The organism is Pseudomonas sp. Xaverov 83 (assembly GCF_019352905.1).
Taxonomy (GTDB): Bacteria; Pseudomonadota; Gammaproteobacteria; order Pseudomonadales; family Pseudomonadaceae; genus Aquipseudomonas; species Aquipseudomonas yamanorum.
In genome coordinates this window covers 1-229,344 of the sequence record NZ_JAAAFU010000011.1, presented here as the reverse complement: position 1 = coordinate 229,344, position 229,344 = coordinate 1, and the positions used below count along the sequence as shown (strand labels likewise).

Here is a 229,344-nt window from a genome sequence, read left to right as displayed (position 1 = left end):
TTTGCCGAGCTGTTCGGCGGGCACAAGCTGTGGGCCGAGGCCGAGCCGCGAGCGATGATCTATTCCGGGCATCAGTTTGGCTCGTACAACCCGCAGTTGGGTGACGGGCGCGGACTGCTGCTGGGCGAGGTTTACAACGAAGCGGGCGAGCATTGGGACCTGCACCTCAAGGGCGCCGGGCAAACCCCGTACTCGCGCATGGGCGATGGTCGTGCGGTGTTGCGCTCGTCGATCCGGGAGTTTCTGGCGTCGGAAGCACTGCATGCGCTGGGCATTCCAAGCAGTCGTGCACTGTGTGTGATCGGTTCCACCACACCAGTGTGGCGCGAGAAACAGGAGCGCGCCGCCATGGTGCTGCGCCTGGCCCACAGCCACGTGCGCTTTGGGCATTTCGAATATTTCTACTACACCAAGAAGCCTGAATTGCAGAAGCAATTGGCGGAGCACGTGTTGTCCCTGCACTTCCCGGAATGCATGGAACAGCCGGAGCCGTATTTGGCGATGTTCCGTGAAATCGTCGAACGTAATGCGGAGCTGATCGCCAAGTGGCAGGCCTATGGGTTCTGCCACGGAGTGATGAACACCGACAACATGTCGATCCTCGGCATCACCTTCGACTTCGGGCCGTTTGCGTTCCTGGATGATTTTGACGCGCAGTTCATCTGCAACCACTCGGATCATGAAGGGCGCTATTCCTTCAGCAACCAGGTGCCGATCGGGCAGTGGAACCTGAGCGCACTGGCCCAGGCGTTGACGCCGTTTATCAGCGTCGAGGCGCTGCGGGAAACGCTGGGGCTGTATCTGCCGTTGTTCCAGGCCCACTACCTGGACCTGATGCGCCGCCGGTTGGGCCTCACCACCGCCGAAGATGACGATCAAAAACTGGTGGAGCGCCTGCTGCAACTGATGCAGAACAGCGGCGTCGACTACACCCTGTTCTTCCGCCGGCTGGGGGATGAATCAGCCGCGTTGGCCGTGGCGCGGTTGCGCGACGACTTTCTCGACCTCAAGGGGTTTGATGAATGGGCGGACCTGTACAAAGCCCGTGTGGAGCGTGACGCCAGCGGCACAGAAGAACAGCGACGTGAGCGGATGCATGGGGTGAATCCGCTTTATATCCTGCGCAATTACCTGGCGCAGAACGCCATCCAGGCGGCAGAGCTGGGGGATTACAGCGAAGTGCGCCGGCTGCATGAAGTGCTGACCAAACCGTTTGAAGAGCAGCCGGGGATGGAGCAATACGCCCAGCGGCCGCCGGATTGGGGGAAGCATTTGGAGATTAGTTGTTCGTCGTAAGCGAGCTAAATGAAGGTTTCCACTGAAACGCCAAAACGCTCCGCCAGCCAACGAATCTGACGCAAGTTGAGCTGGCGCTTACCGCTCAGCACTTCCGAAACGACTGATTGCGTACCAACGCCTGGCAGATCACTTTGGTTCAAGCCGTGCTCCCGCATCATTGACCGCAATACATCAACCCCACTGGCGACGGGCATCGGGCGGTGTTCAAGGTCGTAGGCCTCGATCCAGTCACTGAGGATGTCCACCAGGCTCATGAGCGGGCTGGATTCATCTTCGCCTATCAGGTCGAGCAATTCGTCGAGGGCGCTGACCAAGGTATCGTAGTCCGCCTCGTTTCTTGGCTTGCGCAGCAATGGCGAAACAAATTGCCAGTGTTCGGCAGCCTGCCTGATGAGTGCGCTCATCTGATTTTCTCCTTCCATTTACCTTGCTCATATTCACGGTGATCGAACAGGTACTTGATATAAATTCGTTGTACTTGGTAATGCACGAAGGCAATCAACCTCAGCTTATTGCCCCCGATGTCAAACACATGGAACTGCCCGACTTTGTCTGTTGCAGGGAACATTCCTTTCATCGACGCAAAGTCGGCGGGACTGTTGCGTTTCATTCTGCGATACCACTCATCCAGTGCTGTGGCTGAATGCGGCCATCTTTCTTTCGCTTCCCATATCCTTTTTTCGCTGATCACTCGCATGCAACATCCTTATCGCATCTTGCTATGAAGGTTAGTCTTGCCGAAAAAATATCGCAATATGCGATATTCTTTGGCGGACCAGTGGCGCAATTCCAAGCGCTCTTCAACAGCCTAGATACGCCGCGATAGAAGACACCATCAAAAATGTGAACGCGTACGTCACTAGCGTCGAACCTTGATAAACACCCTTCCCGGCTCCAAATAGAACCCATTGGCCACTTTCACGGAGCCCAGCATGCCCGACTCTCTAGTAATTCCCTGCCCCCACTGCAACGGTCTTAACCGCATCCCCAACGAACGCCTGGGCGATGCACCAAAGTGCGGGCGCTGTAAGCAGCCGGTGCTGCTGAGCAAATCCTTTGAGTTGAAGCAAGGCGACTACACCAGCCAGATCAAGGGCGACCTGCCGTTGCTGGTGGATGTGTGGGCCGAATGGTGCGGGCCGTGCAAGTCGTTTGCGCCGGTGTTTGAGCAGGCCGCCGGGCAGTTGGCCGGGAAGTGCCGATTGGCCAAGCTCGATAGCGAGGCCAATCAGCAGTTATCCGCTCAGTTGGGGATTCGCTCGATTCCCAGCCTGATCCTGTTCAAGAATGGCCGGGAAGTGGCGCGTCAGAGCGGAGCTTTTCCGTTGCCGCAGTTGATGAGCTGGCTGCGCAGTCAGGGCGTTTGAGGTAACGGGACACCCCGGTCCATCACTTGCCCCATCAGCAATACGCCCAATTCGCTCAATTGATGAATGGCCAACGCGACATCGCGCTGCTTGCCGGTGAGGTCGTCGGAAAGATCGAGCAAGAGGGTGGTGACTGAGGAGAAGGTTTCGTAGGAGTTGAGGATCAGGGTTTCGGTGGCTTGGCCGGGGCTGACTGTAAAAAGGTACGACGGGGGATTTGGAGTAGTTTTAAACATGGTCGACATTCCTGATTGGAGCCGCCATCTGATCGCTACTAAACGAATTAGGGTGGCAGCTGTACGCAGGTTAGTAGACCGGGAAATGTCGAAGCCGGCGCGCCCGAAGACGCCCTACGCACAGCTACCATCAAGCACAGACTCAGCGCCTGAAAGATGAAGCTTATGCACTTAACGACAAACACTCGGGCTACTAAACCCGATCACTGAGAAATCAGCGACCGAGCAACCTTAGAGACGCCCATCCAGACGCACAAGCCGGCGGATTCTGGCGTAACTGTAGGCAACGGCGCAAGACGACGATTTCCCTGTAGGAACAGAGACCAATGTGGGAGCTGGCTTGCCTGCGATAGCATCACCTCGGTGTAACTGACAAACCGAGTTGACTGCATCGCGGGCAAGCCCGGCTCCCACACAAGCAGGCTCCCACATGGGTGATGTGTTGCCTGCTAAATCACGCGTTTTCCAGCAGGTTATGCAACTCCACAAACTGCTGTGTCAGCTTGTGCCGTGGGTCCAGGTGGATCAGCGGCATGTTCGCCTGGTGCGATTCACGCATGCGCACCGAGCTGGTCAGGTACACCGGCAGTACCGGCAACCCTTCGGCAATCAATTCATCCAGCATCTGCTGCGGCAGGCTCGCCCGGGCCTGGAACTGGTTGACCACGATCCCTTCCACTTCCAGCCCTTCGTTGTGGTCTTCCTTCAATTCTTCAATCTCTGCCAACAGGCCATACAGCGCCTGGCGGGAGAAACTGTCGCAATCGAAGGGGATCAACACACGATCAGCGGCAATCAGCGCTGAAACAGCATAGAAGTTCAGCGCCGGCGGCGTATCCAGGTAGATCCGGTCGTAGTCCTCGCTCAATTCATCCAGCAGCTTTCGCAGCTTGTTGATCTTGTGCTTGGCTTCGAGCTTGGGCTGCAAGTCCGCCAGTTCCGCGGTAGCGGTGATGACGTGCAGGTTGTCGAACGGGGTTTCGTAGATATCCACCTGGTTCTTCTTCGAAAACGGCCCGGAAGACAGGGTTTGCTTGAAGAAGTCGGCGATTCCCATGGGGATATCGTCGCCGGTCAGCCCGGTGAGGTACTGGGTTGAATTGGCCTGGGCATCGAGGTCCACCAACAGGGTTCGATAGCCTTCGCTGGCGCTGACCGCCGCCAGGTTGCAGGCAATGCTGGACTTGCCAACACCGCCTTTTTGGTTGAACACCACGCGCCGCATGGAAAAACCTCCGTGTATCAATGAATGACCGAGTGTAGAGGGCAAAAGCGCCGGTTTGCTACCTCGTTCGCTTCTGTACTACAGCATCAGAGGCTCTATCTCGCACAACAATTTCCCACCAACCTGACAAAGTAGGAAATACCTGACACCCGGTGCCCCACTCCCACGACGGACAATCAGTAATTCATTTCAACGATTTTGTAATCAGTCGTGAACAATTCTTTACCAAAGTTTGCTAGAACCCCGCAGCACCGGGATAATGCGCGCCATTCGGCGATTGCACCCTGTCCCCGTATTCGGGGCCAATGGCCGCACAAGGAAGCCCGCAGGGGCGGGATAACTTCTCAGTGATCAATTTCAACATCGCCCAATGGCGTGCCTGGGCTCCCGGGCTCGAAAGCGCGGACGACTGGCGTGCATGGTGCCAGCAGCCAACAGTGCCCGCCCGCAGCGACGTGGCTCCCGACGTATCGTTCCTGCCGGCCATGCAGCGCCGACGCCTGAGCCGCCTGGCGCGCATGGCCTTCAGCGTGGGCTGGCCACTGGCCGAAGGCCTGCAACAACTTCCGCTGGTATTTGTCTCCCGTCACGGCGAAACCCCGCGCACCCTCGATATTCTCAGCGACCTGGCCAACGACGAGCCGCTGTCGCCGACCCAGTTCAGCCTGTCGGTGCATAACGCGGTGATTGGCCTGTGGTCGATCCTGCGCAATGAAACCAGTGAAATGACTGCCCTCGCCGCCGCCGGCGACGGCCTGGAACACGGCATGCTCGAAGCCGCCGCCCTTTTGAATGAAGGCGCACCGGCTGTATTGCTGATCATTACCGAGGAACAACCGCCCGAAGCCTATGCTCGCTGGATCGACGACGTGCCCTTCCCCTACGCCCTCGGCCTGCTGCTGACACCGGGCGACGAGTGGCAACTGGAACTGAATACGGCCGCTGTCCAACCCACCACCAAAGCCCAGTGGCCCCATGCCCTGAACCTGCTGCGCACCCTGCTGAACGAAGAGGGCGCCTGCCAACATGCCTGGAAGAACCGAGTATGGAACTGGCAACGCAAGTCCTGACCGAAAAGCCTCGGAAGGCCTACTACTGGCGCCTGTTCGCCACTGCCGCTGCCTTCGCCCTGTTTGGCCTCGGCGGCCTGTGCCTGCGCGTGCTGGTATTTCCGCTGCTCAGTTGCCTGCCGGGTAACGCTAAACAGCATCAACGACGTGCGCGCCACACCATCAGCTGCCTGTTCTGGCTGTTTATTCGCATGATGTATCGCCTGGGCATCCTGACCTACAGCGTCGAAGGCGCAGAAAAGCTCGGCCGCCCGGGCCAGATGATCATCGCTAACCACCCATCTCTGGTGGACGTGGTGTTCCTGATCGCCCAGATGCGCCAGACCAACTGCGTGGTCAAGCAGAGCCTGTGGCAGAACCCGTTTACTCGCGGGCCGGTGCGCGACGCAGGCTACATCAGCAACGATGGCAGCGCCGACATGCTCGATGCCGCTGCCGATGCCCTGCGAGACGGCCAGACCCTGATCATTTTCCCGGAAGGCACCCGCTCCTCACCGGGCCAGGCACCGACCTTTCATCGCGGCGCCGCCGCCATTGCCCTGCGCGGTGCGAGCATCATTACGCCGGTGGTGATCAAGGTCAGCCCCACCACCCTGACCAAGGCCGAACCCTGGTATCGCATCCCGAATCGTCGCTTTCACTTCAGTTTGCGCGTGGGTGCCGATATAGAACCACAGGCGTTTGCCGCACAAGGGCCCGCGCCCCAGGCTTCACGCAAGCTCAACGATTACCTGCACCAGTATTTTATTAAGGAGCTCGCCGAAGATGAGCAACCCACACAGCCTTGAGCACGACATAAAAACGCTGATCATCGAGGCCCTGGGCCTGGAAGACATCAGCGAGAGCGACATCGGCAACGAGCAAACCCTGTTCGGCGAAGGCCTTGGCCTGGATTCAGTCGACGCCCTGGAATTGGGCCTGGCGATCCAGAAAAAGTACGGCATCAAGATCGATGCCGACGCCAAGGACACCCGTAATCACTTCACCAACGTGGCCAGCCTCGCGGCGTTCGTCACGGCCCGACAGGCAGTTTGAGACCGTACCATGCAAACTCGTGACGATATTTTCAACACCTTGCGCGACGCCTTGGTGGAACTGTTTGAACTGGAACCTGAACGCGTCACGCTCGACGCCAACCTGTACCAGGACTTGGAAATCGACAGCATTGATGCGGTGGACTTGATCGACCACATCAAGCGCCAGACCGGCAAGAAAATCGCTGCCGAAGAGTTCAAGGCCGTGCGCACCGTGAACGACGTGGTCGAGGCGGTCTACCGTCTGGTTCAACCGGCCGCATGAGCCGGCTGATCGGCCTTGGCCTGTTGCTGGCGGGGCTGCTGTACCCTTTTGCGGTGTATTACGGCACGGAACATTTTGCTCCGTGGCAATTTGGCCTGCTGCTGGGCAGCCTGTGGCTGTTGCGCGCCCTGACCGGCGCCAGGCGCCCGGGCAGCCGCTGGATGGCGGCGGCGATCATCGTCTTTTGCCTGTTGCTCGCCTGGTTCGACAACCCGCAGATGCTGCGCTGGTACCCGAGCCTGGTCAGCGCGTTCATGCTGGCGCTGTTCGGCCTGAGCCTGAAATACGGGCCGCCGATGGTCGAGCGCCTGGCACGCATGACCGAGCCGCAACTGCCCGAAAAAGCGATTGTGTACACGCGCCAGGTCACCGTGGTGTGGAGTGTGTTTTTTCTGTGTAACGGCCTGCTCGCCGCCGCCCTCACCCTGTGGGCGCCGTTGAGCTGGTGGACGTTGTACAACGGCATGATCGCCTACGGGCTGATGGGGCTGTTGTTTGCCGTGGAATGGCTGGTACGACAAAGGGTTCGAGGCCGCGTATGAATTGGTTGAATCTTGAGCACTTGCTGCTTGAGCCTGTAGAGCAGCGTTGGGTGACCACCGAACCTGCCCTGGATCACCAACAGTTGTGGGAGAAGTCCCTGAGCCTGGCCACCGGGTTGCAAGCCCGGGGCATCCAGCGCCTGGCGGTGCACCTTGAGGATGCCGGCGTGCTGGCGATCGCCCTGTTGGGCGCGTGGCGTGCTGGCGTCAGCGTGTTGTTGCCCGCTGACCTGCAACCACAAACGCGCCAACGCTGGGACGATGCCGTCGACGCCTGGCTGACCGAAGCCGGCGACCTGGATGCGCTGTATCAAGCGCCATTAAGCGCCGCGGCCCTGGACTTGGACACCAGCTGCCTGAGCCTGTGCACCTCCGGCTCCAGCGGCGAGCCCAAGCGCATCGACAAAACCCTGCGGCAGATGGCCAACGAGGTCCAGGCGCTGGAAACCCTGTGGGGCGCCGACCTGGGCGAGGCGTGCATCATCGGCAGCGTCGCCACCCAGCATATCTATGGCTTGTTGTTCCGGGTGCTGTGGCCGTTGTGTGCCGGGCGCACCTTTGTGCGCCAGCAGTTGGCATTCCCCGAAGACTTGCAGCGCGCCAGCCGTGAGCATTCGCAGTTCGCCTGGGTCGCCAGCCCGGCGTTGCTCAAGCGCATGGGCGACAACCTCGACTGGCCAGCGCTCACGCCGGTCAAACGGGTGTTCTCCTCCGGCGGCGCCCTGCCCCTTGAAGCCGCCAGCAGCCTGCATCAGCGCCTGCAACAGTGGCCGACGGAAATCCTTGGCAGCTCGGAAACCGGTGGCATCGCCTGGCGCCAGGGCGAACAACCGTGGCAGCCGTTTGCCGACGTGCACCTGAGCCAGGACGCCGACGGAGCGCTGCGCATCGCCTCGCCGTACTTGCCCGCCGGCCATGTCGAACAGACCGCAGACGCCGCCAACATCCACGCTGACGGCCGCTTCGAATTGCTGGGCCGGCTGGACCGCATCGTCAAACTGGAAGAAAAACGCATCTCCCTGCCGATGCTCGAACAAGCGCTGATGAACCATGCCTGGGTCGCCGAAACCCGCCTCGGCGTGGTGCAGGAAAACCGCGCTTCCCTCGGCGCCCTCGTGGTGCTCAGTGCTGAAGGTATGCACGCCCTGCGCAACCAGGGCCGGCGCACCGTCACCCAAACCCTGCGCCAGCACTTGAGCCAACACTGCGAAGCCCTGGCCCTGCCCCGCCGCTGGCGCCTGCTGCGCCAATTGCCGCTGAACACCCAAGGCAAGCTACCCCAGGCTGACGTCGAAACCCTGCTGCTGGCGCCCCGGCCGAAAGCGCCGGAAGTGTTGGGACAAGTCGAAACCAACGGAGAATGGACCCTGCAACTGGCGATCCCGCCGGACCTCGCCTACTTCAGCGGCCACTTCCCGCAAACCCCGGTGCTGCCGGGCGTGGTGCAAGTGGATTGGGCGCTGAACCTGGGCCAGCAACTGCTCAACCTGCCGGGGCAGTTTGCCGGGATGGAGGTGCTCAAGTTCCAGCAACTGGTGCGCCCGGATGACCGGATCGAACTGCACCTGCGGTTCGACCAGGAGCGCGGCAAGCTGTACTTCGCCTACCGCAATGAGGCGGCGGCCTGCTCCAGTGGGCGCATTCTTTTGGAGCTGGCGAGTGAATAAGCTTCTGTTGTGGCGAGGGGGTGCCTGTTATGCATAACCCTTGCGCCCTGATCCCGGTCTACAACCACGAAGCCGCTGTGCCCGCCGTGGTCCGTACCGTGCTGGACAGCGGCCTGCCGTGCCTGCTGGTGGACGACGGCAGCAGCGCCGCCTGCGCCGCCGTGCTGACGCAACTGGCAACCCTCGACAACGTGTCCCTGCTGACCCTGCCCACCAACCAGGGCAAAGGCGCGGCCGTCATGGCCGGCTTTCGCGAAGCCGCGCGCCTGGGCTTCACCCATGCCCTGCAAGTGGACGCCGACGGCCAGCACGACCTGCGGGAAGTCAGCACCTTCCTCGATGCCTCCCGCGCCCACCCGAATGCAGTGATCTGTGGCTATCCGGAATACGACGACAGCGTGCCCAAGGGTCGCCTTTACGCGCGCTACCTGACCCACGTGTGGGTGTGGATCAATACCTTGTCGCTGCAAATTCGCGACTCCATGTGCGGCTTTCGCGTGTACCCGCTGCCACCGACCCTGGCCTTGATGGACTCGGCCAACATCGGCAAACGCATGGATTTCGACTCCGACATTCTGGTGCGCCTGGCCTGGCGCAACCAGCCGATGCGCTGGCTGCCGACCAAGGTGCACTACCCCGCCGACGGCCTGTCGCACTTTCGCCTGTTCCACGACAACGCGCTGATTTCCTCGATGCACACCCGGCTGTTCTTCGGCATGTTGGTGCGCGCGCCGATGATCCTCTGGCGCCGGTGGCAGGCATGACCCAGGACACCAAGCACTGGGCCGACCGCGAAGAACGCGGCAGCTTCTGGCTGATGAAATTCACCGCCTTCGCCGCCAAGGTCCTCGGGCGCCGGCTGCTGAGCCCACTGCTCTACGGCATCGTTTTCTACTTCTTTCTGTTCGGCCGCACGGCCCGCCAAAGCGCCTGGCAGTACCAGCAGCGCCTGGCCGACTGGAGCCAGCGCGACGACCTGCGCCCGACCCACCGAAGGGTCTTCGGCCAGTTCATGGCGTTCGCCGACGCCCTACTGGACAAGCTCGACGTATGGAACGGCAAGTTGCGCCTGGAGCAGATCGAAATCATCGACCCAGCTCAACTGCGTGGCCAGTTGCGCAGCGAGCGCGGGCAGATGCTGGTGGGCGCGCACCTGGGCAACCTTGAAGTGTGCCGCGCCCTCGCCGAGCTCGGCGAAAAGGTCACCATGAACGTGCTGGTGCACACCAAGCACGCCGAACGCTTCAACCGCATATTGGGCGAAGCCGGGGCGACCAATTTGCGCCTGATTCAAGTGAGCGAACTCGACCCGGCGGTAATGATGATGCTCAGCCAGCGCCTGGACGACGGCGAGTGGCTGGCAATTGCCGGCGACCGCGTACCGCTGCATGGCGGGCGTACGGTGCGCGTGGATTTTCTCGGCCATGACGCCGCCTTCCCCCAAGGCCCATGGCTGCTGGCCGGCCTGCTGAAATGCCCGGTCAACCTGCTGATGTGCTTGAAGCATCAAGGCCGTTATCGCCTGATCATCGAGCCGTTCGCCCGGTTGATCGAATGGAAACGCAGCGATCGCCAGCAGGTGATCGCGCAATGGACCGCCCGCTACGCCGAGCGCCTGGGCCAGTTCTGCCTGGAAGCGCCCCAACAATGGTTCAACTTTTACCCTTTCTGGAAGACCGATGACGACGCATCTTGAGCCGGTAACCTTCGGCGAACTCCCCCTGCGCATCGAAGACGTGCTGGCCCTGGCCAACCGTCAGGCGCCGACTCAATTGCAAGACGATGCCAAGTACCGCCAGCGTATCGCCAAGGGCGCGCAGTTCCTCGATTCGTTGCTGGACAAGGAAGGCGTGATCTACGGCGTCACCACCGGCTATGGCGACTCGTGCGTGGTGGCGGTGCCGCTGGAGCACGTCGAAGCGCTGCCCCGCCACCTCTACACGTTCCACGGCTGCGGACTGGGCAAGTTGCTGGACGCGCAAGCCACCCGCGCGGTGCTGGCGGCGCGGTTGCAGTCGCTGTGCCACGGCGTTTCTGGCGTGCGCGTGGAGTTGCTGGAACGTCTGCATGCGTTCCTGGAATTCGACGTACTGCCGCTGATTCCGGAAGAAGGCTCGGTGGGCGCCAGCGGTGATTTGACGCCGCTGTCCTACGTGGCCGCGACCTTGTCCGGCGAGCGCGAAGTGCTGTTCCGTGGCGAACGTCGCCAGGCCGCCGACGTACACCGCGAGCTGGGTTGGGACCCGCTGGTATTGCGCCCGAAAGAAGCCCTCGCATTGATGAACGGCACCGCCGTGATGACTGGCCTCGCCTGCCTGGCCTTCGCCCGTGCCGACTACCTGCTGCAACTGGCCACGCGCATCACCGCGCTGAACGTGGTGGCGCTGCAAGGCAACCCGGAGCATTTCGACGAGCGCCTGTTTGCCGCCAAGCCGCACCCGGGGCAGATGCAAGTTGCCGCCTGGCTGCGCAAGGACCTGGCCATCGACGCCCCCACCGCACCGCTGCATCGCCTGCAAGACCGTTACTCGCTGCGCTGCGCGCCCCACGTCTTGGGCGTGTTGGCCGACAGCCTGAACTGGCTGCGTTCGTTCATCGAGATCGAACTCAACAGCGCCAACGACAACCCGATCATCGACGCTGAAGAAGAGCGCGTGCTGCACGGCGGCCACTTCTACGGCGGCCACATCGCCTTCGCCATGGACAGCCTCAAGACCTTGGTGGCCAACGTCGCCGATCTGCTGGACCGCCAGCTCGCCCTGCTGGTGGACGTGCGCTACAACCACGGCCTGCCGAGCAATTTGTCCGGTGCGCCAGCCGAGCGGGCGATGATCAACCACGGCTTCAAGGCCGTGCAGATCGGCACCAGCGCCTGGACCGCCGAAGCGCTGAAAAACACCATGCCGGCCAGCGTGTTCTCGCGCTCCACCGAGTGCCACAACCAGGACAAGGTGAGCATGGGCACCATCGCCGCCCGCGATGCGATTCGTGTGCTGGAACTGACCGAACAAGTCGCCGCCGCCACCTTGCTCGCCGCCAACCAGGGCGTATGGCTGCGGGCCCAGGTTGAAGACGCGCGCCCGCTGCCCCCAGCGCTGGCCGCCATGCACATCGAGCTGGCCAAAGACTTCCCGCCGGTCATCGAAGACCGCGCCCTGGAAGGCGAACTGCGCCTGTGCCTCAAGCGTATTGCCGAGCAACACTGGAGGCTGCATGCGTAGCCCCGGCGTGTTGCACTGCGACACTGAAATCCTCGTGCCGTTTTTCGACATCGACACCATGAACGTGGTGTGGCACGGGCACTACGTGAAGTACCTGGAAGTCGCCCGCTGCGCCCTGCTGGACAAGCTCGGCCACAACTACACGGCGATGCTGGAAGCGGGTTATGCCTGGCCGGTGATCGACATGCAGCTGCGCTATGTGCGCGGCGCAACCTTCGGCCAGACCATCAACGTACGCGCCAGCCTGGTGGAGTGGGAGAACCGCTTGAAGGTCAATTACCTGATCAGCGACAAGGCCACCGGTGAGCGTCTGACTCGCGCCAGCACCGTGCAGGTGGCGGTGGAAATTGCCAGTCGCGAAATGCAGTTGGCATCGCCGAAAGTATTTGTCGACGCAGTCGAGAGGGCGCTGTCATGACACACAACCCTGTGGGAGCGGGCTTGCCCGCGATGGTCGTCAACGATAACGCGAGACGCCTGACACTTCTCGGCGCCCTCAGGTTCTTCGCGAGCAAGCTCGCTCCCACAAGGACCGCGCTAATCCTGTTGTTGGGCATTCCAGGCCTGGCCCACGCCTTCGACCTGCAACAACTCAGCGATCAGCTTGCAAAGCCAACGGTGATCCACGGCAACTTCATCCAGGAAAAACACTTGCGCGCCCTGCCGCAGCCGCTGACCAGCAAGGGCACCTTCGTCCTGGCCAAGGACCACGGCTTGCTCTGGCTGCTGAAAACCCCGCTGCAACAGGACTACCGCATCAGCGCCACCGGCATCGCCCGGCGTGACGCCAACGGCTGGCAATTGCTGCCGAACAAGAGCGCCGGTGCCGAGCAGAACCGTTTGTTCCTCGCCGTGTTGCAGGGCGACAGCAGCGGCTTGCAGCGTGACTTCGAACTGCAGCTGCAAGGCGAAGCCACGCAGTGGAAACTCACGTTGATCCCGCGCTCGCTGCTGCTCAAGCAGGTGTTCACCCAGATCAATATCGACGGCGGCGAGCTGGTGCAAAAAATCGAGCTGCTGGAAACCCAGGGCGACAGCACCGTACTGCGCATGCAGGACAGCACCAGCAGCCAACCCTTGAGCGACGCGGAGCAACACGACTTTGCCGAGTGAACGCTGGTTGCCGCGACTGTTCCTGATCCTGCTGGTGGCCGTGTTGGCCCTGGCGGGTTGGCAATGGCGCCATGGCGCACCGCTGTCGGCGAACCTGATGGAACTGGTGCCCGGCACCGCACCGGATGCGCTGGAACTGCGCGCCGAACAGCGCATGCAGGAACCACTGAACCGCGAAATGCTGGTGCTGGTGGGGCATGCCGATCGGCAACAAGCCGTGGCCATGGCGACGCAATTGGGCGAAGCCTGGCAAGCCAGCGGCCTGTTTGAAAAGGTTCAGTGGAACCTGCAAGCCGACCTGCCGGCCCTGCGTCAGCAACTGCTGCAAGGCCGGCTGGCGATGCTCTCGGCCAAGGACCGCGAGCAACTGATCGACGAGCCCCAGGCGTTTATCCAGCAACGGGTGCAGGCGCTGTTCGACCCGTTCACCGGCTTCAGCCTGGTGCCGAGCCAGGACGATTGGTTGGGTCTCACCGGGCGTATCCAGAACAGCCAGCCGCAGCACGGTTCGGTGCAGCTGGATATCGGCAGCGGCGCGTTGATCGCCGATGCCGACGGCAAAAGCTGGGTGCTGCTGCGGGCCCGCACCACGGGTAATGCCTTCGACATGAAACTGCCGCTGCAAGTGGCTGATCTACTCAAGGCCAGCCGCGAGCAGGCCGACCAGCAAGGTGCGCAATTGCTCGCGGCCAGCGGCCTGCTGTACGCGGCTAATGGTCAGCAGCAGGCGACGCGGGAAATCACCTGGGTCGGCGGCGGCGCGACTGCCGGGATCCTGTTATTGCTGCTGTTGGCATTCCGCCGCTGGCGTGTGCTGTTGGCGTTTGTGCCGGTGCTGGTGGGCATGTTGTTTGGTGCGGTGGCCTGTGTGGCGCTGTTCGGGCATATGCATGTGATCACGCTGGTATTGGGTTCGAGCCTGATCGGCGTGGCGGTGGATTACCCGCTGCATTACCTGTCCAAGAGCTGGAGCATGAGCCCTTGGCGCAGCTGGCCGGCCTTGCGCCTGACCTTGCCGGGCTTGAGCCTGAGCCTGGCCACCAGTTGCATCGGTTACTTGGCGCTGGCGTGGACGCCGTTCCCGGCGCTGACGCAAATCGCGGTGTTCTCGGCGGCGGGCCTCGTGGGCGCCTATCTGTCCGCCGTATGCCTGCTGCCGGCCTTGCTCAAGGGCGTAGAACTGCGTCCGGCCCAATGGCCGCTGCGCATTGCCGAGTTTCTGCTGAGCGTGCGCGAGTCGCTGCTCAAGCGCCTGCCCAGTCCGGTGTTATTGGTACTGGTGTTGGTGTTTTGCGCAGGCGGCCTATGGCACCTGAACAGCAAAAACGATATCCGCCAGTGGATCGGTGCGCCGCCGCAGTTGCTGCAGGAAGCCCAGGCCGTTGCGCGGATTACCGGGTTCCAGCCCACCAGCCAGTTCTTTCTGGTACGGGCGGACAATCAACCGCAATTGCTGGAGCGCCAGGCCGCGCTGAGTCAGCGTCTGGATCAGCTGGTGAACATGGACAAGCTCCAGGGTTACCTCGCGCTCAACCAGTTGGTCAGCCCGCCGGCTGAGCAACAACAGCTGCGTGAAGCCTTGAACCAACTGCCGCAGTACTGGCAGCCATTGCTGGACCTCGGCGTACCGGCCGCCGCGCTGCAAGCCGAGTTGGCCCAGTTGCAGTCACTGCCCACCGAAGACATCGACGCAGCGCTGGTCGGCCCGCTGGCTGAGCCGTGGCGCACGCTGTGGCTGGGGAATGTCGACGGTGGTGTGGCAGCGATGGTGAGCCTGCAAGGGTTGAACAATCCGGCCTTGCTGCGGGTACAGGCCCTGGATCTGCCCGGCGTGCAGTTGGTGGACCGCCTGGGCGACTTGAACCAGGTGTTTGCCGCGACGCAAATCAGCGCCGCCGAATTGAAGTTGATGTCGTGCGTGTTGATCGTACTGTTGCTGATCCTGCCGTTTGGCTTCGGCGGCGCCTTGCGCATTGTTGCCCTGCCGTTGCTGGCCGCGTTGTGCAGCCTGGCCAGCCTGGGCTGGCTGGGGCAGCCGCTGACGTTGTTCAGCCTGTTCGGCCTGCTGTTGGTAACCGCCATCAGCGTCGACTACGCGATCCTGATGCGTGAACAAATTGGCGGCACCGCCGTGAGCCTGTTGGGCACACTGTTGGCGGCCGTGACTACTTGGCTATCGTTCGGCCTGCTGGCCATTTCCAGCACGCCGGCGGTGAGTAATTTTGGGCTATCGGTGAGCTTGGGGCTGGCATTCAGCTTCATGCTGGCACCGTGGGCCGCCCCGTCCGGGACAAGGAAGAAACGATGAGCAGCCAATACCTCAGCAAGAACTACGTCGAAGAAACCAAATTCGGCTTCTGGTTCCTGCGTAGCCATACCTGGCAGCACCATGTGCTACGCGTGGCAATCAACGACCTGCGTAGCCTGTTCAGCGACCCGCTGCCGGTTGCCCCGGTGCTGCTGGACGCTGGCTGCGGCCAGGGCAAGTCGTTCCAGTACTTGCAGCAGGTGTTCGCCCCCGAGCGCCTGATCGGCCTCGACGCCGACCCACACAGCCTGGACCTGAGCCGCGCCGAAGCCGCGCGCCAGGGCATCGCCATCGAGTTGATCGGCAGCGACTGCGCGACCCTCGACGTGGCCGACGCCAGCGTCGACGTGCTGTTCTGTCACCAGACTTTCCACCACCTGGTAGAACAACATCGCGCCCTGAAAGAGTTCTATCGGGTGCTCAAGCCGGGCGGCTACCTGCTGTTTGCCGAGTCCACCGAGGCCTATATCGACACCTGGGTCATTCGCTGGCTGTTTCGTCACCCGATGCATGTGCAGAAAAGCGCCGAGGAGTACCTTGAGATGATTCGCGAGCAGGGCTTTGAGTTCGGCCCGCAGAACGTCTCGTACCCGTACCTGTGGTGGAGCCGCGCCACCGACTTCGGCCTGCTTGAGCGCTGGGGCCTGCGCCAGCCAAAACCGGCCGGCCAGCGCGAAGAAACCTTGGTCAACGTGGTTGCCCGTAAACCTCTGGCGAGCACTGAAACATGATCCGAATGCTGTTGATCGGCTGCTTGTTGCTGCTGAGCGCCTGCGCCAGCCAGCCGCCGTTGCCGTCGAAAACCCCGGTGCTGAGCCTGCCGTTGCAACTGCATGTGCAGCGCGAACAGGATGGCCAACGCCAGGACTGGCTGCTGGTGATGCAACGCGAAGCCGGCGGGATTCGCTGGTCGATGATGGACCCGCTGGGCATTCCCCAGGCTCGGCAGAAGTTGATCAACGGCGCCTGGCAGGCCGACGGTCTGCTGCCGCCCAATCCCCAGGCACGAGAGTTGTTTGCCGCGCTGTTGTTCGCCCTCACCTCGGCGGATGAGGTCTCCAAGCTGTACCCCGGCACCCAGGAAATGGACTTGATCCGCACCCTGCCGTCCCGCTGGAAGATCACCTATCACTCCTCCCTGGTGTTTCGCGTGGACGTGATTGGGCAGCCGTTGACCTACCGCATCTCGCCGCTTGAGGCCACACGATGACCGCCTACCTCAATGCCCTCGGCGTGATCTGTGCCCTGGGCCGTGGCAAGCGCGAAGTCAGCCGCAACCTGTTCGCCGGCGACTGCTCCGGCATGCGCGCCGAAAGCGGCTGGGTGCCGGAGCGTGTGTTGCCGGTGGCGGGCGTACACGGTGAACTCGCGGCGATCCCGCCCGGGCTGGAATCGCACCACAGCCGTAATAATCAGTTGCTGCTGGAAGCGGCATTGCAGATTGACGACGAGATCCGACAAGCGATTCAGACGTTCGGTGCGTCGCGCATTGGCATCGTGCTCGGCACCAGCACCTCGGGCATCGATGAAGCCAGTCGTGGCATCGCCCACTACCTGCGGGAAAAAAACTTCCCCGGCGACTACGATTACCTGCAACAGGAACTCGGCGCCCCGGCCAATTTCCTCGCCGACTGGCTGCAACTGAGCGGCCCGGCCTACGTGATTTCCACCGCCTGCACCTCCAGTGCGCGGGCGCTGATGAGTGCCCAACGCCTGTTGGACCTGGGTGTGTGCGATGCGGTGATCTGCGGTGGCGTCGACACGCTGTGCAAGCTGACCCTCAATGGTTTTTCGTCGCTGGAGGCGGTTTCGGCACAGCGCTGCAATCCGTTTTCGGTGAACCGCAACGGCATCAATATCGGCGAAGCCGCCGTGCTGTTCCTGATGAGCAAAACCCCCGCACCGGTTGCACTGCTGGGCAGCGGCGCCAGTTGCGACGCTCACCATATTTCCGCGCCCGAGCCCACCGGCAAGGGTGCGTTGCAGGCGATGCGCAAGGCCCTGACCAGCGCAAAACTGACACCCGGGCAGATCGGTTACCTGAACCTGCATGGCACCGCCACGCAGCACAATGACGCCATGGAAAGCCTGGCGGTCGCGGCCCTGTTCCCGGACGGCGTAACCTGCTCGTCGACCAAACCCATGACCGGCCACACCCTGGGCGCTGCCGGCGCGCTGGAAGCGGCGTTCTGCTGGCTGAGCCTGGCGGAAGGCGTAGTGCCGCCCCATGTCTGGGATGGCCAGGCCGACCCCGACCTGCCCGTACTGAAGTGGGCGTCGCCCGGCGACGCCCTGGAAAAACGCTGCCTGATGAGCAACTCGTTTGCCTTCGGCGGCAACAACGTCAGCCTGATTATCGGAGACGCCCCATGACTGATTGGCCGCTCGCCGAACTGCTGCCCCACGCCAGCGACATGATCCTGATCGATCAGGTCCTGAGCTTTGATGAAGAACAGATCCAGACCCGCCTGACGGTCAAGCCCGGCGGTCTTTTCAACCGCGCCGACGGCAGCCTGCCCGCGTGGGTCGGCATTGAGTTGATGGCCCAAAGTGTCGCCGCCTATGCCGGTTGCCGTGCGCGCCAGAAAGGTGAGGCCGTGGAGTTGGGCTTCCTGCTGGGCACGCGCAAATTCGAGTGCAACGTCGAGCACTTTCCCGCAGGCACCGAGCTGACCATCCACGGCCTGCGCTCCCTGGAAGACGACAACGGCATGGGTGTGTTCGAATGCCACCTCACCGGCGACGGTATCCAGGCGAGTGCACGCTTGAACGTATTTCGACCGCCCCAGGCGGCCAACTATTTAGATGAATCGAAGGACACCACGCCATGACTGAATCCGTATTGGTGACCGGCTCCAGCCGTGGCATCGGCCGCGCTATCGCATTGCGCCTGGCCCAGGCCGGGCACGACATCGTGCTGCATTGCCGCAGCGGGCGCGCCGAGGCGGATGCGGTGCAGGTCGAAATCGAAGCCCTGGGGCGCAAGGCTCGGGTGTTGCAATTCGATGTGGCGGATCGCGCCAGCTGCAAGGAGATCCTTGAAGCCGACGTGGAAGCAAATGGCGCGTATTACGGCGTGGTGCTCAATGCAGGCCTGACGCGCGATGGCGCGTTTCCAGCGCTGTCGGAAGACGATTGGGACGTGGTGATGCGTACCAACCTGGACGGGTTCTACAACGTATTGCACCCGGTGATGATGCCGATGATTCGTCGTCGCGCCGCCGGGCGAATCGTGTGCATCACGTCAGTGTCCGGGCTGATCGGCAACCGTGGCCAGGTCAACTACAGCGCGTCCAAAGCTGGTTTGATCGGCGCCGCCAAGGCCCTGGCCATCGAGCTCGGCAAGCGCAAGATCACCGTCAACTGCGTGGCTCCCGGGCTGATCGACACTGCGATGCTCGATGAAAACGTACCGGTGGAAGAATTGATGAAAATGATCCCGGCCCAACGCATGGGCACTCCGGAGGAGGTCGCCGGGGCCGTGAATTTCCTGATGTCGGCGGAAGCCGGCTACATCACCCGCCAAGTGCTGGCCGTGAATGGAGGCCTGTGCTGATGAAACGCGTGGTGGTCACCGGCATGGCCGGCGTTACGTCCCTGGGCAGCGATTGGGCAACCATCGCCGCCAACTTCCGCGCCAACCGCAGCGGCATCCGGCGCATGGACGAGTGGGAGCGCTTCACCGAACTGAACACACGGCTGGCCGGGCCGATTGATGATTTCGTGGTGCCCGCCCACTGGACCCGCAAGCAACTGCGCAGCATGGGCCGGGTGTCCCGGCTGGCGGTATGGGCGGCGGAACAGGCTCTGAAAGACGCCGGTTTGCTGGGCGACGAGTCGATCAAGGACGGGCGCATGGGCGTGGCCTGTGGCTCGTCCACCGGCAGCACCGACGAGATCAAGGCCTTCGGCAATATGCTGCTGAACTCGGTGGCCGAGGGGCTGAACGCCAACTCCTACGTGCGCATGATGCCCCACACCACGGCAGCGAACATCAGCATCTTCTTTGGCCTCACCGGCCGGCTGATCCCCACATCCAGCGCCTGCACCAGCGGCAGCCAGGGCATCGGCTACGCCTATGAGGCCATCAAGTTCGGCCGCCTGCCGCTGATGTTGGCGGGTGGCGCGGAAGAGCTGTGCCCTACCGAAGCCATGGTGTTCGATGCGCTGTACGCCACCAGCCTGAAAAACGATGCACCGCAAACCAGCCCGCGCCCCTACGACAGTGGCCGCGACGGCCTGGTGATCGGCGAAGGCGGCGGCATCCTGGTGCTCGAAGAGCTGGAACATGCACTGGCCCGCGGCGCGCACATCCACGCGGAGATCGTCGGTTTCGGCAGCAACGCCGACGGCCAGCACACCACTCGCCCGGAGCAGGCCACCATGCGCCGCGCCATGGAGTTGGCCCTGGAAGATGCCGGGCTTTCGCCCGACGCCATCGGCTATGTGAACGGCCATGGCACCGCCACCGACCAGGGCGACATCGCCGAAACCCTGGCCACCAACAGCCTGTTCGGTAGCCGCATGCCCATCAGTTCGCAGAAGAGTTTCCTTGGGCATACCCTGGGCGCATGCGGCGCGTTGGAGTCGTGGTTCAGCATCGAAATGATGAACAGCGACCGATACGTGCACACCTTCAACCTCGACGAGGTCGACCCGCGCTGCGGTGAGCTGGATTACCTGCAAGGTGAGTTCCGCGAACTGCACAACGACTACGTGATGAACAACAATTTTGCCTTTGGCGGCGTCAACACTTCGCTGATTTTCCGCCGCTGGGTGTAAGTTTTTTTACTGACTGGAGAAATGGAATGTCTTCCCTGCTACGCGCAACACTGGTCGCTTTGGCCCTGCTCACCACCGCTGGCTGCACCAATAAACCGGTGCTCAACACCCAGCACGACTTGCCGGCAAACCCGCAGGTCAACGAAGAAAAAATGAAGCAGACCATTATCGCGGCCTTGAACAAACGCGAATGGGTCGTACAGCGCCTGAGCCCGCAGCTGGTACAGGCCGAGATCAACGTGCGCAACAAATTCCACGCTGAAATCGACATCCGCTACACCGCCACCCGCTACGCCATCACCTACCGCGACAGCCGCGACCTGGGCTACAAGGACGGCAAGATCCACCGCAACTACAACCGCTGGGTGAGCATGCTGGACCGGGACATCCTGGCGGCGTTGCGCACCAATGGTGTGAGTGACAACGGGTCGGCCGCGCAGTTGTTCCAGCAGACCGGGACTTCGAAGCAGAACTGACAGGCCAGAAACGACAAAGTGTGGGAGCTGTCGAGCTTTAGCGAGGCTGCGATAGCGGCAGGTCAGGCAACACATTGCTGACAGTGCCGACGCCATCGCAGCCTCGCTAAAGCTCGACAGCTCCGACACTTCGCTCGGCTTGGCCTACTGCCCCCTCGCCACAAGCAACTCGACAAACGCCTTGGCCATCGGCGTTTGCTGGCCCTTACGCTGCACCAGCCACACCGCCGTCACCGCTTCCTGATCCAACAGCGTGCGATACACCACGCCATCAATGCGTATCCGCTGATACGACGCCGGCAACACCGAGACACCCAACCCCGCCGCCACCAGGCCGATGATGGTCATTGCCTCCCCGGCCTCCTGGGCGAAGTGCGGGCTGAAGCCGGCATCGCGCGCCAGGTTCAGCAACTGGGCATACAAGCCACTGCCATAAGTCCGCGGGAAAAATACAAACGGCTCTTCAGCCAATTGCACCAGGTGTAAACCACGCTCACTGCCCTCCACCAACGGATGCCCGGCGTTCAGCACGGCCACCAAGGGCTCGCGCATCAGTTCCACGACGCTCAGCGAATCAGCCAACGGTAGTGGCCGCATCAACCCCACCTGTATCGACTCATCCACCAGCGACTCGGCAACTTCCGTGCTGCTCATCTCCTGCAAATTCAGATGCACCGCCGGGAACGCCTGGCGAAACGCGAAGATCGCCTGTGGGATGCTGGAGTTGAACGGCGCGGAAGAAGTGAAGCCAATCTTCAACTCCCCCAGCTCCCCCAACTGCGCCCGACGCGCCACATCCGCCGCTTTATCCACCTGCGCCAGCACCAACCGCGCCTCTTGCAGGAACAACCGGCCCGCCTCGCTCAGCTCGACCCGACGATTGGTACGCTCGAACAACCGCGCCCCAATCTCCTGCTCCAGCGCCTGGATCTGCTGGCTCAGCGGCGGCTGGGAGATGCCCAGCACTTGCGCGGCGCGGCCAAAGTGCAGCTCTTCAGCCACGGCGATGAAGTAACGCAGGTGGCGCAATTCCATGAAAACCTCATTAGGTCGTAAAAGCTCTTAAACAGGTCGAACAATATATTGGAAAGAATCATTAGCGAGCTATATTCTTTTTTGCATTGCCAGCCCTGGCAGTCTTTCCTCCCCGAGGTCCCGCGTGAAATCTGCTGTCGCTCCGCTTGCTCAAGAAGTACCGCCTACCGCCCTCGATGAAGTGGTGGCACAGCTCAACGAGCAGTACATCGAAAAAGGCACCCCGATGTTCATGCGCACGGTGCTGGCGCTGTTTTCCGGCGGTTTCGCCACCTTTGCCTTGCTCTACTGCGTACAGCCGATGATGCCGGCGCTGTCCCACGAATTTTCCATCAATGCCGCACAAAGCAGCCTGATCCTCTCGGTGGCCACCGGCATGCTCGCCATTGGCCTGCTGATCACCGGGCCGATTTCCGACACCTTTGGGCGCAAGCCGGTCATGGTTGCCGCGCTGTTCTGCGCCGCACTGTGCACCATCGCCAGCGGCCTGATGCCGACCTGGGAAGGCATCCTGCTGATGCGCGCACTGGTGGGCCTGTCCCTCAGCGGCCTGGCGGCGGTGGCCATGACCTACCTGAGCGAAGAGATCCACCCGCAACACATCGGCCTCGCCATGGGCCTGTATATCGGCGGTAACGCCATCGGTGGCATGAGCGGGCGCTTGATCATCGGCGTGCTGATCGACTTCGTCAGCTGGCACACGGCGATGCTGATCATCGGCGCCCTGGCACTGATCGCGGCCACGGTGTTCTGGAAGATCCTCCCCGAATCGCGCAACTTCCGCGCCAGCACCCTGCACCCGCGCAGCCTGGTGGACGGCTTCACCATGCACTTCAAGGACGCCGGCCTGCCGTGGCTGTTCCTCGAAGCCTTCGTGCTGATGGGCGCCTTTGTGACGATGTTCAACTACATCGGCTACCGCTTGCTGGCTGACCCGTACGATTTGAGCCAGGCTGTGGTAGGCCTGCTGTCGCTGGTCTACCTCTCGGGTATCTACAGCTCGGCGAAAATCGGCTCCCTGGCCGACCGCCTGGGCCGTCGCCGCGTGCTCTGGGGCACCATCGTGCTGATGCTCGGCGGCATCGCCCTGACGCTGTTTACCCCGCTGTGGCTGGTAGTGCCAGGCATGCTGATCTTCACCTTCGGCTTCTTTGGCGCCCACTCGGTGGCCAGCAGCTGGATCGGCCGCCGCGCACTGAAAGCCAAGGGCCAGGCGTCGTCGCTGTACCTGTTCAGTTATTACGTCGGGTCGAGTATTGCGGGGACGGCGGGTGGTTTCTTCTGGCACTACGCCGGGTGGAACGGAATTGGCGGGTTTATCGTTGCACTGTTGATCGTCGCGTTGCTGGTGGCGTTGAAGCTGGCGAAGTTGCCACCGTTGCAGGAAGCTAAGGCTTAACCACCGCTCACAAAAAAGCCCGGCATCTGCCGGGCTTTTTCATTGCCGCGCGATCACTCGTGATACTGCGCCGACAACTCGTGAACCGCCCGCAGGAACGCGCCTGCGTGCTCTGGATCAACTTCCGGGGTGATGCCATGGCCGAGGTTGAATACGTGACCGCTGCCTTTGCCGTAGCTGGCGAGGATGCGGCCCACTTCAGTACGGATGGCTTCCGGCTTGGCGTACAGCACGGTGGGGTCCATGTTGCCTTGCAGCGCGACCTTGCTGCCCACGCGGCGACGGGCTTCGCCGATGTCGCAGGTCCAGTCCAGGCCGAGCGCGTCGGCGCCGGCGTCGGCGATGCTTTCCAGCCACAGGCCGCCGCCCTTGGTGAACAGGATGACCGGCACTTTGCGGCCTTCGTGTTCGCGGATCAGGCCGCTGACGATTTTGCGCATGTAGGCCAGGGAGAATTCCTGATACGCCGCCGCCGACAGGTTGCCGCCCCAGGTGTCGAAAATCTGCACCGCTTGGGCGCCGGCCATGATCTGGCCGTTGAGGTAGGAGGTAACCGACTGCGCCAGCTTGTCCAGCAGCAGGTGCATGGCTTGCGGGTTGTCGTAGAGCATGGCCTTGGTCTTGCGGAAGTCTTTCGACGAGCCGCCTTCGACCATGTAGGTGGCCAGGGTCCACGGGCTGCCGGAGAAGCCGATCAGCGGCACGCGGCCGTTCAGCTCGCGGCGGATAGTGCTGACCGCGTCCATGACGTAGCCCAGGTCCTTGTGGGGATCGGGGATCGGCAGGGCTTCGATATCGGCCAGGGTGCTGACGACTTTCTTGAAACGCGGGCCTTCGCCGGTTTCGAAGTACAGGCCTTGGCCCATGGCGTCAGGGATGGTCAGGATATCGGAGAACAGGATGGCCGCATCCAGCTGTGGATAGCGGTCCAGCGGTTGCATCGTGACTTCGCAGGCGAACTCCGGGTTCATGCACAGGCTCATGAAGTCGCCGGCGTGGGCGCGACTGGCGCGGTATTCCGGCAGGTAGCGACCGGCCTGGCGCATCATCCACACAGGGGTGACGTCCACGGGTTGCTTGAGCAGGGCACGAAGGAAACGGTCGTTCTTGAGGGCAGTCATGTCGGCATCCGCAAAAAAAGTGCGGGCATTTTCTCAGAGCGCGACGCAAAAGGCACGGCAAGAGCCCTGCCTTTTGTCTATCGGGTCAATTTGTCGCAATGAGTGGCGACACAAACCTCAATGTGAAATGAGGTTTGTGTGGGAGCTGGCTTGCCTGCGATAGCATCAACCGGGTCTGGTTGACAGACCGAGTTGCCTGCATCGCAGGCAAACCAACTCCCACATTTGATCGCATTTCAAACTGAAATTTGATCAGACCTGCAGGTAATCCAGGATCCCTTCGGCGGCGTTGCGCCCTTCGAAGATGGCCGTCACTACCAGGTCAGAACCGCGCACCATGTCGCCACCGGCGAAGATTTTCGGGTTGCTGGTCTGGTGTTTGTACTGGCCTTGTTCCGGGGCTACAACGCGGCCCTGGCTGTCGGTCTGGATCTCGAACTGCTCGAACCACGGCGCCGGGCTTGGGCGGAAACCGAAGGCGATGACCACGGCGTCTGCCGGGATGATCTCTTCGGAACCCGGGATCGGCTCAGGGCTGCGACGGCCACGGGCGTCCGGTTCGCCGAGACGGGTCTCGACCACTTTCACGCCTTCTACACGGTCCTCGCCAACGATAGCGATCGGCTGGCGGTTGTAGAGGAATTTCACGCCTTCTTCCTTGGCGTTCTTCACCTCTTTGCGCGAGCCCGGCATGTTGGCTTCGTCACGACGGTAGGCACAGGTTACCGACTTGGCACCCTGGCGAATCGAAGTACGGTTGCAGTCCATCGCGGTGTCACCACCGCCCAGCACCACGACCTTCTTGCCTTTCATGTCGACGAAATCTTCCGGCGACTTTTCAAAGCCCAGGTTGCGGTTGACGTTGGCGATCAGGAAGTCCAAAGCGTCGTACACGCCCGGCAGGTCCTCACCGGCAAAGCCGCCCTTCATGTAGGTGTAGGTGCCCATGCCCATGAACACGGCATCGTATTCTTCAAGCAGTTGCTCCATGGTCACGTCCTTGCCGATTTCGGTATTGAGGCGGAACTCGATACCCATGCCGGTGAAGACTTCGCGACGATGGCTCAGTACGGTTTTTTCCAGCTTGAACTCGGGGATGCCGAAGGTCAGCAGACCGCCGATTTCCGGGTTCTTGTCGAACACCACCGGGGTTACGCCGCCACGTACCAGCACGTCGGCACAGCCCAGGCCCGCAGGGCCCGCGCCGATGATCGCGACGCGCTTGCCGGTCGGCTTGACCTTGGACATGTCCGGGCGCCAGCCCATGGCGAACGCGGTGTCGGTGATGTACTTCTCCACCGAACCGATGGTCACCGCGCCGAAGCCGTCGTTGAGGGTGCACGCACCCTCGCACAGACGATCCTGCGGGCACACCCGGCCGCACACTTCCGGCAAGGTGTTGGTCTGGTGCGACAGCTCGGCGGCGGCGAGGATGTTGCCCTCGGCCACCAGCTTCAGCCAGTTCGGAATGAAGTTGTGCACCGGGCACTTCCATTCGCAATACGGGTTACCGCAACCCAGGCAGCGGTGGGCCTGGTCGGCCGAGTGCTGGGGTTTGAAGGGTTCGTAGATTTCCACGAACTCTTTCTTGCGTTGACGCAACAGTTTCTTCTTCGGATCTTTGCGCCCGACATCGATGAACTGGAAGTCGTTATTCAGACGTTCAGCCATGTTAAAACCTCATCAAACTCTTCAGGCGCATATCACTGCGGGTTGGCACGGATGCTGGAAAGCAACGATTTCAGGTTGGCAGCCTTGGGCTTGACCAGCCAGAAACGACGCAGGTAGTCATCAAGGTTTTCAGCGAGGTTACGACCCCATTCGCTGTTGGTTTCCTCGACGTATTCGTCCAGCACATGCTGCAAGTGGTTGCGATAGGATTCCATCGCTTCGCCGCTGATCCGCTGGATCTCCACCAACTCGTGGTTCACCTTGTCGACGAAGGTGTTGTCCTGGTCCAGCACGTAGGCGAAACCGCCGGTCATGCCCGAACCGAAGTTGTAGCCAGTCTTGCCCAGCACCGCGACAAAACCACCGGTCATGTACTCGCAGCAGTGATCGCCCGTGCCTTCAACCACGGTGTGGGCACCGGAGTTACGCACTGCGAACCGCTCACCGGCCGTACCGGCTGCAAACAGCTTGCCGCCGGTTGCGCCGTACAGGCAGGTGTTGCCGATGATGGCACTGTCTTGAGTCTTGTAGACGCTGCCGACCGGCGGAACGATCACCAGCTTGCCGCCGGTCATGCCCTTGCCCACGTAGTCGTTGGCGTCGCCTTCGAGGTACATGTTCAGGCCACCGGCGTTCCACACGCCGAAGCTCTGGCCAGCGGTGCCCTTGAAGCGGAAGGTGATCGGCGCCTTGGCCATGCCCTGGTTGCCGTGCTTGCGCGCGATTTCGCCGGAGATGCGTGCGCCGATGGAACGGTCGCAGTTGCAGATATCCAGGGCGAATTCGCCGCCGCTTGCGTCGTTGATCGAGGAGCTGGCCATCTCGACCATCTTCTCGGCCAGCAGGCCCTTGTCGAACGGCGGGTTGCGGTCAACCTGGCAGAACTGTGGCTTGTCGGCCGGGATGTGATCGCTGCCCAACAGCGGCGTCAGGTCCAGATGCTGTTGCTTGGCAGTCTGGCCTTCAAGGATGTCCAGCAGGTCGGTACGGCCGATCAGCTCTTCCAGGGAACGCACGCCCAGCTTGGCCAGCCACTCACGGGTTTCTTCGGCAACGTAGGTGAAGAAATTCACCACCATGTCGACGGTACCGATGTAGTGGTCCTTGCGCAGCTTCTCGTTCTGGGTCGCCACGCCGGTGGCGCAGTTGTTCAGGTGGCAGATGCGCAGGTATTTGCAGCCCAGGGCGATCATGGGCGCGGTGCCGAAGCCGAAGCTTTCGGCGCCGAGGATCGCGGCCTTGATCACGTCGAGGCCGGTTTTCAGGCCACCGTCGGTCTGCACCCGGACTTTGCCGCGCAGGTCGTTGCCGCGCAGGGTCTGGTGCGTTTCAGCCAGGCCCAGTTCCCACGGCGCACCGGCGTACTTGATGGAGGTCAGCGGCGAAGCGCCGGTGCCGCCGTCGTAGCCGGAGATGGTGATCAGGTCGGCATAGGCCTTGGCCACACCGGCGGCGATGGTGCCCACGCCGGCTTCTGCGACCAGCTTCACCGAGACCAGGGCCTGCGGGTTGACTTGTTTCAAGTCGAAAATCAGCTGCGACAAATCCTCAATGGAGTAGATGTCGTGGTGCGGCGGTGGCGAAATCAGGGTCACGCCCGGCACTGCATAACGCAGCTTGGCGATCAGGCCGTTGACCTTGCCGCCTGGCAGTTGCCCGCCTTCACCCGGCTTGGCGCCTTGGGCGACCTTGATCTGCAGCACTTCGGCGTTGACCAGGTATTCCGGGGTTACACCAAAACGGCCAGTAGCGACCTGCTTGATTTTCGAGCTCTTGATGGTGCCGTAGCGCGCCGGGTCTTCACCGCCTTCGCCGGAGTTGGAACGCGCACCCAGGCGGTTCATGGCTTCGGCCAGGGCTTCGTGAGCCTCAGGCGACAAGGCGCCCAGGGAAATACCGGCGGAGTCGAAACGCTTGAGGATCGATTCCAGCGGTTCGATCTCGCTGATGGCCAGCGGCGTGTCCAGGGTTTTCACCTTGAACAGGTCACGGATCATCGACACCGGACGGTTATCCACCAGCGCGGTGTATTCCTTGAACTTGGCGTAGTCGCCCTGCTGCACGGCAGCTTGCAGGGTGCTGACCACGTCCGGATTGTAGGCGTGGTATTCGCCACCGTGGACGAACTTCAGCAGGCCGCCTTGCTGGATCGGCTTGCGCGCGCTCCAGGCTTCGGCTGCCAGGGCTTTCTGCTCGGCTTCGATGTCGACGAAACGTGCGCCCTTGATGCGGCTTGGCACGCCACGGAAGCTCATGTCGCAGACTTCTTCCGACAGGCCGATGGCTTCGAACAGCTGTGCGCCACGGTACGAGGTGACGGTGGAAATGCCCATCTTCGACAGGATCTTCAACAGGCCCTTGGTGATGCCTTTCCGGTAGTTCTTGAACACCTCGTAGAGGTCGCCCAGGACTTCACCGGTACGGATCAGGTCGCCGAGTACTTCGTACGCAAGGAACGGGTACACCGCCGAAGCGCCGAAGCCGATCAACACCGCAAAGTGATGCGGGTCGCGGGCTGTGGCGGTTTCAACCAGGATGTTGGAGTCGCAACGCAGGCCTTTTTCGGTCAGGCGATGGTGCACTGCGCCGGTGGCCAGGGAGGCGTGGATCGGCAGCTTGCCAGGGGCGATATGACGGTCGGTCAGCACGATCTGGGTACGGCCGGCGCGCACGGCTTCTTCAGCCTGATCGGCGACGTTGCGCACCGCGGCTTCAAGGCCGAGGCTCTCGTCGTAGTTCAGGTCGATGATCTGCCGGTCGAAGCCCGGGCGGTCCAGGGTCATCAACGAACGCCATTTGGCCGGGGAAATCACCGGCGAGCTGAGGATCACGCGGGAAGCGTGCTCAGGCGATTCCTGGAAAATGTTGCGCTCGGCACCGAGGCACACTTCCAGGGACATCACGATGGCTTCGCGCAGCGGGTCGATCGGCGGGTTGGTCACCTGAGCGAACTGCTGGCGGAAATAGTCGTACGGCGTGCGCACGCGCTGGGACAGCACGGCCATTGGCGTGTCATCGCCCATGGAGCCGACGGCCTCATAGCCTTGCTCGCCCAACGGGCGCAGCACCTGGTCACGTTCTTCGAAGGTGACCTGGTACATCTTCATGTACTGCTTGAGCTGGTCGACGTCGTAGAAAGCCGAGCCGTGGTCGTTGTCTTCCATGGTCGCCTGGATGCGCAGGGCATTCTTGCGCAGCCATTGCTTGTACGGATGACGGGACTTCAAGCGATTGTCGATAGCATCGGTGTCGAGGATCTGACCGGTTTCGGTGTCCACAGCCAGGATCTGGCCCGGGCCGACGCGGCCCTTGGCGATCACGTCTTCCGGCTTGTAGTTCCACACGCCGATTTCCGACGCCAGGGTGATAAAGCCGTTGGTGGTGGTCACCCAACGCGCCGGGCGCAGGCCGTTACGGTCGAGCAGGCACACGGCGTAGCGACCGTCGGTCATTACCACGCCGGCCGGGCCGTCCCACGGCTCCATGTGCATCGAGTTGTACTCATAGAACGCCCGCAGGTCGGGGTCCATGGTCTCAACGTTCTGCCACGCTGGCGGAATGATCATGCGCACGCCACGGAACAGGTCGATGCCGCCGGTGACCATCAGTTCGAGCATGTTGTCCATGCTGGAGGAGTCGGAACCCACGCGATTGACCAGCGGGCCGAGCTCTTCCAGGTCCATCAGGTCGTTGGCGAACTTGGTGCGACGGGCCACGGCCCAGTTGCGGTTGCCGGTGATGGTGTTGATCTCGCCGTTGTGGGCGAGGAAGCGGAATGGCTGGGCCAGCGGCCATTTCGGCAGGGTGTTGGTGGAGAAGCGCTGGTGGAACACGCAGATTGCGGTTTGCAGGCGCTCATCGCTCAGGTCTGGATAGAAGGCGGTCAAGTCCGCCGGCATCATCAGGCCTTTATAAATGATGGTCTTGTGAGAAAAGCTGCAGATGTAGTGGTCGGTGTCGGCGGCGTTGGCCACCGACGAGCGACGACGGGAGGTGAACAGCTTGATCGCCATGTCCTGGTCGCTCAAGCCATCGCCGGCGATGAACACTTGTTCGATCTGCGGCAGGCGCTCCAGGGCCAGGCGGCCGAGTACGCTGGTGTCGATGGGCACTTTGCGCCAGCCGACAAGTTGCAGGCCAGCGGCCAGAATCTCGCGGTTCATGTTCTCGCGAGCAGCTTCGGCTTTGACCGGGTCCTGGTTGAAGAACACCATGCCCACGGCGTACTGCTTGGGCAAATTGGCGCCGAAATGCTCCTTGGCGACTGCGCGCAGGAACTGGTCGGGCTTTTGAATCAGCAAGCCGCAACCGTCACCGGTCTTGCCGTCGGCGTTGATCCCACCGCGGTGGGTCATGCAGGTCAGGGCCTCGATGGCCGTTTGCAAAAGGGTATGACTGGGCTCGCCCTGCATATGGGCTATCAGGCCGAAACCGCAGTTATCCTTGAATTCATCGGGTTGGTACAGACCTGCTTTCATAGACACTTTCTCACCAGGCTGCCTCTTATTTCGAGGCAAATTTCTTTTCAATTCAACCGGTTACCTTCCACGCCGAACGTACGCCGGCTTAGCGGGGGCAAAAGGGAGGTCATTGTACACACCGACACAGACGCTCACAAATTTAGCGACGAAATGTCGCAAATCTATGTCGCATTTATGAAAGGTTTAAAGCGATATGCTGTGCTAGTCAAAACTTTTTTAATTCTGACCGCTACGACTCAAAAGCTACTGTGACGCAGACACCACAAAGCGCGCGGCCTTCAGGGCTGCACGCTTTGTTGTTTTTTTTGAGGTGCCGAGAGGGCGGCCTGGGTAAGGCCGCCGGATCTTCAGCGAGTTGTTGCCAGTTCTTGTTGAACGCTGGCGACAGTGCGAGGCCAAGGTTTACCAGCCTGAACCTTCGCTGGCAAGGCCTTGATAGCGGATTCCGCTGCTGTACGGCTGGAGAAGTTGCCGTAAGTGATCACGTAGAGCGGCTTGCCGTTGAGGACTTTCTTGAAATAACGGTACTCGCCGCCCTGCTCTTTCACGAACGCCTGGGCGTTGGCTTCGGAGCTGGTGCCCAGGATCTGCACCACGAAGTTACCGGTAGGCTGGCTGGTGTACCAGCTGCTGCCGGTAGCGCCGGCCTTGGCCACGGTCACCGGTTTTTCAGCAGGCTTGGCGGCAGGCGCTGGCTTGGCCACAGGCGCAGGGACTACTGGCTTCGCAACAGGCGCTGGCTTGGCGGTAGCGACTTGGGCCGGCGCTGGCGCTGGCGTCGGCGCAGGCTTGGCCGCTGGCTGACCCGCAGGCACGCCCGCAGGGGGCGCAGTGGTGGTCACGGTCGGCGGCGTGGCGCTGGAGCCTTCCACCGGCACGCCATCGTCGCCTTCGCTGATACCGCCAGCGGCTTCAGCCAATGGACCACGCATCACAGGCTGGCCGACCATCGGCAGATTGGTGGGCTGGCCGGAGTTGGCAAATTCAACATTCGGTGTTGGCTTGCCCAGTGGCAACTGCGCCTGTTCGGTTGGCGCGCCAGCGGTGGTCGGGGCCTTGTTGCGACCTGGAATCAACCAGGCGGCGGCGACAGCGACCACGACAACGGCAGAAATTGCCAATACGTGCTTCTTAGGCATAGTGAACCCCATCTTTGGACGCTTGACCGCAGAGCGGCTGGCAATCATGGCTTCGATCATGGCATCGCGGGCAACCTGGTTGATGGTGCCAGGCCAGCCGTCGGAGCTTTCGTGAATATCAGAGATCTGCGAAGCGGAGAAAAGTTCGATGCCCTGCCCTGCGCCTTCCAGCCGTTGGGAGAGGTATTCGCGGGTTTCTTCTTCTTCGTAAGGCTGCAGTTCGATGACGTGGAACAGTTCCTGTTCGCCGCTGATCTGCTCAAGTTCGGCAATCAGCGAAGACTCGCCAAACAGGAACACATGCGGACGACCTTCAGGCGTACCGGCCGCCAGGGCCAGCAACGCTTCCAGGGCAGATTCGTCGAGCTGCTCGGCGTCATCCACCAGCAGGTAGACTTCCTGGCCGGTCAGGCCCAGTTGCACCACTTGCTTGAGGATCGCATTCGGCTCGGCAGTGGACACGTCCAGGGCCTGGGCCACTTGGCGCAACACGCCCGCCGCATCACCGGCACCACGGGCGGAAACCACCACGCTCTGCACCGATTGCTTGTTGGTGCTGGCCACCAGCGCCTGGCGCAGCAAGGTCTTGCCGCTGCCCAACGGGCCGGTGACCACCAGCAACAGCTGGCTGTAGCGCGCGAGGTGGTGCAACTGCCCGAGCACCGGCTTGCGTTGTGCAGGGAAAAATTTGAAACCAGGCACCCGTGGAGCAAAAGGGTCGTGGCTTAACTGGTAATGGCCGAGGAACGCCTCGTCGGCATGCAAACTAGTCATCGGGATCTTATTAACCTTTAAGCTGGGCCAGGGCGCGGTAATCCGCTCCCAGCGTGGCCTGTAAAATCTCTTTCGGATAATCGTCGGTCACTACCGCTTCGCCCATTCGGCGCAACAGCACCAGTCGCAGTCGACCGTCGATCACTTTCTTGTCTATTGCCATATGTTCGAGAAAATCTGCCTCAGTCATCTCTTCAGGAGGAATGACCGGCAACCCGGCGCGCTGGAACAGGCGGATCCCGCGATCACGCTCCTGGGCACTGATCCAGCCCAGGCGTTGCGACATCTCCAATGCCATCACCGTGCCAGCCGCTACGGCCTCTCCATGCAACCACACACCATAGCCCATGTGAGTCTCGATCGCATGGCCGAAGGTGTGGCCGAGGTTCAACGTGGCGCGCACACCGGACTCACGCTCGTCGGCATTTACCACCAATGCCTTGGCAGCGCAGGAGCGGGAAATTGCTTCGGTCAGCGCCACCTGGTCGAGGGCGCGCAGGGCGTCGACATGCTCTTCAAGCCAGGTCAGGAACGGCTCGTCGCAGATGAGGCCGTACTTGATGACTTCCGCCAGGCCCGCCGACAGCTCTCGGGGCGGCAGGGTATTGAGGGTGGCGGTGTCGATCAGCACCACATTCGGCTGATAGAACGCACCGACCATGTTCTTGCCCAGCGGATGGTTGATGCCGGTCTTGCCGCCCACCGACGAATCGACCTGGGACAGCAACGTGGTCGGTACCTGGATAAAGTCCACGCCGCGCTGGTAGCAGGCGGCCGCGAAGCCGGCCATGTCGCCGATCACCCCGCCACCCAGCGCTACTACGGTGGTGCGACGGTCATGACGGGCAGTCAGCAGGCCATCAAAGATCAGTTGCAGGGTTTCCCAAGTCTTGAAGGCCTCACCGTCGGGCAATACCACCGAGATCACCGAATACGCCGCAAGGCTGCGGCTCAGACGCTCAAGATACAGCGGCGCGACCGTTTCATTGGAGATGATCGCCACTTGCCGCCCGGCAATATGCGGTGCGAGCAGCTCGGGCTGGTCCAACAAACCTTCGCCAATATGGATCGGGTAGCTGCGCTCGCCAAGATCGACCTTAAGTGTCTGCATGTGTCCCCGCGTTGAAGATGAAAGCAGGCGTCCTGCCCTACATTAACGTTGTCGGCATCGTCTTGATCTGACGTCGCCTGATGGCTCTACGCCACAACTCGGACGGTCATGACGCGCCGCCGAGGATAGCGCATTTCGGCTCTGGCTTTAACGGGGCGGCAACTGTGCCAGGCGCTCAAGAATGTCGAGAACGACCATTCGCGGCGGCCGCTCATCGGTTTCCACCACCAGATCGGCGATTTCCCGATACAGCGGGTCGCGTAGCGTGAGTAAGTCCCGCAGGGTTTTTGCCGGGTCGGCGGTACGCAACAACGGGCGGTTGCGATCGCGAGCGGTGCGGCCCACCTGCTGCTCCACAGACGCATGCAGATAAACCACGCGACCGCCGGCGTGCAGCGCCCGGCGATTCTCGTCACGCATCACCGCGCCGCCGCCGGTGGCCAATACCACGCCGTCACAGCCGCACAGCTCAGCAATCATCGCCTGCTCGCGATCGCGAAAGCCCAGTTCGCCTTCCTTATCGAAGATCCACGGGATATTGGCACCCGTGCGCAATTCAATTTCCTTATCGGAGTCTTTGAATGGCAGGCGCAGCTCTTTGGCCAGCAAACGGCCGATGGTGCTTTTTCCAGCCCCCATCGGTCCTACAAGAATCAAATTTCGCACAGAATCAACGACTCACAGCAATCGCCTGGTTATTCATAATACGCGGAGTCAGGAATACCAGCAGCTCGGATTTTTTCTCCGAAACCACATCCCGCCGGAAAAGGCGGCCAAGATACGGCACATCGCCCAAAAATGGCACTTTATCTACCACTTTGCTTTGAGTATTGGAGAAAACTCCGCCAATCACGATGGTCTCCCCGTCCTGGACCAGCACCTTGGCATTGACCTCGTTTTTCTTGATCGGCGGCACATCGTTGAGCTTGTTCAGGTAGTCGGGTTCGTCCTTGGTCACCTTGACCTCCATGTTCACCCAGCCGTCCGGTGTGATTTGCGGCGTCACTTCCAGTGACAGCGAGGCTTCCTTGAACGACACCGAGGTAGCACCGGTGGAGCTGGATTCCTGATAGGGAATCTCGGTGCCCTTGAGGATACGTGCGGTTTCCTTATCGGAGGTGACGACCTTGGGCTGCGAGACGATTTCACCGTTGCCGGTTTTTTCCATGGCGGTCAGCTCCAGGTCCAGCAGCAGGTTGTCGGTGATAAAGGCGATCCCCAGGCCGGCGCTGCCGTTGACCGTGCCCATATCTACAAACGGCGAGCTGGGCGGGTTTTCGGGAGGCTCGGCACCCTCGGCCAGCGGTTTCCTGATACCGCCAGCGCCCCAGTTGCCCCGACTCATCTGCCCACCCCAGCGTACCCCCAGGCTTTTGTCGTAATCCACATTGGCCTCGACAATCCGCGCCTCGATCATCACCTGCCTTACCGGAATATCCAGTTGCGCCACGATCCGACGCAGCTCCTCCAGCCGCTCCTGGGTCTGGTAGACGATGATGTTGTTGGTGCGATCATCCACCGCCACCGAGCCGCGCTCATCGGTTGCACCTTCCAGGCCCACGGCCGACTGGAACAGCTTGGCCAGGTCCGACGCCTTGGCATAATTCACTTGCAGCAGTTCACGGCGCAACGGGGCCAGCTCCGTCATTTGCTTGCGCGACTCCAGCACCAGCAGCTCGCGGGCCGCTAACTCCTCGGCAGGCGCCACCAGCAGTACGTTGGCCGTCACACGTTTGTCCAGCCCCTTGGTTTGCAGCACAAGATCCAGGGCCTGGTCCCAGGGCACGTCCTTGAGGCGCAGGGTGATCGCCCCCTGCACGTCGTCGCTGGCCACCAGATTGAGGCCGGCGACGTCGGCAATCTGCTGCAGCACCGCGCGTAACTCGATGTTCTGGAAGTTGAGGGACAGCTTGTCGCCGGTAAATGCCAAGCGCTCTGTACTCAGGGGCGCATTGCCAGGTGGCGGCAGGTGAATCAGGTCGATTCGATTGGGCACAGCCATGACCATCGGTGCCGTGAACGCTATCCATAGCGCCACACCGAAGGACGAAAAAGTCCTTTTCATTGTTTGTTTCCGTTATGAATTCACGTTCAGGGAAAGAGTTTGCGAGCGTTCCAGCCAAGCGCCCTGGCCGTCCGGGAAAAGCTCGGCCAGTTCGACATGGGAGTCATGAATCGCCGTGATGCGCCCGTGGTCCGGGCCCAGGTAATCGCCGATTGCCAACCGATGGACAGACGACGCGCCGCGCAGCAGTGCGAAGGTTTGTGTACCCAGGGACAAGGTTCCAACCATTTCAAACTGATCCAGCGCAACGCTTTCAAGTACTCCACGCGGCCTGGTGAAGTCAGGTCCCGCGGCCGGTCGCCCGACGGGCCGCACCCGTTGACGAGAGGGCGACTGAAAAGGATCGCGCAAGGATGAAAAATCGTAGGCAACCGGCTCGGCGAGCGCCGGCGACGGTTGGTGCAAATCAGCCTCCAGATCATCACCCGCTTGACGGTTGTAGCGATAAGTCTTCGCCACCAGACTGAGGCGCAACCCTGAGGGATCAACATGGCTGAACGCCAAGTCATGCACCGTGACGATCCTTGGCATGCCAGCCATGCCACTGATGAACGCCGCCAGATCGTGAAAAGTCCCGGTCACGTCAATCCGCATGGGCGACTCGATGTACAGGGTGCGAGGCTGGTCATCCAGCAGGTCGATGGCTTCCAGCGCCAGGCCATTGGCGGCACTCAGGCGGCCAATGTCTTCAAGCAGGCCGGGCACTTCGGTATCGGCAGGCAACTGCCGCAACAGATTGGTGAAACGGCCTTGCATCGTTTTGAAGTCGCGGGCCTGAGACTCCAGTCCGGCCACCTGAACGGTCTTCAGCGCAACCTGCTGCTCAAGCGCCACTTCCTGCGCCTCCAGCTGGCGCAATTGCTCTCGCGCCCCGCTCAAGTAGAAGCTGTTGCCCGCTATCCACAGCAGGCAAACCACCGCACCACCCAGCAAAGCCTTGCCCGGCAGCGGCCAGTCGGCGGCGTTTCGGTAGAGCTGGGCGATGTCGAGTTCCGTCAGCCTTCGCAGGCCTGACGCCCCTCTCATGGGCGCACCTCATCGGAATGACCATGGCGAACCGTCAGCTGAAAGCTATTGTCGTCACCGCCCTGCGCACCGCTAACCCGTTGAAGCCGGGGCGCCTGCAAGTCACCGGTTGCCTCAAGGCCACGCATCAACTGAGCAATATCACGGTTCGATTCGGCAGTACCGCTGATCGAAACAGATCCACCGTCAACACTCACCTCACGCAACTGCACCCCATCCGGCATGGCACGAGCCAATTGGTCCAGCAACTGAACGCCCGCCGAACGATCGTCCTGCAAACCCTGCACAACTTTCATCCGTTCCATCAACTGCTGGCGTTGCTCATGCAGCTCGTCGATGGCCTTGATCCGCGAGTCGAGCCCGGTAACGCCCACCTTCAGTTGGCTGTTACGGGCCAATTGCCGATCAATCGCGCGGTCGATCACCTGGTCTGCCAGCCATACCGCAGCCAGCGCCACAGTTGCAGCCCCCGCCAGGAACACCAGAAAATATTTGCGCCGCCGCTGGTTCCGTTCTGCGCGCCACGGCAGCAGGTTGATTCGTGTCATCAGTCGAAACTCCTCAGGGCCAACCCGCAGGCCACTCCCATTCCCTGGGCATCCACGGCCCATTGCGCGCCATCGACACGACGGCCCGGCGTGATGCTGTCCGAAGCCTGCCTGCCCACGCGAGCCAATGCAAATGCTTCGACATCCACTATCCGTGTCGCCAGCCCCGCCAAGGCCAAAACCGCCTCACGGGCCTCTACCTGTTCCTTGAGGCAGGCAACCAGCAGCACATCGACGCTTTGCGAGTCATGGGCCGACGGGCCCTGCACCTGAAAGTCGATGGCCACATCCTCCAGCGGATAAGGAATGTACTGGTCGGCTTCCCCGTGGATTCGTTGCACCATTTCTGCATCAGTGAGCCCGGCGTCCATCTCGAGCACACGAGTGATCACCGAAGGCCCGGCGACGGCGACGGCGGCTTGTCGGAGCGAGGTATGCACCTGTGCCAGCGCCCTGGAAAGGGCCTGTGCGACGGCATCAAAATCCACCACGCTACTGTCGACCACCGCATGGGCCGGCAACGGCTGCATGGCGTAGCCGCGGACGCTGTAGCCGTTGCCTGAAACCTCGAGTTCCACCAGCTTGACGCCGGCGTCATTGATGTCGATACCCAGGACGGCATCGGCTTTTCGCCTGAAAAATCCCTTTATCATAAAACTCCCCAAAACTTTCCCTGTCTTACGGACTGATTGCTGCCAGGCTTCATGCATTCGGTCGGCTTGTATGAGCGGTGCGAATGACGCCCGAAGCCGAAAAATGCTTTAATGCCCAGCGTTTTTTCCCGCGTTTATCTGCTGGCCGGGTCGATCCACCGCTTGCCGTGCATGCCCCGACGCCTAACCCATTCTTTTCCTTGGAAATCCAAAAGCCTTGATTCGTCTGCTGAAGTTTTTCGGGTACTCCATTGTCGCGATCGTCTGCGGGCTGATGCTCGTGCTCAGCGGGGCCTATCTCTACCTTAGTCCGGGTTTGCCCTCCGTAGAGGCCCTGAGAAGTATCCAGTTGCAGATTCCTTTGCGGGTCTACAGCAGCGATGAAAAACTGATCGCGGAGTTCGGCGAAATGCGCCGTACACCGATCCGTTTCGCCGACATTCCACCCAATTTCATCAACGCCCTGCTGTCGGCTGAAGACGATAACTTCGCCAATCACTATGGCGTCGACCCAAGCAGCCTGGTGCGGGCGGCCACGCAGTTGGTAAAAAGCGGACACATTCAGTCCGGCGGCAGCACCATCACCATGCAGGTAGCGAAGAACTTCTTCCTCACCAGCGAACGCAGCTTTTCCCGCAAGGCCACGGAAATCCTCCTGGCGTTGCAGATCGAACGTCAGCTGACCAAGGACGAGATCCTTGAGCTGTACGTCAACAAGATCTACCTCGGCAACCGCGCCTACGGCATCGAGGCAGCTTCCCAGGTCTACTACGGCAAGTCGATTCGTGATGCCAGCCTGGCGCAGATGGCGATGATTGCCGGCCTGCCCAAGGCGCCTTCGCGCTTCAACCCGCTGGCCAACCCGGCGCGCAGCAAAGAGCGCCGCGACTGGATCCTGGGCCGCATGTACAAGCTGGGCAAGATCGACCAGGCCGCGTACGAAAGTGCGGTGGCCGAGCCGTTGAACGCCAGCTATCACGTGCCGACCCCGGAAGTGAATGCCCCGTATATCGCCGAAATGGCCCGCGCCGAGATGGTCGGCCGCTATGGCAGCGAGGCGTACACCGAAGGTTTCCGCGTGACCACGACGATTCCGAGCAACCTGCAGGAAATCGCCAATAAATCGGTACACGAAGGCCTGATCGCCTATGACCAGCGCCACGGTTACCGCGGCCCTGAATCGCGCCTGCCGGGCAAGACCCTGAGCGCCTGGACCGTCGAGCTGGGCAAACAACGCCCGATCAGCGGCCTTGAGCCAGCCATCGTCACCCAGGTGAAGAAAGATGGCGTGCAGGTACTGACCCGCACCGGTGAAGAACATGTGTCGTGGGACAGCATGAAATGGGCCCGCCCGTTCCTGAACACCAACAGCATGGGGGCGATGCCCAAGCAGCCGTCGGACGTGGCCCAGGTCGGCGACCTGATTCGTGTGCAGCGCCAGAAGGACGACAGCCTGAAATTCAGCCAGGTGCCCGTGGCACAGGGCGCCCTGGTGTCGCTTGACCCGCAGAACGGTGCAATCCGCGCCCTGGTCGGCGGGTTTGCCTTCGAGCAGAGCAACTATAACCGCGCCACCCAGGCCAAGCGCCAACCGGGCTCGAGCTTCAAGCCATTCATCTACAGCGCCGCACTGGATAACGGCTACACCGCCGCCAGCCTGGTCAACGATGCGCCGATCGTGTTTGTCGACGAGTACCTGGACAAGGTCTGGCGCCCGAAGAACGACACCAACACCTTCCTCGGCCCGATCCGCGTCCGCGAGGCGCTGTACAAGTCGCGTAACCTGGTGTCGATCCGCCTGCTGCAGGCGATGGGCGTAGGCAAGACCATCGACTACATCACCCGCTTCGGCTTCAACAAGTCGGACCTGCCGCCCAACCTGTCCCTGGCACTGGGTACCGCCACGCTGACGCCGATGGAAATCGCCACCGGCTGGAGCACCTTTGCCAACGGCGGCTACAAGATCACCCCGTACCTGATCGACAAGATCGAAAGCCGTAGCGGCGAAACCCTGTTTACCGCCAACCCGCCGCGGGTACCGGGCGACGTGGTCAATGGCGTCGCCGCCACTGACGGCCAGGCAGCACCGACCAACGGCGGCATCACCATCGAGCCGACGCCAGGCGAAGCACCGGCCGCCGGCGCCCCTGCCGCACCACAAGCGCCGGCGGTAGCCGAACGCGTTGTGGATGGCCGCACCACCTACATCCTCAACAGCATCCTGGAAGACGTGATCAAGAAAGGTACGGGGCGTCGCGCCCTGGCCCTGGGCCGCGCCGACATCGCCGGCAAGACCGGTACCACCAACGAATCCAAGGATGCGTGGTTCTCGGGCTACAACGGCGACTACGTGACCACCGTATGGACCGGTTACGACCAGCCGGAAAGCCTCGGTCGCCGGGAGTTCGGTGGCACCGTCGCGCTGCCGATCTGGATGAGCTACATGGGTGCTGCATTGAAGGACAAGCCGCTGCACACCCAGCCGGAGCCGGAAGGCATACTCAGCCTGCGGATCGACCCGGTCAGCGGCCGAGCAGCAGCGCCGAGCACGCCGAATGCGTACTTCGAGCTGTTCAAGAGCGAGGACACGCCGCCATCGGTCAACGAACTGGGCAACGGCGTTGCACCGGGCAGCCCGCTGCCGGCGGATGAGGCGGCACCGATCGACTTGTTCTAACACGCAGATCCAATGTGGGAGCGGGCTTGCCCGCGATAGCGGAGGCTCAGTCACAGCTGTGTTAACTGTCCTGCCCTCATCGCGGGCAAGCCCGGCTCCCACATTTGGATCGTCGCAAGCCTTGAACTGATCAACAGGCAATAAAAAAGCCCCGACTCGCAAGAGCCGGGGCTTTTTGTTGGTGCGCTACAACGGCTTAGCCGTTGAACACATCGTCCACGCTTTTCAGCGGGTAGTTCTTCGGATACGGCAGGGTGGCCACACCGGTCTCGATCGCAGCTTTAGCCACAGCATCGGAGATCAGGGTGATCAGGCGCTTGTCCATTGGTTTCGGAATGATGTACTCACGACCGAATTCCAGCTTGATGCCGCCGTAGGCGTCGCACACTTCCTGAGGAACCGGCAGCTTGGCCAGTTCGCGCAGGGCGTTGGCGGCAGCCACTTTCATCTCTTCGTTGATGCGCTTGGCGCGAACGTCCAGGGCACCACGGAAGATGAACGGGAAGCCCAGTACGTTGTTGACCTGGTTCGGGTAGTCCGAACGGCCGGTGGCCATGATCACGTCGTTACGGGTGGCGTGGGCCAGTTCCGGGGAAATTTCCGGGTCCGGGTTGGAGCACGCGAACACGATCGGGTTGGCCGCCATGGACTTGAGGCCTTCGGCGCTCAGCAGGTTCGGGCCGGACAGGCCAACGAACACGTCTGCACCGTCAAGGGCGTCAGCCAGGGTACGCTTGGAGGACGGATGCGCGAACATCGCCTTGTACTGGTTCAGGTCGGTACGCTCGGACTGTACAACGCCCTTGCTGTCGACCATGTAGATGTTTTCCAGCTTGGCGCCCATGCTCACCAGCAACTTCATGCAGGAGATGGCCGCAGCGCCGGCGCCCAGGCAAACGATCTTGGCTTCGCCGAGGGTTTTGCCAGCGATTTCCAGGGCGTTGATCATGCCGGCCGCGGTAACGATCGCGGTGCCGTGCTGGTCATCGTGGAATACCGGGATGTCGCACTGTTCGATCAGGGCCTTTTCGATCTCGAAGCACTCAGGTGCCTTGATGTCTTCCAGGTTGATGCCACCGAATGTGATGGAGATGCGCTTTACGGTGTCGATGAAAGCCTGCGGGCTTTCGGAATCGACTTCGATGTCGAATACGTCAATGCCGGCGAAGCGCTTGAACAGCACGCCTTTACCTTCCATGACTGGCTTGGAAGCCAATGGGCCGAGGTTACCCAGGCCGAGGATCGCGGTGCCATCAGAGATCACTGCAACCAGGTTGCCTTTGCCGGTGTACTTGTAGGCCAGTTCAGGATCGCGGGCGATTTCACGTACGGGCTCGGCAACGCCAGGGCTGTAGGCCAGCGACAGGTCGCGGGCGGTGGCAGTGGCTTTGGTGAGCTCTACACTCAGCTTTCCTGGACGAGGATGGGCATGATATTCGAGAGCGGCAGTTTTCAAATCAGACATATCGGCATTCCGCTTTTACTGTTGGTCGACGGACCGCCGAGGATACGCGTGTCGCAAAGTCCCCACAAGACTGGGCAGTCACAGGTGTCAAGGGCCCTGCCCTACGACTTTTGGCCAAGAGCCACGGGATACAAGGGCTCAACTGTTCACAATCCCACTAAAAAATGTCTACAATTTTTTTCTTACGGCACCCGCTGAAGCATGCCGGGATCGGTCACTGGCAGCAGCCAGCGTGCCTGGCCATTTTCCAGGCCACCGCGTCGGGAACGGTCCAGCACCCAGCCGCGCGCCTCGATGGATTGCCCCTGTAAACCCTTCAACAGTGCACTGTCGAACGCGGCCACCCGATTGGGCGCAATGCGTAATACCAGTGAGCCCTGCAACTCAATCCAGACTCCGCCGCGATTGCGTTCGATTTTGCTCACCTGGCCACTGACCACCGCAAAGCCCGAACGCCGGATCTTCGCCGCATCTACCACCGGTGACTGGCGCCACAGCCCCAAACGGGCCTGCCGGGCACTGCGTTCAGCGGCTTGCTGGCAGGCCACCAGCCCCACATTCGGCGCGACGGCCACCTGGAAGCCGAGGCCTTCGGCGAGCAACTGCGCCTCCAGATTTCCGCCATTGGCGCCGTAAAGATGGGCCAAAGTGCGACCGTAACGGTCCTTGCTTTCCCGTCCGGGCACCACGCCAACGCGCCCACCGCTCGCATCCACCAGGCTTTGCAGGCGCTCGCGAGCGGCCACGGCGAAGGGCTCGTCAGTGCGGCCCTTCTTGCCGGTTTCCGGGGCATTGACGCCGATCATGCGCACGTTGCGGCCGTCCTTGAGGCGCACCGTGTCGCCATCCACCACCCGCTGCACGTCAAAAATAGCGACATTGCCGGGCGCCGGGCAGAAGACCTCGGCCTGGGCGGGCGCCAGCCAAATCGCAGACACAAAAAAGGCGCCCACAAGGGACGCCTTTTTCATCAGCGAGGACAAGCCATACAGGCCATCCAAGCGGACCAGCCTTACTCGGCTTTAGGAGCAGCTTTAGCGCCGAAAGCACCGAAGCGGGTCTTGAAGCGGTCAACACGGCCGCCAACATCCAGAGTCTTCTGCTTACCGGTGTAGAACGGGTGGCACTCGTTGCACACGTCGATTGGCAGAGCTTTGCCGAAAGTCGAACGGGTTTCGAACTTGTTACCGCAGCTGCAGGTAACGTCGATGGCAACATAGTTTGGATGGATATCGGCTTTCATGGTGTGTTCCTCAGGCTAGCGTGCCGCCAATCAACACTATTGTTGAATACCGCACGTAATTAGGCCGCGGATTCTACCAGACCTTTTTAAACGCGCAAGAAGCACTGCGGCCCCTTTCATCAGAAAAGCGCGGCATACACAAGGCCCTGTGGGAGCCGGGCTTGCCCGCGATGCAGACGCTACGGTGTCTCAGGTGCACCGTGTCGTTACTATCGCGGGCAAGCCCGGCTCCCACATCCACCGCTGGTCTGCTAGGCTCCCGCCCTTCTTCGCCGCCCGTCATATGAGAACCCCCGCGTGCCCGACGCCATTTTGCGCCTCGCCCTGCCCTCGCCCCTGCGCCGCCTGTTCGATTATCGGGCACCCGCCGGCGTATTGCGGTCGCAGTTGCAGCCGGGCATGCGCGTGCGCGTGCCGTTTGGCCGGAGGGAAATGATCGGCATCCTGGTAGAAGTCGCCGATCACAGCGAAGTGCCCGCCGAGAAGCTCAAGCCTGCCGTGGCCATCCTCGACGCCACCCCGCCGCTTCCACCTGCGCTGTTCAAGTTGTGCCTGTGGACCTCGCAGTATTACCAGCACAGCCTCGGCGATACCTTGAGCTGGGCGCTGCCGGTGCTGTTGCGCCAGGGCGAATTGGCCGAGGCGCGCCAAGAGCGTTTCTGGTCGATGGTACCGGGGGCGCGCATGGACGACCCGCGCATCGCCCGCGCCCCGCGCCAGCGTGAAGCCCTGGCGACCCTGGCCCAGCATCCCCACGGCGTCGCCCATCAGCTGTTAAGCAAGTTGATGCTGAGCAAGGACAGCCTGGACTTGCTGCTCGCCAAGGGTTTGGTGCAGGTGGAGATCCGCAAGCACGCCCCCGGCGAACGCCACGAACACTGGCTGGCCCAGCCGGAGCTGCCGCTCAATCCGGAACAACGCGCCGCCTATGAAGCGATTCGCGCCGGCTTCGACAGCTTCCACGCGTTCCTGCTGGCGGGCGTCACCGGCAGCGGCAAGACCGAAGTCTATTTACAGCTGATCCGCGAAACCCTCGAGGCCGGCAAACAGGCGTTGGTGTTGATCCCCGAGATCAACCTCGGCCCGCAAACCCTGGCGCGTTTCGAGCAGCGCTTCAACGCGCGCATCGCCCTGGTGCACTCGGCGGTCAACGACCGCGAGCGCCTGGAATCCTGGCTCGCCGCCCGGGACGGCGAGGCCGACATTATTATTGGTACCCGCTCGGCGCTGTTCACCCCGATGAAAAATCCCGGGCTGATCATCATCGACGAAGAACACGACGGCTCTTATAAACAGCAGGAAGGCCTGCGCTACCACGCCCGCGACCTGGCGCTGGTGCGCGCCCGCCAGGAAAACATCCCGATCGTGCTGGGTTCGGCCACGCCCTCCCTGGAAAGCCTGCACAACGCCTACACCGGTCGCTACGGCCTGCTGCGTCTCAACGAGCGGGCCGGCGGCGCCAAGCAGCCACGCTTCCTGCGCCTGGACGTGAAAAGTCGCCCGCTGGACAGCGGCATTTCCGGGCCAATGCAACAAGCCATCGGCCAAACCCTCGCGGCGGGCCAGCAAGTGCTGGTGTTCCTCAACCGCCGGGGTTTTGCGCCGACGCTGCTGTGCCATGACTGCGGCTGGATGTCCGAGTGCAAGCGCTGCGACGCGCGAATGACCGTCCACCAGCGTTCCGGCGAGTTGCGCTGCCATCACTGCGGCCATGTGGAACGGGTGCCACGTCACTGCCCGCAGTGCGGCAAGGTCGACTTGCGCCCGGTGGGCGCAGGCACCGAGCGCGCCGAGGAGCGGCTGGGCATTCTGTTCCCGGATTACCCGGTGCTGCGGGTCGACCGTGACAGTACGTCGCGCAAGGACGCGATGAATCAGCTGTTCGCCACGATCCAGAAGGGCCAGCCGTGCATTTTGGTGGGCACACAGATGCTTGCCAAAGGGCATCACTTCCCACGGGTGACCCTGGTGTCGATCCTGGATGCCGACGGCGGGTTGTTCTCCGGGGATTTCCGCGCCAGCGAACGGATGGCACAGCTGATCGTGCAGGTCGCAGGCCGCGCCGGGCGGGCTGAAGAGCCAGGCAAGGTGATCATCCAGACGCATCTGGCCGACCACCCATTGCTGATTCAACTGACAGAGCAAGGTTACTTTGCCTTCGCCGAGCAGGCCTTGAGCGAACGCCGCTCGGCCGGCTTGCCGCCGTTTGCGCATCTGGCGCTGCTGCGGGCCGAGGCGCACAAGCCGGGGCAGGCCGAAGGCTTCCTGGATGAAGCCTGCAGCGAGGCTGAACGTTTGCTGGGGGAGCTGGGTCTGAGCGGCATCGAATTGCTCGGCCCGGTGCCCGCGCCCATGGAACGCCGCGCCGGTCGTTACCGCGCCCAGCTACTCTTGCAAGCCAGTGCCCGCGCCCCGCTGCATCGTTTATTAAGCAGTTGGTTACTTGCCCTGGAGCAAATGCCCAGCGGGCGACAAGTGAGATGGTCGTTGGACGTAGACCCGGTAGATTTGTATTAAGCCTGGCCATAGGTCCAGCGAAGGTTGGCAAGCCCGCCCTCGCCACGGATAATGCCCAGTTTTTCCACCTGCGCATCGCGCGCCACCGCTTGCGGTCGAAAGAGAACACCATGAAAGACACCATTCGCCAGCTGATCCAACAAGCCCTCACCCAACTCGTCAACGAAGGTGTGTTGCCTGAAGGCCTGACGCCGGCGATCCAAGTGGAAAATACCCGAGACAAGACCCACGGTGATTTCGCCAGCAACATCGCGATGATGCTGGCCAAGCCGGCCGGCCTGAAGCCACGCGATCTGGCGGAAAAAATCATCGCCGCGCTGCCGGCCGACCCGCAGGTGACCAAGGCTGAAATCGCCGGCCCTGGCTTTATCAACTTCTTCCAGAACACCCAGGCCCTGGCTTCGCGCCTGGACGCGGCCCTGGCGGATGCCAAAATCGGCGTACGCAAGGCCGGCCCGACACAACGCGTGGCCATCGACCTGTCGGCACCGAACCTGGCCAAGGAAATGCACGTAGGTCACTTGCGCTCCACCATCATTGGTGACGGCGTGGCGCGGGTCCTGGAATTCCTCGGCGACGACGTAATCCGCCAGAACCACGTGGGCGACTGGGGCACCCAGTTCGGCATGTTGATGGCGTACCTGCAGGAAAACCCGATCACCAGCAACGAGCTGTCGGACCTGGAGAACTTCTACCGCGCCGCCAAGAAGCGTTTCGACGAATCCGAAGAATTCGCCGACCGCGCCCGTGGCCTGGTGGTCAAGCTGCAAGCCGGCGATGCCGAATGCCTGGAGCTGTGGGGCCGCTTCCGCGAGATCTCCCTGTCCCACTGCCAGGAAATCTACGAGCTGCTTAACGTCAAATTGACCATGGCCGATGTGATGGGCGAAAGCGCCTACAACGACGACCTGATCAACGTGGTCAACGACCTCAAGGCCAAGGGCCTGCTGGTTGAGAGCAACGGTGCCCAGTGCGTGTTCCTCGAAGAATTCAAGACGGCCGACGGCGACCCGCTGCCGGTGATCATCGTCAAGGCCGATGGCGGCTACCTCTACGCCACCACCGACCTGGCCGCCGTGCGCTACCGCAGCGGCGTGCTGAAAGCCGACCGCGCCCTGTATTTCGTTGACCAGCGCCAGGCCCTGCACTTCCAGCAAGTGTTCGAAGTGGCGCGCCGCGCCGGTTTCGTCACCCACCCGATGCAGATGGAACACATGGGCTTCGGCACCATGAACGGCGCCGATGGCCGCCCGTTCAAGACCCGTGACGGCGGCACCGTGAAGCTGATCGACCTGCTGAACGAAGCCCAGGACCGCGCCTACAACCTGGTGAAGGAAAAGAACCCGGAGCTGGCCGAAGCCGACCTGCGCAATATCGCCCGCGTGGTGGGGATTGGCGCGGTGAAATACGCCGACCTGTCCAAGCACCGTACCAGCGACTACAGCTTCAACTTCGAGCTGATGCTCAACTTCGAAGGCAACACCGCGCCGTACCTGCTGTATGCCTACACCCGGGTGGCCGGTGTGTTCCGCAAGCTGGGCAAGGACTTCAGTGAAGTCGAAGGCCAGATCAACCTTGAAGCGCCGCACGAGCAGGAACTGGCGGCCAAGCTGGCGCAATTCGGCGAAGTGCTGAACAGCGTTGGTGAAAAAGGCACGCCGCACATCCTCTGCACCTATTTGTACGAAGTCGCCGGTTTGTTCTCCAGCTTCTACGAGAACTGCCCGATCCTGACCGCAGACGACGAAGCCCAAAAGCAGAGCCGCCTGCGCCTCGCCGCACTGGCAGGACGGACCCTCAAGCAAGGCCTGGAATTGTTGGGCCTGGAAACTCTGGAGCGTATGTAAGTTGGCTGCCAAGAAAAAACCTGCACCCAAGCGCGGCGCCAGCCGCTACCAGGCACCTGCGAAGAAACCTATTCCGGGCTGGTTGTGGATGGCGATCGGCCTGACGGTCGGCGCGTTTGTCGTGTTCCTGATGAAGCTGGACCCGGGCAAGGGCGATGACGTCAAACGGGTCAAGCAAGAGCAGCAGAGGGCCACGAAAATGGCCGAAGCGAACAAGACCGTCCCGAGCCCGACTGCGCCGGTGAAGCCGAAGTACGACTTCTACACATTGCTGCCGGAATCGGAAGTGATCGTGCCGCCGGATGCCGTACCGGAAAAAACCCTGCCGACACCACAGCCGGTGCCGACCACACCTGTGACTCCGGCGGAAGCGGCGAAAATCGACACTGCACGGGCCCAGGCGGCATTGGCCGGGATTACCCCGCCGCCGCCGCCGCCAGTCGCTACGACTAAAGCAGCGCCGGTGACCAAGTTCTTCCTGCAGGCGGGCTCGTTCCCGAAACAGGCGGATGCGGACCGTGTGCGCGCGCAGATTATTCTGTTGGGGCAGGCGGTGACGGTGGAGTCCGGGACGGTTAAGGATGCGACCTGGTATCGCGTGCTGGTAGGGCCGTTCAGCAACCGTGAACAGCTGACCGTGGCCCAGAAACAACTGGCGGGTGCAGGGTTTAGCAACCTGTTGTTACAACAACGCCAAAGCCGCTGATCGGCCCCGACTCCGAGGTCACAGCAGATCAAATGTGGGAGCCGGGCTTGCCCGCGATGGCGGTGGAACAGTCAATATTTTCGGTGACTGACCCACCACCATCGCGGGCAAGCCCGGCTCCCACATTGGTTTTCATTGTATTTAAAACCTCGGTTCACACAGATTCACCACTCGTCCGCCCTCCCGTCCTACAGTTGAAATCCCCCCCGCCACCCCCATATGAGTTCCATCAGGGCATTTTCGCCCCGCAGCGTGGAGACTCTCCCCTTGACCACCATCGTTTCAGTTCGCCGCCACGGCAAAGTCGTCATGGGCGGCGACGGCCAGGTTTCACTTGGCAATACCGTGATGAAAGGCAACGCGAAAAAAGTCCGTCGCCTGTACCACGGCCAGGTCCTCGCCGGTTTCGCCGGCGCCACCGCTGACGCCTTTACCCTGTTCGAGCGCTTTGAAGGCCAACTTGAGAAGCACCAGGGCCACTTGGTCCGTGCCGCCGTCGAACTCGCCAAAGAATGGCGCACCGACCGCTCCCTCAGCCGCCTCGAAGCCATGCTGGCCGTCGCCAACAAAGACGCCTCCCTGATCATCACCGGCAACGGCGACGTGGTTGAACCCGAAGAAGGCCTGATCGCCATGGGTTCCGGCGGCGGTTACGCCCAGGCCGCTGCCAGCGCCCTGCTGAAGAAAACCGACCTGTCGGCCCGGGAAATCGTCGAGACTGCCCTCGGTATCGCTGGCGACATCTGTGTCTTCACCAACCACAACCTGACCATTGAGGAGCAGGACCTCGCCGAGTAAGCCGCAGGCTTATTCCCGCTTGAGGACCGCCAATTACTATGTCCATGACTCCCCGCGAAATCGTCCATGAACTCAATCGCCATATCATCGGCCAGGACGATGCCAAGCGCGCCGTTGCCATCGCCCTGCGTAACCGCTGGCGCCGGATGCAACTGCCCGAAGAATTGCGCGTTGAAGTAACCCCCAAGAACATCCTGATGATCGGCCCGACCGGTGTCGGTAAAACCGAAATCGCCCGGCGCCTGGCCAAACTGGCCAATGCTCCGTTCATCAAGGTCGAAGCCACCAAATTCACCGAAGTGGGCTACGTGGGCCGTGACGTCGAATCGATCATTCGTGACCTGGCCGACGCTGCCCTGAAGCTGCTGCGCGAACAGGAAATGACCAAGGTCAGCCATCGCGCCGAAGACGCCGCTGAAGAACGCATCCTCGACGCCCTGCTGCCACCAGCACGCATGGGCTTCAACGAAGACGCCGCACCGAGCTCGGATTCCAACACCCGCCAGCTGTTCCGCAAGCGCCTGCGTGAAGGCCAGCTGGACGACAAGGAAATCGAGATCGAAGTCGCCGAAGTGTCCGGCGTCGACATCTCCGCACCGCCTGGCATGGAAGAAATGACCAGCCAGTTGCAGAACCTGTTCGCCAACATGGGGAAGGGCAAGAAGAAAAGCCGCAAGCTCAAGGTGAAGGAAGCGCTGAAACTGGTGCGCGACGAAGAAGCCGGGCGCCTGGTGAATGAGGAAGAACTCAAGGCCAAGGCCCTGGAAGCGGTCGAGCAGCACGGCATCGTGTTCATCGACGAGATCGACAAGGTGGCCAAGCGCGGTAATTCCGGCGGTGTCGATGTCTCCCGCGAAGGCGTGCAGCGCGACCTGCTGCCGCTGATCGAAGGCTGCACCGTCAACACCAAGCTGGGCATGGTCAAGACCGACCACATCCTGTTTATCGCTTCCGGTGCGTTCCACCTGAGCAAGCCAAGCGACCTGGTGCCGGAGCTGCAAGGCCGCCTGCCAATTCGCGTTGAGCTGAAAGCACTGACGCCAGGCGACTTCGAACGCATCCTCAGTGAGCCCCATGCGTCGCTGACCGAGCAATACCGCGAACTGCTGAAAACCGAAGGCCTGGGAATTGAGTTCCTGCCGGACGGTATCAAGCGTTTGGCCGAGATCGCCTGGCAGGTCAACGAGAAGACCGAGAACATCGGTGCCCGTCGTTTGCACACCTTGCTTGAACGCCTGCTGGAGGAAGTGTCCTTCAGTGCTGGCGACATGGCGGGCGCGCAGAATGGCGAAGCAATCAAGATCGACGCCGACTACGTCAACAGCCACTTGGGCGAATTGGCGCAGAACGAAGATCTGTCTCGTTATATCCTGTAAGGCTTACGCAGGAACCGCTCTGCCTTAATGTGGGAGCGGGCTTGCTCGCGAATGCGGTGGGTCAGTTTATGCAACGGTGACTGACCCACCGCATTCGCGAGCAAGCCCGCTCCCACATTTTAAAGCCGGTTCCTTCAGGATCATCTCTGAGCGGTTCCCCAAATGACCAAACTGCCTACCGCCATCAACCTGCACAAAGCCTCCAAGACCCTGGGCCTTACCTACGGTCCTGACGAGGTGTATCAGCTGCCCGCCGAATTCCTTCGCGTGCACTCCCCCTCCGCCGAGGTCCAGGGCCACGGCAAACCGATCCTGCAATTCGGCAAGCTCAATGTCGGTTTGACCAAGATCGAACCCGCCGGCCAATACGCACTGAAATTGACCTTCGACGACGGTCATGACAGCGGATTGTTCACTTGGGACTACCTCTATCAACTTGCCGTGCGTCAGGACGCGCTGTGGGCTGACTATCTTGCCGAGCTGAAAGCCGCCGGAAAAACCCGCGACCCGAGCCAGTCGGTCGTACGGCTGATGCTCTAGCTCAGGCCTCTTGCTCATTAGTGGGCATTTTCTAATTCCATCTGCTTGAATGCCCCTCTGTCGTGGCCAACGATTGGCCCGCTTGCGAAAAAAATTAAACTCGGGTAACCAATGGAACTGGCAAGTTCCCTGCATTTGACGATGCGGTATTAACGGTCACCCGAGCAGTAGTACCAGGCTGTGCTGTGTGGCAAGTAGTGGTACACAGCGGTACCCGGTACTCGTCTGTCGGACAATGGAGCGTCGTAGATGAGTAACAAGAACAACGATGACTTGAAACGCCAAGCCTCGGAAAACACCCTGGGGCTGAACCCGATCATCGCGTTACGGAAAAAGGATTTACTGGCATCCGCTCGGATGGTGCTGACCCAGACCATCAAACAACCGTTGCACAGCGTCAAGCACGTCGCCCATTTTGGCGTCGAATTGAAGAACGTGGTGTTCGGCAAATCACAGCTGACACCCGAGGCTGACGACCGCCGCTTCAACGACCCGGCGTGGACCCAGAACCCGCTCTACAAACGTTACCTGCAAACCTACCTGGCGTGGCGCAAGGAGCTGCACGACTGGATCGGTGACAGCAACCTGTCGGAGCACGACATCAGCCGCGGCCACTTCGTCATCAACCTGATGACCGAAGCCATGGCGCCCACCAACAGCGCGGCCAACCCGGCGGCAGTCAAACGCTTCTTCGAAACCGGCGGCAAGAGCCTGCTGGACGGCCTGTCCCACTTGGCCAAAGACATGGTGCACAACGGCGGCATGCCAAGCCAGGTCAACATGGGCGCCTTTGAAGTGGGCAAGAGCCTGGGCACCACCGAAGGCGCCGTGGTGTTTCGCAACGATGTGCTGGAGCTGATCCAGTACCGGCCGATCACCGAGCAGGTGCACGAACGCCCGCTGCTGGTAGTGCCGCCGCAGATCAACAAGTTCTATGTATTCGACCTGAGCCCGGACAAGAGCCTGGCGCGCTTCTGCCTGCGCAATAACCAGCAGACGTTTATCGTCAGCTGGCGCAACCCGACCAAGGCCCAGCGCGAGTGGGGCCTGTCGACCTATATCGAGGCGCTGAAAGAAGCGGTCGATGTGGTGAGTGCGATCACTGGCAGCAAAGACATCAACATGCTTGGCGCCTGCTCCGGCGGCATCACCTGCACCGCCCTGCTGGGCCACTACGCGGCGCTGGGCGAGAAGAAGGTCAACGCCCTGACCCTGCTGGTGAGCGTGCTGGACACCACCCTGGACACCCAGGTGGCGCTGTTCGTGGACGAGCAGACCCTGGAAGCAGCCAAGCGCCACTCCTACCAGGCCGGTGTGCTCGAAGGCCGCGACATGGCCAAGGTATTTGCCTGGATGCGCCCCAATGACCTGATCTGGAATTACTGGGTCAACAACTACCTGCTGGGCAACGAGCCGCCGGTATTCGACATCCTGTTCTGGAACAACGACACCACCCGCTTGCCGGCCGCGTTCCACGGCGACCTGATCGAGCTGTTCAAGAACAACCCATTGGTGCGCGCCAATGCCCTCGAAGTGTGCGGCACGCCGATCGACCTGAAGCAGGTCACCGCCGATATCTATTCGTTGGCCGGCACCAACGACCACATCACACCGTGGCAGTCCTGCTACAAGTCGGCACAGCTGTTTGGCGGCAAGGTCGAGTTTGTGCTGTCCAGCAGCGGGCATATCCAGAGCATCCTGAACCCGCCGGGCAACCCCAAGTCGCGCTACCAGACCAGCGACACGATGCCGGGCAAGGCACTCGACTGGCAGGAGAACGCTACCAAGCACACCGATTCGTGGTGGCTGCATTGGCAGGCGTGGCAGGCGGAGCGGTCGGGCAAGTTGAAGAAGGCGCCGACGGCGCTGGGTAATAAAGCGTACGCAGCGGCTGAAGCGGCGCCGGGCACATACGTTCACGAAAGGTAGGCTGGAATGGGATCAAATGTGGGAGCTGGCTTGCCTGCGATGGCATCAACTCGGTATGCCTGATACACCGCAGCGTCTGCATCGCAGGCAAGCCAGCTCCCACATTAACCGTGTTCCCGCAGGGAAATAGCGCCATTTTGCAGGGTAAGCCCATGCCGCAACCGTTCATCTTCCGTACCATCGACCTGGATGGCCAAGCCATCCGCACGGCGGTACGCCCGGGCAAGCCTCACTTGACGCCGCTGCTGATTTTCAACGGCATCGGCGCCAACCTTGAGCTGGTGTTTCCGTTCGTCCAGGCACTGGACCCGGACCTGGAAGTGATTGCCTTTGATGTGCCAGGCGTCGGCGGCTCGTCGACTCCCAGCCGGCCTTATCGCTTTCCCGGCCTGGCCAAACTCACCGCGCGCATGCTCGATTACCTGGACTATGGCCAGGTCAACGCGGTAGGCGTTTCCTGGGGCGGCGCGCTGGCGCAGCAGTTCGCCTATGACTATCCGGAGCGCTGCAAAAAACTGATCCTCGCCGCCACCGCCGCCGGCGCCTTTATGGTGCCGGGCAAACCGAAAGTCTTGTGGTTGATGGCCAGTCCGCGGCGTTATATCCAACCGTCCCATGTGGTGCGCATTGCCCCGATGATCTACGGCGGCTCCTTCCGTCGGGACTCCAAGCTGGCCGCCGAACACGCCAGCAAAGTGCGTTCGGCGGGCAAGTTGGGCTACTACTGGCAACTGTTCGCCGGGCTTGGCTGGACCAGCATCCACTGGCTGCACAAGATCAAGCAACCAACCCTGGTGCTGGCCGGCGACGACGACCCGCTGATCCCGCTGATCAACATGCGCATGCTGGCCTGGCGCATACCCAACGCCCAACTGCACATCATCGACGACGGTCATCTGTTTCTGATTACCCGGGCCGAGGCCGTGGCGCCGATCATCATGAAATTTCTCCAGGAGGAACGCCTGAGGGCGGTGATTCACCCGCAACCTGCGCTTTAGACGGCGGCGGTCAGGACGACCGCGCCGCGCAACTTGGCCAGAACCAACTATGGTTCTGAATTGGCGTGCTTGTTGATGGCTTGACGAAGGAGTGTTGGCGCATGCGAGAAAGACCCGTATCGAACCCGGTGCCCACACCCGCCGCGTTCATCAATGCACAAAGCGCGATCACCGGCCTGCGCGGCCGGGATTTGCTCTCGACCCTGCGCAGCGTCGCCGCACACGGCCTGCGCAACCCGGTGCATACCGCCCGCCACGCCCTGAAGTTGGGCGGGCAATTGGGCCGTGTGCTGCTCGGGGAAACGGTGCACGAGCCGAACCCGGCCGACAGCCGTTTCGCCGACCCGACCTGGCAGCTCAACCCGTTTTATCGGCGCAGCCTGCAAGCCTATTTGAGCTGGCAGAAGCAGACCCGTCACTGGATCGACGACAGTAACCTGAGCGCCGACGACCGGGCACGGGCGCACTTTGCCTTTTCCCTGCTCAACGATGCGGTGTCGCCTTCAAACAGCCTGCTCAACCCACTGGCCATCAAGGAACTGCTCAATTCCGGCGGCAACAGCGTGGTGCGTGGCGTCAGCAACCTGTTCGACGACCTGCTGCACAACAATGGCTTGCCGAGGCAGGTCACCAAGCAGGCCTTTGAAGTCGGCAAGACGGTGGCTACCACGCCGGGCTCGGTGGTGTTTCGCAACGAACTGCTGGAGCTGATCCAGTACAAGCCCATGAGTGAAAAACAGTACGCCAAGCCGCTGCTGATCGTGCCGCCGCAAATCAACAAGTACTACATTTTCGACTTGAGCCCGAACAACAGCTTCGTCCAGTTCGCCCTGAAAAATGGCCTGCAGGTGTTTATGGTCAGCTGGCGCAACCCGGATGTACGCCACCGCGAATGGGGCTTGTCCACCTACGTCGCCGCTCTGGAAGAAGCAGTGAACGTGACCCGCGCAATCACTGGAGCCCGCGAAGTCAACCTGATGGGCGCCTGCGCCGGGGGCCTGACCATCGCCGCACTGCAAGGCCATCTACAGGCCAAGCGCCAGCTGCGCCGCATCTCCAGCGCCAGCTACCTGGTGAGCCTGCTGGACAGCCAGATCGACAGCCCCGCCACCCTGTTCGCCGACGAACAAACCCTGGAAGCCGCCAAGCGCCGCTCCTATCAACAAGGCGTGCTCGACGGCCGCGACATGGCCAAGGTGTTCGCCTGGATGCGTCCCAACGATCTGATCTGGAATTACTGGATCAACAACTACCTGCTGGGCAAGGAGCCACCGGCGTTCGACATCCTGTACTGGAACAACGACAACACCCGCCTGCCCGCCGCGCTGCATGGCGACTTGCTGGACTTCTTCAAGCACAACCCGCTGAGCCATCCCGGTGGCCTGGAGGTCTGCGGCACACCCATCGACTTGCAGAAGGTCACGGTGGACAGCTTCAGCGTGGGCGGGATCAACGACCACATCACGCCGTGGGACGCGGTGTACCGCTCCACCCAACTGCTGGGCGGCGACAAGCGCTTCATTCTGTCCAATAGCGGGCATATCCAGAGCATCCTCAACCCGCCAGGCAATCCCAAGGCCAACTACGTCGAGAACCTCAAGCTGAGCAGCGACCCGCGTGCCTGGTACTACGACGCCGATCATGTCGAGGGCAGTTGGTGGCCCAATTGGCTGGCGTGGATCCAGCAGCGCTCCGGTGTGCAGCGCGAAACCCTGACCGCCCTGGGCAACCAGAATTACCCACCGATGGAAGCGGCGCCGGGCACTTATGTGCGGGTCCGCTGAGCCCAACGAAGACCTTAAGAAGACTGGATGAAGACCCGCGACCGTATCCTTGAATGTGCCTTGCAGTTGTTCAACCACAAGGGCGAGCCGAACGTGTCGACCATGGAGGTGGCGAATGAAATGGGGATCAGTCCCGGCAATCTCTATTACCACTTCCATGGCAAGGAGCCACTGGTGCTCGGGCTGTTCGAGCGCTTCCAGGCCGAATTGGCGCCGTTGCTCGACCCGCCTGACGACGCCCAACTGGCGGCCGAGGATTACTGGCTATTCCTGCACCTGATCGTGGAGCGTATGGCCCACTACCGGTTCCTGTTCCAGGACTTGTCGAACCTGGCGGGGCGTTTGCCGAAACTGGCCAAGGGCATTCGCAACCTGCTGACGGCGCTCAAGCGTACGCTGGCCTCATTGCTGGCCCGACTCAAGACGGATGGGCAATTGGTCAGTGACACCCAGGCGCTGGGGCAGTTGGTGGAACAGATCACCATGACCCTGCTGTTTTCCCTGGACTACCAACGGATTCTCGACCGTGAGGGTGAGGTGCGGGTGGTGGTGTACCAGATCATGATGCTGGTGGCGCCGCATCTTTTGATGCCGGCGAGGCTGGCGACAGAGAGGTTGGCGCTCAGGTACCTGGACGACGCGGACTAAAAATATGGGAGCGGACTTGCTCGCGAAAGCGGTGGTTCAGTCACACATGTGTTGACTGACACTTCGCTTTCGCGAGCAAGCCCGCTCCCACATTGGATTTTTGTCGTTCTGTAGATTCCATAAAAAACGCCCGACCTTTGCAGGCCGGGCGTTTTTAGGCGTCCCGTAAAAATCAGGACTGACTGGTAGGCGTCGGGGTTGCCGGCGTTGCAGTCGGGGTAGCAGCAGCGTGGGTCGGTGGGGTCACCGAGTTGGTCGCTGGCGCAGGGGTTGCAGGCTTGGCCGCTACCGCTGGCTTTGGCGCTGCTGGCTTTTTGGCTACGGCCGGCTTCTTCGCCGCGGCCGGTTTGGCAGCCGGCTTGGCCGCTACAGGTTTTGCAGCCGCAGGTTTGGCGGCGGGTTTGGCTGCAACCGGCTTGGCTGCTGGTTTCGCAGCGGCTGGTTTGGCAGCAGACTTCGCTGCAGCAGGTTTAGCGGCAGCGGTTTTAGCCGCTGGCTTGGCTGCTGCTTTGGCTGCCGGCTTGGCTGCAGGTTTTGCAGCTGCTTTAGCGGCCACTGGTTTAGCGGCAGGCTTGGCGGCCGGTTTAGCCGCTGCGGTTTTAGCCGCAGGCTTGGCAGCCGGTTTTGCAGCCGCTTTGGCCGACGCCTTGGCGGCTGGCTTGGCTGCTGGTTTGGCGGCGGCCTTGACCAGCGGTTTAGCGGCGGACTTTGCAGCAGGCTTGGCCGCTGCAGTTTTCGCAGCCGGCTTGGCAGCCGGTTTAGCCGCAGCGGTTTTAGCCGCAACTGGCGCAGCTTTAAGGCCGGTGAGTTTTTCGATTTGCTTGGTCAAGGTATCGACCTTGCTGTGCAGCGCTTTCACTTCAGTACGGCTAGGTACGCCGAGTCGCGAAATGGCACTGTTCAGGCGCTTGTCAAAAGCCCCTTCCAGTTCGCCCCACTTATCGCTGATACGTGATTTGGCAGAACCGGCGGAAGCCTTTGCCGCATCGACTTGTTTACCCACTGTGCTCTTGGTCAACTTCTCGGCCTTCTCGCCGTCTTTAACCAAAGTCTCGAAGTATTTACCGCCGTCACTGCTCACCTTCGAGTACACGCCTAAACCGGCCAGCCAGATCTTGCGGGAGTATTTTTCAACTTCCCCGATCCACGAGCTGCCTTCTTTATCAGTAGTCTTTTTACCAGCCATCCCGTTGTCTCCTTAGTGTTTACGCGCGACACGTTCGAGCAATGCCGTCAGCTCATCGAGCTTAGCAGAGAGTGTCTCCACGTCATGTTTAGACGGAATGCCGATCCGATTCAAGGCACTTCCAACACGACTATCAAAAGCACGTTCAACTTTATCCAGTTGCACTTCGACTCGACCTTTGACGCCGAAGACTTCGCTCTTGACTTGATCAATCTGACTGTTGGCAGCATCAAGTTGTTCAATCACAACTTTTTTGCCTTTACTTTCAACATGTTGACCAGTCTTAACGAGCTCTTTGAAGTACTCGGCGCCCTCGCTTCCAACCTTGGCATAAGCCCCCAAACCGGCCAACCAGATCTTGCGGGCATAGGATTTAACGTCAGTCAGGGCGTTAGTTCCGGTAGCAATTTTTTTCTTCAAAATAACTTTGGCCATGGTGCACCTCACGCATAAAGGGGGGAGGAACTGCCCACAGAAGTTGAGGGCTTGGGCACAAAGTAGGCAGAAAAATTAGAATCGGCACCCTAAGAAGGACAAAAATCAGGCCAGGGCTTTATCCAGCGCCTTCTCGATTTCGGACTTGATGGTGCCACTCATGGCGGACATCAACAGGCCCAGTTCGACTTCGATCCGCAGGGAATCTTCAGCCACTTTCACGGTGCCTTTAACGCCCGAACGTTTGAGATTCAGTGTGTCGCCGGCCCACGAAGACTCCAGGCCATATTGATCCTTGAGTTTGCTCGCCAACTTGTCGGCTTTTTCTCGGGCAGCGTCTTTGCCCAGTGTGTGAGCACGTTCAACCTGTATACGGGCCATTTGAATGACTCCTCGTTATAGAGACTTGTCGACCCGCCATGCGGCAAAAGGTCTCGGTGACCACCTATCTTACCTTCAGCCTTGCCAAGACAAAGCATGCCTTGGGGATTAGAATGCCCCCATTCTCTTTTGGTGACAGCGATATGACTGATCAGCGCAAAGGCAGCGATGCCGAACCCACCACTCACTTCGGCTTCAAGAACGTCCCGGAAAGCCAGAAAGCGGAAAAAGTCGCCGAGGTGTTCCACTCGGTAGCCGCCAAGTACGACTTGATGAACGACGTACTGTCCGGCGGCATGCACCGCCTGTGGAAGCGCTTCACCATCGAGTTGTCGGGCGTACGCACCGGCAACCGCGTGCTGGATATCGCCGGTGGCACAGGCGACCTGGCGGCCAAGTTCTCCAAGCTGGTGGGCCCAACCGGCCAAGTGGTACTGGCCGACATCAACGGCTCGATGCTCAAGGTCGGCCGCGACCGCCTGTTGGATAAAGGCGTGGCGGGCAATATCGAATTCGTCCAGGCCGACGCTGAAAAGCTGCCGTTCCCGGACAACCATTTCGACTGCGTCACCATCGCCTTCGGCCTGCGTAACGTAACCCACAAGGAAGACGCGCTGCGCTCCATGCTGCGGGTGCTCAAGCCAGGCGGTCGCCTGCTGGTGCTGGAGTTCTCCAAGCCGACCAACGCATTGATGTCCAAGGTCTACGACACCTACTCGTTCGCCTTCATGCCGTTGATGGGCAAGCTGATCACCAATGACGCCGAAAGCTACCGCTACCTGGCCGAATCGATCCGCATGCACCCGAACCAGGAAACCCTGAAGTCGATGATGGTAGAAGCCGGTTTCGACCGCGTGACCTACCACAACATGACCTCGGGCATCGTCGCCCTGCACCGCGGCATCAAGCCCTGATGTTGTTCGCAGGCCTTCTCGCCAGCGTCGAACACGGCCTCAACCGTGTACTGCGCCTGGACAGCACCGCCCTGGCACGGCTGGCGCACCTGAACGGCAGGATCATCGCCGTCGACTGCACCCGCCCCGCCTTGCAGCTGTTTATCCTGCCCAGCGATGAAGGCCTGTTGCTGGCGTCCCACTGGGCCGCCGATGCCGACTGCACCCTGCGTGCTTCCGGCTCAAGCCTGCTGCGCCTGGCCCTGAGCCGGGACAAGACGGCGATCCTCCACGGCCCGGACGTGGAACTTGAAGGCGACAGCGCGGTGCTGATGGACCTGGCCGCCGTGCTGCAAGACCTGGAACTGGACTGGGAGTACGAGCTGTCACGCTGGCTCGGCCCGGTGGCCACCCAATTGATCAGCGGTCACCTGCGCAGCCGCACGCGCTGGTACCAGCAGGGTTTCGCCAGCCTGAACCAGAACCTCGCCGAATACCTGAGCGAAGAATCGCGCACCCTGGTCGGACAACGGGAAGCGGAAGCGCGCTTTCGTGAACTCGACCAGGCCAAACTCGACCTGGAACGACTTGAGGCGCGCTTCGAGCGCCTGAGCCGCTCCCTTGATTCAAGCGATAACGCATGAAGCTGCTCGCCGTCCGCCGTTTGTTTCGTATCCAGCGCGTCGTAATCCGCTACCGCCTCGATGACCTGCTGTTCGCCCTGCCGCTGCCGTGGTTCCTGCTGGCAGTGCGCTATGTCCTGCCGTGGCGCTGGTTCCCGCGCAAAACCCTCGAGCTGAGCCGTGGCGCGCGCCTGCGCCTGGCGTTGCAGGACCTGGGGCCGATCTTCATCAAATTCGGACAGATCCTCTCCACCCGCCGCGACCTGTTGCCCGAAGATATCGCCGACGAGCTGATGCTGTTGCAGGACCGCGTGCCGCCGTTCGACTCGCAACTGGCAGTCACGCTGATTGAAGAGCAACTGGGCAAGAAGATCAGCGAAGTCTTCAGCCGCTTCGATATCGCGCCATTGGCTTCAGCCTCGGTGGCCCAGGTGCATGCCGCGCAACTGAAAAGCGGCGAAGAAGTGGTGGTGAAGGTGATCCGCCCGGGCCTTAAGCCGATCATCGGCCAGGACCTGGCGTGGCTGTTCATCCTCGCCCGCGCCGCCGAGCGCTTCTCTGCCGATGCGCGCCTGCTGCACCCGGTGGACGTGGTGCTGGATTACGAGAAAACCATCTACGACGAACTCGACCTGCTGCGCGAAGCCGCCAACGCCAGCCAGCTCAAGCGCAACTTCGAAGGCTCGCAGCTGCTGTACGTGCCGCAAGTCTATTGGGACTGGTGCCGCCCGAAAGTGCTGGTGATGGAGCGCATCTACGGCGTGCAGGTCACCGACCTCGCGACCCTGGCCGACCAGCGCACCGACATGAAAATGCTTGCCGAGCGCGGCGTGGAGATTTTCTTCACCCAGGTGTTCCGCGACAGCTTCTTCCACGCCGACATGCACCCCGGCAATATCTTCGTCAGCACCGTGAACCCGTGGAGCCCGCAGTACATTGCGATCGACTGCGGCATCGTCGGCAGCCTGACCCCGGAAGACCAGGACTACCTGGCCCGCAACCTGTTTGCCTTCTTCAAGCGTGACTACCGTCGCGTGGCGCAGTTGCACATCGATTCGGGCTGGGTACCGGCTGAAACCAAACTCAACGAATTCGAAGCGGCGATCCGCACCGTGTGCGAGCCGATCTTCGAAAAACCGTTAAAAGATATTTCCTTCGGCCAGGTGCTGATGCGCCTGTTCCAGACCGCGCGGCGCTTCAATATGGAAGTGCAGCCGCAGCTGGTACTGCTGCAAAAGACCCTGCTGAACATCGAAGGCCTGGGCCGCCAGCTGTACCCGGACCTGGACCTGTGGAACACCGCACAGCCGTTCCTCGAGCGCTGGATGCGTGACCGCGTCAGCCCGAAAACCCTGCTGGGCAACCTGCAAAGCCAGGTCGAGCAACTGCCGCACCTGGCCAACATGACCCGCGACCTGCTGGAGCGCATGTCCCAGCCCCACGCCCAGGACCCGGCACCGCCGTGGCACAAGCGTAAAGACGACTGGTTCCTGCGCCTGTTGGGCGCCGCGCACCTGGTGGGCGGTACGATACTGGCCGCCGGCGGGCCGATGAACGAACTGGGCCACTGGCCGGCTGGCATCATGGTCGCCGTGGGCGTGTATCTGATCGTGCGTCGATAGCCAATCCGGTTATACACTGTCGCAAATTGCCGGAGCCGAAAATGAAAGACTGGCTGGACGAGATCAAGTGGGACAGTGACGGCCTGGTGCCGGCCATTGCCCAGGACTACAAGACCGGGCGCGTGCTGATGATGGCCTGGATGAACCGCGAGGCCCTGAGCCTGACCGCCGCCGAGAACCGCGCCATCTACTGGTCACGTTCCCGTGGCAAACTGTGGCGCAAGGGCGAAGAGTCCGGGCACGTGCAAACCCTGCATGAGATGCGCATCGACTGCGATGCCGATGTGTTGATCCTCAAGGTCGAGCAGATCGGCGATATCGCCTGTCACACCGGCCGTCACAGCTGCTTCTACCGCGTGTTCGAGAACGGCGAGTGGAAGACCGTCGAGCCCGTGCTCAAAGACCCGCACGCTATTTACTCGGCAGGACACTGAACATGACTGACACCCTGAACCGCCTGGCCCAGGTGCTGGAAGACCGCAAGGGCGCGGCCGCCGACAGCTCTTATGTCGCCAGCCTGTACCACAAGGGTCTGAACAAGATTCTGGAAAAACTCGGCGAAGAGTCCGTCGAGACGATTATTGCGGCCAAGGACGCGCAAATCAGCGGCGACTGCAGCGACGTGATCTACGAAACTGCCGACTTGTGGTTCCACAGTCTGGTCATGCTCGCCCAACTGGGGCAGCATCCACAGGCAGTGCTTGATGAACTGGACCGTCGCTTCGGCTTGTCCGGGCATGCCGAGAAGGCCTCGCGCCCGTCCGCCTGACCAACTTTTACAGAGGAATTGCAGCATGGGCATTTTTGACTGGAAACACTGGATCGTCATTCTGGTAGTGGTTGTTCTGGTATTCGGCACCAAGAAGCTGAAAAACCTCGGCACTGACGTCGGTGAATCGATCAAGGGCTTTCGCAAGGCCATGAACGACGACGAGAAACCTGCCGACCCGGTCGTCAACCCGGTGCCACCGGCGCAGCCTGTGCACCCGCAGGCCACTCAGCCGATCACTGAACGTCGTACCTTCGACGTGCAGGCCGAGCACGTCAAAGAGCAGAACCAAAAAGACTCGTGAGTACTGAATAATGTTTGGTATCAGCTTCTCTGAACTGCTGCTCGTCGGCCTCGTGGCCCTGCTGGTATTGGGGCCGGAACGCCTGCCCGGTGCCGCGCGCACGGCCGGCCTGTGGATCGGGCGCCTGAAACGCAGTTTCAACGCCATCAAACAGGAAGTTGAACGGGAAATAGGCGCCGACGAGATTCGCCGGCAACTGCACAACGAGCACATTCTGTCGTTGGAGCAGGAGGCACGGAAGATTCTCTCGCCTGTGCAGGAAACCCCTAAGCCGGTTGAGCCTGTGGCCGAGCAATCGATTGCACCGCCCGCTGCACCTGCACCTGCACCGGTCGCTGAACCCGTGCATGCCGCCGCGCCAGCAACCCCGACCGAACCCGCGCCGACGCCTGCCGTGTCGCCCGCGCCCCACGACCCTACATTGCCGCCGCGAGCCCCATGAGCGCTGATAAACCGGAAACCGACCAGCACATGCCACTGGTCTCGCACCTCACCGAGTTGCGTACCCGCCTGCTGCGCTGTGTCGCGGCGATCTTCATCATCTTTGCCGGGTTGTTTGCCTTCACCCAGCAGATCTACACCTTCGTCTCCACGCCGCTGCGCAATTACTTGCCGGCCGGCGCGACGATGATCGCCACCGATGTGTCGTCGCCGTTCCTCACGCCGTTGAAGCTGACGATGATGGTCTCGCTGTTCCTGGCGATCCCGGTGATCCTGCATCAGATCTGGGGCTTTATCGCGCCGGGCCTGTACAAGCATGAAAAACGCATCGCCGTGCCGCTGCTGGTGTCGAGTATCCTGCTGTTCTACACCGGGATGGCCTTCGCCTACTTCCTGGTGTTCCCGCTGATCTTCAAGTTCTTCGCCGCCGCTACACCGGCCGGGGTGGAGATGATGACCGACATCACCAGTTACCTCGACTTCGTGATGACGCTGTTCTTCGCCTTTGGCGTGGCCTTCGAAATCCCGGTGGCCGTGGTGCTGCTGGTGTGGATCGGCGTAGTCGACGTCAAATACCTGAAGAAGATCCGCCCGTACGTGATCATCGGCTGCTTCGTGGTCGGCATGATCCTGACCCCGCCGGACATCTTCTCCCAGACCTTGCTGGCCGTACCGATGTGGATGTTGTTCGAGATCGGCATCCTGTTTGGCAGCCTGGTGAGCAAGCGTGGTGATCACCCGGATGACCAACCCGCCGACGACGACCAGCCGCCAGCGACCCAGCCGTGAACCTGCTGCTGCTTGAGGAGGCCGACTTTATCGCGGCCGACCGGGTGGTGCTGCGTGATCGGCGCCTGGTGCATATGCAGGAAGTCCACCGTGCCGCCGTAGGCGACAGCCTGCGGGTCGGGCGCATTGGCGGGTTGATGGGCAATGCGCAGTTGCTGCGCCTGGAAGCCCGGGAAGCCGAACTGGAAGTCACCTTCGACCAGCCGCCCCCGGCCAAACTGCCCCTGACCCTGCTGCTGGCCCTGCCCCGTCCGAAAATGCTCCGCCGGGTGCTGCAAACCGTCGCGTCCATGGGCGTGCCGCGGGTGATACTGGTCAACAGCTACCGGGTGGAAAAGAGCTTCTGGCAAACGCCGTTCCTGGAGCCGGAGGCGATTCGCGAGCAACTGATCCTCGGCCTGGAACAGTCCCGGGACACGGTGCTGCCCGAGATCGTGATCGAAAAACGCTTCAAGCCATTCGTCGAAGACCGCCTGCCCGCCATGGCGCAAGGCACCCTTGGCCTGATTGGTCACCCTGGCGACTATCCGCCCTGCCCTCGCGGGCTGGATGAGCCGGTCACCCTGGCCATCGGTCCGGAAGGCGGCTGGATTCCCTACGAGGTGGATCTGCTAGCCAAGGCCGGATTGCAGCCGGTGCAGCTGGGGGCTCGGATCCTGAGGGTCGAAACCGCCGTCACCGCATTGCTCGCCCGCCTTTTCTAACACCGCCCTCTCCTGTAGGAGCGAGCTTGCTCGCGAAAAACTCAAGGACACCGCGCTCACTCAGAATGCCCGCGTTATCGTTGACGACCTTCGCGAGCAAGCTCGCTCCTACAGAAACATCCGAATCTGCCGATACGCTCTGAATAAGTCCAAGCCTTGTTCCAGGGGAGTTCGCAGCATGTATCGTTGGTTAGCCGAGAAACTGGGGAATGTCAGCGTCAACCGCAAGCTGAGCATAGGCTTCGGCTTGGTATTGGTCCTGACCCTATTGATCACCTTCACCGGCTGGACCGGCCTCAGCGGCGTGATCAGCCGTGGCGACAAGCTGGGCTATATTTCCAGCCTCAACGGGCTGACCAAGGACCTGCGCCTGGCGCGCCTGGACTTCGAAATGCGCCGTGGCGAACAAGGCACGGGGGCGGTCAACGACCTCATCACGCAACTGGACAATGGCCTGAAAACCGCCGCAGAGCTGATCGAACAACCCGCCGACAAGCTCGTCGTGGAACAACAACAGGACGCCTTGGGCCAATACAAAAAAGCCTTCGGCGCCATGGTGCAGGCCGGCCTCAAGCGTGAAGGCGCCCGCAGCAAACTCGGCGATACCGCCGACAACGCCGTGGCAAAAATCAACGAAGTGGAAAAATCCCTGCTGCAAGGCGACAGCGTCACCCTGTTCAACAGCGTGGTCGACCTGAGCAAACTGATCCAGCAAGCGCGCTTCCAGGTGCGCGGCTACACCTACAGCGGCAAGGTCGAAGCCGAACAGCCGGCCCTGGATGCCATCGACAATGCCCTGAAAAAAATCACCGACCTCAACGACCAATTGCCTGAGCAATATCGGGCCAACCTGCAAGAGGCCAGTGTCTCGCTGCAGGCCTACCGCGCCGCCGTCAGCCAGTACCGCGACTCCCAGGTAGCCACGGCCGCCGCGATGAAAATCATGGCCGAGCAAGGCGACATCCTGCTCGACCACAGCGACAAGCTCACCACCTCGCAAACCGTGGTGCGCGATACCGACACCGCCCACGCCAAGAACCTGCTGCTGTTGGCCACCGCCCTCGCGCTGGCCTTCGGCATCCTCGCCGCCTGGGCCATCACCCGCCAGATCGTCATTCCCCTAAGTCAGACCCTCAAAGTGGCCGAACGCGTAGCGGCGGGCGACCTCAGCCACAACTTGATCTCCGAACGCCGCGATGAGCTGGGCCAACTGCAACGCTCCATGCAGAGCATGACCGTAGGCCTGCGGGAGCTGATCGGCGGTATCAGCGACGGCGTCACCCAGATTGCCAGCGCCGCCGAGCAACTGTCGGCCGTCACCGAGCAGACCAGTGCCGGGGTCAACAGCCAGAAGGTCGAGACCGACCAGGTCGCCACCGCCATGAACGAAATGGCCGCTACCGTACAAGAAGTCGCACGTAACGCCGAGGAAGCTTCCGAGGCCGCCGTAGCCGCCGACCAGCAGGCCCGTGAGGGTGACAAAGTGGTCGGTGAGGCCATCGCCCAGATCGAGCGCCTGGCCAGCGAGGTGGGCAACTCCACCGAAGCCATGGGCCATCTCAAGCGCGAAAGCGACAAGATTGGCAGTGTGCTGGACGTCATTAAGTCGGTAGCCCAGCAAACCAACCTGCTGGCCCTCAACGCTGCGATTGAAGCGGCGCGCGCCGGTGAAGCCGGGCGCGGTTTTGCGGTGGTTGCCGATGAAGTGCGCAGCCTGGCCCAACGGACGCAGAAGTCCACCGAGGAGATCGAAGAGTTGATCGTCGGCCTGCAAAGCGGCACCCAGCAGGTGGCAACCATCATGGACAACAGTCGCGGCCTGACTGACAGCAGCGTCGAGCTGACCCGCCGGGCCGGTAACGCCTTGGAGAACATCACCCGTACCGTCTCGGCGATCCAGGCGATGAACCAGCAGATCGCCACCGCCGCCGAGCAGCAAAGCGCCGTGGCCGAAGAGATCAACCGCAGCGTGCTCAACGTGCGGGACGTTTCCGAACAAACCTCGGCGGCCAGCGAAGAAACCGCGGCTTCCAGTGCCGAACTGGCGCGCCTGGGGGTTTACCTGCAAAGCCTGGTAGGTCGCTTCAAGGTCTGACCCGCTTGCGGCGGCCATCAGGGCCGCCGCTCCGACCATATGTGAAATTTCCTACGCGTTTTTCAGGTCGTGGATCACACACCTGGCGCCGAATAAAAGTTGCGTTTCAACTCCCCTGACCGTTGTCGGCCGGACGCTTGAGACGCTCCTTTTGATTCGTTGGAGGTTCACCATGTTTCGTCCACTGACCCGCCTGCTTGGAAACATCAGCATCAGCCTCAAACTTGCCCTGGGCTTTGGCCTGGTGCTCAGCCTCAGCTTGATCATTGCGTCTACCGGCTGGCAAGCCTTGAGCGCATCCCTCGAGCGCTCACAAAAACTCACCACCCTCTCGCAATTGGCCATCGTCGGCGAAGAGTTGCGCGCTGATCGCATCGTCTATCGCACCCTTAACGATCCCGCGAGCCTGTCCAAAATAGAGCTGCACATGGACAAGATCGACCAGTTCCTGGTGGATCTTTCCCCACGATTTAACGACCCGGTCAACCAACAACAACTGCAGGAGAGCCGTCGCTTTGTCACCAGCTTCAAGACCGCATTAGGCGGCCTGGAGGGGCTGATCAAGCAACGTGAAAACGCCCGTGAACAGCTCAAGCGCAGTTCAATCCAGAGCAGCGACAGCCTCTCAGAACTGTCCAGCAACCTGCCCAATCAAGACGATGAAAAGGCCCTCGACGCCGTTGAACAATTGCGCCAAGCCATGGAACAAGCCGAAGATCGCGCCCAAAGCCCCGCGTGGGCCGCTGCGTCATTGGACGCCTATACCAACGGCGTGAGTGAAGCGCTACTGGCCCTGGATGGCGCCCAGGCGGCGGTAGGCGCGCTACCGGTTGATGCCAGCGCCCTGAAAAACGCCCTGCTCGACTTTCGGACTCATCTGACACGCCTCAAGGATGCCCAACTCAGCACCGAAACCACCCAGAACCAGCTTGAGCAGTGGCTGGATCAGTTGCTCACGGAAAGCGACCTGCTGAGCCAGGACCAGACCGCCAAGCGTGACAAGGAAGCCAGCCTCGCCCGCACCCTGCTGCTCAACGTCACCGCGGCGGCGTTGTTGCTCGGCGTCGTGGCCGCCTGGTTGATCGCCGTCCAGATCGTCGCGCCGCTGCGCCAGGCCCTGCATGTGGCCAACCGGATTGCCGAAGGTGACCTGAGCCACGACATCCAGACCTCGCGCCAGGACGAACTGGGGCAGTTGCAGCGCAGCATCGGGCTAATGACCCTCAACCTGCGGGGCTTGATCAGCGGCATCGGCCACAGCGCCCAACAGATCGCGAGTGCCGCCGAACAACTGTCTGCCGTCACCGAACAGACCCGCGCCGGGGTCGACGGCCAGAAACAGGAAACCGAACAGGTGGCCACCGCCATGAATGAGATGCTCGCCACCTCCCAGGAAGTTGCGCGCCATGCCGAGCAAGCTTCGCTTGCCGCTACCGAGGCCGATCAGCAGGCGGGCCAGGGCGATCAGGTGGTGGCTGAGGCGATCACCCACATTGAGCACCTGGCTCAGGAGATGGCGCGTTCAAGCCAGGCCATGCAAGGCTTGCAACAGGAAAGCCGGAAGATCGGCAGCGTGCTGGAGGTGATCAAGTCGGTGTCGGAGCAGACCAATTTGCTGGCCCTCAACGCCGCGATCGAAGCGGCCCGCGCCGGCGAGGCTGGCAGAGGCTTTGCCGTGGTCGCCGATGAAGTGCGCAGCCTGGCGCAACGCACCCAACAGTCGGCCGAGGAAATCGAGGAGCTGATCAGCGGCCTGCACCGGGGTACGCAGCAGGTCGCGGACATCATGGACAACAGTCGCAGCCTCACCGACAACAGCGTGCAACTGACCCGGCGCGCAGGAGAAGCCCTGGCGGGTATCACCCGTACCGTGTCAGTGATTCAGGAGATGAACCCGCAAATTGCCGCTGCCGCCGAGGAGCAAACGGCGGTCGCCGAGGAGATCAACCGCAGCGTGTTGAAGGTCAAGGATGTATCGGAACAGACCTGGGCCGCGAGCCAGGAGACTGCGGCGGCCAGTGTCGAACTGGCGCGCCTGGGGGCGGATTTGCAGGTGTGGGTGGGCAAGTTCAAGGTCTAGCGTTCAGAGAACCTGACGCAGAAAGGCTTGAGCCCGGGGGTCCTTCGGCGCATCGAAGAATTGCGCCGGGGCGGCGTCCTCCAGCAATTTGCCGTGATCGAAGAACAGCACTCGATCGGCCACTTCCCGGGCGAAGCCCATTTCATGGGTGACGCAAACCATGGTCATGCCTTCCAGAGCCAGAGTCTTCATCACGTCCAGCACCTCGCCAACCATTTCCGGGTCCAGGGCCGAGGTGGGCTCGTCAAACAGCATCACCTTGGGCTCCATCGCCAGCGCGCGGGCAATCGCCACGCGTTGCTGCTGGCCGCCAGAAAGTCGCGACGGGAACTCGTGGGCTTTCTGAGCAATGCCGACTTTTTCCAGGAGGGCCAGGGCCTTGGCCTCGCGCTCCTTTTTGCCGCGCTTGCGCACGACTTTTTGCGCCAGGCAGAGGTTTTCCAGCACGGTCATGTGAGGGAACAGGTTGAAGTGCTGGAACACCATGCCGACTTCGCGGCGGTAGGCGTTCACGTCGGTCTTCGGGTCTGCCAGTTGCAGGCCGTCGATGCTTACCGAACCGGAATCGAATTCCTCCAGGCCGTTAAGGCAACGCAGGAACGTCGACTTGCCCGAACCGGACGGGCCGATCACCACCAGTACTTCACCCTTGGCCACATGGGTGGTCACGTTGTCCACCGCGCGCACGACGTGGCCACGGGTGTCGAAGACTTTTACCAGATCGCGGACTTCAATCACTTTGCGCGAGCCTCCGCTCAAGCCGGCTGGCGATTTTCGACAGCGGCAGGTTGATCAGCAGGTACAGGCCTGCGACGCAGAACAGGATTTCAAACGGCGAGAACGAGGTGGTGATGACCTCGCGGCCGCTTTTGAGCAGTTCGGTAATCGCAATCACCGACACCAGGGACGTGTCCTTCACCAGGCTGATAAATTGCCCGGCCAGGGGTGGCAGCACGCGCTTGAAGGCTTGCGGCAACACTACATGGCGCATCGATTGGCCAGCACTGAGCCCCAGGGAACGTGCCGCTTCATTCTGGCCACGGGCAATCGACTGCACGCCGGCGCGGATGATTTCCGCCACATAGGCGCCGGTAAACAGCGACAGCGCGGCGATCCCTGCGAACTCCCGGGACAGGTTGAGTACCGTGCCGATAAAGAAATAGAAAATGAAGATCTGCACCAATAGCGGCGTGCCGCGCACCAGTTCGACGTAGATCGTCGACAGATCGCGCAAAGTCGGGTTGTTCGACAGGCGACACAATCCGGTCGCCAGGCCAATCAACAGCCCCAGCACCCCAGACACCACCGACAACCACAGCGTGGTCCACAAGCCCCACAGCAGAGGGCCTGCAGCCCAATGCCGGGTGACACCGATCACATCGCCCTCGGCCACGTCATCGTCCTTGGCCACTTGCAGGCTGTTCTCCGCCACGGTCAGGTGCTGTTCGTTGCCCTCGCCATTACGCAGGGTGACTTCAGCCACATCGCCCTTGCGCACCAGCTCGCTGACGGTGGAAATGTCCGACGCCCGCTGGGACTCTTCGGCCTGGTACACGAAGTACTGCGGCACGCGGTTCCAGCGCCATTCGTAGGACATCAGCGAGGTGGCGTAATACAGCGCGCCGGCCAGGCCGACCAGCACCAGCACCGTCAGCAGGTGCCAGGGCCATTGGGCTTTTTTCTGTTTCATTTCAGGTTCCGGGATGTGTATCGCCTGGCAGGCCCTCATCGCGGGCAAGCCCGGCTCCCACATTTGAACGCATTGTCAGGACTGACATTGATCAATGTGGGAGCTGGCTTGCCTGCGATGAAGTCGACGCGGTATCGCGTTATTCCATGTCCTTGAGCCACTCGGAGCTCTTGAACCACTTGTCATGGATGCGATCGTAGGTGCCGTCGTTGCGGATCTGGTGCAGGAAGTTGTTGATGAAGTTGATGCTGTCGTAGTCGCCCTTCTTCAGGCCAAACGCCAGGGGTTCAAAGGTGAACGGCTGGTCGAGGAACACCAGCTTGCCGGCGCCGACCTTGTTCACGGCCACTACGTTGTAAGGGGCGTCATAGACGAAGGCGTCAGCCTTGCCATTGACCACGTCGAGCACAGCTTCCTGCTCGTTGTCATAGCCGTGGTACTTGGCTTTGGAGATCAGCTTCTTGGCGACCATCTCGCCGGTGGTGCCAAGCTTGGAGGTCAGGCGGTATTTCTCGTCGTTCAGGTCTTTGTAGGACTTGATGGTGCCTTCCAGCTCCTTGCGGATCAGCAGGGTCTGGCCGACCACGATGAACGGTTCGCTGAAGTTCAGGCGCAGATTGCGTTCCTGGGTCAGGGTCATGCCGCTGCCGATCATGTCGAACTTGTCGGTCAGCAGGGCCGGGATGATGCCGTCGTAGCCAGTGGAAATCGGCTCGAACTTCACGCCCATGGACTTGGCCATGGCCTTGAGGATGTCGACTTCAAAGCCGATGATTTCACCGCGCTTGTTGGTCATCTGGAACGGCATGTAGGTCGGGTCCATGCCGACTTTCAGCGTGCCGCGCTTGACCGCATCATCGATGGCGCCGGCGTGGGCCGCGTTGACCGCCACCAGTGCGGTGACGCCTAGCAGCAGCATCGAAAGATACTTTTTCATCATCAAGTCCCCTGAACTCATTTTATTGTGAGATCGGCGCGCAAAAGGGCTGCACCATTTCGGGGTGCGATCCTAACTCACTCACCGCCCGGTACAAAGGTTTCGCCGGGATTTGTTGCCAAGGGATGACAGAAAAACCCCACAACCGTGCAGAGAACGGTACGACTAGACACTTCAGCCCACAGATCGGCCAATGGCTTGATGTGTAACCAGTTATGCCTACCAGTCCACCTCTGCCATCCAGTCCGAGTCCTTGAACCACTTGTCATGCAGCCGATCGTAGGTGCCGTCCTGGGCCACCTGATTGAGGAAGTGATTGATCCAGTTGAGGCTGTCGTAATCGCCTTTTTTCACGCCGAACGCCAAAGGCTCGTAGGTGAAAGGTTGCTCCAATACCAGCAACGCACTGTTCTGGGGTTTGGCGATGGCGATCAGGTTATAGGGCGCATCGTGGACGAAGGCGTCGGCCTTGCCCTCCACCAACTGGCGCACGCCTTCTTCAGGGGTTGGAAAACTGCGCAGCCGCGCGGTGCCGAGAAACCTTTTCGCCGCCGCCTCGCCCGTGGTGCCGTCAGCGGCCACGATCCGGTAACCGGCTTCGTTCAGGTCTTCGATGCTCTGGACCCTGTCGGCCAACCGTGGGTTCAGCAACACAGTCTGGCCGACGATGATGAACGAGTCGCTGAAGTTGAGGGTCAGGTTGCGCTCCTGCGTTACGGTCATGCCGCTGCCGATCAGGTCGAAGCGGCTGGCCAGCAGGCCGGGAATCAGCTCGGTATACGGCACCGAAACCAGCTCCAGCTTGACCCCAAGCGCCTTGCTCATCTCCCGCAACAGATCAATTTCAAACCCGACGATACGGCCTTTCTTGTCGATCATCTCAAAGGGCACGTAGGCCGGATTGGTGCCGACTTTCAGCACACCCCGCCGAACGGCCTCGTCTATGGCGCCGGCGTGCGCCAGGTAACCGTGGGAAAGCGTGACGATGCCGAGCAGCAGCATCGACAAATACCTTTTGATCATGAAAAGCCCCTGCTTCGTTAAACACACCCACGCCCAGCCACGCGTAAGTTCGCGTAGGCCAAGGGCTTCGAGTCAGATTTTGGGGGCGATGCTAACCCACTCGCAGGCACGGCAATACGCCTCGGCGAAGGGTCTTTTGTTTCGAAATAACAAGGAGTTAGCAGAATGAAGCAGAAGGGAAAAACAGCGTAGGACGGTGACAACAAACGCCCCCGAGGCGTTACCTCGGGGGCGTCGGAATCAGGCCGGTTGAGCCTGGGACGACAGCGGTTTCAGTGGCAGCAACGGCGCATGGGGATCGGCCTTGACCGATTCGCGCCACGCGTTGAGCCATTCAGCGTGGCCTTCGTTCCAGACCTGCTCGTGCAAGCGTGCCAGGGCGACCGGGTCGCTGAGCAGAGCCAGGCGCTCGCCGTTATTGAGGCCGGCCGGGCCGACTTTCAACGCGTGGCGAACACGGTCAACGCGCAGCCATTCGATCGGCTCCGCCTGCCCGTGACGGGAAGTCGCCAAGGCGCACGCCAGGGCGTTCTGCTGTGGATCGACCACCGCCCGTACAAAACCGTCATTCAGCGCGTGCCAACGGTTTTCGTGGGTGTACTTGTCGGTCGACAACAGCGCCTGGGGCGGGTTGTATTCCTCAGGGATCAAAAACAGGCTCTCGTCGCGAGACTTGAGGCCCAGCTTGACCCGGCTGGAAATCACCGACACCGGAATCGACAGCATCAGCGAACCGACGATTGGCACCAGCCACCACAGGAAGCTTGGGTTCAACCACACCACCAGCAATGCCCAGAAGAAACCGAGCAGAGTCTGTGGACCGTGGCGCTTGACCGCCTCGCTCCATGGCGTGGAATCATCGTCACGCTGCGGCGAGTTCCAGGTCGCAGCCCAGCCGAGGAACGCGGCCAGTACGAAACGGGTGTGGAAGATCATCCGCACCGGCGCCAGCAACATGGAGAACAGCATCTCCAGCAGCATCGACAAGGTTACCTTGAACTTGCCGCCGAACTCTTTCGCGCCCTTGGCCCAGATCAGGATGATGCTCAGCAACTTAGGCAGGAACAGCAGCACGATGGTGGTGGAGAACAACGCCACCGCCTTGTCCGGATGCCATTGAGGCCACAGCGGGTACAACTGGCGTGGCGCCATGAAGTACTGCGGCTCCATCAGCGTGTTGACCGCCAGCAAGGCCGTCGACAGCACCAGGAAGAAGAACCACAACGGCGCCGAGAGGTACGACATCACGCCGGTCAGGAACACCGCACGGTGCACCGGGTGCATGCCTTTTACCAGGAACAGGCGGAAGTTCATCAAGTTACCGTGGCACCAGCGACGGTCGCGCTTGAGTTCGTCCAGCAGGTTCGGCGGCAGTTCTTCGTAGCTGCCCGGCAAGTCGTAGGCAATCCACACGCCCCAGCCGGCACGGCGCATCAGCGCCGCTTCAACGAAGTCGTGGGAGAGGATCGCACCGGCAAACGCGCCTTTACCTGGCAACGGCGCGAGGGCGCAGTGCTCGATAAACGGCTTCATGCGGATGATCGCGTTGTGGCCCCAGTAGTGGGATTCACCCAACTGCCAGAAGTGCAGGCCAGCGGTAAACAGCGGGCCGTAGACACGGGTGGCGAACTGCTGCATGCGCGCATACAGGGTGTCCATGCCCGACGCACGTGGCGCGGTCTGGATAATCCCGGCATCCGGCGTGGCTTCCATCAAGCGCACAAGGCTGGTCAGGCAGTCGCCGCTCATCACGCTGTCGGCGTCGAGCACCACCATGTACTTGTAGTCACCGCCCCAGCGACGGCAGAAGTCGTCGAGGTTGCCGCTCTTGCGTTTGACGCGACGGCGACGGCGGCGATAGAAGATCTTGCCGAAGCCACCGGCTTCGCGGCACACGTCGAGCCAGGCTTGCTGCTCGGCGATGCAGATGTCGGCCTCGTTACTGTCGCTGAGGACGAAGAAGTCGAAACGGTCCAGGTCACCGGTGGCGGCTACCGACTCGAACGTCGCGCGCAGGCCGGCAAATACCCGGGGCACGTCTTCGTTGCAGATCGGCATTACCAGGGCGGTGCGGGCGTCTTTCGGAATCGGCTCGTCACCAGCACTTTTACCGGAGATACGGTATTTATCGTGACCGGTCAGCAGTTCCAGGAAGCCCATCAGCGCGGTCCAGAAACCCGCCGAGACCCAGCAGAACAGAATCCCGAACAGCACCAGGATGCTGGTTTGCAGGGCGTAAGGCAGTACCTGGGTGGCAGTTTGCAGCAGGGTCTGGTTGCGGATCTCGTCGAAGTCGACGAAGGACCAGCCCTGGTACGGCATGATGCCTTTCATGTACCAGCCGGCGACGATCGTCTGGCCGAGCATCAGCACCAGCAGGATGTAACGACGGATCGAACCGACGGTGCGCCAGCGGGCAGCCGGCAACACGCGCTCATCCTTCGGCGGTGCCGGTGGATTGGTGCGGCCGGTCAGGCGGCGCCAGCCACGCACCAGGATATTGGTACGCCACGGTTCGGGCACGACCTTGGTCCGACGGATCGGCGGCGTGGCCTTGAGGCAGACCCGGCCGCTGGCGTCGAGCGCCAGCATTTCGGCGTCTTGCAGCTCTTCGGCGGTATTGAGGGTCAGCCGCGCGCCGACCGACGCTTGGGCAGCGTCGGCAGGTGCGTCGAACGTGGACGATGACAGGCGCTTGTGCAATTCACTGAAGGACTCGCAGCCCGCCAGTTCGGCGCGCTGCTCATCGGTCATCGGTAGATGCGCCAGGTACTCGGCAAGAGTCTCTGGCTGGACTTGAGAATTACTCATCGGCAGGCAACTGATAGCTCCAGGTTTCGGTCAGGACTTGCTCTGTCTTGGCCGGCTCCGGTGTGGCTGGGGCAGCCGCTTCCGGCTGCTTGGCGTCCTTGTCCTTGGCGTCTTTCTTGGCTGCTTTTTCGTGCTGCTTGGCCAGGACCTTGTCGGCTTTCAACACTTGGGTCGAAACCTTCTCCGGCTCAGGCGCAACGATGTCCTGGACCAGGGCGGCACGCATTTCAGTCGGCTTGCCTGCGTCCTTGATCTTCATGCGCAGGGTCAGGCGCCAGCCTTGGGTGTGCGGATTGTAGCGCACGCTGTTTTCAACAATTTCGGCGTTGTCGCCCACGCTGACCTGGCTGCGAACCGGTGCGTCAGCTGGCAGTTTCTTCAGGGACGGGCCCTCGAAGTCCACCAGGTAAGCCACGCTGCCGTCTGGCTGACGGATCAGGTTGGATTGCTTGACGTCGCCGGTGGAACGCAGGGTCTGCTTGACCCAGGCGCTTTCTGGCGAATGGAACTCGGCGTCTTTCAATGTCCAGTGCAGGCGGTAGGCAACGTCCAGCGGCTTGCCTGGCTCCGGCAGTGTTTCCGGGCTCCAGAACGCAACGATGTTGTCGTTGGTTTCATCGGCGGTCGGAATCTCTACCAGGTCGACGGAGCCCTTGCCCCAATCGCCTTCAGGCTCGATCCAGGCGCTTGGGCGCTTGTCGTAGTTGTCGTCGAGGTCTTCGTAGTGGCTGAAGTTGCGACCGCGTTGCAGCAAGCCGAAACCCCGTGGGTTTTCCACGGTGAAGTTGCTGACCGACAGGTGTTTAGGGTTGTTCAGTGGGCGCCAGATCCACTCGCCGTTGCCGGCATGGATCGACAGGCCGCTGGAGTCGTGCAGCTCTCGACGGTAGTTGAGGACCTTGGACGGCTGGTTCGCGCCGAACAGGAACATGCTGGTCAGCGGGGCGATGCCCAGCTTGGTGACCTTGTCACGCAGGTACATCTGGGATTTGACGTCGACGATGGTGTCGGTGCCAGGACGCAGGGTCAGGCGATAAGCGCCGGTGGCCCGCGGCGAATCCAGCAGGGCGAAGATCACCAGCTGCTTCTCACCCGGTTTTGGACGCTCGATCCAGAATTCGGTGAAACGCGGGAATTCTTCGCCGGAAGGCAAGGCAGTGTCGATCGCCATGCCACGGGCAGACAGGCCGTAGACCTGGTCTTTACCCACAACGCGGAAATAGCTCGCGCCGAGCATGGTCATGATTTCGTCTTGCTTGTCGCCCTTGTTGATCGGGTACAGCACACGGAAACCGGCATAACCCAGTTGCTCGGTGGATTTGGGATCAAACTTGACGTCGCCGAAATCGAAACGAGACGGGTCGTACTTGATTTCCTGGACGCTGTCGGCGGTGACTTCGTTGATTTTCACCGGGGTGTCGAAGTGCATGCCCTGGTGATAGAAGGACAGCTTGAACGGGGTGTTCTGATCGGCCCACTCGGCTTTTTCATTGCGGAAACGAATTTTCTGGTAATCAGCGAATTTCATTTCGCGGAATTCGTTCGGCAAATTGCTGCGCGGAGCTTCGTATTTCTGCCCGGCCAGCTCTTTTGCCTTGGCCGACACATCATCCAGACTGAATGCCCACAGTTGACCCGCGCCGAACAGGCAAAACAGGGCAGAGCCCGTTACCAGTGCGTTTCGTAACCGTTTGGCAGACAATTTTGGTGCATTACAGGGACTAACAATCACGAGCAACCCTCGCCGAAAACAGATCAAAAAACCAACGGCCAGCTATCTATATGCCAGGTTGGCGAGCATTGTTCCGACTCCCATGGGGCTAAATGATTCCCCACTAGCGATCGGACAAGTCTCTACCTAAGTCAAAAATGGACCAATTAACGCTGATCCCCGTAGCGCGCGATTATCTAGTAGCCCGCGTGACAACGCATCAGGGTCAGCGAAGTATTTGTAGCGAAAACCCGGTTTTTTGGGCATTACAAGTCGTTTTCAGTACATTCACGTCTGTAACAGGAAGGTGACCGGCCCGTCATTGACCAAATGCACCTGCATATCCGCACCAAAACGCCCTGCCGCTACCGTGCCATGCAATTGTTGCGCTTGTAACAACAAGTAGTCGAAAAGGGCCTCGCCCAACGCCGGCGGTGCCGCCGTGGAGAAGCTGGGACGCAAGCCGCTCTTGGTGTCTGCCGCCAGGGTGAACTGCGACACCAGCAGCAAACCGCCGCCAATGTCTTTCAAGGACAAGTTCATCTTGCCCTCGTCGTCGCTGAACACCCGATAGTTAAGCAGCTTATGCAGCAGCTTGTCGGCGCTGGCCTGGGTATCTGAAGGCTCGACAGCCACCAGCACCAGCAAACCCTGGTCTATCGCACCCACCACCTGCCCTTCTACCTCGACCCGGGCGCCGCGCACCCGCTGTAAAAGCCCCTTCATGCTTCTTCAGGCGGCAGATCAAGCAGGCGCCGTGCCATTTCACTCGCCGCACGCACCAGCGCATCGGTGATTCCGGGTTCGGACGCCGCATGGCCGGCTTCGCGGATGATCTGCAGCTCGCTGTTGGGCCACGCTTGATGCAGCTCCCAGGCGTTATCCAGCGGGCAGATCATATCGTAGCGGCCATGCACGATTACGCCAGGCAGATGGGCGATCTTGTGCATGTCGCGGATCAGCTGGTCGGGCTCAAGAAACGAGTTGTTGGTGAAGTAATGGCATTCGATACGCGCAATCGACAGGGCGCGCTGGGGTTCGGAGAAACGCTCGATCAATTGCGGGTTCGGGCACAGGCCCAACATGCGGCCTTCCCACGTGGACCAGGCCTTGGCAGCGTGCATCTGGGCAATCTGGTCGTTGCCGGTCAGGCGCTTGTGGTAGGCGCTGAGCAGGTCGTGACGCTCCTCCGCCGGGATAGGCGCCAAGTAGTCCTGCCAGTAATCCGGGAACAGGCGGCTGGCGCCAGCCTGGTAGAACCATTGGATGTCCTGGGGGCGGGCCAGGAAAATGCCCCGGACGATCAAGCCATGCACGCGCTCCGGGTGGGTTTGCGCGTAGGCCAGGGCCAGGGTCGAACCCCAGGAACCGCCGAACAACACCCATTTCTCGATGCCCAGGTGCTCGCGGATCCGCTCAAGGTCGGCCACCAGGTCCCAGGTGGTGTTGTTTTCCAGGCTGGCCCGTGGGGTGGAGCGCCCGCAGCCACGCTGATCAAAAGTAACAATTCGGTACAGATTGGGATCGAAATAGCAGCGGCTGTTGGCGTCACACCCGGCGCCGGGCCCGCCATGGATGAACACAACGGGCAAGCCTTCCGGGGAACCGCTTTCGTCGACGTACAGGACGTGGGTTTCATCGACGGCCAGATCGTGCCGGGCGTAGGGTTTGATCTGCGGGTACAAAGTCTGCATTGCGCGCTCCGTAAGGGGTCGAGTTCATCCCTGGGGGGACGTCTATTATTTTGCCGTCTGGCATCATAAACCCGAATTGTGCAATGAGCATGCCCTTGCGGATTTAGAGCTGTGTCAGCAAAACACCACGCAGATAATCCAGCAGATAAACGTAGAGCCTATCGACCTCCGCCACCTGGCCCCGGGCCCGTAGACAGCCGTGGATCAGCCCTTTGCCGGGATACAGCGTGGCAGCCAACCCGGCGGCCTGAAGGCGTTCGGCGTAGAGCATGCCGTCGTCCCGCAACGGGTCGAACTGGGCGACAGCGATCAGCGCCGGTGGCAACCCGCTGAAATCCATTGCCAGCAATGGCATGGCGTAGGGCGACGGCTTGCCCGGCCCACGCAGGTAAAGGGCGAGATAGCACTCGGTGTCGGCGGTACTGAGCAACGGCGCGTCGACGCAGTCGCGGCGAGACGGCAGGTCAGCAGGGCCGCCCAAGCCCGGATAGATCAGGATTTGCGCCAAGGGCTGCGGCTGATGGTCATCCCGCAGACCCAGGCATAACGCGGCCGCCAGGTTGCCGCCGGCGCTGTCACCAGCCACCACCACGCGTTGCAGGTTGACGGGGCAAGGCGCTTGACCCGCCAGAATCGCCTGCCAGACCGCACGGCAATCGTCGTAGGCCGCCGGAAACGGGTGTTCGGGTGCCAGGCGGTAATCGATGGCGATGACGAGCACCTGCAGCGCGTCGGCCAGCTCACCGCAGATAAAGTCGTGGGAATCCAGCCCGCCCACCACCCAGCCGCCACCGTGCATATAAAGGATGCATGGCCAGCCGCCATCAGGGGTTGGCGTCGCCGGTTGATAAATGCGTACGCCCACGCCGCTCAGGGAAACGTCTGACACCTGTAACCCTTCGGGCCGCGCCGGGGTGAACGCCTGGCACATGCGGTCATAGCTCCGGCGCAATCCGGCCAGCGATGTGTCGTCGCTGGTGAAGGATTCGGTTTTTTCGACGAAGGCGCACATCTGCGGGGAAATCGGGTAATGGGACATCAGAAATTGCCCTGCTGCTGAAAACTTGAAGCACACCACAAGACAAATGTGGGAGCTGGCTTGCCTGCGATAGCGGTGTATCAACCAACGCCATCGTCGACTGATACACCGCTATCGCGGGCAAGCCCGGCTCCCACAGTGGTGCTCTGTTGTTTGATCTATCGTGTTCGCATCAGGGTTTCAGACTGGCCTGCACCGCCGCCACGCCGTCTTTGCCATCCAGCGTCGTCACACCCGCCAGCCAGCGCTGCAAATCCTCGGGGTTGTCGCGCAACCATTGTTTGGCCACCTCCTGCGGCGTCTTGCGGTCCATGATCGGTACCATCAACTGGCTTTCCTGGGCCGCGGTGTAGGTCAGGTTTTCCAGCAGGCGGGTCACGTTGGGGCAACGCTCGGCGTAATCCGGCGCCGTCACCGTGGAGACCGTGGCCATGCCTTCGTTGGCGCCGAACACATCCTCACTGCCGGTCAGGTATGCCATTTTCATGTTGATGTTCATCGGGTGCGGGGTCCAACCGACAAACACCACGAACTCCTTGCGATTCACCGCCCGCTGCACGGCTGCCAGCATGCCCGCCTCGCCGGAGGCCACCAGCTTGAAGCCGCCGAGGCCGAAGCGGTTGCTGTCGATCATTTTCTGGATATCGGTATTGGCGCCGCTGCCCGGCTCGATGCCATAGATCTTGCCGCCCAGTTTGTCCTTGAAGCGGGCAATGTCGGCAAAGGTCTTCAGGCCCGCGTCGGCAACGTACTGCGGCACCGCAAGCGTCGCTTGAGCGTCGGACAGGCTCGGCTTGTCGAACACCTTGACCTGCTTGGCCGCGAGGAATGGTGCGATGTTGTTGTCCATCGCCGGTTTCCAGTAGCCCAGGAAGATATCCAGGCGCTTGTCGCGGATGCCGGCAAAGATGATTTGCTGCACGGCACTGGTTTGCTTGCTGTCATAGCCCAGGCCATTGAGCAGCACATCGGCCATGCCGCTGGTGGCGATCACGTCAGTCCAGCTGACCACGCCCATGCGCACGACCTTGCACGAGGCCGGGTCGGCGGCCATCGCATTGGCGCTCAGAAGTGCGGTGCCGGTGAGAATCAACAGACAACGGTTGAACAGTCTTTTCATCGATGCGGTCTCACTCGGCAGTTTTTATTGTGGGAGTGGCGTCTGACGCGCCGTGCTCAACACCTTACCCAGCGAGACCTCGATCAAAGCGACCTGTGGCGACAGGGATTTGCACACAGACGACTTGGGAGGTGTGTTGCTGTTGAGGGCCTCTTCGCGAGCAAGCCCGCTCCCACATTCGACCGTGTTTCTTCAGGAGGAACACGGTCGAATGTGTGCGGGCTTGCTCGCGAAGCTATCTCAGCAGCGACGCCAATCAGGAGTAATGCCGCTTGCCCCACGCCAGGAACCCTTCGAGCAGTTCCTTCAACACTACCCGCGTCGGCTCGGCCAGGTCGGCGCGATAACGGAAGGGCTCAAACTCTTCCATGTAGGTGCACTGCCCCAACTCCAGCTGCACCGCGTGGATGTTCTCGGCCGGGTTGCCGTAGTGACGGGTGATGTGCCCGCCCTTGAAGCGCCCGTTGAGCACATGGCTGTACTGTGGGTGACCGGCGCAGATGGCTTCCAATTGGCTGGCCAGTTGCGGATCGCAGGCCGCACCGTTGAAGGTGCCAAGGTTGAAGTCCGGCAGCTTGCCTTCGAACAGGTGCGGGATCACCGAGCGAATCGAGTGCGCATCAAACAATAGTGCATAGCCGAACTCAGCCTTGAGCCGGGCCAGCTCGTTCTGCAGGGTGCTGTGATACGGCGTCCACACCTGCTCCAGGTACGTGACGCGCTCGGCCTTGGAAGGCTCCAGGCCTTCTCGGAACAATGGCACACCGTCGAACAGCGTCGCCGGGTACAGGCCGGTGGTGGCGCCGACGTACAGCGGTTTGTCGTCGGAGGGCCGATTCAGGTCGATGACAAAGCGCGAATACTCCGCCGCCAGGGTGCTGGCGCCCAGTTCTTCGGCGAAGTCATACAGCGTGGGTATGTGCCAGTCGGTGTCCGGCAGGCTTTGCGCCTCGGGGATCAGCCCGGCTTGCACCGCCGGCGTCAGGCGCAGGCCCGCGTGGGGCATGCTGATCAGCAGCGGTACACGGCCTTGTTTGAAGTTCAGAACCTTATCCACAGCAGTACTCCTTAAACGGTGACATCGACGCCGTGGCGCACGACGCGTTTATCCAGCTCGCCACCCAGCCAGTAGGCCAGGTCAGCGGGACGATCAATCTGCCAGGCGACAAAATCCGCGACCTTACCCACCTCCAGCGAACCGCGGCTGTCCCCCAGACCCAAGGCGGTAGCCGCATGTTGCGTTGCGCCAGCCAGGGCTTCTTCCGGGGTCATACGAAACAGCGTGCAGGCCATGTTCAGCATCAAGCGCACCGACAACGCCGGCGAGGTGCCCGGGTTGAGATCGCTGGCGATGGCGATCTTTACACCGTGCTTGCGCAGGGCGTCCATCGGCGGCAACTGGGTTTCCCGCAGGAAATAGAACGCCCCCGGCAGCAACACCGCGACGGTGCCGGAAGCGGCCATGGCGATGGCGTCTTCGTCGGTCATGAATTCCAGGTGGTCCGCCGACAGCGCCTGATAACGCGCCGCCAGGCTGGAGCCGTGCAGGGACGACAACTGCTCGGCGTGCAGCTTCACCGGCAAGCCAAGCTTGTGTGCAGCGATAAAGACCCGCTCCACCTGCTCCGGCGAGAACGCCAGGTATTCACAGAAGGCGTCGACTGCATCCACCAGGCCTTCCGCTGCCAGCGCCGGCAGCATCTCGGCGCAGATGTGCTCGATGTAAGCATCGGCACGGTCCACGTACTCCGGCGGCAACGCGTGAGCTGCCAGGCAGGTGCTGCGTACGCTCACCGGCAGCTCGGTGCCGAGGCGGCGGATCACCCGCAGAATCTTGCGCTCGCTGGCCAGGTCCAGGCCGTAGCCGGACTTGATCTCCACAGTGGTCACGCCATCCCGCAGCAAACTGCGCAGGCGATTTCGGCTACTTTCAAACAGTTCATCTTCGGTCGCCGCACGCGTGGCGCGCACGGTGCTGGCAATACCGCCACCGGCCGCTGCGATTTCGGCGTAGCTCACGCCTTGCAGGCGCTGCTCGAACTCGCCGCTGCGATTGCCGCCGAACACCGTGTGGGTGTGGCAGTCGATCAGCCCGGGCGTGACCCACGCCCCTTGCAGGTCATGGGTGGTCGCGTAGTCCGCCTTCGGCAGTTCGGCACGCGGGCCGATCCACTCGATGAGCGTGCCCGAGGTCACGATGGCGGCATCCTCGATGATCGAGTATTTGCCCTGGGCCATGGTTGCGACGTGGCAGTGTTGCCAAAGCGTTTTCATCAACGCCTCCGTTGGGTTATCGATGAGACAAAGCCGGGTCGTAATGAACCTTGGCTGCTTGCCCGGCGGAGGGTTTGACCCACAGCAGATAGGCAACGATCAGCAAGACGATCCACACGGCACCGACCATAAGGGCGGCCTGGGTGTCAGGGAAGTAACCCAGCACGCCGAAGATAAACAGCATGAACACGATGGCCGCCGCTGGCGCGTAGGGCCAGAACGGCACCGGGAATTTCAGCTCGGCAATCTGTTCCTTGGTCATCGAGCGACGCATGGCGACCTGAGTGACCAGGATCATCAGCCACACCCATACCGTGGCGAAAGTCGCAATCGAGGCGATCACCAGGAACACGTTTTCCGGGATCAGGTAGTTGAGCACCACACCGCCGAGCAACGCGGCGCCCATCACCACCACGGTCATCCATGGCACGCCCTGGCTCGACAGTTGGGCAAAGCCTTTGGGCGCCTGCCCTTGCTGGGCCAGGCCGTACATCATGCGACCGGCGCCGAAGATGTCGCTGTTGATGGCCGAGACGGCGGCGGAGATCACCACGATGTTGAGGATGGTCGCCGCCGAGCCTATCCCCAGGTTGCTGAAGATCTGCACGAACGGGCTGCCCTGGCTGCCGATCTGCGGCCACGGGTAGATCGCCATCAACACAAACAACGTCAGCACGTAGAACAGCAGGATGCGCAGTGGCACGGCGTTGATCGCCTTGGGGATCACCCGTTGCGGGTCCTTGGCTTCGCCGGCGGTGATGCCGATGATTTCGATGCCGCCAAAGGCAAACATCACCACCGCGAAGGACGCAATCAAGCCACCCACGCCGTTAGGCATGAAGCCGCCGTGGGCCCACAGGTTGCTGAGGCCGGTGGCCGGTGCTTCGCCGGCCGAGTGAATGCCGAACAGCATGATGCCGAAGCCGCCGAGGATCATCGCGACGATGGCGCCGACCTTGAGCAGTGACAGCCAGAACTCCATTTCGCCAAAGACTTTGACGTTGCACAGGTTCAGGCCGCCGATCAGCAACACGATGCCGAGCACCCAGACCCAACGCGCGACTTCGGGAAACCAGAAGCCCATGTAGATGCCGAAGGCGGTGACGTCGGCGAGGCAGACGATGATCATTTCAAAGGCGTAGGTCCAGCCGAGGATAAAGCCGGCCATCGGGCCCAGGTAAGTGCTGGCGTACTGGCCGAAGGAGCCGGACACCGGGTTGTGCACGGCCATTTCACCGAGGGCGCGCATGACCATGAAGACGGCGGCGCCACCGATCAGGTAGGCCAGCAGTACGGCCGGGCCGGCCATCTGGATGGCGGAGGCAGAGCCGTAGAACAGCCCGGTGCCGATGGCGGAACCGAGCGCCATGAAGCGAATATGTCGGGCGGAGAGCCCGCGTTTTAACGTCTTTTCTTGCTGGTGCATTTCTCGTCCTTAATTATTTTTATCCTGAGAAAATTCGAATCTGTAGAAGATCAAATGTGGGAGCTGTCGAGCCTCAGCGAGGCTCGACAGCTCCCACACTGGATCGGTGTCGCTCTTACAAGCTCGGCAGCAATTTCGCCGGCACCAGCTCATTCAGGCAACGTGTTGCCAACAACTCACTGGCGGCGTTGATGTCCGGCGCAAAGAACCGATCCTTCTCATAAAACGCCACTTTGCTGCGCAGGATCCCGCGAGCTTTTTCCAGTGCCGGCGAGGTTTTCAAGCCATTGCGCAGGTCCAGGCCCTGGCACGCCGCCAACCATTCCACCGCCAATACACCGCGGGTGTTTTCGGCCATTTCCCACAGGCGTTTGCCCGCAGCCGGCGCCATGGATACGTGGTCTTCCTGGTTGGCCGACGTCGGCAGGCTGTCGACGCTATGGGGATGGGCCAGCGCCTTGTTCTCGCTGGCCAATGCCGCCGCGGTCACCTGGGCGATCATGAAGCCGGAGTTCACACCGCCGTTGCCCACCAGGAATGGCGGCAGTTGCGACATGTGCTTGTCCATCATCAACGAGATACGACGCTCGCTCAGGGAGCCGATTTCCGCGATGGCCAACGCCATGTTGTCGGCGGCCATGGCCACCGGTTCAGCGTGGAAGTTGCCGCCGGAAATCACGTCACCTTCAGCCGCAAACACCAACGGGTTATCCGATACGGCGTTGGCTTCCACCACCAGCACTTCGGCCGCCTGGCGGAACTGGGTCAGGCAGGCGCCCATGACTTGCGGCTGGCAACGCAGAGAGTACGGGTCTTGGACCTTGTCGCAGTTCTCGTGGGATTGGGACACTTCGCTGCTTTCACCCAGCAGGGCGCGATACGCGGCGGCAGAGTCGATCTGGCCACGCTGACCACGGGCAGCGTGAATGCGTGCGTCGAACGGCGAGCGCGAACCCAGTACGGCTTCCACCGTCAGGGCGCCACAGGCCAATGCACCGGCGAACAGGTCTTCGCCTTCGAACAGGCCGCGCAGGGCATAAGCGGTGGACACCTGAGTGCCGTTGAGCAGGGCCAAGCCTTCTTTGGCGGCCAGGGTCAGCGGCGTCAGGCCGGCAACTTTCAGCGCCTCGGTGGCTTCCAGCCATTCGCCTTTGTAACGGGCCTTGCCTTCGCCCAGCAGCACCAGCGACATGTGGGCCAATGGCGCGAGGTCACCGGAGGCACCCACCGAACCTTTCAACGGAATGTGCGGGTACACCTCGGCGTTGATCAGGGCGATCAACGCGTCGATGACCTGCCGGCGAATCCCGGAGAAACCACGGCTCAGGCTGTTGACCTTGAGCACCATGACCAGCCGCACCAGCGCATCGCTGATGGGCTCACCCACGCCAGCGGCGTGGGACAGCACCAGGGAACGCTGGAGGTTTTCCAGGTCTTCGCTGGCGATGCGAGTCGAGGCCAACAGGCCGAAACCGGTGTTGATGCCGTAGGCGGTGCGGTTCTCGGCGAGAATCTGCTCCACACAGGCAACACTGGCTTCGATCTGGGCCGAGGCGCTGTCATCCAGGCTGAGGGTTACCGGCTGCTGGTAGATGGCCCGCAGTTGGGCAAGGCTCAGTTGGCCTGGAATCAGATTTAGCGCAGTCACATTCATACTCCTTTTGAATTAGGTTTCAGTGCAAATTCGGTAAAACACGGTTCAACAAATCGGAAGCCTTGAGCAACGCGGCGGTGGCTGCGATGTCCGGCGCCAGCCAGCGGTCCTGGTCGTAGGCCGGGACGTGTTCACGCAGCAAACGCCAGGCGGCGTCGGTGCCGGCGCCGAAGCGTTGCTCCTGGAGAAATTCGAACGCCTGGGCCGCCAGCAGGTACTCGATGGCGAGGATCTGGGTGACGTTTTCCAGCACCGAATACAGCTTCAGCGCGGCGTTGGTGCCCATGCTCAGGTGGTCTTCCTGCAAGCCTGAGGTGACGAAGTTGTCGAGCACCGCCGGTTGCGCCAATTGGCGGTTTTGCCCGCACAGCGAGGCCGCGACGTACTGCACGATCATCATCCCGGAGTTGACCCCGGGGTTGCTCACCAGGAACGCCGGCAAGCCACTCACGTGCGGGTTGATCAGGCGGTCCAGGCGGCGCTCGGCGATGGAGCCGATTTCCGCCATGGCGATGGCCAACATGTCTGCCGCCAGGGCCACAGACTGCCCATGAGGGTTGGCCTGGGACACCACGCGGTAGTTGTCCGGGGTACCGAGCACCAGCGGGTTATCAGTGGCGCCGTTGAGTTCGGTTTCGATCTGGCGGGTGGCGTGCTCCAGTTGGTCGCGGGCGGCGCCGTGCACCTGGGGAATCGAACGGATGCTCAGGGCGTCCTGGGTACGAATGCCTTTGCTGCTGGCGATCACTTCACTGCCGTCCAGCAACGCCCGCAGGTTGATGCCCACTTGCTGCATGCCCGGGTGCGGTTTGAGGGCAATGATTTCTTCGTCGAAGGCGTCGATCTGGCCACGCTGGGCTTCGAAACTCATGGCACCGATTACGTCGGCCCATTGCAGCAGGCGGTGCGCATCGGCCAGGGCCAGGCAACTGAGGCCGGTCATGCACGGCGTTCCATTGACCAGGCACAGCCCGTCCTTGGCACCGAGCACCACCGGCTGCAAACCTTCTTCGGTCAGCGCCTGGTGCGCCGGAACGATACGGCCCCGGTAGCTGACGTCGCCGACGCCGAGCAAGGCGATGCCAATGTGCGCCATGTGAGTCAGGTAACCCACCGAGCCCTGGGACGGCACTTGCGGTGTGATGCCATGGTTGAGCAGTCCCAGCAGCGAATGCACCACCTGCGGATGCAGGCCGGATTTGCCGTGGCTGTAGTTGATGATCGCCGCGCAAATGATCGCGCGGGTTTGCTCCACACTCAGTGGCGCGCCGACGCCGCAGGCATGACTGAGCAAGGTGTTGCGCGACAGCCGGCTCAGTTGTTCGTCCTTGAGCGACACATTGCACAAGGCGCCCAGGCCGGTGTTGATACCGTAGGCGCGCTCGCCGCTGCTGACGATGCGCTGGACGATGGCCTGGGCATTGTCGATGCGAGCCCAGGCGTGGCCCGAGAGTTCGAGGATCGCACCGTGGCGGGCCACGGCGACCACGTCCTGCCAACGCATCGGGGCGTCGGCGATGATGATTTTTTCAGCCTGGGACATCTTTGTACCTTCTTCAATTCTTGTGCAGCCTTACCGGCCTCTTCGCGGGCAAGCCCGCTCCCACAGGGGAATGCATTTCAAATGTGGGAGCTGGCTTGCCTGCGATAGCGCCACTCAACTCACCACACATCGCGGGTCAAACCACCGCAGCCCGCCGCTGAACAAACCGGTCCACATATTCATCCGCCGGCGAATGCAGGATTTCCCGGGGCGTGCCGACCTGGATCAGCTTGCCGTCCTTGAGGATCGCAATGCGGTTGCCGATGCGCACGGCCTCGTCGAGGTCGTGGGTGATAAAGACGATGGTCTTGTGCAGGGTTTTTTGCAGCTCCAGCAACTGGTCCTGCATCTCGGCACGGATCAGCGGGTCGAGGGCACTGAACGCTTCGTCCATCAGGATGATGTCGGTGTCGGCCGCCAGGGCGCGAGCCAGGCCCACCCGTTGGCGCATGCCGCCGGAGAGCTGGTGCGGGTATTTGTTTTCGTAGCCTTTGAGGCCCACGGTTTCGATCCAGTGCAGCGCACGCTCGGTGCACACTTGCTTGGTTTCGCCGCGCACTTTCAGGCCGTAGGCGACGTTGTCCACCACGCTCTTGTGGGGCAGCAGGCCGAAGCTCTGGAACACCATGCTGATCTTGTGCCGGCGGAATTGGCGCAGGGCTTCCATGTCCAGTTGCAGGATGTCTTCGCCGTCCACCAGGATCGCGCCGCTGGTGGGGTCGATCAGGCGGTTGAAGTGGCGCACCAGGGTCGACTTGCCGGAACCCGACAGGCCCATGATCACGAAGATCTCGCCGGTGCCGATGCTCAGGGACAGGTCGTTCACACCCACCACGCAACCGGTCTCGGCCAGCACCTGGTCCTTGGTCTTGCCCTGGCCAATCAGCGCCAGCGCTTCCTTGGAACGATTGCCGAAGATCTTGAATACGTTTTTGACTTCAATCTTGCTGACGGTAGTCATTTGCTCGCCTCATGCCGTGGACGACCATAGGCCTGGGTAATGCGGTCGATGACCACTGCGAGAATCACGATCGCCAGACCGGCTTCAAGGCCACGTCCAACGTTAAGCGTCTGGATACCGACCAATACATCTTCACCCAGTCCACGAGCACCGATCATCGAGGCGATGACCACCATCGACAGGGCCATCATGGTGGTCTGGTTGATCCCGGCCATGATGCTCGGCAGGGCCAGCGGCAGTTGCACGCCGAACAGTTGCTGCCAGCGGTTGGCACCGAAGGCGTTGATCGCTTCCATGACTTCGCCGTCTACCTGGCGAATGCCCAGGTCGGTCAGGCGAATCAGTGGAGGAGCGGCGTAGATCACGGTGGCGAAAATCGCCGGGACCTTGCCCAGGCCGAACAGCATCAGCACCGGGATCAGGTACACGAAGCTGGGCATGGTTTGCATGATGTCCAGCAGCGGCATCAGCACCGAACGCAGGCGATTGCTACGGGCCGACAATATTCCCAGGGGAATGCCGATCAGCACCGAGATCACCGTGGCCACCATCATCAGCGCCAGGGTTTGCATCAGCTTGTCCCACAGGCCAACAGCGCCCACCAGGAACAGCAAACCGACGATTACCGCTGTAGTGACGACCTTGCGCGTGGCGTGCCAGGCGATACCGCCGACAATTGCCAGCATCAGCCACCAGGGTGCTGCGCGCAGCACACCTTCAAGATTGACGATGGCCCACAACAGGGTGTCGGAGATGTGCCGGAACACATCGCCGTAGTTGGTCACCAGCGAATCAACCCAACTGTTGACCCAATCGGCGATGGAAAACGTAAAACTCTCAGGAAACATAGTGTGCTCTCGATCCAGTGGGTTGTGGCCGGGCGTCCGGTTGCCTGCGAGGGCAACCGGAAACGCTCAACCTACAAGGCCGCGTCGATTTTCTTGGCTGCGTCGTCGCTCACCCATGCGTGCCAGACTTCAGGATGTTCCTTGAGGAAAATTTTCGCCAGTTTTGGTGATTCAATTCGTTCTTTGGCCATGCGGCCCAGGTTCTGGTTCAGCAGGTCGATGGGCAGGTTGACCTTCTCCAGCACAGCCACCAATTCCGGGGCTTGCTCGTGGAAGGTCTTGGACAGACCGACCTTGATGCTCACGCTTTTATCCACACCGGGCTTTTCTTCCAGCTTCACCAAGTCGACCTGGCCCATCAACGGGGTTGGCGACCAGTAGTAGAACAGGATCGGCTCGCCACGCTTGTAGCTCGACAACACCGCCGCATCCAGCGCCGGGCCGGTGCCTGGGCGGAAGTTGGTGTAGGTGCTTTCCAGGCCATAGCTTTTCAGCATCTCGCTGTTGTCCAGCTCACAGGTCCAGCCGGCCGGGCAGTTATAGAAACGGCCCTTGGACGGCTCTTCCTGGTCCTTGAACACCGAGGCGTATTTGGCCAGGTCGGCGATGCTTTTCAGGTCCGGTGCCTTGGGTTCCAGCTTGCGCTTGGCGTCGCCTTCGATCACATAGCGCGGCACGTACCAACCTTCGACAGCACCCACGACCGGAGCACCGACACCGACGACCTTGCCGGCCTTCTCAGCCTTGTTCCAGACTTCGCTGCGGCCTACCCACTCCTCGGCGAATACCTGGATGTCATTGCTGCTCAGGGCGTTTTCCATGGTGATGGAGTTACCCGGCAGGCTGTCGGTTTTGCAGTCATAGCCTTTTTCCAGCACGGTTTGCAGGATGTCGGTCAGCAACATGCCGCTTTCCCAGTTCAAACCGGCAAATTTCACCGGTTTGCCGGACTCGCACCAACCGGCCGCCTGGGCGCCAGCAGAAGCCAGCAAGCCTGCCGAAAGCAAAGTGGCCAACAGGGTCTTATTCATTTTCATTGTTGTGACGCTCCCAATCTTGAAATGGATTACGGCAGTCAGTAGGCATCCTGCCCTGTCCACGTCCCATCAGGCCTGTGCAGCCAGCCCGTTTGTCGTTGGTGCAGCGCCCTGCTCTACCGGCAGGATCAAGTGTTCAGGTATTGCGCTGTGCCACTTCTTGGCAGCCCAGTAGTACAGCGCAGCCGGTACCACCAGGCCGATGATCCAGGAGATATCGGTGTCGCCGAGGCTGGCGACCAGTGGCCCGGTGTAGAAATGCGTGGAGATGAACGGCATCTGAATCAGCACGCCAAACACGTAGATGCTGATGCCCATCAGGTTCCAGCGACCGTAGCGGCCGTCGGGATTGGACAGCGCCGGGATGTCGTAGCGTTCTTTGGTGATGCAGTAGAAATCCACCAGGTTGATCGCGCTCCAGGGCGTGAAAAACGCCAGCAGGAACAGGATGAACGCGGAGAAATCCTTGAGGAACGAGTCCTTGCCCAACAACGCCAGCGCGGCGGCAAGCGACACCATGACGAAGATGTACAACAGGCGCGTGCCACTGCCGATATGTCGGCTGCCACGGAAGCCGCTGATTATCGTCGCGATGGACATGAAGCTGCCGTAGGCATTCAGGGTGGTCACGGTGACCTTGCCGAAGGCGATGCTGAAATACAGCAGCGCGGCGACGATCCCGGTACCGCCCAGGCCGACGATAAACGACACTTCGTGGTGAGCGAATTGCGAACCGGCCAGGGCCGCTGCAAATACACCAAACACCATCGAAGCCTGCGCGCCGATCACTGAACCCAGGCCCACGGCCCAGAAGGTTTTCGACGCTTGCGTGCTGCGTGGCAAATAGCGCGAGTAGTCCGCCACGTAAGGGCCGAACGCAATCTGCCAGGACGCCGACAGGGAAATCGCCAGCAGGAAACTGCTCAGGGAGAAATGCTTGTTGCCCAGCAACGCACCGATGTCGTTACCGGCCAGCAGCTTGTAGAACAGGTACACGAAGGCAACCACCCCCAGCACGCTGGCGATGCGACCGATACCGTGGATCACCCGGTAGCCGAAGATCGTGAACACCATAATCAGCCCCGCGAACAACACGATGCCGACCCAGTCTTCGACGTGGAGCAACTGCGCCACCGCCTGCCCCGCCAGCAACGAGCCGCTGGCGGAAAACCCGATGTACATGAGGCACACCAGCACCAGCGGGATCACCGCGCCATACACGCCAAACTGCACGCGGCTGGAGATCATTTGCGGCAAGCCCAATTGCGGGCCCTGAGCTGCGTGCAGCGCCATGACGCCGCCACCCAACAGTTGACCGATCAACAGACCGATCAACGACCAGAACACATCACCGCCCAACACCACGGCCAAGGCCCCGGTGACAATCGCGGTGATTTGCAGGTTGGCACCCAACCACAGGGTGAACTGACTCAATAGACGGCCGTGTCTTTCCGCTTCCGGGATGTAGTCGATCGAACGCCTTTCGATCAACGGGGTGGTGCTTGCACGAGCGTCTGTTACAGCCATTTATGTTCAACCTCTGATGGATTGTTCTGGATGCGGATTGCTCTTCTGTGGGAGCTGGCTTGCCTGCGATGGCATCACCTCGGTCTTACTGAAAAACCGAGTCGTCTGCATCGCGGGCAAGCCCGGCTCCCACAGGACCGAGCCTGTCTTTACTTGATCATCGGGAGATTGAGGCCCTGCTCTTTGGCGCAGTCGATGGCGATCTGGTAACCCGCATCGGCATGACGCATCACGCCGGTGGCCGGGTCGTTGTGCAGTACGCGGGCGATGCGCTCGGCCGCTTCGTCGGTACCGTCGCAGACGATCACCATGCCGGAGTGCTGGGAGAAGCCCATGCCGACGCCGCCGCCGTGGTGCAGCGAAACCCAGGTCGCGCCGCTGGCGGTGTTGAGCAAGGCGTTGAGCAGTGGCCAGTCGGACACGGCGTCGGAACCGTCCTGCATCGATTCGGTTTCACGGTTAGGGCTGGCCACCGAGCCGGAGTCCAGGTGGTCGCGGCCAATCACGATCGGCGCCGACAGCTCGCCGCTGCGCACCATTTCGTTGAATGCCAGGCCGAGCTTGGCGCGCTGGCCCAGGCCAACCCAGCAGATACGTGCCGGCAAGCCCTGGAAGCTGATGCGCTCGCGGGCCATGTCCAGCCAGTTGTGCAGGTGGGCGTCGTCCGGGATCAGCTCTTTGACTTTGGCGTCGGTCTTGTAGATGTCTTGCGGGTCGCCCGACAGCGCAGCCCAGCGGAACGGGCCGATGCCACGGCAGAACAGCGGGCGGATGTAGGCCGGTACGAAACCCGGGAAGTCAAAGGCGTTTTTCACGCCCTCTTCCTGGGCCATCTGGCGGATGTTGTTGCCGTAGTCGAAGGTCGGCACGCCCATTTTCTGGAAGTCCAGCATCGCCTGAACGTGCACCGCCATGGATTGCTTGGCGGCCTTGATCACCTCGGCCGGTTCGGTCTTGGCGCGGGCGCGGTATTCGTCCCAGGTCCAGCCGGCGGGCAGGTAACCGTTGAGCGGGTCGTGGGCGCTGGTCTGGTCAGTGACCATGTCAGGGCGCACACCGCGCTTGACCAGTTCCGGCAGGATTTCCGCCGCGTTGCCCAGCAGGGCGATGGAGATCGCGCGGCCTTCCTTGGTGTATTTCTCGATGCGCGCCAGGGCGTCGTCGAGGTCGGTGGCTTGCTCGTCAACGTAGCGGCTGCTCAGGCGGAAATCGATGCTGACCTGCTGGCATTCGATGTTCAGCGAGCACGCGCCGGCCAGGGTGGCGGCCAGCGGTTGGGCACCGCCCATGCCGCCGAGGCCGGCGGTCAGGACCCAACGGCCCTTGAGGTCATCGTTGTAATGTTGGCGGCCAGCTTCGACGAAGGTTTCGTAGGTGCCCTGCACGATGCCCTGGCTGCCGATGTAGATCCAGCTGCCAGCGGTCATCTGGCCGTACATGGCCAGGCCCTTGGCGTCGAGTTCGTTGAAGTGTTCCCAGCTGGCCCAGTGCGGCACCAGGTTGGAGTTGGCGATCAGTACGCGCGGGGCATTGCTGTGGGTCTTGAATACGCCGACGGGTTTGCCGGATTGCACCAGCAGGGTTTCGTCGTCGTTGAGGTTGGTCAGGCTTTCGACGATCTGGTCATAGCATTCCCAGTTGCGCGCGGCACGGCCGATGCCGCCGTACACCACCAGTTCTTTCGGGTTCTCGGCCACCTGTGGGTCGAGGTTGTTCATCAGCATGCGCAGCGGCGCTTCAGTCAGCCAGCTTTTGGCGGTGAGCTTGTTGCCACGGGCAGCGCGGATTTCAACGTCACGGTACTTGGTAGGCTTGGTCACAAAAAATTCCTCAACGATCAATGCGCGAACATGATTGGTGCGAAGAGGATGTTCATGGACTCTTACGCACACATCTTTACTTGTACATACAAGCATATGCAATCAGACGGCCAACTTGGCTGAGGGTCGCTGCAGATTTTTTGCGAACGGGAGCGCAAGCCTTTAAGAACAAGGCTTAGCAGCTTGATGAATTTTCTTGCAGGAGGTTTTTACAGCGAGGGAGGCTTGTTACTCAGGCAGGCTTTTGCGCCATGCTGGGGCATTCGGTAACAAGTTGGTGCGGGGTCTTGGAAACACGATGTGGGGGGGAAGCCCCCACTTGTTCAAGCCCGTGCAGTCAGTTCGATGACGCAGCAACGGCCGGTGACGCTGACGTCCAGCAGGCCGGTGTTACCGTCCAGTTGCAGGCAATCGTGACGGTTCAGCCGCTCACCGAGCACCTTCACTTCATCGGCCACGCTGAACACCAGCACGGTGTGGGCGGCGCTGAAGAAGCGCTGCGTACCGTCCATCCATTGCAACCGCGCTTGATAGCGTTGCGGCGAATAGATGAGGTTGAAATCGCGGATCGGCCCACCGATCAATCGGCAGGACACCTGGCTGTCACCCTTGAACGGGAACGGCTGCAGCGGTAACAACCCGAGTTGATCCTCGCCGTCCACCGTCAGCACCATGCCCGAACCTTGCAGCACGGTGATGATCCGCTGATACCCGGCAAAGGTGGAGAACCCGCCCGACTCGGCGATATCGGCAATCGACAGGCGCCAGCCGAAACCGTCCAGGCCCTCGCCCGCGTCACGGGTGATTTCTTCAGTGCTGCCGCCACCGTTTTTCCACGGCATGCGGATGTAATCGGCGGCGCGCCAGACTTTCATCGAACTCATTTACTGAAACGTCCTTCCAGGCTATGACGGGAACCGGGGTGGATCAAACGCGCAGCCGTGACCGGCTGGCGGCCAGACCAGGTGCGACGGCGAATCAACAGGCATGGCTCGCTGGTTTCGATTTGCAGCAACTTGCATTCATCGGCGTCGGCCAGGATCGCCTCCACCACGTGCTCGCCTTCGGTCAGCGGCGCCACCTGGTTGAGGTAGGCATAAGGCGTTTGCTGGGTGAAATCCTGCTGCAGGTATTCCGGCGCGACCAGGGCGTTGACGAAGCGGTCTTCGATTTGCACCGGGATGTCGTTTTCGTAGTGCACGATCAACGAGTGGAACACCCGACCGCCTTCGCGCATTTCCAGGGCGACAGCGCGCTCGGAACCGGCGGCTTCTTCACCGAGGGTGATGACTTTGCACGTATGACGATGACCGCGAGAGGCGATCTCATCGGCAATGTTGTGCACTTCAAACAGCGCCGATTGACTCTTGGGCTCGGCGACAAAGGTGCCCACACCTTGCATGCGCACCAGCAGGCCTTCAGCGGTCAATTCGCGCAGCGCGCGGTTGATGGTCATGCGGCTGAAGCCCAGCTGGTTGACCAACTCGCTTTCCGACGGCACGCGATAATGCGGCGGCCAATTGCCGTTGAGAATCTGCTGGCTGATCATCTGTTTGACGCGGGCGTACAAGGGCGCCGGACTTTCGTCCATGTGGGCAGCCAGTGGAGACTTGGCAGGCGGAGTCGGCACGGGAAATCCTTGTAGGTGAAAAAGAAGCATAGCTTGCCGGAGTTTACCGAGCAGGCAAACGTCTGTATATGTATATACAAATAAACACGACCGGGGTGCCTGAATCATGTCCGCTTTCTTTGCCGAACGCGCGCTGCTGCCTAATGGATGGGCCAACGATGTACGTCTTGAAGTCAGCGCCGATGGCCTGCTGATCAAGGTTGAGCCCAACGCCAGTGCAGACGGTGCCGAACGGCTCAGGGGCCCGGTGCTGGCGGGCATGCCGAACCTGCATTCCCACGCGTTCCAGCGGGCGATGGCCGGGCTGGCGGAAGTGGCCGGCAACCCGAATGACAGCTTCTGGACCTGGCGTGACCTGATGTACCGGATGGTTGGCAAGATCAGCCCCGACCAACTGCAGATCATCGCGCGCCAGCTGTATATCGAAATGCTCAAGGCCGGCTACACCTCGGTGGCCGAATTTCACTACGTGCACCACGACGTCAGCGGCCAGCCTTATGCAGACCCCTCCGAGCTGTCGCAACAAATCAGCCAGGCCGCCGCCAGCAGCGGTATCGGCCTGACCTTGCTGCCGGTGCTCTACAGCCACTCCGGTTTCGGCGGCCAGGCGCCCAATGAAGGCCAGCGGCGCTTTATCAACAGCACCGAGCATTACCTGAACCTGCAATCACGCCTGCAACCGATTCTGGCAGCGCAACCGGCGCAACAACTGGGCCTGTGCTTCCACTCGCTGCGCGCGGTAACACCACAACAGATCAGCGACGTGCTGGCCGCCGGCGACAAGACGTGCCCGGTGCATATCCATATCGCCGAGCAGCAAAAGGAAGTCGACGACTGCCTGGCCTGGAGCGGCCAGCGTCCGCTGCAATGGCTGTATGACCATGTTGAAGTGGATCAGCGCTGGTGCCTGGTGCACGCCACCCACGCCAACCCGGAAGAAGTGACGTTGATGGCCAAGAGCCGGGCGATTGCCGGGCTGTGCCTGACCACTGAAGCCAACCTGGGGGACGGAATTTTCCCGGCGGTGGACTTCCTGGCCCAAGGCGGGCGCATGGGGATTGGTTCCGACAGCCATGTATCGCTGAGCGTGGTGGAAGAATTGCGCTGGCTGGAATATGGGCAGCGGCTGCGGGACCAGCGGCGCAACCGGCTGTATCGCAGCGATCAACCGATGGTCGGCCGTACGCTGTTCGATGCCGCGCTGGACGGCGGTGCCGAAGCGCTGGGGCAGCCGATTGGACGCCTGGAAGTCGGCAAGCGTGCGGACTGGCTGGTGCTGGATGGCAACGATCCGTACCTGGCGACGGCAAACGAAGACGGGATTCTCAATCGCTGGCTGTTTGCCGGTGGTGATCGCCAGGTGCGCGATGTGCTGGTGAACGGCCAGTGGGTGATTCGCGACGGGCATCACGCCGCCGAAGAAGACAGCAGCCGGGCGTTTACCCAGGTTCTGAGGGATTTGCTGGGCTAACAGACGACACATAACAAAATGTGGGAGCTGGCTTGCCTGCGATAGCGATGGTGAATCCAACACCGCTATCGCAGGCAAGCCAGCTCCCACATTGGAACGATGGCGTTCTTCCGTTACTGCGAAGTCTTCGCCATCTGCTTGTCCGACGTACGCCAGATCAAGCGCGTGGTGTCATACCCCTGTTGTCGCGCCCTGCTCAGCAGGTCTTCGCGTGTGTCGGCGCTGACCGTCGGCGTGCGCGACAATAACCACATGTAGCGCCGGCTAGGGCTGCCGACAATGGCGGTCTTGTAGTCATCGCTGACGTACAGCACCCAGTAATCGCCCTTGGCCACGCCCGGCAACAGCGAGGTGAACCAGTTATTGAATTCCACCCACAGTTTGTCGGTCCTGCCGGCGACCTGCGGCGTGGCCGTGCCCTTGGCTTCTTGCCATTTCCACTCAGGCGTCAGGCAGCGGTTGAATACCGACATATTGCCGTCGGGCAACAGCGTGTAGCGGGCTTCGGACTGTGCGCAATTGCGCTGGAAGTACATCGGCAAACGGGCCAACTCATACCAGGTGCCCTGGTAACGCTTGAGGTTGACGCTGCCGACAGTCTTGGGTTGCAGATCATCGCCAGAATGGCTGGCGCAGCCCGCCAAAAACAGGCTGGCGCAGAGGTATAGAACGAAACGCATCATGTTGTTTTTCTCCCGCAGGCTTTCGCCCCGGTTTACTTCAGGCCTTGCCCGGAAAAAATCAGTACTTTGTCACCGGCGTATTGCACGCTGATAAAGCTGTTTTTATCGCCCCAGGTGCAACTGGACATACCCAGCGCGCCAGAGCAATCAGTCGGCTTACCCAGCAACGACTCCACTTCGGCCTTGGGCATGCCGGCCGACAGTTTTGCGTAATTTTCTTGGGTGACCTTGCTGCAAGCGGCCAGAAGCACGCAAAACGACAACAGGGCGAGACGGCGTAACGACATGGAATAACTCCTGGAGAGACGAAGCAGCTTGGGGGTCTGCCAGAAGCTTAGAAGGGAAAAGGGGTGTCTGGTTCCCGACGAGCGAAAACAAAAAAGCCCCGAAAACGCTGAAACGTTTCGGGGCTTTTGCTTACCGCAAAGACTTACGCCTTGTGGTAGCCGGTCACACGCTCAACTTCTTCCTTCGACCCCAGGAACACCGCCACACGCTGGTGCAGGCCTTCAGGCTGGATGTCGAGGATGCGCTGGTGGCCGTCGGTGGACGCACCGCCCGCCTGTTCAACCAGGAACGACATCGGGTTGGCTTCGTACATCAGGCGCAGCTTGCCCGGTTTGGAGGGCTCACGGCTGTCACGTGGGTACATGAACAAGCCACCACGGGTCAGGATACGGTGCACGTCGGCAACCATCGCAGCCACCCAGCGCATGTTGAAGTTCTTCTTCAACGGACCTTCTTCGCCGGCCATCAGCTCGCTTACATAGCGAGTGACCGGCTCTTCCCAGTGGCGCTGGTTGGACATGTTGATCGCAAATTCCTGGGTGGACACAGGAATGGTGATGTCTTCGTGGGTGAGCACGAAGCTGCCCATTTCACGGTCCAGGGTGAAGCCTTTGACGCCGTCGCCCAGGGTCAGCACCAGCATGGTCTGCGGGCCGTAGATCGCGTAACCGGCAGCGACCTGCTCGGTGCCTGGCTGCAGGAAGGCCTTTTCGTTCAGGGCTTCGTTCTGGCTCAGGTATTCGTTCGGGCAACGCAGTACCGAGAAGATGGTGCCAACCGGCGCGTTGATGTCGATGTTCGACGAACCGTCCAATGGGTCGAATACCAGCAGGTAGGCGCCTTTCGGGTACTTGCCCGGGATCTGGTAGGCATTGTCCATTTCCTCGGACGCCATGCCGGCCAGGTGACCACCCCATTCGTTGGCTTCCAGCAGGATTTCGTTGGAAATCACGTCGAGTTTCTTCTGCACTTCGCCTTGTACGTTTTCAGTGCCCATGCTGCCCAGGACACCACCCAACGCGCCTTTGGAGACGGCGTGGCTGATTTCCTTGCAAGCACGCGCCACCACTTCGATAAGGAAGCGCAGATCGGCAGGCGTGTTGTTGCTGCGGGTCTGCTCGATCAAATAGCGACTCAGGGTAACGCGGGACATGGAAGGCTCCGGAAAGTGGGGGCTAAAAACCCGCGCAGTTTAACGCGAGTCGGGGCGTATTTCCTCCTATCAGAGGATTTAAACCCAATAGAGTTCATGGACTTTATTTAACGTGCCACCGGCGGCTTGCGCAGCAAACTGTAGGCCATGGCGCCCAGCGCCGCCACACCGAGCAGCAGCACGGCCCAAAGACCGAGCTTTTTCCAGTTCGGCCCGGCATCAACAGGGGTCGCAACCGCAGGCGAAGTCACCACCGCTTCGCCCGCCACGTTGGCCTGCCCAAGCGTGGCGAAGCGTTCAGCACTGTAATCCGGGATCAACGTCGACAGCGGCAAATTCGCGCCTTTCACCGACGGATTGCCCAACGCCAACGTGAACGGTGGCTCGCCCCGTGCCAGAAAAACCAACTGCGTGGCCCGCACCGCAAAGCTCAGCGTCGGCGCCTCCACACCCAAGCCACCGCCGCGTTCGTCCACGTTGAGCTTGAGCTGCGCAACGGCCTGCCCGGGCAACTGCAATTCGTTCTGTAAAACGTCCTGGCCATTTTGCGTCAGTCGATAGAGCAAGCCACTGCTCAAAGGCTGCCAGGCCTGATTGTTCTCACGACGGCCCGACAAAGTAACGGGTGCAAGGCTGTTGGGTTGGCTCAAGTCGATTCGCAAGCGTTCGACGTTCAGTGCGCTGGGCAACTGCCAGCTGTATTCCCCGGCCTTGAGACGACTGCCCGACAACGGCTGCGACCACACCAGCGGCAACGGCAAGCTATGGGCGCTGACACTCTCCAACTGCGCCGACGTCAGTGCCGGTGCGGCCTGGCCTTTCCAGAGCAGACGCAGGTAACGCGCCGACTGCCCCGGCAAACTCACTTCGTGCTGCTCGACCCGCTCATCGGCAAACGACAGTCGCGCCACCTGCCCTTCGCCCCAGGCACGCCAGTGCTGCAAGTCGTCGCTGGCTTCGATGCTGAAACGCTGGAAGCCGTCGCGCTCACTGGTCCAGTCGAGAACCAGTTGCTGCAACGGCGCATTGATCCCACTGGCATCGAGCAACCAGCCGCGCAGGACCTCTTCGCCTGCCTCCAATTGGCTAGGCGGCTGCACTTGCACCAACGTGCCGGTGGAAGTGGATTGCACACGCACGCTGGGCACGGCTTCAGCGGAGTCGGCCGCGGCGTACAACGGGAACCACTTCACGTTGGACAGGCTGCGGCTTTCGGTGCTTTGCACCGACTGCCGCGCCAGCGCGTAGGCCTGAGGTTCGCCGGCTGCGTTGAACACCCGCACATCACTCAGGTCGGCCTGACGGGCGCTCAATTGCACCGCCAGCGGCAGTTCCAGACGGTACCACGGGCCTTCGCCACTGACCGTCAGCGGCACCCGCGTGGTGAAATCGGCGGGCGTTTCCTGGGCCCAGGCCGATAACGTCGTGCACAACCCCAACAGCGCCACACTCAGCTTGCCCATCAAGAGGCCACTCCTTCAGTTTCAATCACCGGTTCGGGGCGCTTGGGCGGCAGCGGCGCGAAATAGCCCACCACCAGCAACAGCCCGCCCACACCGATAAACGATACGATCCGCGCCAGCCCGCCGCGGTTGCTCAATTCGACGAAGAACAATTTGGCGACCACCACGGCAATCAACGCCGCACCGATCAACCACACCTCACGCCGGTGACGCAGATGGCCACCGATCATCAGGCTCAGGGCAATCAAGGTCCAGACGATCGACAACCCGGCCTGCACCAGCATCGACTCCAGCAACGCATCCAGATGGAACGGCACACCGCCCCAATGGTGAGCCGTGCGCATCACCAGCGCGGTGAAGAAGGCGAACAACGACGCACCGGCGACCGCCTGGGCGACCAGCTCGGCGCGCGGCCCGCGTTCTGGTGCGGCACTGCGAGACCATAGGTACACACCCAGCAGTGCGAACAACAATCCCAGATCCAACGGGTTAAGCAGCGGTACATACGGCAACGGCTCGGCGGTGCCGTCGCTGAAGATATTCGCCAGCCAGAACCAGCCGAGCATCAGCACCGCCAACGGCAGCGCGGCATACAACCGGTACTCGCGTGGGTACGCCGACACCGGCCACGGCCAACTGCGCGGCGCAGCGGCCAGCACCAGATACAGGCTCGGCAGAATCGCCCAGCCCAGCCAGCGCCAGGCGTTGTATTCCTCGGACAGCAGCAACAGGCCGTAGCGCAACTCCAGCGCCAGCACGCCGATCAGCAGCCAGCAACCGAGCACGTGCGCGGCGCCCAGGGCTTTTTCCGGGATGACCAACGCCAGGCGCCGCAGCGACATGAAGTGCACCGCAAATACCGCTGCCCACGCCAGCCAGGCGAAATTCGCCGCCGGGTGATAACGCGAGCCCCACGCGCCCAGCAACACCACGCCCGCCGCCGGCATCAACAGCGTGCAAAGCAAGCCCAGCGACGCCCATTGCAGCCGCAAGGCCAATACGGCCCAGATCGCCACACTCACCGCCGCCACCGCCAATAGCCAGGTACCTTGCAGCATCGACGGCGCAAAACGCAGCACTTCACTGACCAACGCCAGCGTCCACCAGCCCGCGCCCCACACCAGCAGCACGTCGGACAGCCGCTGCAAACTCAGCGTTTCGAACACCGGTGCATGTGGCCGGCTCTGCAAGCGCCAGGCACCGACCAGTGCTGCCAGCCCGAGCACCATTGGCGTCCAGAAGCCGCTATGGCCCAAAGGACGCAAACCCTCGCTGGCCAGCGGCCCGAGCAGGTCCGGCACCGCGATCAGGAACGAAGCGCCACCGATCACTTGCAGCAACAACCCGAAGACAAAACTGACGCGCTGTTGCAGATACAGGCTCAGCCAGATGATCAACAAACCACTGGCCGCCCACACGCCGCTGGCGGTTTCCCACGGCAGCACGAACAGCACCGCCAGGTTGATCAGCACCAGCCCGGCCAGCAACACCACCGACAGGCCACGCAACAACCGCGCATCGCTGCGCACCATGGTGTCCCGCGCGGCTAGCAGCACGCCGCCAATCAACGCCAGGCCAATCAGCGAAGCCGTGAGCAGCCCGCTCCAACCCGCACTGAACACCGCGCCGGAATCGGCGCCCGTCCGCAACCGCAGCAGGAACAGCGCCCCACCCAGCAGTTGCACGGCAAACGCGGTAAAGAGGAACGTGCGCGAGCCGATGCGCAGCCCGACCAGCAGGGTCGCAAGACCCGCTATCGCCCAACTGATGGCGGTGCCTTGGGTCGACAGCAGCAGCGGCGCAAGCAGGTACAAGAAACCCAGGCCGACGCTGGCCAACACCGGCAAGCCACGACGCTCCCACTGCGCCGCTTGCTCCACCGGCGCCTTGCGCAACTGGAAGAAACTGAACAGCAATGCCGCACCCAGCAACAACGCACCCAACGGTGCGCCATCCAACAGACTGGTCTCGCCCACCCGCAATTCGCTGAGGAACGCCAGCGCGGAGCCGACTTGCAACAGCAAGCCAAACGCCCGCGCCAACGGCCGTTGCTGGCGTAGGCCGAGCCAGAAGATCCCGGCGCCTTCCACGGCCCAGGCCGCCGCGGTCCAGCGTGCGTCGAGGCCCAGGGGAATCGCCAGGCTGGCAAAGATCACGCCCAGCGCCAGGCAGGTTTCCGCCAGCAGCAAGGCGCGCCCGCCGCTCAACAAACGGGCCAGGCCCATGTAGGTAATGCCCAGGGCCAGCGCGCTGAACGCGGCGGCAAACTCCAGGTGCTGCACCAGCGCAAACTGCAAACCGAAGCCCACCAGCGGCGGACCGAACAGCATGCTGCCGTCAACGTAATCACCTTTGGCCGCTGACCAACGCAGCAGCGCGCCACGGCTGTCATCGTCCGGCGCGTCGCGCATCTCCAGCAACTTGCGCCGGGCGAACAACAGGCCGATGCCCAGGTACATCAGGAAAAATAGAATCAGGAACGGCTCGGTGCTCCACAGCAACTCCGGCGTATAAGAGCGCATGCCCCAAGCGAAGCCGATACCGAAGGTGCCGACAAAGCCGATCAGGTTGAGCAGGCGCCAGGCCTTGAACCAGGCGATGGCGAGAATGCCCGCGTTAAGCAGGGCAAAGTAACTGAACAGCGCCACATGATTACCGGCGCCGGTAGACGTAAGGATAGGCGCGGCAAAACCGCCGAGGGCGGCGGCGCAGGCCAGGCCGAGGGCGTCCTGGGTAATCGCCAGGATCGCCGAGAACACCGTGACAGCCACCAGCAAGCCGAGGGCTGCACCGGGATCAAGCAACGGATGCAGGCGCATCGCGGCGAATACCGTCAGGTACAACACGGCAATACCGGTGCCTTGCAGCATCAACCCGTAGTTGCTATTGCGCAGCCGCAGCCACCAACCCAGGCCCAGCAAGGCCAACGCACAGCCGGCAACACCGGCATAACGCAGCTCGATCGGCACCACCATGCCTTCAGTGGCATAACGCAGCAGGAACGCCAGGCCGAGGAACAACAGCACCACGCCGACCCGCAGCACGGTGTTGCCACCGAACAGCCAGTTGCGGGCACCGCTGATGGCGCGTTCGATGAAGTTGGGGCCGCGAGGTAACGTAGGCGCGGCGGGTTGTTCAGGAATGCTGGCGCTCGGCTCAGCCCTCCACACGTCAGCCGGCAATGGCTGGCTGGGCTCGGCCACCACGGTTGCGTAGGCAGGTTCCAGTTCGGCGGGTAATTCCCAGACGAGTTCGGGCGGCGCCGCTACCGGCAGCGGCTCTTCGACAAAGACAGGTTCAGGGGCTTCAACGGCGGCAGGCCTTTCCAGCAGAGCCAGGCGTTGCTCGACCACCTTCAGGGCGTTCCGGGCCGACTCCAGCTGACGGCCTTGCTCCTCCGTACGCGAGGCAAGCATCGACAGGCGAATCGCCTGGCCAATGCCCAAACCGAGCAACGCACCAATGCCCGCATCACTGAACGACTCATCGAGCGTCCAGCCGAGCACCAGGCCAATCAGCATGAAAATCCATTGCATGGTGGATATCCCTAAGCAGCCCGAAGCGGGCGGAACCGGCGCTTAGTATATCGACAAGGCCCAACACAGGTTGGGCCTTGGGGCACAGATTAAGAAAAACTCAGTCCAGAGCTTTCCAGATCTCCGTCGCATACTCCCGGATGGTCCGGTCCGACGAGAACCACCCCATGCGCGCGGTATTGAGCACCGCCGAGCGCCACCATTCCTTGGAATCGTGCCAATGAGCCTCGACCCGCGCCTGGGCATCCCAGTAGGAATCAAAGTCGGCACAGACCAGGAAGCGGTCGTAGTCGATCAGCGAATCCACCAACCCGGCATAACGGCCCGGATCATCCGGCGAGAACACCCCGCCGCGAATCGCTTGCAGTACGTCATTCAAGCGATGAGACGCGGCAACGTCTGGCCCGGCATTGAACTCTCCGGCATGCTTGCGCGCTTCAACCTGCTCGGCACTGAGGCCGAAGATAAACATGTGATCCGCGCCGACACGCTCGTGCATCTCGACGTTGGCGCCGTCCATGGTGCCGATGGTCAGTGCACCGTTGAGGCCGAACTTCATGTTGCTGGTGCCCGACGCCTCAAAGCCGGCAGTGGAAATCTGCTCCGACAGGTCAGCCGCCGGAATGATGCTTTCCGCCAGGCTGACGTTGTAGTTGGGCAGGAACACCACCTTGAGCAACCCACGCACGGTGGGGTCGTTGTTGACGGTGCGGGCGATGTCGTTGGTCAGCTTGATGATCAGCTTGGCCTGGTGATAGCTGGCCGCTGCCTTGCCGGCGAATATCTTCACCCGCGGCACCCAATCGGTGCCCGGCTCGGCACGGATCGCCTGGTACAGCGCGACGGTGTGCAGCAGGTTCAACAGCTGGCGCTTGTACTCGTGGATCCGTTTGACCTGCACATCGAACATCGCCGCCGGGTTGACCGAAACCCCCAGGCGCTCGTGAATGATGTCGGCCAGCGCCCTTTTGCTATGCAGACGCTGCTCGGCGAAGGCTTTGCGGAACGCTTGCTTCTCGGCGAAGGTTTCCAGCTCAACCAGACGGGTTTCGGTGTTGTCGAGAATGTCCGGACCCAGCGCTTCCACCAGCATCGCGGTGAGTTTTGGATTCGCCTGGAACAACCAGCGGCGAAACGTAATGCCGTTGGTTTTGTTATTGATGCGGTCCGGGTAGAGCTTGTGCAGTTCAGAGAACACCGTGCTGCGCATCAGTTGGGTGTGCAGGCCCGACACGCCGTTCACGCTGTGGGAGCCGAGGAACGCCAGGTTGCCCATGCGTACGCGGCGGCCGTTGTCTTCCTCGATCAACGAGACGGCGCGCAGTACGTCGAAGTCGTGGATGCCTTTGGCCCGGAGCGAGTCGATGTGCTGGGCATTGATCAGGTAGATGATCTGCATGTGCCGCGGCAGCATGCGTTCCATCAGGCCGACCGGCCAGGTTTCCAAAGCCTCGGGGAGCAAGGTGTGGTTGGTGTACGACAGGGTTTCGACGGTCACGTCCCAGGCGGCATCCCACGGGATGTCGTGCAGGTCCACCAACTGGCGCATCAACTCGGCCACCGCAATCGACGGGTGCGTGTCGTTGAGCTGGATGGCCGCGTGTTCGCCCAGGCTCAGCACCGAGCCGTGCATGTTTTTGTGGCGACGCAGCAAGTCCTGCAACGAGGCGGAAACGAAGAAGTATTCCTGGCGCAGGCGCAGTTCCTGCCCCGCTTCGGTGCTGTCGGCCGGGTAGAGCACTCGGGAGATGCTTTCGGCGCGGGCCACTTCGGCGACAGCGCCCAGGTGGTCACCGGCGTTGAAGCGTTCCAGGTGCAGGTCTTCCACCGCACGGGCACGCCACAGGCGCAAGGTGTTGACACTTGCGCCGCGCCAGCCGACCACCGGGGTGTCATACGCTACCGCGCGTACAGTTTCATTCGGTGACCACACCTGAATCGACTTGCCGGACGCGTCCAGCACGGTTTCCACACCACCGCCAAAGCCGATCGGGTAGATCACTTCGGCGCGCTCGAACTCCCAAGGGTTGCCGAAATCCAGCCAGCGTTCGGTTTGTTCCTGCTGCCAGCCGTCGACAATTGCCTGGCGGAACAGCCCATGCTCATAACGAATGCCATAGCCGTGGCCGGCAATGCCCAGTGTCGACATGCTTTCCATGAAGCACGCCGCCAGGCGGCCAAGACCACCGTTGCCCAGGGCCGCGTCGGGCTCCAGCAGGCGAATGCGCTCCATGTCCACACCGAGCTCACTCATGGCCTCACGGGCCACGTCCAGCAAGCCGAGGTTGCTCAGACTGTCGTAGAGCAGACGGCCGATCAGGAATTCCAGCGAGAGGTAATAGACCCGCTTCTGTCCCTTGCGGTAGATGTGTCGCGTGTGGTCCATCCAGTGGTCGACCATGTGGTCGCGGGCGGCCAGTGCGATAGCTTCGAACCAGTCGTGGTCGAAGGCATGATCGGGGTCCTTGCCCACCGCATAGGTCAGTTTGGTCAAGACGGCATCGCGAAATGCGGCTACCTCTGCTTCTCGTACAAGCGGTTCCTGAGACATCGATGCGACCTCGGGCGAGATAGAAGGAGTTGCTAGAGCCTAGACGGTCTGACAGACGGTAGACGCTCTGGTTCGGCAGTTTTTTAACTCATTCACCTTTGCGGGAAATTGATGCAGGGGCCGTGCCCGTTTGTAGCCCGTCACAGCCTTCGAGCTGAAACCTGGAAGATATTGTTCAAAAAACCACCAATTCCGGTATGATCCCGCGCCGGATAACACCCCTCTTGGAAACCTGATGAAGCCTCAACTGATCGCCGCCGCGGAACTCGACCGTCTCGAGACCTGGCAGAAATACTCAAGCCATATGTGTGGCGGCTGTGTGTCGAGCTGCTGCACCCTACCGGTTGAGGTGAAGATCAAGGACCTGATCCGCATCGGCATCGTCGATGAATTCGAGCGTGGCGACCCGCCGAAGAACATCGCCAAGCGCTTGCAGAAGGAAGGTATCGTCGAGCGCTTCAATGCCAAATCCGAGATCTTCACCCTGCAGCGCATGAGCAACAACGATTGCCTGTACCTGGATCGTAAGAGCCGCTTCTGCACTATTTATGACAAGCGCCCGGATACTTGCCGCAATCACCCGAAAATCGGGCCGCGTCCGGGGTATTGCGCGTACAAGCCGAAGGAAGTGGTGCGCGAGACCAATCATCGGACACTCGATAAGTTCTGATCCAAATTTTTGTGGGGGCCTTGAGGGCCCTATCGCAGGCAAGCCAGCTCCCACAGTTGAATGTGTGCACATATCAAAATGTGGGAGCCGGGCTTGCCCGCGATGAGGCCGTCGCAGTCACTACAGATATTGCAGGCATAAAAAAACGCCCCCGACCTTGCGGTCGGGGGCGTTTTTTTGCAGCTAACTAAAAGACTTAGTTACCAGCTTTTTTCGCAGCGCGGGTACGCTCGCTTTCGCCCAGGATCTTCTTACGAAGACGGATGGACTTAGGAGTGACTTCGCACAATTCGTCTTCTTGAACGAATTCCAGAGCCTGCTCCAGGGTGAAGCGGATAGGCGGAACCAGAGCGATGGTTTCGTCTTTACCCGAAGCACGCATGTTGTCGAGCTTCTTGCCCTTGGTTGGGTTAACGCCCAGGTCGTTGTCGCGGCTGTTGATGCCGACGATTTGACCTTCGTACACGTCTTCACCGTGACCCAGGAACAGTTTGCCGCGAGCTTGCAGGGTTTCCAGCGAGTAAGTCAGCGCCTTACCGGTAGCTACCGAAACCAGCACGCCGTTCTGACGGCCGGACATGTCGCCGGACTTCATCACGTCGTAACGGTCGAAGATCGACGTCAGGATGCCTGCACCGGAGGTCAGGGTCAGGAACTCGTTACGGAAACCGATCAAGCCACGAGCCGGGATGTTGTACTCAAGGCGCACACGGCCCTTGCCATCCGGAACCATGTTGGTCAGGTCGCCTTTACGGATACCGATCTGTTCCATGATCGAACCTTGGGATTCTTCCGGCAGGTCGATGGTCACGTTTTCGTACGGTTCGTGCTTCACGCCGTCAACCATACGGATGATCACTTCCGGACGACCAACACCCATTTCGAAGCCTTCGCGACGCATGGTTTCGATCAGTACCGAGAGGTGCAACTCACCACGGCCGGAGACTTTGAACTTGTCAGCCGAGTCGCCTTCTTCAACGCGCAGAGCAACGTTGTACAGCAATTCTTTGTCCAGACGCTCCTTGATGTTCCGGGAGGTCACGAACTTGCCTTCTTTACCGCAGAAAGGCGAGTCGTTTACCTGGAAGGTCATGGAAACGGTTGGTTCGTCAACGGTCAGCGGCTTCATCGCTTCGACGTTCAGTGGGTCGCACAGCGTGTCGGAGATGAACAGCTGGTCGAAGCCGCTGATGCAGACGATGTCGCCGGCAGCTGCTTCTTCAACGTCGATGCGGTGCAGGCCGTGGTGACCCATCAGCTTCAGGATACGACCGTTGCGCTTCTTGCCGTCGGCGTCGATAGCGACAACCGGAGTGTTCGGCTTGATGCGGCCACGAGCGATACGGCCAACGCCGATAACACCCAGGAAGCTGTTGTAGTCCAGTGCGGAGATTTGCATCTGGAACGGACCATCGCGGTCGACTTTCGGCGCAGGTACGTTGTCGACGATCGACTGGTACAGCGGGGTCATGTCTTCAGCCATGTCGGTGTGTTCCAGACCGGCAATGCCGTTCAGGGCCGAGGCGTAGACGACTTTGAAGTCCAGCTGTTCTTCGGTAGCACCCAGGTTGTCGAACAGGTCGAAGATCTGGTCCAGAACCCAGTCCGGACGTGCGCCTGGACGGTCAACCTTGTTGATGACCACGATTGGACGCAGGCCGGCTTCGAAAGCCTTCTTGGTCACGAAACGGGTTTGCGGCATAGGGCCGTCTTGAGCGTCAACCAGCAGCAGAACGGAGTCAACCATCGACATTACGCGTTCAACTTCGCCGCCGAAGTCGGCGTGGCCCGGGGTGTCCACGATGTTGATGTGGTAGCCGTTCCAGTTGATGGCGGTGTTTTTCGCCAGAATGGTAATACCGCGCTCTTTCTCCTGGTCGTTGGAGTCCATCACGCGCTCGTCGTTGAGCTCGTTGCGCTCCAGGGTGCCGGATTGACGCAAGAGTTTGTCTACCAGGGTGGTCTTACCATGGTCAACGTGAGCAATGATGGCGATGTTGCGTAGATTTTCGATCACTTGTGTATCTCGATCAGAGGATTCGGTGTGCTGACAGGTCGTGGCAGCGATTAACAGTAGAGTCAGGCCTTGCCGTTACAGCTTGACGGCAGAGTCGGGGGGCCGGTGACGCAGGCCACAGGCAAACAGCCCCGGGCTCTTAGCTCGGTCGATAAACGCGCACATTGGCATGCCCCTCACTGAGCAAATGGTGGGCATGCAGGCGACTCATCACGCCTTTGTCGCAATACAACAGGTACTGACGGCTGTCATCCAGTTCCTTGAAACGCGCATTCAATGCATAGAACGGCAGCGTTTGTACGTCGATGCCAGCAATTTCCAGCGGCTCGTCTTCAGCGGCATCCGGGTGACGGATGTCGATGATGATCTGACCGGCCAGAGCCTCGCTGACTTCTTCGATCTGCAAATCCTGGCCCAATTCGTCGATAACCCGATCGATCGGCACCAGTTTGGCGTTCTCAAGCGCTCGCTCGAGAACTGCCATGTCGAACTGTTGTTCTTCGTACTCCACGCGGTTGCGTTTGGCGTGGGTCTTGGGGTTCACCGAGATGACCCCGCAATATTCCGGCATGTGCTTGGCGAAATCCGCCGTGCCGATCTGGGTCGCCAGGTCGATGATGTCTTGCTTGTGACTGGCGATCAGCGGGCGCAATACCAGCTTCTCGGTCACAGAGTCGATCAACGACAGGTTCGGCAGGGTCTGGCTGGACACCTGGGAAATCGCTTCACCGGTGACCAGTGCGTCGATTTCCAGCCGATCCGCGATTCGGGACGCAGCGCGCAACATCATACGCTTCAATACTACGCCCATATGACTGTTATCGACTTTCCCGAGAATTTCTCCCAGGACTTCCTCGAACGGTACGCTGACAAACAGCACCCGTTGCGAGCTGCCGTACTTCTTCCAGATGTAATGCGCGACTTCCATCACGCCCAATTCGTGTGCACGCCCGCCCAGGTTAAAGAAGCAGAAGTGGCTCATCAGCCCGCGGCGCATGATCTGGTAGGCCGCAACGGTGGAATCGAAACCGCCGGACATCAAGACCAGGGTCTGTTCCAGGGCACCCAGCGGGTAGCCGCCGATGCTGTCGTGCTGGCTGTGGATCACAAACAACCGTTGGTCGCGAATTTCCATCCGCACTTCAATTTGTGGCGCTTTCAGGGAAATTCCGGCGGCGCCGCACTCGCGACGCAGCTTGCTGCCCACGTATTTCTCGACATCCATGGAGCTGAACGGGTGCTTGCCGGCGCGTTTGCAACGCACCGAAAAAACCTTGCCCGCCAGCACATCGCCGTAGTGCTGTTTGCACTTTTCGGTGATGTCGTCGAAGTCACCCAACGGGTACTCGTCGACCTGCAGGAAATGCGCGATGCCCGGCACGCAGCTCAGGCGCTCGGTCATGTCCTTCAAGGCCTTGGGGTCTGTGAGGCGGGTTTCCAGTTCGAGATTGTCCCACACACCGTTCACCACCACAGCCGGGTCCAGATCGCGGAGCACGGCACGGATGTTCTTGGCCAATTGACGGATGAAACGCATCCGTACCGGTCGGCTCTTGATGGTGATCTCGGGGAAGACTTTAACGATTAATTTCATGAAAACAGCGCGCGCAGGCCCAGCCGAAAAAGGGGGGCGCGGATTATAGCGGAAATCGCTCAAGGTTTAACCAGTTAATATGCATCGAACCTTTCGCGCACCAAAACAGGTCATAAATGAAAATTCGCGCTACATTGCGGTGCGCATTTTCTTCCGCTTCAGCGGATTGCACCTTTATAGGGGCGTTTTTGTGGCAAAAAACCCATGTCGGGGCACTGGCATGCAATTTGCTCTCTTGTGAGGCAGGTTGCCTTGGTCGAGTATTCGCGCCGGCATCACCCACATTCTAAGGGCTACTCCACTACCCCAGCCCGAAGCCACCCGGAGGACACTATGTCGAAGTCGGTTCAACTCATCAAAGATCATGACGTCAAATGGATTGATCTGCGCTTCACGGACACAAAAGGCACTCAGCACCACGTGACCATGCCGGCTCGCGACGCGCTGGATGACGCCTTCTTCGAAGAAGGCAAAATGTTCGACGGTTCCTCCATTGCCGGCTGGAAAGGCATCGAAGCTTCCGACATGATTCTGATGCCGGACGACAGCACCGCCGTACTCGACCCGTTCACCGAAGACCCAACGCTGATCATCGTCTGCGACGTGATCGAGCCTTCGACCATGCAAGGCTACGACCGTGACCCACGTGCGATCGCCAAGCGTGCCGAGGAATACCTGAAGTCGACCGGTATCGGCGACACCGTATTCGTAGGTCCGGAACCAGAATTCTTCATCTTTGATTCGGTCAAGTTCAAGTCCGACATCTCTGGCTCCATGTTCAAGATCTTCTCCGAACAAGGTTCGTGGATGTCCGACCAGGACGTGGAAGGCGGCAACAAAGGCCACCGTCCAGGTATCAAAGGCGGCTACTTCCCGGTTCCTCCGTTCGACCACGACCACGAAATCCGTACCTCCATGTGCAACGCCATGGAAGAGATGGGCCTGGTCATCGAAGTTCACCACCACGAAGTGGCGACTGCCGGCCAGAACGAAATCGGTGTGAAGTTCAACACCCTGGTTGCCAAGGCTGACGAAGTACAGACCCTGAAGTACTGCGTTCACAACGTGGCTGATGCCTACGGCCGTACCGCTACCTTCATGCCTAAGCCTCTGTACGGCGATAACGGTTCGGGTATGCACGTTCACCTGTCCATCGCCAAAGAAGGCAAGAACACCTTCGCTGGCGAAGGTTATGCCGGCCTGTCCGACACCGCCCTGTACTTCATCGGCGGCATCATCAAGCACGGTAAGGCCCTGAACGGCTTCACCAACCCGTCGACCAACTCCTACAAGCGTCTGGTCCCAGGTTTCGAAGCGCCAGTGATGCTGGCCTACTCGGCTCGCAACCGTTCCGCTTCGATCCGTATTCCTTACGTGTCCAGCCCTCGCGCTCGCCGTATCGAAGCCCGTTTCCCGGATCCAGCAGCCAACCCGTACCTGGCCTTCGCTGCCCTGGTCATGGCCGGCCTGGACGGTATCCAGAACAAGATCCACCCAGGCGACGCCGCCGACAAAAACTTGTACGACCTGCCGCCTGAAGAGGCCAAAGAGATCCCACAAGTGTGTGGCAGCCTGAAAGAAGCCCTGGAAGAGCTGGACAAGGGCCGTGCGTTCCTGACCAAAGGCGGCGTGTTCAGCGACGACTTTATCGATGCCTACATCGCCCTGAAAAGCGAAGAAGAAATCAAGGTCCGCACCTTCGTACACCCACTGGAATACGAGCTGTACTACAGCTGCTGATCCGGTAGCGCTGCTTAACGTGGCGTGATGAAAAAGGGCCTCCTTCGGGAGGTCTTTTTTTTGCCTCGGGATAGCGCAGAGTCAGCCATCTGTTGTATTGACTGACACACCGTCATCGCGGGCACGCCCGCTCCCACAAGGAGATCACCGTTGAAACGTCGACTTGCGTTCGCCCTGCTGTGCTTCAGCGCCAATGTATTCGCCGCACCACCCACCCTCGCCCCACTGCTCGACAGCATCGCCGAACGCCTGGCGATTGCCGACCAGGTGGCCCTGAGCAAATGGGACAGCCACAAGCCCGTCGAGGACCGTGCGCGGGAGCAGGACGTAATCGCCAGCGTCGTCGCCCAGGCGCCGAGCTACAAACTGGCACCGGCCCAGGCCGAGCAGTTTTTCTCGGCCCAGATCGAGGCGAACAAATTGGTGCAGTACGCCCACTTGTCCGACTGGCAACTGCAAGGCAAAGCCCCTAACGATCCACGCCCTGATTTGGTCGGGCAAATCCGCCCTAAACTGGACCTGCTGCAAAAACGCCTGCTGCAACAGCTGGCAGACTTCACCCCGGAGCGCAGCGACCCGCAATGTCCACAATGGCTGGCCCAGGCCAATCACGCACCCGCCAAGGACCCGCTGCACCAACTGGCAATGATCCGCGCCACTGCCGAGCTGTGTGTCTACAAGAACTAAAACTGCGACCCCAATCAAAAATGTGGGAGCTGGCTTGCCTGCGATAGCGGTGTGTCAGCACCCAAAATACCAGCTGATAGTCAGCTATCGCAGGCAAGCCAGCTCCCACAGGTTTCAGTGACACGAGTTCCTGAACAGACTTCTCAAAACCGCACTATATTGGTGCGATACGCTGCACCCTTCCCACTTACGCAACCCATTTTGGTTCGAAACTTCCCGCGCAAGCTGGCAGAACGCCACAGTTTCGCGCCTTAACCTCCCATTTCAGGGCTTTAACGCTTCTTTTCGGAGCTTTGGTTTGGTTTTTGCATTTTCCTTGTATCAGCGCACGCCTCAAGGCCGCGCCTTGCTCCAAAAGAGGTCCTAATGACCATCAGCGACGCACTGCACCGCCTGCTACTCGACAACCTGACCACCGCGACCATTCTGCTCAATGACGAACTGCGCCTTGAGTACATGAACCCGGCGGCGGAAATGCTGCTGGCCATCAGCGGACAGCGCAGCCATGGGCAATTCATCAGTGAACTGTTCACTGAGTCGGCCGAGGCCTTGAGCTCATTGCGCCAGGCCGTGGAGCAGGCGCACCCGTTCACCAAGCGCGAAGCGATGCTCACCGCCCTCACCGGCCAGACCCTGACGGTCGACTACGCGGTTACACCGATCCTGAGCCACGGTGCCACTTTGCTCCTGCTGGAGGTGCACCCCCGGGATCGCCTGCTGCGCATCACCAAGGAAGAGGCGCAACTGTCCAAGCAGGAAACCAGCAAGATGCTGGTGCGCGGCCTGGCCCACGAGATCAAGAACCCCCTGGGCGGGATTCGCGGCGCCGCACAGTTGCTGGCCCGCGAGCTGCCGGACGAGAACCTCAAGGACTACACCAACGTCATCATCGAGGAAGCCGACCGCCTGCGTAACCTGGTGGACCGCATGCTCGGCTCCAACAAACTGCCGTCGCTGGCGATGACTAACGTCCACGAAGTATTGGAGCGGGTTTGCCAACTGGTAGAGGCCGAAAGCCAGGGCTGCATCACCTTGGTGCGCGACTACGACCCGAGCATTCCCGACGTATTGATCGACCGCGAGCAGATGATCCAGGCGGTGCTCAATATAGTGCGCAACGCCATGCAGGCCATCAGCAGCCAGAACGAACTGCGCCTGGGCCGCATCAGCCTGCGCACCCGCGCGCTGCGCCAGTTCACCATCGGCCACGTGCGCCATCGCCTGGTGACCAAGGTCGAGATCATCGACAACGGCCCGGGCATCCCTGCAGAACTGCAGGAAACCATCTTTTTCCCAATGGTCAGCGGCCGCCCGGACGGTACCGGGCTCGGCTTGGCCATTACCCAGAACATCATCAGCCAGCACCAGGGTTTGATCGAATGTGAGAGCCATCCCGGTCACACCACCTTCTCGATCTTTCTGCCACTGGAACAAGGAGCCCCATCGACATGAGCCGTAGTGAAACTGTCTGGATCGTCGATGACGACCGTTCTATCCGCTGGGTCCTGGAGAAAGCCTTGCAACAGGAAGGCATGACCACCCAGAGCTTCGACAGCGCCGACGGGGTGATGAGTCGCCTGGCTCGCCAGCAGCCCGACGTGATCATCTCCGACATCCGCATGCCCGGCGCCAGTGGCCTGGACTTGCTGGCGCGGATTCGCGAGCAGCACCCGCGCTTGCCGGTGATCATCATGACCGCGCACTCGGACCTGGACAGCGCTGTCGCGTCCTATCAGGGCGGTGCCTTTGAATACCTGCCAAAACCGTTCGATGTGGACGAAGCGGTGGCGCTGGTAAAACGCGCCAACCAGCACGCCCAGGAACAGCAGAACCAGGAAGCTCCGCCGGCCCTGACCCGTACCCCGGAAATCATCGGCGAAGCGCCGGCGATGCAGGAAGTGTTTCGCGCCATCGGGCGTTTGAGCCACTCCAACATCACCGTGCTGATCAACGGCGAGTCGGGTACCGGTAAAGAACTGGTGGCTCACGCCCTGCACCGTCACAGTCCACGGGCCGCGTCGCCGTTCATCGCATTGAACATGGCGGCGATTCCGAAGGACCTGATGGAGTCGGAACTGTTCGGCCATGAAAAAGGCGCGTTCACCGGCGCGGCCAACCTGCGCCGCGGCCGTTTTGAGCAGGCCGATGGCGGCACGCTGTTCCTCGATGAAATCGGCGACATGCCGGCCGACACCCAGACGCGCTTGCTGCGGGTCCTGGCCGACGGCGAGTTTTACCGCGTAGGCGGGCACACGCCGGTCAAGGTCGATGTACGCATTATCGCAGCGACCCACCAGAACCTGGAAACCCTGGTGCATGCCGGGAAATTCCGGGAAGACTTGTTCCACCGCCTGAACGTGATCCGTATCCACATCCCACGGATGTCGGACCGCCGCGAAGACATCCCGACCCTGGCCCGCCACTTCCTCAGCCGCGCCGCCCAGGAGTTGGCTGTCGAGCCGAAGCTGCTGAAAAGCGAGACCGAGGAATACCTGAAGAACCTGCCATGGCCGGGCAACGTGCGTCAGTTGGAGAACACCTGCCGCTGGATCACGGTGATGGCTTCGGGTCGCGAAGTGCATATCAGCGACCTGCCGCCTGAGCTGCTGAGCCTGCCGCAGGATTCGGCACCGGTGACCAACTGGGAGCAGGCACTGCGCCAGTGGGCCGATCAGGCCCTGGCACGTGGCCAGTCGAACCTGCTGGACAGCGCTGTGCCGGCTTTCGAGCGGATCATGATCGAAACCGCCCTCAAGCATACCGCCGGTCGTCGTCGCGACGCCGCCGTGCTGCTGGGCTGGGGCCGCAATACCCTGACTCGCAAGATCAAGGAGCTGGGGATGAAGGTCGACGGCGGTGACGATGATGAGGGTGATGAAGCCTGATCACTAATCCCTGATCCACTGAAGATCTAATGTGGGAGCCGGGCTTGCCCGCGATGGCGCTGTGTCAGTCACCGGATGTATCGACTGACACAGCGCCATCGCAGGCAAGCCAGCTCCCACATTTGTTTTGTACCAGACTAACGACCGTGCACCGCTTCAATGCACCACGAACCGGCATCGCGCACAGATCCAACGCTTGAAACGCCAACCTTGTTAAGAAAATATTAAAATCCAAAAAAGCCAAAGCCCCGTATTCCGGGGCTTTGCGCTTTCTGAAGAGATTTTTTGGCGCCACTTCGCAATTCTGGCACGCGCCCTGCAATAACCCTGTCACTACCCAGTTTCGGGGACCTTGGTACAGGCAGGCCGAGAATCCCCTCTTTACACCCGGGGTGCTTGATGCGAATCGCGTCGCGCCCCACACCCGTTTCGGGAACCTCGGTACAGGCAGGCCGGGGATTCCCTCTTTAACACCGAAGCCTTTGGCTTCACCCCGTTTTGGGAGCCCTGGTACAGGCAGGCCGGGAACTCCCTTCTTTACACCCGGGGCTTATGAGGCAACGCGCCCATAGCCCCAGCCCGTTTTGGGAACCTTGGTACAGGCAGGCCGGGGATTCCCTCTTTTATTGCTCCTGGAGATGGATCTCCACCCGCCAGCGTCCCTCAACCTTCGCCCCCGACCACTCCCCGCGCAACGGCCGAGCCGCCACCAGGTTCAGCAGCAAGCCGCCATCGGTCTTGCGTAAGCGCCAGTTCACGTCCTTGTCATTGACCTTCAGTTGCCCGCCCTGAGCCTTGCCGAGCGCATCGAACAGCAGCGCCACCGTGCCGTCGATATGCTCTCCGTGCAGCTTGGGCTCGCTGTTGAACCACACCACCAGGCCATCGGCCGCAGGCTCCACCCGCTGCAGCTCAACCGGGTCTGGCGTGGTCAGCCGGCCGATCATCAGGCCCACCATCAAGCCGACAATGGCCAACGAGCCTAAAACCCGTGGCAATAGCTTCGGCCTGGGGTCTTCTTCAGGGGTAGAATGCAGCGCATCTTTGCCTTCGGAGCCGTGCATGTTTCACGTCATCCTTTTTCAACCAGAAATTCCGCCGAATACCGGCAACGTTATCAGGCTGTGCGCCAACAGTGGCTGCCACCTGCATTTGATCGAGCCCTTGGGTTTCGACATGGACGACAAACGCCTGCGCCGCGCCGGGCTGGACTACCACGAGTACGCCACCCTGCAACGCCACGCGGACCTCGCCAGCTGCCTGGAAAGCCTGAACCACCCACGGTTGTTCGCGTTTACCACCAAGGGCTCGCGGCCATTCCATGATGCCAGCTTTGCCGAAGGCGACGCCTTCCTGTTCGGCCCGGAAAGCCGGGGCCTGCCAGCGGACGCCCTCGACGCCCTGCCCGACGGCCACCGCCTGCGCCTGCCGATGCGCGAAGGCTGCCGCAGCCTGAACCTGTCCAACACCGTGGCCGTCGCCGTCTATGAGGGTTGGCGCCAACTCGGTTTCAAATAGCGCACATAACAAATGTGGGAGCGGGCTTGTGTGGGAGCCGGGCTTGCCCGCGATGCAAACACCTCGGTGTGTCAGTCACACCGCGGTGATGCTATCGCAGGCAAGCCAGCTCCCACACAAGCCCGCTCCCACATTTAGTCCTGCGTCAGGTTCGAAATTACTGAACCGTTGGCGAACCTTCCTGTTGCATGCGCTGCAGCTCTTGCGCATACAGGGCATCGAAGTTCACCGGGGCCAGCATCAGCGCCGGGAACGAACCACGGGTGACCAGGCTGTCCAGGGTCTCACGGGCATACGGGAACAGGATGTTCGGGCAGAACGCGCCCAGGGTGTGGCTCATGGACGCTTCGTCCAGGCCCTGGATCAGGAAGATACCAGCCTGTTGCACTTCAGCAATGAAGGCCACTTCTTCGCCGTTCTTGACGGTGACCGACAGGGTCAGCACGACTTCGTGGAAGTCACCTTCCAGCGCCTTTTGACGGGTGTTCAGGTCCAGCGCAACACTCGGGGTCCATTCCTGACGGAAGATGGCCGGGCTTTTTGGCGCTTCGAACGACAAGTCACGTACGTAAATACGCTGCAGGGAAAATTGTGGGCCTTGAGCCTCTTCTGCTGCCGCTTCGGTGTTCTGTTGGTCAGTCATCGCAGATCCTTCGTGATCTTGGGGTCTTTTAGGGGTTAGGAGTCAGACGTGAAGCAGCGCATCCAGTTTACCGGCGCGCTCAAGTGCGAACAGGTCATCGCATCCACCGACATGCTTGTCACCGATCCAGATCTGCGGCACGGACGTGCGTCCCGCTTTCTTGGTCATCTCGGCGCGCACCTGGGGCTTGCCATCAACCTTGATCTCTTCGAAGGCAATGCCCTTTTTCTCAAGCAAGGCCTTGGCCCGCATGCAATAAGGGCAATAATCGCTGGAATAAACGACAACCTGGCTCATATCACTTCACCAGCGGCAGGTTATCGCCACGCCAGCTGGAAATACCACCCGACAGTTTGGCGGCGTTGAAGCCGGTCTTCAGCATCTCGCGGGCGTGAGTGCCGGAGTGCTGGCCCTGGGCGTCGACCAGGATGATGGTCTTGGCCTTGTGCTTTTCCAACTCGGCCAGGCGCGAAATCAGCTTGTCCTGGGGAATGTTCAGCGCGCCGACAATGTGACCGGCGGCGAAATCCTTGGCGGGACGAATGTCCACCACTACGGCCTCATCCTTGTTGACCAGGGCGGTCAGCTCGGACGTGCTGAGGCTGCGGCCACCGCGGCTCATTTCGTGAGCGATCAGCAGCGCCAGCAGTACGACGAACGCACCAGCGAGCAAATAGTGGGTAGTGGCAAATGCAATCAGGTGATCAACCATCAAGGAGGTTCCAGGGCGTTAAAATGGCGGTAAGTATACACAGCCGTCATGGTCGGCCAACCCCCGTAAAGCGGTGACGTGGTCGGAACTTCGCTTTAAACTGCCACTCCCTTTTCAATTGCCTTCATTCATTACCGCCGCGAGAGGATCTATGACTACTACGCCTAAACCTTTGGTCCTGATAATTCTCGATGGCTTCGGACACAGTGAAAGCCACCACGACAACGCTGTGTACTCGGCCAAGAAGCCAGTACTGGACCGTCTGAGCGCTACCGTACCGAACGGCCTTATTTCCGGGTCGGGCATGGATGTTGGCCTGCCGGACGGCCAAATGGGCAACTCGGAAGTCGGCCACATGAATCTCGGTGCCGGACGAGTGGTATACCAAGACTTCACCCGCGTGACCAAATCGATCCGCGACGGCGAGTTTTTCGAGAACCCGACTCTTTGCGCGGCAGTGGATAAGGCAGTCAAGGCTGGCAAGGCCGTGCACTTCATGGGCCTGCTGTCGGACGGCGGCGTCCACAGCCACCAGGACCACCTGATCGCCATGGCCGAACTGGCCTTCAAGCGCGGCGCCGAGAAGATCTATCTGCATGCGTTCCTCGACGGCCGCGACACCCCGCCGAAAAGCGCCCAGTCCTCCATCGAACTGCTGGACGAAACCTTCAAGACCCTCGGCAAGGGCCGCATCGCCAGCCTGGTCGGCCGTTACTTCGCGATGGACCGTGACAACCGTTGGGATCGCGTGGCCCAGGCCTACAACCTGATCGTCGACGGCCAGGCCGAATTCAACGCCGCCACTGCCCAGGAAGGCCTGGAGGCCGCTTACGCCCGTGGCGAGAGTGACGAATTCGTCAAGGCCACCACCATCGGTGAACCGGTAAAAGTCGAAGATGGCGACGCCGTGGTGTTCATGAACTTCCGCGCCGACCGTGCCCGCGAGCTGAGCCATGTGTTTGTCGATGCCGGTTTCAAGGACTTCGAGCGCGCCCGCCAGCCGAAAGTCGAATTCGTGATGCTGACCCAATACGCCGCCAACATCCCGGCCCCCTCGGCATTCGCCCCGGGCAGCCTGGAAAACGTGCTGGGGGATTACCTGGCGAAAAACGGCAAGACCCAACTGCGCATTGCCGAAACCGAGAAATACGCCCACGTGACCTTCTTCTTCTCCGGCGGTCGTGAAGAACCGTTCCCGGGTGAAGAGCGCATCCTGATCCCGTCGCCGAAAGTCGCCACCTACGACCTGCAGCCGGAAATGAGTGCCCCGGAAGTCACGGACAAGATCGTCGACGCCATCGAGCACCAGCGTTACGACGTGATCGTGGTCAACTACGCCAACGGCGACATGGTGGGCCACAGCGGAAACCTGGAAGCGGCGGTAAAAGCCGTGGAATGCCTGGACCTGTGCGTCGGCCGCATCGTCGACGCCCTGGACAAGGTAGGCGGCGAAGCACTGATCACCGCCGACCACGGCAACTGCGAACAAATGTCCGACGAATCCACCGGCCAGGCCCACACCGCCCACACCACCGAGCCGGTGCCGTTCATCTACGTCGGCAAACGCGACCTGAAAGTGCGTGACGGCGGCGTACTGGCCGACGTGGCACCGACCATGTTGATGCTGATGGGGCTGGAGAAGCCGAAAGAGATGACTGGCACTTCGATATTGGTTTAATAGCAAAACCGCCCGATTAAATCGCCCGAAACGGCTTTTTATGACGAACGCCTCAAAGCAGTTGGCTTTGAGGCGTTTTTTTTGCAGCGCTTGGCGGGCATACTAGGCCGTCCCTTTCCCTGGTGTCGCCCGCCTCTATGCTTCGCGCCTTGATTACCCTTGCTCTTGTCTGCCTGCTCCAACCGGCATTTGCCGATGAGCGCGCACAAACCCAACAACAGTTGGACGCTACGCGTCAGGACATTACCGAGCTCAAGAAGCTGCTCGGCAAGCTCCAGGAAGAGAAGTCCGGCGTGCAGAAAGACCTGCGCGGCACGGAAACCGAGATGGGCAAGCTGGAGAAGCAAGTCCAGGAGCTGCAAAAAGAACTAAAGAAGAGCGAGTCGGAACTGGAGCGACTCGACGGTGAGAAAAAAAAACTCCAGAGCGCCCGCGTTGAACAGCAACGCCTGATCGCGATCCAGGCCCGCGCCGCCTACCAGAATGGCCGCCAGGAATACCTCAAGCTGCTGCTCAACCAGCAGAACCCGGAAAAATTCGCCCGCACCCTCACCTATTACGACTACCTGAGCAAGGCCCGCCTGGAGCAACTGAAAAGCTTCAACGAGACCCTGCGCCAGTTGGCCAATGTCGAAACCGAGATCGCCAACCAGCAGTCGCAGTTGCTCGACCAGAAAACCGCACTCGACAGCCAGCGCGACGAGCTGGACAAGGTTCGCAAGGAGCGCCAGCAGGCGCTGGCCAAGCTGAATGACGACGTAAAGGCCCGCGATGCCAAGCTCAAGAATCGCGAGCAAGACCAGGCCGACCTGGCCAAAGTCCTGAAAACCATCGAGGAAACCCTGGCTCGCCAGGCCCGCGAGGCCGAAGAAGCGCGGCAAAAAGCGCTTATCGCCCAGCAGGAAGCCGAAAAAAAGCGCGAGCGTGAGGCGGCCGAGGCCGTTGCCAGCGCCACCGATGCCCCGGCCCCGCGTAAACCGGTGCGTGCAGCGCCTGGCCCGCTGGTTTCCAGCGCCGGCGAATCGTTTGGCGGACCTTTTGCTTCAGCCCGGGGAAAACTTCCATGGCCAGTTGATGGTCGATTACTGGCACGCTTTGGTGAAACCCGTGGCGATGACACCCGCGCCAAGTGGGACGGTGTGATGATCAGTGCCGGTGCCGGCACCCAGGTCCACGCCATTCACGGCGGCCGTGTGGTGTTCGCCGATTGGCTGCGCGGCGCAGGTTTGTTGGTGATTCTTGACCACGGTAATGGCTATTTGAGCCTTTACGGCCACAATCAAACTTTGCTTAAAGCGGCAGGTGATGTTGTAAAAGCCGGTGAATCCATCTCCACTGTCGGTAACAGTGGTGGCCAGGACACTCCGGCGCTGTACTTCGCTATTCGTCAGCAGGGCCGCCCGAGCGACCCGGCACAATGGTGCCGCACCCAAGGATAAGGGTCGCATCTACATTAGGAGTTCGTTCGACATGCTGCATTTGTCCCGCCTCACATCGCTGGCCCTGACGATCGCCCTGGTGATCGGCGCGCCTTTGGCATTCGCCGACCAGACCGCCCAGTCAGCCACGGCCGCGACCACCAAGGCCCCGCTGCCGCTGGACGAGTTGCGCACCTTCGCCGAGGTCATGGACCGGATCAAGGCCGCTTATGTCGAACCTGTGGACGACAAGACCCTGCTGGAAAATGCCATCAAGGGCATGCTCAGCAACCTTGACCCGCACTCCGCCTACCTGGGCCCGGAAGATTTTGCCGAGCTGCAGGAGAGTACCAGTGGTGAGTTCGGTGGCCTGGGCATCGAAGTCGGCGCCGACGACGGCAACATCAAGGTGGTCTCGCCGATCGATGATACCCCGGCGTCCAAGGCCGGCATCCAGGCCGGCGACTTTATCGTCAAGATCAACGGCCAGCCGACCCGCGGCCAGACCATGACCGAAGCCGTCGACAAGATGCGCGGCAAGATCGGTCAGAAAATCACCCTGACCCTGGTGCGCGACGGCGGCACGCCGTTCGACGTGACCCTGACCCGCGCCACCATCACGGTCAAGAGCGTGAAGAGCCAGCTGCTGGAGTCGGGCTACGGCTACATCCGTATCACCCAGTTCCAGGTCAAGACCGGCGACGAAGTGGCCAAGGCCCTGGCCAAGCTGCGCAAAGACAACGGCAAGAAACTCAGCGGCATCGTGCTCGACCTGCGTAACAACCCGGGCGGCGTGTTGCAGGCGGCGGTGGAAGTGGTCGACCACTTCATCACCAAGGGCCTGATCGTCTACACCAAGGGCCGTATCGCCAACTCCGAACTGCGCTTCTCGGCCACCGGCAACGACCTCAGCGAAGGCGTGCCGATGGTTGTGCTGATCAACGGCGGCAGCGCCTCGGCCTCGGAAATCGTCGCCGGCGCCCTGCAAGACCAGAAGCGCGGCGTGCTGATGGGCACCACCAGCTTCGGCAAAGGCTCGGTGCAAACCGTGCTGCCGCTGAACAACGACCGCGCATTGAAGATCACCACGGCGCTGTACTACACGCCGAACGGTCGCTCGATCCAGGCCCAGGGCATCGTGCCGGACATCGAAGTGCGCAAGGCCAAGATCACCAACGAAGCGGACAGCGAGTTCTACAAGGAAGCTGACCTGCAGGGCCACCTGGGCAATGGCAACGGCGGCGCCGACCAGCCAACCGGCAGCGGCTCGAAAGCCAAGCCGATGCCGCAGGACGACGATTATCAGTTGGCCCAGGCGCTGAGCCTGCTCAAGGGCCTGAGCATTACGCGCAGCCGTTGATATGCGCCGTGGCCTGATCATCGCTTTGCTGTGCTGTCTGGCGGGAGCTGCCCAAGGCAACCCCGCCAGTGCAGCCCCCGCTGAACACAAAGCCTACCTGACCCTGATCATCGACGACCTCGGGCAAAACCTGCCCCGGGATCGTCGTGTGCTCGCCCTGCCCGGCCCGGTGACCACGGCGATCATGCCCGACACACCCCACGCCGCCGAATTCGCCCGCGAAGCCCACAAGGCGGGCAAGATCGTCATCCTGCACATGCCCATGGACCCGGCCACCGGCCCGTTCGCCTGGCACCCCGACCTGCCCATCGAAGAACTCGGCAAACGCCTGGACGCGGCCTTCAAGGCCGTGCCTTATACCGCCGGCATCAACAACCACATGGGCAGCCGCATGACGGCGCAGCCAGAGGCCATGGCCTGGTTGATGGGTGAGCTGCAACGGCGCCACAAGTTCTTCGTCGATAGCCGCACCAGCGCTAAAACCGTCGCCGCCGCCGAGGCACAAAAGATTGGTCTGGCGAGCGTCTCGCGGGATGTGTTCCTCGATGACGAACGCACCGAAGTAGCCATCACCACTCAATTGCAGACCGCGATCAAGCTGGCCCACAAACAGGGGTCTGCGGTGATGATCGGCCACCCTTATCCACAGACGCTGGCGGTACTGGAACGAGAGCTGCCCAAGCTCAAGGCCCAGGGCGTCGAGTGGATCGACATCAAGTTGATGATCAGCCTGCGCAGCAACCAGGCCATGGCCGGGCACGGAAAAAACGGCACTTACCGCTAGTGCTATATAGCTACCGCGCCTGACCGAGCGGACTCTCCGATAGTCGATCTTCTTATCAACTGGAGAGTCTGTACATGAACTCACTGCAATACAAAGACCTGCTGATCAACTTCACCACCGAGTTCGTTCCTGTATGGAACGACAAAGGCACCCGCGCCGAAAAGCCCGTGACCTTCTGGCGCCCGAGCACATCCTCCAACGTGCTGGGCAACTTCGTCTCGCTGGGTGATGTGGCGGTAGCGGGTTACCACAACATCAATCAACTGAAAATCGTGGCCGTTGTCAGCGAAGTTGACCGGGAGAATGGCACCGCGTTGCGGCCCCCCGTCGATTTCGAGAGGGTCTGGGAACATTCAGGACCAAGGGCACGCGCCAATTTCTCAATCTGGCAGCCCACCGCTCCAGAAGGTTATGTGGCGATGGGGCTGGTCTGTGGCCTCGGTAATGACAAACCACCACGCAATACCATCCGCTGTGTCAGAGAAGACCTGGTGACTCAGGCCTATGTCGACCAGTTGATCTGGAGCGACCAAGGCAGCGGCGCCCACCAGGACTTCAGCGCCTGGGGCGTTTCCCCGTCGCAGGCAGCTCCTGGACAAACCTACCTGGCACCGGGCACCTTTACCGGCGCCGAGGGCTATGCCAAGCCAACCAGGCAAAGCCCGGTGCACGCCCTGCGGCTGGACCTTGCGCTCCATTCCGAGGATCTGCCGCCACTTCCACGCGAAATGGCACCAGGACGCACGATGCCGGAGCAGGTAACAGAAGGCACTCATGTCTGCGAACTGCCCTGGTTTACCGTGAACGACCCGACCTTGACGCCCTTGGAAAAACTGCAAACGTGCCCGGTTTATCGGCTCAAAAGAATCGACCAATACAGCTTGGTGGCCAGCGGTCAAAACACCACGCCAGCAAGCCAAACCTTCAGTTGGGTCTTCGCAAAAGGGGAAATCAGTGACTTCTCCATGGGTCTGCGCTACGTGACCGATATCGATATAAAGGCTGCATGGACACCCCGTCATTCGTTGAGTGTCAGTGCCAGCCTCAATCGCGACTTCACGCATACGGGCTTGACCGCACAAGGTTGGGAACGGGAGAGCGTGGCGGATGTGATGGCTTACATCCCGGCGAATAAATCCATCGCTGCCTACCTGGTCAAAAGCCGATACGAGCTATTGCGGGTTGACGGCAGCCAGCTCGGGCCAACCCTTACCTATGCCAGCGGAGATAACGTCTACTTCAGCGAGCTGCTGCAACCTGAAGCGGCGGTTACTGCTGTTGAGGAACCACAGGAAGTACCAGAAGAGGTGCCCGAGCCCACAGAAAACAACCTAGAGATAACGCCCCATGATGGCATCGACGACACCCTCTTGCCGTAACTGATCGAGGGCCGCCTGGAGTTTCGCCACCACCTCATCCGGCACGTTCTTGTTCAGTGCCAGGTACAACTGCGCGCTGTTGAAGCGCAGAACGGTCTTGAGCCCGGTCACCCCGACCTGGCGTGCCAGATAACGGCCCGCCGGGTCCCCGGTGGCCCACAGGTCGATCTGGCCATCCACCAGTTTTTGCGCATTGTCCTGATCCCGCAGCACGATCACCGGCTTGAGCCCCTGTTTCTCCAGGCTTTCCGCGATGGCATCGCCCTTGTAGGCGCCGATCTTGTAGCGCCGCGCCTGCTCAAGGTCGCTCAGTTGGATCTTGCTGTCAGCCTTGGCCAGCAACACCCAATCGTCCGGGCCGATGGGGCCGACCCATTTGAACAGCGCCTCACGGTCCGGCAGGCGCGCCATCACGAACACGCCGTAGCCGGGTTTTTCCAGGGCGAGTTTGTAGATTCGTTCCCAAGGGAAACGCAGAGTGAGGTTGTAGGAAATGCCGGCACGCTTGAAGGTCTCGCGGACGATGTCCACGGCGATGCCTTCGATGTTCTCTTCCTTGGCGAAGTTCTTGCCGTTTTTCGCCATGTTGTACGGCGGGAAGTTTTCCGTCAGCAGCACCAGGGAAGCGCCGTCGGACGGTTCATCGGCATGGGCCGAACCCGTCAATAGAACGGTGGTACTGGCGAGGGCGAGCAGCAGGTCTCTGAACATGAAAGTTACCGGAATCCATGGCAAGCCCAGAGAGTGCCGCGAGCCTGCCATGGTGTCCAGTGACGTTTAGCGTACGACGATACCGCGCGCCGCCATGTAGGCCTTGGCCTCAGGAACGGTGTATTCGCCAAAGTGGAAAATACTCGCTGCCAGTACCGCGCTGGCGTGGCCTTCGATCACACCGTCGGCCAGGTGCTGCAAGTTGCCTACGCCGCCAGAAGCAATCACCGGGATACCCAGCGCATCGCTGATGGCACGGGTCACGCCCAGGTCGAAGCCGTTTTTCATGCCGTCCTGGTCCATGCTGGTCAGCAGGATTTCACCGGCGCCCAGGGCTTCCATCTTCATCGCCCACTGCACGGCATCCAACCCGGTCGGCTTGCGGCCGCCGTGGGTGAAGATCTCCCAGCGTGGGGTTTCGCCCGGACCGGAGACTTTCTTGGCGTCGATGGCGACGACGATGCATTGCGAACCAAAGTGCTGCGCGGCTTCGCCGACAAATTCCGGGTTGAACACGGCGGCGGTGTTGATCGAAACCTTGTCCGCGCCGGCATTCAGCAGGTTGCGAATGTCCTGCACGGTGCGCACGCCACCGCCCACGGTCAGCGGGATAAACACCTGGCTGGCCATGCGCTCGACGGTATGCAGCGTGGTGTCGCGACCATCGACACTGGCGGTGATGTCGAGAAAGGTAATCTCGTCAGCGCCCTGTTCGTCGTAGCGACGGGCGATTTCCACCGGGTCGCCCGCGTCACGGATGTTCTCGAACTTGACGCCCTTGACCACGCGACCGTTGTCGACGTCCAGGCAAGGGATGATGCGTTTGGCCAGCGCCATGGTCAGTCCTCAGCCGTTGTAGGCGTCGCAGTAAGCCTGGGCTTCAGCGACGTCCAGAGTGCCTTCATAGATCGCCCGGCCCGTGATGGCGCCGATGATCCCTGGCGCCTTCGCGTCCAGCAGCGACTTGATGTCACCCAGGTTGTGGATACCGCCGGAAGCGATCACCGGGATTTTGGTAGCAGCGGCCAGCGCAGCGGTGAACGGTACGTTGCAGCCTTGCATCATGCCGTCTTTGGCGATGTCGGTATAAACGATGGCGGAGACGCCGTCGGCTTCAAACTGCTTGGCGAGGTCGATCACCTGGACGGTGCTGATTTCAGCCCAGCCGTCGGTGGCGACAAAACCGTCTTTGGCGTCCAGGCCCACGATCACTTTGCCGGGGAACGCACGGCAGGCTTCTGCGACGAAGGCCGGGTCTTTCACGGCCTTGGTGCCGATGATCACGTAGCTCACGCCCGCTTTCACGTAGTGCTCGATGGTTTCCAGGGAGCGGATGCCGCCACCAATCTGGATCGGCAGGTTCGGGTAGCGCTTGGCGATCGCCGTCACCACCTCGCCGTTGACCGGCTGGCCCTCGAACGCACCGTTCAAGTCCACCAGATGCAGACGACGGCAACCGCCTTCCACCCACTTGGCAGCCATGCTCACCGGGTCATCGGAGAACACCGTGGAATCTTCCATGCGGCCCTGGCGCAGACGTACGCAGGCGCCGTCCTTGAGATCGATAGCGGGAATAATCAGCATCTGGCAAACCTTATTCGATATTCAGCGTTGCTCGGAAAATCAGGGTTTCTCGAGCGCCCACAAGTCGCTTTCGATGCTTTCGAACCTTTCTTTAAGGTGCGTCTGCACGTCGAAAATCGCCCTGTTGTAATAGTGCGGAGCAATTTCAGTGGTGAACAGTTCGAGGATTTCTGCGACCTCGAACGAGCCGAGCTTGAGCTCGAAGCGGTCTTCCATGAAACGCTTGATCTTGTCGGTGGCCTCACTCTCCTGCTGGGGAGTGAGGTTCAAGATCGGCGGCTTGACCTTCTTGGCCATTACCAGCGCCCGTCCCACGCGGCGAAGTTCTGCAGCAATTGCAGGCCATGGGTATGGCTCTTCTCCGGGTGGAACTGCACGGCAAAGCGCGAACCGTCGGCCAGGGCAGCGGCGAAGTCGACGCCATAGTGCCCGCCACCCACCACCTGGCGCGGGTTACCGGCGGCGATGTAGTAGCTGTGTACGAAGTAGAAACGCGCCAGGTCCGGCACGTTGTGCCACAGCGGGTGGTCCACGGTCTGGCGTACTTCGTTCCAGCCCATGTGCGGGACCTTCAGGTGTTCGCCGTCTTCGTGTAGGTCCTTGCCGAAAAACTTCACCTGGCCCGGGAACAGGCCGATGCAATCGACGCCGGCGTTCTCTTCACTGCTGTCGAGCAAGGCTTGCATGCCTACGCAGATGCCGAGGAACGGCCGGTCCTGGCTGACTTCACGCACCAGGCTGTCGAAGCCCAGGCGGCGAATCTCGGCCATGCAGTCGCGAATCGCGCCAACACCCGGGAACACCACCCGGTCGGCTTCGCGAATCACCTCGGCATCGCTGGTGATCAGTACCTTGCCGGCACCTACGTGCTCGAGGGCCTTGGCCACCGAGTGCAGGTTACCCATGCCGTAATCGATAACCGCGACCGTCTGCATTACAGAACGCCCTTGGTCGACGGCATTTGCCCGGCCATGCGGTCATCCAGCTCTACGGCCATGCGCAGGGCACGACCGAAAGCCTTGAACACGGTCTCGATCTGGTGGTGGGTGTTGGTGCCACGCAGGTTGTCGATGTGCAGGCTGACCAGTGCGTGGTTGACGAAACCCTGGAAGAATTCCTGGAACAGGTCGACGTCGAAGCCGCCCACGGTGGCGCGGGTGTAGGGCACGTGCATCTGCAGGCCTGGGCGGCCGGAGAAGTCGATGACCACACGCGACAGCGCTTCATCCAGCGGGACATAGGCGTGGCCATAGCGACGGATGCCTTTCTTGTCGCCGATGGCTTTGGCAAATGCCTGGCCCAACGTGATACCGACGTCTTCCACGGTGTGGTGGTCGTCGATATGCAGGTCGCCCTTGCTGACGATATCCAGGTCGATCAGCCCGTGACGGGCGATCTGGTCCAGCATGTGCTCAAGAAAAGGTACACCGATATCAAATCGGGCCTTTCCGGTGCCATCCAGGTTAATCGAGGCTTTGATCTGGGTTTCCAGAGTGTCGCGCTCGACGGACGCCTTACGTTCGGCCATCACCAGCTCCGCAAAATCATTGGGCGAAAAAGGCAGCCATTATAGGGGCGCGGGCGCTAAACAGAAACATCGGAGGGGATAAGACTGATGGAGTGTCGAGGATAGACATGTCAGTACAAGCGTGGGAGCAGCTTTGTGTGGGAGCGGGCTTGCTCGCGAAAGCGGTGTGTCAGCCAATACATGTGCTGACTGATCCATCGCATTCGCGAGCAAGCCCGCTCCCACACAAGCCCGCTCCCACAAGGTTTACGCGGTGTTAGTGGAACAGTACTGCGGTTTTCTGCAGGGTGACCCACACGCCCCACGCCAACGGAATACCCACCACCAGCCAGGCGGCAACCGCCAATGGCACGCTACCGGATGAGGCTTTCCATTCCAGCACGGTGCTGGAATCGGAGCCCTTGTCGTGGCCAAGCGCCTGTTCGGCAGCCAATTCCGCGTCGGTCATGAAGTACTTGTCTGCCACCGGCCGTACCAGCAGGTTGCAGATAAAGCCCAGCACCAGCAGGCCGGCGAGGATGTACAAGGTGATGTCGTAGGCCGCAGCGCGTTCAACGCCGATGCTCAACTGGTACTCACGCAGGTAGTTCACCAGTACCGGACCCAACACACCCGCCGCTGCCCACGCCGTCAGCAGACGACCATGGATCGCGCCCACCATTTGCGTACCGAACAGGTCCGCCAGGTAAGCCGGGACGGTCGCAAAACCACCGCCGTACATCGACAGGATGATGCAGAACGCAGCCACGAACAGCGCGACGTTGCCCAGGTGGCCCAGGTTCGGGATCAACGCGTACAGGGCAAATCCCAATGCGAAGAACACGAAGTAGGTGTTTTTACGGCCCAGGTAGTCGGAGAACGATGCCCAGAAGAACCGGCCACCGATGTTGAACAGGCTCAACAGACCGGTAAAGCCGGCGGCAATGGCTGCGATGGACGCCAGTTGACCGGCATCCAGCTGGCCAAACGTCAGGCCGTTACCCAGCAATTTGCCGCCGAACACTTCCTGCAGCAGCGGCGAAGCCATGCCGAGGATGCCGATACCGGCAGACACGTTCAGGCACAGCACCAGCCACACCAGGCGGAATTGCGGGGTTTTCCAGGCCACGTTCACGTGCACGTGACGGTGGGTGATCATCGCGTTGCTGGCTTTTTTCGCCGGGGCAGTCCAGCCCTCAGGCTTCCAGCCGGTAGGCGGAACGCGGTAGGACAAGGCACCGCCGATCATGAACACGAAGTAGATCGCGGCCATGACCACGAAGCTCTGCCACACGCCAACGCTGGTCGGCGAAGCAAAGTGGCCCATCAGGGCGGCTGCCAACGGGGCACCCACCATCGCGCCGCCGCCGAAGCCCATGATCGCCATGCCGGTGGCCATGCCGCGCTTGTCCGGGAACCACTTGATCAGGGTCGACACCGGAGAGATATAACCCAGGCCCAGGCCGATACCACCAATGACCCCGGAGCCGATCCACATCAGCCAGATCTGGTGGGTATAGATCCCCAATGCGGAGATCAGCAGGCCGCCGCACCAGCACAAGGCCGACACGACGCCGGCTTTACGTGGCCCGGCATGTTCCAGCCAGCCGCCCCAAATGGCTGCCGAGCAACCCAGGAAGATGAAGAACAGGGTGTAGATCCAGCCCAGCATGGAGATGGGCCAATCGCATTGCGACGAGAAGACCTGGCTGATAAAGCTCATGTCCGGCGCACAGGCGACCGGTGCGGTGATACCCAGCGCCTTGGACAACGGCAACCAGAACACCGAGAAGCCGTAGGCCATGCCGATACACAGGTGGATGGCCAGGGCGGCCGGTGGTACCAGCCAACGGTTGAACCCGGGCTTGGCGATAATGCGCTCCTTGGACAGGAACGCAGGCTGTGCAGCAGTATGACCCGCCGCAGTGCTAGTGCTCATTGGTGTTTCCCCCAGTTATTAGTATGTGTCCGTCGGGCGCTCTCTCCTTCAGCCTTGCACGCAAAGCGTGGCCGTTTTTTTGAGTAAAGCTCCATTTTGGCGCGACGTTTAGCCGCAGAAGGCGGACGAACACGCAGAGATTAGCATCTGTGGATGACAGAAAAACCAAACTGCCATCACCTTTTCCAGGTTATCTGACTTATTTGACGCCAAAATCCCGTTTTTTCGACCGTGGATACAATGTAACTATCCGCGAACTGACGTAAGCCTTCGGGCGTTATACTCTTCGGCTAAATTTTAAATCGACATACAAGGACTCGCCCATGAAAGCGTTCGGCAAAATCCTGGGTCTGGTACTTCTCGGGCTGTTGCTGATCATTGTGGCTCTAGGCTTTGCCCTGACCCATCTCTTCGATCCCAACGACTACAAAGACGAGATTCGCCAGATTGCCCGCGACAAGGCCCACATCGAGCTGACGCTCAATGGCGACATCGGGTGGAGCCTGTTCCCCTGGCTCGGTCTTGAATTGCACGAGGCCAGCGTTGCGACCCTGACCAACCCGACCCAACCGTTTGCCGATTTGCAGATGCTCGGCCTGTCGGTTCGCGTGCTGCCGCTGCTGCGCCGCGAAGTGCAGATGAGCGACGTGCGTGTCGAAGGCCTGAACCTGCGCCTGAACAAAGACGTGCATGGCCACGGCAACTGGGAAGACATCGGCAAGAATGTGCCGGACCCGGCCACCGCCGCCAGTGCGCCCACCGTCACTGAAGCGGCCACGGCGCCCAAGCCTGAAAAGCCGCCGCAGCCGATCCGCCTGGACATCGACAGCCTGACCATCAACAACGCCCGCGTCGAATACAACGATGAGCAGACCGGCAAGCAGTTCAGCGCCGAAAGCATCCAGTTGAGCGCCGGCGCGGTGCACGAAGGTGCAAGCATCCCACTGAAACTCACCGCATTCCTCGGCACCAACCAGCCGCTGATGCGCGTCAAGACCGAGTTGAACGGCAACCTGCGCATTCAACGCGCCCTCCAGCGTTACCAGTTCGAAGACATGAAACTCAGTGGCGAAGCCACGGGCGAGCCGCTGCAAGGCAAGACCGTGACCTTTTCGACCCAGGGCCAATTGCTGGTGGACCTTGCCGCCAACATCGCCGAATGGACCAATATGAAGCTGTCGCTGAACCAACTGCGCGCCCTGGGCGAGCTGAAGGTCAATGACCTGGACAAGACTCCGCAGCTTAATGGTGCCCTGTCGATTGCCCAGTTTGACCTGGCCAAGTTCCTCGACAGCGTCGGCAACCCGCTGCCACCGATGGCCGCAGGCAGCCTGAGCAAGGTCGAACTGGTCAGCCGCCTCAAGGGCACGCCGACCAGCCTGGCGCTTGAAGACCTCAACCTGAAACTCGACGACAGCACCTTTACCGGGCGCGTGGCCGTGGATGATTTCGCCAAGCAATCCCTGCGAGTGCAGCTCAAGGCGGATACGTTCAACGCCGACAACTACCTGCCGGCCAAGTCCGAAGCCGCCAAAGGCGCTGCGGCCGCACGCCAGGCTGAAGTACAGAACAGCGAAGCCGGCGCCATGGCGGCCGGTGGCACCACACCACTGCCGGATGCGCCGACCAAGGCCGCCTGGAGCACCGACAAACTGCTGCCACTGACCCGCCTGCGTACCCTGGACGTGAACGCCGACCTGTCCTTCGGCCAACTGACCCTGAGCAAGCTGCCGATCCAGAACGCCGCCCTGAAAGCTTCCGGCCTCGATGGTCAGCTCAAGCTCGACACGTTGAGCGGCGGCCTCTACAACGGCACCTTCCAGGCCAACGGCAACCTTGACGTGCGCCAGGACGTCCCGCTGCTGGCGCTGCAAACCCGCATCAAGCAAGTACCCGTCGAACGCATCCTGCAAGCCCAGGGGCAAAACCCGCCGGTGAAGGGCCAGCTCACCCTCGACAGCAACCTCAACGGTCGCGGCAATAGCCAGAAAGCCCTGATCGACAGCCTCAACGGTACCGCCAGCTTCGCGATCAACAATGGCGTGCTGCTCAACGCCAACATCGAGCAACAGCTGTGCACCGGCATCGCCCTGCTCAACCGCAAGACCCTCAGCGGCGACCAGCGCGGCAAGGACACCCCGTTCCAGGAGCTCAAGGGCAACCTGACCTTCCGTAACGGCGTGGCCAGTAACCCTGACCTGAAAGTGCGCATCCCGGGCCTGGCCGTCAACGGCAACGGCGACATCGACCTGCGCGTGCTGGGTATGGACTACCGGGTCGGCATCATCGTCGAAGGCGACCAGCGCGACGTGCCGGACCCGGCTTGCCAGGTGGGCTCCAATTTCCAGAACATCGAAGTCCCGTTGCGCTGTCGTGGCCCGCTGGAACTGGGCGCCAAGGCTTGCCGCCTGGACAAGGACGGCTTGAGCCAGGTCGCGATCAAGGCGGCGGGCAACAAGCTCAGCGAGAAGCTTGAGCAGAAGCTCGACAAGGTCAATCCACAGTTGAAAGACGCTTTGAAAGGCCTGTTCAATCGATGAGAAACGAGGAATTTTCAACGGCGGTGCTGGACTGGTACGACCGCCACGGTCGCCACGACCTGCCCTGGCAACAGGGCATCACGCCTTACCGGGTGTGGGTCTCGGAGATCATGTTGCAGCAGACTCAGGTCAACACCGTGCTGAACTACTTCGACCGGTTCATGGCGTCATTGCCAACGGTCGAAGCCCTGGCCGCCGCACCGGAAGACGAGGTGCTGCACCTGTGGACGGGGCTGGGTTACTACACCCGGGCGCGCAACCTGCAAAAGACCGCAAAGATTGTCGTGGCCGAATATGGCGGCGAGTTTCCCCGTGACGTCGAAAAGCTCACCGAGTTGCCGGGCATCGGCCTGTCCACCGCTGGCGCAATTGCCAGCCTGAGCATGGGCCTGCGGGCGCCGATCCTCGATGGCAACGTCAAACGCGTGCTGGCGCGCTTTACCGCGCAAGAGGGATACCCGGGCGAGCCGAAGGTCGCCAAGCAGCTGTGGGCCACCGCAGAGCGCTTTACGCCCCACGACCGCGTCAACGCCTACACCCAGGCGATGATGGACATGGGCGCCACCCTTTGCACCCGCAGTAAACCCAGTTGCCTGCTGTGCCCGCTGGAAAAGGGCTGCGAAGCCCACATGCTCGGGCTGGAAACCCGCTATCCAATCCCCAAGCCACGCAAGACCGTGCCCCAAAAGCGCACGCTGATGCCGTTGCTGGCCAATGGCGAGGGCGCGATCCTGCTTTACCGTCGCCCTTCCACGGGCTTGTGGGGCGGTTTGTGGAGCTTGCCGGAGCTGGATGACCTGGCAGACCTGGAACACCTGGCCAACCAGCACTCGCTGGCGCTGGGCGAGCAACAGGAACTGCCGAGCCTGATCCACACCTTCAGCCACTTCCAACTGGCTATCGAACCCTGGCTGGTCCAGGTCCAGGAGTCTGCCCATCACGTGGCCGAGGCTGACTGGCTCTGGTATAACCTCGCCACCCCGCCGCGCCTGGGCCTTGCCGCCCCGGTCAAGAAACTGCTGAAGCGCGCGGCTGAAGCATTGAACGCAGGAGTTCCGTCATGACCCGCACCATCATCTGCCGCAAGTACCACGAAGAATTGCCCGCCCTGGAACGCGCCCCGTTCCCCGGCGCAAAAGGCCAGGACATCTTTGACAACGTCTCTGCCAAAGCCTGGGCCGACTGGCAAAAGCACCAGACCCTGTTGATCAACGAAAAACGCCTGAACATGATGAACGCCGAAGACCGCAAATACCTGCAGGGCGAGATGGACAAGTTCTTTTCCGGCGAAGATTACGCCAAGGCCGACGGCTACGTGCCACCTGCTGAATAATTGATCAAATGTGGGGGTTGGTCCGTAAGCGACGGTAATAATTAAATATTTTTTGAAAACTTGCTTGACGACCCCCTGAAAAACCCGTTTAATGCGCCCCGTTGCCCAGATAGCTCAGTCGGTAGAGCAGGGGATTGAAAATCCCCGTGTCGGCGGTTCGATTCCGTCTCTGGGCACCACTAATTAGTTTCAGGTGGTGCAAACGTCATCTGAAACACACAAGAAACCCGCCTAGTGCGGGTTTTTTGTTGCCTGGGATTTGTGGCCGTTCACTTTCATCCAATTGCGAAGGGCCAAGAGCATCTCCAGCCCCAAGCCATAGACAGGCCTGAGGCTGATCGCCAGCCCCACCCCGCACTCACCTCACCAAAAACACCAGCAGCGGATTGTCATTCAACCGCCCATTGAACACAGGCGCCATATGCTCCAGCGGCGTGCCGCTCAGCAATGCGGTTTGCTTGCGCTCCACAATCACCCAGGCGGGGCGCGGCAGCGTGTCCACTAGCAACGGTTCGTTGCGCCCAATGAACAAAGGCTTCTCGTCGTGATCCAGGTTCATGATGTAGCGAATCGCCCAGGTGTCTTTGGCGAGATCCACAAACACCAGGGTTCCAGGCGTATCGGCACGCAGCTTCTCCACCGCGCCAACGAAGTTCTTGGTGTCGTATTGCAGGTCCTTGGCCGGCTCCACCACCACGACGAGCACCAGCCATTGGGTGACCAACGCAACAAGGCTGAGCACCACCAAACGCTGGCCGAGACGGCCCTGCAAACGGCGCCAGGCAATCACCGCTGCCAGTTGCAACACAATCAGCACACCCACCAACGCAGGCACTGAAACGTCCGGCCAGTAACCGTGCTTGTGCCACAGGTGCCGACAGACAAACACCACCACAATGCCCAGCACCGGCAACACAGCCACCAGCCACTCATAGCCACGACGCACCCCAAGCAGCCAGCCTTGGGCCTGGAGCAGGCCATAGGCGGCTACCGCAGCAAACATCGGGACCATCGGCACGATGTAATAGGCGCGCTTGAAGTGCGGGATGGACAAGCCCACCAAAATCATCAGGCCGCAGGCGGCCAGGCGCACCATCAGTTGCACGTCGGCATCTTCGTTACGCATCGACCATCTGTGGCGCAGGGCAATCATCGTTGCCAGTGCCAGCGGTACCACCGGGAAGTAACGGTACAGACTCAGCTTGAAGTAGAAGTAGAACGCCTCACCGGATTCGTCGAGGCGCCCGGCGAACTGCATCCGCAGCACATCATCGACGAAGGCTTCGCCACCGCTGATCCGCGCCAGCTTCAATAGCAACCACCAACAGCCGGCCAGCAGGATCAGGCCGATCACGCCATGGGCAATGACCTTTTTCAGCACGCCAATTCGCTCTTGCCGCGTACGAGCGGGGCCCAGTGCCCAGTAGACACACACCACCCCGCACACCTCGATCAGCCCCAGCGGCCCGCGAATGGCAAACGCCACCACGAACAACGGAAAGACCGCATATTGGCGCACCCTCGAACCCATGTGCTCGCCGGTATGCAACAGGTAAAAAGCACCGAGGCACAGCAACGAGACCATCTGGTCCAGGCATGCCGAGCGCGACTTCTCCAGCAATTGCGCGGTCAATGCGGTGAGCAGCACCGTCAGCAGCGCCCACGCCCGGCCCGACGGCACCAGCAAGCGGTAGATCAGCGCCATGACCCCGGCAGACGCCAAGGCGGTGGGCATCACGTTAGCCAGGTCGTTGGGCGCGCCGAACAAGCGGGCAAAGAGGTAACTGAGGTAGGTCGCGGTGCCCGGGTAGTCCGGGTAAGGCTCACCGTAGGTGGTAGGAAACAGGCTCGCGCCGTGGCGAAACATCTCTTGCATGAACACGGCCCAGCGGCCGTCGAAGCCTTGTGGCTGCTGGTCCCAGATGCCCAGGGTAAACAGCAGCAAGGCGATAACGAAAATGCCCAGCGATTCCATTCGAAAGCGATTGTGTTGATCCATTATTCAGCCTGTCAGGTGGGGTAAACCGGTCCATGTTGCCGAACCCCACCCTGAATGCCCCCTGAACGGAATCAAACATTCATCCGCCTAACGACGAGCGGGCCAGATCAGCAGCGGAATCAGCCGGATATAGAGTAGCTCTCCCACCAGCTCCACCAGGGTTTGCATGATCACTGCGGCGGCGGCAAGCCCGCGGATGTCTTCAGGCAATGCCAGCGCCAGCGGCAATACCACCAGGGAGTTGCGTGTGGAAGCGCTGAAGGTAACCGCCCGCGCAGTAATCGACGGTAGCTTGAACAGGCGCGCAGCCAGCGCGCCCATTACCGGGGCCAGTAACAGGAAGCCGATATACACCGGGATCACCGGCGCCAGCAGGCCGATATCGCGGACCACTGCGGTAATCTGCGAACCGATCACCACCATCAGCACCAGCGCCATGGCGGGTACGGGTAACCAGGCCCAGGCATCGTTCCACGCACTGATGACTGTGGATCGCCGGGACAGGGAAGTCGTCAGCACCGCCAGAATCATGGGTACAACGATCAGCAGCAGGAAGGCCTCGACAAAGGGCCCCACCGCCACCACCACCTGCGACTGCGCGCCCAGGATCAACCCAAGGTACACCGGCAACAGCAGCAGCTGGAGCAGCAACAGGACCGGGGTCGCGGCCAGCATCAACCGCGAGTCACCCTTGCCGATGTGGGTGAACACCACGACGTAGTCGATGCATGGCGTCAGCAGCACCAGCAACGCGCCGATCAGAATCGCCGGGTGTTCCACCAGGCCACGGGTCAACGTCCACACCAGCAGCGGGATCAGGATGAAGTTGGCCAACAGCAACGCGACCATGAAGCGTTTGTTGCCCAGACCCTGGCGCAGGTGCAGAAACGGGATTTGCAGGAACATCGCATACATCAACACGGCGATGGCAGGTGTCACCAGGGTGCCCAGGCCTTGGGCCATGGATGGCGCCAACAGGCCGACAACGGCAGCCAGCAGCACGGTGGCGAAGTAGATCGGGATCTGGTTTTGTTCGAGGGTGTCGCGGTTCATGGGCCGGCTCTGGTGGGCGAAAGGGTCTAAGCCTAGGCATCTGTGCCGCTCAGGTCGAGCCTCAGAAAAATCCCCGGGGTGTTCGTAGCGGAAATTTGTTAGTTTCGACTTCTTATAAAACTGCGCACGGGCCGTTGACACCCCATCGAAAGCGCAATGATCGAGCCTGCTCATGAACCTGCCAATCCGACCTCAAGCCGAAGCATTCCGCGAGCCCACAGCCGATGGGCATTCCATCGGAGGCTTCACGTGGCGCCATCCGCGCACAGACTTTGAACGCCCGGTCGTCGTCATCAACGCCGCCACCTCTGTACGCTGCCGTCACTACTCACGGTTTGCCGATTACCTGTTTGCCAATGGCTTCGACGTCATCACCTACGACTACCGCGGCATCGGCGAATCCCGCAGCGGCTCGCTGAAGGGGTTCAAGGCCTCATGGTCGGATTGGGGCGTGCTGGACTTCGAAGCGATCCTGCAGCGAGCACAGCGGGAGTTCGCTGGCCAGCCGATTGATGTGGTCGGGCACAGTTTTGGCGGATGTGCGGCGGGACTCGGGGCTTCCGGCGCGGTAATTCGGCGCCTGGTGACGGTAGGCGCGCAGTTTGCCTACTGGCGCGACTACGAGGCGAGCGGGCGCTGGCGGATGTTTGCCAAATGGCATGTGGTGATGCCATTGATAACTGCGTTTTTTGGCTACTTCCCGGGCAAGCGCATGGGCTGGCTCGAGGATACGCCGGCGGGTGTGGTACGCGATTGGAGCACGCCGACGCCGGGTTATGAACAGCGCCCCAGCGGGCGAGCCTTGGGTGAGTTGCCGTTTTCCCGGGTGAAGGCCCAGGTATTGGCCATCAGCATTACCGATGATCCGTTCGGCACGGTGGCGGCAATCGAGCGCCTGCTGGGTTATTTCAAAGGCAGCGAGCGCACGCATCTGCGGATCGCACCTGAAGATATCGGCGAAAAAGACGTCGGACATTTCGCGTTCTTTCGCAGCCAGTATCAGGATCGGTTGTGGCCGATTGCGCTGGCATGGCTACAGCTGGGAGAGCTGGCCCAAGGCACTCCGGGGCGCCAAGTGACGGATCGCACTTAGAAAGCCTTGGGATTTCCCCAGACCTGCGCTTCAATACCCCACCCCCAGATCCTGACACCAAGGACGTGAGCCCATGGCTTCGCCGAACAAGCAGCAAAAACGCGCCCACCGGGCAAAAGCCAAGGCCAAGCAGAACCGTACCCAACGCGCCGTCGCGACCAAGCCGGACGCCTTTGCCGGCGATGACAGCCGCATCGATCTTGAGTCGGTGGATTTGACCGAGCTGTTCCTGGAAATGCGCACCGCTGGCGAAACCAGCCAACAAGCGCTGTGTGCGGTGTTCCTGGCGCACCCGCTGTTGGCGGTGGTGCTGGAGCAGGAAGGTGAAGAGGAAGCGACCGACTTTATCCTCGCGGCACTGATCGAGTATCGCCAGTGGGCCACGGATACCGAGGATGAAGCGGCAGCGCTGGCGTGGATTGAATCGCCGGAGTTCCAGGCCGATTACGTCGCGGCGTCACAGGCGCTGGTTAGCTCCGAAGACTGATACAAAACGAAATGTGGGAGCCGGGCTTGCCCGCGATGGCGGTGTGTCAGTCGATACATGTGTTGACTGACACACCGCCATCGCGGGCAAGCCCGGCTCCCACAGTTTTTTGCAGTGTTTGATGAATCGTATTTCAATCCATCAATTCAGCACCGCAGCCCCAACCTTCCGGCCCTTGCGCCGACGCGACACCATCAGCCCCGCCGCAACCACCAGCAAGCTCAGAATCCCGGTGGCCATGATCTCCACCTGGTGCGCTTCCTGGAACAGCATGATCGTCAGCACGCCCACGATGAACACGATCACCGCATACGTCAGGCCCGGGAACAGCCACATCTTGAACGCAATCTTCTCGCCCGCTTCCGTGCGCTTCTGGCGCATGCGCAGTTGCGACACCGCGATCACCAGGTACACCAGCAGCGCGATGGCGCCGGAACTGGCCAGCAGGAATTCAAACACCGCCGCCGGTGCCACGTAGTTGGCGAATACCGCCAGGAACGCCGCGCCGGTAGACAGCAACACCGCCCAGTAAGGCGTGCCGCTCTTGTTGGTGATCTTGGACACCGCCGGCGCATCACCGCGACGGCCCAGGGAGAACATCATGCGTGAAGCGGTGTACAGCGCCGAGTTCAGGCAACTGGTCACGGCCACCAACACCACCAGGTCGACGATCAGCTTGGCATTCGGGATACCCATGCGTTCCAGCACCGTCTGGTAGGAACCGACCGCTGCCAGCGCAGGATCATTCCATGGCACCAGGGCCACGACGATGAAGATCGACACCAGGTAGAACAAGCCGATCCGCCAGATCACCGAGTTGGTGGCCTTGGAGATCTGCTGGCCAGGGTTCTTCGATTCAGCGGCCGCGATGGTCACGATCTCGGTGCCCATGAACGAGAACATCGTGGTCAGGATCGCCGCCAACACCGCGCCCATGCCGTTTGGCAGGAAGCCCTGGGTGTCGAACAGGTGCGAAACGCCGCTGACCTGGCTGCCCGGCAAGAAGCCGAAAATCGCCAGGATGCCGAGGATCACAAAGCCAATGATCGCCACCACTTTGATCAGCGCAAACCAGAACTCGAACTCGCCGTAGTTCTTCACGCTGAACAGGTTGGTCGCGGTCAGCAGCAAGGTGATGATCAGGGTGAATGCCCAGATCGCCACGCTGGGAAACCAGGCGTGGAGGATGGTCGCGGCGGCGTTGGCTTCCAGCGGAATCACCAGCACCCAGAACCACCAGTAAAGCCAGCCGATGGTGAAACCGGCCCAGTGACCAATCGCACGGTCGGCATAAGTAGAGAACGAACCCGTGTCCGGGGATGCTACGGCCATCTCGGCCAGCATGCGCATGACCAACACCACCAGCGTACCGGCGGCCGCATACGCCAGCAGCACGGCCGGGCCTGCGGCAGCAATCGCGTGGCCGGAGCCGACAAACAAACCGGCACCGATAACGCCGGCAATCGACAGCATGGTGACGTGACGCGGTTTGAGCCCCTGTTCGAGGTCATTGGAGCTTTGCGTACTACTCATTGACACACCTTTGCGAGGAATTGCGAATACGGTCCACCCGGCCTGACGTCTTTCTCGTGAAAAGAAACCAACGGGGCGTTCTTTATTTTTTACGCAAGATTTGCGCCAAAATGTTACAGGGCCGCGATTGACGCGGCCTGTAGGGAAACTCAACAGCTCTCGTAAGTCACTGACACTAATGGCATTCCGCTATAGCGTTACTGTGCGACCCACATGAAGTGCGAACAAGCGCACCAAAAACACACACAAATTGTGCGTGACGCTCCATTAGAGGGCTTATAAGAACCGTTCGCCGGTTTAACCCTTCCAACACCCGGCCAAAGCTGGCACCATCGCGCCCTTTTTTACGCGAAGCCTGTAGGCATCCGGGTTCAAACGGCTGTTCGGTTGTTGATGGCGCGACACACTGCTGTGCCGATGCGACACCCTGCCGCACACCGTCTGTTTACCGCCTGCAGGGCTGTTGGCTGTCATCCAAACGCTATGCTAGCTTGGCGCCTCGCCAGGAAGGCGGGCCAATAGCAGGAGCGCAATGAACACAATGAGGACCGCACATGGCTGAGGCCACGCCCGCGCTTGAAATCCGCAACTTGCATAAACGCTATGGTGAGCTGGAGGTGCTTAAAGGTATCTCGCTGACCGCCCGCGACGGCGATGTGATCTCGATCCTGGGTTCCTCCGGTTCCGGCAAGTCCACGTTCCTGCGCTGCATCAACCTCCTGGAAAACCCGCACCAGGGGCAAATCCTGGTGGCTGGCGAAGAGCTCAAGCTCAAGGCCGCGAAAAACGGTGAGCTGGTAGCCGCCGACGGCAAACAGATCAACCGCCTGCGCAGCGAAATCGGTTTTGTGTTTCAAAACTTTAACCTGTGGCCGCACATGAGCGTCCTCGACAACATCATCGAGGCGCCGCGCCGGGTGCTCGGCCAGAGCAAGGCCGAAGCCATCGAAATCGCCGAAGCCTTGCTGGCCAAGGTCGGCATCAGCGACAAGCGCCACGCCTACCCGGCGCAACTGTCCGGCGGCCAGCAGCAACGCGCCGCGATCGCCCGCACTCTGGCCATGCAGCCCAAAGTCATCCTGTTCGACGAGCCGACATCGGCCCTTGACCCGGAAATGGTTCAGGAAGTACTTAATGTGATCCGCGCACTGGCCGAAGAAGGCCGCACCATGCTGCTGGTCACCCATGAAATGGGCTTCGCCCGCCAGGTGTCCAGTGAAGTGGTGTTCCTGCACCAGGGCCTGGTCGAAGAGCAAGGATCGCCACAGCAGGTGTTTGAAAACCCGCTTTCGGCGCGCTGCAAACAATTCATGTCCAGCAACCGCTAACGGAGCAACATGCATGCAGAACTATAAAAAATTCCTCCTGGCTGCCGCCGTTTCGATGGCGTTCAGCGCCACGGCGATGGCCGAGACCTTGAAAATGGGGATCGAAGCGGCCTACCCGCCGTTCAACAATAAAGATGCCAGCGGCAACGTTGTCGGCTTCGACAAGGACATCGGCGACGCCCTGTGCGCCAAGATGAAAGTCGAGAAGTGCGAAGTGTATGTCTCGGACTGGGACGGCATCATCCCGGCCCTGAACGCCAAGAAGTTCGACTTCCTGGTCTCCTCGCTGTCCATCACCGATGAACGCAAGCAGGCCGTCGACTTCACCGACCCGTACTACTCCAACAAGCTGCAGTTCATCGCGCCTAAAGCCACCAAGGACTTCAAGACCGACGCGGACTACCTGAAGGGCAAGATCATCGGTGCACAGCGCGCGACGCTGGCCGGTACCTACCTGGAAGACAAGCTGCCGGACACCACCGCCAAGCTCTACGACACCCAGGAAAACGCCTACCTCGACCTGACTTCCGGCCGCCTCGACGGGATGCTCGCCGACAAGTACGTGCAGTACGAGTGGCTGAAAAGCAAAGACGGCTCCGCCTACGAATTCAAGGGCGACCCGGTGGTTGAGAGCGACAAGATCGGTATCGCCGTACGTAAAGGCGACCCACTGCGTGAGCGCTTGAACAAAGCCCTGGCTGAAATCAAAGCCGACGGCACCTACAAAAAGATCAACGACAAGTACTTCCCTTTCAGTATCGAGTGATCCTGAATGGCCTGCCCGGCGCGCTCGCTTGAGTGCGCCGGTCCTGAGCTTTGCCTTGCGAAACGACTAAACCATGAATTTCGACCTCTACGGATTCGGCCCGGCGCTTGCCGCTGGTGCGCTGATGACCGTCAAGCTGGCGCTCACCGCCCTGTGCCTCGGGCTGGTGCTCGGCCTGGCCGGCGCCCTGGCCAAGACATCCCCGTACAAGCCGCTGCAATGGCTTGGCGGCGCCTACTCCACCCTGGTTCGCGGCATTCCGGAACTGCTGTGGGTACTGCTGATTTACTTCGGTACGGTCAACCTGATGCGCTCCCTCGGGGAGTTTTTCGGCAACCCCGACCTGTCCCTCAGTGCCTTTGCCGCCGGTGTTATCGCCCTGGGCCTGTGCTTTGGCGCCTACGCCACGGAAGTCTTCCGCGGCGCGATCCTCGCCATTCCCAAGGGTCACCGTGAAGCCGGTGTCGCGCTGGGCCTGTCGAAGTTTCGGATCTTCACCCGGTTGATCATGCCGCAGATGTGGCGCATCGCCCTGCCCGGACTGGGCAACCTGTTCATGATTTTGATGAAGGACACCGCGCTGGTCTCGGTGATCGGCCTGGAAGAAATCATGCGCCACGCGCAGATCGGCGTGACCGTCACCAAGCAGCCCTTCACCTTCTTTATGGTTGCGGCCTTCATGTACCTGGGCCTCACCGTCCTGGCGATGACCGGCATGCACTTCCTGGAAAAACGTGCCGCGCGCGGCTTTGCGAGGAGCACGCAATGAGTGGCGACTACAGCTGGCTGTCGCATTTCGACCTGGGCCTGAACTGGGCCGTCATCATCAAGTGGCTGCCCCGGTTGGCCCAGGGCGCGACCCTGACCCTGGAACTGGTGGCCATCGCCGTGATCGCCGGTCTGCTGCTGGCAATCCCGTTGGGCATCGCGCGTTCTTCGCGCCTGTGGTACGTGCGCACCCTGCCCTACTGCTACATCTTTTTCTTCCGGGGCACGCCGCTGCTGGTGCAATTGTTCCTGGTGTATTACGGCCTGGCGCAGTTCGACGCCGTGCGTGAAAGCTTCATGTGGCCGTACCTGCGGGACCCGTTCTGGTGCGCCACCGCCACCATGACCCTGCACACCGCCGCCTATATCGCCGAGATCCTGCGCGGCGCGATCCAGGCCATCCCGCCGGGTGAAATCGAAGCGGCGCGGGCGCTGGGCATGTCCAAGCCCAAGGCGCTGTTCTATATCATCCTGCCACGTGCGGCGCGCATCGGCCTGCCGGCCTACAGCAACGAAGTGATCCTGATGCTCAAGGCCAGCGCCCTGGCCAGTACCGTGACCTTGCTGGAACTGACCGGCATGGCCCGCACGATCATTGCCCGCACCTACTTGCCGGTGGAAATCTTCTTCGCTGCCGGGTTGTTCTACCTGCTGATGTCCTACGCCCTGGTGCGCTTCTTCAAGCTGCTGGAGCGTTGGTTGCGGGTTGATGCCTGCCAAGGGCGCTGATGCCGTGTTGACGGGTGAGCCGTTGCTCGCCCGCTTCCAGGCATTGGACGCGTTCCTCACCGAGCATCAAGGGCTGTGGCGACCACGGCCCTTTACCCACCTGCAATTGCCCTGGGAAGCGCAGCATCCCGAGCTGGCCAACTGGCTGCGCCAACGCTCGCTGGCTGAGGCGGAAAGCAGCCATAACCAACCTCATAACCTGCCGGCGCCCGCGCCGTTTCCCGAGCTGGCGGCCCAGTCGCTGAGTCTCGGTGCTGTGGATAACTTACCGTCCACTGCGCTACCGGCCGCCCACCACCGCTTAAACGTCGATGTTCCCGGCCGCAAATGGCAGCAGATAGAAGCCTTCGGCGCCGCCCTACAATTTTCTAAAACACCCCAGCACTGGCTCGACTGGTGCGCCGGCAAGGGCCACCTCGGCCGTCGCCTGCTGCAACCCGGACAGCAACTGACGTGCCTGGAATACGACCCGGCCCTGATTGCTTCAGGGCAAGTCCTCAGCGAACGCCATCAATTGCCCGTCAGCCATCACCTGCAAGACGTGATGGCCGACGTGCAGATCAACCGTGATCAAACCCCAGTGGCCCTGCACGCGTGCGGCGACCTGCATGTGCGCCTGCTCCAGTTGGCTAGCGCCGCCGGTTGCCAGCAACTGGCTGTGGCGCCCTGCTGCTACAACCGCATTCGCGCTGAGGAATATCAGCCGCTGTCGATCGCAGCCCAGGCTTCATCGCTCCGTTTATCAGTGGAGGACCTCGGCCTGCCGCTGAGCGAAACCGTCACCGCAGGCGCGCGCGTACGCCAGCAGCGAGATACGTCGATGGCCAGGCGTTTGGGTTTTGATGTGCTGCAACGGCACCTGCGCAGTAGTGACGAATACCTGCCCACTCCGTCCCTGCCCGCGAGCTGGCTGGCCAAGTCGTTCGCCGACTACTGCCGCGAACTGGCTGCACTCAAGGGATTATCCACAGGTGAACAGGATTGGTCGGCACTGGAAGCCCAAGGCTGGCGGCGCCTGGCCCTGGTGCGAAACCTGGAATTAGTGCGTGGTCTGTTTCGGCGCCCGCTGGAAATGTGGCTGGTACTGGACCGGGCATTGTTTCTCGAAGAAAACGGTTACAGGGTTCAAGTCGGCAGCTTCTGCGAAACACCGCTCACCCCACGCAACCTGATGCTGCTCGCCGAGCGCAATTAAAGGGCATTTTGTCGCAGCATGCCCTGTGGATAAGTCTGTTGATGGAATTCTGACAGAGGCCCTGCCTGCAAGCTTTACAGGGCAAAATGCTGACTGGTCATTTTTTGTTCACAAAATAAAACGCACGCAAAACAGGCAGTTGCGGCGTGTTGAGAACCGCTCCGCAAAATTGCGGTTTCATGACATGTCAAACCAATCGATTGTGCATAAGCATCTGGCGTTAGCGGCATAACCCGGTCTTTTCAGCGGGTAATCAACAGGCGGCAAAGCTCGTTGATATCGTCACAGGCCATGCTTGCGGCGTCGCCATCCAGCGGGTCGCTGCCAAAGGCCAGAGCCTCGCTGATCGCCGAATCCCGGTGCACCACTTCCAGCAGGTTTTCACCCAGGCGCTTCTTGAACACCTCGACCATGTCGAGGCTGAAGCCGGAAGTCTCGTCGAGTTGGTTGATCACAAAGTGGCACCGCAGCGCCGGCTGACGATCAACGTGTGGCGCCAGCAACTGCTCCATCTGCTCCAGAGTGCCGAGGGAGGCCGCATCCGCCTGGGCGATGACCAGCACCACATCGGCCACGTTCAGTGCCTGATGCAGGTAGACGTTGTTGCCCGCCGGGGTGTCGATGATGACTGTATCCTGCTCGCTCAGACCGAGGGCCGAGAGGTGCTGCGCCAACCACTGCGGTTCCTGCTTGAGCCACCGCTGCAGGTCTTCCTGTTGGCGAATATCGGTTTCGCCAAAAGTGATCACCTGGCAACCGGCGAAGCCCGAATGAAGGATCTGGCTCCAGCGCTCGTTCTGCAGGCTGGTGCGCCCGATGCCGGGCAAGCTGTGGCTCAGACCAAAGTGGTGATAGAGGGCATTTTGCGGGTCCAGGTCCAGCGCCACCACCGGCCGCCCGAGGCGCTGCAAACCGCTGCTCAGCGCCGTGGCCAGGGTGCTACGGCCCACGCCGCCATTGACCGACACCAGCGCCACCACATTCGCACGAATGGTCGCGGCTTCGCCGGACTGCTCGTTGGCACAGGGGGAATGTCGGAGGAACGACGCGCCGCTGCCCATGTTGAGACTGGCGCTGTCGTCGATGGGCATGTCTTCGAAGAATTGCAGCATCGAATCCATTCCCTGGACATCATTGGCAGTTGTCTTATTAAACAACTCAAAAAGTTCATCAGTACGGCTCATCGCCAACACTCCATCACGACGCATCTTAAAGACGTGAAAGGTCAGCTGTACTGATGCTTACCGCAGGTCTTTTTGTGGGCGCCTTTGTGTACGCATTCTGTGACAAAGGAATGAAGGTGTCATTATTTTGGTGTTTCTGAAGAAATCTTTACGACGAACGGTAAAAAGTCAATTAAATGACTAGTCGTCGCCGGATCGCGAAACGTCTGAAATGCCTCTAATGGCTGCGCTCGTGTAACAAGCTGTATGAAATCTACCTCCTATACATACCGAGGCAAAACCCAGAGGTGCGTGACACAGGCCGGATACCTCCCAGGCGCTCAATAGACTCCAACGCAACACACCCTATTGAACCCCAGAGGACACCACCATGAACCGGAACACCTTCATTGCCAGCTGCCTGTTTGCCTTGCTCAACATCGCCGCCCTTTCGGCCCAGGCCGAAGCCAGCCCCAAGGTGGATATTCAACAAGTGCTGTCGACCGTGGACGATGGCGGCGCGGCATGCGGCGTTGTGAATGCGCGGATGACCTACCTGGATTCCCATGGGCAGAAGCAGGTGTTTGAGTACATGAAGTTTGCGGATTCGTGTAACGAAGGCAACTGATCGGAACACATTCTTTTACGGGCTGACCCTGGATGGCCTTCGGGCTGAGGAAGCCATCCCCAGTGGTCAAAATGAGCTGGATGCTAGAAAACCTCTGTGTCTGCAAAAATAGTCAGAATTCAGGGGTTTACAGAAGCTTGCCAATCGCTATAATCGTCGCCCTAACACGCCGGTATAGCTCAGTTGGTAGAGCAACTGACTTGTAATCAGTAGGTCCCGGGTTCGACTCCTGGTGCCGGCACCATACAAAACGAAGCCCTCGCAGAAATGTGAGGGCTTTGTTGTTTCTGGGAGTGTTCTTACCGCAGATCCTGATCTGGCAGCCTCACTACTTTCCTGCTGATCACCTACCTGCTCCCACGCCCCTCTGCAAACCTTTCGAAAGCCCCGACTCCTGTAACCACGCTCGCATCGATCTTTGTATGCGAGATTTTGGGTTTAGGCGGAACCGTGCAGAGCGATAAATAAATCCGGCCCCTTCACGCTTAAAAAAGCATACCGCACGAGCAGCATGATTTTGCGTCCGGAACGGGCGGTAGAAATGGCGCACCAGCCCTTCAAGCTCCGCTTCCTGAGAAAACGCGACAGACTCATCTTCCCATCCCCAAAACCGAACATTGCGGCAGCAAAACCAAACAACTATTTCCCCTGTTGCGCCCACCCCACCACCACGCTACCCTCCTCCGGTCGCTGCAAATTCAGCGACCGGGCCTGAGAACCCGACATGATGCAGGCGCAACAGCGCCACCAATCACGATTTGCAGGCGTTTTTTTATGCCCGCAGTTTCGTGCAATGGCGGCTGTGCGTGGGAGACCTTCGGGTCTGCCGGGTTCCTGTATCTCCGGTTCTCAGCCTGCGCACAGCTGCCACCCATTCGCCTGAGAACGAACGTGGTAGCTCTCACTTGATATGGGAGTTTTACCGATGAACGCTCCAAATCCGTCTGGCTTCACTACCCTCGGCGTTACCCCTTTTTCGTTTCACTCTGATCAGCCTTTGTTCCGCGTTAACAGCGGGGTTTCCCTGAGCGAAGCGCTGTCTCACGTTTCCGATTTGCTGCATGTGGCCAAGCTGTTGGCAGAGGATGCGGCGATGATTCGGGATACGGACCGATACGCCTGGGCTTCGCACTATCTGCAGCAGATGAGCAAGGCGGTGATTGATGATGTGGTGAAGGTGTTGGAGTCGCCGGGCAATAATCTGTAGGTGTGTCAGGTTGTGAGTGTGTTGGCTGGGCCATCGCCATCGCGGGCAAGCCCGGCTCCCACATTTGATCGTTGTTGTTTGTTCTAGAGTGCCTGGCTTGAAGCCGTCACCCACAAAAACGCCCCGAACCATCACGGTTCGGGGCGTTTTTTATTCAGCCGTATCGCTTAGTGCCCAGCACTCTGCCCACCGTCCACATGCAGAATTTCCCCGGTCACAAACCCTGCCGATTCCAGGTACACAATCGCCTGCGCAATATCCCGCGCCTCCCCCATATGCCCAACCGGATGCAGGCTACCCAACGCCGCATGGGTCTCTTCCCCATGCATCGGCGTCTTGATAATCCCTGGGCTCACCGCGTTCACGCGAATCCCGCGCTTGGCGTATTCAATCGCCAGCGATTTGGTCGCCGAGTTCAGCCCGCCTTTGGTCAGCGAAGCCAGCACCGAGGGCACGCCATCAATCGCGTGGTCCACCAGGCTGGTGGTGATGTTGACGATGTGCCCGGCGCCCTGTTTCAGCATCTCGGTAATCGCCAGTTGGGTGATGTAGAAGAACCCGTTGAGGTTCACGGCCAGGACGTTCACGTAGTCTTCGTGGGTGTAGCTGGTGAAGGGCTTGGCGACGAAGATGCCGGCGTTGTTGATCAGGCTGTCGATGCGGCCAAAACGCGCCACGCCTTCGCGGATGACGCGCTCGGCGGTGGTCGGGTCAGCAATGTCGCCGGCCACGGTGAGGATGTCCGGATCCGTCGACGGTTTGATCGACCGGGAGGTGGCAACCACGCGGTAATCCAGCTCGCGGTAAGCCTTGACCGCAGCCGCGCCGAGGCCTTGGGATGCGCCGGTGATCACAACGACTTTTTTCGAATTGCTCATGATGAAACCTCTATATAGAAAAGGGGACGGTTCAAGCAGCCACGGCGGACATTTCCCGCAGCATCTGTTCGTAGTAACTGACGGATTGCGACCCGGAGACCAACTGGCGGCCGTTGAGGACCATGGCCGGTACGGAGTTGATGCCGTGCTCGCGGTAGAACGCTTCAAGCTCGCGCACTTCATTGCCGTAGGCGGCAGAGCCCAGCACCCGTCGTGCGCCTTCGATTTCCAGCCCGGCTTCGGCGGCTAAACGGGCCAGGGTTTCGTGGTCGCTGACGTTTTGGCCATCGGTGAAATACCCATGCAGCAGCGCCTTTTTCAGCTCGATCTGCCGCCCTTGCTGCAACGCCCAAAACAGCAACCGATGAGCGTCGAAGGTGTTGTAGAAGTGGCTGCGTTTTTCCAGGTCGAAGGTGAAGCCGATGGCATCGCCGCGCTCCATCAGCATTCTTTTCCCGCTGGCGACTTCTTCAGCGCTGCGCCCGTATTTGCGCATCATGTGGGCGACGGCGTTTTCACCTTCGGCCGGCATGTCGGGGTTGAGTTCGAAGGGTTTGAAGGTCAGTTCAACCTTCACTTCGCCCGCCAGGTTGTCGATGGCTTGTTCCAGGGCAGTGGCGCCCAGGGCGCACCATGGGCAGACCACGTCGGAGATGAAGTCGATGGTGACGGGCGTGCTCATGACGGATTTTCCGCGAGCTGCTTGCGGTACTGGGTAGTGGTGATACCGGCGTAGCCCCAGTTATCGGTGTCGACTTCCTCGATGACGATGTGGGTCAGGTCGGGGCGTTTGTTAAGGACGCGCTCGAGGGTTTCGGTGATTTCGGCAATGACCTGGGCTTTCTGCTCCGAGGTGACGCCGTCGCGGGTGATACGTACGCTGACAAATGGCATGACAAGGCTCCAGTGACTTGCCCATCGGTGTGGTGGGCAGGCAGTGAGGCCAATTTATGAGGTTGCTTGAAGTGGATAAAGGTGGGGCTGAGTACTTCATTAGTGATGTGATGTAATCAATAGCCCGGATCGCAGGCGTAAAAAAACCCCGAACCAGTCGGGGTTTTTTATTGCCTTGAATCAGGCACGACACCGAATCAATTAGAAAACGTTGATTGGGTAGTCGGCGAACAGGCGGATCTCGTTACCACCCACGTTGTAGTTGCTGGCGTTGTTGGAAACGCGCAACCACGACGCACGGGCACGCAGGCTCAGGTCTTTAGCCGGGCCGCTCTGTACCACGTATTTGAACTGGTTGAAGATCTCACGCTCGGTGCCATTGCCACGGTTGGAACCGTCGTCAATGTTGGTGCCGCGCACGTAGGCGATGTTGTAGGTCAGGCCAGGCACGCCGAAGGCGCTGAAGTCCAGGCCATAGCCTGCTTGCCAGGAGCGCTCGTCCTTGCCGTTGAAGTCAGACCAGTAGGAGTTGGCCAACAGGATGGTGTTGCCACCGTCGCCGATGCCGCTGTCCTTGGTGTTGTTGCGATAGCCGCCGTACAGGTAACCGGTGTCACCGGTGCTGCGCTGGTGGGCCAGGGTGAAGCTGTGCGGGCCAACGGCCCAGGTGGCGCCGAGGCTCCAGATGTTGTTGTCACGGGCGTCAGCATCGCCTTGGGTCAGCTGGGCGAAGCTCTTGTCCAGCTTGGTTTTGTAGCCGTTGAAGTCGAAGGTCAACGATTGTTTTTCTGGCAGGGCCAGCACGTAGTTGACGTTGACGTATTGTTTCTTCAGCACGTCTTCCATGTCGGAGGCGTACAGTGCAGCCGACAGGCTTTCGGTGAATTTGTAGCTGCCACCGATGTAGTTGATGCTTTTCAGATGGCCGCTGTCGCTGCCTTCAGCACCCTTCTGGGCTTGCTTGGTGAAGTGACCAGCGTCCAGTTGCAGGCCAGCGATCTCTTTGGAAACGATCGAAGTACCTTCGTAGGTTTCCGACAACAGACGGGAGTTGTCGTATTCCAGGACCGGCACGGCTGGCATCTGCTGACCGTATTTGATCACGGTGTTGGAGATGCGCGCCTTGACGGCTGCGCCGCCCTTGGCCAGGTCGCTTGCCGCTTCGCCGCTGTCGCCTTGCTTGAAGAAGTTGATGCCACCCGCGCCGCTGCGACCTTTACCACCATCCAGGCGAATGGCGTATTGACCGATCACGTCCACACCCACACCGACGGTGCCTTGGGTGAAGCCGGACTCGAACTTGCCGATGAAGCCCTGGCCCCATTCGGCTTTGTCTTGCTTGCCGTTTTTGTAGTCGCGGCTGATGTACGCGTTGCGTGCCGCGATGTTCAGGTGGCTGTCTTCAACAAAACCCTTCGATTGGGATTGGTCGTCAGCCATTGCTTGCGTAGCGCTCAAAATCCCCAGAGCGATCAGCCCCATCCGTTGCTTCAACATTTTCTTATATTCCTTATTACTGGTTGAGTACGCGCTGTGACACCAGGCTCCGTGTTGCTTTTCTGGTGTCGACTCTCCCAGATAAAAAAAGGCCCGCGGACGACTGAATATGCCGCGGGCCTTTTTTTATTGGAGAAGTCATGGCGGTTAGCCACAGGCGTTGGGGCGAATCCTATCCGCGCCCTTTACTGTGTGTCAATTTCGTGAATCTTCTGTATTTAGGCTAAAAAAGTCTAAGAAACATTAAATAGCCATCATCGCGCAAGGCTCTATCAAGCGCTTCTTGGATCTTCACACCCCTGCAGGCCACACATTGGTGCACTCGATTGAGTGGGTTGAATCGAAATTGCGACTCTTTGTCTCAGCCATTCAGAAAAGGCTTCGGGCTTACCCAGCCAAGGGCTGATGTCAAGCAATTGCAGCTGCCCATTCTGCTCCAAGGCCAACGTGGGAAAGCCCTGGCCACCGATTTTTGCCAGCCATTGGCGGCTGTCGTTGATGTGCGAGCGAGTCTCAGCACCCAGGATTTCATTGAAGGCGGCGTTGAAGGCCCGGGGATCCAAACCGATGGATTCGGCCAGGGTCAGCAGCACGTCGTGATCGGCGATTCGGCGACCTTCGACGTAGTGGGCCGTTTGCAAACGTGCCAGCAGTTCAAGGCCTCGACCTGTGATTTTTTCTGCGGTCAGCACGGCGCTGATCGGCGGGGCGGAGTCGAACACCGCGTCGTGGTCCCGCAGCAGGCCTTCGAAATACGCCTCGCCAAACGGTTGCCCGGTGTACTCGGCGATGCGTCGGTCATGAGGCATGACGTAGTCACGCAACTGTGGCGATACGGATTGGCGATTGGCGCCGGTCATCATCCCGCCGCCGTGCAACTGGATCGGTAACACGCTACGGGCGGCGTTCAGCAGCGGCTCGGCGCCGTAACACCAACCGCACAGCGGGTCGTAAATGTAGTGAAGCGTGGCTGCCGACATGACGGGCTCCGATGGACGTTGATGCCCGCCAGATTAGTCTCACGCACAGTTAGGAAAAACCCTGGATTGGCTTTCAGACTGTTTCGAGAATCGGTCGAATATCCCTCTCCTCTTCAGTCTTGCATCAACTCACACAACGCCTGCACTTCATCCTCGCTGAACAACCCCACCGGGTACCGTTCGCTCATCACCCGGCGCGGGTCGGGCGTCCTGATCTGCCTCGAACCGTTTTCCTTCAACCAGAGCGCCAGCGCATGAATCGCGTCACCGTTCACCCGCAAAGGGTGGAACGTGCGCGTGTACATCAGGTTGATATCGGCATTCATTTCAGCGCTCTCTCCGACTGCTTGAGCGGCTAACTTACTCAAGGTTTATGACAGAACCGCTTAGTCATACACCGTGCTCTATGTCCCAACAGCGATACAAGAGCTATGCCAATGTGCCCGGTTTGTGGGGACCTGGACACAAAAAAGCCCACGAACCTGACGGGCCGTGGGCTTGGTGTGAGCGCGCATACCGTAGCGCGCTCGATTGCCGTTCAACCCGGCATCAGGCTGTTACAAGTGCACTCAGTTTTTGTGCGGGGCCGGCTGTTGCTGGGTCAGGCAGTGGATATTGCCGCCCCCCAGTAACAGTTCGCGGCCCGGCACCATCACCACTTCGTGCTGCGGGAACAGGCTCTGCAGGATCTCCCTGGCGCGGCTGTCCAGCGGGTCATCGAAGCTCGGCGCGATGATGCCGCCGTTGACGATCAGGAAGTTGACGTAGGAACCCGCCAACCGCACCGTGGGATTGCGTTCTTGGGTGCCGTCTACCGGGTCGACACCGGCGCATTCTTCCTCGGTGGCGTACAGCGGCCCCGGGATCGGCATTTTATGCACTGTGAACGAGCGGCCCTGGGCGTCGGTGCTGCTTTGCAGCACGTCCATGGCGGCATGGCAGCGTGCGTAGTTCGGGTCTTGCGGGTCGTCGGTCCAGGCGAGCAACACTTCGCCCGGGCGCACGTAGCAGCAGAAGTTATCCACATGCCCGTCGGTTTCGTCGTTGAACAGGCCATCCGGCAGCCAGATGATCTTATCCACCGCCAGATTGGCGCTGAGTACCGCTTCGATTTCCTCACGCTGAAGGTGCGGGTTGCGATTGCGGTTGAGCAGGCATTCTTCGGTGGTGATCAGGGTGCCTTCGCCGTCGACGTGGATCGAACCGCCTTCCAGCACAAAACCCTCGGTGCGGTAACGCGGGCTGCGTTCGATCTCGAGGATCTTGCCGCCCACCTGGGAGTCGCGGTTCCACGGCGAATACAGGCCGCCGTCGAAGCCGCCCCAGGCGTTGAAATCCCAGTTCACGCCACGCACTTCGCCGGTGTTGTTGATCACAAAGGTCGGCCCGGTATCACGTACCCAGGCGTCGTCGCTGGACATTTCCACTAGGCGGATATTCGGCACGTCCAGGCGCGCCCGGGCATTTTCGTACTGGCCGGCCGAGACCGCTACGGTCACCGGCTCAAAGCGTGCAATGGCCTTGGCCACCGCCACGTGGGCGGCTTGCGCTGGCTTGCCGCCCAGGCGCCAGTTGTCCGGACGCTCGGGCCAGATCATCCAGGTTTGGGTCTGTGGCGCCCATTCGGCAGGCATGTAGAAGCCGTCGGCGCGGGGGGTGCTGTGCAAAGTGGTCATGGCGATTCAGGACTCCAGGGAACCGTCGAGGGTTTTAAGCGCACCATACAGGTTCGGACGGCGGTCGCGGAACGAACCCCAGGCGCTGCGGATGTGTTCAAGCTCATCGAGGTCGAAGTGGTGCACCAGGATGCCCTCTTCGGTTTCGTTGAGTTCTGCAACTTTTTCGCCGAACTGGTTGGCGATAAATGACGAGCCATAGAAGGTGATGTCGTAGCCGTCCTGCTCTTCATTGCCGATGCGGTTGCTGGCGACCAGCGGCATCAGGTTGGCACCGGCATGGCCTTGCTGTACCCGCTGCCAGTGGGCGCGGGACGAAATTGTCTTGTCGTGGGGCTCGCTGCCGATGGCGGTCGGGTAGAACAGGATTTCCGCGCCTTGCAGCGCCATGCTGCGGGCGGCTTCCGGGAACCACTGGTCCCAGCAGATGCCCACGCCGATCTTCGCGTAGCGGGTATTCCACACCTTGAAGCCGGTGTCACCTGGGTTGAAGTAATACTTTTCATGGTAGCCCGGGCCGTCCGGGATGTGGCTTTTCCGATAAATCCCGAGGTTGGAGCCGTCGGCATCGATGATCGCGATGCTGTTGAAACGCGCGCGGCCGGCCAGTTCATAGAAACTGATGGGCAGCACCACCTGCAGTTCCCGGGCGACTTTCCGGAAGTGCTTGATCGCGATGTTATCTTCAACCGTGGTCGCCAGTTGCAGGTAGTCCGGGTTCGGCTTCTGGCAGAAGTACGGCGCCTCGAACAGCTCCTGGATCAGGATGATCTGCGCGCCCTTGGCGGCGGCCTCACGCACCAGCCTTTCAGCGGTCTCGAGATTGGCTTCAAGGTCCCAGGAGCAGGCCATCTGGGTCGCGGCAACGGTAACGATACGGCTCATGAATCATCTCCTCGACGGCGGGCAAGTGGACGCCTTTATAGCGGATAAAAATCGGCTTTTGAAGCTAATAAATATCCGCTTATCGAAAAATGTTCAAAGTTTACCGATAACAATCGAGTTTATTGTTACAGCCGCTCCTCCAGAACCTTTGCCAACATATGAGATCACCTTGAGCCCCCGTACATCCGACTGTTCCCTCAGATGCTTGAGGGCCGCGTGCTGGGCCTGCAACTCGACGGCCGCGTAATTGCTCCGACAGATTTTCAGCACAAAGCGGCCCCGGTCGCTGTCAATTCGGTAGTTGAGGTCTTGCCGGCAGCCGAGGGACTGCAACGCCCCACCGAGGCCGTAATGCTGCTCAAGTAACCGTGCTGCAGACCCCGGCCCGACGTGCGGGCATGGCTGACCGGCACGATGAATCAACGTGGCGAGCAACATGTGACGACCCCTGGTGTCTTTATCAGGCGCTTATATCGCCATTGTTAACGGGGGGTTATGCAACCCCTGCAAATGCGGTGTTTCGGCACGCAAATTGCCATCACCCCTTGCGCCGTCTCGCGCCACAACTCAAGCTATGCTCCATTCGCTTAATGTCCGTCTAAGGAAAAGGGCTTCCGACATGCGCATTCTTATCACCGGCGGCGCCGGATTCATCGGTTCCGCTCTGATCCGGCACCTGATTCAACACACCGAGCACGAAGTGCTCAACCTGGACAAACTCACCTATGCAGGCAACCTCGAGTCGCTGACCAGCGTCGCGAACAACAGCCGCTATGAGTTCGTCCAGGCCGACATCATCGACCAGGCCACCGTCAGCGCCGTGCTGGCGCGCTTTGAGCCCGACGCGATCATGCACCTGGCGGCCGAGTCCCATGTGGACCGTTCCATCGACGGCCCATCGGATTTTATCCAGACCAACATCGTTGGCACCTACAGCTTGCTGGAGGCTGCGCGCGGCTATTGGCAGAAGCTGGAAGAGCCGGCCAAAAGCGCCTTCCGCTTCCACCACATTTCCACCGATGAAGTGTATGGCGACCTGCATGGCGTCGATGACCTGTTCACCGAAACCACGCCTTACGCGCCCAGCTCGCCGTACTCCGCGAGCAAGGCCGCGTCCGATCACCTGGTACGCGCCTGGCAGCGCACTTATGGCCTGCCGGTATTGCTGACCAACTGCTCGAACAACTACGGGCCGTTCCACTTCCCCGAGAAGCTGATCCCGCTGGTGATCCTCAATGCCCTGGCCGGTAAACCGTTGCCGGTATATGGCGATGGCCTGCAAGTGCGCGACTGGTTGTTCGTCGAAGACCACGCCCGCGCGCTGTTCAAAGTGGTGACTGAAGGTGTGGTAGGCGAGACCTACAACATCGGCGGCCATAACGAGCAGAAGAATATCGACGTGGTGCGCAGCATCTGCGGCCTGTTGGAAGAGCTGGCCCCTCAGCGTCCGGCCGGCGTTGAAAAATTTACCGACCTGATCACCTTCGTCAAGGATCGTCCGGGCCACGACCAGCGCTACGCGATCGATGCCAGCAAGATCGAACGCGAACTGGGCTGGGTGCCTGAAGAAACCTTTGAAACCGGCCTGCGCAAAACCGTGCAGTGGTACCTCGATAATCTGGAATGGTGCCGCAGGGTCCAGGACGGCAGTTATCAGGGCGAACGATTGGGCAACACTGACGTTAAGGATTTGATCGCATGATGAAGGGAATCGTATTGGCCGGTGGCTCCGGCACTCGTTTGCACCCTATTACCTTGGGCGTATCCAAGCAGCTGTTGCCGGTGTATGACAAGCCGATGATCTACTATCCGATCTCGGTGCTGATGCTGGCCGGGATCAAGGACATTCTGCTGATTTCCACCCCGGTGGACTTGCCGCAATACCGCAATCTGTTGGGCGACGGCAGCCAGTTTGGTGTGCGCTTCACCTATGCAGAGCAGCCGTCCCCGGACGGCCTGGCCCAGGCGTTTTTGATTGGCGAAGAGTTTATCGGTGATGATCCGGTGTGCTTGATCCTGGGCGACAACATCTTCCACGGCCAACACTTCGGCGACCAACTGCGCACGGCTGCTGAGCGCCCGTCCGGTGCCACGGTGTTCGGTTACTGGGTCAAGGATCCAGAGCGTTTCGGCGTGATTGATTTCGACAGCGAGGGCCGCGCGCTTTCCATCGAGGAAAAACCCGCCAAGCCGAAGTCGAGCTACGCGGTGACCGGCCTGTATTTCTACGACAACGACGTGATCAAGATCGCCAAGGCGGTCAAGCCATCGCCACGTGGCGAATTGGAGATCACCGACGTCAACAACGCTTACCTCCAGCGCGGTGACCTGCATGTGGAACGCTTCGGCCGTGGCTTTGCCTGGCTCGACACCGGCACCCACGACAGCCTGCTGGAAGCCTCGACGTACGTGCAGACCATCGAGCACCGCCAAGGTCTGAAAGTGGCGTGCCTGGAAGAAATCGCTTACGAGAACGGCTGGATCGACCGTGATCACCTGCTGGAACGGGCCAAATATTTTGGCAAAACCGGCTATGGTCAATACTTGTTCACTCTCGCTGGAGAAACTAAATGAATGTAACCGCCACTGAACTGCCCGGTGTCTTGATCATCGAGCCGAAGGTTTTTGGCGATGAGCGCGGCTTTTTCTATGAAAGTTTCAACGCTCGGGCTTTCGCCCAGGCGACTGGTTTGCAACAAGAGTTCGTGCAGGACAACCACTCGCGCTCGCAAAAAGGTGTGCTGCGTGGCCTGCACTATCAGGTTGAGCACGCCCAGGGCAAACTGGTGCGTGTAACCGCTGGTGAAGTGCTGGACGTGGCGGTGGATATCCGCCGCAGCTCACCGAACTTCGGTAAATGGGCGAGCGCACGCTTGTCCGCCGAGAATAATCGCCAGCTGTGGATTCCACCGGGATTTGCCCATGGTTTTGTGGTGCTCAGCGACTACGCCGAGTTCCTTTATAAAACTACGGATTACTACACGCCCTCGGCAGAACGGTGCATTCGCTGGGACGATCAGGACCTCAACATCGACTGGCAACTGATCGGCACGCCGACCTTGTCCGCCAAGGACCAGAACGGTAAAAGCCTGAAAGAAGCCGACCTGTTCCCATGACCGCGCCCCTGAAAATCCTCATCAGCGGCCAACACGGCCAGGTCTCCCGGGAGCTGCAACAGCGCCTCCAGGGCCTGGGCGAGTTGATCGTGCTGGGCCGAGACCAGCTGGACCTGACCCATCCCGAGCAGATCCGCCAGCAAGTGCAGGCCCATCGCCCCGGCCTGATCATCAATGCCGCCGCCCACACGGCGGTGGATCAAGCCGAGAGCGAACCGGACGTGGCCTTCGCCATCAACGCCACCGCGCCCGGCGTTTTCGCCGAGGAAGCCAAGGCACTGGGCATCCCGCTGATCCACTACTCCACCGACTATGTATTCGACGGCAGCAAGGCTGTGCCCTACAACGAGGGCGACGCCACCCACCCGCTGGGCGTCTACGGCGCAAGCAAGCTGGCCGGTGAACAGGCGATCGCCGCAGTCGGCGGTGAACACCTGATTCTGCGCACCAGTTGGGTCTACTCGACCCACGGCAAGAACTTCCTGCTGACCATGCAGCGCTTGCTGCAGGAAAAGCCGCAGATGCGCATCGTCGCCGACCAGATCGGCGCGCCAACCTGGGCCGGGACCATCGCCAACAGCACCCGTGCCTTGATCGAACGCTGGCAAGCAGGCCAGGCCGGGGACTGGGGTGTCTATCATCTGACCGCCCAAGGCGAGACCTCGTGGTTTGGTTTTGCCCAGGCCATCGGCGAGCAACTGCGGGCCAGCGGCCGTGCCTGCGCCGAGCTGGAACCGATTCCGTCCAGCGCCTATCCGACCCCGGCCAAGCGACCGTTGAACTCGCGCCTCGATTGCAGCCGCCTGCAACAGCAGTGGCACGTCTCGCAACCGCAGTGGCACGACGCATTGCGCGAGTGTCTTGCCGAGCAGCACTAGGCATAATGCGCTTGTACCCACAGGCGCATGACTCCCATGACTCCACCCCTTCCACGAAGACCCCGCTGGCGCAGCCTGGCGTTGCTGGCGCTGTGCCTGGCACCGTTGTTGTGGCCGCTGGAGCACCTGGCCGAGCGTTATTACCGCAGCGAACTGGCCGGTCAGAACCGTCAGACGCTGGACCTGTACGTCGCCAACCTGCTGGGCACCCTGCACCGCTACGAAGTGTTGCCACAAATTCTCGGCGACCTGCCGGCCCTGCGCACCGCCATCGATGCGCCCCAGGTCAGCACCAACCTGGTCAACGCCAACCACCTGCTCAAGGACGTCGCCGCCCAGGCCGGGGTGGAAGTGATGTACCTGATGGACACCACCGGCAAGACCCTCGCCGCGTCCAACTGGGACAAGCAGGACAGCTTCGTCGGGCGTAATTTTTCCTTTCGCCCGTACTTCAGCGAAGCCATGGCCGGGCGCCTGGGACGCTTCTTCGGACTGGGTACCACCTCGGCCAAGCGCGGCTACTTCTTCGCCGCCGCCGTGCGCAATGGCGACAGGATCATCGGCGTGCTGGTGGTCAAGGTCGACCTGGACCACACCGAAAGCCTGTGGGGCAACACACCGGAACAACTGCTGGTGACCGACCATAACGGCGTGGTGATCCTCACCTCGCGCCCGCAATGGCGATTCCGCGCCACCCGGCCGCTGACGGACGAAGAACGCCGCGCCATCATCGCCATCCAGCCCTATCCGACCCGCGACCCGCAGCCGCTGAGCCTCAGCCCGACGGCGTGGGTGCGCCAATCCACGGACATCGCCGAAACCGGCTGGAAAGTCGAGATTCTCGCGCCCCGTACCTTGATCAGCCGCCCGGTGCGTACCGTGGTCGCGGTGGGTGGCGCCGCCCTGCTGGTGCTGATGCTGTTGCTCGGCCTGATAATGCAGCGCCGTCGTCACTACCTGGAACGCATCGCCTTCGAAGCCAAGGCCCGTCGCGAGCTGGAGATGCGCGTGATCGAGCGGACCAGCGACCTGGAAGGCCTCAACCGGCGCTTGAAACAGGAAGTGCTGGAACGTGAACATGCCCAGCAGGAACTGGTGCGCGCCCAGGATGACTTGGTGCAGGCCGGCAAATTGTCGGCGCTGGGTACCATGTCGGCGAGTATCAGCCATGAACTCAACCAGCCCCTGGCGGCGATTCGCAGCTACGCGGAAAACGCCGGGATCCTGCTGGACCACCAACGCACCGACGACGCCCGTGGCAACCTCAAGCTGATCAGCGAGTTGACCGGGCGCATGGCCTCGATCATCGCCCACTTGCGCGCCTTCGCCCGACGCGACCGCCACGCACCGGAAAGTGTGGCCCTGCAACCGGCCCTGGACGATGCCCTGGCGCTGCTGGCCAAGCGCAGGCGGTCCATGGAAGTCGAGTTGATCCGCGATTTGCCCGAAGCCACCTTGTGGGTCGCAGCCGGCGAAACCCGCCTGCGCCAGGTGCTGGGCAACCTACTGGCCAACGCTTTGGACGCCCTGACCGAAAAAGGCCCGCCGCGCAAACTCTGGTTGAGTGCCCAAACCACCGAACAGGGCGTCAACCTGTACATTCGCGACAACGGCCCGGGGTTCTGTATGGAAGCCTTGGGCCGCGCCAGCGAGCCCTTCTACACCACCAAGACCCGCACCCAGGGCCTGGGGTTGGGCCTGGCGATCTGCGACACCCTGATGCGCGCCTTTGGCGGTGAACTGTTGTTCGCCAACCACAAGGAAGGCGGCGCGCTGTTAACCTTGAAACTGCGCGCCGGAGCACCGGGTGTCAGTCTGCAACCGTCCGAGGACCGCAGTGTATGAGTATCGATAACCAGATTCAGGTGGTGTTGATCGACGATGATCCACACCTGCGTCAGGCCCTGTGCCAGACCCTGGACCTGGCCGGGCTGAAGGTCCTGACTCTCGGCGAAGCCCAAGGCTTGACCGCGCGCCTGTCCCGGGACTGGCCGGGGGTTGTGGTGAGCGACATCCGCATGCCCGGCATGGACGGCCTGGAACTGTTGAGGGAGCTCCACGCCCAGGACCCGGAACTGCCGGTGCTGCTGATTACCGGCCACGGCGACGTGCCACTGGCGGTGCAAGCGATGCGTACCGGCGCCTATGACTTCCTGGAAAAACCTTTCGCCAGCGACGCCCTGCTCGACAGCGTGCGCCGTGCCTTGGCCTTGCGCCGTTTGGTGCTGGACAACCGCAGCCTGCGCCTGGCCTTGAGCGACCGCCAACAATTGAGCACCCGCTTGGTGGGGCACTCCCCGCAAATGCTGCGCCTGCGCGAACAGATTGGTGCTTTGGCGGCGACCAAGGCTGACGTGTTGATCCTCGGCGAGACCGGCGCCGGCAAAGAGGTGGTGGCCCGTGCGCTGCACGATCTGTCGAACCGGCGCACCGGCCCGTTTGTGGCGATCAACGCCGGCGCACTGGCCGAGTCGGTGGTGGAAAGCGAGTTGTTTGGCCATGAGCCAGGTGCCTTCACCGGCGCCCAGAAGCGGCGCATCGGCAAATTCGAATTCGCCAATGGCGGCACGCTGTTTCTCGACGAAATCGAAAGCATGAGCCTGGATGTGCAGGTCAAGCTGCTGCGACTGTTGCAGGAGCGCGTGGTGGAACGTCTTGGCGGCAATCAGCTGATCCCGCTGGATATCCGCATCATCGCCGCCACCAAGGAAGACCTGCGCCAAGCTGCCGACCAGGGGCGATTCCGGGCCGACTTGTATTACCGCCTCAACGTCGCGCCGCTGCGCATTCCGCCGCTGCGTGAGCGGGGCGAGGATGCGTTGATGCTGTTCCAGCACTTTGCCGACGAAGCCAGCACCCGCCATGGGCTACCGATGAAAGAGCTGCAACCGGGGCAACGCGCGCTGCTGTTGCGTCACAGCTGGCCGGGCAATGTGCGCGAGCTGCAAAACGCCGCCGAGCGTTTCGCCCTGGGCCTTGAGCTGGCGCTGGACAGCACCTCGGACAGCCCTTCAGCCAGTCTCCTGACCAGCACGCCCGGGGGGTTGAGCGAACAGGTTGAGCAGTTTGAAAAAAGCCTGATCGCCGCAGAGCTGGCACGCACCCACAACTCCATGCGCAGTCTTGCCGAAGCCCTCGGTGTGCCGCGTAAAACCCTGCACGACAAACTGCGCAAGCACGGACTGAATTTCGCTGACAGCGGCAACAGTCACGCTGACGACGAATGACCCTTTTCCACCTGCCACGAGGCCACCATGAGTCGCGATAGCCGTTACCTGGAGTCGATCCTTCACCACGACATTCCCTTGACCCGGGAAATGGGCCTCAAGGTTATCGACTGGCAGGACCGGCGACTGCAACTGCACTTGCCGCTGGACGCCAACATCAACCACAAGAGCACCATGTTTGGTGGCAGCCTGTATTGCGGCGCCGTGCTTGCGGGTTGGGGTTGGTTGCATTTGCAGTTGCGTGAGGAAGGGATCGAAGACGGGCACATCGTGATTCAGGAAGGGCAGATCAGTTATCCGCTGCCGGTGAGTACCGATGCGACGGCGATTTGCCCGGCACCTGATGAGAAGGTGTGGAAGCGGTTTTTGGCGACCTATAAGCGTTATGGTCGGGCGCGCCTGGCGCTGGAGACGTGGATCGTCAATGAGGGCAGTGAAGAGCGGGCCGTGACCTTTATCGGGCAGTACGTTCTGCACACATAATAAATGTGGGAGCGGGCTTGCTCGCGAATGCAATCTGTCAGTTGATACATCTGGCACTGAAAGACCGCTTTCGCGAGCAAGCCCGCTCCCACAATTTTGATCGATGTTGTGTTTAAGACCGGGCCAGGGTCAGCAACCGCTCACGCCACTCCGCCTTGGCCGGAAGAGCCAGAAAAAATGGATTCAGTAGCGACTCCCGCGCCGGATAGCTGAACGGCTGCCCATTCAATTCCAGCACCTCACCACCCGCCCCTTCCAGTACGCCCTGTGCCGCAGCGGTGTCCCACTGCGAGGTCGGCGCCAGACGCGGGTAGCAATCGGCGCTGCCTTCGGCCAACAGGCAAAACTTCAATGAACTGCCGATATTCGCCAGCTTCAACTCACCCAATCCGGCGCTCAAGCCAGCGAGCAAGCGGTCCTGTTCAGGGCTCGTGTGGCGACGACTGGCAACCACGGTAAACGCTTCACCCGTCGCCGGTGTCTGGCGCACCTGGATTTGCTTGGGCGCAGCGCCCACATCGGAACGCCAGGCACCCAGACCGGCACCACCGAAGTAGCACCGACCGCTGGTGGGCATCGACACTACGCCGAACACCACGCGGCCTTTTTCGATCAGGGCGATGTTGACGGTGAACTCCTCGCTGCCGGAGATGAATTCCTTGGTGCCATCCAGCGGGTCCACCAGCCACCAGCGCTGCCAACCGGCACGCACGCTCTGGTCAATGTCGGCGTCTTCCTCCGAGAGCACCGGAATGCTCGGGTCCAGGGCAGTAAGCCCGGCGAGGATCAAGTGATGGGCAGCCAGATCGGCGGCGGTGACCGGTGAATCATCGGTCTTGGTGGTCACGGCAACATCGGCGCGCCAATACGGCAGGATGACTTCACCGGCCTGGCGGGCCAATTCGATCACGGGGGCAATAAACGGGTGACCCAGGAACAGTTCGCTCATGGCTGGAACGCCCCGCGTTGAGTCAACAGGTCGCGCACCAGATACAGCGCCGCCAAGGCACGGCCCTCGCTGAACTGCTCGTTCTGCGCCAACTGCGAGAGCTCCCGCAGGTTGACCCGGTCGACACGCATGGGCTCCGGCTCGTCGCCTTCCAGGCGTTCTTCATACAGTTCGGTGGCCAGCACCACCTGGATTTTCTGGCTCATGTAGCCGGGGGACAGCGACAGCTCGGTGATGTGTTCCAACTGTCGGGCGCCAAAACCGGCTTCTTCCTTGAGCTCACGGTCTGCTGCCGCCAACACGTCTTCGCCCGGTTCGATCAAGCCCTTGGGCAGTGACAGCTCATACTCGTCGGTGCCGCCGCAATATTCTTCGATCAGCAACGCATGGTCCGAGTCAATCATCGCCACGATCATCACCGCGCCATAACCGGCCCCCCGGCCCACCAGGCGCTCGTAGGTCCGCTCCACGCCATTGGAAAAGCGCAATTGCACTTCCTCCACGCGGAACAAACGGCTACTGGCGACTATTTCGCGGGCGAGGACGGTGGGTTTCTGGCGCATGAGCGGCTCCTTGGCGTGATCGGGTTACTATACCGTGGCTTTTCCGATTGTCTGTGTCGGATATCTTTTCTTACATGAGTGATCTTTATGCCTCCATTGCCCTGGCACGCCATCGACACCGTCCTGCTGGACATGGACGGCACCTTGCTCGACCTGCACTTCGACAACCATTTCTGGATGGAGCACCTGCCCCAGCGCTATGCCGAGTTGCATGGTGTGAGCCGGGCCATGGCCGAGATGGAGTTGCAACCACTGTTCGAGCGTAACGCCGGACAGTTGCAATGGTATTGCCTGGATTTCTGGAGCGCCGAACTCAAGATCCCGGTGCGCGAACTCAAGCTGGAAACCGCGCACCTGATCGCCTTGCGCCCGGATGCCGATACGTTCCTGGCGGCGATCAAACAGGCCGGCAAGCGGGTGATCCTGATCACCAACGCCCATCGGGATTCGCTGTCGTTGAAGCTGGAACGCATCGAGTTGGCGCCTTATTTCGAGCGACTGATCAGTTCCCACGACTATGGTTTTGCCAAGGAAAACCCACAGTTCTGGGACGCCCTGCACGCCGACATCGCCTTCGACCCGGCCCGCAGCCTGTTTATCGATGACACCTTGCCGATCCTGCGCAGCGCTCGGGACTTTGGCGTGGGGCACTTGCTGGCGGTGAAGGAACCGGACAGCCGGAAGGGGCCCAAGGACACGGCGGAGTTTGCAGCGGTTGGGGATTACCGGGAATTGATCGTAGGTTTGTAACAACGCTGAATATCCAATGTGGGAGCGGGCTTGCTCGCGAAAGCGGTGGATCAGTCAATATATTCAGTGGCTGACACACCGCATTCGCGAGCAAGCCCGCTCCCACATTGGGTCCGCGTATTACTCAGGAATACGCAGCGTCTGCCCTGGGTAGATTTTGTCCGGATGGGACAGCAGCGGCTTGTTGGCCTCGAAGATTTTGTTGTACTGGTTGGCGTTGCCATACACCGCCAGCGAAATCGCACTCAGGGTGTCGCCCTTTTTCACCACTACAAAGCGGGCGGCAGCGACAACCGGACCGGAAACAGTGATCTGGTCATCAACACTCGCAACGCCGGCGATGTTGCCCAGCGCCAGCAATATCTTCTCTTTCTCTTCCTGGCTGGCGACTTCACCTGTCACGGTCACCTTGTCACCGTCGACGGAGGTTTGCACATTGGGGTTACCCAACCCGACCTTGGCCACGTGATCCTTTAACTGCTCGCTCGCGTTGGCATTACCCGGCGTCAACAGATCAATCAGCTTCTCGCCCGCTTCCTTAACAAAGCTAAAAATACTCATGGTGCGCTCTCCTTGGGATTTAATTTCCAGATGCCAAAGACTAGACCAGTCCTACAGAATTGGGTTCCAGCCTGACCAAAGACCCAAACACGCTAGAATCCCACCGCATTGGAATAAGCCCGGAGCGAAGATGGACATCAAACAGCTGAAATTCCTCATCGCCCTCGACGAAACCCGTCACTTTGGCCAAGCGGCGGCGCGCTGCCACATTACCCAGCCGACCCTGTCGATGCGCCTGCGCAGCCTGGAAGAAGAGCTGCAGCTGCCGCTGGTCAATCGCGGCCAGCGCTTCGAAGGCTTTACCGCCCCCGGCGAACGCGTGCTGGCCTGGGCGCGCACGGTGCTGGCGGCCTACGACGGTTTGCAGGCCGAGGCGGCGGCGTGTCGCGGCAATCTGGTGGGCACGTTGCGCCTGGGGGTGGTGCCGTTGTCGAGTTTCGATCCACTGGCATTGATGCAGAAGCTGCACAAGGAACACCCGAGCCTGCGCTTTGAGTTGTCCGCGTTAAGCTCCGAGCAAATCCTCGAACAACTGGCGAGCAACCGCCTGGACCTCGGCGTGTCGTACCTCGAACGCCTGGACGCCGAGCGTTTCGACTCCCTGGCCCTAGGCGAAACCCGCATGGGCCTGCTGTACGACCAACGGTTCTTCAGCTTCGGTGACAAGCCCCTGAGCTGGGAAGCGCTGATCGAACTGCCGTTGGGCATGCTCACCAGCGGCATGCACTTTCGCCAGTCCATCGACCACAACTTCCACAGCCGTGGCCTCAACCCGCAGCCGCTGTTGCAGACCGATGCCGTCCATCAATTGTTACAAGCTGTGCACGGCGGCCTGTGTTGCGCGGTGATGCCACTGGACGGCGGCCTCGATGCCCTCACCGAGCACCTGCGCCTGCAACCCATTGAAGACGCTCACACGCTGGCTCGCCTCGGGCTGATCATGCGCCGCAGTGCGCCCCGCTCGGCGCTGGCGGAAGCGTGTTTTGCGCTGTACCAGAAATCGCTGCTGGAGCCTTGATCGACAGCATCTATCGGTAGATCAGTACTGACGATTAGACGCGACCCTTTGTCGCGCCTAGTCTTACAGCTGAATACTTCCGGTGGTAATGCCCAATGAACGCCCAGCGCCCAGTTTGCGCGGCGCCCGCCCTCGAAACGCCCGCGCCCGCCGCCAGCCAGAGCTACCAGTTTTGTAATCTCGAACACACCGAATCGGCCAGCACCGCGCTCGCCGAGGAAGTGGCGTTGGCGATTGCCTATAACGACATCAGCCAGGCGGTGATGCTGGTGACGCCAACTGACCTTGAAGACTTCATTGTCGGCTTCAGCATCGGTAGCGGCATCATCGAAGACGTTAGCGACATTTATGACCTGAAAATCAGCGGTTCGGGCTCGACCCAATACGCTCAGGTGCAGATTTCCAGCCGCGCCTTCTGGAATATGAAGCAGCAGCGCCGGCAACTGGCTGGCACCAGCGGCTGTGGACTGTGCGGCGTAGAAGCCGTGGAGCAAGCGCTGCCCGACCTCAAGGTGCTGCCCGGCGCGCCCCTGCCGCCCGCCGAATGGCTGGATGGCCTGCGCCAACGCATCAGCGCGTTTCAACCGCTGGGCCAGTACAGCGGCGCAGTGCATGCGGCAGTCTTCATGAACAATCAGGGCGAATTGCTGCTGGGCCGTGAAGACATCGGCCGGCATAACGCCCTCGACAAGCTGATCGGCGCGTTGATTCGCCAAAAGATCCCGACCGACGGCGGCCTGGCGATTGTCACCAGTCGCTGCAGCCTCGAACTGATCCAGAAAGTATTGCGCGCTGGCATCCAGACCTTGGTCAGCCTGTCGTCACCCACCGGCCTGGCCTTGCAATGGGCCCGCCGGCACAACCTCAATCTCATCCACCTGCCGCAGAAAAGTGCGCCGCGGGTCTATAGCCCTGCGATGGAGAATCAAGCGTGAGCACTCATCATCAAGCCGACGACAAACCCACCCCGCGCTACAAGCCCTACAAAGGCCCGGCGGGTGGCTGGGGCGCCCTGATCAGCGTGGCGCAAGCCTGGCTGACCAGCGACAACGCGCTGAAAAACATCCGCATGATGCTCAAGACCAACCAGAACGGCGGCTTCGACTGCCCGGGCTGCGCTTGGGGTGATTCGCCGGAAAGCGGCATGGTCAAGTTCTGCGAGAACGGCGCCAAGGCAGTCAACTGGGAAGCCACCAAGCGTCGGGTCGACGCGGCCTTCTTCGCCAAGCACAGCGTCAGCGCGCTGCTGGAGCAGAGCGACTACTGGCTGGAATATCAGGGCCGCCTGACCGAGCCGATGAGCTACGACGCCGAAACCGACCGTTACAAGCCCATCAGCTGGGAATCGGCTTTCGACCTGATCGGCAAGCACCTCAATGCGCTGCCAAACCCGGACATGGCCGAGTTCTATACCTCGGGCCGGGCCAGCAACGAGGCGGCTTATCTGTATCAACTGTTCGTGCGTGCCTACGGCACCAACAACTTCCCGGACTGCTCGAACATGTGCCACGAAGCCAGCGGCGTCGCCCTGGCGCAAAGCGTGGGCGTGGGCAAAGGCACCGTAACCTTCGATGACTTCGAGCATGCAGACGCGATTTTCGTCTGGGGCCAGAACCCCGGCACCAACCACCCACGCATGCTGGAGCCACTGCGCGAAGCGGTAAAACGCGGCGCCCAGGTGGTGTGCATCAACCCGCTGAAAGAGCGTGGCCTGGAACGTTTCCAGCACCCGCAACACCCGCTGGAAATGCTCACCAACGGTGACAAGCCAACCAACACCGCCTACTTCCGCCCGGCGCTGGGTGGCGACATGGCCATTCTACGGGGCATGGCCAAATTCCTGCTGCTGTGGGAACGCCAGGCCCAGGCCGAAGGCAAAGAGGCCGTGTTCGACCACGACTTCCTTAATGAACACACCGCCAACGTGCTGGATTACCTGGGCAAGATCGACGACACCTCATGGGATGAGATCGTCGAGCAGTCCGGCCTGACCCTGGTGGAGATCGAGCAAGCGGCGCGCATGTACGCCAAAGGCAAGAACGTGATCATGTGCTGGGCGATGGGCATCACCCAACATCGCCACTCGGTGCCGACCATCCAGGAAATCGCCAACCTGATGCTGCTGCGCGGCAACATCGGCCGCCCGGGCGCAGGCCTGTGCCCGGTGCGTGGCCACAGTAACGTGCAGGGCGACCGCACCATGGGCATCAACGAACGGCCACCGGTGGCGTTCCTCGACTCCCTGGAGCGTCGCTTCCAGTTCCAGGTACCGCGGGACAATGGCCACAACGTGGTGGAAGCAATTCACGCCATGCTCGAAGGCCGCTCCAAGGTATTTATCGGCCTGGGTGGCAACTTTGCCCAAGCCACGCCGGACAGCCCGCGCACCTTTGAAGCACTGCGCAATTGCGACCTGACCGTGCAGATCAGCACCAAGCTCAACCGCAGCCACCTGATGCACGGCAAGGACGCGTTGATCCTGCCATGCCTGGGCCGTACCGACATCGACATCCAGGCCGAAGGCCCGCAAGCGGTGACCGTGGAAGATTCCTTCAGCATGGTCCATGCCTCCAACGGCCAGCTGCAGCCATTGTCGAAACAGATGAAATCCGAGCCTGCGATTCTGGCGGGCATTGCCGCCGCTACATTGGGCAGTAAGCCGGTGGACTGGAACTGGCTGGTGGCCGATTACGACCGCATTCGCGACCTGATCGCCGACACCATTCCAGGCTTCAAGGACTTCAACGAACGCCTGAAAAACCCGGGCGGTTTCTACCTGGGCAACTCGGCCGGTGCACGTCGCTGGAACACCCCGTCGGGCCGTGCCAACTTCCGCCCGAATATCCTGCCCAAGGACCTGGTGCACGAACGCACCCGCAACACCGGGCAATTGCCAGACCTGATCATGCAGTCGATGCGCTCCCACGATCAGTACAACACCACGATTTATGGCCTGGACGACCGCTATCGCGGGGTCAAGGGCCAGCGGGATGTGTTGTTCGTCAACGAAGCCGACATCATCCGCCTGGGCTTCAAGCCGGGGCAGAAGGCCGATATCGTGTCGATCTGGGATGACGGCCGTGAGCGCCGGGTGAAGGGCTTTACCTTGCTGGCGTTTGATATTCCGGCGGGCCAGGCTGCGGCTTATTACCCGGAAGTGAATCCGCTGGTGCCGCTGGAAAGCACTGGGGATGGCAGCCATACGCCAACCTCGAAGTTTGTGGCGATCCGCCTGGAAGCAGCGAGTGCAACCGGCTTGATCATGGCGAAGTCGGCCTAAGCGACACCTCATTGTGGCGAGGGAGCTTGCTCCCGTTCGGGTGCGTAGCGCCCGTAGAAATTTTGCGGCCGCTGCGCAACCCAACGGGAGCAAGCTCCCTCGCCACAGACAGCACCCGAGTTTTTTACAGGCACAAAAAAGGCCGCTTTTGCATAAAAGCGGCCGTTCCGAAGTAACTAAAGACTCGCAAATACAACTTAAGTTCCCCATAAAAAACAGCAACTTAGAGAATTGTATACAACTCATACCACTGGTCGGGTTTCGATTGTCACCGTCTCGATACAACCTCAGGATCGCGCCGTCATCCTCTTGAGGTTCCTCTATGAAGTTCTCCTCGATTCTCTTGTTGTCCCTTGGCCTGGTCAGTGGCGCAGCCATGGCCGGTGGCACCACCGAAGCCGGTGTGGGCGGCGCATTGGGCGGGGTTCTAGGTTCGGTCGTAGGTCAGCAACTGGGCGGTAACACCGGTTCAGCCATCGGTGCGGCTCTTGGCGGCGCAGGCGGCAGTGCGGTCGGCGCAGACAAGCGCAGCCGCGGCGAAGCTGCCATTGGCGGCGCATTGGGCGCAGCCGGCGGTAACGTTGTAGGCCGCAGTGTCGGCGGCAGCACCGGCAGCCTGATCGGCGCAGCCGCCGGCGGTGGCGCTGGTGGCGCGCTGGGCAACTACATGGGCAACAAGAGCGATGACGATGATCGTCGTTACCGTGGGCGCGATAACCGCCGCTATGACCGCGACGACCATCGCGGGCGCGGCCATGCTTATGGGCATCGCAACAAGCATCACAATCGCCACCGCTAAGACTGGAAATACCTTCCGGAAAACGTAGCAAAATAGTGTGGGAGCTGGCTAGCCTGCGATGCAGTCGCCTCGGTGTATCAGCCAAATCGCGGCGATGCTATCGCAGGCAAGCCAGCTCCCACATAAGCGGCGTTAAGCCACCAAGCGCTGCAAGGCACCTCGCAGCGCTTCTGGAATCCTCACCGGCTGGTTCGACGCCCGATCCACAAACACATGCACAAACCTCCCCGCAGCACAGGCGTCCTCTTCGCCCGCCTTGAACACCGCCAACTCATACTGCACCGAACTGTTGCCCAGCTTGCCCACCCGCAGGCCGATCTCGATGCGGTCCGGAAAGGCGATCGAGGCGAAGTAGTCGCACGCCGAACTCACCACGAATCCCACCACCTCGCCGTCATGAATATCCAACCCGCCCTGCTCGATCAGGTAGGTATTCACCGCCGTGTCGAAGAAGCTGTAGTAGGTGACATTATTCACGTGGCCATATACATCGTTGTCGTGCCAGCGCGTGATGATTGGCTGGAAGTGGCGATAATCGGCGCGCTGTGGCATTGAGTCGGACATGGAAAGATCTCGGTCAGTGAAGTTACAGGTCGTTCAAATGAGCTTCGGCCCATTCACGCACCTCGGCGTAGGGATATTCCTCAAGTGCGGCGAAACCAGGAATAGTTCGCGCCTTCAGCTTGGTAAACAACGGCACGCTGATCCCGCCCAGGAACCGGGTCAAACGCTCAGCACCCGGCAAGTGGCCGTTGTATTCATGATGCCTGTGGATAAATTCACCGCACAACGCCTGAAAGTTTTTATCCACAAGCGGCGGCAAGCTCGGCGGCGTTGGCAAGTGGGCGACGTTACCGTGGCACACCGAACAATGCCCGCATTGCCGGGGCGCGTTTTCATCACCGAAGTAATGCGCCAGGCGGTACCCCAGGCACTCCTGCGTAGCGAACAGATCCAGCATGGCGTGAATCCGCGCCACCTCCGTCACCTCATGCTGCTTGAAGCCTGTGTATAACTCCGTACTCAGCGCCTGTGGATCAAAGTCGGTATTCAGCAGCGCGTAGACCTCGGTCATCTGCTTGCTTTCCATCTCGATCAGGCCCTGCTCCTGGAAGTAATCCAGGGCCTTCACCACCCGACTGCGCTCGGCCTGATGCTGTTGATACAGCGCGTCGAAATCCACCGTCGCCCAGGTCTTTGCCCTTTTACAGACCTGGATAATCGCCGCGACAAACTGCTGCCGTTCGCCAGAAAAGCGCGCCAGCAATGCGTCCGGCTCAATCAGATATTTGAAACGGTACTCGGCGTAAAACGCGTAGCGCGGCGCGATTACGCCCTTGAGCTCAAGCTGCACGAGCAAGGTCTTCAGAGGCAGTTCACGGATATTGCTGTGGTCCGACAGTGACCGAAGCAAAAACTCCCATTGCCCATCACCACGGACCGCCTGTATTTCCTCCAGAACGCGGCGAATCCCTTCCTGCTCCGGCGTGTCGCCGTACACAAAGTTTTCCAGGATATTCAGGCTGTCGCGGTTGGCCAACACCAGACAGTCAGATGGCTGCCCGTCACGCCCGGCCCGGCCGATTTCCTGACTGTAGTTCTCGATGGATTTGGGCAGATCGAAGTGCACCACATTGCGGATATCACTCTTGTCGATGCCCATGCCGAAAGCAATGGTGGCGACGATGCAATTGGACTGGCCGCCCATGAACCGCTTCTGAATGCCCTCGCGTTTATCGTGGGCCAAGCCCGCGTGATAAGCCTCGGCCTGGATGCCGTTGCGATTCAAATGCTCGGCAATGTGTTCGGCGGTTTTCTGCAGGGTGACGTAGACGATGCTCGGCTGATTGGCCCGCTCCTTCATCCATTCCACCAGACGGCGGCGTTTGTCCTGGCCGCTGACCGGCTCCACCAGCAGGTTTAGGTTGGAGCGGTAGAAGCCGGTGGTGATCACATCGTCCGGTGCAATGGCGAACTTGGCCTGCATGTCGGCGATCACCTTGGGCGTCGCCGTGGCAGTCAACAACAGCGCCTGGGGAATGCGGAACTGACGCTGGTAGTCCGGCAGCTTCAGGTAGTCCGGACGAAAGTTGTGGCCCCACTCGGAAATACAGTGAGCTTCGTCCACCACCAGCAGCGAGATCGGCACGCTTTGCAGGAAGTTGCGAAAGCGCTCGTTCTTCAAACGCTCCACGGAAACCATCAGGATTTTCAGCTCGCCCGAGCGCGCCCGGGCCATGACGTCATTGGCATCATCGCGGCTCTGGGCCGAGTCGATGCTGCCCGCCGAGATACCGTGGCGCTGCAAGAAACCCAACTGATCCTGCATCAACGCCAGCAACGGCGACACCACCAGCGTCAGGTGCGGCAGCAGCACGGCGGAAAGTTGATAACACAGGGACTTGCCGGAACCGGTGGGGAAAATCGCCGCCGCCGAACGACCGGCCAGCACGGCACTGACCACCGCCTCCTGGCCCAAACGAAACTGTGGATAACCAAAGACCTGTTGGAGGGTATTGTGCATAAGCTGTCACTCCATTGACCGCTGAACGAGCCCAAAACATAGACCAGCGCATTCAGCGAATCGAGAAAGGTCGCAAGGAAAAAAGAGTCTGGATGATACACAGCCTGGGAAGTGGAGTAGGCACCCGTGAGAAACGTTCCGACCTTACGCAGGACGCATCTCGAAACTCATTGCGCTACAATCAAGCTTCGCACCGAGAGGACGCTGTCATGGCCGAACTGACGTTTGAGCAAAAGCAGGATCACTACCACAAGATCCGCCGTTCCAACTACCTGGCCAGCCTGCGCCTGGAAGGGTTCGACACCCAGCCCGCCGACGTCGACAAACCCCTGCCGACCCGCGAAGCCGTCCTCGCCAAGTACCGCAACACCCCACGCTGATGCTCGACAAATATGGCGTGGGCCAGGACCCGTACTGCTACCCCGGTAGCAGCGTCCTGCGCAACCGCCTCGATTTGTTCGACGAAGAACGCCTGCACCAGGCCGAACGGGAATTGTCTGAAATTGCCGTCGGCAGCCTTCCGCTGTATCCGCCGCCCTACGACCTGGAACGCCTGCAACACATCCACCGCACCCTTTTCGCAGACATTTACGAATGGGCCGGGGAACTGCGTACGGTCAACATCCAGAAAGGCGACACGCTGTTCTGCACACCGGAGCGTATCCCGCCTGAGGCGAGCAAGATCATCCAGCACATGGCGCAGGCCAACTGGTTTGTCGGGGTGACGCAGGCAGAGTTGGTGACGCAAATTGCCGAGGCCTATGGCGACCTCAACGTGATCCACCCGTTTCGCGAAGGGAACGGCCGGGCGCAGCGGATTCTGTTCGAGCAGATCATCGTCAACGCCGGGTTTTCGGTGAATTGGTGGCTGGTGAAGAATGCGGCGTGGATACCGGCGAATATCGATGCGGTGGCGTGTGACTATCGAGGGTTGGAGGCGATTTTTGAGCGGTGTATCAGTACCCCGCGCTAGCCGCCGTCAAGCGAACACCACCCGAGCAACCACACAGCTAAAAATGTGGGAGCTGGCTTGCCTGCGATAGCGGAGTGTCAGAAAACACCTCTACCACTGACACACCGCCATCGCGGGCAAGCCCGGCTCCCACATTTGACCTGTTTCGTTTGAAGGATCACGGTTCGATCGATAAAGTCAGTCGCCTCCACCAACTCTCGTGTAACCACCATGAACCTGGCCCCCAACTTTCCTGAAGACCTTGCCATGCAACAGCTCTTGCAACTGCTGCATGAGGAAATTGGCCTGCCCGAACATAAGACGCTGCGCCTTGAAACGGCCATCAACCTGGACCTGGGTTGCGACGGCGCCGAAGCCAATCAATTCATGGAAGCGCTGGAACAAGACTTCGCCGTAGACCTGAACGACTTCGACGCTTATCGTTACTTCCAACCTCCCGTCTTCGACGTATTCCTGAAACACCGAGCCAAAGGCCGCGGCGACAAAATCCCGCTGACCATCGGTATGCTTTACCTCGCGATCAAGACACACCGCTGGGACACTCAAACCCTGGAAAACCTGAGCGAACACACACCTCAAACACGCTAAAGATCTAATGTGGGAGCCGGGCTTGTCCGCGATGAGGCCCGAACAGTCACACACCTATAAGCCAATACAGCGCAGCCTTCAAAAAATAACAAGGACCTTACATGGACGTACTAATGGGCCTGCTGGCCGCCCTGCTCTGGGGCGGCACGGACTTCCTCGTCGGCCTGAACGCCCGAGCCGTCGGCGTCAAACGCGCGGTGTACTTCGGCCAGGCCCTGGGCTTCCTGATCATGACCCTGCTGCTGGTCATATTCCCGGCCTTCCTCGTCAAATCCCTCGCGGCGCCTTTGAGTGTCTGGCTCCTGGGCGCCGCAGCAGCCCTGCTGACCGTCTCCGGCGCCCTCGCACTGTCCAAGGCCTTCGCTCTGGGCAAAGCGGCCATCGTCGCGCCTCTAGTGACGTCCTACGGCGTGGTGACTACGTTGCTGTCATGGGCCAGCGGCGAACACATCAGCCTGAGCCAGCTCGGCTGCATCGCCCTGTGCGTGGTGGGTGTGATCCTTTCCAGTATCCACAAGGCCAACGGCGTGCCTCACAACAACTCCAGCAGCTCGATCGGCTACGCGATGCTCGCAGCGTTGCTCTACGGCACCAGTTTTTGGGTGCAGGGTCGTTACACCCTGCCGACGCTTGGCCCGGTCACGATGCTTTGGCTGGGTTACCTGGTAGGGCTATGCGTATTGGTGTTGATGGTGCTCAAAGTCAAAGACGGCCTGAAAATCCCGCCGCTGAAAAACTGCGCAACGCTGACCGGCGCGAGCGTGATGAACCTGGGTGGATTCTCGGCATTCTCGTGGGGTGCGATGGCGGGGTCTGTTTCCGTGGTGACAGTGATCAGCACGCTATCCGGTGGGATCGCGGCGATTCTGGGGTTTGTGTTTTTCAAGGAACGGCTGTCGGCAGTGCAAATAACCGGTGTGGTGCTGGTGTTGGTCGGAGCTGTGGTATTGCACCTCGTCGACTAATTCTACGCCCACAAAAAAGCCGCCCACAAGGGGCGGCTTTTTCACAACGGCCGAATCTTACAACTTCGGACCCGCAGCCTTGATCGCGTCGCTCACTTCAAACTTCTTGAAGTTCTCGATGAACAGACCCGCCAGCGCTTTCGCCGCTTCATCGTAGGCAGCCTTGTCAGCCCAGGTGTTACGTGGGTTCAACAGGCCAGTCTCGACGCCCGGTACAGCCAATGGCACGTCCAGGTTGATGGTATCGAGGTGCTCGGTCTCGGCACCAATCAACGCACCGCTCTGGATCGCTGCAATCACGCCACGGGTGGTCGGGATGTTGAAGCGCTTGCCAACGCCGTAGCCACCGCCGGTCCAGCCGGTGTTGACCAGGTAGACCTTGGAGCCGAAGCCGCGGATGCGCTTGATCAGCAGCTCTGCGTATTCGCCGGCCGGGCGCGGGAAGAACGGCGCGCCGAAGCAGGTGGAGAATGTCGACTTGATGCCGGCGCCCGAACCCATTTCGGTCGAGCCCACCAGTGCGGTGTAACCGGACAGGAAGTGGTAGGCCGCTTGTTCTTCGCTGAGGATCGAGACTGGCGGCAGTACGCCGGTCAGGTCGCAGGTCAGGAAGATCACAGCGTTTGGCTCGCCACCGAGGTTTTTCTCGGAGCGCTTGGCAACGTGTTCCAGCGGGTAGGCGGCGCGGCTGTTCTGGGTCAGGCTGACGTCAGCGTAGTCGGCGTGCTTGGCGTCATCGATGACGACGTTTTCCAGCACGGCGCCGTGCTTGATGGCTTTCCAGATAACCGGCTCGTTCTTCTCGGACAGGTCGATGCATTTGGCATAGCAACCGCCTTCGATGTTGAACACAACACCTTCGCCCCAGCCGTGTTCGTCGTCGCCGATCAAGTAGCGGCTTTCGTCGGCGGACAGGGTGGTTTTACCCGTGCCGGACAGGCCGAAGAACAGGGTCACGTCGCCTGCTTCGCCGATGTTGGCAGCGCAGTGCATCGGCAGAACATCGGAGGCTGGCAGCAGGAAATTCTGCACCGAGAACATGGCTTTTTTCATCTCACCGGCGTAACGCATGCCGGCGATCAGCACTTTTTTCTGGGCAAAGTTAAGGATCACGCAACCGTCGGAGTTGGTGCCGTCACGCTCTGGCACGCATTCGAAGTTGGCCACGTTGAGCACTTGCCACTCTTCACGACCGGCCGGGTTGTACTGGGCCGGGTTGATGAACAGGCAACGACCGAACAGGTTCTGCCAGGCAGTCTGGGTGGTCATTTTCACGGCCAGGTAGTGGTCTTCTGCAGCCCCTACGTGAACGTGGGAAACGAAATGCTCTTGCGCGTTGTTGAATGCCTCGACGCGAGCCCACAGGGCATCGAACTTGTCGGCCGGGAACTTGCGGTTGATCGGGCCCCAGGCAATGGCAGCCTGGGTGGAAGGCTCTTCAACAATGAAGCGGTCGACTGGCGAACGGCCGGTACGATGACCGGTTTCTACGACCAGCGCGCCGGTATCGGCAAGCACGCCTTCACCGCGCTGCAGGGCTTCTTTGACCAGATCGTCAACACTCAGATCGGTGTATACGGCGTTATTGGCTTGCGTCATGAGGTTCCCCGTCGGCCAGTGGCCGAGTGCTCCAAACGTTTTGTAGTAGAAAGTTGCGCACTACTACCGCGAAAAAAGTGGGCCGGATTATGCCAGAAAAGCCCAAAAAGAGTAGGGCCCTCCGGTCAGAACGGCGGAAATCCGGCGTTTGTCAGGTGATTTACCTGTGCTTAAACGTTTTAGTGGCGGGTGCCTGAAGGGGTGTCTACGCCCGCGCCGGCGAATAATTGAGCAATATCGGCGGCGTCGAACAGGTAGCGCTGGTTACAGAACTGGCAGTCGATCTCGATGTTGCCACCGTGTTCCACCACCAGGGCCTGCGCATCTTCCAGACCCAGGCTGACCAGGGCCGTGGCCGAACGCTCGCGGGAGCAACTGCAGTGGAAGTGCAGGGATTGCACGTCGAACAGGCGCACGGCCTCTTCGTGGTAGAGGCGGTGCAGGATGGTTTCGTTGTCCAGGCCCAGCAGTTCTTCGGCTTTCAAGGTACCGGCCAGGGCGGTGATATGGGCCCAGCTGTCGGCACGGTCTTCTTCATCCTTGATACGGTCGGCCGGCAATTGTTGCAGCAACAGGCCACGGGCGCGCTTGCCGTCGGCGTTCAGCCAGAAGCGGGTGCCGACTTGCTGGGACATCACGAAATAGTTGGTGAAGCAGTCGGACAGGGTTTCGCCGTCGAGGTCGACGATGCCCTGGTAACGCTGGCCTTCAGTCGGGTCGACGGTCAGTGCCAGCACGCCGTCAGGCATCAGGTCAGCCAGGGTGGCATCGGGAGCGATCCGGTCCGCGTCGTATCGGGCCAGGCCACGGATTTCACGCTCGCTGGAGCATTCGATCATCAGCAGCGGGATCGGGCCTTCGGAACGGGCCTGCAGGATCAGCAAGCCATCGAACTTCAGGGTGCCCACCAGCAGCGAGGCAGCCGCCATCAGCTCGCCGAGCAATTGCGCGACCGGCTCCGGATAGGGGTGCTTGGCGAGGACTTCGGCATAGCTGCGCTCCAGGGCGACCAGTTCGCCACGGGCGTCGCTGTCGTCGAAGATGAAGCGTTGGGTGAAGTCGGTATCCGGTAGATCAGTCATAGGTCTGGGTATCTGAATTGATGACAAAAAGATGACAACGTTTATAGAATTACACGCTTTAGCACCATTTTGGTGCGGCCTTCTCCAGGAAAACGAAGCGCTTTAAAGCAAAGAGGAAACAGTTTATGAACAATCCGGGTTTGTTCCAAGCCAGGTGGAACCTCGGGCGATTGGCCCTGTGCAATTTATTCGCTGTGGGGCTGCTGTGTTTTTGGCTCTGGCCAGCGGGCCAGGCGCTCTGTGTGGTTTTCGACGAGTGGCTGTTTCATCTGCTCAACGACCCCTTGGCGAGCAGCCAGGCGTGGTTGCATGTGTGGGCGGTGGCCAGTTTGCGCCCGTTTGATGCCGTGGTGGGGGTGATTCTGCTGGCGCTGTTGATCCGCGGCGACTGGGTGTTCAAGGCGATTGAAGTGCGCCAGGCGTTTTTTGGATTCCTGGGCATTCTGCTGCTGTTGTTGTTTATCCGCATGCTGTTTTCCAAGCTGGCAGCGCAGATGGGCTGGCAACACCATAGCCCGTCGATGGTGATCAGCGGGGCGATTCAGATGAGCGACTATTTTCCAGGCCTTGAGAAAACGTGGGAATTGAAGGACCGCTCCAGCCAGAGCTTCCCGGGGGATCATGCTTCGGTGCTGTTGATCTGGGGGATGTTCATGAGCGTGTTCGCCAAGCGCCTCGGGCACGTCCTGGTGATCTGGGGCCTGGCGCTGCTGTTCATGATGCCGCGGCTGGTGGCCGGCGCGCATTGGGGGCAGGACGACTATATCGGCGGGGTATTGCTGGCGCTGTTGGCGCTGGGTTGGGGTTACTACACGCCCTTTGCGGCGAAAGTTTCAGGGGGGCTGTTGCGGCTGACGGGACCGGTGTTTGAGTGGTTTCAGCGAGTGCCGCTGGTTAATCGCTTGAGCGTGATTCGCAGCGTTTGAGTTGAAGTTGCAGGAGCCGGCCTGGCTCCTGCAGTCTGCCGGTTAATCATCATTACCACTGCCGCGAAACTTGAACAGGTCGCGCCGCTGTTTCTTACTCGGCTTGCCGTCGGTGGTCATGCCCAGGGAGCCCGCCTTGCGCATGGCCGCCGCGTTTTCGCGCTTGGCGATGCTGGCTTCGGTTTCGGTATACAACGCCTGCGCCTCGGGAGCGCCCTTTCGCACAATTGAAAGCGCCTGGACCACGACGGTTCGCTCATCAAACCCGGCACGGATCTGGAACTCATCGCCGATGCGCGGCTCCTTGCCGGGCTTGCAACGCTCACCGCGCCAATGCACCTTGCCACTCTCGATGGCCGCTTTGGCCAGGGCGCGGGTCTTGAAGAAGCGCGCCGCCCACAACCACTTGTCCAAACGGACTTTTTCTTCCTCTTCCTGCTTCTGAGCCACTTGAATTCCTCGCTCTGAAAAATGTCGCAACTTTACCGTTGAACCCCTTCAACGCATAAACCCTTCACCTCACCTAAGATACGCCAGGCAGTATCCTGTTTTCGCGAGGTTAACGTGTGACCGACTTTCCTGTTTCACTCACCTCACCCAAACAAGGCTGTGCGGGTTGCCAGCAAAGTGAACCGCTGGGTTTTGAGTTTGATTTTGCGTATCAGCCTATCGTGGACCTGCGGGACCAGTCGATCTTTGCCCATGAAGCCCTGGTGCGCGGGGTCAACGGTGAGGGCGCGTTGTCGGTGCTGGATCAAGTCAACGACAGCAATCGCTACCGTTTCGACCAGCAATGCCGCACCAAGGCGATTGCCACCGCCTCGACACTGGGCATGCAGACGCACCTTTCAATCAACTTCATGCCCAACGCGGTGTACCGGCCGGAACTTTGCATTCGCAGCACCCTGGAGGCAGCTCGCGCGCACAATTTTCCGCTGGACCGCCTGATTTTCGAAACACTGGAAAGCGAGCACGTAGATAACTATCGCCATTTGACGAATATTCTGCGTGAATACCGCGAATTCGGCTTCAAGACCGCCATCGACGATTTCGGGGCGGGCTATTCGGGGCTGAATCTGCTGGCCGATTTCCAACCTGACCTGATCAAACTCGACATGGCGCTGATCCGCGATGTCGACCGTGATCGTGTCCGTCAGGTGATCGTCCGGGGGATTGTCACAATCTGTGAGCAGTTGGGCGTTACTGTCATCGCCGAAGGCATCGAAAGTGCCGGCGAACGAGACTTTCTCGCCGACTGTGGAATTTTCCTGATGCAAGGCTACTGGTTCGCCAAGCCTGCATTCAAAGCCCTGGCCAAGGTATCACCCGAGGCCTGGGCGAATTAATTGCTGGTTATTCATATTGAAGACATTTGACCATTTGACCGTTGTGGGTCTGCGTGAGTGGGTGGCACTTCCCGACTTGGGAGTGGCAGGCCTGCGCGCCAAGATCGACACCGGCGCCAGTACCTCAAGCCTGCATGCGACCGAGATCGAGCCATTTGAGCGCGACGGTGCAAAGTGGGTGCGCTTCACCGCGCACCTGGGCAGCGTGGTGCAACTGCGTCACCGACGCTGCGAAGCGCCGCTGGTGGCGATGAAAACCATTAAAAGCTCCAATGGCCAGGCCCAGGTGCGGTATGTGATCAGCACCACCCTGGCCCTGGGCGATCGGGTATGGCGGGTAGAATTCACCCTCGCCTGCCGCAAGGCCATGCGTTACCGCCTGTTGCTGGGCTCCAAGGCCCTGATTGACGGCCAACTGGTGGTCAGTCCCGGCGTCAAATACGTTCAAGACAAGCCGGTGTTCCCGGTCTCTACTACCTCTGCCACAGGTGCTGCATGAAGATCGCTGTGCTGTCGCGTAACCCGCGTCTGTATTCCACCCGTCGCCTGGTCGAGGCCGGCACCGAACGTGGCCATGAGATGGTGGTGATCGATACGTTGCGCGCCTATATGAACATTGCCAGTCATAAGCCGCAGATCCACTACCGGGGCAAACCGCTGGAAGGCTTCGATGCGGTGATCCCGCGTATCGGTGCTTCGGTGACGTTCTATGGCTGCGCAGTGCTACGCCAGTTTGAAATGATGGGGGTCTCTCCCCTCAATGAATCGGTGGCGATCGCCCGTTCGCGGGACAAACTGCGCTCGCTGCAGCTGCTGTCGCGCCGTGGCATTGGTTTGCCGGTCACCGGCTTTGCACACTCCCCGGATGACATCCCCGACCTGATCGAGATGGTCAACGGTGCACCGCTGGTGATCAAGGTGCTGGAAGGCACCCAGGGTATCGGCGTAGTGCTGTGTGAAACCGCGACAGCGGCCGAATCGGTGATCGAGGCGTTTATGGGCCTCAAGCAGAACATCATGGTGCAGGAGTACATCAAGGAAGCTGGCGGTGCGGATATCCGCTGCTTCGTGGTGGGCGACAAGGTGATCGCCGCGATGAAGCGCCAGGCCAAGCCGGGTGAGTTTCGGTCCAACCTGCACCGTGGCGGAAGTGCCAGCCTGATCAAGATCACCCCGGAAGAACGCATGACCGCACTGCGGGCAGCCAAGGTCATGGGGTTGAGCGTGGCGGGTGTGGATATCTTGCGTTCCAATCACGGGCCGCTGGTGATGGAGGTGAACTCGTCACCGGGCCTGGAAGGGATTGAGACCACCACCGGCAAGGATGTGGCGGGGATCATCATTCAGCATCTGGAGAAGAGTGGTGGGCCGAATATGACCAGGACCAAAGGCAAAGGTTGAGGACTCCCAACCTGTAAAGCACCGCAAAACCAGTGTGGGAGCGGGCTTGCTCGCGAAGGCGGTGGATCAGTCAACATTTCTATGGACTGACCCACCGCCTTCGCGAGCAAGCCCGCTCCCACATTTAGACCGCGTCCCTAGGCAACATCAGCCCCAACGGCAAACGCACCCGTGCTTCCAAACCGCCATCCGGCCGGTTACGCAATTCGACATTGCCGCCATGCATCGAAGCAATCCGCCGCACAATCGCCAGCCCCAGGCCCGTGCCTTTGCCACTCCGGGCACGATCACCACGGGTGAACGGGTTGAAGATGCCTTCCAGCTCTGCCGGATCGATACCGGCGCCACGGTCCATGACACTCAGCACCACGTACGGCGCACTGGTATCCCCGGAAACGTAGGCCGCCACTTCCACATCGGAACCGGCGTGATGCAGGGCGTTGCCAATCAGGTTGTTCAGCAAGCGTTTCATTGAGACCCGACGCAACGCGAACGGCTGGATCGGCTCCAGGCGCATGCGCACCTGCTCACCGTTCTGGTTGTAGGGCGCCACCACCTCACGCACCAGGTCCGTCAGGTCGACCTCTTCCACCACCTCGTCCCGGCCATCGCGGATGAACGCGAGGAACTGGTCGAGAATCGCGTCCATGTCCTCGATGTCTCGAACCATGTCGTCGGTAAGGTCGGTGTGGTTGCCCATCAGTTCCAGGGAAAGCCGCAAACGCGTCAATGGCGTGCGCAGGTCATGGGACACCCCCGCCAGCATCAGCTCGCGCTCGCGCCCCGCCTGTTCGACATCCTCGGCCATCTGGTTGAACGCGCTGTACACCTCGGTCATTTCACTCGGCGTGTCGCTGATGGGCAGCCGCACGCTACGGCCCTGACCAAGCTGGCGTGCCGCAAACACCAGGCGTTTGAGCGGCTGATTGAGCTGGCGCACGAAAATCCAGGCAGACGCGGTGGAAAGCAAACCAATCGCCAGGAACCAGCCCAACACGTTCCAGATCTTCTGCCCCCGCAATGGATGCGGATACAGCGGCACCTTCAGCCAGTCCTCGCCCAGGCTTGGGGCCCGCACCCAGAGCGCCGGTGATACATGCATGCGTAGCCGCACCTCGGTGTCTTCACCCAGTTCGGCCTGCATCTGGCGTTGGTAGATTTCGCTGTAGGGCCAATGTTGCTCGCCCTCGGGCACACCCGCACCCGCGACCCGGACCAGGGTAGCGGCCTTGGCGATCTTCTCGCGGTTCTCGGGGTCTGCGGCCCAGTAGGCGCGCAAGGTCAGGGCGACACCGTGGCTGTACTGCCGGTCCACCAGCACGTCTTCGTTCATCAACAGATAAACCAGTGTCAGGGCCTTGGAAAACAGTACGACGATGAGCACCAGCCAAAGGGTGCGTGAGAAGAAACTTTGCGGGAACCACAACGGGGTTTTCATAGAAGACAGCTAGACACCTTGCAGGAGCGAGCGAGGCTCGCAGAATTGCAAACGCCGGGCAACCGGCTGACTCTTATCGAGTCATCACCGGCAAGCCCGCTTCTGCAAATCATCGGTCACTTGGTTGCAGTGCCATCCGGCACAAACACGTAACCCACGCCCCACACCGTCTGGATATAACGCGGCTTGGATGGATCGGGTTCGATCATCCGGCGCAGACGGGAGATTTGTACGTCGATGGAGCGCTCTAGGGCGTCCCATTCGCGGCCGCGGGCCAGGTTCATCAGCTTGTCGCGGGTCAGCGGCTGGCGCGCGTTCATCACCAACGCCTTGAGCACGGCGAATTCGCCGGTGGTCAACATGTGCACTTCATCGCCACGCTTGAGCTCACGGGTGGCCAATGACAGCTCGTAGTCGCCGAAGGTCACGCTTTCGTCTTCGCTGCCTGGAGCACCCGGTACCGGGGCAGCCTGGCGGCGCAGTACGGCCTTGACCCGCGCCATCAGCTCATCCGGGTTGAACGGCTTGGCCAGGTAATCGTCAGCGCCCAGTTCCAGGCCCTTGATACGGCTCAGCTCATCGCCCTTGGCGGTCAGCATGATGATCGGGATCTGATTGTTGGCGCCGCGCAGGCGTTTGCAGGCGGTCAGGCCGTCTTCGCCGGGCAGCATCAGGTCCAGCACCACCAGGTTGAAGACTTCACGTCCCAACAGGCGGTCCATCTGTTCGGTGTTTGGCACCGCGCGTGCGCGATAGCCCTTGGAGTTGAAGAAACGCTCCAGCAGGCTGCTCAGCCCCGGATCGTCATCAACGATGAGAATTTTTTCGCCTTCAGCAGTTTGTGCAGTGCTGCTCATTAGATGCTCCTCTTATCTCGGCGCGCATTATGGCGTAGCTGCCGTTATACGCACCGTGTGCATTGTTAGCAGATTTTTCCTCTACCGCCAGCGAACCCGCGCCCTACAACCTTGGCCGCAATCCCCCCAAGGGCGGAACGCTGGTTATAATGCGGCGCCTTTGTGCAGGGCAACGTCAGTTCGTTGCCGTTTACTGCCAGGGGATTTTTTTCACCCGCTTGTAGTGATTTTTTCGATTTCGAGGGTCAATAGGCTGCCTCTTGACCCAGGCAGCGGCGCCAGTCGGGCCGCTCAACCAGCCTCGCAAGCCTTGTTTTCCGGGCCTGCGAGCCTGCTTTCAGAATTTCAGGTGGTTTTATGGACAGCATCAACAGCCGCATCGCCGAGGAACTCGGTGTACGCCCACAACAGGTCGAAGCGGCCGTCGCTCTACTGGATGAAGGCTCCACAGTGCCCTTCATCGCCCGTTACCGTAAAGAAGTCACCGGCAGCCTCGATGATATCCAGTTGCGGCATCTGGAAGAGCGCCTGCGCTACCTGCGAGAACTCGACGAACGGCGTATCAGCATCCTCGCCAGCATCGAAGAGCAAGGCAAGCTGACCCCGCAACTGGAACGCGACATCAAGCTCGCCGACACCAAGACCCGCCTCGAAGACTTGTACCTGCCGTACAAGCAGAAGCGCCGCACCAAGGGCCAGATCGCCCTGGAAGCCGGCCTCGGCGAGCTGGCCGACGGTCTGTTCAACGACCCGTCCCTGGCCCCGGAAACCGAAGCTGCACGTTTTGTCGATGCCGAAAAAGGCGTGGCCGACGTCAAGGCCGCCCTCGAAGGCGCCAAGTACATCCTCATGGAGCGCTTCGCGGAAGACGCCAACCTGCTGGAAAAACTGCGCAATTACCTGAAGCAGGAAGCCACCCTCAGTGCCCGCGTGATCGCCGGCAAGGAAGAGGAAGGCGCCAAGTTCCGCGATTACTTCGAACACGACGAGCCGCTGAAAAGCATGCCGTCCCACCGCGCCCTCGCGATTTTCCGCGGTCGCAACGAAGGCATCCTGAGCTCCGCACTGAAGGTCGGCGACGAGCTGCCCGGCACCATGCACCCGTGCGAAGGCATGATCGGTCAACAATTCGGCATCCAGAATCAGAACCGTCCTGCGGACAAGTGGCTCAGTGAAGTCGTGCGCTGGACCTGGAAGGTCAAGCTCTATACCCACCTGGAAACCGACCTGCTGGGCGAGTTGCGCGACGGCGCCGAGACCGAAGCCATCAGCGTGTTCGCCCACAACCTGCACGACCTGCTGCTGGCCGCGCCAGCCGGCCCACGCGCGACCCTGGGCCTCGACCCGGGCCTGCGCACCGGCTGCAAGGTTGCCGTGGTCGACGCCACCGGCAAGCTGCTCGACCATGCCACGGTTTACCCCCACGTGCCACACAACAAGTGGGACCAGACCATCGCGATCCTGGCCGCCTTATGCGCCAAGCACTCGGTGGACCTGATCGCCATCGGTAACGGCACCGCCAGCCGTGAAACCGACAAGCTGGCCGCCGAGCTGATCAAAAAATACCCAGGCATGCAGATGACCAAGGTGATGGTCTCCGAGGCCGGCGCTTCGGTGTACTCCGCGTCTGAACTGGCTTCCAAGGAATTTCCGGACCTCGACGTGTCGATCCGTGGCGCCGTGTCCATCGCTCGCCGCCTGCAGGATCCATTGGCCGAACTGGTGAAGATCGATCCGAAATCCATCGGCGTCGGCCAGTACCAGCACGACGTATCGCAGCTGAAACTGGCACGCGGCCTGGATGCAGTAGTGGAAGACTGCGTGAACAAGGTCGGTGTGGATGTGAACACCGCATCGGTAGCGCTGTTGGCCCGAATTTCCGGCCTTAACGCCACCCTGGCACAGAACATCGTGACCCACCGCGACGAAAACGGTGCGTTCAAAACCCGTGCAGCGCTGAAAAAAGTCGCACGCCTTGGCGAAAAAACCTTCGAACAAGCCGCCGGCTTCCTGCGCGTCATGAACGGCGACAACCCGCTGGACTCCTCGGCCGTCCACCCGGAAGCCTACCCGCTGGTACAACGCATCGCCGCTGAAACCGACCGTGACATCCGCTCGCTGATCGGCGACGCCGCGTTCCTCAAGCGCCTGGACCCGAAAAAGTACACCGACGAAACCTTCGGCGTGCCGACCATCACCGACATCCTGCAAGAGCTGGAAAAACCGGGCCGCGACCCGCGTCCCGAGTTCAAGACAGCCGAGTTCCAGGACGGCGTCGAAGACCTCAAGGACCTGCAACTGGGGATGATCCTCGAAGGTGTGGTGACCAACGTGACCAACTTTGGCGCGTTTGTGGATATCGGCGTGCATCAGGACGGTTTGGTGCACATCTCCGCGCTTTCGGAGAAGTTCATCAAGGACCCGCGCGAAGCGGTAAAAGCCGGTGACGTGGTCAAGGTCAAGGTCATGGAAGTCGACATCCCGCGCAAACGCGTCGGCCTGTCGATGCGCATGAGCGACACCCCGGGCGAGAAAATCGACGGTGCCCGCGGCGCACGCCCAGGCTCGGCGCCACGCCAGTCCCAAGGCGCCGCCCCCCGCAAGGAAACCGCTGCGCCAGCCCCGGCCAACAACGCCATGGCTTCGCTGTTCGCCAACGCCAAACAACTGAAGAAACGTTAATGGAACTGCCAGCCGGCTTGACTCACAGCGCTTTCAGCGAACTCATTGGCTGCCGCCTGCAACGCCTGGAAACCGGGGTTGCAGAGGTGGCCATGACCCTGGAGCCGCAGTTGCGCAACCGCGCTGGCAAGCTCCATGGCGGGGCGATCTTCAGCCTGGTGGACATTGCCATGGGGCTGGCCTGTTCCAGCTCCCATGGTTTCGACCAGCAAAGCGCGACCATTGAATGCAAGATCAACTACATCCGCGCCGTTTCCGACGGCGATGTGCTGTGCACTGCCCGGGTGATTCACCCCGGTCGGCGTACGCTGGTGGTCGAGGCGGACGTGTACCAGGACGAAAAACTGGTCGCAAAAGCACAAGGCACCTTCGCTGTCCTATAGCTCCCTGTCATCGATTTGAGTTAATTTCGGCGCTTCGAAAGTTGCGCCGAACTTTTCCTCGTGCGCGATAGCCAGATTCAGGGACGAGGGCGGCTCTTTCAGAGTGGGTCAATCCGGCTCGAAAACCAGGCGATAACGCCAGTTTCCACTTCACCCTTGTAGACCGTCCTGCCCACCCCCATATTGGGGCGACTGACGCGTGAAGGAATCCAACTTGAGCGAACTTCTCAACCGCCGCCTGGCCCTGCTCGGCAAGCACGAACACCTCTCTTTGCTCGAGCAATGCCTGCACGGCATCGAGCGCGAATGCCTGCGCGTCACCGGTGAAGGCCGACTGGCACAAACGCCGCATCCCGAGGCGCTGGGCGCTGCACTGACCCACGAACAGATCACCACCGACTATTCCGAGTCGCTGCTTGAGTTCATCACCCCGGCGTTGCCCAACCCGGCCGATACCCTGAGCAGCCTCGACAAGATCCACCGTTTTGCCTACAGCAAGCTCGGCAACGAGTACCTGTGGAGTCCATCGATGCCGTGCCCGTTGCCGGCCGAGGAAGATATTCCGATTGCCTACTACGGCACCTCCAACATCGGACAGCTCAAGTACGTGTATCGCAAGGGCCTGGCCCTGCGGTACGGCAAGACCATGCAGTGCATCGCCGGGATCCACTACAACTTTTCCCTGCCGGAAGCCTTGTGGCCGCTGCTCAAGGAAGCCGAAGGCTTTGTAGGAACCGACCGCGACTACCAGTCCACGGCCTATATCGCGCTGATCCGCAACTTCCGCCGCTACAGCTGGCTGCTGATGTACCTGTTCGGCGCCTCGCCGGCCCTGGACGCGGGTTTCCTGCGTGGGCGCTCGCATCAGCTGGAAGTGCTGGACGCCGAAACGCTGTACCTGCCGTACGCCACCAGCCTGCGCATGAGCGACCTGGGTTACCAGAGCAACGCCCAGGCCGGCCTGACGCCTTGCTACAACGACCTGGCGAGCTACACCGACAGCCTGCGCGAAGCTGTGGCAACGCCCTACGCGCCGTACGTCGAAGTCGGCACCCATAAGGACGGTGAGTGGGTACAGCTCAACACCAACATCCTGCAGATCGAAAACGAGTACTACTCCAACATCCGGCCCAAGCGCGTGACCTACACCGGCGAGCGGCCGATCCAGGCGCTGATGGCCCGTGGCATCCAGTACATCGAAGTGCGTTGCCTGGACATCAACCCGTTCCTGCCAATGGGCATCGACTTGCAAGAGTCGCGCTTCCTCGACGCGTTCCTGCTGTATTGCGCGCTGAATGACAGCCCGCTGTTCGCCGACAACGAGTGCGGCAACGCCACCTCCAACTTCCTCAGCGTGGTCAAGGAAGGTCGCCGTCCGGGCCTGCAATTGCAGCGCCGTGGCGAATCGGTGGACATGAAGGAATGGGCCGCCGAGTTGCTGGAGCAGATTGCTCCGCTGGCAGCCTTGCTGGATCAGAGCCAGGGCATCACTGAACACAGCCAGGCGCTGGACGCCCAGTTGGCGAAGGTCAAGGATTCGTCCCTGACCCCGTCGGCCCAGGTGTTGGCGGCGATGAGCGAGCGTAAAGAGAGCTTTGCGCAGTTCTCGTTGCATCAGAGCCAGGTGCACGCAGAACACTTCCGCAGCGAGCCGTTGAAGGCTGAGGAACAGGCGCGTTTTGAGGAACTGGCGCGTAGTTCGTTGGCGCAGCAGGCGGAGCTTGAGCAGAACGAAGTGGGCGATTTTGACGTGTTTGTCGGGTCGTACCAGGCGAGCATCCTCGCTATCAGTAACTAAAAGCCTGGCACAAAACCCTGTGGGGGCCGGGCTCTTGTGGGAGCCGGGCTTGCCCGCGATGCAGGCGCCGCGGTATTTCATTAGTACCGAGTCGATGCTATCGCAGGCAAGCCAGCTCCCACATTTGGCCATGCGCCTTCTAGCTTGGTGCTCGAGTTTCTCCTCATAAGCTAATTCGAAAATGTTATTTATTTTCGGATTCTTAGATCATTTAGTCTTCTCACACGCCGACCTCCGGCCGCCTGATGAGGACTTCCCCCTTGAAACTGCATTTCCCCCTTCGCCTCCTGGCGGCGTTGTCCCTGGCCGGTGCCAGCCTGTTTGCCCAGGCCGCCGATGTGACCATCGCTTACCAGACCACCGTTGACCCGGCGAAAGTCGCCCAGGCCGACGGCGCTTATGAAAAAGCTACCAATGCCAAGATCGACTGGCGCAAATTCGACAACGGTGCCGACATCATCGCCGCCATCGCTTCCGGTGACGTGCAGATCGGCTACCTCGGTTCCAGCCCGCTGACCGCTGCCGTGACCCGCAAGGTCCCGGTGGAAACCTTCCTGATCGCCACCCAGATCGGCGGTGCCGAAGCCCTGGTGGCCCGCAACGGTTCCGGGATCAACAGCCCGCAGGACCTGATCGGCAAGAAAGTCGCCGTGCCGTTCGTTTCCACCGGCCACTACAGCCTGCTGGCCGCGCTGAAGCACTGGAACATCGACCCTTCCAAAGTGACCATCCTCAACCTCGCCCCGCCGGCCATCATCGCCGCCTGGAAGCGTGGTGATATCGACGCGACTTACGTATGGGACCCAGCCCTCGGCGTGGCCAAGGAAAACGGCAAGGTGCTGATCACCTCCGGCGAACTGGCCAAGTTTGGCGCACCGACTTTCGATGCCTGGATCGTGCGTAAGGATTTCGCCGAGAAGCACCCGGAAATCGTCACGGCTTTTGCCAAGGTCACCCTGGATGCCTACGCCGCTTACCGCAAAGACCCACAAGCCTGGCTGGCGGACAAAGGCAACGTCGACAAACTGGTGAAGCTCTCCGGGGCCAAGGCCAGCGACATTCCATTACTGCTGCAGGGCAACGTCTACCCGCTGGCGGCTGACCAGGTGACCCTGCTCGGCGCGCCAACCACCAAGGCTGTCACCGACACCGCCGCGTTCCTCAAGGAACAGGGCAAGGTCGACGCCGTACTGCCGGACTACGCCCCGTACGTCAGCCCGAAGTTCATCACTAACTGATACCAGGAGTTCACCGCGATGGCCTTGCTACAACTGGAGCGCATCAGCGCACAGTACCCAGGCAGCCCGGAGCCCGTACTGGCCGATATTTCCTTGAGCCTTGGGCCCCAGCAATTGCTGGTGGCCCTCGGCCCTTCCGGCAGTGGCAAGACTTCGCTGTTGAACCTGATTGCCGGCTTTGTCGAACCCAGCGCCGGGCGCATCACCCTTGACGGTGTGCCGGTAAAAGGACCGAGCGCCGAACGCGGCGTGGTGTTCCAGGACGACGCCCTGCTGCCCTGGCAGGACGTGCTGGCCAACGTCGGCTTCGGCCTGGAACTGGCGGGCGTGCCCAAGGCCCAGCGTGAAATCCGCGCTCGGGAAATGCTCGCCCTGGTGGACCTCGCCGGTTTCGACAGCCGCCGTATCTGGCAACTCTCCGGTGGCCAGAAGCAACGTGTGGGCCTGGCCCGCGCGTTGGCCGCCGACCCGCGCGTATTGCTGATGGATGAACCCTTCGGCGCCCTCGATGCCTTCACCCGCGAACAGATGCAGGAGCTGCTGCTGCAAGTCTGGCGGCGCACAGCCAAGCCGGTGTTCCTGATTACCCATGACATCGAAGAAGCGGTGTTCCTCGCTACGGACCTGATTCTGCTGGCGCCCAACCCCGGGCAGATCGTCGAACGCCTGAGCCTGGACTTCGGCCAGCGTTATGCCGCCGGTGAGTCGGCACGGGCGATCAAGTCCGACCCGCGCTTTATCGAAACCCGCGAACACGTGCTGGGCAAGGTGTTCTCCCAACGGCAGGTGTCCGCATGAGCAGTTATGAATTACCGGCCACGGCCGCCAAGCCGGTGACCAAACCCGCCGTGCCCGTACGCCGCAGCCTGAGCACCCGCTGGATCAGCGTGCTCACCTTGGTGACCCTGGTTGCCATCTGGTGGGCCGTGACCGCCAGCGGGCTGATCGAGCCACTGTTCCTGCCACCGCCTTCGGCCGTGCTGCAAAAAGGCTGGCTGCTGGCGACCACCGGCTACATGGACTCCACCTTGTGGCAGCACCTGGGCGCGAGCCTCAAGCGCATCGGCCTCGGCCTCGGTTTTGCCGTACTGACCGCCGTGCCGGTGGGGATTGCCATTGGCTCCAATCGCATCGCCCGGGGCATTCTGGATCCGCTGATCGAGTTTTACCGGCCGATTCCGCCGCTGGCTTACTTGCCGCTGATCGTGATCTGGTGCGGTATCGGTGAGCTGTCCAAGGTGCTGCTGATCTACCTGGCGATTTTTGCGCCGATCGCCATCGCCACCGCCACCGGCGTACGCACCGTCGACCCGGCCAAATTGCGCGCTGCGCAGTCGTTGGGCGCGACCCGGGCACAGCTGATTCGCTACGTGATCCTGCCAAGCGCCCTCCCCGACATCCTCACCGGCGTGCGGATTGGCCTGGGTGTCGGCTGGTCGACCCTGGTGGCCGCCGAGCTGATCGCCGCCACCAGCGGCCTGGGCTTCATGGTGCAGTCCGCCGCGCAATTCCTGGTCACCGACGTGGTGGTGCTGGGGATTCTGGTGATCGCGCTGATCGCCTTCGCCATGGAAATGGGCTTGCGTGCCCTGCAGCGCAAATTGGTGCCGTGGCATGGCCAGGCACACTAAGAAATTTTCGACGAGAATCCCATGAGCAGCCTGACCGTAACACCTCTCAGCACCGCCCTTGGCGCACAGATCAGTGGCGTCGACATCACCCAACCGCTGAACATCGAGCACCGCGACGCGATCGAACAGGCGCTGCTCAAACATTCGGTGCTGTTCTTCCGCAATCAGCCGATCAACCCGCAGCAACAGGCGCGGTTCGCGGCGAATTTCGGCGACCTGCACATTCACCCGATCTACCCCAACGTGCCGGAGCAGCCAGAAGTGCTGATCCTCGACACCGCCGTGACCGACGTGCGCGACAACGCCATCTGGCACACCGACGTGACCTTCCTGCCCACCCCGGCCCTCGGTGCGGTACTGAGCGCCAAGCTGCTGCCGGAGTTTGGTGGCGATACGTTGTGGGCCAGCGGGATTGCCGCGTATGAGGCGTTGTCCGAGCCGTTCAAGAAGCTGTTGGACGGTTTGACGGCAACCCATGACTTCACCCGCTCCTTCCCGCTGGAGCGTTACGGCAACACGCCGGAAGATTTAGCGCGCTGGGAAGAAGCCCGGCGCAAGAACCCGCCGCTGTCTCACCCGGTGATTCGTACGCACCCGGTGAGCGGGCGTAAGTCGCTGTTCGTCAGCGAGGGGTTCACCAGCAAGATCAACGAACTGGAGCCGGCGGAAAGCGACGTGGTGTTGAAGCTGCTGTTTGCCCACGCGACACGACCGGAATTCACCATTCGCTGGCGTTGGCAGAAAAATGACGTGGCGTTCTGGGATAACCGCGTGACCCAGCATTACGCGGTGGATGATTACCGGCCGCAACGACGGGTGATGCATCGGGCGACAATTTTGGGGGATGTGCCGTTCTAGCAGGCACTCCACAAATCAAATGTGGGAGCGGGCTTGCTCGCGAAGGCGGTGAATCAGTCGACATATCCAGTGACTGACACTCCGCTTTCGCGAGCAAGCCCGCCCCCACATTGGGTAGAGGTTGATGCAGGAATCGGGCTCTACTGCTTATTCAGCCGTAGACGGCTTCTCCCATAAGTTAATCCCGCCTTCCTGGGCAAACCGATCAATCTCCGCCAACTCTTGCGCGCTGAAGCTCAAATTCTGCAACGCCCCGACGTTTTCAATGATCTGCTCCGGCCGGCTCGCGCCGATCAGGGCGCTGGTGACCCGTGGATCACGCAACGTCCACGCCAACGCCATTTGCGCCAGGCTCTGGCCACGGCGCTTGGCAATTTCATTCAGCGCGCGGGCGTGGTCGATGTTGGCCTCGGACAAATGCTTGGCCTGCAACGAACCACCACCCGGGCGGTTCACTCGCGCATCGGCCGGTACGCCGTTGAGGTATTTGTCAGTCAGCAGACCCTGGGCCAATGGCGTAAAGGCAATCACCCCGGCACCCAGTTCTTCGGTGACGTCCAGCAGGTCTTTTTCCACCCAGCGGTTGAGCAGGTTGTAGGCCGGCTGGTGGATCAGCAGCGGCACTTTCCACTCTTGGAGCAGCGCTGCAATTTCTCGGGTTTTCACGCCGGAATAGGACGAGATCCCGATGTACAACGCCTTGCCCTGTTGCACGGCAGTGGCCAGTGCGCTGGCAGTTTCTTCCAGCGGGGTGTCGGCATCAAAACGGTGGGAGTAAAAAATATCCACGTAGTCGACCCCCAGGCGTTGCAGGCTCTGGTCGAGGCTCGCCAGCACGTACTTGCGCGAACCGCCGCCCTGGCCGTAAGGGCCTGGCCACATGTCCCAACCCGCCTTGCTGGAGATGATCAGTTCATCGCGGTAGTGCTTGAAATCTTCCCGCAGCAAACGACCGAAGTTGATCTCGGCGCTGCCGTACGGGGGGCCGTAGTTGTTGGCCAGGTCGAAGTGGTTGATACCCAGGTCGAACGCCGTGCGCAGCAAGGCGCGCTGGGTGTCGATCGGGGTGCTGTCGCCAAAGTTGTGCCACAGCCCCAGGGACAGTGCCGGCAGCACCAGTCCGGTGCGACCTACGCGGCGGTAAGGAATAGATTCATAGCGGTTTTCGGCAGCAATGTAAGTCATCGAATCCTCTCTGGTCTTAGAGCAAATAAGGCCTGGGAATAACGATATTCCCAAGCCTTTTAAGCAGCTGAATCGCTTAAGGTGCTCGCTCTTTGTACAGCAATTTCCTACCAGAGTGGAACGACGTAGCTCACATAGAAGCGGTTTTCATCTTGCACGGTGGCACCGGTGATATCCGGGCTGGCGTGGGCATTTCGCCATGTCACACCCAGGCCTTTGAGGGTGCCGGTGGGCACCTGGTAAGCCACGGTGACGTTACGTTCCCATTCACTGGTAGTGCCTTGGGTCGTGCGAATGTCATCACCGTGTGCGTAGGACGTGGCGAAGGTCAGGCCGTTAAGGCCGAGTTTGCCGAAGTCATATTTGTACTGCGCCAGCCAGGTGCGCTCGCCGGCATGCTGGAACTTGTTCAGTTGCATGTTGGTGAGTGCCGGGGTGTCGGCACCCGAGCCCGGGCCCTGGTTGCTGGCACCGCTGTTCAGGCCGGAATCCAGGTACGGGAAGTCGCTGTCGCCGCTGTTTTTCTGGATGCCCAGGCCGACGGTATGGCCGTCCAGGCTGTAGCTTTCCAGCAGGCTGACGGTGGACTGGTTGATGCGACCCTTGGAGGTGCCATCGCCGTAGAGACCCGCAGCGGAATAGTCTTTGTCGCCCGCCGCGTTTTCACCCACACCCAGGCTGCGGTACAGGCGCACGTCGGTGTCGATCGCGCCGACAGGCAAGGCGTCATGGCGCTTGGCACCGAGGAAGAACTGCTGGTAGTAATCCTCAAGGTTGGAGTACCACAGGCTGACGGTGGTGTCCGGCAAACCTTTGTAGTCCGCGCCGCCGTAGAGGAAGCGATCGCTCTCTTTGGTGCCGCCGGCGGTGATCATGCCCTGGTCGCCGGTTTCGTTGCGGATCTTGGTCTTGAGGATGTCACCGGCGGTAAAGGTGAAGTCGGTCAAGTCCTTGGAAACCAACTGCACGCCAGTGTTGGTCTGCTGGTACAGGCGGCCGTCGGTGTTGGCCAGTACCGGGTTGTTGCCGTACAGCGTGCCGACGCGCAACTCATCCTGGGCGAAGCGCATCTTGAAGGTCGGGCTGAGCACGCCGAACTGGTCGGCGGACTTGCCGTTATCCAGCGGGAACATGCTGCCGGGGTAGCGGCCCTGGTGATCCTTGTCATTGAGGTCGCCACCGGAGTCCAGTTTCAAACCGTAGAACGCCTGCAAGTCCAGACCAAAGCCCACCGGGCCATCGGTGTAGCCGGACTTGAAGTTGAACTCAAAACCCTGGCCCCAATCGCGGATGCTGTGGGCCTTGTTATTGCTGTTCACCACATCCCGCCCCTGCTGATTGAGGTAGCGGTTGAGCAGGGTCACGTCGGCGTGGCTGTCATCGATAAAATCGGCGTGGGCGGACAGCATAAAGCTCGCCATGGCGGCACCCACCATGGGGCTTAATAACGTCTTCATTGGTACCGGTCTCCGTCACTGTTCTGAAATGAAAGCGTCAAACGCTTCACACAATTAGGCGATGGCCATGTGACAGTTCGGAGTCAAAACACCCTTTACCCGGATGAAATTAAATTTAAGAAACCCAGTAACGACGGGGGTTAGCGGGCGGTGGCGAAGATTTCAGCGAGCCAATCGACGAACACCCGCACCCTCGGCGACATGTGTCGATTTTGCGGGTAGAGCACCGAAACCGGCATGGGCGGCGGCGGTGTATCGGTGAGGATTTCCTGCATCACGCCCTGGTTAATCAGCTCGGCGATGCGGTAGTGCGGGCACTGGATAATGCCCAGTCCGGCGACTGCGCTGGCGGAATAAATCTCTGCGCCGAACACCGACAGCGCCCCTTCGATCGTCACTTCCTGCACCTGGCCGTCGACCATGAATTCGAAGGGGAACAGCTTCGCGGTGGTGCGTGAAACATAGTTCACCGCACGGTGCTCGCCCAGGTCGGCGAGGCGCTTCGGCTCGCCGTATTTGCGCAGGTAGGCCGGGCTCGCGCAGGTCACCTGGCGCAGCGTCGCGACACGCCTGCCGATCAACGCCGAATCCCCCAGGGTGCCCGCCCGCAGCACACAATCCACGCCTTCGGCGATCAGGTCGACGAAGCGGTCCGCCTCGCTGATGGACAGCTCGATTTCCGGGTAGCGCGCCATGAATTGCGGCAGCGCCGGGATCACGAAGTACTTGGCCAGAGTGCCGTGCAAATCCACCCGCAGGCGGCCCTTGGGGGCCACCGAGCGGAAGGCCAGTTCCGCCTCTTCCAGCTCCGCCAGCAGTTGCACACAGCGCAGGTAATAGGCCTCGCCATCAAGGGTCGGGCGGACGCGGCGGGTGCTGCGCTCCAGCAGGCGCGTGCCGAGCCAGGACTCGAACTGGTTGAGGGTGTGGGTCAGGGTGGCACGCGGCAGGTTCAGGTCATCGGCCGCCAGCGTGAAGCTGCTGCGTTCGTAAATCCTCACGAACACTTTCATCGCTTTGACCTGGTCCACGGCGCGTCTCCATTGTTGGCGATTCTTGAACAGTCAAGGCAACTCTGGCGCATTTATCGGCCTGGGTAAACATGTGAATCTGCTTCCACACCCAACCACTCCCCCAAGGAAACCAGATCATGACTACCCAAGTTGCTATCGTTACCGGCGCCTCACGCGGCATCGGCGCCGTGGTTGCCAGACAACTGGCTGCCGACGGTTATGCCGTCGCCATCAACTACGCCAACAGCGCCACCGAAGCGTCAAGGCTGGTAGTGGAGTTGCGCCAGGCCGGCCACCAAGCCATAGCGATCCAGGGCGACGTAGCCAGCGCCGCCGACGTCAAGCGCCTGTTCGACGAGACCGAAGCCCAGCTGGGCAAGGTTGATGTGCTGATCAACAACGCCGGGATTCTCAAGGTGCTGCCGCTGGCCCAACACAGCGATGAGCTCTACAACCAGAACTTCGACATCCATACCCGCGGCACCTTCAACGCCCTGCGTGAAGCCGCCACCCGCCTGAACGACGGCGGGCGCATCGTCAATTTCTCCAGCAGCACCGTCGGCCTCAACTTCCCCGGTTATGCGGTGTACATCGCCAGCAAGGCGGCGGTGGAATCCCTGACCCAGGTGTTCGCCAAGGAAATGCGCGGCCGGCGCATCACCGTCAACGCCGTTGCCCCGGGCCCGGTGGCGACCGAACTGTTCCTGCATGGCAAAAGCGAAGAGCAGATCCAGGGCCTGGCCAAGATGGCGCCGCTGGAACGCCTGGGCCAACCGGAAGATATCGCCCGCGTGGTGGCGTTCCTGGTGAGCCCGGCCGGTGGTTGGGTGAACGGGCAAATCCTGCGGGCCAATGGTGGTTTGGTCTGACGACCACACAACACTCACTCTACGACGCACTAATATTGTGGCGAGGGAGCTTGCTCCCTCGCCACAGGTTTGGTGTTCACGGAAAATCAGCGGGTATCAGGAGACTTCAGATATGCACACCGCCCTCGTCATCACCTGCGGCCTGATCCTCCTCGCGCTGATGCTGTTCATCGGCCAAAAGCTGGGCGTCAGCCGGCACATTCTGGCCTACAGCTTTGTCGGGATCTGGCTGGTGGTGTCGGTGGTGAACGGCGCGGCAGGTGTGGTCACTGCCGGCCAGCCCCTGGTCTGGGAGCTGGTGATCGGCAGTGGGGTATTCGGTGCGCCGTTGGTGGCACTGGCCCTGTTTATCAGGGCCTGAGCCTTAACGAACCAGGTGCAGGAACTGCATATGCCGTTCGTACTGGTCGAGGATGTCGTTGATGATCTGCTCCTTGGTGTAGCCCACCAGGTCGTAGTCCTGGCTGCCCTCACTCAAGTGCACTTCCGCGCGGTAGTAGCGGCGGTTGTTGAGCTGCTTGGAACCCATGCCGCCCCGTGCGAATGACGGGGTGAAATAGCCGCGCATCTGCACCTGATACACGAACGGATGCTGTTCGCCGTGGCCGATTTCCAGGCTGACGCTGTCGTTGGACGGGTCAGGCTGGGTGACGACGTTGAGGCCTTTTTCGACAAATACGGCCGTCACTTCTTCGATCGCCGGACGCACCGTGGTCTCGAGGAAACGGTACACCTCATCCCGTGACGGGAAGTGCACCGCCTGGCTCAAACGCTGGCGCCAACCGCCCGTGCCCTTGCGTGAGCCCGACACCGGCGCGAGGGAGTGCATCTGCGCAATCTGTTTCTGCGACTCAAGGTAGAACGCCTTGTGCAGCCCCCACATCATCAGCAGCAAAATCATCGAGAACGGCAGCGAGGTCAAGACCACGGCAGACTTGAGCGAATCGATGCTGCCGGCAAACAGCAGCGCGCTGGTCACCAACGCGGTCATCGCGCCCCAGAACACCCGCAGCCACTTCGGCCCGTCTTCATCGGCGTTGCCGCCTTTGGCCGACAAGGTCGAGAGCACCACGGTGCCGGAGTCGGCCGAGGTGACGAAGAACACGAAGCTGATGAATACGGTGACCGCAATGACCGTCTTGCTCCACGGGTAGGTTTCCAGCAGCAGGTAGAGGCTCATCGACGGATCATCGATGGCCGACTGACCGAGCGCCGTGAGGCCGTGGTTGAGCACCTGGTCGATGGCGCTGTTGCCGAAGATCGACATCCACGCCAGGGTGAAGCCCAGCGGGATCAACAGCACGCCGAACACGAACTCACGGATGGTGCGGCCGCGGGAAATACGCGCGATGAACAGGCCCACGAACGGCGACCATGCGATCCACCAGGCCCAATAAAACACGGTCCAGCCACCCAGCCAGTCGCTGGGTTTGTCGTAGGCGTAGAGGTCGAAACTCTTGGTCGGCAAGGCGCCAAGGTAGTCGCCGATGTTCTGGATCAGGGTGTTGAGCAAGTGCTGGGTGGGCCCGGCGAACAACACGAACAGCAGCAGCGCGCAGGCCAGCAGCATGTTGATGTCGGACATCACCCGCACGCCTTTATCGACACCGGAGACAGCCACCAGGATCGCCGCGCCCATCATCAAGGTGATGAGGCCGACCTGGATCCACTGGGTGTGGGCCACGCCGAACAAGTAGTCCAGCCCGGAGTTGAGGTGCAACACGCCAAAGCCCATGTCGGCGCCGAGGCCGAACACCGTGGCGATGATGCCAAAGCCGTCCACTGCATAACCGATCGGGCCGTTGATGCGCTTGCCAATCAGCGGGTACAGCGCCGAGCGCAACGCCAGCGGCAGGTTATGCCGGTAGGCGAAGTAGGCCAGGGCCATGCCGACGAAGGCGAACACGCCCCAGCCATGCAGGCCCCAGTGCAGAAACAGAATCTGCATGGCCTGGCGCGCGGCGTCACCGTTCAGCGCTTCGCCCTGGGGCGGTTGCACCAGGTGAGTCAACGGTTCGGAAACGCAAAAGAAAAACAGCGTGATGCTGATCCCCGCGGCGAACAGCATGCCGGCCCAGGACAGGTAACTGAATTCGGGCTCGTCGTGGTCGGCACCGAGTTTGATCTTGCCGTAGCCCGATAACGCGGTGACCACCACGAAGACCAGATACAGGGTCATCGCCAGCATGTAGTACCAGCCGACCGTATTGGCCGCCCAGTTTTGTGCGGCCAGCAGCCAGGCGCCGGCTTGTTCGGGAATTGCGATGACAGTCAGGCCGAACAGCAGGATGAAGCTCGCGGCGAAGTAAAACACCGGCGGGTTCATGCGGACCAGACCGCTGGGAGGTGTGGACGATGCACTCATGAAGGGCGCACCTCAAGGGTGTGGGATGTGGCTGTAAAAAACGGACTCAGCAAAGGTAAGCCTCCTGTTGTGAGCGGGCAGCGAACCACCGATTTAACTTGAACGAACAGTCAAGTTAAACATGGATAGGGGTTTGAGGACTAATCGCAGGGCCGAGTGGTAGGTGTTTCCTACACTAGCTCAAGGAATGGTATGACGTATGGAGATGACGAAACGTTCAGCGATGGCTGAGGGAAATACTGGCCGAGACTGGAATGCGATCCATTGTGGGAGCTGGCTTGCCTGCGATTGCGGTGGGTCAGCCAGACATCTGTTGCTGATACACCGCTATCGCAGGCAAGCCAGCTCCCACATTTGATCTGTGTGATCTTGAGAGCGGGGTGCTACTTCTGCGTCCCATCATCATGCTGCAGATTCGCCTGGGTCAGGTTCGCCCCCGCCGGCACGCTCCGCGTCAGCCACACGTTGCCGCCAATGGTCGAACCCTTGCCAATGGTAATCCGCCCCAGAATCGTCGCCCCGGCGTAGATCACCACATCATCCTCGACAATCGGATGCCGCGGATGGCCCTTCTGCAACTGCCCATCTTCATCCGCCGGGAAGCGCTTGGCGCCCAAGGTCACGGCTTGATAGATACGCACCCGCTCGCCGATGATCGCCGTCTCGCCAATCACCACACCTGTCCCGTGGTCGATGAAGAAGCTCGGGCCGATCTGCGCGCCCGGGTGGATATCAATCCCGGTCGCAGAGTGCGCGATTTCCGCACTGATCCGCGCCAGCAACGGCAAGCCCGCCCGATACAAGTGGTGCGCCAGGCGATGGTGAATCACCGCCAGAATCCCCGGGTAGCACAACAGCACTTCATCCACGCTGCGCGCCGCCGGGTCCCCGTGGTAGGCGGCGAGTACGTCGGTGTCCAACAGGCTGCGCAAGGCTGGCAATGCCAGGGCGAAATCCTGGATCAGGTGGATGGCGTGGGCGTCCACCTCACTGTCATCCTGGCCGCCTTGCCGTGCGGCATACCGCAGCTCCAGCCGCGCCTGGGCGAGCAACGCATTCAGCGCCACATCCAGGGTATGGCCGACGTAGAAATCTTCACTTTCTTCACGCAGGTCCACCGGCCCCAAACGCATTGGGAACAGCGCACCACACAACGCCTCGAGAATCTGCGCCACGGCTTCCCGTGAAGGCAGCTCGCGCCCGCCCTGCTCGCCGCTGACCCGACCATTGCGGGTGCGCCACTGGTCCCGGGCGCTGCGCAGCTGGCTGACGATGGTCTGTAATTGCCAATGACTGGAACGCTCACTCACGGTCTTCACTCCTGACGTAATGCCCACCACTTTACGGCAAGGCACCTGAGCGTCCTTAAGAACCAATAGTGCAATGCTAATAACCTGTCGACATAAGCGATTGGCGGTTGCCGACACAAAAGTGCCTGCCTATAGTCCCAGCATCTCTGACCACCCGTGCGTAGCCATGATCAAACAACAGCTCGACCGCTTTAACCGTCTGGAACTGCTGGGCGGCGCCACTGCCCTGGAAAAACTCGAGCGGCTGTCGGCCTGGCTGGGGCGTGACGTCTACGTCAAACGCGACGACACCACGCCGCTGGCGATGGGCGGCAACAAGCTGCGCAAACTCGAATACCTCGCCGCCGATGCCCTGGCCCAGGGTGCCGACACCCTGGTGACCGCCGGCGCGATTCAGTCCAACCATGTACGTCAAACCGCCGCACTGGCCGCCAAGCTGGGCCTGGGCTGCGTCGCCCTGCTGGAAAACCCGACAGGCACCGATGACCCCAACTACCTGGCCAACGGCAACCGCCTGTTGCTGGAACTGTTCGACGCCAAGGTCGAGCTGGTAGAAAACCTGGATAACGTCGACGACCAACTCAACGCCCTCGCCGACCGCCTGCGCAGCAACGGCAAGAAGCCGTACCTGGTGCCCATCGGCGGCTCCAACGCCCTCGGTGCCCTGGGTTATGTGCGCGCCGGGCTGGAGCTGGCCGGGCAGATTGAAGCCAGCGGCATCCCGTTCTCCACCGTGGTCCTGGCCTCCGGCAGCGCCGGCACCCACAGCGGGCTGGCCCTGGCACTGGCCGAAGTACTTCCGGACCTGCAAGTGATTGGCGTCACAGTGTCCCGCACCGACGAAGCCCAGCGCCCCAAGGTGCAAGGCTTGGCCGAACGTACGGCCGAATTGCTCGGCGTGCCGGTGCCCGACGCGTTCAAGGTGATCCTGTGGGACGAGTACTTCGCCCCCCGTTATGGCGAGCCGAGTGCCGGCACGCTGGCGGCGATCAAGCTGGTGGCGAGCCAGGAAGGCCTGCTGCTGGACCCGGTCTACACGGGCAAAGCCATGGCCGGGTTGCTGGATGGCATTGGCCGGCAGCGCTTTGAAGAGGGGCCGATCATCTTCCTGCACACCGGTGGCGCACCCGCCTTGTTTGCTTATGATTCGAGCTTTTGATATTCCATAAAGAAATATCAATCTGATTTTATATTATTTTCAAGTCTTAAAAACCGGCTTTATAGTCGCGCCGTAGGCGAGCTTGATGGCGATACGCATGACTGGGCAGATCCAAAACACCGAGTTGATGCAATCGCGGGCAAGCCCGGCTCCCACACACGGCGCTTTTAAGGCAGGATACGACTACCGCGTCACCTGCATCGCTCAACATAAAAAACACAGGGGCTCTTCATGACTATTTCCGTATTCCGTCGCACGTTACTGGTTGGTACGTTGGGGCTGGCGCTTGGCGCCGGGTGGCTCGGTCAGGCAGTTGCCGGCGAGCAGTTGGACAACATCAAGAAAGCCGGCGAAATCAAGATTGGCCTGGAAGGCACCTACCCACCGTTCAGCTTCGTCGATGAAAGCGGCAAACTCAGCGGTTTCGAGGTCGAGTTGTCTGAAGCGCTGGCCCAGAAACTCGGCGTCAAGGTCAAGCTGCAAGCCACACCGTGGGATGGCATCCTCGCCGCCCTGGAATCCAAGCGCCTGGACGCGGTCGTCAACCAGGTGACCATCTCCGACGCGCGCAAGGAAAAGTACGACTTCTCCAAGCCGTATACCGTCTCCGGTATCCAGGCGCTGACCCTGGCGAAAAACGCCGACACCATCAAGACCGCCGACGACCTGGCCGGCAAGAAGATCGGTGTGGGCCTGGGCACCAACTACGAACAATGGCTCAAGGAAAACCAACCGAAAGCCATCGTCAAAACCTATAACGATGACCCCACCAAGTTCCAGGACCTGCGCATCGGCCGTGTCGACGCGATTCTGATCGACCGCCTGGCGGCGCTGGAATACGCCAAGAAAGCCAAGGACACCGCCGCTGCAGGTGCTGCTTTCTCCCGTCAGGAAGCCGGTATTGCCCTGCGCAAAGGCGAGCCTGAACTGCTGGCTGCGGTGAACAAGGCCCTCGACGAACTGCGCGCCGACGGTACCTTGAAGAAGCTGTCCGAGAAGTACTTCAACGCTGACGTTACTCAATAATGGAAGCAGGTTTCCAACTCGCGCTGGACTCCGCGCCCTTTCTGCTCAAGGGCGCGTATTACACGGTCATTCTTAGCCTTGGCGGGATGTTTTTCGGCTTGCTGCTGGGCTTCGGCCTGGCCTTGATGCGCCTGTCGCGCTTCAAGCTGTTGAGCTGGACCGCCCGCGTCTACGTGTCGTTCTTTCGCGGCACGCCCTTGCTGGTACAGCTGTTCCTGATCTACTACGGCTTGCCGCAAGTGGGCATCGAGCTGGATCCTATCCCGGCGGCCATGATCGGCTTCTCGCTGAACATGGCCGCTTACGCCTGTGAAATCCTGCGTGCCGCCATCGGTTCCATCGAGCGCGGCCAGTGGGAAGCTGCGGCCAGTATCGGCATGACCCGTGCGCAGACCCTGCGCCGGGCCATCCTGCCGCAGGCCATGCGCACGGCCTTGCCGCCGTTGGGCAACAGCTTTATTTCCCTGGTCAAGGATACCGCCCTGGCCGCCACCATCCAGGTGCCGGAACTGTTCCGCCAGGCGCAATTGGTCTCGGCCCGTACCTTCGAAATTTTCACCATGTATCTGTCCGCCGCCTTGATCTACTGGATTCTTGCCAGCGTTCTGGCGCACGTGCAAAACCGCCTGGAAGCACGAGTCAACCGGCATGACCTGGAGTCTTGAAGCATGATCGTGGTTGAAAAACTGACCAAACAATTCAAGGGTCAGGTGGTGCTTAACGGGATCGACCTTGAGGTCAAGGAAGGCGAAGTCGTCGCCATCATCGGCCCCAGCGGTTCCGGCAAGACCACCTTCCTGCGCTGCCTGAATTTCCTCGAAGAACCCACCAGTGGCCGGATCAAGGTCGGTGACATCGAGATCGACAGCAGCCGCCCGCTCAATCAACAACAAAGCCTGGTGCGGCGCCTGCGCCAGCACGTGGGCTTTGTGTTTCAGAACTTCAACCTGTTCCCCCACCGCACTGCCCTGGAGAACGTCATCGAAGGCCCGATCGTGGTCAAGAAGATGCCCCGGGCCGCCGCGGACGCCCTCGGTCGCAAGCTGTTGGCCAGGGTCGGCCTGGCGGGCAAGGAAGACGCCTACCCACGGCGCCTGTCCGGCGGCCAGCAGCAACGGGTAGCCATTGCCCGGGCCTTGGCGATGGAACCGGAGGTGATCCTGTTCGATGAACCCACCTCGGCCCTGGACCCGGAACTGGTAGGCGAAGTGCTGGCGACCATTCGCAGCCTCGCGGAAGAAAACCGCACCATGGTCATCGTGACCCACGAGATGAGTTTTGCGCGGGATGTTGCCAATCGCGTGATCTTTTTCGACAAAGGTGTAATTGTTGAACAAGGCGATGCAAAGGCACTGTTTGCCAACCCGAAAGAAGAACGTACCCGACAGTTTCTGAGCAAGTTTATCAACAACTAACTTGCGCCTATCAAGTGTAAGAATCTTCGCTTAATAGAGTTGCCGAAAGGCAACTCCCTTCTTTAGCGTTTTTTGGGAAGAGCCCTTTATTCATTGGGTAAAAGTCACCTTGAAACACTCACTTCAAGTGCCCCTCCAGTAAGACCTTTCTGAATATTCCATAACCCCCTGTTTGCCCCGCCCCGCCTCTTGACGCCAACTAACCAAGCCTCTTATCTAGAACCCAGATAATTGGATCCATTCCGGTTTTTCATTAAGTCGTTCCTTTCGGACTACGCCGCCTGCCCGCGCTTAATGTCCGGAGCGATGGCTGCTGGCTGCATCAAGGAGATTATTTATGAAGCGTATTTCCACCCAGGCGCTGCTCACTGCCCCGACCTTGCCCCAGGCCAATCGAGAAGGCATCAATGCCCTCGCCGCGACAAACCTGCAAGTCGATATCGCGCCTTACTGCGGCATGGATGAAGGCGACCTGATCGAGTTGTTCTGGAACAACTGCTTTGCCGCCTCCCGGCGTGTCACCGCCGGCAAAATCGGCATGCCCACCCGCCTGCGGGTGCCGGAAAGCTTTGTGCAAAATGGCCCGGCGCGGATTCATTACCGGGTCATGCAAGTCGGACGCGACTCGGCGCGCTCAGCCATCACCCGGGTGCAGATCAAGACTGATTACCCCGGCGGCCTGCCCTGTGCACTGAGCATTGACGAAAACCAGAACCTGGCCGCCGTCAGCCTGCCCGAAACCATCCGCCGCCATGGCCTCAACAGCAGCCAGATTCGCCGAGGCGTGCCCCTCACCATCGAGCCGTACCTGAACATGGCGACCGACGACGAGATCACGCTGCGCTGGGGTGACGTCCGCCTGGACCTGCCAAAAATCCAGGCCGGCGATGTCGGCAAGGCGGTGCAAGTGTGGGTGCCGTCGACGATCATCGTCGAGGCCGGGGATGACCATCGCCTCGAAGTGACCTACTGCATTCGCGACCGGGTCGGCAATAATTCACGCTGGGCGCCAGCCCGCGCCCTGCGCATCGCCACGTACGCTCCCAAGGCCCCGACCAGCCCCGCCAAGCCTGCGCTGGTCTACCAACCCCGCCGCCCCGGTTCACCCTGTGAGCCCGGGTGACAGACCTTCTATGCATATTCCTAAAAGTTAGTTTATTAAAAAATTTAACACGCTTAGGGTATATGCACCGGACCACCGGACATTCCTGATTTTTTTATCTTTTCAACGGATGTGAGGTAGGTATGGTCAAAATTACCCCGGTGCGTAACGCCAGGGCATTGCGTGCAGCCAAGGAGCGGCGCTGATGTCTAACTTGGCACAAACACCCCCCCAGAGTGATCTGGACGTCGCCCCGCTGTTGTTGCCCGCCAAGGTGCTGCGCAACGACGCCGAGGCACTGAGCGCGGCTCATGAGCTGGCACAGGCTGCGCGCCTGCAAGCGGCCAAGCGCGATCAGCAACGCAAACTGCCTTGGGCTGAACTCGAACACTTCACCCGCAGTGGCCTGGGCAGTATTTCCATTCCCCGTGAGTACGGCGGCCCGCAAGTGTCCTTTGTGACCCTGGCGGAAGTGTTCGCGATCATCAGTGCGGCCGACCCGGCGCTGGGGCAAATCCCGCAGAACCATTTCGGCATCCTGCACGTGCTGCAAGGTGCGGCCAGCGAGCGCCAGAAAAAGCAGCTGTTCCAGAGCGTGCTGGACGGCTGGCGCATCGGCAACGGCGGCCCGGAACGCGGCACCAAAAACACCCTGGACCTCAAGGCACGCATCACTGCCGAAGGCGACGGCTACGTCATCAGTGGCCAGAAGTTTTATTCCACCGGCGCGCTATTCGCCCACTGGGTGGCGGTCAAGGCATTGGACGATGAAGGCAAAGTCGTCATGGCGTTCGTGCGCCGTGGCACCGAAGGCCTGCGTATCGTCGATGACTGGTCAGGCTTTGGCCAACGCACCACGGCCAGCGGCACAGTGCTTCTCGATCAGGTGGCGGTGGACGCCGAACTGGTGGTGGAGACGTGGCGCCTCGGCGAAGCGCCGGGTATCCAGGGCGCCGTTTCGCAATTGATCCAGGCGGCCATCGATGCCGGCATCGCCCGTGGTGCTCTCGAAGACACCATCAGCTTTGTACGCGAACGCTCCCGGCCATGGATCGACGCCAAGGTCGAGCGGGCCAGCGATGACCTGTATGTGATCGCCGATATCGGCAAGCTGAAGATCGAACTGCACGCCGCTGAAGCCCTGCTGCGCAAGGCCGGCCAGGTGCTGGATCAAGTCAGTGCCGCACCGATCACCGCGCAGTCAGCCGCACGCGCCTCGATTGCCGTGGCCGAAGCCAAGGTGCTGACCACCGAGATTTCCTTGCTTGCCAGCGAAAAGCTGTTCGAACTGGCCGGCAGCCGCGCGACCCTCGCCGAATTCAACCTCGACCGTCACTGGCGCAACGCCCGAGTGCACACCCTGCACGACCCGGTGCGCTGGAAATATCACGCGGTGGGCGCCTATCACCTGAACGGCACTTTGCCTGCCCGGCATTCCTGGATTTAACGACCAGACCTCTGGAGAAACCTATGACTCTTTCTCATCACGTCGCGGTTATTACCAGCGATGAACAAGCCCTTATTGTCGCCAGCGACCTGGCCGAAGACTTCCGCCGCGACAGCGCCTTGCGTGACCGCGAACGCCGCTTGCCCCTGCCCGAACTGGACGTGTTTTCCCGCTCCGGCCTGTGGGGCATCAGCGTACCCAAGGAATTCGGCGGTGCCGGCGTTTCCAACGTGACCCTGGCCAAGGTCACGGCACTGATTGCCCAAGCGGATGCATCCTTGGGGCAGATCCCGCAGAACCACTTTTATGCCCTCGAAGTACTGCGGGTAAATGGCAGCCCGGCGCAGCAAAAACGCCTGTACGCCGAAGTCCTCGCCGGCCAGCGCTTCGGCAATGCCCTGGCGGAGCTGGGCACCAAGACCGCCCACGACCGCATCACGAAAATCACCCGCGACGGTGACGGTTTCCGTATCACCGGTCGCAAGTTCTACTCGACCGGTGCGATCTACGCCCAACGCATTCCCACGTCTGTAGTGGACGAAAACGGCGTGCAGCAACTGGCCTTTGTCACCCGTGACAGCCAGGGCCTGACTGTGATCGACGACTGGAGCGGCTTCGGCCAGCGCACCACCGGTAGCGGTTCGGTGGTGTTCGATAACGTGTGGGTCGCGGCCCAGGACGTGATTCCGTTCCAGAGCGCCTTCGAACGCCCGACCACCGTCGGCCCGCTGGCGCAGATCCTTCACGCCGCCATCGACACCGGCATCGCCCGTGCGGCCTATGAAGATGCGCTGCACTTCGTGCGCACCAAGACCCGGCCATGGATCGACGCCACCAGCGACAAGGCCACCGAAGACCCGCTGACCCTGAAAAGCTTCGGCCACTTGAGCATCCGCCTGCACGCCACAGAAGCCCTGCTGGAGCGCTCCGGTGAATTCCTCGACCGTGCCCAGGCCGACAGCAATGCCGACACCGTCGCGGCCGCATCCATCGCAGTCGCCGAAGTACGCGCCCTCAGCACCGAGATTTCCTTGGCCGCCGGCAGCACCCTGTTCGAACTCGCGGGCAGCCAGGCCACCCTCGCCGAACACGGTCTGGACCGCCACTGGCGCAACGCTCGGGTGCACACCCTGCACGACCCGGTGCGCTGGAAGTACCACGCGGTGGGCAATTACTACCTCAACGATGAAAACCCGCCACTGCGGGGGACTATCTGATGGCCAAGAAAAAGATCCTGCTCAATGCCTTCAACATGAACTGCATCGGGCACATCAACCATGGCCTGTGGACCCATCCACGGGACACTTCGACTCAATACAAGACCCTCGAATACTGGACCGAACTGGCACAGCTGCTGGAGCGCGGACTGTTCGACGGGCTGTTCATCGCCGACATCGTCGGCGTGTACGACGTCTACCAGAATTCGGTGGATGTGCCGCTCAAAGAGTCTATCCAGCTGCCGGTCAACGACCCGTTGCTGCTGGTCTCGGCCATGGCGGCGGTGACCAAAAACCTCGGCTTCGGCCTGACCGCCAACCTCACCTACGAACCGCCGTATCTGTTCGCCCGGCGCATGTCGACCCTCGACCACCTGAGCCGTGGCCGGGTGGGCTGGAACATCGTCACCGGCTATCTGGACAGTGCCGCCAAGGCCATGGGCCTGACCGAGCAGGTCGAGCATGACCGGCGCTACGACCAGGCCGACGAATACCTGGAAGTGCTCTACAAGCTTTGGGAAGGCAGTTGGGAAAACGACGCGGTGATCAACGATCCGCAGGCGCGGGTGTATGCCCAGCCGGAGAAGGTGCACAAGGTCGAGCACAAGGGCGAGTTCTATCAGGTCGAGGGCTATCACCTGTGCGAGCCGTCGCCGCAACGCACACCGGTGCTGTTCCAGGCGGGCAGTTCGGACCGTGGCTTGCTGTTCGCCGGGCGTCATGCCGAGTGCGTATTCATCAGTGGGCAGAACAAGGCCTCGACCAAAACCCAGGTGGACAAGGTGCGCGCCAGCGCCGTGGAAGCCGGGCGTAACCCGGACGACATCAAGGTGTTCATGGGGCTGAACGTGATTGTGGGCGCCACCGAAGAGGCCGCGTGGGCCAAGCACGCCGAGTACCTGAGCTACGCCAGCGCGGAAGCCGGCGTGGCGCATTTCTCGGCGTCCACGGCGATTGATTTCTCCCAGTACGACATCGATGAACCGATCCAGTACGTAAAGAGCAACGCCATTCAGTCGGCCACCAAAAACCTGCAAAACAACGACTGGACCCGGCGCAAATTACTGGAGCAACACGCCCTCGGCGGCCGCTACATCACACTGGTGGGTTCGCCGGCACAGGTGGCGGATGAACTTGAATCATGGATCAGCGAAACCGGCCTGGATGGCTTCAACCTGACGCGCATCGTTACCCCGGAAAGCTACGTCGACTTTATCGAACTGGTAGTGCCGGAGCTGCAGCGCCGGGGCTCGTACAAGACCGCGTATGACACCGGGACGCTGCGGGAAAAAGTCTTCCACCACTCAGCGCACCTGCCCGAACAACACACCGGTTCCACCTACCGACACTGAACCAAAATGTGGGAGCTGGCTTGCCTGCGATTGCGGAGTGTCAGTTGAAGAAATGTCGCTGACCCACCGCTATCGCAGGCAAGCCAGCTCCCACAGTTGACCGAGTTGCTCACACAAATACCTTATGACTGGAAATCCACGATGAAAAAAACATTGCTCAGCCACCCAGTCAAAGCACTGGCCCTCGCCCTCGGACTCTTCAGCTCGGCGGTGTTTGCCGCTGACGCACCGTTGAAGGTCGGCACCACTGCCGCCTTCGCGATTCCCCTGGAAGCCGCCGTCGAAGAGGCCGGCAAACAGGGTTTGAAAGTCGAACTGGTGGAGTTCACCGACTGGATTGCACCCAACGTCAGCCTGGCAGCGGGCGATATCGACGTGAACTACTTCCAGCACATCCCGTTCCTGGAAAACGCCAAGGCCGCCGCCGGGTTTGACCTGGTGCCGTTCGCGCCGGGGATCATCAACAACGTCGGGCTGTATTCGAAGAAGTACAAAAGCATCAATGACCTGCCCCAGGGCGCCAGCGTGGCGATTGCCAACGACCCGATCAACAGCGGTCGCGGCCTGCAACTGCTGGCCAAGGCCGGCTTGATCACCCTCAAGCCGGGCGTGGGCTACAAGGCCACTGAAGAAGACATCGTCACCAACCCGAAGAAGATCAAGATCCTGCAAGTGGAAGCCGTGCAACTGGTGCGCGCCTATGACGACGCCGACCTGGTGCAGGGCTACCCGGCGTATATCCGCCTGTCCAAGACCTTCGATGCCGAGTCGGCGCTGCTGTTCGACGGCCTCGACCACCCGGAATACGTGATCCAGTTCGTGGTACAGCCCAAGAGCAAAACCGACCCGCGTGTGATCAAGTTCGTCGACATCTACCAGCACTCGCCGGTGGTGCGCGCCGCGTTGGATAAATCCCTTGGCAAGCTCTACCAAGTGGGCTGGGAAGATAAAAAATGACCGCCGCCCACTCTCAACTGCGCGACCTGGGCTTGCCACCCAGGGACGCCGAGCAGACAGAACTGCACCCTGACCTGAACCGCGCGCACGTGCGCTTTATCAACCTGGGCAAGACCTATGACGGCCAATCCGTGCCCGCCCTGCAAGGCATCGACCTGGCGATCCAGCGCGGCGAAGTCTTCGGCATCATCGGCCGCAGCGGCGCTGGCAAGTCGTCGCTGATCCGCACCATCAACCGCTTGGAACAACCGAGCAGCGGCCGGGTATTGATTGACCAGGTCGACATCGGCGACTTCGACGAAGACCGCCTGGTAGCCCTGCGCCGGCGCATCGGCATGATCTTCCAGCACTTCAACCTGATGTCGGCCAAGACCGTGTGGCAGAACGTCGAACTGCCGCTGAGAGTCGCGGGTGTGCCCAGGGAACAGCGCGAGAAGAAGGTTCGTGAACTGCTGGAATTGGTCGGCTTGCAGGATAAGCACAAGGCTTACCCGGCGCAGCTGTCCGGCGGGCAAAAACAGCGGGTGGGCATCGCCCGTTCGCTGGTGCATGACCCACAGATTCTGTTGTGCGATGAAGCCACTTCGGCGCTCGACCCGGAGACCACCCAATCCATCCTCGGCCTGCTGCGGGAGATCAACAAACGCCTGGGCCTGACCATCGTGTTGATCACCCACGAAATGGCCGTGATTCGCGAAATCTGCGACCGCGTCGTGGTGCTGGAACACGGCCACGTGGTCGAGCAAGGCCCGGTGTGGGAAGTGTTTGGCAACCCGCAGCACGACGTCAGCAAAACCCTGCTGGCGCCGCTGCAACACGGCTTGCCTGAAGAGTTGCAAAGCCGCTTGCAGGCCAATCCGGCATCCAAGGACGCTGCCGTGGTGCTGCGCTTGCAACTGACCGGGAGTGCCGAAGACGAACCAGACCTGGCGGCATTGTTCAGCGCCCTCGGCGGGCGCGTGCGTTTGCTGCAAGGCGGCGTGGAGCGTATCCAGGGGCATGCCTTGGGGCAATTGCTGCTGGCGGTGAGCGGCTCGGCCCTGACCGCCGAAGAACTGCGCGCCCGCGCCGGGCGCTGGGCACAACAGGTGGAGGTGCTGGGCTATGTGGTTTGATCGTTTATTGCAGGGCGCCATCGACACGCTGTTGATGGTCGGCGTGTCGTCGCTGATCGCGCTGCTGGTGGGGATTCCGCTGGCGGTGTTCCTGGTGACCAGCGACAAGGGCGGCATCTATCAGGCACCAGCGTTGAACCGGGTGCTGGGGGCGTTCGTTAACCTGTTCCGCTCGATTCCATTTTTGATTCTGATGGTGGCGCTGATCCCGTTCACCCGGCTGATCGTCGGCACCACCTATGGCGTATGGGCGGCGGTGGTGCCGTTGACGATCGCAGCCACGCCGTTCTTTGCGCGGATCGCCGAAGTCAGCTTGCGCGAAGTCGATCACGGCTTGATCGAGGCGGCCCAAGCCATGGGTTGCCGGCGCTGGCATATCGTCTGGCATGTGCTGCTGCCGGAGGCGCTGCCGGGGATTGTCGGCGGGTTCACGATTACCCTGGTGACGATGATCAACTCCTCGGCCATGGCCGGGGCAATTGGCGCCGGCGGGCTGGGGGATATTGCCTATCGCTATGGCTATCAGCGTTTTGACACGCAGATCATGCTCACCGTGATTGTGCTTCTGGTGATCCTGGTAGCCGTGATTCAGTTGGGCGGCGATCGGTTGGCCAGGGTTCTGAACAAGAGGTGAGGTATAGTCGGGCCATCTCAGCGCCCGGTATTGCCCGCCATGAAACTCGCCCCCGACGACCTCGACCAGATCACCGCCACCACTCTCGGCCACTACAACAAAGTGGCCGAGGATTTCCGTGAAGGCACCCGCGATCACGATGTGAGCCAGAACATTGATGCGCTGCTGCGGCATATCCAGGGCGACGCGCCGTTTACCGTACTGGATTTTGGCTGCGGGCCGGGGCGGGATTTGCAGACGTTTACGCGCATGGGCCATATCGCGGTGGGGCTCGATGGTTCGGTGCGCTTTGCACAGATGGCCCGGGAAGACAGCGGCTGTGAAGTGCTGCAGCAGGACTTCCTGAAGCTGGATTTGCCCGCCAGACGTTTTGACGGGATCTTCGCCAACGCGGTGCTGTTTCATATTCCCAAGCAGGAGCTGCCGCGCATTCTTGGGCAGTTGCATGGGGCGTTGAAGGTCGGTGGGGTGTTGTTCAGCTCAAACCCTCGGGGTGAAAACCAGGAGGGTTGGAATGGGCCGCGGTATGGCTCGTATCACGACTTGCAGGCCTGGCAGGAACTGCTGACGGCGGCGGGATTTGTGGAGTTGGAGCATTACTACCGACCTGCCGGGCTGCCTCGGGAACAGCAGCCGTGGCTGGCGAGTGTGTGGAAGAAAGTTTAGAGCTGCATTGCCTGAAACAGCCTCATCGCAGGCAAGCCAGCTCCCACCCTTGATCGGTGCAAGCCCTGACAACCCGGTCAAATGTGGGAGCTGGCTTGCCTGCGATGGACTCACGGCCGCCACTAATCCACCTGATACACCACGGCCTGCGCGCCAGGCACGAAAGCCGTAATACTGCGTTCAGCAAAATTCGCCACCAACCGCGTCCCATCGGCAAAGGTGGTCTGCTGCACCTGCTTATCTTCCGTCAGCCAACGAAAATCCGTCATCGCCTGAGTCGCCAACCGCTCATGCAGCGGCCGAAAGAACGCATCCTGGCGCTGAATCACTGGCAAGCGCTGCTTCACCGTCGCCGCACTCAGGTGATACAGCGGCGGCACGTTGTAGAGCAATTGCGTCAGCTCGTTCTCGGCCCGCACGTTGCTCAGTTTCAGGCTGTCGAACAGCCAATGATGGGTGGTAATCACCGAGCCATGGAACACCGCCTGATACAGCGGCAGGCGCATCGTCGGGTCAAAGTAGACCGTGCGAAACGGCTCCTTCAACGGTACGGATTTAAAGAACACCGCCGGCTGCTCTGGTGGATACCAAGCCCCGACGTAGTACGGCGACTGCTTGTCCTGGGTCATCTCCCGATCACCCCAGCCCAGCACCGGCGTTTGCATGCCGTGGGCAAACAGGATGCCTCGGGCGGTGATCGCGTTGCCGTCCTCGGAACCTGCCGGCAACTTGAGCGCGGTATTGATCCAGCGGGCTGCGTCGATATTGCCTTCGGCGTTTTGTGCCTGGGTCATGCTCGCACCCGTGCGATAGCTGTCGAACAACATGCTGGTGGCATAGGCGTCGAGGAACCAGGCGTTGAACCCGGACTTGGCCTGCACCGCCTTGATCCGCGCCTCCAGCAGCGGACGCACGCAGCGCGGGTCGGTGTAGTGGCCGGACTTCTGGAAGCCTGTCTTCAACTGGCCGCCCTTCAACACGATCGCGCACTCGCCATAGGCCTTGCTGCCCAGGTGCGCGGTGGTCCAGTCGGGGTTTTCAGTGGCAGACAGTGCCGTTTCATAAGAGTCGTAGGGCGCCATCAAGTAACCGGCGTCGACCCCGGCCTTCACCGCTTCAGGATGCCAGAGCCCACCTTCCCAGCCTTCGCCCTGAGTCACCAGCAGGCGCTTGAGACCGGCGTCTTTCAAAGCGTTGGTGACCGATAGGGTGTTGCCCCAGGTCTCGGGCGTTGTGCTCAAGGCACCGGCAAAGGCCACGGCCAACTCACGACGCAGCGCACCATAACCGTCAGCGAGTTGGGTCATATTCGGCTCGGTGGAGGGCTGCCAACCCTGCCGGGCCTTTGTGCTGATCGCCGCATTCAGGCCGCGCAGCAGGACAGCCTGCTCATACGGTTGCTTGACCTGTCGAACCTGCGCAGCCTCTTTGTCCAGCAAGCCATTCAACTCCGCCGCCAGGCCTTTGCCACTGCGCAGCAGTTTGAGCAACTGCGGCCAATCACGCACATCACCCAGGCTCAGCAGGTCATTGCCCCACAGGTAGATATGGCTGGCGCCCAGCAGCTTTTCCGCTTCCGGGGTTTGCCGCAACTTGTCTTCCAATGGTTCAAAAAGCCCCTGCTCCACCAGCCATTGGTGATAGCGCTTGGCGCCGGCCAGCGGGTCGCTTTCGCCCAGGTGCAACAGCACGGTCATCGGCGCGGCGGGGTCCAGCGTGGTGAATTCATGGAACGCGGACATCGCCAGCCCTTTACCGTCGGCCTGCCAGTGCAAACGGTTGTTGTAAGGATTAGTCATCAGCCAGTTGAGGGTGAACGCGCCGTGGTCCACGCCCCACAACGGCAAACTGAGGTCCTGGGTGGTGTTGACGTCGCCCTGCTCCAGCAGGAAGTCCTGCCATACCGCATTGCCCGCCGGCACATAATGCCCTTCGGCCAGTGGCCAGATCAGGCCCTTGCCCATGGCGCTGGCGGGTTGGCGCAGGATCGCCAGCTCACCGGCATCACGGGCGGTAATCGTCAGGGCAAGATCCCGTTGATCGAGGGTGGCGCTCAAGCGATAGGCGCCATCGTCCCATTGCCAACTGGCCTGACGGGCGTTTTGGGAGAGCTGGTTGACCCTGTGCGCAAGGACTCCGCTTGAAGCCTGCACGGCGGTCTTGTCGCTGGGGATAACGTGGATCGCAAGGGTCGCCGGATCGATCTCAACCCGCCACAGGGCGTTCTCCAGCACCGTGCCGGCAAGGGCCACGGGCGACAGCAACAAGCTACAAACCAGCAGAAAACAACGCATGGGCAGGCCTTGGCAAAAGGATCAGGCCCGGAGGGTAAAACAATTGATCGGGTGCGAAGGGCAAAAAAATGTTTCAGGGAACATTCCCACGTCCGTGTAGGAATGTCATCGCAGTGGCTGTCAGGCGTTTTCTTTCTTCGGCTCGCGAATCTTGTACCAGGCCACATACAGCGCCGGCAGGAACAGCAGCGTCAGCAAGGTCGCGATGATGATCCCACCGATCATCGCGTAGGCCATCGGCCCCCAGAACACTTCCCGGGCAATCGGGATCATGCCCAGGCTGGCCGCTGCCGCCGTCAACAGGATCGGCCGGCGCCGGTGTTCGGTGGCTTCCACCACCGCGTCCCACGGCGTGTAGCCGTCGCGCTCGTAGGCGTCGATCTGCGTCACCAGGATCACCGAGTTACGGATGATGATGCCGATCAACGCGAGGATCCCGAGGATCGCCACAAAGCCCATGGGCGTGCCCGTGGGAATCAGCGCCAACACCACGCCAATCAGCCCCAGCGGCGCGACGCTGGCCACCAGGAACATCTTCTGCACGCTGTGCAACTGAATCATCAGGAAGGTCGCCATCAAGAACAGCATCAGCGGCACCACCCTGGCAATCGGGCCCTGGGCCTTGCCGCTTTCTTCCACGGTGCCGCCGGTGGCGACCTTGTAGCCCACCGGTAACGCGGCGCTGAACTTGTCGATTTCCGGCTTGAGCTGTTTCACCAGGTCGGTCGGCTGCATGTCGTCGCGCACCGCCGCCTTGATGGTGATGGTCGGCTTGCGGTCGCGACGCCACACCAACGGCTGTTCAAGCTCATAGCGCACGGTGGCGAACGCCAGCAGCGGAATCGAGGTGCCGTTGGGCGTGACGATCTGCAGGTTCTGCAACGTCTCCGGCGTACCGCGCTCGGCATCTTCGGCGCGGCCGACCACATTGATCAGGTAGATATCGTCATGCACTTGGGTCACCGACGCACCGCTGACCACGCTGTTCATCAACTGCGCCACGTCTTCCGACGACAGCCCCAATTGCCGTGCCTTGTCCTGGGCGATATCCACCCGCAGGACTTTGCCGGGCTCGTTCCAGTCGTAGATGATTTCGCCCATGTGGGTATTTTTATCGAGCATCGTCGCCAGCTCGATCGCGTGTTTGCGCACTTGGTCGATGTCCTTGCCAGATACCCGGTACTGGATCGGACGCCCCACCGGCGGCCCCATTTCCAGCGGCTGCACGAAGCTGCCCACGCCGACAAAGTCTTCCCGCAGGCGTTTTTGCAGGCGCGCAATCAACGCGCCGCGCTCTTCCAGGCCCTTGCTGACGATCACCAGTTGCGCGTAGTACGGGTTCTCCAATTGCTGGTCCAGCGGCAGGTAGAAACGGATCGCGCCCTGGCCGATATAGGTGCTCCAGCGGGCGATGTCCGGGTCGTCCTTGATGATCGCCTCAAGACGGTCGACGGCCTTGCGGGTCTCGTTGATCGAGGCGTTTTGCGGCAGGTTGAGGTCGACGAGAATTTCCGGACGGTCCGAGGACGGGAAAAACTGGTTCTGCACAAACTGCATGGAAAACACCGACGCCACAAACAGCAGCACCGTAATGCCAATGGCCCACCAGCGGTTGCGCATCGCCCACAGCATGCCGCCATTGAACGCCCGGCCCACACGGCCCGGCTCGGCGTTATGAGGTTTTACCTTGCTGCTGAGGATATGCACCCCAAGCACCGGTGCGAACAACACCGCGACCACCCACGACACCAGCATCGCCACGGCAATCACCGCGAACAAGGTGAAGGTGTACTCGCCCGCCGAACTGGCATTAAGGCCAATCGGCACAAAACCGGCAACGGTCACCAGCGTACCGGTCAACATCGGGAATGCCGTGGAGGTGTAGGCGAAGGTCGCCGCCTGCTCCTTGGTTTCGCCTTTTTCCAAGCGCGTGATCATCATCTCCACGGTGATCATCGCGTCGTCCACCAACAGGCCGAGGGCGATGATCAAGGCACCCAGCGACACCCGCTGCATGGTGATGCCGCTGTATTCCATGAACACGAACACCAGCGCCAACACCAATGGAATCGAGCACGCCACCACCAACCCCGCACGCACGCCGAGGCTGATAAAGCTCACCACCAGCACGATGATCACCGCCTCAAACAACGCGCTGGTAAAGCCGCCGACGGCCTCTTCCACCACTTCTGCCTGGTCGGAAACCTTGTGCACGCCCACACCCACCGGCAGGTCGGCGGTCAGCTCGTCCATGCGTTTGTGCAGGGCCTTGCCGAAATCCTGGATGTTGCCGCCCTTCTGCATGGCGATGGCCAAGCCGATGGCGGGCTTGCCATTGAAACGGAACATCGGCGTCGACGGGTCGACATAGCCGCGAGTGATTTCCGCCACGTCAGCCAGCCGATAGAAACGGTCATTGAGCCTCAGATTGACGTTGGCCAGGTCCTTCTCAGAGGCGAACTGCCCGGAGGTGCGCACCGAAATCCGCTCCGGCCCCGCCTCGATCACACCCGCCGGGGTCACCGCGTTCTGTGATTGCAGGCTCTGCACCACCTGGCGCTGATCAATCCCCAGGGCCGCGAGTTTGCGGGTGGAGAAATTCAGGTAAATCACTTCGTCCTGCTGGCCGATCATCTCGACTTTGCCCAGCCCCGGCACCGAACGAATCTCGGCGCGCGCTTGCTCGACGTAGTCGCGCAACTGGCGCATCGACAGGCCATCGGCGGTGAACGCATACACCGAACCGAACACGTCACCGAACTCGTCGTTGAACGCCGGCCCCTGCAAGCCTTGGGGGAAGCTGCCGCGGATGTCATCGATCTTCTTGCGGACCTGGTACCAGATCTCCGGGATCGCCTTGGCGCTGGTGGTGTCCTTGAGGAACACAAACACCGTGGACTCACCGGGTCGGGTGTAGCTTTTCACGTAGTCGAGGGAGTCCAGCTCTTCGAGTTTTTTCTCGATGCGGTCGGTGACCTGCTTCAGGGTCTCTTCCTGGGTCGCGCCTGGCCAACGGGTCTGGATCACCATGGTCTTGATGGTGAACGACGGGTCTTCCTCGCGGCCAAGGTTCATGTACGAGAACACGCCCATCAGCAGCGCGACGAACATCAGGTACCAGACGAAGGACTGATGCTTGAGGGCCCAGTCGGATAAGTTGAAGCTCCCTTTCATCGCGGGCTGTCCTCGTCGAATTTGACTTTTTGCCCCGGTTTCAGGCTGTTCACGCCGGCACTCACCACGCGCTCACCGGGCTTGACGCCGGCATTGAGCAAGGCGCTGTCGGCGTCACGGCTGACGATGGTGACGTCACGGGGTTGTACGGTCTGGCTTTGGGTGTCGATCACCCAGATGCGGGTCTTGCCGTCGGCTTCCTGCAGGGCAGTGAGGGGCAGCTCGATGCGTGGGACGATGGCTGAACTGAGGGTCACGCTGATAGCGGTGCCGAGGCGAAACGCGGATGGCGTTTCGGCCAGGGTCAGGCGGGCGCGACGAGTGCGGGTGGCGCTTTGGGCCTGGGGTTCGATCTCGCGCACGGTGGCAGTGGTGCTGACGGTGGGGTCCATCTGCCCGGCGACCAGGAACACCACATCCGGCGGCAGACGCTCGGCGAGGCCGGCAGGCAAATCAATGACGGCTTCCTTGATGTCCGGTCGCGCCAGGGTCACCACTTGCTGCCCGGCGCTGACCACTTGGCCGGCCTCGGCATTCCAGGCGGTGACGATGCCCGCGTGGTCGGTGCGCAGTTCGGCGTAGTTGAGCTGATCCTTGGCCTGATTGACCGAGGCCTTGGCTTGGTCGAGGGAGGCCTGGGTGGTTTTCAGGTCGGTCTGGGCCACATCCAGTTGGGCCTGGGCGCCAACGCCGCGGTTGAACAGTTCCTGCTGGCGACGGGCATTGGCCTGGGCGTTGATCCACTGCGCCTGGACCCTGGCCAGGTCGCCCTGGGCAGCGCGCAACTGGTTCTGTTGGTCGGTGGGGTCGAGCACGGCGAGCAACGCGCCCTGCTCCACTTCAGCGCCCACGTCGACGGCTCGGCGGGCAATGCGGCCTGGCACGCGGAACCCCAGGTTACTTTCATAACGGGCCTGGATCGTTCCGGCGAAGCGGCCAAGGTTTTCCTGGTCTTCGGATTTCACTTCAATCGACAGCACCGGGCGCACCGGCTCCGGCGCCGGTTCTTCCTTGGAGCACGCCACCAACAACAGGCTGGCGGCGAGCACACACGTCAGCCGCTTCATGGCTGCACTCCTTGGGCCTGGGCCTGATCCGGCGGCTGGGCGATTTCCACGATCATGCCGGGATGCAACAGTTGCCCGCCGGCCACCACGACTTTTTCGCCGCCCTTGAGGCCGTCGCTGATGATGACCTTGCCGGTCAGATAGCGCGCGACCGTGACCTTGTGCAGTTGCGCCTTGCCGTCAGCGTCCACCAACCATACCGCTGGTTCGCTGATGTCTTTGGTCAATGCGGCCCACGGCAATTCAATGCTGGCCTTGGCCGGCCCGTTGGCGGTGGCGCTGACCACCGAGCCCAGTTGCATGCCCTTGGGCAACGCGTCGAGGGCGATTTTGACTTGCACCGTGCCGGTATTCGCAGCCACGGCCGGGGTAACTTCGCGGACCTTGCCCACGGCGGTAATCTGCGGATTTTCCAACAGGCTGACGGTAATCGGTTTGTCCGGCGGCGGCTCCACCAGCAGCGACTCATAGACGTTGAACACCGCATCGCGCTCACCGTCCCGAGCCAGGCTGAAAATCGGCACCGTGGCCTGCACCACCTGGCCCACCTCGGCCTGGCGCGCGGTGATGATGCCCGGCGCGTCGGCGACCAGCGAGGTGTAGCCCAACTGCTCGCGGGCATTGGCCAACTGCGCCTGGGCGGCGGTCAGCGCGCTCTGGCTGCTGCGCAACGCGGCCTGGGCGGAGTCGTATTCGCTGCGGCTGGTGTAGCCCTTGGGCAGGAGTTTTTCCTGGCGCACAAACGCGGCGGCGGTCTGTTTGACCCGCGCCTGCTCCGCGACCACCTGGGCCTGGGCGGAATCGACATTGGTCTGCAAATCTTTCGGATCGAGCTTGGCCAGCACCTGCTTGGCGCTGACGCGGTCACCGACATCCACCATGCGCTGGATGATCTTGCCGCCGACGCGGAACGACAGATCGGTCTGCACCCGGGCCTGGATATCACCGGTCAAGGTCACGGCGGCGGCAAAGTCGGTGGACTTCACCGTCTGCACAAACACCCGGGAATGTTCCTTGGGCTCGGTTTTTTCCTGGCCGCAACCGCTCAGCAGCGCCAGCAGGCCAAGGCCGAGGATAATAAATGTGGAGTTGGGACCGCCCATGCAGGCTCCTTTTGCGTGATGCCGCCGTGCCAGTGTCTATGCGACTGTGAGCTTAGAACAGGGTTCCTTATCTGCATGGAGAATCCCATACTCCAATGGTTCCCAAAGCGATAATTTTTCTCATGCTCAAAACCCTCGCGGTGGCCAATTACCGCTCGATCAACAAATTGGTGGTGCCACTGGATCGGCTGAACCTGATCACCGGCCCCAACGGCAGCGGTAAATCCAACCTGTACCGCGCCCTGCGGCTGCTGGCGGAGACGGCACAGGGCGGTGTGATCAATGCACTGGCCCGCGAGGGTGGGCTGGATTCGACCTTCTGGGCCGGGCCGGAAAACATCAGCCGGCGCATGCTGAGTGGTGAAGTCGCGGTGGAACCCATCGTGCGCCAGGGCGCCAAGCATTTGCGCCTGGGGTTCGCCGGAGAAGATTTCAGCTATGCGATTTCCCTGGGGTTGCCGGAGCCGGGCGAGTCCTACTTTTCCCTGGACCCCGAGATCAAGAAAGAATGCATCTGGGCCGGCCACGTGTACCGCCCAGCGAGCCTGCTGGTACAGCGCTCCGGCCCGATGGTGCGCGCTCGCGAAGGCCGGGCCTGGGATGTACTGGCCCAGCACACGCCGAACTACCACAGCCTGTTCGATCAGGTCGGCAGCCTGCGGGGTTCGCCGGAAGTGTTGCTGCTGCGTGAAAGCATTCGCGGCTGGCGCTTTTATGACCACTTTCGCAGCGACGTCGACGCCCCGGTGCGCCAACCTCAACTGGGCACGCGTACGCCGGTGCTGCATCACGATGGTCGGGATCTGGCGGCGGCGTTGCAGACCATTCGCGAGATTGGCGATCCGGACGCCTTGCAGCGGGCAATCAGCGACGCGTTTCCCGGCGCGCGGTTGAATATCGAGCCGTTGCAGGGCGGCCGTTTTGCCATTGAGTTTTATCAGGAGGGGTTGCTGCGCCCGTTGTCGGCAGCGGAGCTGTCGGACGGGACCTTGCGCTATTTGCTGCTGGTGGCGGCGCTGCTGACGCCGAGGCCACCGACGATGATGGTACTGAACGAACCGGAAACCAGTTTGCATCCGGACCTGCTGCCGGCATTGGCGCGGCTGATCATCCAGGTGTCGCAGCAGTGCCAGGTGTGGGTGGTGTCCCACGCCAGCCGCTTGATTGCGGCGTTGCAGCAGGATGAAGGGTGTAATTCGATCGTGCTGGAAAAGGTGATGGGGCAGACGCAGGTGGTGGGGCAGCGGGTGCTGGATGAGCCGGCGTGGCATTGGCCCAGCTGATGATCGTTCCCACGCTCTGCGTGGGAATGCATAACGGGACGCTCCGCGTCCCAACAGCAGACGCGGAGCGTCCAAGGCGGCATTCCCACGCGGAGCGTGGGAACGATCACTGACGGGTCAGCCCTGCCACTTCCCGCCTTCAACAATCACACTCTCAGGCTTGGTGTCATCGCTCAGTTCCTTGCGAACATACTGATCATACAGCTTGAGCAGATACTTCTCCTCGCCCAACTTGGCCAGCTCGGCATTCACCCAATCCCGCAGTTCGATGTTGCCCTTCTTCACCGCCGGCGCAATCGGCGCTTCATCCCCCAGTTTCTGCTCCAGCACACGGTAGCCCGGGTTCTGCTTGGCCCAACTGAACAGCACCAGGTTGTCCTGGGCATAGGCATCACCACGGCCAGCCGACAGCGCTTGCAGCGACTCGGAGTTTTTCTCGAACTTCAGCAGTTTCCAGTCCGGGTGGTTCTTGGTCAGCCAGATATCCGCGGTTGTGCCGGTGGTGACGATGGTGGTGCGGGTTGCCAGGTCGTCCAGGCTTTTCACCGGGCTGCCGTTGGCCACCAGTGCCTGCACTGCCACTTTCAGGTTCGGGTTGGTGAAGTCCACCGCTTCCTTGCGCTCAGGCGTCACAGTCATGTTGGCGAGGATCAGGTCGACCTTGTCGCTTTGCAGAAACGGGATGCGGCTCGCCGGCTCCACGGCAACGAATTCAACCTTGCTCTCGTCGCCCAGCAGGTCCTTGGCGAAGCGGCGGCCGATGTCGGTATCGAAGCCGACGTAGCGACCGGACTCATCCACAAAACCAAATGGCGGCTTGTCGGTAAACACGCCGACAATCAGCTTGTCCCGCGCCTTGATCTTATCGATGTAGCTCACCGCCGCCGGTGCCGGGGTGGCCGCAGCGGCCGTCTTGGCGGGCTCTTCGGATTTGTTGCAGCCGGCCAGCAGAGCGAGGCCGAACAGGGGGAATAACAACTTGGCAGTTTTCATAGCAGCTCCAATTCCTTGGTTCTTTTGGGCAGTGTTGAAACGAAGGAGAACTTCTCCAGGAACTGCTGCGCGCGTGCGGTTTGCGGGTTCGTAAAGAATGCCTCGGGGGTGTTTTGTTCGAGGATGCGGCCGGCCTCCATGAACACCACGCGGTCGGCGACGGCGCGGGCGAAGGCCATTTCATGGGTGACGATCAGCAGGGTCATGCCGTCCCGGGCCAGACCCTGGATCACTTCCAGTACTTCCTTGACCATTTCCGGGTCGAGGGCGGCGGTGACTTCGTCAAACAGCATGACCTGCGGGTTCATGCACAGCGAGCGGACGATGGCGATGCGTTGCTGCTGGCCGCCTGAAAGCTGGCGCGGATAGGCGTCACGCTTGTCCGAGAGACCCACCCGTTCCAGCAGCTTTTCGGCTTGAGCACGGGCCTCACGGGGTTCGCGTTTTTGCACTTTCAGCGGGCCGAGCAGGATGTTGTCGAGCACACTCATGTGCGGGAACAGGTGATAACTCTGGAACACCATGCCCACGTCCTGCCGCACCTGGCGCCAGTCGGTGGCCTTGTCCAGCAGCTCCTTGCCGGCAAAACGCAGGCTGCCGCTGTGGGCCACTTCCAGGCCATTGAGGCACCGCAGCAAGGTGCTTTTGCCGCAACCGCTGGGGCCGAGAATCACCACCACTTCGCCGCTTTGTACGCTCAGGTCGATGCCCTTGAGCACCTGCTGGTCGCCGAAGTATTTATTGAAACCCTGGAACTCGATCAATGCGCTCATGCTTGGGCCCAGCGCCGTTCCAGCACCTTGGAGGCGGCCGACAACGGGTAGCAGATAAAGAAGAAAAACAGGAACAGTGCGCCGTAGATCAACACTGACTCGTAGGTGCGCTCGATGATTTGCTGGCCAACCTTGATCACGTCCACCACGCCGATCAGCACCGCCAGGGAGCTGGTCTTGATGATGCGGGTGTAGACGTTGATGGTCGGCGGGGTCATGCGTTTCAGGGCCTGGGGCAGCAGCACGTAGCCGTACAGTTGCGGGTCCGACAGGCCAATCGACAGGCCGGCTTCACGCTGGCCGCGGGGCAACGAATGCAAGGCACCGCGCACCACTTCGCCGACTTCACTGGCGCCCCACAGCGACAACACCAGCACCGCGCACCAGAAGCTCGGAATGCTCAGGCCAAAGAAAATCGGCAGGCCGAAGAACAGCAGGTACAGCCACACCAACACCGGAATGGCGCGGAACAGCTCGAGGTAAATCCGCAGCACCAGGTTGATCGCTTTCGAATTCAGCGTGCGCAGCACGCCATACAACACGCCGCCGACGGTACTGAAGGCAATGCTCAGGAACGAGATCGACAGGGTTTGCGCAGCGCCCTTGCCCAGTTGCGGCAACGACACCCAGAGTAATTCAAGACCCGAACTGGCCATGCTGGAGCCTCCTTTCAAGGCGGCTGAGCAGCAGCGACAGCGGCAGGAATAACAGCACGCAGATCAACGTCAGCACCGCGAGCATTTCGTAGGTTTTGTAATAGAGGGCAATGTAGCTTTTGGTGGTGTAGAGAATTTCCGGAACCGCCACCGCCGACACGATGGTGGTTTCCTTGAGCAGGAAAATGAAGTTCGCAAACAGCGCCGGCAGGCTGAGGATCCCCGCCTGAGGCAGGATCACATGGCGCAGCAGCTGCCAGTGGGACAGGCCGATAGACTTGCCCGACTCGATCTGCGCCAACGGCACCGCCTCGACACCGGCGCGCAGCACTTCCGTGAGGTAGGCGCCGCCGAGAAAGGTCATGGTGATGATCGCCGCCCAGAACCCGGAAATGTTCAAGCCCAGGGCCGGCAACGCGAAGTAGACGAAAAACAGTTGGATCAGCAGCGGTGTGTTGCGCGCCAGCTCGACGTACAGCGCCACCAGGCGCCACACGTAGGGTGTGCGAAATACCAGCAGCGCAGCGTTGATCAGGGCCACCACTAACGAGGTGCCGATGGCGATCAGGCCGACTTGCAAGGTCACGCCCACGGCCTTGAGAAACGCTGGCAGCGTGCTGAGGATAAATGCGTAATCGAAGGTCATCTGAAATCCCTGACGCCGCAGGGGTAATGCGGCGTTGGTGCGGTCCGGGTCAGCGTGGGTAACGCTGAGTAGCGCCGACTTTAAAGGTATAAAAAGCAAAATTTAAATACCGAAATAGCATATTGATATCACCCAAATAGATAACCTGCGGATTCGCGGTACCGGCGGATGACAGCTACTGTTTCCGGGGAAGTAGGAAGGGTCTTTTTATCGGTGCTGCACTTCAGGGATAGGCAGCGCTTGGCCAGACTGACGGCCAACCAACAGACGAGGGAATGAGCGATGACAAAAGCAAAACCGATTGATCCGCAGGAGCTGGTGAAGTGGCTGGTGGCGTTGCGCAGGGCCATCAATAGCCGGAATCTCTGAGCTGACACGCTCCCACATTTCGATTGCATTCCAGCCATAAAAAACGCCGACGCTGTAGAAGCCGTCGGCGTTTAAACCTTGAAGGAGGTTTTGGGGCTCGATCAGAACGCCGGCACGACCGCACCGTTGTATTTCTTCTCGATGAAAGCTTTCACTTCAGGGCTGGTCAGGGCTTTGGCCAGCTTCTGGATCGCGTCGCTGTCCTTGTTGTCCGGGCGGGCAACCAGGAAGTTCACGTACGGCGACTTGGCGTCTTCGATGATCAGTGCGTCCTTGGCCGGGTTCAGGCCGGCTTCCAGGGCGTAGTTAGTGTTGATCAGGTCCAGGTCAACCTGGTCCAGAACCCGTGGCAGCAGCGCCGATTCCAGCTCTTTGAATTTAAGGTTTTTCGGGTTGCTGGCGATGTCTTTCGGCGTGGCCAGGGCGTTGGTCGGGTCTTTCAGGGTGATCACGCCAGCCTTTTGCAGCAGCAGCAGGGCACGGCCGGAGTTGCTGCCTTCGTTCGGGATGGCCACGGTGGCGCCATCTTTCAGCTCAGAGATGTTTTTGATCTTTTTCGAGTAACCACCGAAGGGTTCAACGTGCACACCGACCACGGTCACCAGGTTGGTGCCTTTACCCTTGTTGAAGTTTTCCAGGTACGGCAGGGTCTGGAAGTAGTTGGCGTCCAGACGCTTCTCGGCCACCTGCACGTTCGGCTGCACGTAGTCGGTGAAGACTTTGATTTCCAGGTCCACGCCTTCTTTGGCCAGGGTCGGCTTGACCAGCTCAAGGATCTCGGCGTGCGGGATCGGGGTAGCGGCTACCACCAGTTTCTCGTTGGCCTGGGCGAAGCTTGCAGTCAGGGCAGCCGCCAGTGCGGTAAACAACAGAACCTTTTTCATGCAGTGTCCTTATCGAAAATCCGGGTCGTCTGGGACGGCCGCTTTGTAGTTGAGTGCCAGCGAAGTGCTATCGCGGCGTGAAGCGGACAATACCGAGGTTTTTTATTCCAGAACAATACTTTTTATTCACTTTGATATTCCATTTTGTTCATACAGACGCCAACCCTTTCAATAGACGCCTCAACGCATCACGTTCGGCCTCGGTACCGCTGCTGAGGATCTGCCGCGCCTGGTGTTCGATCTGCGTCACCGACGGCAGCGGCAGGTTCAAATGCTCCGGCAAAATCTCGTCGCCACTGCTGACCAACAGGGCAAAGTGAATCACGTTCTCCAACTCCCGCGTGTTCCCCGGCCAGCTGTGATGCTCCAGCACGCGTTGGGCTTCGTCGCTGATCAGCGGCACCGGCAGGTCGAGGCGCTGGCTGTAGATGCCGAGGAAATATTCGGCCAGTGACAGGATATCGCCCACCCGCTCGCGCAGTGCCGGCAACTCCAACTGGCCTTCGCTGAGGTAATGGAACAGGCGCTCGTGAAACTTGCCGGCTGCCACGGCCTGAGCCAGGTCGATGCTGGTGGCCGCCACCAGCCGCACATCCACCGGACTTGGCTGATGAGCGCCAACGCGGGTCACTTCGTGGTTTTCCAGCGCCGCCAGCAACTTGACCTGGATCGGCAACGGCAGGTCGCCGATCTCATCCAGGTACAACGTGCCGCCGTTGGCCGAGCCAAACCAGCCGGCGCGGCTACTGGCTGCGCCGCTGTGGCTGCCTGCGGCGTAGCCGAACAGTTCGGCGTCGGCATAAGTCGGGCTGATGGCGCCGCAATTGACCGAGACAAACAAGCCGGTGCGGTCGCTGCCACGGTGGATATGCCGCGCGAGCAATTCCTTGCCGCTGCCGGTTTCGCCGCGGATCAACACGGGCAAGGCACGGGGGGCGAGATTTTCGAGGTCTTCGCGCAGTTGCCGCGAACGCGGGTCGACAAACACAAGGGCCTTGGCACGAATGCTCAGGGGGCTTTTTTCGGCGTCGGGGAAGGTCAGCAGGGGCTGACCGAAGGTTTCATGCAGGCTCATGGCAGACTCCCGCCCCATCCACGAAGGGGAAGGGGCGTTTAAAAAATTTTATGCACGGCGCCGGGAGTGATGTTCCAGGCGATTTTGCAGGCGATAGAGGTAGGCGAAACCCTGTTCCCAGCGTTGATGGCCGGACTTCACATTGATATGCCCGGCCCCCGCGAGAATTCCCGCTTCGGCGCCCCAGTTACGCGCCAGTTCCAGGGCGCGGGTGGCGCTTACGGCGCTGTCGTTGTCGGAGCTGACGACCTGGCTTGGGAACGGCAGCAGATGATTGGGGATTGGCGCGAAGTTACGCAGGGCGGGAGCGCAGGCAGGGCGTTCGACATCGGCCGGGGCCACCAGCAAGGCGCCGCGTACCTGACGTAGGAACTGCACCGGTGCGGTGGCGGCCCAATGGGCGACGGTGATGCAGCCCAGGCTATGGGCAATCAGAATCACCGGGGTGCTGTCGGCGGCGATGGCTTCGGCCAGTGCGGCCACCCAGTCTTCGCGGCGCGGGGTCAGCCAGTCGGCTTGCTCCACGCGTGCGCTGTTGGGCAGGCTGTTCTGCCAATGACTTTGCCAATGATCTTCTGGCGATCCTTGCCAGCCCGGCACGATCAGATAACGAATCGACTCGCTGTGCATGGGTGTGCCCTCCTGCAGCGTTTAACGTTGTGGGTCAGTATAGGCACGGGGTATATATTCGTTAAGGAATAAGAAGCTATTTATTAATAACCAAAATGTTTGTTTGAGGGTGGTTGGGGGGTTTAGGGGGTTGGGGGTACATATCCGTTTCTTCGGTTATGGCCGCTATTGGTTCCGCTCTTACAGCGGCTCACTTTTGAACAGCGCAAAAGTAAGCAAAACGCTCTTGCCCCACCACTCGGCACCTCGCTAATGCTCGGTGTGCCCTCACTCCGGCTTTGGACCGTGGGCCGCCGCGCTGGGCCATCCATGGCCCAGCGCGGCTAACCCGGCGTCCTGCCGGGTTACCCACGCTCCAAAGCCTGCGTT

General features: G+C 61.0%; 209 protein-coding genes, 2 tRNA genes and 3 pseudogenes (1 of these 214 only partly in view). 113 read left to right on the top strand and 101 right to left on the bottom strand.

Annotation, left to right across the window (positions count from 1 at the left end):
* On the top strand, positions 1–1,296 hold the 3' portion of the coding sequence (gene selO / locus K0H47_RS05515; protein WP_219272143.1) for a protein adenylyltransferase SelO. The gene continues 168 nt to the left of window position 1, outside the view; only the last 1,296 of its 1,464 coding nucleotides appear in the window; its start codon lies off the left edge, out of view; its stop codon occupies positions 1,294–1,296.
* A 5-nt stretch (positions 1,297–1,301) separates the two neighbouring features.
* Here selO and K0H47_RS05510 read toward each other — a convergent pair whose 3' ends face one another.
* Together K0H47_RS05510 and K0H47_RS05505 are read right to left on the bottom strand one after the other, a co-directional pair.
* Complete coding sequence (locus K0H47_RS05510; protein WP_063033443.1) at positions 1,302–1,703, bottom strand: type II toxin-antitoxin system HigA family antitoxin; 402 nt, start codon at positions 1,701–1,703, stop codon at positions 1,302–1,304.
* Entirely contained in the window at positions 1,700–1,996 is a 297-nt protein-coding gene (locus tag K0H47_RS05505; RefSeq protein ID WP_093202502.1) for a type II toxin-antitoxin system HigB family toxin, read from the bottom strand. Before K0H47_RS05505 ends, K0H47_RS05510 begins: the two co-directional genes overlap by 4 nt.
* A gap of 235 nt (positions 1,997–2,231) precedes the next feature.
* Here K0H47_RS05505 and trxC point away from each other — a divergent pair, with 235 nt between their 5' ends.
* Positions 2,232–2,666 (top strand): thioredoxin TrxC, encoded by a 435-nt coding sequence (gene trxC / locus K0H47_RS05500; RefSeq protein ID WP_177025883.1) that lies wholly within the window; start codon positions 2,232–2,234, stop codon positions 2,664–2,666.
* On the opposite strand, the gene K0H47_RS05495 is transcribed toward trxC, so the two are convergent.
* Together K0H47_RS05495 and K0H47_RS05490 are read right to left on the bottom strand one after the other, a co-directional pair.
* On the bottom strand, positions 2,654–2,902 hold the full coding sequence (locus K0H47_RS05495; RefSeq protein ID WP_219272141.1) for a DUF6124 family protein: 249 nt from the start codon (positions 2,900–2,902) through the stop codon (positions 2,654–2,656). The genes trxC and K0H47_RS05495 overlap by 13 nt on opposite strands.
* A 454-nt stretch (positions 2,903–3,356) precedes the next feature.
* On the bottom strand, positions 3,357–4,127 hold the full coding sequence (locus K0H47_RS05490) for a ParA family protein (protein WP_003209397.1): 771 nt from the start codon (positions 4,125–4,127) through the stop codon (positions 3,357–3,359).
* Between the two features lie 347 nt (positions 4,128–4,474).
* Here K0H47_RS05490 and K0H47_RS05485 point away from each other — a divergent pair, with 347 nt between their 5' ends.
* Genes K0H47_RS05485 through K0H47_RS05395 form a run of 19 tightly spaced genes read left to right on the top strand, consistent with a single transcriptional unit; the run spans position 4,475 to position 20,605 of the window.
* Positions 4,475–5,197 (top strand): beta-ketoacyl synthase chain length factor, encoded by a 723-nt coding sequence (locus K0H47_RS05485; RefSeq protein ID WP_063033447.1) that lies wholly within the window; start codon positions 4,475–4,477, stop codon positions 5,195–5,197.
* Positions 5,173–5,985, top strand: coding sequence for a 1-acyl-sn-glycerol-3-phosphate acyltransferase (locus tag K0H47_RS05480; protein WP_219272140.1), 813 nt, complete (start codon positions 5,173–5,175; stop codon positions 5,983–5,985). Before K0H47_RS05485 ends, K0H47_RS05480 begins: the two co-directional genes overlap by 25 nt.
* Complete coding sequence (locus tag K0H47_RS05475) at positions 5,963–6,232, top strand: phosphopantetheine-binding protein (RefSeq protein ID WP_219272138.1); 270 nt, start codon at positions 5,963–5,965, stop codon at positions 6,230–6,232. Before K0H47_RS05480 ends, K0H47_RS05475 begins: the two co-directional genes overlap by 23 nt.
* Positions 6,233–6,241: 9 nt before the next feature.
* Complete coding sequence (locus tag K0H47_RS05470; RefSeq protein WP_003209389.1) at positions 6,242–6,496, top strand: acyl carrier protein; 255 nt, start codon at positions 6,242–6,244, stop codon at positions 6,494–6,496.
* A complete protein-coding gene (locus tag K0H47_RS05465; RefSeq protein WP_063033449.1) occupies positions 6,493–7,038 on the top strand; it encodes a hypothetical protein in 546 nt (181 codons plus the stop codon). Before K0H47_RS05470 ends, K0H47_RS05465 begins: the two co-directional genes overlap by 4 nt.
* Positions 7,035–8,705, top strand: a complete 1,671-nt coding sequence (locus K0H47_RS05460; RefSeq protein WP_219272136.1) for an acyl-CoA synthetase family protein — start codon at positions 7,035–7,037, stop codon at positions 8,703–8,705. Before K0H47_RS05465 ends, K0H47_RS05460 begins: the two co-directional genes overlap by 4 nt.
* A 29-nt stretch (positions 8,706–8,734) precedes the next feature.
* Positions 8,735–9,469, top strand: coding sequence for a glycosyltransferase family 2 protein (locus K0H47_RS05455; protein WP_177071101.1), 735 nt, complete (start codon positions 8,735–8,737; stop codon positions 9,467–9,469).
* A complete protein-coding gene (locus K0H47_RS05450) occupies positions 9,466–10,401 on the top strand; it encodes a glycosyl transferase (RefSeq protein ID WP_177071100.1) in 936 nt (311 codons plus the stop codon). The genes K0H47_RS05455 and K0H47_RS05450 overlap by 4 nt, the downstream gene beginning before the upstream one ends.
* Complete coding sequence (hutH, locus tag K0H47_RS05445; RefSeq protein ID WP_063033453.1) at positions 10,385–11,926, top strand: histidine ammonia-lyase; 1,542 nt, start codon at positions 10,385–10,387, stop codon at positions 11,924–11,926. The genes K0H47_RS05450 and hutH (K0H47_RS05445) overlap by 17 nt, the downstream gene beginning before the upstream one ends.
* A complete protein-coding gene (locus K0H47_RS05440; RefSeq protein WP_063033454.1) occupies positions 11,919–12,344 on the top strand; it encodes a thioesterase family protein in 426 nt (141 codons plus the stop codon). Before hutH (K0H47_RS05445) ends, K0H47_RS05440 begins: the two co-directional genes overlap by 8 nt.
* Positions 12,341–13,039, top strand: a complete 699-nt coding sequence (locus K0H47_RS05435; RefSeq protein ID WP_257626626.1) for an outer membrane lipoprotein carrier protein LolA — start codon at positions 12,341–12,343, stop codon at positions 13,037–13,039. The genes K0H47_RS05440 and K0H47_RS05435 overlap by 4 nt, the downstream gene beginning before the upstream one ends.
* Positions 13,029–15,347 (top strand): MMPL family transporter, encoded by a 2,319-nt coding sequence (locus K0H47_RS05430; RefSeq protein ID WP_219272134.1) that lies wholly within the window; start codon positions 13,029–13,031, stop codon positions 15,345–15,347. The genes K0H47_RS05435 and K0H47_RS05430 overlap by 11 nt, the downstream gene beginning before the upstream one ends.
* Positions 15,344–16,078 (top strand): class I SAM-dependent methyltransferase, encoded by a 735-nt coding sequence (locus tag K0H47_RS05425; protein ID WP_093202557.1) that lies wholly within the window; start codon positions 15,344–15,346, stop codon positions 16,076–16,078. The genes K0H47_RS05430 and K0H47_RS05425 overlap by 4 nt, the downstream gene beginning before the upstream one ends.
* Positions 16,075–16,557 carry a hypothetical protein gene (locus K0H47_RS05420; RefSeq protein WP_219272133.1) on the top strand — a complete coding sequence of 161 codons (483 nt, stop codon included), beginning with the start codon at positions 16,075–16,077 and terminating at the stop codon, positions 16,555–16,557. The genes K0H47_RS05425 and K0H47_RS05420 overlap by 4 nt, the downstream gene beginning before the upstream one ends.
* Positions 16,554–17,720, top strand: coding sequence for a beta-ketoacyl-[acyl-carrier-protein] synthase family protein (locus K0H47_RS05415; RefSeq protein WP_219272131.1), 1,167 nt, complete (start codon positions 16,554–16,556; stop codon positions 17,718–17,720). Before K0H47_RS05420 ends, K0H47_RS05415 begins: the two co-directional genes overlap by 4 nt.
* Entirely contained in the window at positions 17,717–18,178 is a 462-nt protein-coding gene (locus tag K0H47_RS05410) for a hotdog family protein (protein WP_218263233.1), read from the top strand. The genes K0H47_RS05415 and K0H47_RS05410 overlap by 4 nt, the downstream gene beginning before the upstream one ends.
* Entirely contained in the window at positions 18,175–18,903 is a 729-nt protein-coding gene (gene fabG / locus K0H47_RS05405) for a 3-oxoacyl-ACP reductase FabG (protein WP_063033461.1), read from the top strand. Before K0H47_RS05410 ends, fabG begins: the two co-directional genes overlap by 4 nt.
* Positions 18,903–20,129 (top strand): beta-ketoacyl-ACP synthase, encoded by a 1,227-nt coding sequence (locus tag K0H47_RS05400; protein ID WP_093202575.1) that lies wholly within the window; start codon positions 18,903–18,905, stop codon positions 20,127–20,129. The genes fabG and K0H47_RS05400 overlap by 1 nt, the downstream gene beginning before the upstream one ends.
* A gap of 26 nt (positions 20,130–20,155) precedes the next feature.
* The gene (locus tag K0H47_RS05395; RefSeq protein WP_219272129.1) at positions 20,156–20,605 is read left to right on the top strand and encodes a hypothetical protein; all 450 of its coding nucleotides are present in this window, start codon (positions 20,156–20,158) and stop codon (positions 20,603–20,605) included.
* A gap of 144 nt (positions 20,606–20,749) precedes the next feature.
* Here K0H47_RS05395 and K0H47_RS05390 read toward each other — a convergent pair whose 3' ends face one another.
* Positions 20,750–21,640 (bottom strand): LysR family transcriptional regulator, encoded by an 891-nt coding sequence (locus K0H47_RS05390; protein WP_177025875.1) that lies wholly within the window; start codon positions 21,638–21,640, stop codon positions 20,750–20,752.
* Between the two features lie 181 nt (positions 21,641–21,821).
* Here K0H47_RS05390 and K0H47_RS05385 point away from each other — a divergent pair, with 181 nt between their 5' ends.
* A complete protein-coding gene (locus K0H47_RS05385; RefSeq protein ID WP_374106748.1) occupies positions 21,822–23,039 on the top strand; it encodes an MFS transporter in 1,218 nt (405 codons plus the stop codon).
* A 53-nt stretch (positions 23,040–23,092) separates the two neighbouring features.
* On the opposite strand, the gene hemE is transcribed toward K0H47_RS05385, so the two are convergent.
* The 10 genes from hemE to pilM all read right to left on the bottom strand — a co-directional run bounded on the left by hemE (position 23,093) and on the right by pilM (position 37,628).
* A complete protein-coding gene (hemE, locus tag K0H47_RS05380; RefSeq protein ID WP_177071096.1) occupies positions 23,093–24,160 on the bottom strand; it encodes a uroporphyrinogen decarboxylase in 1,068 nt (355 codons plus the stop codon).
* A gap of 252 nt (positions 24,161–24,412) precedes the next feature.
* Positions 24,413–25,831, bottom strand: coding sequence for an FAD-dependent oxidoreductase (locus K0H47_RS05375; RefSeq protein ID WP_003209353.1), 1,419 nt, complete (start codon positions 25,829–25,831; stop codon positions 24,413–24,415).
* 32 nt (positions 25,832–25,863) lie between these two features.
* Positions 25,864–30,309 (bottom strand): glutamate synthase large subunit, encoded by a 4,446-nt coding sequence (gltB, locus tag K0H47_RS05370; protein WP_219272128.1) that lies wholly within the window; start codon positions 30,307–30,309, stop codon positions 25,864–25,866.
* Between the two features lie 350 nt (positions 30,310–30,659).
* Positions 30,660–32,225, bottom strand: a complete 1,566-nt coding sequence (locus K0H47_RS05365) for an SPOR domain-containing protein (protein ID WP_219272126.1) — start codon at positions 32,223–32,225, stop codon at positions 30,660–30,662.
* A gap of 10 nt (positions 32,226–32,235) precedes the next feature.
* Complete coding sequence (gene aroB, locus K0H47_RS05360; RefSeq protein WP_003209346.1) at positions 32,236–33,336, bottom strand: 3-dehydroquinate synthase; 1,101 nt, start codon at positions 33,334–33,336, stop codon at positions 32,236–32,238.
* Positions 33,337–33,483: 147 nt separating this feature from the next.
* Complete coding sequence (aroK, locus tag K0H47_RS05355) at positions 33,484–34,002, bottom strand: shikimate kinase AroK (RefSeq protein ID WP_003209345.1); 519 nt, start codon at positions 34,000–34,002, stop codon at positions 33,484–33,486.
* 4 nt (positions 34,003–34,006) lie between these two features.
* The gene (locus K0H47_RS05350; RefSeq protein ID WP_219272188.1) at positions 34,007–35,344 is read right to left on the bottom strand and encodes a type IV pilus secretin PilQ; all 1,338 of its coding nucleotides are present in this window, start codon (positions 35,342–35,344) and stop codon (positions 34,007–34,009) included.
* A gap of 69 nt (positions 35,345–35,413) precedes the next feature.
* Entirely contained in the window at positions 35,414–36,427 is a 1,014-nt protein-coding gene (locus K0H47_RS05345; protein WP_219272124.1) for a pilus assembly protein PilP, read from the bottom strand.
* Positions 36,424–36,975: a PilN domain-containing protein gene (locus K0H47_RS05340; protein WP_063033468.1), complete on the bottom strand. Its 552-nt coding sequence runs from the start codon at positions 36,973–36,975 to the stop codon at positions 36,424–36,426. Before K0H47_RS05340 ends, K0H47_RS05345 begins: the two co-directional genes overlap by 4 nt.
* A complete protein-coding gene (pilM, locus tag K0H47_RS05335; protein ID WP_177025870.1) occupies positions 36,975–37,628 on the bottom strand; it encodes a type IV pilus biogenesis protein PilM in 654 nt (217 codons plus the stop codon). Before pilM ends, K0H47_RS05340 begins: the two co-directional genes overlap by 1 nt.
* Positions 37,629–37,848: 220 nt before the next feature.
* On the opposite strand from pilM, the gene K0H47_RS05330 reads away from it, so the two are divergent.
* Positions 37,849–40,305 (top strand): penicillin-binding protein 1A, encoded by a 2,457-nt coding sequence (locus K0H47_RS05330; RefSeq protein ID WP_371103579.1) that lies wholly within the window; start codon positions 37,849–37,851, stop codon positions 40,303–40,305.
* 196 nt (positions 40,306–40,501) lie between these two features.
* Here K0H47_RS05330 and K0H47_RS05325 read toward each other — a convergent pair whose 3' ends face one another.
* The 3 genes from K0H47_RS05325 to rpmE form a co-directional block, all read right to left on the bottom strand.
* Entirely contained in the window at positions 40,502–41,770 is a 1,269-nt protein-coding gene (locus tag K0H47_RS05325; RefSeq protein WP_219272122.1) for a malic enzyme-like NAD(P)-binding protein, read from the bottom strand.
* A 182-nt stretch (positions 41,771–41,952) separates the two neighbouring features.
* Positions 41,953–42,741 (bottom strand): thermonuclease family protein, encoded by a 789-nt coding sequence (locus tag K0H47_RS05320; protein WP_219272186.1) that lies wholly within the window; start codon positions 42,739–42,741, stop codon positions 41,953–41,955.
* A 41-nt stretch (positions 42,742–42,782) separates the two neighbouring features.
* Entirely contained in the window at positions 42,783–43,013 is a 231-nt protein-coding gene (gene rpmE, locus K0H47_RS05315; RefSeq protein ID WP_003209330.1) for a 50S ribosomal protein L31, read from the bottom strand.
* A 297-nt stretch (positions 43,014–43,310) separates the two neighbouring features.
* On the opposite strand from rpmE, the gene K0H47_RS05310 reads away from it, so the two are divergent.
* From K0H47_RS05310 to K0H47_RS05265, 10 genes are all read left to right on the top strand, one after another.
* On the top strand, positions 43,311–45,530 hold the full coding sequence (locus K0H47_RS05310; RefSeq protein ID WP_219272120.1) for a primosomal protein N': 2,220 nt from the start codon (positions 43,311–43,313) through the stop codon (positions 45,528–45,530).
* Between the two features lie 110 nt (positions 45,531–45,640).
* Positions 45,641–47,377, top strand: coding sequence for an arginine--tRNA ligase (gene argS / locus K0H47_RS05305; RefSeq protein ID WP_017478235.1), 1,737 nt, complete (start codon positions 45,641–45,643; stop codon positions 47,375–47,377).
* Between the two features lies 1 nt (position 47,378).
* The gene (locus tag K0H47_RS05300; protein ID WP_017478234.1) at positions 47,379–48,083 is read left to right on the top strand and encodes an SPOR domain-containing protein; all 705 of its coding nucleotides are present in this window, start codon (positions 47,379–47,381) and stop codon (positions 48,081–48,083) included.
* 267 nt (positions 48,084–48,350) lie between these two features.
* A complete protein-coding gene (gene hslV / locus K0H47_RS05295; RefSeq protein WP_003209323.1) occupies positions 48,351–48,881 on the top strand; it encodes an ATP-dependent protease subunit HslV in 531 nt (176 codons plus the stop codon).
* Between the two features lie 38 nt (positions 48,882–48,919).
* The gene (hslU, locus tag K0H47_RS05290; RefSeq protein ID WP_008439258.1) at positions 48,920–50,257 is read left to right on the top strand and encodes an ATP-dependent protease ATPase subunit HslU; all 1,338 of its coding nucleotides are present in this window, start codon (positions 48,920–48,922) and stop codon (positions 50,255–50,257) included.
* 162 nt (positions 50,258–50,419) lie between these two features.
* The gene (locus tag K0H47_RS05285; protein WP_017478232.1) at positions 50,420–50,797 is read left to right on the top strand and encodes a gamma-butyrobetaine hydroxylase-like domain-containing protein; all 378 of its coding nucleotides are present in this window, start codon (positions 50,420–50,422) and stop codon (positions 50,795–50,797) included.
* 249 nt (positions 50,798–51,046) lie between these two features.
* Positions 51,047–52,726, top strand: a complete 1,680-nt coding sequence (gene phaC / locus K0H47_RS05280; protein ID WP_177071093.1) for a class II poly(R)-hydroxyalkanoic acid synthase — start codon at positions 51,047–51,049, stop codon at positions 52,724–52,726.
* A gap of 152 nt (positions 52,727–52,878) precedes the next feature.
* Positions 52,879–53,724 carry a poly(3-hydroxyalkanoate) depolymerase gene (phaZ, locus tag K0H47_RS05275; RefSeq protein WP_003209316.1) on the top strand — a complete coding sequence of 282 codons (846 nt, stop codon included), beginning with the start codon at positions 52,879–52,881 and terminating at the stop codon, positions 53,722–53,724.
* A gap of 101 nt (positions 53,725–53,825) precedes the next feature.
* The gene (gene phaC, locus K0H47_RS05270; protein WP_093202621.1) at positions 53,826–55,508 is read left to right on the top strand and encodes a class II poly(R)-hydroxyalkanoic acid synthase; all 1,683 of its coding nucleotides are present in this window, start codon (positions 53,826–53,828) and stop codon (positions 55,506–55,508) included.
* A gap of 27 nt (positions 55,509–55,535) precedes the next feature.
* Positions 55,536–56,156: a TetR/AcrR family transcriptional regulator gene (locus tag K0H47_RS05265; protein WP_063033474.1), complete on the top strand. Its 621-nt coding sequence runs from the start codon at positions 55,536–55,538 to the stop codon at positions 56,154–56,156.
* A 172-nt stretch (positions 56,157–56,328) separates the two neighbouring features.
* Here the strand turns inward: K0H47_RS05265 and K0H47_RS05260 are convergent, their stop codons facing one another.
* From K0H47_RS05260 to K0H47_RS05250, 3 genes are all read right to left on the bottom strand, one after another.
* The gene (locus K0H47_RS05260; RefSeq protein ID WP_093202626.1) at positions 56,329–57,342 is read right to left on the bottom strand and encodes a phasin family protein; all 1,014 of its coding nucleotides are present in this window, start codon (positions 57,340–57,342) and stop codon (positions 56,329–56,331) included.
* A 12-nt stretch (positions 57,343–57,354) separates the two neighbouring features.
* Positions 57,355–57,777 carry a phasin family protein gene (locus tag K0H47_RS05255; protein ID WP_017478218.1) on the bottom strand — a complete coding sequence of 141 codons (423 nt, stop codon included), beginning with the start codon at positions 57,775–57,777 and terminating at the stop codon, positions 57,355–57,357.
* Between the two features lie 105 nt (positions 57,778–57,882).
* Positions 57,883–58,158, bottom strand: coding sequence for a polyhydroxyalkanoic acid system family protein (locus K0H47_RS05250; protein ID WP_017478217.1), 276 nt, complete (start codon positions 58,156–58,158; stop codon positions 57,883–57,885).
* 143 nt (positions 58,159–58,301) lie between these two features.
* Between K0H47_RS05250 and ubiE the strand changes: the two genes are divergently transcribed.
* From ubiE to K0H47_RS05195, 12 genes and pseudogenes are all read left to right on the top strand, one after another.
* Positions 58,302–59,072, top strand: coding sequence for a bifunctional demethylmenaquinone methyltransferase/2-methoxy-6-polyprenyl-1,4-benzoquinol methylase UbiE (gene ubiE, locus K0H47_RS05245; RefSeq protein WP_003209306.1), 771 nt, complete (start codon positions 58,302–58,304; stop codon positions 59,070–59,072).
* On the top strand, positions 59,072–59,695 hold the full coding sequence (locus K0H47_RS05240) for an SCP2 domain-containing protein (RefSeq protein ID WP_219272119.1): 624 nt from the start codon (positions 59,072–59,074) through the stop codon (positions 59,693–59,695). Before ubiE ends, K0H47_RS05240 begins: the two co-directional genes overlap by 1 nt.
* The gene (gene ubiB / locus K0H47_RS05235; protein WP_219272117.1) at positions 59,692–61,296 is read left to right on the top strand and encodes a ubiquinone biosynthesis regulatory protein kinase UbiB; all 1,605 of its coding nucleotides are present in this window, start codon (positions 59,692–59,694) and stop codon (positions 61,294–61,296) included. Before K0H47_RS05240 ends, ubiB begins: the two co-directional genes overlap by 4 nt.
* A gap of 41 nt (positions 61,297–61,337) precedes the next feature.
* Entirely contained in the window at positions 61,338–61,730 is a 393-nt protein-coding gene (hisI, locus tag K0H47_RS05230; RefSeq protein WP_219272116.1) for a phosphoribosyl-AMP cyclohydrolase, read from the top strand.
* A gap of 2 nt (positions 61,731–61,732) precedes the next feature.
* The gene (locus K0H47_RS05225; protein WP_017478214.1) at positions 61,733–62,065 is read left to right on the top strand and encodes a phosphoribosyl-ATP diphosphatase; all 333 of its coding nucleotides are present in this window, start codon (positions 61,733–61,735) and stop codon (positions 62,063–62,065) included.
* A gap of 25 nt (positions 62,066–62,090) precedes the next feature.
* Positions 62,091–62,369 (top strand): twin-arginine translocase TatA/TatE family subunit, encoded by a 279-nt coding sequence (locus tag K0H47_RS05220; protein ID WP_017478213.1) that lies wholly within the window; start codon positions 62,091–62,093, stop codon positions 62,367–62,369.
* 10 nt (positions 62,370–62,379) lie between these two features.
* Positions 62,380–62,811, top strand: coding sequence for a Sec-independent protein translocase protein TatB (gene tatB, locus K0H47_RS05215; RefSeq protein WP_093202635.1), 432 nt, complete (start codon positions 62,380–62,382; stop codon positions 62,809–62,811).
* Complete coding sequence (gene tatC / locus K0H47_RS05210; RefSeq protein WP_003209295.1) at positions 62,808–63,599, top strand: twin-arginine translocase subunit TatC; 792 nt, start codon at positions 62,808–62,810, stop codon at positions 63,597–63,599. Before tatB ends, tatC begins: the two co-directional genes overlap by 4 nt.
* A complete protein-coding gene (locus K0H47_RS05205) occupies positions 63,596–64,303 on the top strand; it encodes a 16S rRNA (uracil(1498)-N(3))-methyltransferase (RefSeq protein ID WP_219272115.1) in 708 nt (235 codons plus the stop codon). Before tatC ends, K0H47_RS05205 begins: the two co-directional genes overlap by 4 nt.
* 178 nt (positions 64,304–64,481) lie before the next feature.
* Positions 64,482–65,540 (top strand): annotated as a pseudogene (locus K0H47_RS31365) (methyl-accepting chemotaxis protein); the annotation flags it as partial.
* Complete coding sequence (locus K0H47_RS31360; RefSeq protein WP_371103578.1) at positions 65,526–66,398, top strand: methyl-accepting chemotaxis protein; 873 nt, start codon at positions 65,526–65,528, stop codon at positions 66,396–66,398. The pseudogene K0H47_RS31365 and the gene K0H47_RS31360, both read left to right, overlap by 15 nt.
* A gap of 172 nt (positions 66,399–66,570) precedes the next feature.
* Complete coding sequence (locus K0H47_RS05195; protein ID WP_201143039.1) at positions 66,571–68,478, top strand: methyl-accepting chemotaxis protein; 1,908 nt, start codon at positions 66,571–66,573, stop codon at positions 68,476–68,478.
* A 3-nt stretch (positions 68,479–68,481) separates the two neighbouring features.
* Here the strand turns inward: K0H47_RS05195 and K0H47_RS05190 are convergent, their stop codons facing one another.
* From K0H47_RS05190 to hutC, 22 genes and pseudogenes are all read right to left on the bottom strand, one after another.
* The gene (locus K0H47_RS05190; RefSeq protein ID WP_219272113.1) at positions 68,482–69,216 is read right to left on the bottom strand and encodes an amino acid ABC transporter ATP-binding protein; all 735 of its coding nucleotides are present in this window, start codon (positions 69,214–69,216) and stop codon (positions 68,482–68,484) included.
* Positions 69,209–70,168 carry an amino acid ABC transporter permease gene (locus tag K0H47_RS05185; RefSeq protein ID WP_093202652.1) on the bottom strand — a complete coding sequence of 320 codons (960 nt, stop codon included), beginning with the start codon at positions 70,166–70,168 and terminating at the stop codon, positions 69,209–69,211. The genes K0H47_RS05190 and K0H47_RS05185 overlap by 8 nt, the downstream gene beginning before the upstream one ends.
* A gap of 139 nt (positions 70,169–70,307) precedes the next feature.
* Positions 70,308–71,105 (bottom strand): transporter substrate-binding domain-containing protein, encoded by a 798-nt coding sequence (locus K0H47_RS05180; RefSeq protein ID WP_003209284.1) that lies wholly within the window; start codon positions 71,103–71,105, stop codon positions 70,308–70,310.
* A 219-nt stretch (positions 71,106–71,324) separates the two neighbouring features.
* The gene (locus K0H47_RS05175) at positions 71,325–72,128 is read right to left on the bottom strand and encodes a transporter substrate-binding domain-containing protein (protein WP_219272112.1); all 804 of its coding nucleotides are present in this window, start codon (positions 72,126–72,128) and stop codon (positions 71,325–71,327) included.
* 220 nt (positions 72,129–72,348) lie between these two features.
* Positions 72,349–74,939, bottom strand: a pseudogene (gene mdoH / locus K0H47_RS05170) (glucans biosynthesis glucosyltransferase MdoH).
* Positions 74,932–76,671, bottom strand: coding sequence for a glucan biosynthesis protein G (locus tag K0H47_RS05165; RefSeq protein ID WP_063034081.1), 1,740 nt, complete (start codon positions 76,669–76,671; stop codon positions 74,932–74,934). Before K0H47_RS05165 ends, mdoH begins: the two are co-directional and overlap by 8 nt.
* A gap of 267 nt (positions 76,672–76,938) precedes the next feature.
* Positions 76,939–77,376: a D-aminoacyl-tRNA deacylase gene (gene dtd / locus K0H47_RS05160; protein ID WP_087692908.1), complete on the bottom strand. Its 438-nt coding sequence runs from the start codon at positions 77,374–77,376 to the stop codon at positions 76,939–76,941.
* Complete coding sequence (gene pip, locus K0H47_RS05155; RefSeq protein ID WP_008439282.1) at positions 77,373–78,344, bottom strand: prolyl aminopeptidase; 972 nt, start codon at positions 78,342–78,344, stop codon at positions 77,373–77,375. The genes dtd and pip overlap by 4 nt, the downstream gene beginning before the upstream one ends.
* Before the next feature lie 103 nt (positions 78,345–78,447).
* Entirely contained in the window at positions 78,448–79,383 is a 936-nt protein-coding gene (locus tag K0H47_RS05150; RefSeq protein ID WP_219272111.1) for an alpha/beta hydrolase, read from the bottom strand.
* 172 nt (positions 79,384–79,555) lie between these two features.
* Positions 79,556–80,503: a choline ABC transporter substrate-binding protein gene (locus K0H47_RS05145; RefSeq protein WP_219272109.1), complete on the bottom strand. Its 948-nt coding sequence runs from the start codon at positions 80,501–80,503 to the stop codon at positions 79,556–79,558.
* A gap of 256 nt (positions 80,504–80,759) precedes the next feature.
* Positions 80,760–81,560, bottom strand: a complete 801-nt coding sequence (gene hutG / locus K0H47_RS05140) for an N-formylglutamate deformylase (RefSeq protein WP_177025856.1) — start codon at positions 81,558–81,560, stop codon at positions 80,760–80,762.
* An 11-nt stretch (positions 81,561–81,571) separates the two neighbouring features.
* Complete coding sequence (hutI, locus tag K0H47_RS05135; RefSeq protein ID WP_219272107.1) at positions 81,572–82,777, bottom strand: imidazolonepropionase; 1,206 nt, start codon at positions 82,775–82,777, stop codon at positions 81,572–81,574.
* 16 nt (positions 82,778–82,793) lie between these two features.
* Positions 82,794–84,203 (bottom strand): amino acid permease, encoded by a 1,410-nt coding sequence (locus K0H47_RS05130; protein ID WP_063033490.1) that lies wholly within the window; start codon positions 84,201–84,203, stop codon positions 82,794–82,796.
* A 115-nt stretch (positions 84,204–84,318) separates the two neighbouring features.
* Entirely contained in the window at positions 84,319–85,857 is a 1,539-nt protein-coding gene (gene hutH, locus K0H47_RS05125; protein WP_085984627.1) for a histidine ammonia-lyase, read from the bottom strand.
* Positions 85,858–85,876: 19 nt separating this feature from the next.
* Positions 85,877–87,400: a histidine ammonia-lyase gene (gene hutH / locus K0H47_RS05120; protein ID WP_219272106.1), complete on the bottom strand. Its 1,524-nt coding sequence runs from the start codon at positions 87,398–87,400 to the stop codon at positions 85,877–85,879.
* 136 nt (positions 87,401–87,536) lie between these two features.
* A complete protein-coding gene (locus K0H47_RS05115) occupies positions 87,537–88,361 on the bottom strand; it encodes a glycine betaine/L-proline ABC transporter ATP-binding protein (protein WP_063033492.1) in 825 nt (274 codons plus the stop codon).
* On the bottom strand, positions 88,358–89,209 hold the full coding sequence (locus K0H47_RS05110) for a proline/glycine betaine ABC transporter permease (protein WP_017478193.1): 852 nt from the start codon (positions 89,207–89,209) through the stop codon (positions 88,358–88,360). Before K0H47_RS05110 ends, K0H47_RS05115 begins: the two co-directional genes overlap by 4 nt.
* A 71-nt stretch (positions 89,210–89,280) precedes the next feature.
* Complete coding sequence (locus tag K0H47_RS05105; RefSeq protein WP_063033493.1) at positions 89,281–90,246, bottom strand: ABC transporter substrate-binding protein; 966 nt, start codon at positions 90,244–90,246, stop codon at positions 89,281–89,283.
* 69 nt (positions 90,247–90,315) lie between these two features.
* A complete protein-coding gene (locus K0H47_RS05100; RefSeq protein ID WP_063033494.1) occupies positions 90,316–91,773 on the bottom strand; it encodes a cytosine permease in 1,458 nt (485 codons plus the stop codon).
* 149 nt (positions 91,774–91,922) lie between these two features.
* Complete coding sequence (hutU, locus tag K0H47_RS05095) at positions 91,923–93,593, bottom strand: urocanate hydratase (RefSeq protein ID WP_093210159.1); 1,671 nt, start codon at positions 93,591–93,593, stop codon at positions 91,923–91,925.
* Positions 93,594–93,916: 323 nt separating this feature from the next.
* Entirely contained in the window at positions 93,917–94,477 is a 561-nt protein-coding gene (locus K0H47_RS05090) for a HutD family protein (protein ID WP_218263218.1), read from the bottom strand.
* Entirely contained in the window at positions 94,474–95,253 is a 780-nt protein-coding gene (hutC, locus tag K0H47_RS05085) for a histidine utilization repressor (protein WP_173860423.1), read from the bottom strand. The genes K0H47_RS05090 and hutC overlap by 4 nt, the downstream gene beginning before the upstream one ends.
* A gap of 76 nt (positions 95,254–95,329) precedes the next feature.
* Between hutC and K0H47_RS05080 the strand changes: the two genes are divergently transcribed.
* On the top strand, positions 95,330–96,694 hold the full coding sequence (locus K0H47_RS05080; RefSeq protein WP_177071082.1) for a formimidoylglutamate deiminase: 1,365 nt from the start codon (positions 95,330–95,332) through the stop codon (positions 96,692–96,694).
* Between the two features lie 113 nt (positions 96,695–96,807).
* Here the strand turns inward: K0H47_RS05080 and K0H47_RS05075 are convergent, their stop codons facing one another.
* The 6 genes from K0H47_RS05075 to K0H47_RS05050 all read right to left on the bottom strand — a co-directional run bounded on the left by K0H47_RS05075 (position 96,808) and on the right by K0H47_RS05050 (position 106,368).
* Positions 96,808–97,377 carry a lipocalin family protein gene (locus K0H47_RS05075; protein WP_017478186.1) on the bottom strand — a complete coding sequence of 190 codons (570 nt, stop codon included), beginning with the start codon at positions 97,375–97,377 and terminating at the stop codon, positions 96,808–96,810.
* A 32-nt stretch (positions 97,378–97,409) separates the two neighbouring features.
* A complete protein-coding gene (locus K0H47_RS05070; RefSeq protein ID WP_003217986.1) occupies positions 97,410–97,664 on the bottom strand; it encodes a hypothetical protein in 255 nt (84 codons plus the stop codon).
* Positions 97,665–97,807: 143 nt separating this feature from the next.
* Positions 97,808–98,818 (bottom strand): class 1 fructose-bisphosphatase, encoded by a 1,011-nt coding sequence (locus K0H47_RS05065; protein ID WP_063033497.1) that lies wholly within the window; start codon positions 98,816–98,818, stop codon positions 97,808–97,810.
* 107 nt (positions 98,819–98,925) lie between these two features.
* Positions 98,926–100,281: a DUF3999 domain-containing protein gene (locus K0H47_RS05060; protein ID WP_218263217.1), complete on the bottom strand. Its 1,356-nt coding sequence runs from the start codon at positions 100,279–100,281 to the stop codon at positions 98,926–98,928.
* Positions 100,281–103,817 carry a DUF2339 domain-containing protein gene (locus tag K0H47_RS05055; RefSeq protein WP_219272104.1) on the bottom strand — a complete coding sequence of 1,179 codons (3,537 nt, stop codon included), beginning with the start codon at positions 103,815–103,817 and terminating at the stop codon, positions 100,281–100,283. The genes K0H47_RS05060 and K0H47_RS05055 overlap by 1 nt, the downstream gene beginning before the upstream one ends.
* A 100-nt stretch (positions 103,818–103,917) precedes the next feature.
* On the bottom strand, positions 103,918–106,368 hold the full coding sequence (locus K0H47_RS05050; RefSeq protein ID WP_063033500.1) for a glycogen/starch/alpha-glucan phosphorylase: 2,451 nt from the start codon (positions 106,366–106,368) through the stop codon (positions 103,918–103,920).
* A gap of 235 nt (positions 106,369–106,603) precedes the next feature.
* On the opposite strand from K0H47_RS05050, the gene K0H47_RS05045 reads away from it, so the two are divergent.
* Complete coding sequence (locus K0H47_RS05045; protein WP_063033501.1) at positions 106,604–107,038, top strand: YkgJ family cysteine cluster protein; 435 nt, start codon at positions 106,604–106,606, stop codon at positions 107,036–107,038.
* 196 nt (positions 107,039–107,234) lie between these two features.
* On the opposite strand, the gene typA is transcribed toward K0H47_RS05045, so the two are convergent.
* The gene (gene typA / locus K0H47_RS05040; protein ID WP_063033502.1) at positions 107,235–109,055 is read right to left on the bottom strand and encodes a translational GTPase TypA; all 1,821 of its coding nucleotides are present in this window, start codon (positions 109,053–109,055) and stop codon (positions 107,235–107,237) included.
* Between the two features lie 139 nt (positions 109,056–109,194).
* A complete protein-coding gene (gene thiI, locus K0H47_RS05035; RefSeq protein ID WP_063033503.1) occupies positions 109,195–110,649 on the bottom strand; it encodes a tRNA uracil 4-sulfurtransferase ThiI in 1,455 nt (484 codons plus the stop codon).
* 333 nt (positions 110,650–110,982) lie between these two features.
* Here thiI and glnA point away from each other — a divergent pair, with 333 nt between their 5' ends.
* From glnA to ntrC, 4 genes are all read left to right on the top strand, one after another.
* Entirely contained in the window at positions 110,983–112,389 is a 1,407-nt protein-coding gene (glnA, locus tag K0H47_RS05030; protein ID WP_003217999.1) for a glutamate--ammonia ligase, read from the top strand.
* A gap of 150 nt (positions 112,390–112,539) precedes the next feature.
* On the top strand, positions 112,540–113,076 hold the full coding sequence (locus K0H47_RS05025) for a chorismate mutase (protein ID WP_219272103.1): 537 nt from the start codon (positions 112,540–112,542) through the stop codon (positions 113,074–113,076).
* Between the two features lie 366 nt (positions 113,077–113,442).
* On the top strand, positions 113,443–114,528 hold the full coding sequence (glnL, locus tag K0H47_RS05020; protein WP_003218001.1) for a nitrogen regulation protein NR(II): 1,086 nt from the start codon (positions 113,443–113,445) through the stop codon (positions 114,526–114,528).
* Positions 114,525–115,961: a nitrogen regulation protein NR(I) gene (gene ntrC, locus K0H47_RS05015; protein ID WP_008435682.1), complete on the top strand. Its 1,437-nt coding sequence runs from the start codon at positions 114,525–114,527 to the stop codon at positions 115,959–115,961. Before glnL ends, ntrC begins: the two co-directional genes overlap by 4 nt.
* 623 nt (positions 115,962–116,584) lie before the next feature.
* Here ntrC and K0H47_RS05010 read toward each other — a convergent pair.
* Complete coding sequence (locus K0H47_RS05010; RefSeq protein ID WP_219272101.1) at positions 116,585–117,025, bottom strand: hypothetical protein; 441 nt, start codon at positions 117,023–117,025, stop codon at positions 116,585–116,587.
* Here K0H47_RS05010 and K0H47_RS05005 point away from each other — a divergent pair.
* On the top strand, positions 117,024–117,479 hold the full coding sequence (locus K0H47_RS05005) for a tRNA (cytidine(34)-2'-O)-methyltransferase (RefSeq protein WP_219272100.1): 456 nt from the start codon (positions 117,024–117,026) through the stop codon (positions 117,477–117,479). The two genes, K0H47_RS05010 and K0H47_RS05005, sit on opposite strands and share 2 nt — an antisense overlap.
* A 157-nt stretch (positions 117,480–117,636) precedes the next feature.
* Here the strand turns inward: K0H47_RS05005 and secB are convergent, their stop codons facing one another.
* Genes secB through K0H47_RS04990 form a run of 3 tightly spaced genes read right to left on the bottom strand, consistent with a single transcriptional unit; the run spans position 117,637 to position 118,834 of the window.
* A complete protein-coding gene (gene secB / locus K0H47_RS05000) occupies positions 117,637–118,122 on the bottom strand; it encodes a protein-export chaperone SecB (protein ID WP_003218009.1) in 486 nt (161 codons plus the stop codon).
* 42 nt (positions 118,123–118,164) lie between these two features.
* Entirely contained in the window at positions 118,165–118,419 is a 255-nt protein-coding gene (gene grxC, locus K0H47_RS04995) for a glutaredoxin 3 (RefSeq protein ID WP_010169095.1), read from the bottom strand.
* A gap of 1 nt (position 118,420) precedes the next feature.
* A complete protein-coding gene (locus tag K0H47_RS04990; RefSeq protein ID WP_063033506.1) occupies positions 118,421–118,834 on the bottom strand; it encodes a rhodanese-like domain-containing protein in 414 nt (137 codons plus the stop codon).
* Between the two features lie 151 nt (positions 118,835–118,985).
* Between K0H47_RS04990 and gpmI the strand changes: the two genes are divergently transcribed.
* The 5 genes from gpmI to K0H47_RS04965 all read left to right on the top strand — a co-directional run bounded on the left by gpmI (position 118,986) and on the right by K0H47_RS04965 (position 125,453).
* On the top strand, positions 118,986–120,512 hold the full coding sequence (gpmI, locus tag K0H47_RS04985; protein WP_063033507.1) for a 2,3-bisphosphoglycerate-independent phosphoglycerate mutase: 1,527 nt from the start codon (positions 118,986–118,988) through the stop codon (positions 120,510–120,512).
* A 137-nt stretch (positions 120,513–120,649) separates the two neighbouring features.
* Entirely contained in the window at positions 120,650–121,951 is a 1,302-nt protein-coding gene (locus tag K0H47_RS04980; RefSeq protein WP_063033508.1) for a murein hydrolase activator EnvC, read from the top strand.
* Positions 121,952–121,982: 31 nt separating this feature from the next.
* Positions 121,983–123,290, top strand: coding sequence for a S41 family peptidase (locus K0H47_RS04975; RefSeq protein WP_017478172.1), 1,308 nt, complete (start codon positions 121,983–121,985; stop codon positions 123,288–123,290).
* A 1-nt stretch (position 123,291) separates the two neighbouring features.
* Complete coding sequence (locus K0H47_RS04970) at positions 123,292–124,074, top strand: divergent polysaccharide deacetylase family protein (RefSeq protein WP_177025844.1); 783 nt, start codon at positions 123,292–123,294, stop codon at positions 124,072–124,074.
* 74 nt (positions 124,075–124,148) lie between these two features.
* On the top strand, positions 124,149–125,453 hold the full coding sequence (locus K0H47_RS04965; RefSeq protein ID WP_219272098.1) for a Vps62-related protein: 1,305 nt from the start codon (positions 124,149–124,151) through the stop codon (positions 125,451–125,453).
* Here K0H47_RS04965 and K0H47_RS04960 read toward each other — a convergent pair.
* The 7 genes from K0H47_RS04960 to K0H47_RS04930 form a co-directional block, all read right to left on the bottom strand.
* Entirely contained in the window at positions 125,406–126,164 is a 759-nt protein-coding gene (locus K0H47_RS04960; RefSeq protein ID WP_177025842.1) for an ABC transporter substrate-binding protein, read from the bottom strand. The genes K0H47_RS04965 and K0H47_RS04960 overlap by 48 nt on opposite strands.
* 66 nt (positions 126,165–126,230) lie before the next feature.
* Positions 126,231–127,001, bottom strand: coding sequence for an imidazole glycerol phosphate synthase subunit HisF (gene hisF / locus K0H47_RS04955; protein WP_003218030.1), 771 nt, complete (start codon positions 126,999–127,001; stop codon positions 126,231–126,233).
* A 9-nt stretch (positions 127,002–127,010) separates the two neighbouring features.
* Positions 127,011–127,748, bottom strand: a complete 738-nt coding sequence (gene hisA, locus K0H47_RS04950) for a 1-(5-phosphoribosyl)-5-[(5-phosphoribosylamino)methylideneamino]imidazole-4-carboxamide isomerase (RefSeq protein WP_003187784.1) — start codon at positions 127,746–127,748, stop codon at positions 127,011–127,013.
* A gap of 39 nt (positions 127,749–127,787) precedes the next feature.
* Positions 127,788–128,045 (bottom strand): DUF2164 domain-containing protein, encoded by a 258-nt coding sequence (locus K0H47_RS04945; protein ID WP_003218033.1) that lies wholly within the window; start codon positions 128,043–128,045, stop codon positions 127,788–127,790.
* Positions 128,045–128,683 carry an imidazole glycerol phosphate synthase subunit HisH gene (hisH, locus tag K0H47_RS04940; protein WP_177025841.1) on the bottom strand — a complete coding sequence of 213 codons (639 nt, stop codon included), beginning with the start codon at positions 128,681–128,683 and terminating at the stop codon, positions 128,045–128,047. Before hisH ends, K0H47_RS04945 begins: the two co-directional genes overlap by 1 nt.
* Positions 128,683–129,276 (bottom strand): imidazoleglycerol-phosphate dehydratase HisB, encoded by a 594-nt coding sequence (hisB, locus tag K0H47_RS04935; protein ID WP_003218037.1) that lies wholly within the window; start codon positions 129,274–129,276, stop codon positions 128,683–128,685. The genes hisH and hisB overlap by 1 nt, the downstream gene beginning before the upstream one ends.
* 256 nt (positions 129,277–129,532) lie before the next feature.
* The gene (locus K0H47_RS04930) at positions 129,533–131,194 is read right to left on the bottom strand and encodes an OFA family MFS transporter (protein WP_219272097.1); all 1,662 of its coding nucleotides are present in this window, start codon (positions 131,192–131,194) and stop codon (positions 129,533–129,535) included.
* A gap of 323 nt (positions 131,195–131,517) precedes the next feature.
* Here K0H47_RS04930 and K0H47_RS04925 point away from each other — a divergent pair, with 323 nt between their 5' ends.
* From K0H47_RS04925 to K0H47_RS04910, 4 genes are all read left to right on the top strand, one after another.
* Entirely contained in the window at positions 131,518–133,734 is a 2,217-nt protein-coding gene (locus K0H47_RS04925) for an AsmA family protein (RefSeq protein WP_219272095.1), read from the top strand.
* On the top strand, positions 133,731–134,798 hold the full coding sequence (gene mutY, locus K0H47_RS04920; protein WP_219272094.1) for an A/G-specific adenine glycosylase: 1,068 nt from the start codon (positions 133,731–133,733) through the stop codon (positions 134,796–134,798). The genes K0H47_RS04925 and mutY overlap by 4 nt, the downstream gene beginning before the upstream one ends.
* A complete protein-coding gene (locus K0H47_RS04915) occupies positions 134,795–135,067 on the top strand; it encodes an oxidative damage protection protein (protein ID WP_010169058.1) in 273 nt (90 codons plus the stop codon). Before mutY ends, K0H47_RS04915 begins: the two co-directional genes overlap by 4 nt.
* A 103-nt stretch (positions 135,068–135,170) precedes the next feature.
* Positions 135,171–135,246, top strand: a tRNA-Phe gene (locus tag K0H47_RS04910).
* A gap of 179 nt (positions 135,247–135,425) precedes the next feature.
* Here K0H47_RS04910 and K0H47_RS04905 read toward each other — a convergent pair.
* Together K0H47_RS04905 and K0H47_RS04900 are read right to left on the bottom strand one after the other, a co-directional pair.
* Entirely contained in the window at positions 135,426–137,066 is a 1,641-nt protein-coding gene (locus K0H47_RS04905) for a glycosyltransferase family 39 protein (protein WP_219272092.1), read from the bottom strand.
* An 87-nt stretch (positions 137,067–137,153) separates the two neighbouring features.
* Positions 137,154–138,119 (bottom strand): arsenic resistance protein, encoded by a 966-nt coding sequence (locus K0H47_RS04900; RefSeq protein ID WP_219272091.1) that lies wholly within the window; start codon positions 138,117–138,119, stop codon positions 137,154–137,156.
* Between the two features lie 172 nt (positions 138,120–138,291).
* Here K0H47_RS04900 and K0H47_RS04895 point away from each other — a divergent pair, with 172 nt between their 5' ends.
* Both K0H47_RS04895 and K0H47_RS04890 read left to right on the top strand, forming a co-directional pair.
* Positions 138,292–139,212, top strand: coding sequence for an alpha/beta fold hydrolase (locus K0H47_RS04895; protein ID WP_219272089.1), 921 nt, complete (start codon positions 138,292–138,294; stop codon positions 139,210–139,212).
* A gap of 73 nt (positions 139,213–139,285) precedes the next feature.
* Positions 139,286–139,699 (top strand): hypothetical protein, encoded by a 414-nt coding sequence (locus K0H47_RS04890; RefSeq protein ID WP_063033519.1) that lies wholly within the window; start codon positions 139,286–139,288, stop codon positions 139,697–139,699.
* Positions 139,700–139,840: 141 nt separating this feature from the next.
* On the opposite strand, the gene gabP is transcribed toward K0H47_RS04890, so the two are convergent.
* Positions 139,841–141,232, bottom strand: coding sequence for a GABA permease (gene gabP, locus K0H47_RS04885; protein ID WP_219272088.1), 1,392 nt, complete (start codon positions 141,230–141,232; stop codon positions 139,841–139,843).
* A 554-nt stretch (positions 141,233–141,786) separates the two neighbouring features.
* Here gabP and K0H47_RS04880 point away from each other — a divergent pair.
* The 5 genes from K0H47_RS04880 (at position 141,787) to K0H47_RS04860 (ending at position 146,018) form a co-directional block, all read left to right on the top strand.
* Entirely contained in the window at positions 141,787–142,560 is a 774-nt protein-coding gene (locus K0H47_RS04880; protein ID WP_017478155.1) for an ABC transporter ATP-binding protein, read from the top strand.
* A 13-nt stretch (positions 142,561–142,573) separates the two neighbouring features.
* Entirely contained in the window at positions 142,574–143,326 is a 753-nt protein-coding gene (locus K0H47_RS04875; RefSeq protein WP_063033521.1) for an ABC transporter substrate-binding protein, read from the top strand.
* Between the two features lie 73 nt (positions 143,327–143,399).
* Positions 143,400–144,095 (top strand): ABC transporter permease, encoded by a 696-nt coding sequence (locus tag K0H47_RS04870; protein ID WP_010169038.1) that lies wholly within the window; start codon positions 143,400–143,402, stop codon positions 144,093–144,095.
* A 38-nt stretch (positions 144,096–144,133) separates the two neighbouring features.
* Entirely contained in the window at positions 144,134–144,823 is a 690-nt protein-coding gene (locus K0H47_RS04865) for an ABC transporter permease (RefSeq protein ID WP_063034087.1), read from the top strand.
* The gene (locus tag K0H47_RS04860; protein WP_219272087.1) at positions 144,804–146,018 is read left to right on the top strand and encodes a methyltransferase; all 1,215 of its coding nucleotides are present in this window, start codon (positions 144,804–144,806) and stop codon (positions 146,016–146,018) included. Before K0H47_RS04865 ends, K0H47_RS04860 begins: the two co-directional genes overlap by 20 nt.
* 242 nt (positions 146,019–146,260) lie before the next feature.
* Here K0H47_RS04860 and bcsQ read toward each other — a convergent pair whose 3' ends face one another.
* Entirely contained in the window at positions 146,261–147,202 is a 942-nt protein-coding gene (bcsQ, locus tag K0H47_RS04855; protein WP_219272085.1) for a cellulose biosynthesis protein BcsQ, read from the bottom strand.
* A 370-nt stretch (positions 147,203–147,572) separates the two neighbouring features.
* On the opposite strand from bcsQ, the gene K0H47_RS04850 reads away from it, so the two are divergent.
* The 3 genes from K0H47_RS04850 to K0H47_RS04840 all read left to right on the top strand — a co-directional run bounded on the left by K0H47_RS04850 (position 147,573) and on the right by K0H47_RS04840 (position 149,016).
* Positions 147,573–147,809: a DUF2790 domain-containing protein gene (locus tag K0H47_RS04850; RefSeq protein WP_177025833.1), complete on the top strand. Its 237-nt coding sequence runs from the start codon at positions 147,573–147,575 to the stop codon at positions 147,807–147,809.
* A gap of 168 nt (positions 147,810–147,977) precedes the next feature.
* Positions 147,978–148,053, top strand: a tRNA-Thr gene (locus K0H47_RS04845).
* 681 nt (positions 148,054–148,734) lie between these two features.
* The gene (locus tag K0H47_RS04840; RefSeq protein WP_219272083.1) at positions 148,735–149,016 is read left to right on the top strand and encodes a DUF3077 domain-containing protein; all 282 of its coding nucleotides are present in this window, start codon (positions 148,735–148,737) and stop codon (positions 149,014–149,016) included.
* Positions 149,017–149,183: 167 nt separating this feature from the next.
* Here the strand turns inward: K0H47_RS04840 and K0H47_RS04835 are convergent, their stop codons facing one another.
* The 9 genes and pseudogenes from K0H47_RS04835 to K0H47_RS04795 form a co-directional block, all read right to left on the bottom strand.
* Positions 149,184–149,894 carry an SDR family NAD(P)-dependent oxidoreductase gene (locus tag K0H47_RS04835; RefSeq protein WP_219272081.1) on the bottom strand — a complete coding sequence of 237 codons (711 nt, stop codon included), beginning with the start codon at positions 149,892–149,894 and terminating at the stop codon, positions 149,184–149,186.
* A gap of 31 nt (positions 149,895–149,925) precedes the next feature.
* Positions 149,926–150,576, bottom strand: a complete 651-nt coding sequence (locus tag K0H47_RS04830) for a DsbA family oxidoreductase (RefSeq protein WP_219272080.1) — start codon at positions 150,574–150,576, stop codon at positions 149,926–149,928.
* On the bottom strand, positions 150,573–150,788 hold the full coding sequence (locus K0H47_RS04825; RefSeq protein ID WP_003218111.1) for a 4-oxalocrotonate tautomerase family protein: 216 nt from the start codon (positions 150,786–150,788) through the stop codon (positions 150,573–150,575). The genes K0H47_RS04830 and K0H47_RS04825 overlap by 4 nt, the downstream gene beginning before the upstream one ends.
* Positions 150,789–150,989: 201 nt before the next feature.
* Positions 150,990–152,285: an OprD family porin gene (locus K0H47_RS04820; protein ID WP_177025830.1), complete on the bottom strand. Its 1,296-nt coding sequence runs from the start codon at positions 152,283–152,285 to the stop codon at positions 150,990–150,992.
* 272 nt (positions 152,286–152,557) lie between these two features.
* Positions 152,558–153,265 (bottom strand): DsbA family protein, encoded by a 708-nt coding sequence (locus K0H47_RS04815; protein ID WP_063033567.1) that lies wholly within the window; start codon positions 153,263–153,265, stop codon positions 152,558–152,560.
* Positions 153,266–153,378: 113 nt separating this feature from the next.
* On the bottom strand, positions 153,379–153,591 hold the full coding sequence (locus K0H47_RS04810) for a hypothetical protein (protein WP_017478139.1): 213 nt from the start codon (positions 153,589–153,591) through the stop codon (positions 153,379–153,381).
* Between the two features lie 243 nt (positions 153,592–153,834).
* Positions 153,835–154,941, bottom strand: a complete 1,107-nt coding sequence (gene aguA, locus K0H47_RS04805) for an agmatine deiminase (RefSeq protein ID WP_177025829.1) — start codon at positions 154,939–154,941, stop codon at positions 153,835–153,837.
* A gap of 6 nt (positions 154,942–154,947) precedes the next feature.
* Positions 154,948–155,826, bottom strand: coding sequence for an N-carbamoylputrescine amidase (gene aguB, locus K0H47_RS04800; protein WP_093202809.1), 879 nt, complete (start codon positions 155,824–155,826; stop codon positions 154,948–154,950).
* A 162-nt stretch (positions 155,827–155,988) separates the two neighbouring features.
* Positions 155,989–156,264: pseudogene (locus K0H47_RS04795) on the bottom strand (phosphotransferase); the annotation flags it as partial.
* A gap of 181 nt (positions 156,265–156,445) precedes the next feature.
* Here K0H47_RS04795 and rfbB point away from each other — a divergent pair.
* Genes rfbB through K0H47_RS04760 form a run of 7 tightly spaced genes read left to right on the top strand, consistent with a single transcriptional unit; the run spans position 156,446 to position 163,530 of the window.
* The gene (rfbB, locus tag K0H47_RS04790) at positions 156,446–157,528 is read left to right on the top strand and encodes a dTDP-glucose 4,6-dehydratase (protein WP_093202813.1); all 1,083 of its coding nucleotides are present in this window, start codon (positions 156,446–156,448) and stop codon (positions 157,526–157,528) included.
* The gene (rfbA, locus tag K0H47_RS04785) at positions 157,525–158,400 is read left to right on the top strand and encodes a glucose-1-phosphate thymidylyltransferase RfbA (protein ID WP_093202817.1); all 876 of its coding nucleotides are present in this window, start codon (positions 157,525–157,527) and stop codon (positions 158,398–158,400) included. Before rfbB ends, rfbA begins: the two co-directional genes overlap by 4 nt.
* Complete coding sequence (gene rfbC, locus K0H47_RS04780) at positions 158,397–158,942, top strand: dTDP-4-dehydrorhamnose 3,5-epimerase (protein ID WP_177025828.1); 546 nt, start codon at positions 158,397–158,399, stop codon at positions 158,940–158,942. The genes rfbA and rfbC overlap by 4 nt, the downstream gene beginning before the upstream one ends.
* The gene (gene rfbD, locus K0H47_RS04775; protein WP_177025827.1) at positions 158,939–159,820 is read left to right on the top strand and encodes a dTDP-4-dehydrorhamnose reductase; all 882 of its coding nucleotides are present in this window, start codon (positions 158,939–158,941) and stop codon (positions 159,818–159,820) included. Before rfbC ends, rfbD begins: the two co-directional genes overlap by 4 nt.
* A gap of 36 nt (positions 159,821–159,856) precedes the next feature.
* Positions 159,857–161,665 carry an ATP-binding protein gene (locus tag K0H47_RS04770; protein WP_063033573.1) on the top strand — a complete coding sequence of 603 codons (1,809 nt, stop codon included), beginning with the start codon at positions 159,857–159,859 and terminating at the stop codon, positions 161,663–161,665.
* Positions 161,662–163,047, top strand: a complete 1,386-nt coding sequence (locus tag K0H47_RS04765; RefSeq protein WP_063033574.1) for a sigma-54 dependent transcriptional regulator — start codon at positions 161,662–161,664, stop codon at positions 163,045–163,047. The genes K0H47_RS04770 and K0H47_RS04765 overlap by 4 nt, the downstream gene beginning before the upstream one ends.
* A gap of 27 nt (positions 163,048–163,074) precedes the next feature.
* A complete protein-coding gene (locus K0H47_RS04760) occupies positions 163,075–163,530 on the top strand; it encodes a YiiD C-terminal domain-containing protein (protein ID WP_219272078.1) in 456 nt (151 codons plus the stop codon).
* 112 nt (positions 163,531–163,642) lie between these two features.
* On the opposite strand, the gene cysQ is transcribed toward K0H47_RS04760, so the two are convergent.
* Positions 163,643–164,479 carry a 3'(2'),5'-bisphosphate nucleotidase CysQ gene (gene cysQ / locus K0H47_RS04755; protein WP_017478129.1) on the bottom strand — a complete coding sequence of 279 codons (837 nt, stop codon included), beginning with the start codon at positions 164,477–164,479 and terminating at the stop codon, positions 163,643–163,645.
* Positions 164,476–165,042: an ADP compounds hydrolase NudE gene (gene nudE, locus K0H47_RS04750; RefSeq protein ID WP_003213218.1), complete on the bottom strand. Its 567-nt coding sequence runs from the start codon at positions 165,040–165,042 to the stop codon at positions 164,476–164,478. Before nudE ends, cysQ begins: the two co-directional genes overlap by 4 nt.
* Positions 165,043–165,129: 87 nt before the next feature.
* Here nudE and yrfG point away from each other — a divergent pair, with 87 nt between their 5' ends.
* Positions 165,130–165,792: a GMP/IMP nucleotidase gene (gene yrfG / locus K0H47_RS04745; RefSeq protein ID WP_010168969.1), complete on the top strand. Its 663-nt coding sequence runs from the start codon at positions 165,130–165,132 to the stop codon at positions 165,790–165,792.
* 120 nt (positions 165,793–165,912) lie between these two features.
* Here the strand turns inward: yrfG and lysM are convergent, their stop codons facing one another.
* The gene (lysM, locus tag K0H47_RS04740) at positions 165,913–166,353 is read right to left on the bottom strand and encodes a peptidoglycan-binding protein LysM (protein WP_177071060.1); all 441 of its coding nucleotides are present in this window, start codon (positions 166,351–166,353) and stop codon (positions 165,913–165,915) included.
* Positions 166,354–166,483: 130 nt separating this feature from the next.
* Between lysM and K0H47_RS04735 the strand changes: the two genes are divergently transcribed.
* From K0H47_RS04735 to K0H47_RS04720, 4 genes are all read left to right on the top strand, one after another.
* Positions 166,484–167,371: a LysR family transcriptional regulator gene (locus K0H47_RS04735; protein WP_017478126.1), complete on the top strand. Its 888-nt coding sequence runs from the start codon at positions 166,484–166,486 to the stop codon at positions 167,369–167,371.
* A gap of 95 nt (positions 167,372–167,466) precedes the next feature.
* On the top strand, positions 167,467–168,306 hold the full coding sequence (gene fdhD, locus K0H47_RS04730) for a formate dehydrogenase accessory sulfurtransferase FdhD (RefSeq protein ID WP_017478125.1): 840 nt from the start codon (positions 167,467–167,469) through the stop codon (positions 168,304–168,306).
* Positions 168,303–170,651, top strand: coding sequence for an FdhF/YdeP family oxidoreductase (locus K0H47_RS04725; protein ID WP_063033578.1), 2,349 nt, complete (start codon positions 168,303–168,305; stop codon positions 170,649–170,651). The genes fdhD and K0H47_RS04725 overlap by 4 nt, the downstream gene beginning before the upstream one ends.
* A gap of 322 nt (positions 170,652–170,973) precedes the next feature.
* Entirely contained in the window at positions 170,974–171,450 is a 477-nt protein-coding gene (locus tag K0H47_RS04720; RefSeq protein ID WP_017478123.1) for a glycine zipper domain-containing protein, read from the top strand.
* Positions 171,451–171,582: 132 nt separating this feature from the next.
* Here K0H47_RS04720 and K0H47_RS04715 read toward each other — a convergent pair whose 3' ends face one another.
* Positions 171,583–172,014 (bottom strand): thioesterase family protein, encoded by a 432-nt coding sequence (locus K0H47_RS04715; protein ID WP_219272076.1) that lies wholly within the window; start codon positions 172,012–172,014, stop codon positions 171,583–171,585.
* A gap of 22 nt (positions 172,015–172,036) precedes the next feature.
* Positions 172,037–173,974 (bottom strand): ATP-dependent DNA helicase RecQ, encoded by a 1,938-nt coding sequence (locus K0H47_RS04710; protein WP_219272075.1) that lies wholly within the window; start codon positions 173,972–173,974, stop codon positions 172,037–172,039.
* Positions 173,975–174,183: 209 nt separating this feature from the next.
* Here K0H47_RS04710 and K0H47_RS04705 point away from each other — a divergent pair, with 209 nt between their 5' ends.
* The 4 genes from K0H47_RS04705 (at position 174,184) to K0H47_RS04690 (ending at position 176,500) form a co-directional block, all read left to right on the top strand.
* Positions 174,184–174,354: a YhfG family protein gene (locus tag K0H47_RS04705; protein WP_017478120.1), complete on the top strand. Its 171-nt coding sequence runs from the start codon at positions 174,184–174,186 to the stop codon at positions 174,352–174,354.
* Positions 174,354–174,947, top strand: coding sequence for a putative adenosine monophosphate-protein transferase Fic (locus tag K0H47_RS04700; protein ID WP_003213199.1), 594 nt, complete (start codon positions 174,354–174,356; stop codon positions 174,945–174,947). The genes K0H47_RS04705 and K0H47_RS04700 overlap by 1 nt, the downstream gene beginning before the upstream one ends.
* A gap of 210 nt (positions 174,948–175,157) precedes the next feature.
* On the top strand, positions 175,158–175,535 hold the full coding sequence (locus K0H47_RS04695) for a DUF1493 family protein (RefSeq protein WP_177025823.1): 378 nt from the start codon (positions 175,158–175,160) through the stop codon (positions 175,533–175,535).
* Positions 175,536–175,648: 113 nt separating this feature from the next.
* Positions 175,649–176,500 carry a DMT family transporter gene (locus tag K0H47_RS04690; protein ID WP_219272185.1) on the top strand — a complete coding sequence of 284 codons (852 nt, stop codon included), beginning with the start codon at positions 175,649–175,651 and terminating at the stop codon, positions 176,498–176,500.
* A gap of 57 nt (positions 176,501–176,557) precedes the next feature.
* Here K0H47_RS04690 and K0H47_RS04685 read toward each other — a convergent pair whose 3' ends face one another.
* The gene (locus tag K0H47_RS04685) at positions 176,558–178,099 is read right to left on the bottom strand and encodes a phosphoenolpyruvate carboxykinase (protein ID WP_218263184.1); all 1,542 of its coding nucleotides are present in this window, start codon (positions 178,097–178,099) and stop codon (positions 176,558–176,560) included.
* 179 nt (positions 178,100–178,278) lie between these two features.
* The gene (hslO, locus tag K0H47_RS04680; RefSeq protein ID WP_063033585.1) at positions 178,279–179,181 is read right to left on the bottom strand and encodes an Hsp33 family molecular chaperone HslO; all 903 of its coding nucleotides are present in this window, start codon (positions 179,179–179,181) and stop codon (positions 178,279–178,281) included.
* 125 nt (positions 179,182–179,306) lie between these two features.
* On the opposite strand from hslO, the gene K0H47_RS04675 reads away from it, so the two are divergent.
* A complete protein-coding gene (locus tag K0H47_RS04675; RefSeq protein WP_093202875.1) occupies positions 179,307–180,107 on the top strand; it encodes a phosphatase PAP2 family protein in 801 nt (266 codons plus the stop codon).
* A 42-nt stretch (positions 180,108–180,149) separates the two neighbouring features.
* Here the strand turns inward: K0H47_RS04675 and K0H47_RS04670 are convergent, their stop codons facing one another.
* Positions 180,150–180,557, bottom strand: coding sequence for an RNA-binding S4 domain-containing protein (locus K0H47_RS04670; protein ID WP_017478112.1), 408 nt, complete (start codon positions 180,555–180,557; stop codon positions 180,150–180,152).
* Positions 180,558–180,673: 116 nt separating this feature from the next.
* Between K0H47_RS04670 and K0H47_RS04665 the strand changes: the two genes are divergently transcribed.
* The 3 genes from K0H47_RS04665 to rimK are packed head-to-tail and all read left to right on the top strand — an operon-like array spanning position 180,674 to position 182,854.
* Positions 180,674–181,453 carry an EAL domain-containing protein gene (locus tag K0H47_RS04665; protein ID WP_063033587.1) on the top strand — a complete coding sequence of 260 codons (780 nt, stop codon included), beginning with the start codon at positions 180,674–180,676 and terminating at the stop codon, positions 181,451–181,453.
* A 34-nt stretch (positions 181,454–181,487) separates the two neighbouring features.
* Positions 181,488–181,952, top strand: a complete 465-nt coding sequence (locus K0H47_RS04660) for an ATP-dependent zinc protease (protein WP_371132397.1) — start codon at positions 181,488–181,490, stop codon at positions 181,950–181,952.
* A complete protein-coding gene (gene rimK, locus K0H47_RS04655) occupies positions 181,949–182,854 on the top strand; it encodes a 30S ribosomal protein S6--L-glutamate ligase (protein WP_003213178.1) in 906 nt (301 codons plus the stop codon). Before K0H47_RS04660 ends, rimK begins: the two co-directional genes overlap by 4 nt.
* 124 nt (positions 182,855–182,978) lie before the next feature.
* On the opposite strand, the gene K0H47_RS04650 is transcribed toward rimK, so the two are convergent.
* Together K0H47_RS04650 and ompR are read right to left on the bottom strand one after the other, a co-directional pair.
* Complete coding sequence (locus K0H47_RS04650) at positions 182,979–184,292, bottom strand: ATP-binding protein (RefSeq protein WP_219272073.1); 1,314 nt, start codon at positions 184,290–184,292, stop codon at positions 182,979–182,981.
* 116 nt (positions 184,293–184,408) lie between these two features.
* Positions 184,409–185,149, bottom strand: a complete 741-nt coding sequence (gene ompR / locus K0H47_RS04645; protein WP_003213175.1) for a two-component system response regulator OmpR — start codon at positions 185,147–185,149, stop codon at positions 184,409–184,411.
* Between the two features lie 357 nt (positions 185,150–185,506).
* On the opposite strand from ompR, the gene K0H47_RS04640 reads away from it, so the two are divergent.
* The 7 genes from K0H47_RS04640 to tauD all read left to right on the top strand — a co-directional run bounded on the left by K0H47_RS04640 (position 185,507) and on the right by tauD (position 193,739).
* Positions 185,507–187,831: a Tex family protein gene (locus K0H47_RS04640; protein WP_219272071.1), complete on the top strand. Its 2,325-nt coding sequence runs from the start codon at positions 185,507–185,509 to the stop codon at positions 187,829–187,831.
* Entirely contained in the window at positions 187,831–188,214 is a 384-nt protein-coding gene (locus K0H47_RS04635; RefSeq protein ID WP_008435797.1) for a PaaI family thioesterase, read from the top strand. The genes K0H47_RS04640 and K0H47_RS04635 overlap by 1 nt, the downstream gene beginning before the upstream one ends.
* A gap of 214 nt (positions 188,215–188,428) precedes the next feature.
* Positions 188,429–190,012, top strand: coding sequence for a glutamate--cysteine ligase (gene gshA, locus K0H47_RS04630; protein WP_177025822.1), 1,584 nt, complete (start codon positions 188,429–188,431; stop codon positions 190,010–190,012).
* Between the two features lie 260 nt (positions 190,013–190,272).
* Positions 190,273–191,250, top strand: a complete 978-nt coding sequence (tauA, locus tag K0H47_RS04625; protein WP_003213167.1) for a taurine ABC transporter substrate-binding protein — start codon at positions 190,273–190,275, stop codon at positions 191,248–191,250.
* Positions 191,251–191,268: 18 nt separating this feature from the next.
* Entirely contained in the window at positions 191,269–192,048 is a 780-nt protein-coding gene (gene tauB, locus K0H47_RS04620; protein ID WP_029615807.1) for a taurine ABC transporter ATP-binding subunit, read from the top strand.
* Entirely contained in the window at positions 192,045–192,881 is an 837-nt protein-coding gene (gene tauC, locus K0H47_RS04615) for a taurine ABC transporter permease TauC (protein WP_177025821.1), read from the top strand. The genes tauB and tauC overlap by 4 nt, the downstream gene beginning before the upstream one ends.
* Before the next feature lie 21 nt (positions 192,882–192,902).
* Positions 192,903–193,739 (top strand): taurine dioxygenase, encoded by an 837-nt coding sequence (gene tauD, locus K0H47_RS04610; protein WP_177025820.1) that lies wholly within the window; start codon positions 192,903–192,905, stop codon positions 193,737–193,739.
* A 147-nt stretch (positions 193,740–193,886) separates the two neighbouring features.
* On the opposite strand, the gene mgrA is transcribed toward tauD, so the two are convergent.
* The 3 genes from mgrA to K0H47_RS04595 form a co-directional block, all read right to left on the bottom strand.
* Positions 193,887–194,924: an L-glyceraldehyde 3-phosphate reductase gene (gene mgrA, locus K0H47_RS04605; RefSeq protein WP_063033592.1), complete on the bottom strand. Its 1,038-nt coding sequence runs from the start codon at positions 194,922–194,924 to the stop codon at positions 193,887–193,889.
* 107 nt (positions 194,925–195,031) lie between these two features.
* The gene (locus tag K0H47_RS04600) at positions 195,032–196,360 is read right to left on the bottom strand and encodes an OprD family outer membrane porin (protein WP_080673292.1); all 1,329 of its coding nucleotides are present in this window, start codon (positions 196,358–196,360) and stop codon (positions 195,032–195,034) included.
* A gap of 161 nt (positions 196,361–196,521) precedes the next feature.
* Positions 196,522–197,412, bottom strand: coding sequence for a LysR family transcriptional regulator (locus tag K0H47_RS04595; RefSeq protein WP_093202899.1), 891 nt, complete (start codon positions 197,410–197,412; stop codon positions 196,522–196,524).
* A gap of 119 nt (positions 197,413–197,531) precedes the next feature.
* Between K0H47_RS04595 and K0H47_RS04590 the strand changes: the two genes are divergently transcribed.
* A complete protein-coding gene (locus K0H47_RS04590) occupies positions 197,532–198,263 on the top strand; it encodes an SDR family oxidoreductase (RefSeq protein ID WP_008435807.1) in 732 nt (243 codons plus the stop codon).
* A 112-nt stretch (positions 198,264–198,375) separates the two neighbouring features.
* Positions 198,376–198,624 (top strand): hypothetical protein, encoded by a 249-nt coding sequence (locus K0H47_RS04585; RefSeq protein ID WP_219272070.1) that lies wholly within the window; start codon positions 198,376–198,378, stop codon positions 198,622–198,624.
* Between the two features lie 3 nt (positions 198,625–198,627).
* On the opposite strand, the gene betT is transcribed toward K0H47_RS04585, so the two are convergent.
* On the bottom strand, positions 198,628–200,589 hold the full coding sequence (gene betT / locus K0H47_RS04580) for a choline transporter BetT (RefSeq protein ID WP_177025968.1): 1,962 nt from the start codon (positions 200,587–200,589) through the stop codon (positions 198,628–198,630).
* 422 nt (positions 200,590–201,011) lie between these two features.
* The gene (gene epsC / locus K0H47_RS04575) at positions 201,012–201,938 is read right to left on the bottom strand and encodes a serine O-acetyltransferase EpsC (protein WP_010168915.1); all 927 of its coding nucleotides are present in this window, start codon (positions 201,936–201,938) and stop codon (positions 201,012–201,014) included.
* 166 nt (positions 201,939–202,104) lie between these two features.
* On the opposite strand from epsC, the gene K0H47_RS04570 reads away from it, so the two are divergent.
* The 12 genes from K0H47_RS04570 (at position 202,105) to K0H47_RS04515 (ending at position 214,028) form a co-directional block, all read left to right on the top strand.
* Positions 202,105–203,097 (top strand): D-cysteine desulfhydrase, encoded by a 993-nt coding sequence (locus K0H47_RS04570; protein ID WP_063033595.1) that lies wholly within the window; start codon positions 202,105–202,107, stop codon positions 203,095–203,097.
* Positions 203,098–203,328: 231 nt separating this feature from the next.
* Entirely contained in the window at positions 203,329–204,123 is a 795-nt protein-coding gene (gene tcyJ, locus K0H47_RS04565) for a cystine ABC transporter substrate-binding protein (protein ID WP_063033596.1), read from the top strand.
* Positions 204,123–204,788 (top strand): cystine ABC transporter permease, encoded by a 666-nt coding sequence (gene tcyL / locus K0H47_RS04560; RefSeq protein WP_063033597.1) that lies wholly within the window; start codon positions 204,123–204,125, stop codon positions 204,786–204,788. The genes tcyJ and tcyL overlap by 1 nt, the downstream gene beginning before the upstream one ends.
* Positions 204,789–204,791: 3 nt before the next feature.
* Positions 204,792–205,538: an L-cystine ABC transporter ATP-binding protein TcyN gene (gene tcyN / locus K0H47_RS04555; RefSeq protein ID WP_063033598.1), complete on the top strand. Its 747-nt coding sequence runs from the start codon at positions 204,792–204,794 to the stop codon at positions 205,536–205,538.
* Between the two features lie 337 nt (positions 205,539–205,875).
* Entirely contained in the window at positions 205,876–206,661 is a 786-nt protein-coding gene (locus K0H47_RS04550) for a hypothetical protein (protein ID WP_219272068.1), read from the top strand.
* Positions 206,662–206,845: 184 nt separating this feature from the next.
* The gene (locus tag K0H47_RS04545; protein WP_063033600.1) at positions 206,846–208,087 is read left to right on the top strand and encodes an SfnB family sulfur acquisition oxidoreductase; all 1,242 of its coding nucleotides are present in this window, start codon (positions 206,846–206,848) and stop codon (positions 208,085–208,087) included.
* A gap of 23 nt (positions 208,088–208,110) precedes the next feature.
* Positions 208,111–209,304: an SfnB family sulfur acquisition oxidoreductase gene (locus K0H47_RS04540; RefSeq protein WP_063033601.1), complete on the top strand. Its 1,194-nt coding sequence runs from the start codon at positions 208,111–208,113 to the stop codon at positions 209,302–209,304.
* Complete coding sequence (locus K0H47_RS04535) at positions 209,304–210,656, top strand: LLM class flavin-dependent oxidoreductase (protein ID WP_063033602.1); 1,353 nt, start codon at positions 209,304–209,306, stop codon at positions 210,654–210,656. The genes K0H47_RS04540 and K0H47_RS04535 overlap by 1 nt, the downstream gene beginning before the upstream one ends.
* A 141-nt stretch (positions 210,657–210,797) precedes the next feature.
* Entirely contained in the window at positions 210,798–211,613 is an 816-nt protein-coding gene (locus tag K0H47_RS04530) for a MetQ/NlpA family ABC transporter substrate-binding protein (protein WP_177071052.1), read from the top strand.
* Positions 211,610–212,728: a methionine ABC transporter ATP-binding protein gene (locus tag K0H47_RS04525; RefSeq protein ID WP_177025814.1), complete on the top strand. Its 1,119-nt coding sequence runs from the start codon at positions 211,610–211,612 to the stop codon at positions 212,726–212,728. Before K0H47_RS04530 ends, K0H47_RS04525 begins: the two co-directional genes overlap by 4 nt.
* Entirely contained in the window at positions 212,718–213,362 is a 645-nt protein-coding gene (locus K0H47_RS04520; protein WP_003211840.1) for a methionine ABC transporter permease, read from the top strand. Before K0H47_RS04525 ends, K0H47_RS04520 begins: the two co-directional genes overlap by 11 nt.
* A gap of 39 nt (positions 213,363–213,401) precedes the next feature.
* Entirely contained in the window at positions 213,402–214,028 is a 627-nt protein-coding gene (locus K0H47_RS04515) for a bifunctional 2-polyprenyl-6-hydroxyphenol methylase/3-demethylubiquinol 3-O-methyltransferase UbiG (protein ID WP_219272066.1), read from the top strand.
* 122 nt (positions 214,029–214,150) lie between these two features.
* Here K0H47_RS04515 and K0H47_RS04510 read toward each other — a convergent pair whose 3' ends face one another.
* From K0H47_RS04510 to K0H47_RS04495, 4 genes are all read right to left on the bottom strand, one after another.
* Positions 214,151–216,322: a glycoside hydrolase gene (locus tag K0H47_RS04510; RefSeq protein ID WP_219272065.1), complete on the bottom strand. Its 2,172-nt coding sequence runs from the start codon at positions 216,320–216,322 to the stop codon at positions 214,151–214,153.
* 120 nt (positions 216,323–216,442) lie between these two features.
* A complete protein-coding gene (locus tag K0H47_RS04505) occupies positions 216,443–219,496 on the bottom strand; it encodes an efflux RND transporter permease subunit (RefSeq protein WP_063033606.1) in 3,054 nt (1,017 codons plus the stop codon).
* Positions 219,493–220,563 (bottom strand): efflux RND transporter periplasmic adaptor subunit, encoded by a 1,071-nt coding sequence (locus K0H47_RS04500; RefSeq protein ID WP_219272063.1) that lies wholly within the window; start codon positions 220,561–220,563, stop codon positions 219,493–219,495. The genes K0H47_RS04505 and K0H47_RS04500 overlap by 4 nt, the downstream gene beginning before the upstream one ends.
* A complete protein-coding gene (locus K0H47_RS04495) occupies positions 220,560–221,666 on the bottom strand; it encodes an efflux RND transporter periplasmic adaptor subunit (RefSeq protein ID WP_063033608.1) in 1,107 nt (368 codons plus the stop codon). The genes K0H47_RS04500 and K0H47_RS04495 overlap by 4 nt, the downstream gene beginning before the upstream one ends.
* A gap of 122 nt (positions 221,667–221,788) precedes the next feature.
* On the opposite strand from K0H47_RS04495, the gene K0H47_RS04490 reads away from it, so the two are divergent.
* Positions 221,789–222,949: an AAA family ATPase gene (locus K0H47_RS04490; protein ID WP_219272061.1), complete on the top strand. Its 1,161-nt coding sequence runs from the start codon at positions 221,789–221,791 to the stop codon at positions 222,947–222,949.
* Positions 222,950–223,066: 117 nt separating this feature from the next.
* Here the strand turns inward: K0H47_RS04490 and K0H47_RS04485 are convergent, their stop codons facing one another.
* The 7 genes from K0H47_RS04485 to K0H47_RS04455 form a co-directional block, all read right to left on the bottom strand.
* On the bottom strand, positions 223,067–223,942 hold the full coding sequence (locus K0H47_RS04485) for a transporter substrate-binding domain-containing protein (RefSeq protein ID WP_219272059.1): 876 nt from the start codon (positions 223,940–223,942) through the stop codon (positions 223,067–223,069).
* Positions 223,939–224,715, bottom strand: coding sequence for an amino acid ABC transporter ATP-binding protein (locus K0H47_RS04480; protein ID WP_219272056.1), 777 nt, complete (start codon positions 224,713–224,715; stop codon positions 223,939–223,941). Before K0H47_RS04480 ends, K0H47_RS04485 begins: the two co-directional genes overlap by 4 nt.
* A complete protein-coding gene (locus K0H47_RS04475) occupies positions 224,712–225,371 on the bottom strand; it encodes an amino acid ABC transporter permease (RefSeq protein WP_063033610.1) in 660 nt (219 codons plus the stop codon). Before K0H47_RS04475 ends, K0H47_RS04480 begins: the two co-directional genes overlap by 4 nt.
* On the bottom strand, positions 225,352–226,017 hold the full coding sequence (locus tag K0H47_RS04470) for an amino acid ABC transporter permease (protein ID WP_063033611.1): 666 nt from the start codon (positions 226,015–226,017) through the stop codon (positions 225,352–225,354). Before K0H47_RS04470 ends, K0H47_RS04475 begins: the two co-directional genes overlap by 20 nt.
* A gap of 470 nt (positions 226,018–226,487) precedes the next feature.
* Entirely contained in the window at positions 226,488–227,270 is a 783-nt protein-coding gene (locus K0H47_RS04465; RefSeq protein ID WP_063033612.1) for a MetQ/NlpA family ABC transporter substrate-binding protein, read from the bottom strand.
* Between the two features lie 148 nt (positions 227,271–227,418).
* On the bottom strand, positions 227,419–228,345 hold the full coding sequence (locus K0H47_RS04460) for a sigma 54-interacting transcriptional regulator (RefSeq protein WP_093202957.1): 927 nt from the start codon (positions 228,343–228,345) through the stop codon (positions 227,419–227,421).
* A gap of 48 nt (positions 228,346–228,393) precedes the next feature.
* Positions 228,394–228,975: an alpha/beta hydrolase gene (locus K0H47_RS04455; RefSeq protein ID WP_063033614.1), complete on the bottom strand. Its 582-nt coding sequence runs from the start codon at positions 228,973–228,975 to the stop codon at positions 228,394–228,396.
* Positions 228,976–229,344: the final 369 nt, after the last annotated feature.

What these genes read in the sequence shown, in the direction of transcription:
- K0H47_RS05510 (WP_063033443.1), bottom strand. Translation starts at nt 1,703, where the DNA reads ATGAGCGCACTCATCAGGCAGGCTGCCGAACACTGGCAATTTGTTTCG.
- K0H47_RS05505 (WP_093202502.1), bottom strand. Translation starts at nt 1,996, where the DNA reads ATGCGAGTGATCAGCGAAAAAAGGATATGGGAAGCGAAAGAAAGATGG.
- trxC (WP_177025883.1), top strand. Translation starts at nt 2,232, where the DNA reads ATGCCCGACTCTCTAGTAATTCCCTGCCCCCACTGCAACGGTCTTAAC.
- K0H47_RS05495 (WP_219272141.1), bottom strand. Translation starts at nt 2,902, where the DNA reads ATGTTTAAAACTACTCCAAATCCCCCGTCGTACCTTTTTACAGTCAGC.
- K0H47_RS05490 (WP_003209397.1), bottom strand. Translation starts at nt 4,127, where the DNA reads ATGCGGCGCGTGGTGTTCAACCAAAAAGGCGGTGTTGGCAAGTCCAGC.
- K0H47_RS05480 (WP_219272140.1), top strand. Translation starts at nt 5,173, where the DNA reads ATGGAACTGGCAACGCAAGTCCTGACCGAAAAGCCTCGGAAGGCCTAC.
- K0H47_RS05475 (WP_219272138.1), top strand. Translation starts at nt 5,963, where the DNA reads ATGAGCAACCCACACAGCCTTGAGCACGACATAAAAACGCTGATCATC.
- K0H47_RS05470 (WP_003209389.1), top strand. Translation starts at nt 6,242, where the DNA reads ATGCAAACTCGTGACGATATTTTCAACACCTTGCGCGACGCCTTGGTG.
- K0H47_RS05465 (WP_063033449.1), top strand. Translation starts at nt 6,493, where the DNA reads ATGAGCCGGCTGATCGGCCTTGGCCTGTTGCTGGCGGGGCTGCTGTAC.
- K0H47_RS05460 (WP_219272136.1), top strand. Translation starts at nt 7,035, where the DNA reads ATGAATTGGTTGAATCTTGAGCACTTGCTGCTTGAGCCTGTAGAGCAG.
- K0H47_RS05455 (WP_177071101.1), top strand. Translation starts at nt 8,735, where the DNA reads ATGCATAACCCTTGCGCCCTGATCCCGGTCTACAACCACGAAGCCGCT.
- K0H47_RS05450 (WP_177071100.1), top strand. Translation starts at nt 9,466, where the DNA reads ATGACCCAGGACACCAAGCACTGGGCCGACCGCGAAGAACGCGGCAGC.
- hutH (WP_063033453.1), top strand. Translation starts at nt 10,385, where the DNA reads ATGACGACGCATCTTGAGCCGGTAACCTTCGGCGAACTCCCCCTGCGC.
- K0H47_RS05440 (WP_063033454.1), top strand. Translation starts at nt 11,919, where the DNA reads ATGCGTAGCCCCGGCGTGTTGCACTGCGACACTGAAATCCTCGTGCCG.
- K0H47_RS05435 (WP_257626626.1), top strand. Translation starts at nt 12,341, where the DNA reads ATGACACACAACCCTGTGGGAGCGGGCTTGCCCGCGATGGTCGTCAAC.
- K0H47_RS05425 (WP_093202557.1), top strand. Translation starts at nt 15,344, where the DNA reads ATGAGCAGCCAATACCTCAGCAAGAACTACGTCGAAGAAACCAAATTC.
- K0H47_RS05420 (WP_219272133.1), top strand. Translation starts at nt 16,075, where the DNA reads ATGATCCGAATGCTGTTGATCGGCTGCTTGTTGCTGCTGAGCGCCTGC.
- K0H47_RS05415 (WP_219272131.1), top strand. Translation starts at nt 16,554, where the DNA reads ATGACCGCCTACCTCAATGCCCTCGGCGTGATCTGTGCCCTGGGCCGT.
- K0H47_RS05410 (WP_218263233.1), top strand. Translation starts at nt 17,717, where the DNA reads ATGACTGATTGGCCGCTCGCCGAACTGCTGCCCCACGCCAGCGACATG.
- fabG (WP_063033461.1), top strand. Translation starts at nt 18,175, where the DNA reads ATGACTGAATCCGTATTGGTGACCGGCTCCAGCCGTGGCATCGGCCGC.
- K0H47_RS05400 (WP_093202575.1), top strand. Translation starts at nt 18,903, where the DNA reads ATGAAACGCGTGGTGGTCACCGGCATGGCCGGCGTTACGTCCCTGGGC.
- K0H47_RS05395 (WP_219272129.1), top strand. Translation starts at nt 20,156, where the DNA reads ATGTCTTCCCTGCTACGCGCAACACTGGTCGCTTTGGCCCTGCTCACC.
- K0H47_RS05390 (WP_177025875.1), bottom strand. Translation starts at nt 21,640, where the DNA reads ATGGAATTGCGCCACCTGCGTTACTTCATCGCCGTGGCTGAAGAGCTG.
- hemE (WP_177071096.1), bottom strand. Translation starts at nt 24,160, where the DNA reads ATGACTGCCCTCAAGAACGACCGTTTCCTTCGTGCCCTGCTCAAGCAA.
- K0H47_RS05375 (WP_003209353.1), bottom strand. Translation starts at nt 25,831, where the DNA reads ATGGCTGAACGTCTGAATAACGACTTCCAGTTCATCGATGTCGGGCGC.
- gltB (WP_219272128.1), bottom strand. Translation starts at nt 30,309, where the DNA reads ATGAAAGCAGGTCTGTACCAACCCGATGAATTCAAGGATAACTGCGGT.
- K0H47_RS05365 (WP_219272126.1), bottom strand. Translation starts at nt 32,225, where the DNA reads ATGACTAGTTTGCATGCCGACGAGGCGTTCCTCGGCCATTACCAGTTA.
- aroB (WP_003209346.1), bottom strand. Translation starts at nt 33,336, where the DNA reads ATGCAGACACTTAAGGTCGATCTTGGCGAGCGCAGCTACCCGATCCAT.
- K0H47_RS05350 (WP_219272188.1), bottom strand. Translation starts at nt 35,344, where the DNA reads ATGGTCATGGCTGTGCCCAATCGAATCGACCTGATTCACCTGCCGCCA.
- K0H47_RS05345 (WP_219272124.1), bottom strand. Translation starts at nt 36,427, where the DNA reads ATGAGAGGGGCGTCAGGCCTGCGAAGGCTGACGGAACTCGACATCGCC.
- K0H47_RS05340 (WP_063033468.1), bottom strand. Translation starts at nt 36,975, where the DNA reads ATGACACGAATCAACCTGCTGCCGTGGCGCGCAGAACGGAACCAGCGG.
- pilM (WP_177025870.1), bottom strand. Translation starts at nt 37,628, where the DNA reads ATGATAAAGGGATTTTTCAGGCGAAAAGCCGATGCCGTCCTGGGTATC.
- K0H47_RS05325 (WP_219272122.1), bottom strand. Translation starts at nt 41,770, where the DNA reads ATGTCTGATTTGAAAACTGCCGCTCTCGAATATCATGCCCATCCTCGT.
- K0H47_RS05320 (WP_219272186.1), bottom strand. Translation starts at nt 42,741, where the DNA reads ATGAAAAAGGCGTCCCTTGTGGGCGCCTTTTTTGTGTCTGCGATTTGG.
- rpmE (WP_003209330.1), bottom strand. Translation starts at nt 43,013, where the DNA reads ATGAAAGCCGATATCCATCCAAACTATGTTGCCATCGACGTTACCTGC.
- argS (WP_017478235.1), top strand. Translation starts at nt 45,641, where the DNA reads ATGAAAGACACCATTCGCCAGCTGATCCAACAAGCCCTCACCCAACTC.
- hslU (WP_008439258.1), top strand. Translation starts at nt 48,920, where the DNA reads ATGTCCATGACTCCCCGCGAAATCGTCCATGAACTCAATCGCCATATC.
- K0H47_RS05285 (WP_017478232.1), top strand. Translation starts at nt 50,420, where the DNA reads ATGACCAAACTGCCTACCGCCATCAACCTGCACAAAGCCTCCAAGACC.
- phaC (WP_177071093.1), top strand. Translation starts at nt 51,047, where the DNA reads ATGAGTAACAAGAACAACGATGACTTGAAACGCCAAGCCTCGGAAAAC.
- phaZ (WP_003209316.1), top strand. Translation starts at nt 52,879, where the DNA reads ATGCCGCAACCGTTCATCTTCCGTACCATCGACCTGGATGGCCAAGCC.
- phaC (WP_093202621.1), top strand. Translation starts at nt 53,826, where the DNA reads ATGCGAGAAAGACCCGTATCGAACCCGGTGCCCACACCCGCCGCGTTC.
- K0H47_RS05265 (WP_063033474.1), top strand. Translation starts at nt 55,536, where the DNA reads ATGAAGACCCGCGACCGTATCCTTGAATGTGCCTTGCAGTTGTTCAAC.
- K0H47_RS05260 (WP_093202626.1), bottom strand. Translation starts at nt 57,342, where the DNA reads ATGGCTGGTAAAAAGACTACTGATAAAGAAGGCAGCTCGTGGATCGGG.
- K0H47_RS05255 (WP_017478218.1), bottom strand. Translation starts at nt 57,777, where the DNA reads ATGGCCAAAGTTATTTTGAAGAAAAAAATTGCTACCGGAACTAACGCC.
- K0H47_RS05250 (WP_017478217.1), bottom strand. Translation starts at nt 58,158, where the DNA reads ATGGCCCGTATACAGGTTGAACGTGCTCACACACTGGGCAAAGACGCT.
- ubiE (WP_003209306.1), top strand. Translation starts at nt 58,302, where the DNA reads ATGACTGATCAGCGCAAAGGCAGCGATGCCGAACCCACCACTCACTTC.
- K0H47_RS05240 (WP_219272119.1), top strand. Translation starts at nt 59,072, where the DNA reads ATGTTGTTCGCAGGCCTTCTCGCCAGCGTCGAACACGGCCTCAACCGT.
- ubiB (WP_219272117.1), top strand. Translation starts at nt 59,692, where the DNA reads ATGAAGCTGCTCGCCGTCCGCCGTTTGTTTCGTATCCAGCGCGTCGTA.
- hisI (WP_219272116.1), top strand. Translation starts at nt 61,338, where the DNA reads ATGAAAGACTGGCTGGACGAGATCAAGTGGGACAGTGACGGCCTGGTG.
- K0H47_RS05225 (WP_017478214.1), top strand. Translation starts at nt 61,733, where the DNA reads ATGACTGACACCCTGAACCGCCTGGCCCAGGTGCTGGAAGACCGCAAG.
- K0H47_RS05220 (WP_017478213.1), top strand. Translation starts at nt 62,091, where the DNA reads ATGGGCATTTTTGACTGGAAACACTGGATCGTCATTCTGGTAGTGGTT.
- tatB (WP_093202635.1), top strand. Translation starts at nt 62,380, where the DNA reads ATGTTTGGTATCAGCTTCTCTGAACTGCTGCTCGTCGGCCTCGTGGCC.
- tatC (WP_003209295.1), top strand. Translation starts at nt 62,808, where the DNA reads ATGAGCGCTGATAAACCGGAAACCGACCAGCACATGCCACTGGTCTCG.
- K0H47_RS31360 (WP_371103578.1), top strand. Translation starts at nt 65,526, where the DNA reads ATGCAGAGCATGACCGTAGGCCTGCGGGAGCTGATCGGCGGTATCAGC.
- K0H47_RS05195 (WP_201143039.1), top strand. Translation starts at nt 66,571, where the DNA reads ATGTTTCGTCCACTGACCCGCCTGCTTGGAAACATCAGCATCAGCCTC.
- K0H47_RS05185 (WP_093202652.1), bottom strand. Translation starts at nt 70,168, where the DNA reads ATGAAACAGAAAAAAGCCCAATGGCCCTGGCACCTGCTGACGGTGCTG.
- K0H47_RS05180 (WP_003209284.1), bottom strand. Translation starts at nt 71,105, where the DNA reads ATGAAAAAGTATCTTTCGATGCTGCTGCTAGGCGTCACCGCACTGGTG.
- K0H47_RS05175 (WP_219272112.1), bottom strand. Translation starts at nt 72,128, where the DNA reads ATGATCAAAAGGTATTTGTCGATGCTGCTGCTCGGCATCGTCACGCTT.
- dtd (WP_087692908.1), bottom strand. Translation starts at nt 77,376, where the DNA reads ATGAAGGGGCTTTTACAGCGGGTGCGCGGCGCCCGGGTCGAGGTAGAA.
- pip (WP_008439282.1), bottom strand. Translation starts at nt 78,344, where the DNA reads ATGCAGACTTTGTACCCGCAGATCAAACCCTACGCCCGGCACGATCTG.
- K0H47_RS05150 (WP_219272111.1), bottom strand. Translation starts at nt 79,383, where the DNA reads ATGTCCCATTACCCGATTTCCCCGCAGATGTGCGCCTTCGTCGAAAAA.
- K0H47_RS05145 (WP_219272109.1), bottom strand. Translation starts at nt 80,503, where the DNA reads ATGAAAAGACTGTTCAACCGTTGTCTGTTGATTCTCACCGGCACCGCA.
- hutI (WP_219272107.1), bottom strand. Translation starts at nt 82,777, where the DNA reads ATGAAAACGCTTTGGCAACACTGCCACGTCGCAACCATGGCCCAGGGC.
- K0H47_RS05130 (WP_063033490.1), bottom strand. Translation starts at nt 84,203, where the DNA reads ATGCACCAGCAAGAAAAGACGTTAAAACGCGGGCTCTCCGCCCGACAT.
- hutH (WP_085984627.1), bottom strand. Translation starts at nt 85,857, where the DNA reads ATGAATGTGACTGCGCTAAATCTGATTCCAGGCCAACTGAGCCTTGCC.
- hutH (WP_219272106.1), bottom strand. Translation starts at nt 87,400, where the DNA reads ATGTCCCAGGCTGAAAAAATCATCATCGCCGACGCCCCGATGCGTTGG.
- K0H47_RS05115 (WP_063033492.1), bottom strand. Translation starts at nt 88,361, where the DNA reads ATGACTACCGTCAGCAAGATTGAAGTCAAAAACGTATTCAAGATCTTC.
- K0H47_RS05110 (WP_017478193.1), bottom strand. Translation starts at nt 89,209, where the DNA reads ATGTTTCCTGAGAGTTTTACGTTTTCCATCGCCGATTGGGTCAACAGT.
- K0H47_RS05105 (WP_063033493.1), bottom strand. Translation starts at nt 90,246, where the DNA reads ATGAAAATGAATAAGACCCTGTTGGCCACTTTGCTTTCGGCAGGCTTG.
- K0H47_RS05100 (WP_063033494.1), bottom strand. Translation starts at nt 91,773, where the DNA reads ATGGCTGTAACAGACGCTCGTGCAAGCACCACCCCGTTGATCGAAAGG.
- K0H47_RS05090 (WP_218263218.1), bottom strand. Translation starts at nt 94,477, where the DNA reads ATGAGTTCGATGAAAGTCTGGCGCGCCGCCGATTACATCCGCATGCCG.
- hutC (WP_173860423.1), bottom strand. Translation starts at nt 95,253, where the DNA reads ATGCTTCTTTTTCACCTACAAGGATTTCCCGTGCCGACTCCGCCTGCC.
- K0H47_RS05080 (WP_177071082.1), top strand. Translation starts at nt 95,330, where the DNA reads ATGTCCGCTTTCTTTGCCGAACGCGCGCTGCTGCCTAATGGATGGGCC.
- K0H47_RS05075 (WP_017478186.1), bottom strand. Translation starts at nt 97,377, where the DNA reads ATGATGCGTTTCGTTCTATACCTCTGCGCCAGCCTGTTTTTGGCGGGC.
- K0H47_RS05070 (WP_003217986.1), bottom strand. Translation starts at nt 97,664, where the DNA reads ATGTCGTTACGCCGTCTCGCCCTGTTGTCGTTTTGCGTGCTTCTGGCC.
- K0H47_RS05065 (WP_063033497.1), bottom strand. Translation starts at nt 98,818, where the DNA reads ATGTCCCGCGTTACCCTGAGTCGCTATTTGATCGAGCAGACCCGCAGC.
- K0H47_RS05060 (WP_218263217.1), bottom strand. Translation starts at nt 100,281, where the DNA reads ATGGGCAAGCTGAGTGTGGCGCTGTTGGGGTTGTGCACGACGTTATCG.
- K0H47_RS05055 (WP_219272104.1), bottom strand. Translation starts at nt 103,817, where the DNA reads ATGCAATGGATTTTCATGCTGATTGGCCTGGTGCTCGGCTGGACGCTC.
- K0H47_RS05050 (WP_063033500.1), bottom strand. Translation starts at nt 106,368, where the DNA reads ATGTCTCAGGAACCGCTTGTACGAGAAGCAGAGGTAGCCGCATTTCGC.
- K0H47_RS05045 (WP_063033501.1), top strand. Translation starts at nt 106,604, where the DNA reads ATGAAGCCTCAACTGATCGCCGCCGCGGAACTCGACCGTCTCGAGACC.
- thiI (WP_063033503.1), bottom strand. Translation starts at nt 110,649, where the DNA reads ATGAAATTAATCGTTAAAGTCTTCCCCGAGATCACCATCAAGAGCCGA.
- glnA (WP_003217999.1), top strand. Translation starts at nt 110,983, where the DNA reads ATGTCGAAGTCGGTTCAACTCATCAAAGATCATGACGTCAAATGGATT.
- glnL (WP_003218001.1), top strand. Translation starts at nt 113,443, where the DNA reads ATGACCATCAGCGACGCACTGCACCGCCTGCTACTCGACAACCTGACC.
- ntrC (WP_008435682.1), top strand. Translation starts at nt 114,525, where the DNA reads ATGAGCCGTAGTGAAACTGTCTGGATCGTCGATGACGACCGTTCTATC.
- K0H47_RS05005 (WP_219272100.1), top strand. Translation starts at nt 117,024, where the DNA reads ATGTTTCACGTCATCCTTTTTCAACCAGAAATTCCGCCGAATACCGGC.
- K0H47_RS05010 (WP_219272101.1), bottom strand. Translation starts at nt 117,025, where the DNA reads ATGCACGGCTCCGAAGGCAAAGATGCGCTGCATTCTACCCCTGAAGAA.
- secB (WP_003218009.1), bottom strand. Translation starts at nt 118,122, where the DNA reads ATGACTGACCAACAGAACACCGAAGCGGCAGCAGAAGAGGCTCAAGGC.
- grxC (WP_010169095.1), bottom strand. Translation starts at nt 118,419, where the DNA reads ATGAGCCAGGTTGTCGTTTATTCCAGCGATTATTGCCCTTATTGCATG.
- K0H47_RS04990 (WP_063033506.1), bottom strand. Translation starts at nt 118,834, where the DNA reads ATGGTTGATCACCTGATTGCATTTGCCACTACCCACTATTTGCTCGCT.
- gpmI (WP_063033507.1), top strand. Translation starts at nt 118,986, where the DNA reads ATGACTACTACGCCTAAACCTTTGGTCCTGATAATTCTCGATGGCTTC.
- K0H47_RS04980 (WP_063033508.1), top strand. Translation starts at nt 120,650, where the DNA reads ATGCTTCGCGCCTTGATTACCCTTGCTCTTGTCTGCCTGCTCCAACCG.
- K0H47_RS04975 (WP_017478172.1), top strand. Translation starts at nt 121,983, where the DNA reads ATGCTGCATTTGTCCCGCCTCACATCGCTGGCCCTGACGATCGCCCTG.
- K0H47_RS04970 (WP_177025844.1), top strand. Translation starts at nt 123,292, where the DNA reads ATGCGCCGTGGCCTGATCATCGCTTTGCTGTGCTGTCTGGCGGGAGCT.
- K0H47_RS04965 (WP_219272098.1), top strand. Translation starts at nt 124,149, where the DNA reads ATGAACTCACTGCAATACAAAGACCTGCTGATCAACTTCACCACCGAG.
- K0H47_RS04960 (WP_177025842.1), bottom strand. Translation starts at nt 126,164, where the DNA reads ATGTTCAGAGACCTGCTGCTCGCCCTCGCCAGTACCACCGTTCTATTG.
- hisF (WP_003218030.1), bottom strand. Translation starts at nt 127,001, where the DNA reads ATGGCGCTGGCCAAACGCATCATCCCTTGCCTGGACGTCGACAACGGT.
- hisA (WP_003187784.1), bottom strand. Translation starts at nt 127,748, where the DNA reads ATGCTGATTATTCCCGCTATCGATCTCAAGGACGGCGCCTGCGTACGT.
- K0H47_RS04945 (WP_003218033.1), bottom strand. Translation starts at nt 128,045, where the DNA reads ATGGCCAAGAAGGTCAAGCCGCCGATCTTGAACCTCACTCCCCAGCAG.
- hisH (WP_177025841.1), bottom strand. Translation starts at nt 128,683, where the DNA reads ATGCAGACGGTCGCGGTTATCGATTACGGCATGGGTAACCTGCACTCG.
- hisB (WP_003218037.1), bottom strand. Translation starts at nt 129,276, where the DNA reads ATGGCCGAACGTAAGGCGTCCGTCGAGCGCGACACTCTGGAAACCCAG.
- K0H47_RS04930 (WP_219272097.1), bottom strand. Translation starts at nt 131,194, where the DNA reads ATGAGCACTAGCACTGCGGCGGGTCATACTGCTGCACAGCCTGCGTTC.
- K0H47_RS04925 (WP_219272095.1), top strand. Translation starts at nt 131,518, where the DNA reads ATGAAAGCGTTCGGCAAAATCCTGGGTCTGGTACTTCTCGGGCTGTTG.
- mutY (WP_219272094.1), top strand. Translation starts at nt 133,731, where the DNA reads ATGAGAAACGAGGAATTTTCAACGGCGGTGCTGGACTGGTACGACCGC.
- K0H47_RS04915 (WP_010169058.1), top strand. Translation starts at nt 134,795, where the DNA reads ATGACCCGCACCATCATCTGCCGCAAGTACCACGAAGAATTGCCCGCC.
- K0H47_RS04905 (WP_219272092.1), bottom strand. Translation starts at nt 137,066, where the DNA reads ATGGATCAACACAATCGCTTTCGAATGGAATCGCTGGGCATTTTCGTT.
- K0H47_RS04900 (WP_219272091.1), bottom strand. Translation starts at nt 138,119, where the DNA reads ATGAACCGCGACACCCTCGAACAAAACCAGATCCCGATCTACTTCGCC.
- K0H47_RS04895 (WP_219272089.1), top strand. Translation starts at nt 138,292, where the DNA reads ATGAACCTGCCAATCCGACCTCAAGCCGAAGCATTCCGCGAGCCCACA.
- K0H47_RS04890 (WP_063033519.1), top strand. Translation starts at nt 139,286, where the DNA reads ATGGCTTCGCCGAACAAGCAGCAAAAACGCGCCCACCGGGCAAAAGCC.
- gabP (WP_219272088.1), bottom strand. Translation starts at nt 141,232, where the DNA reads ATGAGTAGTACGCAAAGCTCCAATGACCTCGAACAGGGGCTCAAACCG.
- K0H47_RS04880 (WP_017478155.1), top strand. Translation starts at nt 141,787, where the DNA reads ATGGCTGAGGCCACGCCCGCGCTTGAAATCCGCAACTTGCATAAACGC.
- K0H47_RS04875 (WP_063033521.1), top strand. Translation starts at nt 142,574, where the DNA reads ATGCAGAACTATAAAAAATTCCTCCTGGCTGCCGCCGTTTCGATGGCG.
- K0H47_RS04870 (WP_010169038.1), top strand. Translation starts at nt 143,400, where the DNA reads ATGAATTTCGACCTCTACGGATTCGGCCCGGCGCTTGCCGCTGGTGCG.
- K0H47_RS04860 (WP_219272087.1), top strand. Translation starts at nt 144,804, where the DNA reads ATGCCTGCCAAGGGCGCTGATGCCGTGTTGACGGGTGAGCCGTTGCTC.
- bcsQ (WP_219272085.1), bottom strand. Translation starts at nt 147,202, where the DNA reads ATGAGCCGTACTGATGAACTTTTTGAGTTGTTTAATAAGACAACTGCC.
- K0H47_RS04850 (WP_177025833.1), top strand. Translation starts at nt 147,573, where the DNA reads ATGAACCGGAACACCTTCATTGCCAGCTGCCTGTTTGCCTTGCTCAAC.
- K0H47_RS04840 (WP_219272083.1), top strand. Translation starts at nt 148,735, where the DNA reads ATGAACGCTCCAAATCCGTCTGGCTTCACTACCCTCGGCGTTACCCCT.
- K0H47_RS04835 (WP_219272081.1), bottom strand. Translation starts at nt 149,894, where the DNA reads ATGAGCAATTCGAAAAAAGTCGTTGTGATCACCGGCGCATCCCAAGGC.
- K0H47_RS04830 (WP_219272080.1), bottom strand. Translation starts at nt 150,576, where the DNA reads ATGAGCACGCCCGTCACCATCGACTTCATCTCCGACGTGGTCTGCCCA.
- K0H47_RS04825 (WP_003218111.1), bottom strand. Translation starts at nt 150,788, where the DNA reads ATGCCATTTGTCAGCGTACGTATCACCCGCGACGGCGTCACCTCGGAG.
- K0H47_RS04820 (WP_177025830.1), bottom strand. Translation starts at nt 152,285, where the DNA reads ATGTTGAAGCAACGGATGGGGCTGATCGCTCTGGGGATTTTGAGCGCT.
- K0H47_RS04815 (WP_063033567.1), bottom strand. Translation starts at nt 153,265, where the DNA reads ATGTCGGCAGCCACGCTTCACTACATTTACGACCCGCTGTGCGGTTGG.
- K0H47_RS04810 (WP_017478139.1), bottom strand. Translation starts at nt 153,591, where the DNA reads ATGAATGCCGATATCAACCTGATGTACACGCGCACGTTCCACCCTTTG.
- aguA (WP_177025829.1), bottom strand. Translation starts at nt 154,941, where the DNA reads ATGACCACTTTGCACAGCACCCCCCGCGCCGACGGCTTCTACATGCCT.
- aguB (WP_093202809.1), bottom strand. Translation starts at nt 155,826, where the DNA reads ATGAGCCGTATCGTTACCGTTGCCGCGACCCAGATGGCCTGCTCCTGG.
- rfbB (WP_093202813.1), top strand. Translation starts at nt 156,446, where the DNA reads ATGCGCATTCTTATCACCGGCGGCGCCGGATTCATCGGTTCCGCTCTG.
- rfbA (WP_093202817.1), top strand. Translation starts at nt 157,525, where the DNA reads ATGATGAAGGGAATCGTATTGGCCGGTGGCTCCGGCACTCGTTTGCAC.
- rfbC (WP_177025828.1), top strand. Translation starts at nt 158,397, where the DNA reads ATGAATGTAACCGCCACTGAACTGCCCGGTGTCTTGATCATCGAGCCG.
- rfbD (WP_177025827.1), top strand. Translation starts at nt 158,939, where the DNA reads ATGACCGCGCCCCTGAAAATCCTCATCAGCGGCCAACACGGCCAGGTC.
- K0H47_RS04770 (WP_063033573.1), top strand. Translation starts at nt 159,857, where the DNA reads ATGACTCCACCCCTTCCACGAAGACCCCGCTGGCGCAGCCTGGCGTTG.
- K0H47_RS04765 (WP_063033574.1), top strand. Translation starts at nt 161,662, where the DNA reads ATGAGTATCGATAACCAGATTCAGGTGGTGTTGATCGACGATGATCCA.
- K0H47_RS04760 (WP_219272078.1), top strand. Translation starts at nt 163,075, where the DNA reads ATGAGTCGCGATAGCCGTTACCTGGAGTCGATCCTTCACCACGACATT.
- cysQ (WP_017478129.1), bottom strand. Translation starts at nt 164,479, where the DNA reads ATGAGCGAACTGTTCCTGGGTCACCCGTTTATTGCCCCCGTGATCGAA.
- nudE (WP_003213218.1), bottom strand. Translation starts at nt 165,042, where the DNA reads ATGCGCCAGAAACCCACCGTCCTCGCCCGCGAAATAGTCGCCAGTAGC.
- yrfG (WP_010168969.1), top strand. Translation starts at nt 165,130, where the DNA reads ATGCCTCCATTGCCCTGGCACGCCATCGACACCGTCCTGCTGGACATG.
- lysM (WP_177071060.1), bottom strand. Translation starts at nt 166,353, where the DNA reads ATGAGTATTTTTAGCTTTGTTAAGGAAGCGGGCGAGAAGCTGATTGAT.
- K0H47_RS04735 (WP_017478126.1), top strand. Translation starts at nt 166,484, where the DNA reads ATGGACATCAAACAGCTGAAATTCCTCATCGCCCTCGACGAAACCCGT.
- fdhD (WP_017478125.1), top strand. Translation starts at nt 167,467, where the DNA reads ATGAACGCCCAGCGCCCAGTTTGCGCGGCGCCCGCCCTCGAAACGCCC.
- K0H47_RS04720 (WP_017478123.1), top strand. Translation starts at nt 170,974, where the DNA reads ATGAAGTTCTCCTCGATTCTCTTGTTGTCCCTTGGCCTGGTCAGTGGC.
- K0H47_RS04715 (WP_219272076.1), bottom strand. Translation starts at nt 172,014, where the DNA reads ATGTCCGACTCAATGCCACAGCGCGCCGATTATCGCCACTTCCAGCCA.
- K0H47_RS04710 (WP_219272075.1), bottom strand. Translation starts at nt 173,974, where the DNA reads ATGCACAATACCCTCCAACAGGTCTTTGGTTATCCACAGTTTCGTTTG.
- K0H47_RS04705 (WP_017478120.1), top strand. Translation starts at nt 174,184, where the DNA reads ATGGCCGAACTGACGTTTGAGCAAAAGCAGGATCACTACCACAAGATC.
- K0H47_RS04700 (WP_003213199.1), top strand. Translation starts at nt 174,354, where the DNA reads ATGCTCGACAAATATGGCGTGGGCCAGGACCCGTACTGCTACCCCGGT.
- K0H47_RS04695 (WP_177025823.1), top strand. Translation starts at nt 175,158, where the DNA reads ATGAACCTGGCCCCCAACTTTCCTGAAGACCTTGCCATGCAACAGCTC.
- K0H47_RS04690 (WP_219272185.1), top strand. Translation starts at nt 175,649, where the DNA reads ATGGGCCTGCTGGCCGCCCTGCTCTGGGGCGGCACGGACTTCCTCGTC.
- K0H47_RS04685 (WP_218263184.1), bottom strand. Translation starts at nt 178,099, where the DNA reads ATGACGCAAGCCAATAACGCCGTATACACCGATCTGAGTGTTGACGAT.
- hslO (WP_063033585.1), bottom strand. Translation starts at nt 179,181, where the DNA reads ATGACTGATCTACCGGATACCGACTTCACCCAACGCTTCATCTTCGAC.
- K0H47_RS04675 (WP_093202875.1), top strand. Translation starts at nt 179,307, where the DNA reads ATGAACAATCCGGGTTTGTTCCAAGCCAGGTGGAACCTCGGGCGATTG.
- rimK (WP_003213178.1), top strand. Translation starts at nt 181,949, where the DNA reads ATGAAGATCGCTGTGCTGTCGCGTAACCCGCGTCTGTATTCCACCCGT.
- K0H47_RS04650 (WP_219272073.1), bottom strand. Translation starts at nt 184,292, where the DNA reads ATGAAAACCCCGTTGTGGTTCCCGCAAAGTTTCTTCTCACGCACCCTT.
- ompR (WP_003213175.1), bottom strand. Translation starts at nt 185,149, where the DNA reads ATGAGCAGCACTGCACAAACTGCTGAAGGCGAAAAAATTCTCATCGTT.
- K0H47_RS04640 (WP_219272071.1), top strand. Translation starts at nt 185,507, where the DNA reads ATGGACAGCATCAACAGCCGCATCGCCGAGGAACTCGGTGTACGCCCA.
- K0H47_RS04635 (WP_008435797.1), top strand. Translation starts at nt 187,831, where the DNA reads ATGGAACTGCCAGCCGGCTTGACTCACAGCGCTTTCAGCGAACTCATT.
- tauB (WP_029615807.1), top strand. Translation starts at nt 191,269, where the DNA reads ATGGCCTTGCTACAACTGGAGCGCATCAGCGCACAGTACCCAGGCAGC.
- tauC (WP_177025821.1), top strand. Translation starts at nt 192,045, where the DNA reads ATGAGCAGTTATGAATTACCGGCCACGGCCGCCAAGCCGGTGACCAAA.
- tauD (WP_177025820.1), top strand. Translation starts at nt 192,903, where the DNA reads ATGAGCAGCCTGACCGTAACACCTCTCAGCACCGCCCTTGGCGCACAG.
- mgrA (WP_063033592.1), bottom strand. Translation starts at nt 194,924, where the DNA reads ATGACTTACATTGCTGCCGAAAACCGCTATGAATCTATTCCTTACCGC.
- K0H47_RS04600 (WP_080673292.1), bottom strand. Translation starts at nt 196,360, where the DNA reads ATGGTGGGTGCCGCCATGGCGAGCTTTATGCTGTCCGCCCACGCCGAT.
- K0H47_RS04590 (WP_008435807.1), top strand. Translation starts at nt 197,532, where the DNA reads ATGACTACCCAAGTTGCTATCGTTACCGGCGCCTCACGCGGCATCGGC.
- K0H47_RS04585 (WP_219272070.1), top strand. Translation starts at nt 198,376, where the DNA reads ATGCACACCGCCCTCGTCATCACCTGCGGCCTGATCCTCCTCGCGCTG.
- betT (WP_177025968.1), bottom strand. Translation starts at nt 200,589, where the DNA reads ATGAACCCGCCGGTGTTTTACTTCGCCGCGAGCTTCATCCTGCTGTTC.
- K0H47_RS04570 (WP_063033595.1), top strand. Translation starts at nt 202,105, where the DNA reads ATGATCAAACAACAGCTCGACCGCTTTAACCGTCTGGAACTGCTGGGC.
- tcyJ (WP_063033596.1), top strand. Translation starts at nt 203,329, where the DNA reads ATGACTATTTCCGTATTCCGTCGCACGTTACTGGTTGGTACGTTGGGG.
- tcyL (WP_063033597.1), top strand. Translation starts at nt 204,123, where the DNA reads ATGGAAGCAGGTTTCCAACTCGCGCTGGACTCCGCGCCCTTTCTGCTC.
- tcyN (WP_063033598.1), top strand. Translation starts at nt 204,792, where the DNA reads ATGATCGTGGTTGAAAAACTGACCAAACAATTCAAGGGTCAGGTGGTG.
- K0H47_RS04550 (WP_219272068.1), top strand. Translation starts at nt 205,876, where the DNA reads ATGAAGCGTATTTCCACCCAGGCGCTGCTCACTGCCCCGACCTTGCCC.
- K0H47_RS04545 (WP_063033600.1), top strand. Translation starts at nt 206,846, where the DNA reads ATGTCTAACTTGGCACAAACACCCCCCCAGAGTGATCTGGACGTCGCC.
- K0H47_RS04540 (WP_063033601.1), top strand. Translation starts at nt 208,111, where the DNA reads ATGACTCTTTCTCATCACGTCGCGGTTATTACCAGCGATGAACAAGCC.
- K0H47_RS04535 (WP_063033602.1), top strand. Translation starts at nt 209,304, where the DNA reads ATGGCCAAGAAAAAGATCCTGCTCAATGCCTTCAACATGAACTGCATC.
- K0H47_RS04530 (WP_177071052.1), top strand. Translation starts at nt 210,798, where the DNA reads ATGAAAAAAACATTGCTCAGCCACCCAGTCAAAGCACTGGCCCTCGCC.
- K0H47_RS04525 (WP_177025814.1), top strand. Translation starts at nt 211,610, where the DNA reads ATGACCGCCGCCCACTCTCAACTGCGCGACCTGGGCTTGCCACCCAGG.
- K0H47_RS04520 (WP_003211840.1), top strand. Translation starts at nt 212,718, where the DNA reads ATGTGGTTTGATCGTTTATTGCAGGGCGCCATCGACACGCTGTTGATG.
- K0H47_RS04515 (WP_219272066.1), top strand. Translation starts at nt 213,402, where the DNA reads ATGAAACTCGCCCCCGACGACCTCGACCAGATCACCGCCACCACTCTC.
- K0H47_RS04510 (WP_219272065.1), bottom strand. Translation starts at nt 216,322, where the DNA reads ATGCGTTGTTTTCTGCTGGTTTGTAGCTTGTTGCTGTCGCCCGTGGCC.
- K0H47_RS04505 (WP_063033606.1), bottom strand. Translation starts at nt 219,496, where the DNA reads ATGAAAGGGAGCTTCAACTTATCCGACTGGGCCCTCAAGCATCAGTCC.
- K0H47_RS04500 (WP_219272063.1), bottom strand. Translation starts at nt 220,563, where the DNA reads ATGAAGCGGCTGACGTGTGTGCTCGCCGCCAGCCTGTTGTTGGTGGCG.
- K0H47_RS04495 (WP_063033608.1), bottom strand. Translation starts at nt 221,666, where the DNA reads ATGGGCGGTCCCAACTCCACATTTATTATCCTCGGCCTTGGCCTGCTG.
- K0H47_RS04490 (WP_219272061.1), top strand. Translation starts at nt 221,789, where the DNA reads ATGCTCAAAACCCTCGCGGTGGCCAATTACCGCTCGATCAACAAATTG.
- K0H47_RS04485 (WP_219272059.1), bottom strand. Translation starts at nt 223,942, where the DNA reads ATGAAAACTGCCAAGTTGTTATTCCCCCTGTTCGGCCTCGCTCTGCTG.
- K0H47_RS04480 (WP_219272056.1), bottom strand. Translation starts at nt 224,715, where the DNA reads ATGAGCGCATTGATCGAGTTCCAGGGTTTCAATAAATACTTCGGCGAC.
- K0H47_RS04475 (WP_063033610.1), bottom strand. Translation starts at nt 225,371, where the DNA reads ATGGCCAGTTCGGGTCTTGAATTACTCTGGGTGTCGTTGCCGCAACTG.
- K0H47_RS04470 (WP_063033611.1), bottom strand. Translation starts at nt 226,017, where the DNA reads ATGACCTTCGATTACGCATTTATCCTCAGCACGCTGCCAGCGTTTCTC.
- K0H47_RS04465 (WP_063033612.1), bottom strand. Translation starts at nt 227,270, where the DNA reads ATGAAAAAGGTTCTGTTGTTTACCGCACTGGCGGCTGCCCTGACTGCA.
- K0H47_RS04460 (WP_093202957.1), bottom strand. Translation starts at nt 228,345, where the DNA reads ATGAGCCTGCATGAAACCTTCGGTCAGCCCCTGCTGACCTTCCCCGAC.
- K0H47_RS04455 (WP_063033614.1), bottom strand. Translation starts at nt 228,975, where the DNA reads ATGCACAGCGAGTCGATTCGTTATCTGATCGTGCCGGGCTGGCAAGGA.